The 225,047-nt window shown below is 63.3% G+C and carries 224 protein-coding genes, 3 tRNA genes and 5 pseudogenes (1 of these 232 cut by a window edge); 137 read left to right on the top strand and 95 right to left on the bottom strand.

Annotation, left to right across the window (positions count from 1 at the left end; all coding sequences use genetic code 11):
- From LG047_RS05070 to LG047_RS04960, 23 genes are all read right to left on the bottom strand, one after another.
- Window positions 1–164: the 5' portion of a hypothetical protein gene (locus LG047_RS05070; protein WP_227965783.1), read on the bottom strand. The gene continues 58 nt to the left of window position 1, outside the view; the window shows 164 of its 222 coding nt (coding positions 1–164); the start codon lies at window positions 162–164; the stop codon falls past the left edge of the window.
- 39 nt (window positions 165–203) lie between these two features.
- The gene (locus LG047_RS05065; RefSeq protein WP_036282778.1) at window positions 204–710 is read right to left on the bottom strand and encodes a M15 family metallopeptidase; all 507 of its coding nucleotides are present in this window, start codon (window positions 708–710) and stop codon (window positions 204–206) included.
- Between the two features lie 78 nt (window positions 711–788).
- Entirely contained in the window at window positions 789–1,226 is a 438-nt protein-coding gene (locus LG047_RS05060; RefSeq protein WP_051134116.1) for a hypothetical protein, read from the bottom strand.
- A gap of 12 nt (window positions 1,227–1,238) precedes the next feature.
- Window positions 1,239–2,822 (bottom strand): DUF2793 domain-containing protein, encoded by a 1,584-nt coding sequence (locus LG047_RS19670; RefSeq protein WP_305080314.1) that lies wholly within the window; start codon window positions 2,820–2,822, stop codon window positions 1,239–1,241.
- Window positions 2,823–2,830: 8 nt separating this feature from the next.
- Entirely contained in the window at window positions 2,831–6,706 is a 3,876-nt protein-coding gene (locus LG047_RS05050) for a glycoside hydrolase/phage tail family protein (protein ID WP_227965782.1), read from the bottom strand.
- A 28-nt stretch (window positions 6,707–6,734) separates the two neighbouring features.
- Complete coding sequence (locus LG047_RS05045; RefSeq protein WP_227965781.1) at window positions 6,735–7,172, bottom strand: NlpC/P60 family protein; 438 nt, start codon at window positions 7,170–7,172, stop codon at window positions 6,735–6,737.
- On the bottom strand, window positions 7,169–8,059 hold the full coding sequence (locus LG047_RS05040) for a DUF2163 domain-containing protein (protein ID WP_227965780.1): 891 nt from the start codon (window positions 8,057–8,059) through the stop codon (window positions 7,169–7,171). The genes LG047_RS05045 and LG047_RS05040 overlap by 4 nt, the downstream gene beginning before the upstream one ends.
- Before the next feature lie 9 nt (window positions 8,060–8,068).
- Window positions 8,069–8,707 (bottom strand): DUF2460 domain-containing protein, encoded by a 639-nt coding sequence (locus LG047_RS05035; RefSeq protein WP_227965779.1) that lies wholly within the window; start codon window positions 8,705–8,707, stop codon window positions 8,069–8,071.
- Between the two features lie 21 nt (window positions 8,708–8,728).
- Window positions 8,729–9,316, bottom strand: coding sequence for a phage tail tape measure protein (locus LG047_RS05030; protein ID WP_036282770.1), 588 nt, complete (start codon window positions 9,314–9,316; stop codon window positions 8,729–8,731).
- Window positions 9,313–9,555 (bottom strand): rcc01693 family protein, encoded by a 243-nt coding sequence (locus tag LG047_RS05025; protein ID WP_227968432.1) that lies wholly within the window; start codon window positions 9,553–9,555, stop codon window positions 9,313–9,315. The genes LG047_RS05030 and LG047_RS05025 overlap by 4 nt, the downstream gene beginning before the upstream one ends.
- On the bottom strand, window positions 9,552–9,908 hold the full coding sequence (locus LG047_RS05020; RefSeq protein ID WP_227965778.1) for a gene transfer agent family protein: 357 nt from the start codon (window positions 9,906–9,908) through the stop codon (window positions 9,552–9,554). Before LG047_RS05020 ends, LG047_RS05025 begins: the two co-directional genes overlap by 4 nt.
- Window positions 9,909–9,916: 8 nt before the next feature.
- Window positions 9,917–10,327, bottom strand: coding sequence for a phage major tail protein, TP901-1 family (locus LG047_RS05015; protein WP_227965777.1), 411 nt, complete (start codon window positions 10,325–10,327; stop codon window positions 9,917–9,919).
- A gap of 20 nt (window positions 10,328–10,347) precedes the next feature.
- Window positions 10,348–10,758: a DUF3168 domain-containing protein gene (locus tag LG047_RS05010; RefSeq protein WP_227965776.1), complete on the bottom strand. Its 411-nt coding sequence runs from the start codon at window positions 10,756–10,758 to the stop codon at window positions 10,348–10,350.
- 10 nt (window positions 10,759–10,768) lie between these two features.
- On the bottom strand, window positions 10,769–11,098 hold the full coding sequence (locus tag LG047_RS05005) for a phage head closure protein (RefSeq protein WP_227965775.1): 330 nt from the start codon (window positions 11,096–11,098) through the stop codon (window positions 10,769–10,771).
- Window positions 11,095–11,670, bottom strand: a complete 576-nt coding sequence (locus LG047_RS05000; RefSeq protein WP_227965774.1) for a head-tail connector protein — start codon at window positions 11,668–11,670, stop codon at window positions 11,095–11,097. The genes LG047_RS05005 and LG047_RS05000 overlap by 4 nt, the downstream gene beginning before the upstream one ends.
- 70 nt (window positions 11,671–11,740) lie before the next feature.
- On the bottom strand, window positions 11,741–12,967 hold the full coding sequence (locus LG047_RS04995) for a phage major capsid protein (protein WP_227965773.1): 1,227 nt from the start codon (window positions 12,965–12,967) through the stop codon (window positions 11,741–11,743).
- Window positions 12,968–13,107: 140 nt separating this feature from the next.
- Window positions 13,108–13,686, bottom strand: a complete 579-nt coding sequence (locus LG047_RS04990) for an HK97 family phage prohead protease (protein ID WP_227965772.1) — start codon at window positions 13,684–13,686, stop codon at window positions 13,108–13,110.
- A gap of 44 nt (window positions 13,687–13,730) precedes the next feature.
- On the bottom strand, window positions 13,731–13,907 hold the full coding sequence (locus tag LG047_RS04985; protein ID WP_227965771.1) for a histidine kinase: 177 nt from the start codon (window positions 13,905–13,907) through the stop codon (window positions 13,731–13,733).
- Window positions 13,907–14,092: a hypothetical protein gene (locus LG047_RS04980; RefSeq protein ID WP_036282760.1), complete on the bottom strand. Its 186-nt coding sequence runs from the start codon at window positions 14,090–14,092 to the stop codon at window positions 13,907–13,909. The genes LG047_RS04985 and LG047_RS04980 overlap by 1 nt, the downstream gene beginning before the upstream one ends.
- Window positions 14,089–15,297, bottom strand: a complete 1,209-nt coding sequence (locus tag LG047_RS04975) for a phage portal protein (protein ID WP_227965770.1) — start codon at window positions 15,295–15,297, stop codon at window positions 14,089–14,091. Before LG047_RS04975 ends, LG047_RS04980 begins: the two co-directional genes overlap by 4 nt.
- Before the next feature lie 26 nt (window positions 15,298–15,323).
- Window positions 15,324–16,643, bottom strand: a complete 1,320-nt coding sequence (locus LG047_RS04970) for a DNA-packaging protein (protein WP_370634997.1) — start codon at window positions 16,641–16,643, stop codon at window positions 15,324–15,326.
- Window positions 16,600–17,136: a hypothetical protein gene (locus LG047_RS04965; RefSeq protein WP_227965768.1), complete on the bottom strand. Its 537-nt coding sequence runs from the start codon at window positions 17,134–17,136 to the stop codon at window positions 16,600–16,602. Before LG047_RS04965 ends, LG047_RS04970 begins: the two co-directional genes overlap by 44 nt.
- A 288-nt stretch (window positions 17,137–17,424) precedes the next feature.
- The gene (locus tag LG047_RS04960; protein ID WP_036287630.1) at window positions 17,425–17,916 is read right to left on the bottom strand and encodes a YcgN family cysteine cluster protein; all 492 of its coding nucleotides are present in this window, start codon (window positions 17,914–17,916) and stop codon (window positions 17,425–17,427) included.
- Between the two features lie 140 nt (window positions 17,917–18,056).
- Between LG047_RS04960 and LG047_RS04955 the strand changes: the two genes are divergently transcribed.
- From LG047_RS04955 to LG047_RS04945, 3 genes are read left to right on the top strand one after another with little or no spacing between them, the layout of a single operon-like run.
- A complete protein-coding gene (locus LG047_RS04955; protein ID WP_227965767.1) occupies window positions 18,057–20,291 on the top strand; it encodes a PBP1A family penicillin-binding protein in 2,235 nt (744 codons plus the stop codon).
- 12 nt (window positions 20,292–20,303) lie between these two features.
- Window positions 20,304–20,894 carry a DUF1214 domain-containing protein gene (locus tag LG047_RS04950; protein ID WP_036282753.1) on the top strand — a complete coding sequence of 197 codons (591 nt, stop codon included), beginning with the start codon at window positions 20,304–20,306 and terminating at the stop codon, window positions 20,892–20,894.
- The gene (locus LG047_RS04945; protein ID WP_227965766.1) at window positions 20,891–21,484 is read left to right on the top strand and encodes a DUF1254 domain-containing protein; all 594 of its coding nucleotides are present in this window, start codon (window positions 20,891–20,893) and stop codon (window positions 21,482–21,484) included. The genes LG047_RS04950 and LG047_RS04945 overlap by 4 nt, the downstream gene beginning before the upstream one ends.
- A gap of 53 nt (window positions 21,485–21,537) precedes the next feature.
- On the opposite strand, the gene LG047_RS04940 is transcribed toward LG047_RS04945, so the two are convergent.
- Genes LG047_RS04940 through LG047_RS04920 form a run of 5 tightly spaced genes read right to left on the bottom strand, consistent with a single transcriptional unit; the run spans window position 21,538 to window position 25,798 of the window.
- Window positions 21,538–21,936, bottom strand: coding sequence for a DUF1178 family protein (locus LG047_RS04940; protein WP_227965765.1), 399 nt, complete (start codon window positions 21,934–21,936; stop codon window positions 21,538–21,540).
- On the bottom strand, window positions 21,933–22,202 hold the full coding sequence (grxC, locus tag LG047_RS04935) for a glutaredoxin 3 (RefSeq protein ID WP_227965764.1): 270 nt from the start codon (window positions 22,200–22,202) through the stop codon (window positions 21,933–21,935). The genes LG047_RS04940 and grxC overlap by 4 nt, the downstream gene beginning before the upstream one ends.
- Window positions 22,203–22,245: 43 nt before the next feature.
- Window positions 22,246–23,010, bottom strand: coding sequence for a ComF family protein (locus LG047_RS04930; protein WP_227965763.1), 765 nt, complete (start codon window positions 23,008–23,010; stop codon window positions 22,246–22,248).
- Entirely contained in the window at window positions 23,007–24,209 is a 1,203-nt protein-coding gene (locus tag LG047_RS04925) for a GTP-binding protein (protein WP_051134115.1), read from the bottom strand. Before LG047_RS04925 ends, LG047_RS04930 begins: the two co-directional genes overlap by 4 nt.
- Window positions 24,206–25,798, bottom strand: coding sequence for a D-alanyl-D-alanine carboxypeptidase family protein (locus LG047_RS04920; protein WP_227965762.1), 1,593 nt, complete (start codon window positions 25,796–25,798; stop codon window positions 24,206–24,208). The genes LG047_RS04925 and LG047_RS04920 overlap by 4 nt, the downstream gene beginning before the upstream one ends.
- A gap of 336 nt (window positions 25,799–26,134) precedes the next feature.
- Here LG047_RS04920 and LG047_RS04915 point away from each other — a divergent pair, with 336 nt between their 5' ends.
- The 12 genes from LG047_RS04915 (at window position 26,135) to LG047_RS04860 (ending at window position 38,946) form a co-directional block, all read left to right on the top strand.
- Window positions 26,135–27,034 carry a LysR family transcriptional regulator gene (locus LG047_RS04915; RefSeq protein WP_036287627.1) on the top strand — a complete coding sequence of 300 codons (900 nt, stop codon included), beginning with the start codon at window positions 26,135–26,137 and terminating at the stop codon, window positions 27,032–27,034.
- 127 nt (window positions 27,035–27,161) lie between these two features.
- Window positions 27,162–27,635, top strand: coding sequence for a formate dehydrogenase subunit gamma (locus LG047_RS04910; RefSeq protein WP_036287625.1), 474 nt, complete (start codon window positions 27,162–27,164; stop codon window positions 27,633–27,635).
- Window positions 27,635–29,188, top strand: coding sequence for an NADH-quinone oxidoreductase subunit NuoF (locus LG047_RS04905; protein ID WP_036282743.1), 1,554 nt, complete (start codon window positions 27,635–27,637; stop codon window positions 29,186–29,188). The genes LG047_RS04910 and LG047_RS04905 overlap by 1 nt, the downstream gene beginning before the upstream one ends.
- A gap of 11 nt (window positions 29,189–29,199) precedes the next feature.
- Window positions 29,200–32,079 (top strand): formate dehydrogenase subunit alpha, encoded by a 2,880-nt coding sequence (gene fdhF / locus LG047_RS04900; RefSeq protein WP_036282742.1) that lies wholly within the window; start codon window positions 29,200–29,202, stop codon window positions 32,077–32,079.
- Window positions 32,076–32,903, top strand: coding sequence for a formate dehydrogenase accessory sulfurtransferase FdhD (fdhD, locus tag LG047_RS04895; protein ID WP_227965761.1), 828 nt, complete (start codon window positions 32,076–32,078; stop codon window positions 32,901–32,903). Before fdhF ends, fdhD begins: the two co-directional genes overlap by 4 nt.
- Window positions 32,893–33,147, top strand: a complete 255-nt coding sequence (locus tag LG047_RS04890; RefSeq protein WP_227965760.1) for a formate dehydrogenase subunit delta — start codon at window positions 32,893–32,895, stop codon at window positions 33,145–33,147. Before fdhD ends, LG047_RS04890 begins: the two co-directional genes overlap by 11 nt.
- A gap of 22 nt (window positions 33,148–33,169) precedes the next feature.
- On the top strand, window positions 33,170–33,406 hold the full coding sequence (locus tag LG047_RS04885) for a formate dehydrogenase subunit delta (protein ID WP_370634996.1): 237 nt from the start codon (window positions 33,170–33,172) through the stop codon (window positions 33,404–33,406).
- 193 nt (window positions 33,407–33,599) lie between these two features.
- On the top strand, window positions 33,600–34,109 hold the full coding sequence (locus LG047_RS04880) for a YchJ family protein (RefSeq protein WP_036282737.1): 510 nt from the start codon (window positions 33,600–33,602) through the stop codon (window positions 34,107–34,109).
- A 390-nt stretch (window positions 34,110–34,499) separates the two neighbouring features.
- Window positions 34,500–35,387, top strand: coding sequence for a flagellin (locus LG047_RS04875; protein ID WP_227965759.1), 888 nt, complete (start codon window positions 34,500–34,502; stop codon window positions 35,385–35,387).
- A gap of 159 nt (window positions 35,388–35,546) precedes the next feature.
- Complete coding sequence (gene fliF, locus LG047_RS04870; protein ID WP_227965758.1) at window positions 35,547–37,244, top strand: flagellar basal-body MS-ring/collar protein FliF; 1,698 nt, start codon at window positions 35,547–35,549, stop codon at window positions 37,242–37,244.
- A gap of 35 nt (window positions 37,245–37,279) precedes the next feature.
- A complete protein-coding gene (locus tag LG047_RS04865; protein WP_227965757.1) occupies window positions 37,280–37,894 on the top strand; it encodes a hypothetical protein in 615 nt (204 codons plus the stop codon).
- Complete coding sequence (locus LG047_RS04860; RefSeq protein WP_227965756.1) at window positions 37,891–38,946, top strand: flagellar motor protein MotB; 1,056 nt, start codon at window positions 37,891–37,893, stop codon at window positions 38,944–38,946. Before LG047_RS04865 ends, LG047_RS04860 begins: the two co-directional genes overlap by 4 nt.
- Before the next feature lie 8 nt (window positions 38,947–38,954).
- Here LG047_RS04860 and LG047_RS04855 read toward each other — a convergent pair whose 3' ends face one another.
- Window positions 38,955–39,341 (bottom strand): hypothetical protein, encoded by a 387-nt coding sequence (locus LG047_RS04855; protein WP_227965755.1) that lies wholly within the window; start codon window positions 39,339–39,341, stop codon window positions 38,955–38,957.
- Between LG047_RS04855 and LG047_RS04850 the strand changes: the two genes are divergently transcribed.
- From LG047_RS04850 to LG047_RS04815, 8 genes are all read left to right on the top strand, one after another.
- Window positions 39,321–40,103: a hypothetical protein gene (locus LG047_RS04850; protein WP_227965754.1), complete on the top strand. Its 783-nt coding sequence runs from the start codon at window positions 39,321–39,323 to the stop codon at window positions 40,101–40,103. The two genes, LG047_RS04855 and LG047_RS04850, sit on opposite strands and share 21 nt — an antisense overlap.
- Complete coding sequence (locus LG047_RS04845) at window positions 40,100–41,413, top strand: hypothetical protein (protein ID WP_227965753.1); 1,314 nt, start codon at window positions 40,100–40,102, stop codon at window positions 41,411–41,413. The genes LG047_RS04850 and LG047_RS04845 overlap by 4 nt, the downstream gene beginning before the upstream one ends.
- A 37-nt stretch (window positions 41,414–41,450) precedes the next feature.
- Window positions 41,451–41,921, top strand: coding sequence for a transglycosylase SLT domain-containing protein (locus LG047_RS04840; protein WP_227965752.1), 471 nt, complete (start codon window positions 41,451–41,453; stop codon window positions 41,919–41,921).
- Between the two features lie 78 nt (window positions 41,922–41,999).
- Entirely contained in the window at window positions 42,000–42,875 is an 876-nt protein-coding gene (motA, locus tag LG047_RS04835) for a flagellar motor stator protein MotA (RefSeq protein WP_036282725.1), read from the top strand.
- Entirely contained in the window at window positions 42,872–43,816 is a 945-nt protein-coding gene (locus LG047_RS04830) for a FliM/FliN family flagellar motor switch protein (protein ID WP_227965751.1), read from the top strand. The genes motA and LG047_RS04830 overlap by 4 nt, the downstream gene beginning before the upstream one ends.
- A gap of 105 nt (window positions 43,817–43,921) precedes the next feature.
- Window positions 43,922–44,230, top strand: coding sequence for a flagellar motor switch protein FliN (gene fliN / locus LG047_RS04825; protein ID WP_051134498.1), 309 nt, complete (start codon window positions 43,922–43,924; stop codon window positions 44,228–44,230).
- A 19-nt stretch (window positions 44,231–44,249) separates the two neighbouring features.
- Window positions 44,250–45,278, top strand: a complete 1,029-nt coding sequence (locus LG047_RS04820; RefSeq protein WP_227965750.1) for a flagellar motor switch protein FliG — start codon at window positions 44,250–44,252, stop codon at window positions 45,276–45,278.
- 15 nt (window positions 45,279–45,293) lie between these two features.
- Window positions 45,294–46,364, top strand: coding sequence for an EscU/YscU/HrcU family type III secretion system export apparatus switch protein (locus LG047_RS04815; RefSeq protein ID WP_227965749.1), 1,071 nt, complete (start codon window positions 45,294–45,296; stop codon window positions 46,362–46,364).
- Window positions 46,365–46,463: 99 nt separating this feature from the next.
- Here LG047_RS04815 and LG047_RS04810 read toward each other — a convergent pair whose 3' ends face one another.
- The 7 genes from LG047_RS04810 to LG047_RS04780 form a co-directional block, all read right to left on the bottom strand.
- Window positions 46,464–47,564 carry a flagellar basal body P-ring protein FlgI gene (locus tag LG047_RS04810; RefSeq protein ID WP_036287615.1) on the bottom strand — a complete coding sequence of 367 codons (1,101 nt, stop codon included), beginning with the start codon at window positions 47,562–47,564 and terminating at the stop codon, window positions 46,464–46,466.
- On the bottom strand, window positions 47,564–48,043 hold the full coding sequence (gene flgA, locus LG047_RS04805; protein ID WP_227965748.1) for a flagellar basal body P-ring formation chaperone FlgA: 480 nt from the start codon (window positions 48,041–48,043) through the stop codon (window positions 47,564–47,566). The genes LG047_RS04810 and flgA overlap by 1 nt, the downstream gene beginning before the upstream one ends.
- A complete protein-coding gene (flgG, locus tag LG047_RS04800) occupies window positions 48,040–48,828 on the bottom strand; it encodes a flagellar basal-body rod protein FlgG (protein WP_036282717.1) in 789 nt (262 codons plus the stop codon). Before flgG ends, flgA begins: the two co-directional genes overlap by 4 nt.
- 12 nt (window positions 48,829–48,840) lie before the next feature.
- Window positions 48,841–49,167: a flagellar hook-basal body complex protein FliE gene (locus LG047_RS04795; protein ID WP_036282715.1), complete on the bottom strand. Its 327-nt coding sequence runs from the start codon at window positions 49,165–49,167 to the stop codon at window positions 48,841–48,843.
- Window positions 49,167–49,586 (bottom strand): flagellar basal body rod protein FlgC, encoded by a 420-nt coding sequence (flgC, locus tag LG047_RS04790; RefSeq protein ID WP_036282714.1) that lies wholly within the window; start codon window positions 49,584–49,586, stop codon window positions 49,167–49,169. The genes LG047_RS04795 and flgC overlap by 1 nt, the downstream gene beginning before the upstream one ends.
- On the bottom strand, window positions 49,583–49,963 hold the full coding sequence (locus tag LG047_RS04785; RefSeq protein ID WP_227965747.1) for a flagellar basal body protein: 381 nt from the start codon (window positions 49,961–49,963) through the stop codon (window positions 49,583–49,585). Before LG047_RS04785 ends, flgC begins: the two co-directional genes overlap by 4 nt.
- Window positions 49,964–50,574: 611 nt before the next feature.
- The gene (locus tag LG047_RS04780; RefSeq protein WP_227965746.1) at window positions 50,575–51,372 is read right to left on the bottom strand and encodes a bifunctional DNA primase/polymerase; all 798 of its coding nucleotides are present in this window, start codon (window positions 51,370–51,372) and stop codon (window positions 50,575–50,577) included.
- 369 nt (window positions 51,373–51,741) lie between these two features.
- Between LG047_RS04780 and LG047_RS04775 the strand changes: the two genes are divergently transcribed.
- The 5 genes and pseudogenes from LG047_RS04775 (at window position 51,742) to LG047_RS04755 (ending at window position 55,730) form a co-directional block, all read left to right on the top strand.
- Complete coding sequence (locus tag LG047_RS04775; protein ID WP_144259558.1) at window positions 51,742–52,122, top strand: hypothetical protein; 381 nt, start codon at window positions 51,742–51,744, stop codon at window positions 52,120–52,122.
- 386 nt (window positions 52,123–52,508) lie between these two features.
- Complete coding sequence (locus LG047_RS04770) at window positions 52,509–52,736, top strand: hypothetical protein (protein ID WP_144259557.1); 228 nt, start codon at window positions 52,509–52,511, stop codon at window positions 52,734–52,736.
- 156 nt (window positions 52,737–52,892) lie between these two features.
- Window positions 52,893–53,090, top strand: a pseudogene (locus LG047_RS04765) (L,D-transpeptidase); the annotation flags it as partial.
- Between the two features lie 503 nt (window positions 53,091–53,593).
- Window positions 53,594–54,479, top strand: a pseudogene (locus LG047_RS04760) (IS5/IS1182 family transposase).
- A gap of 309 nt (window positions 54,480–54,788) precedes the next feature.
- Window positions 54,789–55,730: a hypothetical protein gene (locus LG047_RS04755; RefSeq protein WP_227965745.1), complete on the top strand. Its 942-nt coding sequence runs from the start codon at window positions 54,789–54,791 to the stop codon at window positions 55,728–55,730.
- 251 nt (window positions 55,731–55,981) lie between these two features.
- Here LG047_RS04755 and LG047_RS04750 read toward each other — a convergent pair whose 3' ends face one another.
- Window positions 55,982–56,980 carry a YheT family hydrolase gene (locus LG047_RS04750; protein ID WP_227965744.1) on the bottom strand — a complete coding sequence of 333 codons (999 nt, stop codon included), beginning with the start codon at window positions 56,978–56,980 and terminating at the stop codon, window positions 55,982–55,984.
- A gap of 113 nt (window positions 56,981–57,093) precedes the next feature.
- Window positions 57,094–57,222, bottom strand: a pseudogene (locus LG047_RS04745) (IS630 family transposase); the annotation flags it as partial.
- Window positions 57,223–57,355: 133 nt separating this feature from the next.
- Between LG047_RS04745 and LG047_RS04740 the strand changes: the two are divergent.
- A pseudogene (locus tag LG047_RS04740) lies at window positions 57,356–57,740 on the top strand (transposase); the annotation flags it as partial.
- Window positions 57,741–58,153: 413 nt separating this feature from the next.
- On the opposite strand, the gene LG047_RS04735 reads toward LG047_RS04740, so the two are convergent.
- The 6 genes and pseudogenes from LG047_RS04735 to LG047_RS04710 all read right to left on the bottom strand — a co-directional run bounded on the left by LG047_RS04735 (window position 58,154) and on the right by LG047_RS04710 (window position 62,624).
- Window positions 58,154–59,065 carry a class I SAM-dependent methyltransferase gene (locus tag LG047_RS04735; protein WP_227965743.1) on the bottom strand — a complete coding sequence of 304 codons (912 nt, stop codon included), beginning with the start codon at window positions 59,063–59,065 and terminating at the stop codon, window positions 58,154–58,156.
- Between the two features lie 42 nt (window positions 59,066–59,107).
- Entirely contained in the window at window positions 59,108–59,920 is an 813-nt protein-coding gene (locus tag LG047_RS04730) for an IS5 family transposase (RefSeq protein ID WP_227965742.1), read from the bottom strand.
- 390 nt (window positions 59,921–60,310) lie between these two features.
- Window positions 60,311–60,427, bottom strand: a pseudogene (locus LG047_RS04725) (IS5/IS1182 family transposase); the annotation flags it as partial.
- Window positions 60,428–60,673: 246 nt separating this feature from the next.
- Window positions 60,674–60,749 (bottom strand) — tRNA-Ala (locus LG047_RS04720).
- Between the two features lie 112 nt (window positions 60,750–60,861).
- Window positions 60,862–62,235 carry a PleD family two-component system response regulator gene (locus tag LG047_RS04715; protein WP_227965741.1) on the bottom strand — a complete coding sequence of 458 codons (1,374 nt, stop codon included), beginning with the start codon at window positions 62,233–62,235 and terminating at the stop codon, window positions 60,862–60,864.
- Between the two features lie 14 nt (window positions 62,236–62,249).
- Window positions 62,250–62,624, bottom strand: coding sequence for a response regulator (locus LG047_RS04710; RefSeq protein ID WP_036282691.1), 375 nt, complete (start codon window positions 62,622–62,624; stop codon window positions 62,250–62,252).
- A 56-nt stretch (window positions 62,625–62,680) separates the two neighbouring features.
- Here LG047_RS04710 and LG047_RS04705 point away from each other — a divergent pair, with 56 nt between their 5' ends.
- On the top strand, window positions 62,681–62,992 hold the full coding sequence (locus LG047_RS04705; protein WP_227965740.1) for a DUF3572 domain-containing protein: 312 nt from the start codon (window positions 62,681–62,683) through the stop codon (window positions 62,990–62,992).
- Between the two features lie 49 nt (window positions 62,993–63,041).
- On the opposite strand, the gene LG047_RS04700 is transcribed toward LG047_RS04705, so the two are convergent.
- Window positions 63,042–63,452 (bottom strand): heme-binding protein, encoded by a 411-nt coding sequence (locus LG047_RS04700; RefSeq protein ID WP_036282689.1) that lies wholly within the window; start codon window positions 63,450–63,452, stop codon window positions 63,042–63,044.
- Window positions 63,453–63,621: 169 nt separating this feature from the next.
- Between LG047_RS04700 and LG047_RS04695 the strand changes: the two genes are divergently transcribed.
- The 3 genes from LG047_RS04695 to glcF are packed head-to-tail and all read left to right on the top strand — an operon-like array spanning window position 63,622 to window position 67,626.
- Window positions 63,622–65,115, top strand: coding sequence for an FAD-linked oxidase C-terminal domain-containing protein (locus tag LG047_RS04695; RefSeq protein WP_227965739.1), 1,494 nt, complete (start codon window positions 63,622–63,624; stop codon window positions 65,113–65,115).
- A gap of 2 nt (window positions 65,116–65,117) precedes the next feature.
- Window positions 65,118–66,335, top strand: coding sequence for a glycolate oxidase subunit GlcE (gene glcE / locus LG047_RS04690; RefSeq protein ID WP_227965738.1), 1,218 nt, complete (start codon window positions 65,118–65,120; stop codon window positions 66,333–66,335).
- A gap of 1 nt (window position 66,336) precedes the next feature.
- The gene (glcF, locus tag LG047_RS04685) at window positions 66,337–67,626 is read left to right on the top strand and encodes a glycolate oxidase subunit GlcF (RefSeq protein WP_227965737.1); all 1,290 of its coding nucleotides are present in this window, start codon (window positions 66,337–66,339) and stop codon (window positions 67,624–67,626) included.
- Here the strand turns inward: glcF and trpS are convergent.
- Window positions 67,623–68,657, bottom strand: a complete 1,035-nt coding sequence (gene trpS / locus LG047_RS04680) for a tryptophan--tRNA ligase (protein ID WP_227965736.1) — start codon at window positions 68,655–68,657, stop codon at window positions 67,623–67,625. The genes glcF and trpS overlap by 4 nt on opposite strands.
- Before the next feature lie 135 nt (window positions 68,658–68,792).
- Between trpS and LG047_RS04675 the strand changes: the two genes are divergently transcribed.
- Together LG047_RS04675 and LG047_RS04670 are read left to right on the top strand one after the other, a co-directional pair.
- Entirely contained in the window at window positions 68,793–69,086 is a 294-nt protein-coding gene (locus LG047_RS04675; RefSeq protein WP_227965735.1) for a DUF1778 domain-containing protein, read from the top strand.
- The gene (locus LG047_RS04670; protein WP_227968431.1) at window positions 69,083–69,571 is read left to right on the top strand and encodes a GNAT family N-acetyltransferase; all 489 of its coding nucleotides are present in this window, start codon (window positions 69,083–69,085) and stop codon (window positions 69,569–69,571) included. The genes LG047_RS04675 and LG047_RS04670 overlap by 4 nt, the downstream gene beginning before the upstream one ends.
- Here LG047_RS04670 and hslU read toward each other — a convergent pair.
- The 3 genes from hslU to LG047_RS04655 form a co-directional block, all read right to left on the bottom strand.
- A complete protein-coding gene (gene hslU, locus LG047_RS04665; RefSeq protein WP_227965734.1) occupies window positions 69,561–70,865 on the bottom strand; it encodes an ATP-dependent protease ATPase subunit HslU in 1,305 nt (434 codons plus the stop codon). The two genes, LG047_RS04670 and hslU, sit on opposite strands and share 11 nt — an antisense overlap.
- A 90-nt stretch (window positions 70,866–70,955) precedes the next feature.
- Complete coding sequence (gene hslV, locus LG047_RS04660) at window positions 70,956–71,519, bottom strand: ATP-dependent protease subunit HslV (protein WP_036282682.1); 564 nt, start codon at window positions 71,517–71,519, stop codon at window positions 70,956–70,958.
- A 78-nt stretch (window positions 71,520–71,597) separates the two neighbouring features.
- Window positions 71,598–72,494, bottom strand: a complete 897-nt coding sequence (locus LG047_RS04655) for a hypothetical protein (RefSeq protein WP_227965733.1) — start codon at window positions 72,492–72,494, stop codon at window positions 71,598–71,600.
- Between the two features lie 194 nt (window positions 72,495–72,688).
- Here LG047_RS04655 and hisB point away from each other — a divergent pair, with 194 nt between their 5' ends.
- The 8 genes from hisB to LG047_RS04615 all read left to right on the top strand — a co-directional run bounded on the left by hisB (window position 72,689) and on the right by LG047_RS04615 (window position 78,704).
- Window positions 72,689–73,285 (top strand): imidazoleglycerol-phosphate dehydratase HisB, encoded by a 597-nt coding sequence (gene hisB / locus LG047_RS04650; RefSeq protein WP_227965732.1) that lies wholly within the window; start codon window positions 72,689–72,691, stop codon window positions 73,283–73,285.
- Between the two features lie 41 nt (window positions 73,286–73,326).
- Window positions 73,327–73,743, top strand: coding sequence for a DUF2628 domain-containing protein (locus LG047_RS04645; protein ID WP_227965731.1), 417 nt, complete (start codon window positions 73,327–73,329; stop codon window positions 73,741–73,743).
- Complete coding sequence (gene hisH, locus LG047_RS04640; RefSeq protein ID WP_036282677.1) at window positions 73,740–74,390, top strand: imidazole glycerol phosphate synthase subunit HisH; 651 nt, start codon at window positions 73,740–73,742, stop codon at window positions 74,388–74,390. The genes LG047_RS04645 and hisH overlap by 4 nt, the downstream gene beginning before the upstream one ends.
- On the top strand, window positions 74,378–75,136 hold the full coding sequence (gene hisA / locus LG047_RS04635; protein ID WP_227965730.1) for a 1-(5-phosphoribosyl)-5-[(5-phosphoribosylamino)methylideneamino]imidazole-4-carboxamide isomerase: 759 nt from the start codon (window positions 74,378–74,380) through the stop codon (window positions 75,134–75,136). Before hisH ends, hisA begins: the two co-directional genes overlap by 13 nt.
- On the top strand, window positions 75,136–75,912 hold the full coding sequence (gene hisF, locus LG047_RS04630) for an imidazole glycerol phosphate synthase subunit HisF (RefSeq protein WP_227965729.1): 777 nt from the start codon (window positions 75,136–75,138) through the stop codon (window positions 75,910–75,912). Before hisA ends, hisF begins: the two co-directional genes overlap by 1 nt.
- Entirely contained in the window at window positions 75,909–76,232 is a 324-nt protein-coding gene (locus LG047_RS04625; protein WP_227965728.1) for a phosphoribosyl-ATP diphosphatase, read from the top strand. The genes hisF and LG047_RS04625 overlap by 4 nt, the downstream gene beginning before the upstream one ends.
- Complete coding sequence (gene coaA / locus LG047_RS04620) at window positions 76,229–77,191, top strand: type I pantothenate kinase (RefSeq protein ID WP_227965727.1); 963 nt, start codon at window positions 76,229–76,231, stop codon at window positions 77,189–77,191. The genes LG047_RS04625 and coaA overlap by 4 nt, the downstream gene beginning before the upstream one ends.
- Window positions 77,192–77,288: 97 nt before the next feature.
- Complete coding sequence (locus LG047_RS04615) at window positions 77,289–78,704, top strand: lipase family protein (protein ID WP_227965726.1); 1,416 nt, start codon at window positions 77,289–77,291, stop codon at window positions 78,702–78,704.
- 58 nt (window positions 78,705–78,762) lie between these two features.
- Here the strand turns inward: LG047_RS04615 and clpB are convergent, their stop codons facing one another.
- Window positions 78,763–81,390: an ATP-dependent chaperone ClpB gene (gene clpB / locus LG047_RS04610; RefSeq protein ID WP_227965725.1), complete on the bottom strand. Its 2,628-nt coding sequence runs from the start codon at window positions 81,388–81,390 to the stop codon at window positions 78,763–78,765.
- A gap of 202 nt (window positions 81,391–81,592) precedes the next feature.
- Here clpB and LG047_RS04605 point away from each other — a divergent pair, with 202 nt between their 5' ends.
- Window positions 81,593–82,348: an MOSC domain-containing protein gene (locus LG047_RS04605; RefSeq protein ID WP_227965724.1), complete on the top strand. Its 756-nt coding sequence runs from the start codon at window positions 81,593–81,595 to the stop codon at window positions 82,346–82,348.
- Window positions 82,349–82,354: 6 nt separating this feature from the next.
- Here LG047_RS04605 and LG047_RS04600 read toward each other — a convergent pair whose 3' ends face one another.
- The 3 genes from LG047_RS04600 to htpG all read right to left on the bottom strand — a co-directional run bounded on the left by LG047_RS04600 (window position 82,355) and on the right by htpG (window position 86,630).
- The gene (locus LG047_RS04600) at window positions 82,355–83,239 is read right to left on the bottom strand and encodes a DUF4167 domain-containing protein (protein WP_084678992.1); all 885 of its coding nucleotides are present in this window, start codon (window positions 83,237–83,239) and stop codon (window positions 82,355–82,357) included.
- 548 nt (window positions 83,240–83,787) lie between these two features.
- The gene (prmC, locus tag LG047_RS04595; protein ID WP_227965723.1) at window positions 83,788–84,684 is read right to left on the bottom strand and encodes a peptide chain release factor N(5)-glutamine methyltransferase; all 897 of its coding nucleotides are present in this window, start codon (window positions 84,682–84,684) and stop codon (window positions 83,788–83,790) included.
- A 26-nt stretch (window positions 84,685–84,710) separates the two neighbouring features.
- Window positions 84,711–86,630: a molecular chaperone HtpG gene (gene htpG, locus LG047_RS04590; protein ID WP_227965722.1), complete on the bottom strand. Its 1,920-nt coding sequence runs from the start codon at window positions 86,628–86,630 to the stop codon at window positions 84,711–84,713.
- A gap of 506 nt (window positions 86,631–87,136) precedes the next feature.
- On the opposite strand from htpG, the gene LG047_RS04585 reads away from it, so the two are divergent.
- On the top strand, window positions 87,137–87,559 hold the full coding sequence (locus LG047_RS04585; RefSeq protein ID WP_227965721.1) for a DUF2794 domain-containing protein: 423 nt from the start codon (window positions 87,137–87,139) through the stop codon (window positions 87,557–87,559).
- A gap of 53 nt (window positions 87,560–87,612) precedes the next feature.
- Here the strand turns inward: LG047_RS04585 and LG047_RS04580 are convergent, their stop codons facing one another.
- The gene (locus LG047_RS04580; protein WP_036282657.1) at window positions 87,613–88,380 is read right to left on the bottom strand and encodes a Bax inhibitor-1/YccA family protein; all 768 of its coding nucleotides are present in this window, start codon (window positions 88,378–88,380) and stop codon (window positions 87,613–87,615) included.
- A gap of 549 nt (window positions 88,381–88,929) precedes the next feature.
- Here LG047_RS04580 and LG047_RS04575 point away from each other — a divergent pair.
- Window positions 88,930–89,778 (top strand): hypothetical protein, encoded by an 849-nt coding sequence (locus tag LG047_RS04575; RefSeq protein ID WP_227965720.1) that lies wholly within the window; start codon window positions 88,930–88,932, stop codon window positions 89,776–89,778.
- Between the two features lie 206 nt (window positions 89,779–89,984).
- Here the strand turns inward: LG047_RS04575 and LG047_RS04570 are convergent, their stop codons facing one another.
- A complete protein-coding gene (locus LG047_RS04570; RefSeq protein WP_227965719.1) occupies window positions 89,985–90,767 on the bottom strand; it encodes a lytic transglycosylase domain-containing protein in 783 nt (260 codons plus the stop codon).
- A 246-nt stretch (window positions 90,768–91,013) separates the two neighbouring features.
- On the opposite strand from LG047_RS04570, the gene LG047_RS04565 reads away from it, so the two are divergent.
- Both LG047_RS04565 and LG047_RS04560 read left to right on the top strand, forming a co-directional pair.
- The gene (locus LG047_RS04565; protein WP_227965718.1) at window positions 91,014–92,552 is read left to right on the top strand and encodes a YifB family Mg chelatase-like AAA ATPase; all 1,539 of its coding nucleotides are present in this window, start codon (window positions 91,014–91,016) and stop codon (window positions 92,550–92,552) included.
- Window positions 92,553–92,562: 10 nt separating this feature from the next.
- Window positions 92,563–94,287, top strand: a complete 1,725-nt coding sequence (locus LG047_RS04560) for an ATP-binding protein (RefSeq protein ID WP_227965717.1) — start codon at window positions 92,563–92,565, stop codon at window positions 94,285–94,287.
- Here LG047_RS04560 and LG047_RS04555 read toward each other — a convergent pair whose 3' ends face one another.
- Complete coding sequence (locus LG047_RS04555; protein ID WP_227965716.1) at window positions 94,288–95,166, bottom strand: pirin family protein; 879 nt, start codon at window positions 95,164–95,166, stop codon at window positions 94,288–94,290.
- Between the two features lie 160 nt (window positions 95,167–95,326).
- Here LG047_RS04555 and LG047_RS04550 point away from each other — a divergent pair, with 160 nt between their 5' ends.
- Window positions 95,327–95,647, top strand: coding sequence for a multidrug efflux SMR transporter (locus LG047_RS04550; RefSeq protein WP_036287583.1), 321 nt, complete (start codon window positions 95,327–95,329; stop codon window positions 95,645–95,647).
- Window positions 95,648–95,725: 78 nt separating this feature from the next.
- Here the strand turns inward: LG047_RS04550 and LG047_RS04545 are convergent, their stop codons facing one another.
- From LG047_RS04545 to LG047_RS04530, 4 genes are all read right to left on the bottom strand, one after another.
- Entirely contained in the window at window positions 95,726–96,841 is a 1,116-nt protein-coding gene (locus LG047_RS04545; protein WP_227965715.1) for an amidinotransferase, read from the bottom strand.
- A gap of 393 nt (window positions 96,842–97,234) precedes the next feature.
- Window positions 97,235–97,750, bottom strand: coding sequence for a hypothetical protein (locus LG047_RS04540; protein WP_227965714.1), 516 nt, complete (start codon window positions 97,748–97,750; stop codon window positions 97,235–97,237).
- Between the two features lie 8 nt (window positions 97,751–97,758).
- Window positions 97,759–98,904 carry a HigA family addiction module antitoxin gene (locus LG047_RS04535; protein ID WP_227965713.1) on the bottom strand — a complete coding sequence of 382 codons (1,146 nt, stop codon included), beginning with the start codon at window positions 98,902–98,904 and terminating at the stop codon, window positions 97,759–97,761.
- Complete coding sequence (locus LG047_RS04530) at window positions 98,904–99,200, bottom strand: type II toxin-antitoxin system RelE/ParE family toxin (protein WP_227965712.1); 297 nt, start codon at window positions 99,198–99,200, stop codon at window positions 98,904–98,906. The genes LG047_RS04535 and LG047_RS04530 overlap by 1 nt, the downstream gene beginning before the upstream one ends.
- A gap of 109 nt (window positions 99,201–99,309) precedes the next feature.
- Here LG047_RS04530 and LG047_RS04525 point away from each other — a divergent pair, with 109 nt between their 5' ends.
- From LG047_RS04525 to LG047_RS04500, 6 genes are all read left to right on the top strand, one after another.
- Window positions 99,310–100,194 carry a helix-turn-helix domain-containing protein gene (locus LG047_RS04525; RefSeq protein ID WP_227965711.1) on the top strand — a complete coding sequence of 295 codons (885 nt, stop codon included), beginning with the start codon at window positions 99,310–99,312 and terminating at the stop codon, window positions 100,192–100,194.
- Between the two features lie 343 nt (window positions 100,195–100,537).
- Window positions 100,538–100,738, top strand: coding sequence for a 50S ribosomal protein L35 (gene rpmI, locus LG047_RS04520; protein WP_036287582.1), 201 nt, complete (start codon window positions 100,538–100,540; stop codon window positions 100,736–100,738).
- A gap of 42 nt (window positions 100,739–100,780) precedes the next feature.
- Window positions 100,781–101,146: a 50S ribosomal protein L20 gene (rplT, locus tag LG047_RS04515; protein ID WP_036282652.1), complete on the top strand. Its 366-nt coding sequence runs from the start codon at window positions 100,781–100,783 to the stop codon at window positions 101,144–101,146.
- A 507-nt stretch (window positions 101,147–101,653) separates the two neighbouring features.
- Window positions 101,654–103,093 (top strand): dihydrolipoyl dehydrogenase, encoded by a 1,440-nt coding sequence (lpdA, locus tag LG047_RS04510; RefSeq protein WP_227965710.1) that lies wholly within the window; start codon window positions 101,654–101,656, stop codon window positions 103,091–103,093.
- A 59-nt stretch (window positions 103,094–103,152) separates the two neighbouring features.
- Window positions 103,153–103,698 carry a peroxiredoxin gene (locus LG047_RS04505; protein WP_227965709.1) on the top strand — a complete coding sequence of 182 codons (546 nt, stop codon included), beginning with the start codon at window positions 103,153–103,155 and terminating at the stop codon, window positions 103,696–103,698.
- Between the two features lie 100 nt (window positions 103,699–103,798).
- Window positions 103,799–104,284, top strand: coding sequence for a hypothetical protein (locus LG047_RS04500; RefSeq protein WP_227965708.1), 486 nt, complete (start codon window positions 103,799–103,801; stop codon window positions 104,282–104,284).
- Between the two features lie 19 nt (window positions 104,285–104,303).
- Here LG047_RS04500 and LG047_RS04495 read toward each other — a convergent pair whose 3' ends face one another.
- A complete protein-coding gene (locus LG047_RS04495) occupies window positions 104,304–105,128 on the bottom strand; it encodes a TIGR00282 family metallophosphoesterase (protein WP_036287580.1) in 825 nt (274 codons plus the stop codon).
- Between the two features lie 171 nt (window positions 105,129–105,299).
- On the opposite strand from LG047_RS04495, the gene LG047_RS04490 reads away from it, so the two are divergent.
- The 3 genes from LG047_RS04490 to LG047_RS04480 all read left to right on the top strand — a co-directional run bounded on the left by LG047_RS04490 (window position 105,300) and on the right by LG047_RS04480 (window position 107,423).
- On the top strand, window positions 105,300–106,484 hold the full coding sequence (locus LG047_RS04490; protein ID WP_036282649.1) for an aminodeoxychorismate synthase component I: 1,185 nt from the start codon (window positions 105,300–105,302) through the stop codon (window positions 106,482–106,484).
- Entirely contained in the window at window positions 106,433–107,095 is a 663-nt protein-coding gene (locus LG047_RS04485) for an aminotransferase class IV family protein (protein WP_227965707.1), read from the top strand. Before LG047_RS04490 ends, LG047_RS04485 begins: the two co-directional genes overlap by 52 nt.
- Window positions 107,096–107,267: 172 nt before the next feature.
- Window positions 107,268–107,423: a hypothetical protein gene (locus LG047_RS04480; protein ID WP_227965706.1), complete on the top strand. Its 156-nt coding sequence runs from the start codon at window positions 107,268–107,270 to the stop codon at window positions 107,421–107,423.
- On the opposite strand, the gene LG047_RS04475 is transcribed toward LG047_RS04480, so the two are convergent.
- Both LG047_RS04475 and LG047_RS04470 read right to left on the bottom strand, forming a co-directional pair.
- Window positions 107,404–108,639 carry a cell wall hydrolase gene (locus tag LG047_RS04475; protein WP_370634989.1) on the bottom strand — a complete coding sequence of 412 codons (1,236 nt, stop codon included), beginning with the start codon at window positions 108,637–108,639 and terminating at the stop codon, window positions 107,404–107,406. The genes LG047_RS04480 and LG047_RS04475 overlap by 20 nt on opposite strands.
- Window positions 108,640–108,901: 262 nt before the next feature.
- The gene (locus LG047_RS04470) at window positions 108,902–109,318 is read right to left on the bottom strand and encodes a secondary thiamine-phosphate synthase enzyme YjbQ (RefSeq protein WP_036282643.1); all 417 of its coding nucleotides are present in this window, start codon (window positions 109,316–109,318) and stop codon (window positions 108,902–108,904) included.
- A gap of 105 nt (window positions 109,319–109,423) precedes the next feature.
- On the opposite strand from LG047_RS04470, the gene LG047_RS04465 reads away from it, so the two are divergent.
- Complete coding sequence (locus tag LG047_RS04465) at window positions 109,424–110,098, top strand: Crp/Fnr family transcriptional regulator (protein ID WP_227965705.1); 675 nt, start codon at window positions 109,424–109,426, stop codon at window positions 110,096–110,098.
- A 199-nt stretch (window positions 110,099–110,297) separates the two neighbouring features.
- Window positions 110,298–110,465 carry a hypothetical protein gene (locus LG047_RS04460; RefSeq protein WP_192815591.1) on the top strand — a complete coding sequence of 56 codons (168 nt, stop codon included), beginning with the start codon at window positions 110,298–110,300 and terminating at the stop codon, window positions 110,463–110,465.
- Between the two features lie 89 nt (window positions 110,466–110,554).
- On the opposite strand, the gene ppdK is transcribed toward LG047_RS04460, so the two are convergent.
- From ppdK to LG047_RS04445, 3 genes are all read right to left on the bottom strand, one after another.
- Complete coding sequence (gene ppdK, locus LG047_RS04455) at window positions 110,555–113,233, bottom strand: pyruvate, phosphate dikinase (protein ID WP_036282642.1); 2,679 nt, start codon at window positions 113,231–113,233, stop codon at window positions 110,555–110,557.
- Window positions 113,234–113,300: 67 nt separating this feature from the next.
- Entirely contained in the window at window positions 113,301–113,867 is a 567-nt protein-coding gene (locus tag LG047_RS04450) for an HdeD family acid-resistance protein (RefSeq protein ID WP_227965704.1), read from the bottom strand.
- A gap of 201 nt (window positions 113,868–114,068) precedes the next feature.
- Complete coding sequence (locus LG047_RS04445) at window positions 114,069–114,629, bottom strand: hypothetical protein (protein ID WP_227965703.1); 561 nt, start codon at window positions 114,627–114,629, stop codon at window positions 114,069–114,071.
- 140 nt (window positions 114,630–114,769) lie between these two features.
- On the opposite strand from LG047_RS04445, the gene LG047_RS04440 reads away from it, so the two are divergent.
- From LG047_RS04440 to LG047_RS04430, 3 genes are all read left to right on the top strand, one after another.
- Complete coding sequence (locus tag LG047_RS04440) at window positions 114,770–114,958, top strand: DUF1192 domain-containing protein (RefSeq protein ID WP_227965702.1); 189 nt, start codon at window positions 114,770–114,772, stop codon at window positions 114,956–114,958.
- A gap of 126 nt (window positions 114,959–115,084) precedes the next feature.
- Window positions 115,085–116,863, top strand: coding sequence for an aspartate--tRNA ligase (aspS, locus tag LG047_RS04435; RefSeq protein ID WP_036282634.1), 1,779 nt, complete (start codon window positions 115,085–115,087; stop codon window positions 116,861–116,863).
- Window positions 116,864–116,953: 90 nt separating this feature from the next.
- Entirely contained in the window at window positions 116,954–117,850 is an 897-nt protein-coding gene (locus tag LG047_RS04430) for a neutral zinc metallopeptidase (protein WP_036282632.1), read from the top strand.
- Window positions 117,851–117,854: 4 nt separating this feature from the next.
- Here LG047_RS04430 and LG047_RS04425 read toward each other — a convergent pair whose 3' ends face one another.
- On the bottom strand, window positions 117,855–118,439 hold the full coding sequence (locus LG047_RS04425; protein WP_227965701.1) for a transposase: 585 nt from the start codon (window positions 118,437–118,439) through the stop codon (window positions 117,855–117,857).
- A 53-nt stretch (window positions 118,440–118,492) separates the two neighbouring features.
- Here LG047_RS04425 and LG047_RS04420 point away from each other — a divergent pair, with 53 nt between their 5' ends.
- The 3 genes from LG047_RS04420 (at window position 118,493) to LG047_RS04410 (ending at window position 122,551) form a co-directional block, all read left to right on the top strand.
- Window positions 118,493–120,070, top strand: a complete 1,578-nt coding sequence (locus tag LG047_RS04420; RefSeq protein ID WP_227968430.1) for an NAD(P)H-hydrate dehydratase — start codon at window positions 118,493–118,495, stop codon at window positions 120,068–120,070.
- Window positions 120,071–120,294: 224 nt separating this feature from the next.
- Window positions 120,295–120,942, top strand: coding sequence for a carbonic anhydrase (locus LG047_RS04415; protein WP_227965700.1), 648 nt, complete (start codon window positions 120,295–120,297; stop codon window positions 120,940–120,942).
- A 43-nt stretch (window positions 120,943–120,985) separates the two neighbouring features.
- Window positions 120,986–122,551: a SulP family inorganic anion transporter gene (locus tag LG047_RS04410; protein WP_227965699.1), complete on the top strand. Its 1,566-nt coding sequence runs from the start codon at window positions 120,986–120,988 to the stop codon at window positions 122,549–122,551.
- A 236-nt stretch (window positions 122,552–122,787) separates the two neighbouring features.
- Here LG047_RS04410 and LG047_RS04405 read toward each other — a convergent pair whose 3' ends face one another.
- Window positions 122,788–123,555 (bottom strand): glycerophosphodiester phosphodiesterase family protein, encoded by a 768-nt coding sequence (locus LG047_RS04405; RefSeq protein ID WP_227965697.1) that lies wholly within the window; start codon window positions 123,553–123,555, stop codon window positions 122,788–122,790.
- Window positions 123,552–124,034 (bottom strand): RidA family protein, encoded by a 483-nt coding sequence (locus tag LG047_RS04400; protein WP_036287560.1) that lies wholly within the window; start codon window positions 124,032–124,034, stop codon window positions 123,552–123,554. Before LG047_RS04400 ends, LG047_RS04405 begins: the two co-directional genes overlap by 4 nt.
- 130 nt (window positions 124,035–124,164) lie before the next feature.
- Here LG047_RS04400 and LG047_RS04395 point away from each other — a divergent pair, with 130 nt between their 5' ends.
- Together LG047_RS04395 and LG047_RS04390 are read left to right on the top strand one after the other, a co-directional pair.
- Window positions 124,165–124,992, top strand: a complete 828-nt coding sequence (locus LG047_RS04395) for a cell envelope integrity EipB family protein (RefSeq protein WP_227965696.1) — start codon at window positions 124,165–124,167, stop codon at window positions 124,990–124,992.
- A gap of 156 nt (window positions 124,993–125,148) precedes the next feature.
- On the top strand, window positions 125,149–125,949 hold the full coding sequence (locus LG047_RS04390; protein WP_227965694.1) for a DUF1217 domain-containing protein: 801 nt from the start codon (window positions 125,149–125,151) through the stop codon (window positions 125,947–125,949).
- Between the two features lie 2 nt (window positions 125,950–125,951).
- Here LG047_RS04390 and LG047_RS04385 read toward each other — a convergent pair whose 3' ends face one another.
- Window positions 125,952–127,001 (bottom strand): SGNH/GDSL hydrolase family protein, encoded by a 1,050-nt coding sequence (locus LG047_RS04385; protein WP_227965692.1) that lies wholly within the window; start codon window positions 126,999–127,001, stop codon window positions 125,952–125,954.
- Between the two features lie 1,043 nt (window positions 127,002–128,044).
- Here LG047_RS04385 and LG047_RS04380 point away from each other — a divergent pair.
- From LG047_RS04380 to LG047_RS04345, 8 genes are all read left to right on the top strand, one after another.
- Window positions 128,045–129,166, top strand: a complete 1,122-nt coding sequence (locus LG047_RS04380) for a 4Fe-4S dicluster domain-containing protein (RefSeq protein ID WP_227965690.1) — start codon at window positions 128,045–128,047, stop codon at window positions 129,164–129,166.
- Between the two features lie 11 nt (window positions 129,167–129,177).
- Window positions 129,178–129,639: a cyclic nucleotide-binding domain-containing protein gene (locus tag LG047_RS04375; protein ID WP_036282619.1), complete on the top strand. Its 462-nt coding sequence runs from the start codon at window positions 129,178–129,180 to the stop codon at window positions 129,637–129,639.
- A 34-nt stretch (window positions 129,640–129,673) separates the two neighbouring features.
- Window positions 129,674–130,483 (top strand): FAD/NAD(P)-binding protein, encoded by an 810-nt coding sequence (locus tag LG047_RS04370; RefSeq protein WP_227965688.1) that lies wholly within the window; start codon window positions 129,674–129,676, stop codon window positions 130,481–130,483.
- Window position 130,484: 1 nt separating this feature from the next.
- Complete coding sequence (locus tag LG047_RS04365) at window positions 130,485–131,282, top strand: oxidoreductase (RefSeq protein WP_227965686.1); 798 nt, start codon at window positions 130,485–130,487, stop codon at window positions 131,280–131,282.
- On the top strand, window positions 131,257–132,549 hold the full coding sequence (locus LG047_RS04360; RefSeq protein ID WP_227965684.1) for a Ni/Fe hydrogenase subunit alpha: 1,293 nt from the start codon (window positions 131,257–131,259) through the stop codon (window positions 132,547–132,549). Before LG047_RS04365 ends, LG047_RS04360 begins: the two co-directional genes overlap by 26 nt.
- A 4-nt stretch (window positions 132,550–132,553) precedes the next feature.
- Window positions 132,554–133,042, top strand: coding sequence for a hydrogenase maturation protease (locus tag LG047_RS04355; protein ID WP_227965682.1), 489 nt, complete (start codon window positions 132,554–132,556; stop codon window positions 133,040–133,042).
- Window positions 133,043–133,195: 153 nt separating this feature from the next.
- The gene (locus LG047_RS04350; protein ID WP_227965680.1) at window positions 133,196–134,509 is read left to right on the top strand and encodes a carbohydrate porin; all 1,314 of its coding nucleotides are present in this window, start codon (window positions 133,196–133,198) and stop codon (window positions 134,507–134,509) included.
- A gap of 59 nt (window positions 134,510–134,568) precedes the next feature.
- On the top strand, window positions 134,569–135,129 hold the full coding sequence (locus LG047_RS04345; protein WP_144259547.1) for a hypothetical protein: 561 nt from the start codon (window positions 134,569–134,571) through the stop codon (window positions 135,127–135,129).
- Between the two features lie 694 nt (window positions 135,130–135,823).
- On the opposite strand, the gene LG047_RS04340 is transcribed toward LG047_RS04345, so the two are convergent.
- Window positions 135,824–135,913 (bottom strand) — tRNA-Ser (locus LG047_RS04340).
- Between the two features lie 344 nt (window positions 135,914–136,257).
- Here LG047_RS04340 and LG047_RS04335 point away from each other — a divergent pair.
- From LG047_RS04335 to LG047_RS04320, 4 genes are all read left to right on the top strand, one after another.
- Window positions 136,258–137,208 carry a TAXI family TRAP transporter solute-binding subunit gene (locus tag LG047_RS04335; RefSeq protein WP_227965679.1) on the top strand — a complete coding sequence of 317 codons (951 nt, stop codon included), beginning with the start codon at window positions 136,258–136,260 and terminating at the stop codon, window positions 137,206–137,208.
- Window positions 137,209–137,359: 151 nt separating this feature from the next.
- A complete protein-coding gene (locus LG047_RS04330; protein WP_227965678.1) occupies window positions 137,360–137,806 on the top strand; it encodes a gamma-glutamylcyclotransferase family protein in 447 nt (148 codons plus the stop codon).
- Complete coding sequence (gene panC, locus LG047_RS04325; protein WP_227965677.1) at window positions 137,803–138,663, top strand: pantoate--beta-alanine ligase; 861 nt, start codon at window positions 137,803–137,805, stop codon at window positions 138,661–138,663. Before LG047_RS04330 ends, panC begins: the two co-directional genes overlap by 4 nt.
- Complete coding sequence (locus LG047_RS04320) at window positions 138,660–138,953, top strand: acylphosphatase (RefSeq protein ID WP_227965676.1); 294 nt, start codon at window positions 138,660–138,662, stop codon at window positions 138,951–138,953. Before panC ends, LG047_RS04320 begins: the two co-directional genes overlap by 4 nt.
- On the opposite strand, the gene lipB is transcribed toward LG047_RS04320, so the two are convergent.
- Both lipB and LG047_RS04310 read right to left on the bottom strand, forming a co-directional pair.
- The gene (gene lipB, locus LG047_RS04315; RefSeq protein ID WP_227965675.1) at window positions 138,950–139,684 is read right to left on the bottom strand and encodes a lipoyl(octanoyl) transferase LipB; all 735 of its coding nucleotides are present in this window, start codon (window positions 139,682–139,684) and stop codon (window positions 138,950–138,952) included. The genes LG047_RS04320 and lipB overlap by 4 nt on opposite strands.
- On the bottom strand, window positions 139,681–140,031 hold the full coding sequence (locus LG047_RS04310; RefSeq protein ID WP_036282547.1) for a hypothetical protein: 351 nt from the start codon (window positions 140,029–140,031) through the stop codon (window positions 139,681–139,683). The genes lipB and LG047_RS04310 overlap by 4 nt, the downstream gene beginning before the upstream one ends.
- A gap of 155 nt (window positions 140,032–140,186) precedes the next feature.
- Between LG047_RS04310 and LG047_RS04305 the strand changes: the two genes are divergently transcribed.
- Window positions 140,187–140,271 (top strand) — tRNA-Leu (locus LG047_RS04305).
- Window positions 140,272–140,346: 75 nt separating this feature from the next.
- Here the strand turns inward: LG047_RS04305 and LG047_RS04300 are convergent.
- Window positions 140,347–140,529: a hypothetical protein gene (locus LG047_RS04300; RefSeq protein ID WP_036282545.1), complete on the bottom strand. Its 183-nt coding sequence runs from the start codon at window positions 140,527–140,529 to the stop codon at window positions 140,347–140,349.
- Window positions 140,530–140,723: 194 nt separating this feature from the next.
- Entirely contained in the window at window positions 140,724–141,641 is a 918-nt protein-coding gene (locus tag LG047_RS04295) for a polysaccharide deacetylase family protein (protein ID WP_227965673.1), read from the bottom strand.
- A 70-nt stretch (window positions 141,642–141,711) separates the two neighbouring features.
- On the opposite strand from LG047_RS04295, the gene mgtE reads away from it, so the two are divergent.
- The 4 genes from mgtE (at window position 141,712) to rpmF (ending at window position 144,954) form a co-directional block, all read left to right on the top strand.
- Window positions 141,712–143,118, top strand: coding sequence for a magnesium transporter (gene mgtE, locus LG047_RS04290; protein WP_227965671.1), 1,407 nt, complete (start codon window positions 141,712–141,714; stop codon window positions 143,116–143,118).
- A 53-nt stretch (window positions 143,119–143,171) separates the two neighbouring features.
- Window positions 143,172–144,197 (top strand): glycoside hydrolase family 25 protein, encoded by a 1,026-nt coding sequence (locus tag LG047_RS04285; protein WP_036282541.1) that lies wholly within the window; start codon window positions 143,172–143,174, stop codon window positions 144,195–144,197.
- Between the two features lie 95 nt (window positions 144,198–144,292).
- Window positions 144,293–144,676: a CZB domain-containing protein gene (locus LG047_RS04280; protein WP_227965669.1), complete on the top strand. Its 384-nt coding sequence runs from the start codon at window positions 144,293–144,295 to the stop codon at window positions 144,674–144,676.
- A gap of 89 nt (window positions 144,677–144,765) precedes the next feature.
- Window positions 144,766–144,954, top strand: a complete 189-nt coding sequence (gene rpmF / locus LG047_RS04275) for a 50S ribosomal protein L32 (RefSeq protein ID WP_036282538.1) — start codon at window positions 144,766–144,768, stop codon at window positions 144,952–144,954.
- 135 nt (window positions 144,955–145,089) lie between these two features.
- Here rpmF and LG047_RS04270 read toward each other — a convergent pair whose 3' ends face one another.
- Window positions 145,090–145,890 (bottom strand): SDR family oxidoreductase, encoded by an 801-nt coding sequence (locus LG047_RS04270; RefSeq protein WP_227965667.1) that lies wholly within the window; start codon window positions 145,888–145,890, stop codon window positions 145,090–145,092.
- A 5-nt stretch (window positions 145,891–145,895) separates the two neighbouring features.
- The gene (locus tag LG047_RS04265; protein ID WP_227965665.1) at window positions 145,896–146,393 is read right to left on the bottom strand and encodes a TerB family tellurite resistance protein; all 498 of its coding nucleotides are present in this window, start codon (window positions 146,391–146,393) and stop codon (window positions 145,896–145,898) included.
- Window positions 146,394–146,697: 304 nt separating this feature from the next.
- On the opposite strand from LG047_RS04265, the gene LG047_RS04260 reads away from it, so the two are divergent.
- The 8 genes from LG047_RS04260 (at window position 146,698) to LG047_RS04225 (ending at window position 162,254) form a co-directional block, all read left to right on the top strand.
- Window positions 146,698–148,344, top strand: coding sequence for a SulP family inorganic anion transporter (locus LG047_RS04260; RefSeq protein ID WP_227965663.1), 1,647 nt, complete (start codon window positions 146,698–146,700; stop codon window positions 148,342–148,344).
- A 257-nt stretch (window positions 148,345–148,601) separates the two neighbouring features.
- Window positions 148,602–150,011: an adenosylhomocysteinase gene (ahcY, locus tag LG047_RS04255; protein ID WP_036282530.1), complete on the top strand. Its 1,410-nt coding sequence runs from the start codon at window positions 148,602–148,604 to the stop codon at window positions 150,009–150,011.
- A 371-nt stretch (window positions 150,012–150,382) separates the two neighbouring features.
- Window positions 150,383–152,911: a PAS domain-containing sensor histidine kinase gene (locus LG047_RS04250; RefSeq protein WP_227965657.1), complete on the top strand. Its 2,529-nt coding sequence runs from the start codon at window positions 150,383–150,385 to the stop codon at window positions 152,909–152,911.
- Window positions 152,908–154,446, top strand: a complete 1,539-nt coding sequence (gene tsaE / locus LG047_RS04245) for a tRNA (adenosine(37)-N6)-threonylcarbamoyltransferase complex ATPase subunit type 1 TsaE (RefSeq protein ID WP_227965655.1) — start codon at window positions 152,908–152,910, stop codon at window positions 154,444–154,446. Before LG047_RS04250 ends, tsaE begins: the two co-directional genes overlap by 4 nt.
- A 34-nt stretch (window positions 154,447–154,480) precedes the next feature.
- Window positions 154,481–155,173, top strand: coding sequence for a nucleotidyltransferase family protein (locus tag LG047_RS04240; protein ID WP_227968429.1), 693 nt, complete (start codon window positions 154,481–154,483; stop codon window positions 155,171–155,173).
- Between the two features lie 8 nt (window positions 155,174–155,181).
- Window positions 155,182–158,265: a double-strand break repair protein AddB gene (gene addB, locus LG047_RS04235; RefSeq protein ID WP_227965653.1), complete on the top strand. Its 3,084-nt coding sequence runs from the start codon at window positions 155,182–155,184 to the stop codon at window positions 158,263–158,265.
- A complete protein-coding gene (gene addA, locus LG047_RS04230) occupies window positions 158,262–161,699 on the top strand; it encodes a double-strand break repair helicase AddA (RefSeq protein ID WP_227965651.1) in 3,438 nt (1,145 codons plus the stop codon). Before addB ends, addA begins: the two co-directional genes overlap by 4 nt.
- Window positions 161,700–161,765: 66 nt before the next feature.
- Complete coding sequence (locus tag LG047_RS04225; protein WP_227965649.1) at window positions 161,766–162,254, top strand: hypothetical protein; 489 nt, start codon at window positions 161,766–161,768, stop codon at window positions 162,252–162,254.
- Window positions 162,255–162,289: 35 nt separating this feature from the next.
- Here LG047_RS04225 and LG047_RS04220 read toward each other — a convergent pair whose 3' ends face one another.
- The 4 genes from LG047_RS04220 to rpsO all read right to left on the bottom strand — a co-directional run bounded on the left by LG047_RS04220 (window position 162,290) and on the right by rpsO (window position 166,684).
- Window positions 162,290–163,345: an AI-2E family transporter gene (locus LG047_RS04220; RefSeq protein ID WP_227965642.1), complete on the bottom strand. Its 1,056-nt coding sequence runs from the start codon at window positions 163,343–163,345 to the stop codon at window positions 162,290–162,292.
- Between the two features lie 67 nt (window positions 163,346–163,412).
- Window positions 163,413–163,976: a hypothetical protein gene (locus LG047_RS04215; RefSeq protein WP_227965640.1), complete on the bottom strand. Its 564-nt coding sequence runs from the start codon at window positions 163,974–163,976 to the stop codon at window positions 163,413–163,415.
- Between the two features lie 82 nt (window positions 163,977–164,058).
- Complete coding sequence (gene pnp, locus LG047_RS04210) at window positions 164,059–166,212, bottom strand: polyribonucleotide nucleotidyltransferase (RefSeq protein ID WP_036282520.1); 2,154 nt, start codon at window positions 166,210–166,212, stop codon at window positions 164,059–164,061.
- A 202-nt stretch (window positions 166,213–166,414) separates the two neighbouring features.
- Complete coding sequence (gene rpsO, locus LG047_RS04205) at window positions 166,415–166,684, bottom strand: 30S ribosomal protein S15 (protein WP_036282518.1); 270 nt, start codon at window positions 166,682–166,684, stop codon at window positions 166,415–166,417.
- Between the two features lie 467 nt (window positions 166,685–167,151).
- Here rpsO and LG047_RS04200 point away from each other — a divergent pair, with 467 nt between their 5' ends.
- Window positions 167,152–167,757 (top strand): hypothetical protein, encoded by a 606-nt coding sequence (locus tag LG047_RS04200; RefSeq protein ID WP_227965638.1) that lies wholly within the window; start codon window positions 167,152–167,154, stop codon window positions 167,755–167,757.
- 6 nt (window positions 167,758–167,763) lie between these two features.
- Here the strand turns inward: LG047_RS04200 and LG047_RS04195 are convergent, their stop codons facing one another.
- From LG047_RS04195 to LG047_RS04185, 3 genes are all read right to left on the bottom strand, one after another.
- The gene (locus LG047_RS04195) at window positions 167,764–169,542 is read right to left on the bottom strand and encodes a sodium:solute symporter (protein WP_227965637.1); all 1,779 of its coding nucleotides are present in this window, start codon (window positions 169,540–169,542) and stop codon (window positions 167,764–167,766) included.
- Window positions 169,543–170,093: 551 nt separating this feature from the next.
- Window positions 170,094–170,750, bottom strand: coding sequence for a pyridoxamine 5'-phosphate oxidase family protein (locus tag LG047_RS04190; protein WP_227965635.1), 657 nt, complete (start codon window positions 170,748–170,750; stop codon window positions 170,094–170,096).
- 13 nt (window positions 170,751–170,763) lie between these two features.
- Complete coding sequence (locus tag LG047_RS04185; protein ID WP_227965633.1) at window positions 170,764–170,970, bottom strand: hypothetical protein; 207 nt, start codon at window positions 170,968–170,970, stop codon at window positions 170,764–170,766.
- Between the two features lie 190 nt (window positions 170,971–171,160).
- On the opposite strand from LG047_RS04185, the gene LG047_RS04180 reads away from it, so the two are divergent.
- Complete coding sequence (locus LG047_RS04180) at window positions 171,161–172,216, top strand: RluA family pseudouridine synthase (RefSeq protein ID WP_227965631.1); 1,056 nt, start codon at window positions 171,161–171,163, stop codon at window positions 172,214–172,216.
- Window positions 172,217–172,219: 3 nt separating this feature from the next.
- Here the strand turns inward: LG047_RS04180 and LG047_RS04175 are convergent, their stop codons facing one another.
- Window positions 172,220–173,011, bottom strand: a complete 792-nt coding sequence (locus LG047_RS04175; RefSeq protein WP_227965630.1) for a class I SAM-dependent methyltransferase — start codon at window positions 173,009–173,011, stop codon at window positions 172,220–172,222.
- 134 nt (window positions 173,012–173,145) lie between these two features.
- On the opposite strand from LG047_RS04175, the gene LG047_RS04170 reads away from it, so the two are divergent.
- The 17 genes from LG047_RS04170 to LG047_RS04090 all read left to right on the top strand — a co-directional run bounded on the left by LG047_RS04170 (window position 173,146) and on the right by LG047_RS04090 (window position 191,067).
- Entirely contained in the window at window positions 173,146–173,976 is an 831-nt protein-coding gene (locus tag LG047_RS04170) for an ATP12 family chaperone protein (RefSeq protein WP_227965628.1), read from the top strand.
- A gap of 182 nt (window positions 173,977–174,158) precedes the next feature.
- Window positions 174,159–174,524, top strand: a complete 366-nt coding sequence (locus tag LG047_RS04165) for an NADH-quinone oxidoreductase subunit A (protein ID WP_036282498.1) — start codon at window positions 174,159–174,161, stop codon at window positions 174,522–174,524.
- A complete protein-coding gene (locus LG047_RS04160; protein WP_036282496.1) occupies window positions 174,515–175,099 on the top strand; it encodes an NADH-quinone oxidoreductase subunit B family protein in 585 nt (194 codons plus the stop codon). The genes LG047_RS04165 and LG047_RS04160 overlap by 10 nt, the downstream gene beginning before the upstream one ends.
- A gap of 82 nt (window positions 175,100–175,181) precedes the next feature.
- On the top strand, window positions 175,182–175,784 hold the full coding sequence (locus LG047_RS04155) for an NADH-quinone oxidoreductase subunit C (protein WP_227968428.1): 603 nt from the start codon (window positions 175,182–175,184) through the stop codon (window positions 175,782–175,784).
- A gap of 11 nt (window positions 175,785–175,795) precedes the next feature.
- Window positions 175,796–177,001 carry an NADH-quinone oxidoreductase subunit D gene (locus LG047_RS04150; RefSeq protein WP_036282492.1) on the top strand — a complete coding sequence of 402 codons (1,206 nt, stop codon included), beginning with the start codon at window positions 175,796–175,798 and terminating at the stop codon, window positions 176,999–177,001.
- Window positions 177,001–177,609, top strand: coding sequence for an NADH-quinone oxidoreductase subunit NuoE (gene nuoE / locus LG047_RS04145; RefSeq protein ID WP_227965626.1), 609 nt, complete (start codon window positions 177,001–177,003; stop codon window positions 177,607–177,609). The genes LG047_RS04150 and nuoE overlap by 1 nt, the downstream gene beginning before the upstream one ends.
- A 20-nt stretch (window positions 177,610–177,629) precedes the next feature.
- Window positions 177,630–178,934: an NADH-quinone oxidoreductase subunit NuoF gene (nuoF, locus tag LG047_RS04140; protein WP_227965624.1), complete on the top strand. Its 1,305-nt coding sequence runs from the start codon at window positions 177,630–177,632 to the stop codon at window positions 178,932–178,934.
- A 37-nt stretch (window positions 178,935–178,971) separates the two neighbouring features.
- Window positions 178,972–181,032, top strand: a complete 2,061-nt coding sequence (gene nuoG, locus LG047_RS04135; protein ID WP_227965622.1) for an NADH-quinone oxidoreductase subunit NuoG — start codon at window positions 178,972–178,974, stop codon at window positions 181,030–181,032.
- A gap of 22 nt (window positions 181,033–181,054) precedes the next feature.
- Window positions 181,055–182,089 carry an NADH-quinone oxidoreductase subunit NuoH gene (gene nuoH / locus LG047_RS04130; protein ID WP_051134493.1) on the top strand — a complete coding sequence of 345 codons (1,035 nt, stop codon included), beginning with the start codon at window positions 181,055–181,057 and terminating at the stop codon, window positions 182,087–182,089.
- An 8-nt stretch (window positions 182,090–182,097) separates the two neighbouring features.
- Window positions 182,098–182,586: an NADH-quinone oxidoreductase subunit NuoI gene (gene nuoI, locus LG047_RS04125; RefSeq protein WP_036282484.1), complete on the top strand. Its 489-nt coding sequence runs from the start codon at window positions 182,098–182,100 to the stop codon at window positions 182,584–182,586.
- A 53-nt stretch (window positions 182,587–182,639) separates the two neighbouring features.
- The gene (locus LG047_RS04120; protein WP_036282482.1) at window positions 182,640–183,242 is read left to right on the top strand and encodes an NADH-quinone oxidoreductase subunit J; all 603 of its coding nucleotides are present in this window, start codon (window positions 182,640–182,642) and stop codon (window positions 183,240–183,242) included.
- A 15-nt stretch (window positions 183,243–183,257) separates the two neighbouring features.
- Window positions 183,258–183,566 (top strand): NADH-quinone oxidoreductase subunit NuoK, encoded by a 309-nt coding sequence (nuoK, locus tag LG047_RS04115; protein WP_036287502.1) that lies wholly within the window; start codon window positions 183,258–183,260, stop codon window positions 183,564–183,566.
- A 7-nt stretch (window positions 183,567–183,573) separates the two neighbouring features.
- Entirely contained in the window at window positions 183,574–185,610 is a 2,037-nt protein-coding gene (gene nuoL, locus LG047_RS04110; protein WP_227965618.1) for an NADH-quinone oxidoreductase subunit L, read from the top strand.
- On the top strand, window positions 185,610–187,136 hold the full coding sequence (locus LG047_RS04105) for an NADH-quinone oxidoreductase subunit M (protein WP_227965616.1): 1,527 nt from the start codon (window positions 185,610–185,612) through the stop codon (window positions 187,134–187,136). The genes nuoL and LG047_RS04105 overlap by 1 nt, the downstream gene beginning before the upstream one ends.
- A 13-nt stretch (window positions 187,137–187,149) precedes the next feature.
- Window positions 187,150–188,586 (top strand): NADH-quinone oxidoreductase subunit NuoN, encoded by a 1,437-nt coding sequence (nuoN, locus tag LG047_RS04100; RefSeq protein ID WP_227968427.1) that lies wholly within the window; start codon window positions 187,150–187,152, stop codon window positions 188,584–188,586.
- 13 nt (window positions 188,587–188,599) lie between these two features.
- Window positions 188,600–189,400: a biotin--[acetyl-CoA-carboxylase] ligase gene (locus LG047_RS04095; protein ID WP_227965614.1), complete on the top strand. Its 801-nt coding sequence runs from the start codon at window positions 188,600–188,602 to the stop codon at window positions 189,398–189,400.
- Window positions 189,397–191,067: a ribonuclease J gene (locus tag LG047_RS04090; protein ID WP_227965608.1), complete on the top strand. Its 1,671-nt coding sequence runs from the start codon at window positions 189,397–189,399 to the stop codon at window positions 191,065–191,067. The genes LG047_RS04095 and LG047_RS04090 overlap by 4 nt, the downstream gene beginning before the upstream one ends.
- A gap of 110 nt (window positions 191,068–191,177) precedes the next feature.
- On the opposite strand, the gene LG047_RS04085 is transcribed toward LG047_RS04090, so the two are convergent.
- Entirely contained in the window at window positions 191,178–191,483 is a 306-nt protein-coding gene (locus tag LG047_RS04085; protein WP_227965606.1) for a hypothetical protein, read from the bottom strand.
- Window positions 191,484–191,686: 203 nt separating this feature from the next.
- Here LG047_RS04085 and LG047_RS04080 point away from each other — a divergent pair, with 203 nt between their 5' ends.
- Both LG047_RS04080 and LG047_RS04075 read left to right on the top strand, forming a co-directional pair.
- Window positions 191,687–192,832, top strand: a complete 1,146-nt coding sequence (locus LG047_RS04080; RefSeq protein WP_227965605.1) for a DNA cytosine methyltransferase — start codon at window positions 191,687–191,689, stop codon at window positions 192,830–192,832.
- Window position 192,833: 1 nt separating this feature from the next.
- Window positions 192,834–193,247: a very short patch repair endonuclease gene (locus LG047_RS04075; protein ID WP_227965604.1), complete on the top strand. Its 414-nt coding sequence runs from the start codon at window positions 192,834–192,836 to the stop codon at window positions 193,245–193,247.
- A gap of 103 nt (window positions 193,248–193,350) precedes the next feature.
- Here LG047_RS04075 and efp read toward each other — a convergent pair whose 3' ends face one another.
- Window positions 193,351–193,920 carry an elongation factor P gene (efp, locus tag LG047_RS04070; RefSeq protein ID WP_036287492.1) on the bottom strand — a complete coding sequence of 190 codons (570 nt, stop codon included), beginning with the start codon at window positions 193,918–193,920 and terminating at the stop codon, window positions 193,351–193,353.
- Between the two features lie 127 nt (window positions 193,921–194,047).
- Between efp and epmA the strand changes: the two genes are divergently transcribed.
- Window positions 194,048–195,091, top strand: coding sequence for an EF-P lysine aminoacylase EpmA (epmA, locus tag LG047_RS04065; RefSeq protein ID WP_227965603.1), 1,044 nt, complete (start codon window positions 194,048–194,050; stop codon window positions 195,089–195,091).
- 12 nt (window positions 195,092–195,103) lie between these two features.
- On the opposite strand, the gene LG047_RS04060 is transcribed toward epmA, so the two are convergent.
- A complete protein-coding gene (locus LG047_RS04060) occupies window positions 195,104–195,334 on the bottom strand; it encodes a hypothetical protein (protein WP_227965602.1) in 231 nt (76 codons plus the stop codon).
- A gap of 106 nt (window positions 195,335–195,440) precedes the next feature.
- Here LG047_RS04060 and LG047_RS04055 point away from each other — a divergent pair, with 106 nt between their 5' ends.
- From LG047_RS04055 to LG047_RS04030, 6 genes are all read left to right on the top strand, one after another.
- Complete coding sequence (locus tag LG047_RS04055) at window positions 195,441–196,532, top strand: lysine-2,3-aminomutase-like protein (RefSeq protein ID WP_227965600.1); 1,092 nt, start codon at window positions 195,441–195,443, stop codon at window positions 196,530–196,532.
- A gap of 67 nt (window positions 196,533–196,599) precedes the next feature.
- Window positions 196,600–199,299, top strand: a complete 2,700-nt coding sequence (locus tag LG047_RS04050; RefSeq protein WP_227965598.1) for a DUF3772 domain-containing protein — start codon at window positions 196,600–196,602, stop codon at window positions 199,297–199,299.
- Between the two features lie 53 nt (window positions 199,300–199,352).
- Complete coding sequence (locus tag LG047_RS04045; protein WP_036282466.1) at window positions 199,353–199,556, top strand: YgaP-like transmembrane domain; 204 nt, start codon at window positions 199,353–199,355, stop codon at window positions 199,554–199,556.
- 57 nt (window positions 199,557–199,613) lie between these two features.
- Entirely contained in the window at window positions 199,614–201,032 is a 1,419-nt protein-coding gene (gene gltX / locus LG047_RS04040) for a glutamate--tRNA ligase (RefSeq protein ID WP_227965596.1), read from the top strand.
- A 251-nt stretch (window positions 201,033–201,283) separates the two neighbouring features.
- Window positions 201,284–202,570 (top strand): citrate synthase, encoded by a 1,287-nt coding sequence (locus tag LG047_RS04035; protein ID WP_370634986.1) that lies wholly within the window; start codon window positions 201,284–201,286, stop codon window positions 202,568–202,570.
- A 223-nt stretch (window positions 202,571–202,793) separates the two neighbouring features.
- Window positions 202,794–203,468: a hypothetical protein gene (locus LG047_RS04030; RefSeq protein WP_227965594.1), complete on the top strand. Its 675-nt coding sequence runs from the start codon at window positions 202,794–202,796 to the stop codon at window positions 203,466–203,468.
- Here the strand turns inward: LG047_RS04030 and LG047_RS04025 are convergent.
- Window positions 203,392–204,474: a transposase gene (locus LG047_RS04025; RefSeq protein WP_227965592.1), complete on the bottom strand. Its 1,083-nt coding sequence runs from the start codon at window positions 204,472–204,474 to the stop codon at window positions 203,392–203,394. The genes LG047_RS04030 and LG047_RS04025 overlap by 77 nt on opposite strands.
- A gap of 30 nt (window positions 204,475–204,504) precedes the next feature.
- On the opposite strand from LG047_RS04025, the gene LG047_RS04020 reads away from it, so the two are divergent.
- The 3 genes from LG047_RS04020 (at window position 204,505) to LG047_RS04010 (ending at window position 206,929) form a co-directional block, all read left to right on the top strand.
- Complete coding sequence (locus LG047_RS04020) at window positions 204,505–205,056, top strand: hypothetical protein (protein WP_227965590.1); 552 nt, start codon at window positions 204,505–204,507, stop codon at window positions 205,054–205,056.
- A 162-nt stretch (window positions 205,057–205,218) separates the two neighbouring features.
- Complete coding sequence (locus LG047_RS04015; protein ID WP_227968426.1) at window positions 205,219–206,643, top strand: YcjX family protein; 1,425 nt, start codon at window positions 205,219–205,221, stop codon at window positions 206,641–206,643.
- A 67-nt stretch (window positions 206,644–206,710) separates the two neighbouring features.
- Window positions 206,711–206,929: a dodecin gene (locus LG047_RS04010; RefSeq protein ID WP_036282460.1), complete on the top strand. Its 219-nt coding sequence runs from the start codon at window positions 206,711–206,713 to the stop codon at window positions 206,927–206,929.
- Window positions 206,930–206,973: 44 nt separating this feature from the next.
- On the opposite strand, the gene LG047_RS04005 is transcribed toward LG047_RS04010, so the two are convergent.
- Window positions 206,974–207,354 (bottom strand): hypothetical protein, encoded by a 381-nt coding sequence (locus tag LG047_RS04005; RefSeq protein WP_227965588.1) that lies wholly within the window; start codon window positions 207,352–207,354, stop codon window positions 206,974–206,976.
- Between the two features lie 228 nt (window positions 207,355–207,582).
- Between LG047_RS04005 and rplS the strand changes: the two genes are divergently transcribed.
- Window positions 207,583–207,969 carry a 50S ribosomal protein L19 gene (gene rplS / locus LG047_RS04000; RefSeq protein WP_227965586.1) on the top strand — a complete coding sequence of 129 codons (387 nt, stop codon included), beginning with the start codon at window positions 207,583–207,585 and terminating at the stop codon, window positions 207,967–207,969.
- Between the two features lie 70 nt (window positions 207,970–208,039).
- On the opposite strand, the gene LG047_RS03995 is transcribed toward rplS, so the two are convergent.
- The gene (locus tag LG047_RS03995) at window positions 208,040–208,447 is read right to left on the bottom strand and encodes a glyoxalase/bleomycin resistance/extradiol dioxygenase family protein (protein WP_036282456.1); all 408 of its coding nucleotides are present in this window, start codon (window positions 208,445–208,447) and stop codon (window positions 208,040–208,042) included.
- Window positions 208,444–209,445 carry a small ribosomal subunit Rsm22 family protein gene (locus LG047_RS03990; RefSeq protein WP_227965584.1) on the bottom strand — a complete coding sequence of 334 codons (1,002 nt, stop codon included), beginning with the start codon at window positions 209,443–209,445 and terminating at the stop codon, window positions 208,444–208,446. Before LG047_RS03990 ends, LG047_RS03995 begins: the two co-directional genes overlap by 4 nt.
- A 115-nt stretch (window positions 209,446–209,560) precedes the next feature.
- Here LG047_RS03990 and leuC point away from each other — a divergent pair, with 115 nt between their 5' ends.
- Window positions 209,561–210,976 (top strand): 3-isopropylmalate dehydratase large subunit, encoded by a 1,416-nt coding sequence (gene leuC, locus LG047_RS03985; RefSeq protein ID WP_227965582.1) that lies wholly within the window; start codon window positions 209,561–209,563, stop codon window positions 210,974–210,976.
- Window positions 210,977–210,984: 8 nt separating this feature from the next.
- Here leuC and LG047_RS03980 read toward each other — a convergent pair whose 3' ends face one another.
- Complete coding sequence (locus tag LG047_RS03980; RefSeq protein WP_227965581.1) at window positions 210,985–211,749, bottom strand: GGDEF domain-containing protein; 765 nt, start codon at window positions 211,747–211,749, stop codon at window positions 210,985–210,987.
- Window positions 211,750–211,883: 134 nt separating this feature from the next.
- Here LG047_RS03980 and LG047_RS03975 point away from each other — a divergent pair, with 134 nt between their 5' ends.
- Window positions 211,884–212,303: a metallopeptidase family protein gene (locus LG047_RS03975; protein WP_036282450.1), complete on the top strand. Its 420-nt coding sequence runs from the start codon at window positions 211,884–211,886 to the stop codon at window positions 212,301–212,303.
- A 115-nt stretch (window positions 212,304–212,418) separates the two neighbouring features.
- The gene (locus tag LG047_RS03970; protein WP_036287474.1) at window positions 212,419–213,360 is read left to right on the top strand and encodes a GDP-L-fucose synthase; all 942 of its coding nucleotides are present in this window, start codon (window positions 212,419–212,421) and stop codon (window positions 213,358–213,360) included.
- Here LG047_RS03970 and LG047_RS03965 read toward each other — a convergent pair.
- Together LG047_RS03965 and LG047_RS03960 are read right to left on the bottom strand one after the other, a co-directional pair.
- Entirely contained in the window at window positions 213,357–213,695 is a 339-nt protein-coding gene (locus tag LG047_RS03965) for a hypothetical protein (RefSeq protein WP_227965579.1), read from the bottom strand. The genes LG047_RS03970 and LG047_RS03965 overlap by 4 nt on opposite strands.
- 493 nt (window positions 213,696–214,188) lie before the next feature.
- Window positions 214,189–214,785, bottom strand: a complete 597-nt coding sequence (locus LG047_RS03960; RefSeq protein ID WP_227965576.1) for a DUF1190 domain-containing protein — start codon at window positions 214,783–214,785, stop codon at window positions 214,189–214,191.
- 229 nt (window positions 214,786–215,014) lie between these two features.
- Between LG047_RS03960 and LG047_RS03955 the strand changes: the two genes are divergently transcribed.
- From LG047_RS03955 to LG047_RS03915, 9 genes are all read left to right on the top strand, one after another.
- A complete protein-coding gene (locus LG047_RS03955) occupies window positions 215,015–215,617 on the top strand; it encodes a polysaccharide biosynthesis/export family protein (RefSeq protein ID WP_036282448.1) in 603 nt (200 codons plus the stop codon).
- 155 nt (window positions 215,618–215,772) lie between these two features.
- Window positions 215,773–217,272: an outer membrane beta-barrel protein gene (locus LG047_RS03950; RefSeq protein ID WP_227965575.1), complete on the top strand. Its 1,500-nt coding sequence runs from the start codon at window positions 215,773–215,775 to the stop codon at window positions 217,270–217,272.
- A 17-nt stretch (window positions 217,273–217,289) separates the two neighbouring features.
- Window positions 217,290–217,802: a hypothetical protein gene (locus LG047_RS03945; protein WP_227965574.1), complete on the top strand. Its 513-nt coding sequence runs from the start codon at window positions 217,290–217,292 to the stop codon at window positions 217,800–217,802.
- A 960-nt stretch (window positions 217,803–218,762) separates the two neighbouring features.
- The gene (locus LG047_RS03940) at window positions 218,763–219,323 is read left to right on the top strand and encodes a transcription termination/antitermination protein NusG (RefSeq protein ID WP_227965573.1); all 561 of its coding nucleotides are present in this window, start codon (window positions 218,763–218,765) and stop codon (window positions 219,321–219,323) included.
- A 74-nt stretch (window positions 219,324–219,397) separates the two neighbouring features.
- Window positions 219,398–220,903 (top strand): O-antigen ligase family protein, encoded by a 1,506-nt coding sequence (locus LG047_RS19700; RefSeq protein WP_227965572.1) that lies wholly within the window; start codon window positions 219,398–219,400, stop codon window positions 220,901–220,903.
- A 46-nt stretch (window positions 220,904–220,949) separates the two neighbouring features.
- Window positions 220,950–223,223 (top strand): polysaccharide biosynthesis tyrosine autokinase, encoded by a 2,274-nt coding sequence (locus tag LG047_RS03930; RefSeq protein WP_227965570.1) that lies wholly within the window; start codon window positions 220,950–220,952, stop codon window positions 223,221–223,223.
- The gene (locus LG047_RS03925) at window positions 223,220–223,861 is read left to right on the top strand and encodes a hypothetical protein (protein WP_227965568.1); all 642 of its coding nucleotides are present in this window, start codon (window positions 223,220–223,222) and stop codon (window positions 223,859–223,861) included. The genes LG047_RS03930 and LG047_RS03925 overlap by 4 nt, the downstream gene beginning before the upstream one ends.
- Window positions 223,862–223,877: 16 nt before the next feature.
- Entirely contained in the window at window positions 223,878–224,747 is an 870-nt protein-coding gene (locus tag LG047_RS03920; protein ID WP_227965567.1) for an acyltransferase, read from the top strand.
- Window positions 224,741–224,989: a hypothetical protein gene (locus tag LG047_RS03915; RefSeq protein WP_227965565.1), complete on the top strand. Its 249-nt coding sequence runs from the start codon at window positions 224,741–224,743 to the stop codon at window positions 224,987–224,989. Before LG047_RS03920 ends, LG047_RS03915 begins: the two co-directional genes overlap by 7 nt.
- The last annotated feature ends 58 nt before the right edge of the window (window positions 224,990–225,047 follow it).

Genomic DNA, 225,047 nt, shown 5'->3' with positions numbered 1-225,047 from the left:
GTCGCATGGAGTTCGGCGGCGATCTGGTCGATCACGGCGGCGTCGGCTGCGCTCGCGCGCGCGATGGCGAGATCCTGCGCAAGCTGGCGAATTCTTTCGACGCCGAGCGCAACGGCGGATCTCACATCATTGAAAGCTGCCGTCAGATTATCGAGGGCGGACATTGATTTTCTCCTTGTCGTTGTCGCCGGAAGGTCGTCGCCTCAGTGGCGATAGCTGTGCTCGGCCGCCTGGAAATGCATCGGGTCGTTGTCGCCGTTCGCGCCGCGCCAGATCAGCCCGCATTTCTGGAAGGCTTGCGCCGCTTCGATCGGAATGAAGCCGGGGCGCCATTTCGCAGGGAAAGGATTGTGTTGCGGATCGATGTCGAGCGCGGCCCCCCAGCTGTGGATCGACCATGAATGGCTCGATCCGCGCTTCAGTCGCACCATCAGCGAGCCGCCCGTCAGATGCATGCGGTGCGCCTCGATGTCCTTTTGCGTTCCGTAAAGTTTCTTGATGGAGAGCAGCGCCTCGCCGAAAGCGTCCCGGCATTTCCTGTGGAAGCGCAGCGCCCTCACCGGCGGCCCCCAGGAGTAGCGCATGGCGTAGGGGGGAACGAGATCGACGATGTTGTCGCGCTCCCATTTGGGATTGATCGAGCTGTGCAGCACGGGATCGCCGTAAAACTCGATCAATTCGGAGACGACGCGTTCATGTGGCCAGTTCATTGCGGGTTTCCTTTCAGGCAAGCGGACGTAATCGCGCGCGCTGGCGCACGAGATTTGCGTTGGGCGTGAAGAGGGGGCTCAGGCGTCGATTGTCGCGGCGACGCGGAAGAGTTCGTCGAGCGCCGCCTCGCTCAAATCGAAGACGCCGGCGAGCGCTTTGACGAAAACGCCATTGCGCTCCACATGCGTCGCATATTCCCAGGCGAGGGCCAGCGTCGGCTGTTCAGCGCGCTGCGAGTCGATGTAGGCGTTGACGGCGTCGAGCAGCGTTCCACCGTTCTTTGCCGGCGTGCGCCGCAGGATTTCGCGCGCCTGAAACATTGTCACCGATTCCGGCGCAGAGGCGACGACGTCTGGCGGCGAAAACGTCTCGCCGTCGTAAATCCACCCCGGCCCGGCGTTTTGCGCCGGCAACGCAATCACGCCGCCGTCGGTCGGGGAATGTCCGCTCGGGAAATTCTCTTCGGCCTCGACGACGTTTTCCACAACGCCGTCGCGAATGAGGGCAAATCGCATGGCGACCTCCGATCAGAAATATTCGATGATAATGGCGTAACCCGCGCCGCCGGCGCCGCCGGCTCCGCCCGAGCCGCCATTCTGGTGTGCGCCCCCGCCGCCTCCGCCGCCGCCGGGAAAGCCTCCTGCGCCGCCATTGCCCGCCGCCGTGAGCGACGAGCCGCCGCCGCCGCCGCCTCCGCCCGGCTGGTCGACGGGTCCGACGCCGGCAGCGAAGGACGGCCCGGCGCCTCCACTGACGCCGGCCGCGCCGGCGGCGCCCTGCTGGGCCGTGTTGTTGACGTAAAGGAGTCCGCCCACGCCGCCCGGGCTGACAGCGTTCGCGGTCGTAAGGCCGCCTCCCGCGCCGCCTCCCGCCGGCGCCTTGCGAACCGTTCCTCCCGCCGCTCCCGCCGCCCCCGCTGCGGGGCCGCCTCCGCCGCCGGAGCCCACGTCTCCGCCGAGCGAGCTTCCGCCCTGCGCGCCCGCGCCGCCATTGGCGAGGCCGTAAGCGCCCGCGCCCGCGGTCGGCCCCGAACCGCCGCCGCCGTTGATATCCGCGCCGCCGCCGCCGCCGCCCGACGCGACAGCGAGTCCGCCCCCGGCGCCGCCGCCGCCTCCACCAGCCCTGATCAGCGTTCCGAAGGCCGTGGCGCCCCCGGCGGCGCCTGCGTTGCCGGCTGTAGAGTTTGTCGTCTGAGCGGAGCCCGGCGCGCCTCCGGCGCCGATGGCGATCACCTTGCCGGCGCCGATCTGCGCCGCCGTGAAGCGCCCGCGGTTGACGCCGCCGCCTCCGCCGCCTCCGCCGCCCGAAGCCGCCGCTCCGGCCGCCTGACGCGCCCCCGATCCGCCGCCGCCTCCGCCGCCGAAGAGGATCACGTCCGCAAAGCGCAGGCCGGGCGTCGGCGTGTAGACGCCGCTGGAGGTAAAGGCGACGATTTTCGTCGGACCGCCGTTGGGAAACGACACTGCGCCGGTTGTCCTATCGACGACGATTCCATCTTTCCAGGTCGAACCGTCGGGAGAAACTTTCACGCGAAAATCGTCGTCGCCTGTGAGCCCCGTCTCGGCGCGTCCGGAGTAGCCGGACTGATAGAGCTGCGAGACCGTATTCGCCGCGCCCTCCTTGTTGAGCGTGACGCGCAGATCGCCCGAGCCGCTTTCTGCGACCGGCTTCGCGGTGAAGAGCGCGGCGTTGAGTTTCGCAGAAAGCGGATTTGCCGCGTTGGCGAGCGTTCCCACGCCGAGGCGCGCGAGATTTTGGAATTCGTCGAACGTCGATCCGACGTCGATCCAGCCGGCGCCGTCAAAGACGAGCAGGCGGGATTCGTCCGCGACATAGACGCGCCAACCGGCCTGCGGCGAAAGAAAGGTCCAGCCGCCCGCGAGAAAGGTTGCGACCTGAAAGTCCTTGCCGGCGAAGGCGCCGGTTGCGGCCGCGCCGACGAGAAGGCGATCGCCTTCCGCCGGCGTCGCCGGCGGCGTTGCCGCATCGCGCGCGCTGACGGCGAGATGCGCGAGCGCATCGAGCAAAGCGAGCGCTTCATTGTGCGTGACGTGTTTCTGCGCTTGCGCCGCATCGATGAGCGGCAGCGCAAGATGTTTTGTGAGCGTCATCGTTTTCCCTATTGAACGTCGAGCGTCACGGTGAGCGGAAAGCCGCGTCCGACCGTGGCGCTGATTTGATAGATCGAGAGGCTGATTACGCTTTGCTCTGCGCCGAAATCGGCGATCTCCTGCGCGGCGGGATAGAGGATCGACGGCGTCGTCGCGACGAGCCTGCGTGTCCCGGCGGGGAGCGCGATCTCCGCCTCATAGGCTTCGCTCGCTTCGCCCAGCGGGACGTCGAGCGTCTCCCATGCGTCGGAGTCGACGCGCGATCGCCTGATGAAGCTGATCACGATTCCATTCACAGTCCGCAGAGCGCGCGCCTGCGTCGGCGCATAGGGCCGCAGCGACTTGTTGGTCGCCGTGACGCTGGCGCGCACATAGAGCGGGTCGGCGTAGTTCCGGTCGGCGGGACCGATCGCATAGGTAATTGGAGCGCCGATTTCGGAAACCTTGCGCGCCAGCGGAACCAGCGCATCGTCGAGCAGCACGACAGTCGACCCCGCCGGCGCATCGCACGCCGCCAGATGTTCCTCGCCTCCCAGCCCGCGAATGAGCCGCGAGAGTCGAAAGGTGCGGGCCGCGACGAGTTCGGCGTGCGCGAAGGAAAAGATCTCCCACGCGCCGTCGCCGCCCTGTATCGCCATGGCGCTTTTTCCCGCGAGCGCGGCGAGATCGTCGACCGAAGCGAGTTCGCCCCCGCTCAATCTCACCGTCACGCTCGATCCATTGTCGAAGCGCGCCACAGGTCCGGCGCGCAACGTGTCGAGCGTGTCGCCGATCGTCCCGCGCTTGCCTATCACGCCGACAGTTTCGGCGTCGCCGCCCGTCAATTTCACGATCGCCAGCGATCCCGGCCAGGGATCGGCGAAAGCGGCGACATATGACAGCGCGGGCTGGTCGCGTTCGATCGCGAGATCGAGCACAACGACGCGCGGCGGCCCCAGAATTTTTGGCGAAGCGGTCGCGTTGCGTGAAATTCGCGGCGCGGGGACGTCATAGACGGAGGGATCAATGGCGCGCGCGCTCACCTGCCGCGCAGCGCCGTCCGTGATCCGCTGGATCTGGAACAACCGCCCGCCGCCCGCGGCGCCGAGACGCACGAGATCGCCCGGCCGGAGCGCAACGAGTCCCGGCCGCAGCGCGAATTCCGCCGTCTCACGCCCGATCCACAAATCCTGCAGCCAGACATTGGCGAGCATTTGCGCGTTGGCGCGATGCGTCATCACCGCCGCCTGCGCTTCGCTCTGGCGCGCGGAGAGGCCTTCAAGTCGGCGCGACAGCACGCGGGCCATCTGGAAGTCGTTTTCCGAGTCCGAATAGGAAAGCGCGATCTCATGCGGCAGTTCGCTTTCCTGCGCGCGCGTCAGCGTGACGAGCGTCGCGTCCCTGCCGGCGACGAGATCATCGTCGTCAATCGACGTCGCCGCTCCCCGCCGCTCGATGAAATCCAGCTTGCCGCCTCCGACGACCGCGTCGAAACCATAGAGCGCGCAAAGCGGATCGATTGCTTCGCGCGGCGACATTGGCCGCTCCACAACATAGCCGTCGAGAAAGCCGCCGATATTGGGCCGATCGACCACGAGGCCCGGCGCCTCGACGGCCTTCGCCAACTCCACTGCCAGACGATCGAGCGGAACGCCCTCCAGTCGGCCGTTGAGCCAATGTCCGGTCTCCCAGTTTGCCGCATCGCTCCACACGGCGCTCTGAGAGGGGAACGCAGGGAAAGGCCGCGCATCCCAGCACCAGACATGAATGCGGGAAGGATCGACCATCGGACCGCCGTAAACCGCCGACGTGGGATTCGCTGTCGCGCCGCCGGGACGAGTCGGATCGAAATGTGCGATCATCGCTTCGAGAAAGCGCGCCTGCATCAGATCATCGCGACCGTCGCGCGAGAAATAGGGGAGTCCTCCCTCGCTCGAGCGCGCGTCGGGAAAGACATTCGGCGCATTGGCTCCGCGATCGACCGCGGGACATCCCGTCTCCATGATCCAGATCGGTTTGGACTGCGGAACCCAGGCCGTGGGCGCCGCGAGCTCCGCGTCGCCGACTCGCTCGTAATGCTGTTGCGACCAGAAGGAGAGAAAGTCCTTCTGCCGATGCACCCAAGGCTTGCCGAGGCCATCCGTGATCGGCGTGCGGACTTGCGCGGCGCGCGCGCTGGCGTCCGCGTAATACCAGTCGTAGCCTTCGCCTGACGCGACCCGTGACGTCAGATAAGCGAGATCATGGACGCTCGCCGCTTCCTGCGCGTCGAGATGCGCGTCGCCGTCACGCCAGTCGGAGAGCGGCCAATAAACGTCGACGCCGATAAAATCGACAGCGCTCGACGCCCAGAAGGGATCGAGCGGAAAGCGCAATTCCCCCGCCGTCGGAACATGCGCGCCATATTCCGTCCAGTCGGCGGAATAGGAGACCTTCGTCGCGCCGCCGACGATCTCCTTCACGTCCGCCGCCAACGCCGTGAGCGCCGTGACGAATGGATATTGTCCGGGCGCAGAGCGCACGCGCGTGAGGCCGATCATTTCGGAGCCGATGAGAAAGGCGTCGACACCCCCGGCGGACTGGCAGAGATTGGCGTAGTGCAGGATGAAAGTCCGGTAACGCGCAACGAAGGCGTTGATCTGCGAAGCCGCAGCCGCCGTTGCGTCCGGCGAAGCGGGCCGACCCGGCGCGGGATCGCAGGTGATGCGTCCGCGCCAGGGAAACACCGGCTGCCCATCCCCGCCCGTGTAGGGGTTGGCCAGGGTGTTCCCCGGCGGCACATCCATCATCAGGAATGGATAGAAAACGACCGAAAGCCCGCGCGCCTTCAGATCGGAAATGGCGGCGACGACCGAGGCGTCGCTCGGCGTGCCGCCATAAGCGGCGCGGCCGTCGATCTGGGAAACGATTTGCGCCGTCGCTCGCGTCTGACCGGCGACGGACCAGTCCGGCGGCCAATAGGGGCCGATGATGTAATTGAACTGGCCGATGGTCTTGAACGGCGCATCGACGCGCGGCGTGACTGTGCAATGCTCCGCGCGCAGATCGTCGCCAAACCACGCGACGACGAGGGCCACGCTTTCGAGATTGGGACAGAGCGCCTGCAATGCGTCGATCGACGCCGTCCAGTCGGTAGCCGCCGTCAACTGATGACGATTTTCCGCCGCCGTCGCTCCAGGCGAATAGAAATTCAGCTTCAGCGTCGGCAGATAGCCGGCCTCGGTCGCGCCCGGAATGAGATCCACGCCGCGGATCATTTCGCCGAGCCCCGCGACAGGCTTCACCACCTCGAATGTGAATTGCGGAATGCGATTGCCGAAAGCGGCGAGGGGGAGATCGTCAAAGACAATATAGGCGAGGCCGCGATAGGCCGGCGCATTGCCGCCGCCTTCCTTGGCGACGATCAGCGGATCCGGCCCCTGATTCTCTGTTCCCGTATAAATGCGGATCGGCAGCGTCGTCATGTCGAGTTCCGAGCCATCGGCCCAGATGCGCCGCACGAAAGCGATCGGCCCTTCGCAGAGGGCGATGGCGAAATTCGCCGAATAGGAATAGGTGAAATTGAAGGTCGGCGCGTCGCCGCCGCCGGTTCCCTTGCCGCTTTTCTGACTGTTTCCGGGAGCGACGGACACGCGCTCGAGAAAGCGCGTCGCCCAGATCATCTGTCCCCCGATCCGCGCGCGGCCATAGACGCGCGGAACGCCCGCGCCTTCCATGGACGTAACGCCATCCATGGATTTCAGCCGCGGGCCGATGGAATAGCGCGGCGAAGATTGCGGCTGCAGCGCCTGATCGATGAAGGCGCCGCCGGCGGCTCCAACGAGTCGTCCGATTGTCGAACCGATCGGCCCGGCCACGGCACCGCCGACCACGGAGCCGACCGTCTGTAGAACGAGCGTCGCCATGAATACCTCGAAAAGGTGAGATGGTGCGTCAGCGGGAGACGCCGGGAAAAGCGAATGCGGCGGTTATGCGTTTGCGCCAATGCATTCCGACCGGCGTCTCCGAAACACCGGCGCCGCTGTGCGCATGCACCATATGCGTCGCGGAGGTCGCAATGCCGAGATGTTTTGCCGGCAGATGATCCCGAAAGCGAAAGACGAGAACATCGCCGGCGCAATACGCATTGGGCGGCACGGCCACGAAATGTCGATGAGCTGCTTCGAGAAGCGTCTCGACGCCGAGCGTCTCCGCCCAGTCCGGCGTGTATGGCGGCGCGCGTTCGGGCTCGTCGCCGATTACTTCACGCCACACGCCGCGAACGAGCCCGAGGCAGTCGCAGCCGACGTGAAGGAGCGACGCCTGATGCGTGTATGGCGTCCCGATCCAGCGACGCGCCGCAGCGACGATTGCTTCGCGTTCGAGGCTCATCGAAAAAAGCTCCCTCCGTCCATCGCCGGCGCCAGCGCGCTGGGATAGGCGATAACGCGATCATTGCCCGGCATATGCGGGAAGCCGCGATAGTTGACGATGTTGTTGAACCTCGTCTGGCAGGTCGATGGAGACTTGTCGCATCCTGCGGTCACCGAAACCGCGTCGCCTGCGATGACCATAGCTCCAGGAGGAGTCCAGAGCGCAATGCTCGCGCGCGATGCTTCCTGCAAGTGTGATTTCACTGTGAGACGCGCGCCGGCGTTGTCGCCGTTCGTGAATTCCAGAACGCCGCCAGTGAAGAAGCCGCTGACAAAGGAGGCCGCGAGGTCGAGCGTCATCACGCCGCCAGCGAATGAGACGACCGTTCCCGTCGTATGCAAACCCGCCGTTGCGAGATTGACGCCGCAACGCGCATCGCCGAGCTCCGCGGAGCACCCGCGCTGAAAAGCGCGGCCCTGTTGCTGGTCGAAGATATGGGCGGCCGAGCGCAACTCCGCATGGAATACAAATTCCCCGCGCCGCACTTCTCCGATCGTCGACACGTCGAGCAACAGTCGGTCCGAGACATTCCTCCAGTCGACAAGCCATGTCTCTACCGAGGCGCCGTCGTAAAGCCCGTTGAGAAGATCGGCCTCACGCAAACTGTCGTCGGTCAGTGCGCCGCTCGCCTCCGCTGTTCCTGGCGCGAGGCCGAGGCCGCTTTCGAGTTGCGACGCGAATAGCCCGGCGCCGGCGCTAAATGTCACGCCGTTGAAGGAAAGATCCCGGTCGTGATCCGTGAAGCCCATTACAACGCCGTCCCGTCGCGCGAGCCGCCAGCAATTGCAAAAGCTTGTCGCGCGAGATTCCAGTTTCGCCTGCATGGAAGGAGAAAGATTCAGCATCGTGGTTCCTCACAACGCAATTTCGATGACCGGGATTTTCGGAATGACTCCGGCCTCGAAAGCCTGTATGTCGATTTCGAGAAAGTCGGTGTCGAAACGAACCGGCACGTCGAAATGAAATCCCGCAGTCACGACGGCGCCTGCTGCAGGAATCTGTCCCGGCGCAAATGTCACGAGCCCCGTCGTGGTATCGACCGACATTTGCAACGCGGTCTTCTCCACGCCATCGACTGCGACGCGCACGCTCCCGGCGACCGGCTTTGCGATGGCTCGCGTATAGGCGGAAAAGGCGCCGCCATAGGTCTTCACGAGCTGGAAAGTTGCGCGCGTTCCATCCCCCGCGCCGATGACCTGATCTATGGGCGAAATCGTTGCGCCTGGCGTGCAGGACGCGTGATCGGCTCGATCGCGCCAGCGGAAGCCATAGAGTCTTCCGCGCCGCTCCTCGAAAAACTCGATGACTTGCGCGAGCTGTGTGAGGCTCTTTACGCCATAGCCCGCTTCGTAGCGTCGCCGCGAATGCGCCCAGCGCGCGTTTCGGGCCTCCCGGTTGGAGCCCAGCGTCACTATTTCAGTGCGTCTCTCCGGTCCTCCACTGCCATGCAGGGAAACATCGAGCGGAAAGCGGACCTCGTGAAAATCGCTCATGCGCTATCCCTTCGAGAATGGTCAAAGATTGCGTTGGCCTCGCGCCACAGCGCGCGCGAGCGCGCCGGTGATCTGCGCCTCCGAACGGCGGAAGCTTTCGATATCCTGTGCGGCGATGTTCACCGTCACGGCTACCGGCGCGCGGCCAGTCTGTGCGACCACGCCGAGCCGTCCGTCGGCGCCGCGCGCAAGCGGCATGATCGCCTCGGCTCCGCGTTCTCCCATCAACCCGACTGTTCCGCCATTGGCGAAATAGGCAGGACTTGCGACGACGCCGCCTTCCGCGAAGGGCGTGACGGCGCCGCTCCCGCTGAAGGCGTTCGAAAAGAGACCGCTCAGCCCGCTTACGAGGCCCTGGGCCAGGGCCCTGGCGCCTTCGCGCATAGCGACTCTCGCCAGCGATTGCGCGATTGCCGCGAGAGTCTCGTTAAAACTCTTGCCGCTCGTGGACGCTGCGCCAAAGCCGTTGGAAAGGGTTCGAGTGACGTTGCCCGCGGAAACATTGATCTGGTCGAGCAACGCTTTCATCGCCTTGAGATCCTGGGCGGCGAGCGGGTTGTTTGCTCCAGGCTGATTGAAGACGTCGGGAAAATTATCTGCTTCAGTCACTTTGGAGGCCTCGCGTCTGGAAATTCGCGCATCAATTCATCGAGGGTCGCGCGTGACGGCGCCCCGCCACCACGTCCGTAGACGCCTTCCATCGCGCGATGCAGTTCGCGCGGCGTCATCGACCAGAAGTCGCGGGGGGCAAGCCGCAGGACGCCCAGGCCAAAGGCCATGGCGCGCGAGAACGGAAAAGGCGCGCGGGGAGAGGGAGCGTGCGCCGTCTTCGTTCGCTTCGCCGTCAGGCGTCCTGCGGCGTCGGAGGGTTTTGCGGCGCGTGCGGCTCCGGCTCGTCGCCGAATGTCGCGGCGAGGAGGTTCGCCGCAATCTGCACATAGCCCGCAAGTCCCCCCGAAACCTTCATCTGCGCAACGTCGTCGTCGCTCAGCGCATGTCCGGCGCCGCGCAACCCGCAGCCGATGATGCGGAGAATGTCGCGGGCGGAGAGTCGACGCGCCTCGAAGCGTTCCGCCATCGCGACGAGGTCATTTGCGCCCAGTCCGCTTTCGAGCTCCGCCAATGCGCCGAGCGTAAGACAAAGAGTGTAGGTTTTCCCGTCGAGCAGCGCCTCGATCTCACCGCGCTTCGAATTCGCCATGACTCGCCTCAGATTGCCGTGAAGGTAATCGCGCCCGCGGAGTCGAGCGAGATGTCGAAAGTGACTTCCGCAGCATGTTCGCCGCGATAGTCGAGATTGGAAATCTGAAATGGTCCGCTGAGCACGCCGAAGCCGGGGACGACAATTTCCCAGTCGCGCAGCGACCCGTCGAAAAACGCCTGACGGAGCATCGCGTCCGACGGCTGGTCCTTGAATACGCCGGTTCCGGAAACGCTGGCGCGTCTGACGCCGGCGCCGCCGAGCAATTCGCGCCAGCGGCCGTTCGACTCTGCGTCGGTGACGTCGACCGTATCGGCGTTGAGCGCGATGCGTCGCGTGCGCAGTCCGGCCACGGTTACGAAGCCGCCGGCGCCGTCGCCGATCTTCAACAACAGATCCTTGCCTTTTTGGGCGGACATCTTCGTAGTTTCCTTGAATGTTAGAGATATTCGGTTGTTGCGCGGAAGCGTAAATTGACGCGGGCGAAGCGACCGGTCTGATCCCGTTTCGTCTCCAGGGAAGCGAAGCGCAGATCAATCAACATGTGGCCATGAAGCGTGAGCGGCGTTTCGTCGATCAGATCCACGATCTGTTGCGCGATCCCGAGCGCCTCGCTCAACCCGCGCTGGGTCGAAACGACGGCAAAGGTCAGAAATTGTTCGGCGCCGCGCGAAAGGTCGGCCGACCAATCGCGCATCTGCGTTTCGCCAAAAAGCGCATAGGGCGGTTCAGCGTTGCGCGGCGTCTCGTCGAAGATCTTGCCGCCGCCGAGCGCCGCGACGAGCGCCGCATCAGCGAGAAGATGCGCGCGGATCGCCTTTCGAAGCGCGATGACCGGCGATGTGCTCATGCTCTCCTCCTTACGAAATCTCCTCGCATTCGCAGGCAAGGAAGCGGCGCCGTTCGTCGTGATCGAGAACGCTCCGGATGAGCAGTTTTCGCCCGCGAAAAGCGAAGCGCATCTGGCTCTTCACGTCGTCGCGCCATCGGATCGTCACGACATGTGTCGTTGATTGCTCCGCCCGCTGCTCCACGAACTGGTCGCGCGCGCCGGTCGCTTCGATCCGCGCCCAGACTTGCGCAAGGGGCGTAAAGCTGCGCGCAAATCCGCCGACGTCGTCGAATGTGTCCATGACGGATTCGATCGTCACGCGCTGACGCAGGTCGCCGATGGAAGGTCGCCGACTCATGCCAGCCGCTCGCGTCGGAAGGGGCTCGCGAGCGGTATGACTGATTTAGGCAGGGCGCTTCCGTCGTCGTCGCCGCGATTTTCCCGCCAATAGGCGACAAGCGTCAGGATGGCGCGCCGCAATGGTTCGGGCGTTTGCGCCGCGAGCGAGCCGTAGCCGACGGTCAGATCGATTTCGACGCCATCGTTCGCGCGCCCCGGCGCGGGCGGCGCGGAATTGAAGACGATGCGTCCGGCGTCTGTCGCGGAAGGCGCGCGATAGGTCGTCGAACCGACGAGTAGCGAGGCGTCATTGACCTCGTATACGCGGATGGCGGTCACGGTCTGGAACGGCGCAAAGGGCAGGGCGACGGTCGACGTTGCGCGTAGCGAGGATGGCCAGGCGTCAAGGATCAGACGCCAGTTTTGTGTGACAAAAAACCGGCGCGTATAGGCCTCGAGAGTCATGCGCGCCGCAACGATCAGCGCCTGGATCAACTGGTCTTCGTCGCTCGAATCTTCTCGCAGCCACGATTTCGCTTCCGCAAGCGAGACGGGCTCGACTGCTGGCGCGCCAATGAGCATGGGTCGCATGCCTGCTCCTGATGTCGGGGGAGGGAAAGTCCGCGGCGACTTGCGCCGCGGACGCGTGAAGCGCGGAGGCTCAGGAGACGCCAAATTTCAGCAGCTTGATCGCCTCGAAATTCTGCACGCCGCCGCCGACGCGCTTCGTCGTGTAGAAAAGCACATAGGGCTTCGCGGAGTAGGGATCGCGCAAGACGCGAATGCCGACGCGATCCACGACAACATAGCCGCGCTCGAAATCGCCGAAGGCGATCGAGAGGCTGTTGGCGGCGGGATCCGGCATGTCCTCGGCCTCGACGACGGGAAAGTTCATCAGCGAGGCCGATCCGTCGGCCGTCGCCGGGGGCGTCCAGATGTAGTCGCCCGTCGTCGTCTTGAACTGCCGCACGAGGGATTGGGCCCGACGGCCCATGACGAATTTGCCGTTCTGTCGATAGCCGGCGCGCAAGGCGTAGACGAGGTTGAACAGCGCGTCCGACGGATTCGTCGCGGCGAAGGCGCCGGAAACGCCCGTCACGACATAGCCGACATTGCCCCAGGTCCAGCTTGCGTCGGCGACGGTCGTATAGGCGAGGAAGCCTTTCGGCTTGTTGACGCCGTCGCCGCTGACGAAGGCGGCTCCTTCCTGCTCCGCGAAGGCGACCTGCACTTCGTCGGCGATCCATTGCTCGATGTCCACGACAGCGTCGTCGAGCAGCGCCTGCGTTGCGGCAGGCATGGCGTAAAGCTCCATTGCCGGGAAGGTCATGTCCGCTATCTGCTGGTTATTGGTCTGGGGTCGCGGATCGGTTTCCGTCACCCACCCGGCGGCAGGGCCGGTCGTGGAAAACGCCCGGCGCAATGATGCGCTCGAGATTTCGCGCACGCTTGCGATCGCGCGGATCGGCGAGAGCTTCGCGAGACGGCGCAGGATCTCGCGTTCAGCGGGGATCGGCACGAGATAACCGCCGTCGGGACCCGAGGAGCGCGACATCGCCTTGGCCTCGAGCGCCTTCAGGCCGGTCGCCTCGCCGGAGCGCATGTAGTGATTGAATGCGGATTTGTGTTCGCGTCCGTTGCGGTCCTCTACAGCTGCCCCGCCAATGCGCGGGCGCGACATGTCGAGCGCGAGACGATCGAGACGGCTCTTCGTTTCATCGAGCGTCTGGTCGATGCGCGCGAGCTTTTCCTCTGTGACGACATCAGCGCCCATGCGGGTCTCGATCTGCGCCAGACGCTCGTCATTGGCTTCCTTGAAGGCGCTGAAAGCGCGATTGAGATCGGCGACGATATCGTCGCCGGCAGACTTTATTTCGATCGATGACATTGAGACCACCTCTTGATGCAAAACAGGCGCGCGCGACCGCTCTCGCGCGGCAGGCGCCGTCGAGTAATGGGTTGCGCGTATGAGAGCCGTCTTTTGTTGCTATCCACGGCCGACGGCGACGACGCGGATATGTCGGGAAGTCAGAGCGGCCGCTGGCCGTCGAGTCTGCGTAACTGGCGTTCGAAGGCCAAGGCGGCCTGCTGCGATTTCAGCCTTGCGACTTTGCAGGACGTTCTATCGATTGTGCGGGGCTCGGGAACAAGCGCCCCGCGCTTGACTGCGTCAACTCTCGCCGCTGTCAGCATTGGAAAAGTGACGATCGAGATCTCCCACAAATCGATTTCGTGCAAGCGGCGCACGCCAGTGCTTTTGTCGGTCGTTGCGCGCAGGGTGCGAAAACCGATCGATAGCCCGTCGACGGCGCCGCCGCGCAGCAGCGACAGCGCCTCGCGGGCGCGAGCCACAGAGAGATCGAGGCGACCCGCGACTTTCAGTCCGCGCGCGTCCTCTAAGATCGACGTCCACACGCCGATCGGTTCGCTCGCCTGGTGCTGCCAGAGCATCTTCACGCCAGCGGCGCCGCGTTTGAGCAGCGAACGCGCAAAGGCGCCGGCCATCACCATGTCGCCGCCATTGTCGACGACGCCGAAAAGACTGGCGTAACCTTCAATTGCGCCGCCCGCGCCCGTTCGCGCGAGCGGCGCTCGAGCGCGCTTCATTTCTCTCGCCGCGCCGAAGCGAATATCGGTCATGGCCGCCGGCATCAGCTTTTCTCCGGATGTGCGCCGAGATGAAGCTGGTCTGACGCGCGTGTCTGGGCGTGCATCTGCGTCAGAACCTGGACGAAGGTCTTGAATACGGCGGATGGGTCTTCGCGATAACGCGACGCGCGCCGGCGTCCGCGCTTCTTGAATGGAAACCGCCATGTCACATGCGTCATTAATCGCTCCCATATCTTCGGTTGAATCTCGAGAGTTCGCGCACGAAAGCGTCGATGCGTCTCGTTGCCTCGCTAAGCTCGCGCATCGCCATATTGGCCTGCGCGGTGGCGACGCAGGCCCAGAGAAACAGCGCAAGATGCGCAAGGTCGCCGCGTTCGAGCACGGCGCCGAGAATGTCGCTCATTCCGCCTCGCATTTTGCGCCAGCCCGCATTGCGTCCGGCGTTGGCCGGCGACCATAGCCGACCGCCTCGCGCTGCTCGTCGAGCGTAAGGAAGTTCGCCTTGCCGACGCGCTCCCATTCGCTTGCGCGCTCGGTTGCGAAGGCTTCCAGCCGGTCTGCGTTATAGTCGAAGCGGAAGGTTTCAAATCCCGGCTGCAGCCAGGCCTGAAAGCTCTTCTGGATGCGGACGACCAACGGCAGCACGGTCTGTCGCCAGAAGGCGCGATTGGCTTCCTGATAATTGCTGAACGTATTGTCGCCGGGCAGCCCCATGAGCAGCGGCGGCACGCCGAAGGCGAGAGCGATTTCTCGTGCAGCGCCCGCCTTGGTTTCCGTGAAGTCCATGTCTTTTGGCGAAAGCGACAGGGCTTTCCAGTCGAGGCCGCCTTCGAGAAGGAGAGGGCGGCCCGCATTGACGGCGCCGGAGAAATTCTCTTCGAGCTCCTCCTTCAGCCGCGTGAACTGCTCGTCCGTCAGATGCGCGCCGTCCGGCCCGGCGTATACAAGGGCGCCGGAAGGTCGCGCCGAATTGTCGAGCAGCGCCTTGTTCCAGAAGCTCGCGGCGTTATGGGTGTCGAGCGCGATCTGGGCGGCGGCGAGGGGCGCGAATCCGTAATAATCGTCGAGCGGATTGAATAGTTTTATGTGCAGAATCGGCTCGATTCCCTCGCCCCGCATTTCGTAGCGCGCTTCGTCGCCCATGGCGCGATAGACGTAGGCCGCAGGCCAGCCGTTCTTGCCTGGCTCGACGGTCATGCGGTCCGGACGAAGCGCGTAGAGTTCGCGTAATTGCCCGTCGAGCAGGACGGACTCGACATAGGCGTTCCCGTAAAGCAGAAGATTGGCGCAGATTGTTTCGATGAAGGAAACGCCGGTGTCGAGCGGATTGGGCCGCTCGATGAGATCGAGCAGCGGATGGTCGATCAGTTCGTCGCGGCCGTGATACATGAGCCAGGGCACCGAGGCGGCGCTCTCCGCAATCATGCGCACGCAGCGATGGCATACGGCGTTGCGCTCATAGCCTTCGCGCGTCAGGCTGGAAGAATTGCGCGTCGTCCAGTGCGGCTGGCCGATCGTGTGCATGGCGAGAAGTTTCGCCGCGCGCGAATATTTGGTTTCACGCGCGGGAGCGCGCGCGCCGAGAAGGCGCGAGAGGAGCGACGGCATTTCGAATCCCTTTTCATGGCTTGGTTTCACACTCGCCGCATGCGCGGTTCGGGCGCTTTCGGCGTCAGCGCCAGGGCGGTGATTGCCCACACCAGCGCGTCGAGCCTGTCGGGCGAGCGTCCGCAGGACAATCCGTCGAAGCCGAAATCGCACATTTCGTCCTCGAGCGCGGGAAACGCGCCGACATGTTTCACGCGACCCTGTTCGTAAAGTTGCGCAACCGGCGCCGCGCGCAGATATTTGCCGCGCGTCGCGCGCACCATTGTCACGGGCGCGGCGGGATCGGCTTCATTCAGCACCGCGCGCACCATCTCGCCGCCCTGATTGACTTCGGCGACGAGGACGTCCGCGGAAAGCTTGTGATAAAGCGCGATCGCCGCGCGGGCCCATTGCGCCGGACGCGCCGCGGAGATCGTCGAGTCCGCGAGGACGAAGATCGCGCCTCCCGCGTCGGCGCCGGCGGCGATGATTCCGCAATTGTCGGCGCGCTTGCCGGAACTCGCCGGCGGATCGACCGCGACGACGATGCGCGCAAGCCTTGGCGCATCGGCAACGCGCGAGGCTTCGATCAGGTCGCGCGTCCACAGCGCGTCCTTGCGTTCCTCGACGATCTCGCCGTCGAGCTCCTGCCGTCCCAGCCGCGTGCCGGCGTATTGCGCCACGACGCTTTCTAGAAATGACGGCGCAAGATTGGCGGCGTTCTCGCGCGTCAGCGCGCGCGTCAAAACGGTCGCCGGGTGTGCGATGAGGTCTTTCAGCAATGGCGTCGGCCGCGGCGTCGTCGTCACGAGCTGTCGCGGCCAGTCGCCGAGGCGCAGGCCGAATTGCAGCATGTCCCATGTCTCCCTGGCGTAGCGCCACTTAGCGAGTTCGTCGCACCAGGCGGCGTGAAATTGGGGTCCGCGCAGGCTTTCCGGATCTTCCGCCGAAAACGCCTGCGCGACGACGCCGGAGTCCCAGACGAGACGGCGGCGCGAACTTTCCCATCGCGGCCGATCCCGCTTTCCGTGAATCGCAAGCAGGCCGGACACGCCTTCGATCATGACCTCGCGCACGTCGGCGGCGGTCTCGCCGATGAGTGCGATGCGTGACACCGGCCGCGCGCAAAAATGCGGGCGCCCGAGCGCCAGGCCCTTCACCCATTCCGCGCCGGCGCGGGTCTTGCCTGCGCCGCGTCCGCCGAGGATGAGCCAGACGCGCCATGGCAGGCCGGCTTCAGTGAGGTCGGGCGGCCATTGGTCCTTTCGCGCGACGAACTCCCAATCGTTCAGCAGGCGCGCGAGTTCCTGGGCGGAGAGGCCGTCAATCGCCTCGTTCAGAAGGCCGTTCGCCGCGCAGTCGCTCAATCCGTCGAGCAAGCTCCGTGCGCAGTTCGGCCAGTTCGCGGGGCGGTTCGTCATGGGCGGAGGCGGATTCGTCATCGTCGTCCCTGGCGCCGTCTCTCTGTTCGCCGGATTCGCGCCGAATGCGCTTAAGTTCGGCGAGCGTCTTCACGAGTATCGCGAGCGTTCGGGCGCTCGCCTCGGTGGTCTTCGGCGCGTGTTTTTCCAGCGCCGCCTCGGCGCGAGCGAATTCGCGCTCGACCGCCTCTTCGAGCCGCGCGATCAGTCCGCTGGCGTCTTTCTTCGGGGGCGGAGCGGCTCCGGACGGCGGTTTCGATTTCGGCGCGCAGGCGGAGGGGCGCATCGGCCAGCCGTTCGATTCCCGGAAGCGGCGGAACTGACCGACGCTCATGCCGAGGAGGTCGAGAATTTCAGCGATGGGCGTGACGCCAGCGTCGTAGAGAAGTTTCGCCTGCGCGATTTTCTCGCGCGAGGGCGGGGCGGCTCTCGTTTTCATGCGCACTCGCCAGGATCCGATTGACGCTCTGCAACGCAGCCTTCGCCATTGCGAGCGCAACGAAGCGCTCCGGGCGCCCTGAGGCGACGCCGGAATGGCTTCGTCTATTGCGCTCATCGCAATGACGGACGGATGCTTGCGGTAACTTGTTTCACTCCGCGCCGGGCGGCGTCCCGTTTGGTTCCGCCGCCGCTCGAGCGCAATTGTGGAGCATGAGCTTTATCTACCCGAGCAGCGTTCGGGTGTCAAGGAATAAATTCCAAAATACTGAAAAAATTCCGCGCCCCCTCAATATCGCGCCTTCTTCGGCCAGCGCTTGGGCCACAGGCGGATGAAATCCGGCAGATCGTCGGTGTCGATCTCATCCTCCCCCGCCTCGACCTTTCCGCGTACGGAAACATCTGCGCGATGCACGCTGTCGGGATCGCCGGAGATCAGCGGGTGCCAGGGCGGCAGGGGCTTGCCCTCGTTTCGCAACACATAGGCGCAGGTCGGGGGCAGCCAGTTGATTTTCTGCAGCTTCGCCAGCGTCAGCCGCACGCAGTCGGGCACATGGTCGCGCCGGTTCGGATAATCCCCGCACTGGCAGCTTTCGTGGTCCAGGAGCTTGCACGCAACGCTCGTGTGATAGATCGCGCCGGTGTCGTCATCCTCGAGCTTGACCAGACAGCACCGCCCGCAGCCGTCGCAGAGCTTTTCCCATTGCGCGCGGGTGAGGTCGGAGAGGGGTTTTTCCCAGAAGGGCGTTTGTGCGCCTTTTTTGCCTTTTTCGCCCGCCATTGTTCCCTTTCGGCGCTTCCGCCGCCCGGCGGAAACCATATCCGCAATGAGCGTCCGTCAAGCCGTCGTCAAGATGGTTTAAAAAGTGGTAAAGTTAATAATGGCCGGCGGTTTTTCCGCCGCGGGGAGTTCTGGCAGCCGTGTTCGAGCGTTTTTCGTCCTCGCCCATTGTGAAGCGGATCAAGCGAATCCTGCTGAGAATCGACGCGCTGATCGACTCCAGCATGTTCGACAGCGGCCGCCGTTCGCGCGAGCTTTACGAGGATTTCTCCGCCTTCATGGAGCGTTTTCACGTCTCCGGCTTCTCGCGCGTTGCGGTCGAACTCTCCTGCGAGGCGCTGACGCTCGGCCTTGCCGGCGGCGTCGTCCTGCTGGCGCTGGCCGGCTCGGCGTTTCAGATGACGAACGAGAACGATTGGTTGAAGCAGACCGATCTCGCCGTCACTTTTCTGGATCGTTACGGCGCGGAAGTCGGACAGCGCGGCATCAAGCATGACGATTCCGTGCCGCTGGAGCAATATCCCGACTACCTCATCAAGGCCGTGCTCGCCACCGAGGATCGCCGCTTCTATGAACATTTCGGCATCGACGTCATCGGGACGGCGCGCGCGCTGACTGTCAACGCGCGTTCCTCGGGCGTCGTGCAGGGCGGCTCCTCCATCACCCAGCAGCTCGCCAAGAATCTCTTTCTCTCCAACGAGCGCACCATAACTCGCAAGATCAACGAGGCCTTCCTCGCGCTGTGGCTGGAGCACCACCTCACCAAGCGCGAAATATTGCAGCTCTATCTCGACCGTGTCTACATGGGCGGCGGCGCCTTCGGCATTCAGGCGGCGGCGGAGTTTTATTTCGGCAAGTCGGTCAAGGACGTGACGCTCGCGGAGGCGGCGATGCTCGCGGGTCTCTTCAAGGCGCCGACGAAATACGCGCCCCACAACAATCTCCCGGCGGCCCGCGCCCGCGCCAATGACGTGCTGAACAATCTCGTCGACGCCGGCTTTATGACTCCGAGCCAGATCATCGCGGCGCAGCGCAGCCCGGCGACGCCGATCGACCGCAAGCGCGAGACGGCGCCCGACTGGTATCTCGACTACGCCTTCGGCGAAATCCGCAAGCTCGCGGCCGCCGGCAAGCTCGGCGACAATCGCGTGCTGGCGGTGCGCACGGCGCTGGACTCCAATGTGCAGAAACGCGCGGAGGAAGTGATCGAGAAAAATCTGCGCGAGCAGGGCCGCTCCTATCGCGTCAAGCAGGCCGCGATGGTGGTGATGGAGCCCGACGGCGCGGTGCGGGCTATCGTCGGCGGGCGCGACTATGGCGCGAGCCAGTTCAACCGCGCGACGGACGGCTCCCGCCAGCCGGGTTCGTCCTTCAAGCCCTACGTCTATCTGACGGCGCTGATGACCGGCAAATACAAGCCGACGACCATCGTCACCGACCGCCCGACCTGCATCGGCAATTATTGCGTCCACAATTACAGCGGCGGTTATGCCGGCTCCATGCCGCTCGCCATGGCGCTGGCGAAGTCGCTCAATACTGTCGCGATTCAGCTGTCGCAGGCGATCGGCAATGGCGACTCGCGCGTTGGCCGCGCCAAAATCATCGACACCTGCCGGCGACTTGGCATCACCACGCCGCTCGAGGACACGCCGTCGCTGCCCGTGGGGCAGAGCGACGTGATTTTGCTCGAGCATTCCGCCGCCTACGCCGCCTTCGTCAATGGCGGCAAGAAGACGACGCCCTACGCCGCCGTCGAAATCCGCAATCGTCAGGGCGAACTGCTTTATCGTCACGATCGCGACGCGCCGCCGCAGCAGCAGGCGGTTCCCTATGAGAAAGTCGTCGAGCTTGCCGGCATGATGAAAAAAGTCGTCGAGGAAGGCACCGGCAAGCGCGCCCAGCTCGGCGAGGGAATCGACGTCATCGGCAAGACCGGCACCACCAACGGCTACAAGGACGCATGGTTCTGCGGCTACTCCGGCACGATGGGCGGCTGCGTTTGGTATGGCAACGACGACAATGATCCGATGAACAACATGACCGGCGGCACGCTGCCCGCCGGCACCTGGCACGACGTCATGGCCTATGCGCATCAGGGCGTTCCGCTGAAGCCCATCGTCGGCCTGAAGCCCGATCCCAAGGCCGCGGACGCCGTCGCGGCAAATGGCGTTAAGCCGCTGGAGCTCGGCGCGCCGCAGCGCCCCGCGACCCTGTCGAAAGGGGCCGTTCAGGCGCTCGAATCCATTCAGCTGAAGATCAGGACGATCGGCGGCGGCAAGCAGAGCGCGCTGGAAGGCCCCGCGGCGCTCGCGTCGCAGGACGAGCCGCGAAACAGTTCGCAGGGCTTCCGCGCCGTCGGCGGCGTAATCCAGTAAGGGCGGGACAAGGTGGCGACGAGACCCTACGCCAAATATCTGCGCGCGGCCTCGGCGATGATCGCCGGGCTTCTCCTCGGGCTGCTCGCCACGATACTGTCGCTGAATTCGGGCTACGGCTTCAACCCGCTGCGCGCCGGGCCGTGGACCGCCTGGCCGGCGGTCGGCGGCTCGGAGATCGATCCCTACGCGCGCGCCGTGGTCGCAAGGTCCGGCGAGGCGCCGCTGGGACGCGACCAGGGCCTCGCCTTCGTCGCCCAGACGGATTCGAGCGGCGCCCCGCTCGACGGCGCATGCGATTATCAGATCGTCGATCCGCTGCCGGCCGCCCGATTCTGGACCATCGGGCTCGCGAGCCCCGGCGGCGCGCTTCTCGCCAATCCGACCGGGCGTTATGTCTTCTCCTCCGTCGATGTGCTGCGTCGCGAGGGCGGCGCTTTCGACATCGCTGTTTCGCGCGCGGCGCAGCCGGGAAACTGGCTGTCGCCGGGCGAGACGCGCAATTTCGTCATCATGCTGCGCCTCTACGACACGTCGCTCGACGTCGACGCGCGGCCCGATCCCGCATCTTTTCCCAAAATCACGAAACTGCGTTGCGCATGAACATTCCTGATCGCTATCTCGATCTCATTCCCTGGGCGATCGCGACGCTGCTCATCGCGGGAATCGTGCATATCGTTTCCGTGCTGCTGATGCCGACGGTCGCGCCGCGTGACGCCTTTGCGCGTCTCGCCGAGGCAGCCAACGCCGGCGAAGCCCACAACGGGCTCGTGCTCCTGCCGCCCATGGCGCCGGGCTCGGAGGTTCTGCCTTTCGAGGATCCCGCCTTCGCCGAAGGCGTCTGCGTCTATGATCTCGCCAAAGGCCCAATTCGGGTCAGCGCGCCGGCGGATGGCGAGGATTTTCTCGCGTTGTCTTTCCACGCTGGCGCCGGGCGCATCTATCACGCGATCACCGACCGCTCCGCGATCAAGGGCAAGATCGACATCGTGATCGGCGACGCGCGGCAGATCGAGGCTTTGGAGGCCAATGACGACGAGGACGCGCCGCCGCAGGAGGTGCGTCTCACCGCGCCGACGAAGCGCGGCTTCGTGCTGGCGCGCTCCTTCGCGAAGCGCGCGTCCGATCAGGAGCGCGCGCGCAACCGGCTGGGTTCGATTCGGTGCGAAAGCTTCGAACTGCCGAAAGAGTGACGCCTGTTATCTTGCGCGAATGCGGCGACAGGAAATGACGCGCGCGGCCCCGATCAGTTGCCTTCGGTCGGCAGACCGGGGATCGGCAGAATTTCGATGCCCTCTTCGAGCAACGCCTTCGCTTCCTCGAAGGTCGCGCGGCCGCGGATGGCGCGGCGCTCGACCTCGCCGTCCTCCATCTTGCGCGCCTCGTCGGAGAAGCGGTCGCCGACGTCTTCCGTTCCGGCGATGACTTTCTCGCGCAATTCGCTGATCAGCGCGCGCATCCTCTCCGCCTCGGCCTCGCGGCCGCGGGCGATATGCGGCGCCATCACGCCGCGCGTGACCTTCGTGGAGTTGCAGAAGGGGCAGGAGACGAGCCCGCTCCCGGCCTGCGACTCGAAGGAGGCGCTGTCGCGAAACCAGCTGTCGAAGTTGTGGCCGTCGTCGCAGATGAGCGAATAATGGATCACGACGCCACTCCGCCCGCGAGCAGAGGATCGAGCCCGCCCTGACTGTCGAGCGAGTATAGATCGTCGCAGCCGCCGATGTGCCTGTCGTCTATGAAGATTTGTGGCACCGTCGTGCGCCCCCCCGCGCGCACGGCCATGCGCTGGCGCCCCTCGGGGTCGCCGGCGACGGAGATTTCCTCGAAGGCTGCGCCCTTTTGCGTCAGCAGCTTCTTGGCCGCGATGCAATAGGGGCAGGTCGGCGTGGTGTAGATTTCGATGCGGGCCATTGCGATTCTGAGCTTTCGGTTGCGGCTGCTTATACGCTTGGACTTAGCCCGTTGTCACGGCCCGCGCGAAGACCAGCAGATCAACCCGCGCCGCGCCGGCCTTCAGCAGGGCGCGCGCGGCGGCGTTGGCGGTCGCGCCGGTCGTCAGGACGTCGTCGACGAGCACGACATTCTGGCCTTTCAGCAGGGCGGCGCGCTCGGGGTCCACGCGAAAGGCGCCGGAAAGATTGGCGGCGCGCTGGGCGCGGGAGAGCCCTACCTGTGGGGCTGTCGGCTTGACCCGCAGCAGCGCCATGGTCTCGACGGGCGCGCCGCATTCGCGCGAGACGACATTGGCCAGCGCCGCCGACTGGTTGAAACGGCGAGCCATCAGCCGCAGCCGATGGAGCGGGATCGGCGCGAGAACGTCGGCGTCGGAGAGAATGTCGGCGCCCGCGCGCGCCATCCAGCGGCCCATGGGGCCGGCCAGCTCCAGCCTGTCGTAATATTTCAGCCAATGCGCGAGCGAGCGGGCCTTGTCGCTGTCATAGCGCGCAACCGCACGGGCGCGATGGAAAACCGGCGGATTGGCGGCGGCCTCCGGCGAGATCAGGCCTGGCTGATTGAGATCGCGCTCGAAGGGCGTGCCGAGCCGCTCGCAGAACGGCCGCTCGATGAAGGCGATGTCGCTCCAGCAGGCTGCGCAGAGCGCCCCATTCTGCGCCACCGCCTTGCGACAGACGAGGCAGGACGGCGGATAGACGAGATCGAGCAGCGCGGCGCCGGCGCGGCGGGCCATATCGGGAAGGCCGCCGAGCGCCGCAGTCATCCCAGAAGGCCGCCCGGCGCGGGCGCCAGCGGGTTGTTGGTCAGCGCTTCGGCGTCGGGCCGGTCCATCGCCGGACGGTTGATCAGCGCGCCATAGAGACCGTGAACGAAGCCCTCGTCGAGATCCTTGACGATGAAGACGATCCGGGTGCGGCGATCCTCGTCCGGCCAGGCGTCGAGCCGGTGCGGCGGATGGAAGACATGCTGCACGCCATGGATCACCACCGGACGCGAGGGATCGTCCGAAAGACCGACGATCCCCTTGACGCGCAGCAGCCTGGGCCCGTGGGTGTGGCGCAGCAGATCGATGAAGACGTCAAAGGAGGCAGGCGTCAGCGGCGTGTCGCCCGAGAGGCAGAAGGCGCGGATGTGATCGTCGTGGCGGTTGACGTCGATCTGGCGGCGCTCGTGATGATGGCGTCCGTGGTCATGGCCGTGATGATGACCGTGATCGTGATCATGTCCGTGATCGTGCCTGTGGTCATGCGCTTCCTGCACAGCCTCGGCGTTCAGCCACTCTTTCACGCGCGGCGTCTTGGTCGCGGGATCATAGAGGCCGCAGTCGAGCAGGGCCTCGGGCGTCGCCTCCCCGTCGGCGGCTATAAGCAGCCTTGCGCCGGGATTGAGCGCTTTCAGACGCGTGGCGAGACTTTCGAAACGCGCGCGGCCATCGGGAAGGTCGGTCTTGGTGATGACCAGACGATCCGCGACGGCGGCCTGTTTCACCGCCTCCTCATGCGCGTCCAGCGTCCCCTCGCCGTTCACGGCGTCGACGACGGTCACGACGCCGTCGAGCCGGTATCGCAGCATCAGATAGGGGTGATACATGATCGAGTGCAGGATCGGCGCGGGATCGGCGAGGCCCGTCGTCTCCAGAACCACGCGGCGGAAGGGCTTGATGCGGCCGTTGTCGAGGCGGCGCAGCAGATCTTCCAGCGTGTTCACCAGATCGCCGCGGATCGTGCAGCAGACGCAGCCCGAACTCATCAGCACCATGTCGCCCTCGACTTTCTCGATGAAGAGATGATCGAGGCCGATCTCGCCGAACTCGTTGATGAGAACCAGCGTGTCGGCGAGGGCCGGCGAGGCGAGGAGCCGGTTGAGAAGCGTCGTCTTTCCGGCGCCGAGAAAGCCGGTTAGGAGTGTCAGGGGAACAGGCGGCGGCGGCCGCCGCGCCAAAACTGACGGGTCGTCGCTCACTGCGTCTTTTCCTGCGCGGCCGGTTTCGGCTTGGTGGCGGCAGTCTTTGCGGCCGAAGGCTTGGCGGCCGCGGGCTTCGCGTCAGCCTTCCCGGCGGTCTTCGGTTTGGCGGCGTTGTCCTTCGGGGCGGCCGGATTACCGGCGGCGTTCTTGTCCGCCGCAGGCTTGCCTGCAGCCGGCTTTGCGGCCGTCTTCGTGCTCGACCTTGCTGGAGTCTTCGCGGTCGAGGCCTTGGTCGACCCCTTGGCCTTGCTCTTTTCGGCTACGCCCTCAGCGGCCGCGTTGTCGTTCGCGGGATCCTGGATGATCTTCTCGGCCGGCGCGTCGACGGCGCGCGCGGACTGGCGCTTGCCATGCTTGCCCCGCCGCATCGACGTGGCGTCGGGCGCGGCGCGGCTGATCGGCGAGGCCTCGCCATTGGCCGGCGTCTGGCTGTCGTTCGCATAGGCGGCGAGATCGGGCTGCTCGCCGATCGGCGCCCCCGGCGCACGGGCGCGCGCCACCGGGCCGGCGTAACCCGGAGCCCGACCGGCGTAAACCTGCACCGGCGTGAACTGCGGGCGAGGCAAGTGGGCGATTTCCCTCACACTGATGCGCTGCGTGCCGGCGCCCATGGAGTCGAGAAGCGGAATGCCTGTCGGCGCGGAGCCGACGGGAATCGACATGTCCTCGACCTCCGCCATGAATTCGGCGGTGGCCGCGCCGCGATTGCGGCAGACCTTGTCGCGCATGTCGGGCGCGGCCGTCGGGCCGACGCTCGGAAGGGAGGCGAGCGTGCCGATGGGCGAACCGGTCTGGAAGGCGCGGTCGAGCAGCGCCGCGGCTTTCGCGGTGCGTGCGGCGGCGGAAGGGGCGCCCAGCACGACGGCGATGAGACGCTGGCCGCCATGGGTGGCGGAAGCCACGAGATTGAATCCGGCGGGGCAGGTGAAGCCCGTCTTCATGCCGTCGGCGCCGGGATAGCGGCCGAGCAGGCCGTTGTGGGTCGGATGGACCCTGCCGCCGATCTGCATGGCGCCGATGTTGAAAAGATAGGCGTATTCGGGAAATTGCAGGTAAAGCGCGCGGCCCAGGATCGCGAGGTCGCGGGCGGAGGTGACCTGCCGCGAGTCGGGAAGGCCGTTGGGGTTGACCCATTGCGACTGGGTCATGCCCAGATTGGCGGAAGCGCGGTTCATCTCATCCGCGAAGGCCTCGACCGATCCGGACACGCCTTCGGCGATGGCGACGGCGATGTCGTTGGCCGACTTCACCATCAGCATGATGAGCGCATTGTGCAGGGTGACTTCCGAACCCGCCCGGAAGCCCATCTTCGACGGCGCCATGCGGCAGGCGCGGGGCGACATCATCAATGGCGTGTCCATCGAGATGCGGCCCGCGCGCACGGCGTCGAGCGCGACATAGGCCGTCATCAGCTTGGTGAGCGAAGCCGGATACCACGAGGCGGTGGCCTGATCCTGCTCCAGGACCTGTCCGGAGGCGACGTCGATGACCAGCGACGGGGTGGCGCCGGCGCGTCCGGCCGTGACGACCGCTGCAAGGAATATCGCAAGCGCGCCGAAACGACGAAGTCTCTTCATTTTCGTCATTGGCAAATATCTCTCGGGGTCTGGCCAGTCTATCCCATCGGCCGCGGGAGCATATTGACCCACGGAAGATGGGTTAAATATGTGTAAATTGTGACCGCGCCTCACATTCTATATGACAACGGCCCTGTTGCGAGCGTTGCCATAAGTGGGCCGACTCTGTCGTTTTGCTGCAAATTTGCACGCAATTTCCGCGCAAATGTGTTATTGGACGCACGCAGCGTATCGTCAAGAAGCGCGGGCGCGCCGCTGACCCTCGGGCGTGACCTTGCAGTGTGTCTCGGGCCCAAAAGACTTTGCGCGGCGGCCGCGGCGCGCGCGGGCATCGGAACGCTGACAGTGATCGAAAAACTCGAATTTCTCATTTCCGTCTCCGCCGAGAAGAGCTTCTCTCGCGCGGCGGAGCTTTGCGGCGTCACCCAGCCGACGCTGTCGGCGGGCATCAAACAGCTCGAGGATTCTCTCGGCGTGCTGCTCGTCAACCGCTCTTCGCGCTTCCACGGCCTCACGGCGGAAGGCGAGCGGGTTCTGGAGTGGGCCAAGCGAATCGTCGGCGACGCCCGGGCCATGCGGCAGGACGTGCGCAGCATGAAGGAGGGCCTCACCGGCCAGCTCAAGATCGCCGTCATTCCGACGGCGCTCGGCATCGTGTCGACCCTGACGACTCCCTATCGGGAAAAGCATCCGGGGGTCAGCTTCACCGTGTTTTCGGCCTCGTCGGCGGAAGTACTGGCCATGCTCGACAATCTCGAGATCGACGCTGGAATCACCTATCTTGACAACGAACCGCTCGGCCGCGTGCGCACCGTGCCAATGTGTCAGGAGCGCTACCGCCTGCTGACCTTCGCCGACAATCCGCTGGGCGACCGGGAGCGCGTCACCTGGGCCGAGGTCGGCCGCATCGACCTGTGCCTGCTGACGCCCGATATGCAGAACCGGCGCATCATTGATCGCCTGATCCAGAGCGCGGGCGAAGAGGCTGCGCCGATTCTCGAGTCGGATTCGGTGATTCTGCTTTTCGACCACGTAAAGTCCGGCCGCTGGGCGACCGTGCTGCCGGAAAAGCTCGCCAAGACGCTGGGCGTGACCGCGCCGCTGCGCTCGATCCCCATCGTCGAGCCCGAAGCCGTGTACGAAATCGGCCTTGTCGCCCCGCAGCGCGACCCCGTGATTCCATTGGTCGCGGCGTTGGTCGCGGAGGCCAAAACCCTTGCCGAAAGCGGCGTTTTGGACAGTTGATAGGCAACCCCTATCGAGCAACGAATGTCCGGTATTGATCGCAGCGGCAAATTCCGGCACTGTCCGTGGAAACAATCTAAAGAACGGCGGTCGCGATAGCGAAACGCCCGGAACGGGAAGGGAAGAAATGGCTGGCGCTGCTCCGTATAGCGACGAGCGGGCGCGGGAGATCATCGCGGCCCATATGGGTCTCGAAGGGCCCGCCCTGCCCATTTTGCATGCGTTAATGGCGGAATTCGGCCACGTGCCGGAGGCCGCCGTCCGGGAAATGGCCGAGGCGTTGAACATCACCCGCGCGGAAATGCATGGCGTCGTGACCTTCTATCACGACTTCCATCGGGAGCCGCATGGGCGTCACACGCTCAAGATCTGCCGCGCCGAATCGTGCCAATCCATGGGCGCGGAGAAGCAGGCGAAGGATTTCCTGGCCAAGCTGAAGCTCGAATGGGGGCAGACGACGCCTGATGGCTCGCTGACCGTCGAGCCGGTTTATTGCCTGGGTCTGTGCGCCCATAGCCCGTCGGCGCTATTTGACGGTGAGCCGATCGGATGCGTCGACGCTGCGAAGCTCGATGAAATCGTCGCGGAGGCCAAGGGCTGATGACGAAGATCTACATTCCGCTGGATATGGCCGCCGTGGCGATGGGCGCCGATCGCCTCGCCGCCGCCATCGCAAAAGAAGCCGCCGCGCGCGGCGAGTCCGTCGAGATCGTCAGGAACGGCTCGCGCGGCATGCTCTGGCTCGAACCCCTGGTGGAGGTCCAGACGGCTGCAGGCCGCATAGGCTACGGGCCGGTTTCGCTCAAGGACGTCGGCTCGCTGTTCGACGCCGGCTTTCTGACTGGCGGCGCCCATGCGCTGAACATCGGCAAGGTCGACGACCATCCATGGATGAAGCGCCAGAACCGCATCACCTTCGCGCGCTGCGGCGTGATCGACCCGTTGTCGATCGCGGAATATGAGGCTCATGGCGGCGGCGCGGGTCTCGCGCGCGCCTTCCAGATCGGGCCGGCGGCGACGATAGAGGAAGTCGCCAAGTCCGGCCTGCGGGGCCGCGGTGGCGCCGGCTTCCCGACCGGCATCAAATGGAAGACGGTGGCGGACGCGCCGGCGGACCAGCGCTATGTCGTGGTCAACGCCGACGAGGGCGACTCGGGCACTTTCGCCGACCGCATGATCATGGAAGGCGATCCGCTTTCGCTGATCGAAGGCATGATAATCTGCGGCTACGCCATCAACGGAACCAAGGGCTACGTCTATCTGCGCTCGGAATACCCGGTGGCTGCGAAGGTCTTCCAGGCGGCGATCGACGTCGCCCGCAAGGCCGGCTGGCTGGGCGACAATGTCCGCGGCTCCGGCTTCAAGTTCGACATCGAACTGCGCATCGGTGCGGGCGCCTATGTCTGCGGCGAGGAGACCTCGCTGCTCGAGAGCCTCGAGGGCAAGCGCGGCATCGTCCGCGCCAAGCCGCCGCTGCCGGCGCATGAGGGGCTTTTCGGCAAGCCTACGGTTGTAAACAACGTCCTGTCGATGGCGACCACGCCGATGATTCTCGAGAAGGGCGCTCAGCACTACGCGGATCTTGGCGTCGGCCGTTCGCGTGGCACCATGCCGCTGCAGATCGCCGGTAATGTGAAGTATGGCGGCCTGTTCGAGACCGATTTCGGCATCCCCCTGGGCGAGATCGTCAACGACATCGCCGGCGGCACGCGCTCGGGCCGTCCCGTTCGCGCGGTGCAGGTCGGCGGGCCGCTCGGCGCCTATGTGCCCGTTTCGCTGTTCGATCTGCCGTTCGACTATGAAGCTTTTGCGGCCAAGGACAGCCTCATCGGCCACGGCGGCCTCGTGATCTTCGACGACACGGTAGATATGGCCTGGATGGCGCGCTTCGGCATGGAGTTCTGCGCCATCGAAAGCTGCGGCAAGTGCACGCCCTGCCGCATCGGCTCGACCCGCGGCGTCGAGACGATCGACAAGATTCGCAAGGGCGAGAATGTCGAAGCGAATATCGAATTGTTGAAAGACTTGTGCCACACGATGAAGTTTGGCTCGCTCTGCGCGCTGGGCGGCTTTGCTCCTTATCCGGTTGAAAGCGCGCTTCGTCACTTCCCTGAGGACTTCCACAAGCCGGCCCTTGAAGCCGCTGCCGAGTGAGGTATCCGACTATGACGCTTATCAAGGAAACCGATTACGGAACGCCCGAGTCCAAATCCGAAAAGATGGTCACGCTGACCATTGACGGTAAGAGCGTCACCGTTCCCGAAGGGACGTCGATCATGCGCGCGGCGATGGAGATCGGGACCGAGATCCCGAAGCTCTGCGCCACCGACAGCATCAAGGCTTTCGGCTCCTGCCGCCTTTGCGTCATCGAGGTCGAGGGCCGCAACGGCACGCCGGCCTCCTGCACGACGCCGGTCGCGCCGGGCATCTCCGTCAAGACGCAGACGCCGCGTCTCGCCGCCATCCGTCGCGGCGTGATGGAGCTCTATATTTCGGACCATCCGCTCGACTGCCTCACCTGCGCCGCCAACGGCGACTGCGAGCTGCAGGACATGGCGGGCGCCGTGGGCCTGCGCGACGTGCGCTATGGCTATGACGGCGCCAACCACGTTTTCGCCCGCAACAACGGCGAGGTGAACTTCGACTGGAAGCCGAAGGACGAGTCGAACCCATATTTCACCTATGACCCGTCGAAGTGCATCGTCTGTAACCGCTGCGTGCGCGCCTGCGAGGAAGTGCAGGGCACTTTCGCGCTCACGATCTCCGGACGCGGTTTCGACAGCCGCGTGTCCCCCGGCATGGACGAAGCGTTCATGGAGTCGGAATGCGTGTCCTGCGGCGCCTGCGTCCAGGCCTGCCCGACCGCGACGCTCACCGAGAAATCCGTCATCGCCATCGGCCAACCGGAGCACTCGGAAGTCACCACCTGCGCCTATTGCGGCGTCGGCTGCACCTTCAAGGCCGAGATGCGCGGCGAGGAAATCGTTCGCATGGTGCCCTGGAAGGACGGCAAGGCCAATCACGGCCACAGCTGCATCAAGGGCCGCTTCGCCTATGGCTACGCCCATCACGGCGATCGCATCCTGAACCCGATGATCCGCGAGTCGATCGACGAGCCGTGGCGCGTCGTTTCCTGGGACGAGGCTCTGACGTTCGCTGCTGATCGCCTGAAGGCCGTCCAGCAGAAATACGGCCGCAATTCGGTCGGGGCCATTACCTCGTCGCGTTGCTCGAACGAGGAGACCTATCTCGTTCAGAAGCTCGTCCGCGCCGGCTTCGGCAACAACAACGTCGACACCTGCGCCCGCGTCTGCCACTCGCCGACGGGCTATGGCCTCAACCAGGCGTTCGGAACCTCCGCCGGCACGCAGGACTTCGACTCGGTCGACGAGGCGGACGTCATCCTCGTCATCGGCGCGAATCCGACCGACGCCCATCCGGTGTTCGGTTCGCGCATGAAGAAGCGCCTGCGCGAAGGCGCCAGACTGATCGTCATCGATCCGCGCCGCATCGATCTCGTGCGGTCGCCCCATATCGAGGCGGACTACCACCTGCCGCTGAAGCCCGGCACGAATGTCGCCATGGTGACGGCTCTGGCGCATGTGATCGTCAAGGAAGGCCTCGTCAATGAAGCCTTCGTGCGCGAGCGCTGCGACTGGGACGAGTTCCAGGCGTGGGCTGACTTCGTCGCCCAGGACCGCAACAGCCCGGAGGCGCTCGAAGCAACTCTCGGCGTTTCGGCCGCCGACATCCGCGGCGCGGCGCGGCTCTACGCCACGGGCGGCAATGCGGCCATTTACTACGGCCTCGGCGTGACGGAGCATTCGCAGGGCTCGACGACCGTCATGGGCATCGCCAATCTCGCCATGGCGACCGGCAATCTTGGCCGCCGCGGCGTCGGCGTGAACCCGCTGCGTGGTCAGAACAATGTCCAGGGCTCCTGCGACATGGGCTCGTTCCCGCACGAGCTGCCGGGCTACCAGCACATTTCCGGCGAAAAGGCCCGCGCGGTCTTCGAGGCGGACTGGGGCGTCAAGCTCGACAATGAGCCGGGCCTGCGCATTCCCAACATGTTCGACGCGGCGATCGAGGGCGTGTTCAAGGGCCTTTACGTGCAGGGCGAGGACATTCTGCAGTCCGACCCCGACACGCGCCATGTCTCGGCGGCTCTTGCCAACATGGAATGCGTGATCGTGCAGGACCTGTTCCTTGTGGAGACGGCGAATTACGCGCATGTCTTCCTGCCGGGCGCGACCTTCCTCGAAAAGGACGGCACCTTCACAAATGCGGAACGCCGCATCCAGCGCATTCGCAAGGTGATGAGCCCGAAGAACGGCTATGGCGACTGGGAGGTTACCCAGCTCCTTGCCAACAAGCTCGGCATGAACTGGAACTATGCGAACCCGTCCGAGATCATGGACGAGATCGCGCGCCTCACGCCGTCCTTCCGCAACGTCTCTTACGAGATGCTCGATCGCGAGGGCTCCGTGCAGTGGCCGTGCAACGATGCGGCGCCGGAAGGTATGCCGATCATGCACATCAACGGCTTCGCGCGCGGCAAGGGCAAGTTCGTCATCACCGAATATGTCCCGACGGACGAGAAGGTGGGGCCGCGCTTCCCGCTGCTGCTCACCACGGGCCGAATCCTGTCGCAGTACAACGTGGGCGCGCAAACGCGCCGCACCGAGAACAGCCAGTGGCATCCGGAAGACATTCTGGAGATCCATCCGCATGACGCGGAGGACCGTGGCGTTTGCGACGGCGATTGGGTGCGCGTGCAGAGCCGGGCCGGCGAAACCACGCTGCGCGCCAAGATCACCGATCGCGTGGCGCCGGGCGTCGTTTACACGACCTTCCACCATCCGATGACCCAGGCCAATGTCGTCACCACCGACAATTCGGACTGGGCCACCAACTGCCCCGAATACAAGGTGACCGCCGTTCAGATTTCGCCTTCCAACGGCCCCACCGAGTGGCAGGAGAAGTATCGCGAGCTGTCGGAGCAGAGCCGGCGCATCGCGACCGCAATCGACGCGGCTGAATGACCGAAACGCCGTCGCCGACGCTGAGGGTGGAATGCCTCGCGCGCCGTCACGATGTGACGGCGCGGGGGGCGCGGGTCATCCCTGAGGAAACCCCGATCGCCTTCACCTATGGCGGCTCGACACATGCCGTGATGATGGCAACGCCGGCCGACCTCGAAGATTTCGCGGTCGGCTTCGCTTTGACAGAAGGGCTGGTCGACACCGCGGAAGAGGCGGGCGAGGTAGAAATCCTCGCGTCCGAAGCGGGCGTGGAGCTCCGCGCCTGGCTCAAGGGCGGGCGTCAGGAAGCCTATTCGGAGCGCCGCCGCTCTATGGCCGGTCCCACCGGTTGCGGCCTTTGCGGCATCGAAAGCCTGGAGGCCGCCACACGAAGCCTTCCGGTCATCGACAACGCGCTCACGATCCACGCGGAGGCGCTGATCGAGGCTATGGACCGTTTGCCTGCCGCGCAGAAGATCAATCAGGAGACGCGCGCCGTTCACGCCGCAGCTTTCTGGAACCCGGCCACGGGCGCGCTGATCGTGCGTGAGGATGTCGGCCGCCACAATGCGCTCGACAAACTCGCCGGCGCCCTGGCCCGGCAGGCGATCGCAGCGTCGCAGGGCGTGGTGCTGATGACGAGCCGCGTTTCCGTGGAGCTCGTTCAGAAGGCCGCCCGAATGGGCGCGCCGATCATCGCCGCCGTCTCGGCGCCGACCGCGCTAGCCGTTCGCAACGCCGAAAAATGCGGTATCACGCTCGTCGCCGTCATGCGCGGCCGCGACTTCGAAATCTTCACCCATCCAGGACGCATTCTCGAACAGGCTGCAGCTCATGTCGCATAATTCGGTCGACAAACTCGTTAAAATGGCAAATCAGATCGGTCAGTTCTTCGGCGCGCAGGCTCATGACACGGCCGCCGGCATGGCGGACCATCTGACGAAGTTCTGGGATCCGCGCATGCGCGCAGCGATTATCGAGCATGTCGATCACGGCGGCGCAGGGCTCGATCCGATTGCGATCGATGCGGTCAAGCGCCTCGCCCATTCAGGACATATTCTCGAACAGGTCTCAGCTCATGTCGCATAATTCGGTCGACAAACTTGTTAAGATGGCCAACCAGATTGGTCAGTTCTTCGGCGCACAGACGCACGACACGGCCGCCAGCATGGCGGACCATCTGACGAAGTTCTGGGATCCGCGCATGCGCGCGGCGATTATCGACCATGTCAATCACGGCGGCGCGGGGCTTGATCCCGTCGCACTCGAGGCGGTCAAGCGACTGTCTCACCCGTCGGGAACGGCGGGCTCGGATTTGCGCTGCGGTCATGGCGGAGAGGACGGCTGAGCGACGTATCGGGGGGCGTTTCCGCCTCGTGATTGTCCAGCGTACCACACGGGCCGAATGAGTGCGATCGGACCCGCTCCGCGCCGGCATTTGAATCTTTTGCGCGCGAGAAGCGATGGACGCGCGACGCATCCTCCTTTAGGCCGTATGCCGACGCCACCGCCTCACGATTCCCGATCAGAATGAGCGATCAATGACCGACGCGATCTGCCCCTGCCGCGCCAAGGACGAGAATCCGAAATCCTATTCGGAATGTTGCGCGCCCTACATCGAGGAAGGCAAGCCCGCGCCGACCGCGGAAGCCCTGATGCGTTCGCGTTACACGGCGTTCGCGCTCGGCAAGATCGACCATCTGGTCGAGACCCTGGCGCCGGGCACGCGCGATGACTTCGATCGCAAGGCGATCACCCATTGGTCCCGTTCGTCGCAATGGCTCGGTCTCGAAATTCTCTCGACCGAACAGGGCGGCGCCGAGGATGAGACGGGCTACGTCGAATTCGTCGCGCATTTCGTCAACGACGGGCAGCGTCACGCGCATCGGGAACGTTCGCTCTTCCGCAAGGAAGATGGCCGCTGGTATTTTCTCGAAGAGGCTAATCGCAAGAACGCGCCAATCGTCAAGGGCGCTCAGCCCGGGCGCAACGACCCCTGTCCCTGCGGCTCCGGCAAGAAATACAAGAAGTGCTGCGGAGCGGCCGCCTGATTTCCCGCCAATTCGGCCGGAAGCCATTTTCGCCGGATCGACGTCAGCAGGGTTATTGACGACGCCCCGCCTCTCGGGCGCGGCCGCCTCGCGATGCGAGCTTTCATCGACTGTAATTCGAGTGCAGAAACGGCCTTGGAACAATCCGGCGCCGTGTATGAAATCGCGTTAAGCCGGTATTAAGCGCGTTGGGGCTTTTTACTACCCGTCGCTGCGAGTTGCTGTATTGTCGCGATGTCGGCAACGTCGTTTGAAACTGAATTTCACGAACGACTGTCGATCATTACTTCGGATCGGGCCAGAAAGCCCGTGGCATGACGCCAAATTCCGTCGAGCCGGTGTAACTCCGGTATGTCCCTTCGAAATCAATCCAACAAGGGATCGACGACCATGGCTAGCATTCTTGTTAACCCCTCCGCCATTACCGCCCTGCAGTCGCTGCGCAACACGCAGTCGGCTCTCAACATGACCCAGAAAGAGATCTCGACCGGCCTCAAGATTTCGACCGCCGCCGAGAACGCCTCGACCTGGGCGATCGCCGAGTCGATGAAGTCGGACAAGGGCGTGCTCTCGACGATCAGCGACTCGCTCTCCGGCGCCAAATCTGTCCTCAATGTCGCGACCGCCGCCGTGAAAAGCGCGATCTCGGTCATGAACGACATCAAGAACGCTGTCGCGCAGGCGCAGCAGCCCGGCGCTGATCAGGCCAAGATCCTGACGAGCCTTCAGCAACTCGGCAGCCAGCTCTCGAGCGTCGTGTCTTCTGCGACCTTCACGGGTCTCAACGTCACGGACGGTTCGCTCACGAGCCCGGTGAGCTTCATCGCCTCCTACAATAACGGCGGCGGCACGGCGGCGTCGGTGGTCGGCACGATCGACCTCACCGTCACTGACCTCATCAATACCGGCGGCACCGGCATTCTGGAGGCGGCTCAGGCGACCGGCTCGACCGCGGCGACCGACTTCACCGGCCTCACCGCCGCTGATCTAGCCGCGGCGACGATCGCGGACACACTGTCCAACGCCGACAAGGCGATCGCCGATCTGACGACCTATGCGGCTGAAATCGGCGCGACGGTTGCGCGCGTGTCGCAGCAGAACGAATTCATCGACACGATGAAGGATGCGCTGACGACCGGCGTGTCCTCGCTTGTGGACGCCGACATGAATGAGGCTTCGACGCGCCTGCAGGCGCTGCAGACCCAGCAGCAGCTCGGCGTGCAGTCGCTGTCGATCGCCAACCAGAATGCGCAGATGATCCTGAAGCTGTTCCAGTAAGTCTCGTCGCGTGACTTCCGGGGCCGGGCCTTTATCAGCTCGGCCCCGGTTGTTTTGAGAAGTAAATAGTTAACGCGCGTTAACCATTGTTAATAAAGGATTTACGCGGCGAATTTGCGGGCCGGGGCAACTCTCGCGCAAGGCCGCGCGAGGAGTGTGATGTTGAACGAGGCAGAAAGGAATCAAGCCTTCGCCATGGACCGCATCACGCTACTTCTGGATAATCTCAAGGCGCTGGGAACGAGGAAGCTCGCGGCGCTCGGACTCACATTCGCGCTCGTCGTCGCGATCGTATCGATTTCAGCCTATTATCTTTCGCGCCCGACGTTCGAAGTCCTTTATGCAGGGCTGGACCGCGAAGATGTCAGCCGCATCGGCTCGGTGCTGAAATCGACCGGCATTCCCTTCGACATAAATACCGAAGGCAACGCCGTCTCGGTACCCTACGGCCAGACTGCTCAGGCGCGCATGCTGCTCGCCGAGCGTGGGCTCCCGCAAAGCGCCAACGCCGGCTATGAGCTCTTCGACAAGGTGGGCGCGCTGGGACTGACCTCCTTCATGCAGGAGGTGACGCGCGTGCGCGCGCTGGAAGGCGAACTCGCGCGCACCATTCAGCTGATCCGCGGCGTAAAGGCGGCGCGCGTGCATATTGTGATGCCGGACGAGGGTTCGTTCCGCCGCGCGAAGCAGCCGCCTTCCGCCTCCGTGATCATCCGCACCGAAGGGCCGGACGACACCAGCGCGGCGCAGGCGATCCGACATCTCGTCGCCTCGTCTTTGCCTGGTATGAATGTCGATCAGGTCACGGTACTCAATACCGACGGCATGATTCTTTCGTCATCCGACGGCGACGCGACCGATGCGGTGCCCGTCAAGACGCTGACGCTCGAAAAGAACATTCAGAAGGACATTCAGGATAATATCCGTCGCACGCTCACGCCCTATCTGCGTCTGCCGAATTTCCAGGTGACGGTCCGCGCGCGAGTCAACACGGACCGCAAGCAGATCAACGAAACCATCTATGATCCCGACTCCAAGGTCGAGCGTTCCGTGCGCACGGTGAAGGAAAGCTCGCGTTCTCAGGACAGCAGCAGCGCCGCCGCGACGACCGTCACGAACAACATTCCGCAAAACGGCGTCAACAACGCCGACGGCAAGCAGTCCAATGACGAGAACAAGAAAAACGAGGAGCTGACAAACTACGAGATGTCGTCGAAGACGGTCACGACCGTCAGCGGCGGCTATAATATCGAGCATCTCTCCGTCGCGGTTCTCATCAATCGCTCCGCCTTCGCCGAGCCGAACAAGGAGCCGCCGAAGCAGGAGGCGATCGATCGCCAGCTGAAGGAAATCGAGCAGCTTATCTCGTCCGCCGCTGGACTGAAAAAGGAGCGGGGCGACGCGCTGAAGGTGACGGCTGTCGACTTCATGTTCAACGAGCATGAGATGACTCCGGTGGAAAGCCCCGGTTTCGTCGCCATGCTCGGCAGCCATCTCGGCTCCATTCTGAACATGATCGCGGCGCTCGGCATTGCCGCCCTCGTCGTGATCTTCGGCCTGGCTCCGGCGCGTCGCGCTTTGCTCGCCGAGTCGAGCACGGAGCGCACCGAACCTCCGCCGCTGATCGGCATGGGTGACCAGAGCTTCGAATCGCCGACTTTCGAGGCGCCGACCTTCGACGGCATACCGGGGCTGGCGGGAGCTACGCCCGGCGGCGCAATCGCGATGTCCGGTCCGACGCTCCTCGAAGATATCAGCGAACGCCGGCAGGACATTGCGCGGCGCAAGCTCGAAGAACTCATCCAGAATGACGAAGCACAAGCAGCAGCGGTCTTGAAACAATGGATGCGATCGTAAGACCCGGAGCCATAATCCACGACGTCTCCGCTTATTTGACGCGTTTCGACGCGCCGCCGACGGCGATGACGCTCGACGAGGAAGAGGATCGCGCCCCCGCGATGGAGAGCTTGTTCGAGGCGCCGGAGCCTGTAGCGCCCGAGCCCGAGCCCGAACCCGAGCCGCAGGTAGATCGCGAAGCAATCATCGCCGAATTTCAGGCAAGACAGGAAGCCGCGCTCGACGCCCAGCGCGCTGAATTCGAGGCGCGCCTGCGCGATGAACGCGAAAGATGGGCGACTGAGCAGGGCGCGGCGCTGAGCGCTCGGCTGGCGCAGGCGCTGGACACCGCCTTTGAAGAGCTGCGCTCGGATGTCGCGCGCATCATTTCGCCTTTCGTCGCGTGCGAGGTGACGGGGCGGGTGACGGAAGATCTGATTGCGGCGTTGCGCACGGGACTTGCCAATGACGGCGCGTCGGCCATGGAAATTCGCGGTCCCAGGGATTTGCTCGAGAAGATAGAAAGCGCCCTCGCCTCCGAGCCCGTCGCAATCAGCTGTCACGAGAGCGATGAAGTAGATGCGCGTGTGACATTCGCGTCGACGACCGTCGAAACCTCTCTGAGCGACTGGATGAACCTTCTATTGAGAGAGCGGGGCGAAAAGCGATGAGTGAAGGCCATAACGGCTCGCCGATAATCATCCGGAAAAAGCGCGGCGATGGCGACGAAGATCATCACGGCGGCGTCTGGAAACTTGCCTTTGCCGATTTCATGACGGCGATGATGGCGTTTTTTCTGGTGATGTGGCTGATCAATTCCACATCGAAGGAAACCAAAGCGGTTATTGTCCAATACTTCAACCCCGTTCAACTGATCGATTCAAATCCCGCACATAAGGGCATGCGCGATCCCAAGCAGACAGGACAAGGCAAGAGCCTTCAGAAAGCGGACGATGTAAAGACGACGCAAGAAACGGAGTCCAAGGACAAGGATTCTGCGCTGCACAAGGATCCCATAAAAACCTTGGACGAAATAGCAAAACGTGAACCGCCTCCGACTACCGCCGATGGCGCGGAGTCGTCGCCGAAAGTCGGCGCAATGACGCCCCGCGATCCTTTCGATCGCGTGGCGAAGAGCGCATCTCCGCCACAAGGCGCGGCGAAAAGCGCTCAAGAGGAAAACAAGGTCGAGTCGCCAAAAAAAGACAGCCACGCGCCAGGCGTCACGCCGGCTGAACAGGGCGAAAAAGCGAAAGCGAGCGCGGCTGCGCTGCAAGCGGAACTCGAAAAGATCGTCAATCAGGAAGCGCGTGGCGCGCACGCTGCGCCGAAGACGGAAGTCAAGCAGGTCGACGAGGGCGTATTGATCACGCTGACCGATGACGCGAATTTCTCGATGTTCGAAGTTGGATCCATTGAACCCAAGCCGCAGTTGGTCCGTATCATCGGGCAGATCGGAAAGGTTCTGGCCAAAAAGACCGGCGAGATCGAGTTGCGCGGCCATACAGACGGTCGTTCGTATACAAGCAAGAGCTACGATAACTGGCGCCTGTCATCCGATCGCGCGACCGTTGTCAACTATATGCTCATTCGCGGCGGACTGCCGCCCGCCCGCGTCGGAAAGATCGTCGGCATGGCCGACCGTCACCTGAAGACGCCAAAGGATCCGCTCGCGCCCGTCAATCGTCGCATCGAGATACTGCTGCGAGGAGACGGCCAATGAGAGGGCGCCTACTGCGCACGTTTGTTGCGGCCGGCGTTGTGATATTCAGTCACGGCGTACACGCCGTCGAATTCCCAGACATGGTGCGCGACCTTAACGGGATGCAGAATCGAATGGTGATGGGTGACGAAAAGGCGCGCGAGAATGTTGCGCGCCAGTTCGATCTCATCGAGCGTACGATCATGACCCTCGAGCCAGAGACATGGACGGAAGAAAAAAATGTCCGCGCCGCGGCAATCTATCTGTTGTGTGGCGGAGCGCCGACAAATCTGCGGGAAATATTCGACGCCAAATTCGTTTCCGACGAGTTGTCGCCATTGCTGGAAGCGGCTCTGCGTTACGCGGAAGGGCAGGACGAAGCCGCCGCCAAATTGATGGATTTCGACGCACGCCATTTTCCTCCGATACTCGGTGGACATCTCGCGCTTGTGCAGGGCGGCTCCGTGATCGGCTCCGACAACGCCCGGGCTACAGCATTGCTGGACTTAGCGCGCCTGCTTATGCCCGCGTCTCTCGTGGAAGAGGCGGCCCTGCGTCGTGAAATCAGGGCAGTCGATCCGGAAACGGACGCCGACAAGGTGAGCGCGCTCGTAAATCGGTATGTTGCAAAATATACGGCGTCGCCCTATGCGCAGAATTTCTGGACGGAGTTACGATCGATTGTCTTCAGCCCTTCGATAAACGCGGATGCGGAACTGCTCGCCAAATTCGAAGGCGCCATCGAAAAGGCTTCGACTGATCAGCGCCTCGATATTTATCTGTTGCTTTCCCGCCGCGCCATTCTAAACGGCCGTCTGGGCGAAGCCGCGAGCAAACTCGACAAGGCTGAGCAGGCTGCCGATAACCCACAAGCGCATAAGCGAATCGCAACATATCGAAATATCGTGAAATCGCTGTCAAAAGGCGATGCTTCGAGCGCATCCAACTTGCAAGATACTGATCTGAGTGCGCTGACCCGCGAGGATTCTGAAATGCTCAAGATCGCAAGCGGTGTTCTCGCACGACTTGAAAAGCCGGCGGAGACTGACCGGCATGCAATAGGCGCGAGCGCCGCGGCGCCAGAAGTCACTGCGAATGAAGAACCGCCGATCATTGCGAGCGCGCGCGTGGCGCTGGAGAAGAGCGACGAATTGCTGAAACGGAAGACAGCGCAATGAATTTTGGGGCGCGTGAAATCCTCATCTGTCCTTCATCTTCGCGCCTTGCGAGAAGTCATGACACCGACCATTTCGAGCGAGGCGAAAATGACCAGGAGCAGCCCTCAAGCGCTTTCGTCGATGCAATGAAGGCGATCTCTTCGACCGAGAAGAATCGAAACGCGCCCGATAATGTAAAATCCAAGGCCGATGATTCCCTCGTCGGCGATGCCGCTGCAACCGGGGCGTCGATGTCCAATACTGGAATCGGCATGGCGCAGATCTTCGCTGCCGCCGAATTCAGCATCTGCGCTGCCAAACAACAGAGTGCGAGGCTGGTTGAATCCGATGCAACCGCAAGCTCTCGGCAAATGATGCTCCAACAATTGATCGGAACGCAGGGCGCGTTACCCGGGCATTCGCCGGTCGGCACATGGTCGGGGCCGATCGGCGATCGGGACGGAATGACGGCGACGGTAGATCCGCTACTCAGAAGTTCCGATCTTGGCGGGATGGTACGAAGGGAATACGGATCGGCATTGGAGGCAGAAATCTCGCCCACGAAGGGCGGACCGGGTTACGCCTCTGCTTCCAGGATCGAAAAGGCAGAAAAGCCTTTCGGACAACAACTTGTGCTCAGTCGGGAAGAAGCGGCGGCGGCGAGCGATCAAATATTGACTATGGGCGGAGACGAAGCGCCGCGCCAGTCCGAAAGTTCAGCCGGGTTCGTGCAAACGTCGACGCCAGACTCACTTGGGTCGATAAATACGCAGGCGCTCATGCACGTCAGCACGTTGGAAAATCACCTGCCGATCGCAATCGGGCAGACTGTGATGATCATGGCGGGAGAAATCGCTGCGCCAACGATCGAGGCGCCCGGGGGGGCTCCCGGGTATTCGGCTCTGACGGATGATCGCGGCCCGTTGAAAATACTGAAATTCGAATTGGACCCAGCTTCGCTGGGCTCGATCTCCGTCAAGATGCGCATGATGCAGGCTCGAGTTGAAATCGAGATCGAGGTGCAGACGTCCGACACTCTTTCAATTCTTCACGACATCAAAGGTAAAATTGCAACAGCAATCGGCGTGACCGGGTACGCCGTCGACGCGTTCGACATTCGTATCGTTCCCGCGGCGCAGCCAGACTCGGGGCAAATGCGTGGTCAGGACGCCTCGCATCCACCGTCACAGGGGTTTCAGTCCGGGGAGCGCAGTTTCGCAGATGGTGACAGATCGAGACGACGACATGCTACGCCAAGGCAAGAAGATACGACGCGAGCGATTGGCGCTACTAATCATCCGCCTAGCGGCGTGCGGGGTGTCTTCATTTAGCGAAGCCTTCGCTGGCGAAAATGTGTGTGAAGCGGAAATGATCCGCGCGTCACGCGAGAATGGCGTTCCCGTATCGGTTCTCTACGCCGTAGCGCTTACCGAGACCGGACAGCGAGGGGCGCTGAATGCTTATGCGATGAACATCGCGGGCCGCCCTTCTTTCAATGCTGGCCTGGTTGAGGCGCTCGCGACCTTCGACGGGGCTCGGCAAAGAGGGGTGAAGCTGATCGACATCGGATGCATGCAAATCAACCATCACTTTCACGGCCGAAAATTCCGTTCGGTCGAGGAGATGTTCAATCCGCGGCGAAACGTCGATTATGCCGCCCATTTCCTGAAGGACCTGCATGCATCCGAGGGATCCTGGACAGCGGCGGTGGCGCGATATCACGCCGGTCCAGGGAATGCGCCCGCACAGCGAAGCTATGTTTGCGCTGTGATCCGAAACATGGTGTCGAGCGGCTTTGGGGCCTGGACCTCGGAGTCGTCCGCCTTCTGTAGGCGCTGACATTAGCCTGGCTTCAGCCTCGGGCAAGTCCCATTGCTTATCCAGAGCTTGCCAGGTCGACGCTTCGGACAACATGAAATGAGCTTCATTATCGGTTTGATCGTTACCATGGGCTGCATGCTTGGCGGCTTCGCGGCTCTCGGCGGCCATCTGATCGTCTTGTGGCAGCCATGGGAATTCGTCATCATTATGGGCTCCGCGCTCGGCACGTTTATCGTCGCCAATCCCGTCAAGGTTATTAAGGATACGGGTAAGGCGGTTGTGCAGGCTGTGTTGGAAAAGACCCCGAAGCGCCGTGACTATCTGGATATTCTCGGGCTCTTGCACGCATTGATGCGGGAATTGCGCAGCAAGGCGCGCAACGAAGTTGAAGTGCATATTGATCAGCCCTCGGAATCCCCCTTGTTCACGGCGTTTCCGAATGTCCTCAAGAACACCGAGATCACGACATTCATCTGCGATTATTGCCGTCTTTACATCATCGGAAACGTGAAGACGTTTGAAATCGAGAGTCTGATGGATGAGGAGATGGCGGAGATCAAGCACGACAAGCTCAAGCCCTATCACGCGCTGACGGCAATCGGCGACGGTCTCCCGGCGCTCGGAATTGTCGCTGCGGTGCTCGGCGTCATCAAGGCGATGGGCGCACTCGATCAGTCCCCGGAACTGCTCGGGGGTCTGATTGGCGCGGCGATGGTTGGGACATTTGCCGGGATTTTCGTTTCATACGGCATCATGACGCCGCTAGCCTACAAGGTGAAGGTCGCACGCAGCAAGGAATGTCATGTATATCTTATCATAAAACAGACCTTGCTGGCTTTCATGAATGGCGCGCTTCCGCAGGTGGCGATCGAGCATGGGCGCAAGTCGATCCCTTCGCATGAACGTCCTACGATCGACGAAGTCGAAAATGAAACACTTTCGGGCGGCGGTCCGAGCGCGGAGGCGGCATGACGCTGAATCTGCAACAGGGTGAGGGCGCGAGGCCAGGTGGGGACGAACCGCTGATATCGATCGGCGAAGCCTCGCTCGATCGGATGCCGGCGCTGACCCTGATATTCGAGGAGACGGCTGCGAACTTCACGCGAGCTCTGGAAGAGTTCACGAATATTCCGGTCGCATTGTCCCTCGAAGATCTCGACGCAAAGCGTGTCGGCGATCTTCAGCAACATTGCGAGGGGCTCTCGACAATCCTGGTGTATGACGCGAATGGCCTGAGCGCGAAATTTGCCGTCGCCGTCGATAGTGGATTTCGTGATATGGCGGTTGAAATGCTTCTTGGTTCCGGCGTTGTTGAACGTTCGGACAAAGCTGATCGTGCTGCCTCCCGAGTTGAAACAGGGCTTGTCAACTTTGCGGTGAACAGATTACTGAATAGATTGGCTGCGGCGCTCGCGCCCGTAGCGGAGGTGCAATTCGAGCAGGACATGCTGGCCTCAGAAGCAGGCTACGGCGCAGTAGGACAAAGAGGCGCGGTGGCAATAGCTTGTCGCTTCAGGCTGAAGTCTCTCGAACACGAAGGACTTGTCGCGATAGTTTTACCTCGGGCGGCGCTTGATCCCTACCGCACAGCCTTGTCGCGGTTCCCGGGCGCCGAGGGTGTCGCGCGTGACGAGCGATGGTCGGAAAACCTTTACGACAACATCGTTCGGACCGAGGTAGCGGTCAACGTAAAGATCGAAGCGCGCGGCTTTACTCTTGAAGATATTGCAAACCTTGAAGTAGGGGATGTGTTGCGGCTTCCGATCGCTCCCACAAGCCCGATACGCATCGAGTCGGAAGGGCGAACGCTTTTCTGGTGCACGCTTGGCCAGAAGGATGGCCATTACACGGTTCGCCTCGAAGATTTTTCCGATGAGCGGCAATCCTTCATCGAAAACATTCTCGGCGTATGAGACGATCAGACGGGCAAGGCAAAAATTGAGGGAACGAATATGAGCAATATTGACATGGGAACAGAAAGTTTCGAGTCCGAGGGGGCGCGGCTTCCGGACGAAGCGATGCTCGGTTCAGGCGCGCCGCCAGTCGACACGGATAAGAGCCAGTTGCGTCGGATCGACTCGATCCTGCGCATTCCTGTCGTAGTACAGGTCGTGGTTGGATCTGCGACCTTGCCGGTGTCGAGTCTTTTGAAACTCGGGCGTGGCGCCGTTATTCCGCTCGACCATCGCGTCGGCGATCCCGTCGACATTGTCGTCAACGGAAGAACGATTGCGCGCGGCGAGGTTGTAGTTGTCGAGGAGGATGGAGCCCGGTTTGGCGTGTCCTTGACAGAGATCTGCGAGCCCCAGAACGAGCAGCTCAACTGATATAGCGGCCGAAGGCGTCATGACGACTCTTGTTGCGCAGGAGCAGAGCCGGTCTCTCGACGGCGCGGAGAAAGTCGCAGCAGTGTTGCTTGCGCTCGATCGCGAGGCTTCGCAGCGTATTCTGAAATATTTCGATCACGATGAATTGCGGGAAATTGCGCGACTCGCCGCAGGCCTCGGCGCCGTTCCGGCTACGGCGCTGGAGGAGATCTACAGCGCCCTTATCGACGAAATCTCGCACGGCGGGGTGGATCTTGTCGGTAACGCGGCTCAGGCAGAAAATCTGTTGACCGGCGTGATATCCGAGGAGCAGGTTGCCGATATCATGTCCGACGTGCGCGGGAGCTCGAACCAGTTCTTCTGGCGTCGTGTTTGCTCGCTCCCGGAAAAGACCCTCGCCGATTATCTCGTCAATGAGCATCCGCAGGTCATTGCGATTGTCATTACGAAAGTTGACCCTGCTTACGCGGCGCGCTTGCTTGCTCAAATTCCCGGCCCGATCCGCGCCAAGGTGATGCGGCGCATGCTCGTCTCGAAACCCATCGCCGAATCCGTTTTGCGAGTCGTGGAAACCACGTTGCAGGATGATCTGTTCGCTACGTCAAATGCGCCATCTTCCGCAGAGTTGAATGCGCGCGTGGCTGGCATCATCAATCAGCTGGAGCGTGATCAGGTCGACGAAATCCTGGAAGGAATAAGCGAAAGTGAACCCTTGATCGCGGCGCAATTGAAATCGCTGATCTTCTCTTTCGAAGACATCGTCAAACTCGGACAACGTGCTCGCACGATTGTTTTCGATCAATTGCCGACGGACAGGGTCATTCTCGCGCTGCGCGGCGCGGATGCAGGAGTGCGCGATTCGGTTCTTCCGTGCTTGTCGACGCGCACGCGACGAATGGTGGAAGCGGAGCTTTCAACCGACGCGTCGCCGCCCAAACGCGAAATTGCAGCAGCCCAGCGGCAAATCGCCGACACGGTGCTTCGGCTCGCCGATCAGGGAGCGATCGAAATTCCAAAGTCCGGAAGCGCGCCTGATCAACCCGAATAGAAGGGAGCCGCATGAGTGTCGGAGTCGGACGATCCGGAATCCAGAACGGAAGAAGCTACCGAGAAAAAAATCCGCGATACGGTCGAGCAGGGAAAGCTCCCTTCGTCTCGCGACGTCGGCGCAGCGTTCGGTATATTCGCCCTTCTCGGCGCCTTCAGCTTTCTTGTCGACGCTTTGACGCCGCGCTTGATCGAAGCCCTTGGGTTGTTGATTGCGAATGTCGGCGAGTTGCCCCTTCGCTCCGGCGCGGATGCTTATCGCTACGTTAGTGTAGTGAATCTTGAACTTGGCCGATATCTTGGGCCGATTCTTTTGGGATTTGTCATTGCAGGGCTGGTCGCCTCTTTCACGCAAGGCGCGCCGCAATTTGTCTTCGATCGGGTTCAGCCGGATCTCTCGCGGATTTCGATAATTGCGGGGTGGAAGCGGATTTTTGGCTTAGCCGGTGTTGTGGAGTTGTTCAAATCCGTTGTGAAGATGATCATCGTCGGCGGCGCTGTGATATTTGCCGGACTGAGCGACCATGCGGCGCTGGTGGACGCCATGCGTACCGACCCCAGTCGTCTGCCTGCACTCACGCTTCGCCTGATCATTCACCTTACGAGCGTCGTCGCAATTTCCGTCGGGGTTCTTGCGGCGGCGGATTTCGTTTGGGCCCGCTTCAAATGGCGGCGTGATCTTCGCATGAGCCGACAGGAGTTGAAAGAGGAGTTCAAACAGGCGGAAGGCGACCCCTTGGTAAAGGCTCGCATGCGATCGCTTGCAATGGATCGTTCACGACGTCGAATGATGGCTTCGGTGCCAAACGCGACTTTTGTCGTCGCCAATCCAACCCATTATGCAATCGCCTTGCGCTATGTGCGGGAGGAGGGCGGCGCGCCTCTCGTTCTGGCGAAGGGAAAAGACCTCATCGCTCTGAAAATTCGCGAGATTGCGGAGCGGAACAATGTGCCGGTTTTTGAAAAGAAGGAACTGGCGCGCGCGATGTACGACATGGTCGAAGTTGACAGAATGATTCCGACGGAATTCTATCGCCCGGTTGCTGAACTTATTCACTTCCTTAGTTCGGCGGCGGCTCGGCGATAGATTGCGGGGATGAAGATTATAGGGGTGTTCGGGTTGGAATGGGCTTGCCAAAGATGAGTCGGCATTTTGCTCTCAACTATCTGGATGTCGTGCTTTTGCTTATTGAATGATGAGATCGGCCTGCAATGCGCCCGCGCTCTTGATAGCCTGCAGAATGGAAATGATGCCGGTCGGCTTCAGGCCGACCTGGTTCAGTCCCTTTACAAGTTGTTTCAGAGTCGGACCTGCGATGATGGCCACCTTGGCCTCGGTCTCGGAGGCCGCGATATTGGTTTGCGATGTGACAACCGTACGGCCGTTTGAGAATGGCGCCGGTTGCGATACTTCGGGCGTCTCAGTGACGCGAACAGTAAGCGCTCCGTGCGTGACGGCGACGGGCAAAATTTGAACGTCCTGGCCGATGACGACGGTCCCGGTACGTTCGTCCATGACAACGCGCGCCGGCGTTTCCACCGCAATCTTGAGCTCGCCGATTTCGGCGAGAAAGCGCGTTGCGTGACAGTCACGGGGCAGGGCGAGGGCGACGCTGTGATCGTCGCGTTCACGCGCGGTCGTCATGCGGTAGCGCTTGCGCGTGTAGTTATTGACAGCGTCAGCGATATGTACCGATGTTGCGTAGTCGGGATTGCGCAATTGCAAAATTAGCCCGCCGTCGCTCGTGGTGGCTCTCGGGGGTTCGCGCTCGATCGTCGCGCCATTGGGAATGCGGCCGACGGTCGCCACGCCGTGGGTTAATGTTTCGCTCTGTCCCTGCGCGGCGAAACCGGAGACCGCTATCGGACCTTGGGCAATGGCGTAAACCTGTCCATCGACGCCGGAGAGGGAGGTCAGCACGAGCGTTCCGCCCATTAATGACGTCGCATCACCCATCGACGAGACGGTGACGTCGAGGGTTGTCCCCCAGTTCATGAAGGGCGGCAGCGACGCTGTCACCATGACCGCAGCTATGTTTCGCGTGCGCATGGTGTTATTGGGGCGAACATTGATGCCCATGCGATCGAGCATGGCGGACGTCGCCTGCTCGGTAAAGGGCGAATTGCGCATCGTGTCGCCGGTGCCCTGCAAACCGACAACGACGCCATAACCGACGAGCTGATATTCGCGCGGGCCCTGAGGATAGGTGATATCCTTGATCCGGACCAGCGCGCTAGCCGGCGTAACGACAAGGAAGACCGCGGCGATGACCAGTGAGCGTCGCATCATCCCTCGCTGACGAGGATCGAGCCGTCGGACTGAACGCGTCCGGAGATGAACAGGCCGCTCTCCTGATTGCGAACTCGGATGACGTCCCCCACGGCTCCGGCCTGTTGTGCGACGCCGTATGTCGTTATCTGCATGCCGCCTTCTGAAAAGACGATCCTTACCTGCGCTCCCACTTTCACGACATGCGGATTATCAACGGCGATCGTGGGAATAGGTTGGCCGGGTAGCAAAGTGCGGCGAGCGACCTTACCGACGAGGCCAGTCCTCGAGAGAAAGACGAGCGCGTCGGCGCCATTGGGCAGGCGATAGTTCTTTTCCTCGAGGACCTGATCCGTGATTTGATCGCCGGGATAGATCGTGACGCGCGGGACGGGAACCTGACTCTCCTGGGCTCTGGCGGCGACGAGCGTGAGCGTCATGCTTGCGACGGCAAAGAAGGTGAACGAGCGAACGTACGCGCCCCAATTGCGAATCATCTGATGCCCTTCGAAATCGTGCCGGCCATTTCGTCGGCTGCCTGGATGACTTTGGAGTTGAGTTCGAAAGCGCGCTGCGCGGAAATGAGACTGACGAGTTCTTTGACTGGATCGACGTTGGAGCTTTCGAGATAGCCCTGGTTGATCACGCCAAATCCCGGATCGCCGGGAATGCCGACGATCGGCTGGCCAGAGGCGTAGGTCTCGCGGAAAAGATTGCCGCCAAGGGCTTCAAGTCCAGATTCATTTGCGAAGTTCGCGACGGTGAGCTGACCGATCTGCTGCGGCTGAGTCTGTCCGGCGACTATTGCTGACACGATTCCGCTCTGACTGACGCTCACATTTAGCGTATTGTTGGGTATGGTTATCGTAGGCGTGAGCAAGTAACCGTCGACGGTGACCAATTGTCCGTTGTTGTTCGTGCTGAACGAACCTGCGCGCGTGTAAAGCGTTTCGTTGTCTGATCCTAGGATCTGGAACCAGCCGCGTCCGTTCATGCTAAGATCGTACATGTTGCCGGTATTGGTCAGCGGACCTTGTTGCTGCAGGCTGCGAACCGCGGCTGCGCGCACGCCAAGGCCGAATTGCGCGCCTTGAGGAACTGTCGCGTCGCGACCGCGGTTGGAGACGCCCTGCAAACGGTCGGTCTGATAGAGAAGGTCGGTAAATTCAGCGCGCGAGCGCTTGAAACCGGTAGTGTTGATGTTGGCGATGTTGTGCGCAATGACTTCGATATTCTGTTGTTGCGCGCTCATGCCCGTCGCCGCAATGGCGAGTGCTCTCATGACTCTTACTCCTCAAATCGCCATTCGGCTGATTTCCTGGTAGGCGTTCACAGCCTTGTCGCGCAGCGCGATGACGGTGTTCAAATCGCGTTCGGCGGACATGATGGCGTCGACGACCTTATGCACGGCGAGCTTGCCCTCCACTCCGCTGATCGCGGCCGCTTCTCCGGATTTGAGCGAGTCGACCGCATCGGCGGCGAACTTTTGCAACACTTCGCCGAATGACGAGCCAGCGGCGTCGGCCGCGGGCCTTGCGCTTTGCGCCTGGGCGAGAACCGTGGTCGCCGTTTCGGCGGCGGCGCCAACGGCGGCGGATATGATTGGAACGAGGGGAGTCATCAGGCGCCTTTCAGGAGATCGACCGTCATTGCAATAAGATCGCGGCTTTGCTTCATGACCTGCAAATCGGCTTCATAGGCGCGATTGGCTTCGCGCATGTCGCCCATTTCGACGAGAAGATTGACGTTCGGTCGTTTCACATCGCCGTTCGCGTCTGCGGCCGGATTGCCGGGGTCGTGTTCGATCGTGAAGGGCGTCGGATCGACGCCGATCTGATTGACGCGCACGAGCCGGACGCCGGAAGCGCGATCGAGTTCGTTGGCGAACGAAATTGTCTTGCGCACATAAGGATCGGCGCCGGGCGTGTTCCCCGTCGATTGCGCATTGGCCATGTTTTCGGAGACGATGCGTAAACGCGCGGATTGGGCGGCGAGGCCGGCGCCGGCGACCTTTAGGGAGGCGTCGAGAGGATCGGTCATGATCTCACCGCTGAAAGCCACATGTTATGAAAGGAGCGCAGGATATTGGTGTCGAGGGTGTACGCGCCTCTAATTTCGCCTTCCTTTATCATTTCCAGTTCGGGTGAAACGGAGTTGCCGGAGTGCGTCGTCTCCCAGCCGTCGGTGGGCTTGGTGGCGGCCGCATAGGCTTCGGATTGTGAAGGATGCATGTGCAACGGGTTCGAGCCCGCCATTTCGAGAGCGCTGCTTTCCATGACGCGTGCGAAGGGCATGACATCGCGCGCGCGGTAGCCCGGCGTGTCCGAGTTCGCGATGTTTTGTGCAACCAGAGACTGTCGCGTCGAGAGCCAGCTTCTTTGGTGATCGATGAGATTGAATAGATGCACCGGCTCCATATTCGGCCTCACATGACTGAACATGCTCAAGCTAGAATGCGGCGCTTGTCTCAGACTGGATGGTAACCTTAATGATTCGTTACCGTTCGAGCGAAGTGCGTAGCTCGGGTCGAACGCGCGTTCGTTGTCGAGCCCGGCGTCTGATTTGAACTATCGGCATGATGTTAACGATTTATTAAGAATTTCACCGCGCAGTCGGACGGCTTCGGATACCGGTAATGCTATTGATGCGACGAACGCGCAACAGGAGATGGCAAAGCACTAACTTCTTAGAAGAAAACATAGTTCATGATGTTAGCTTTGTTGGCGTACGTAATAACTTGATGCGATCTGAGTCGCTTACTCGAAGCGACGGTGGGCCCGTTCGGACGGCGTTTTTTCAGGAGCTTAGAGCGATACAAAAGACAATTTTTTCAGTGCGGCCATGACCATGGCGCTCCGCGCCGGTTCGGCCCTTGCAGCTGATCTTCCCACCCGCAAAGGCCGGCCCGCGTTCGTGCCGCCGCTGCCGGGTTCTTCTGGACCGACGTCGATGCCGGTGTGAAGATCGGTTTGGACCGAATTGATCGACATGGGGGATGGCTGGGCCGAAGGAATTTCGCGCAAAGAGTCTATTCTTGATCTTGCTCGTTTTCAGCTTCGTGCAAACGCGTGATGCTCGCGACGACGTTGACGACCTCGGCGTCGTCCAACGGAGGACGACACCGCGCCTTGTTCCATGCGAGTAACAGTTCGAGAGCGACGCCGGGGTCAACGTTGTGCCATAGCAGATGGCCGGTGAGCGACGCGATCGACGAATTGCGCTGTCCCTCCGCGACGCCCTCCTGCACCAGTTGGCGCCAGTCGTTGAGCGACCTGCCGGCGCGCGCGCCGTGAATCGTCGTCAACAGCCATCGTGGAAGCGGCGCCAACGCTATCTCGTCGGGGCCATGTCCGCTGGCCCATTGATAGGGCCTTCCGCTGGGATGGACGGACGGAGGAGCGACGATATATCCGCCGTCCCCCCGCAAATCCACGCCTTGCGCGAGGCCGGCGCGATTGCGCGTCAAAAAGCCGGGATGCGTAAAGTAAAAGTGACGGCCGCCGCCGCCTGTCACGGCTTCAACAGTCGGGGGAAGCGGGCGATAGCGACGCTCCAGCTGTTTCAGCGCAATGTCGCCGCCATGCTTGGGATCAACGTCGAGCACAATAAGATTTGAGACTTCGCCGGTGACGATTCCAATATTGGCGTCCGGCCATCGCTTGAACCAGTCGACGAGATCGTCCTCGGTGGGGCGTTCGCGTTGCAGCTTTCGCCAGGCGGCCAGCGGTCGCTTCTCGCGTGGACGCAAAGGCAACACGGACCATCCGCGCGCCAGGTAACTCCTGGCGACCTTCACGTGATGCGCCGATCCTTCTGAATGGACCATCCGTCATCCCCATCGCGAACGCTGAACATCGATCCGAACACAGTATCAAGCGACGCTCTCGCCGCTTGAACAATACTCGCAGCGCTCCCGGTCAGCCATCATAGGCAGAATATCCCCAACCGTGACAGGGCTCGCGATAAACTCAGCCGCTGCTAATGAGTAGCGATCCCGGCGGCCTTGAAACCGAATGCGTGGAAGACGGCGATATTCGATCGCGGACGGCCGGCGCCAGCGCATGAGGCGGCGACTATGGCGGGAGCGATAAATCGCGCTACAAATGAGGAAATCAAAGCGCGCTCTGGCGATATTGGGCAAATTTTCGCCGGGCGCGAGCATTGCGGTTTTCAGCAAAAAGCCGGGGAGCGATGGATGTCCGAACGCGAAACCGTTGACGTGACAGAGCAGGAACTGGCGACTGCGCTCGACGCCGTATTGACGGAGCTTGTCGAATACCGGCTCTCTCGACCGCGCTCGACGGACCTCATTCTGCTTGCGCCCGCGCCGCAAACGGCTTTGCAGAAGCGCGCAGCGCTCTTTTCGCGGATCGCGAGAGACCCTTTCGAAGGGTCCCTTCTTTTCACTCTCCGGGGAATCGGCGAAGCATTGTTTTCACTTGGCGGCACGAAACTCATGCGCGACGTTCTGCAGGAGGTCGCCGCGCGTGACCCGGAAAACGAATGCCAGCGCCTGAGCCCTGCGGATTCCCAATGGGACGGCATCGGAAATCCGGACGATTTATGGATCTCCTGAATGAAATGCGACGCTCCATGTCGTTTTGTAACGAAGCGCGAGGATACAAGACTCAATCAATTCATTGAAAAGCGCGTTACGGCGGCGAAGCTATCCGTTAAGAAACAGTCGCCTGAAGCACTGCGTGTTTGCCGCATATTCCGGGACCTGAGCAGGAGGTCGCTCGTCGTCCTTGCGGCGCTATCGGTGACGGGCTGCGCGGTGGGGCCAAATTTCATATCCACCGGCGGTTGAGAGCTTCACCTCGGACAAGCTCGGCGCTAAGCGGCCGACGAGTTCCCCGAGACCTTCTGGGTGACGTCGCTCAATTTGCCCGGCGGCCTCCCGCTCACGCGGCTTCGAAAGTCGTGCGTCAGCGTCCGGACGTCCGTGGCGCCGAAGCGAATATGTACGCCGCGGCCGCGCAGGTCGGCGTCGCCATTGCAGCGCGACTGACCAATGTCACGTTTTCGCCTTCGGGTGGCTTCCGCACCGAGGACACCGCCCGCCAAAACCTCGGCATTATCCGGGATGAAGTGCGCTCCGACAGTTTCAGCCAGTTCGAGTTTCTGAACGATCAGCAGGCCTATCTCAATGCGAAGATCGCGCATTTTCAGGGGCAGGGGACCAATTGAACGACATCGTCGCGCTGTGGTCATGGTGCTGCGCGGGGGCTGGAAAGACGACAGGCTGCGCGACTTGCCGCCGGTCGTCTCCGGCGAGACTGGCGACGCCCCAATTCGTCTTTTCCGGAGCACGCCGGCCTCGCGGGGTGGCCCTGATTTCCGGTCGGCGCGCCGAATAACCCGATGGGGACGCGAGCCATGTTGCTCATTCGCGGCGAGGTCGCCATCCACGGCACGACGAACAAGATGCGCGCCTCGATCGGAACGGCCGCCTCTTATGGCTGCATCCGCATGCGCAACGAAGACGTCGCGGATCTCTTCGACCGCGTGAGCGTCGGCGCGACAGTCATCATGCAGCCCTGAGGCGCATTTCGTCTGAGGAACCGACGCGGCGATCGTCCCCTCCTGACTTTTCCGGCGCGCTGCTCTCCCCTCGCGCATCATGTCCTTATTCTGGAAATGAACGGCGAGACATATCGGCTCCGGCAATCGGAAGCGCGCCGCCGCAAAGATCCGGCGAAGTCAGACGAGCCGGTCGTCGATCCCGCGACCGGAGAAATCGTCCCAGCACGGCCCCACGAAAAAAGAATTTCGCCACCATCATCAAGGGACCCGATCGGCCCTTTTTGACGATGACGATCTCGCAAGGTTGTGCTGGTTATTTGCCAACACGACGGCCGGCATTTGCGCCGCCGTTGACACGCCATGAGACGAAGCATGATCCAACTCTCAGCCCCATTCCAGTCAGCTGGGAGTTGCGGCAGGCAAAGCCACGTGGCCGCGCTCGCCAAACCTGGACGCTTCTAAGAACCTCGCCAAATCGGCGTGTTTCTGATTCTCTGGGAGAGAGGATTGGAGGCGGATCGATGCGGGGGCAGCCTGGCTTTTTCGACGTCGACGAGGGGCTGAAGCGGCTGAGCGGGTTCGGGGATGACCTCGAAGCGTTCTCGGCGGCGGTCGATTTCGAGATGTTTCGCGCCGACCTCGTCGCGACGCTCGGCTATTCCGACGGCGCGAAGGGCGGGCGCGATCGAGGGGCTGTTCGCGTGTTTCGATGCGGCGTTGCGGGCCTCGGGGTATATCGCCATGTCGGGCCAGATCGTCGACGCGACGCTGGTCGCCGCGCCGAAGCAGCGCAACACCGAGGACGAAAAGAAGGCGATCAAGGAGGGCCGCAGTCCGGACGGCTGGGCGGAAAACTCCGCGAAATTGCGGCAGAAAGATCGCGACGCGCGCCGGACCATGAAGTTCAGCAAGGGCAAGGAGCGGCCGGACGGAACGAAGCCGCCGGTCGACATCGCCATCCCGACCTTCGGTTATCAGAACCATATCTCTATTGATCGGGGCTTCGGCTTCATCCGCACATGGACGGAGACCGACGCCGCCGCCTGCGAAGGCGCGCGGCTATGCGAAGGCCTGCTCGACAAGATAAACACCGCAGCGTCCGTATGGGCGGACACAGCCTATCGCTCGGCGGCCAACGAAGCCTTCATGGCGAAGAACGGCTTCGTCAGCCGCATTCATCGCAAGAAGCCGAAGGGACGACCGATGCCCAACGCGGTCCGTCGGGCGAACGCTTTGAAATCGACCGTTCGCTCGCGCGTCGAGCATGTCCTCGCCGAGCAGAAGGACAGGATCGCCCTCTTCATCCGAACGATCGGCATCGCCCGCGCCAGGTTGAAAATCGGGATGGCCAGCCTCGTCTATAACGTCAAGCGGCTGGTCTTCTGGCAAAGGATCGCCGCCACATGACGCGCCGCAGGAGCCGAGAGGCCCCGGCCGCGCGGCGCAGACCTCTCCCGTCTCTTCCTGTCAGCGAAATCACCGCCTCGCCAACGCCGGCGGCGTGTTGATAGAAGCGTCCAGCTTTTTGAGCAGCGACAATTGTTCCCACACCAATTCTCGTCGGCCTACACCACCGATTTGTCAGGATTTAGTTTCCGACAAGGGCAGCTGCCGAGATGAGAGGTCTCAGGGGCGCCGGCATCGACAGCAGCCGCGTGGGCCCTCGGATCGAGTGCTTTGCGTCGCCAAATATTAAGTATTTGTTAGGAATTATATTTGCTTTCTTATCTGAGGCAGATGCTTGTTCCGCGATTTTTGATGCATGCGGTGGCCATGACATATCAAAACACAGCAGGTGTGGTTCACGGCGATTTTGCAATTCAATGCCCATGTGAAAAGCTCCCGAATGAGTTAGCCGGACCCGCCGAGCGCCACGGACAACAAGCTATCGCAGGTCGTGAGTATACGCGAGCAAGTGGGCATTTCTTGCCGTATCTTGCCATTATTGCGCCTTTGTCGGCAGTTGTTGAATTGCCACCCACGGGTGATTGCGGCCGTGAAAATGCTCAATTTTCGCCTTCTAAGCAGCGTAGGGGCAATTTTAAAGTCCTTCTACTTATATTGCTTCCGCTCGCCTGTTTTGGTCTCACATGCGGTCTTATGCCGACATTGGTCGAACCAACGCTCAAAGAGCCGCCTCCTCCGCCCGTGCTTGACGCCTCCTTCGAAAGGCTGGTTGATCAAATTGTAACGACCGAGTCCCGAGGAGACTCGAATGCGAAAAACAAGCGATCCAGCGCGACGGGGGCCGGCCAATTTTTGGACCAGACCTGGTTGGAGCTGGTACGGGCGCATCGTCGAGAGCTTCTCACAGGCCGCACAGAAAAAGAGGTGCTCAATCTACGCAAAGACCTAGAGCTTAGTCGTGAGATGACAAGACGCTTTATCGAACGGAACGCCGTCGCACTAGCGAAGCGGGGATTGCCAGTGACGCCAAGCACGCTTTACCTGGCTCACTTCGCTGGTCCGGCGGGAGCTGTCGCTATTTTAACCTCTCCTGGCGAGGCCGACGCCGCTTTGGTGATGGCCAATGCCGACTCCCGTCCCGAAGTGACCCGCACGAAAATTCTGAATAGCAATCCGTTCCTCCGCGACTTCACCGTTGAAGATCTGAAAAATTGGGCCAAAATGAAAATGGAAGGCATCGCGACACGCTGATGATGACCATCGATACAGCTCGACGAAAAACCAGCGGTCGGTATTGGTCGGCTTGGCGCGAGCGCCAACCTTGCGCCGCAAGATGATCAATTGTTGTCCGAGCGCTGCGCTCTCCGCTTCAAGTCGTCCTCTCGACTTGAAGGGTGACGCTAGGATGGCCACCAGTAAGCTGATCAGCGCGATCATCGGGCCGAACCAGCCGATTTCGTCGCCACACCAACGCGGATGAGATTTTCGACACGCACGCCGACTCACATTTCAGGCTCCACGTCGAGTCTCTGCGCGAGCCACCATGCGGTCACCCGATCGTGCCAGGGAACGCGGCTGTCGCGGCCGTGAAAGCCGAGGTGCCCGCCACGGGGGCTCAACATAATCTCGATCGCCGGCAAGCGCGGCCAGTTGACGCCGGCGAGGCATTCGGACGGTATCCACGGATCGTCGAGCGCATGAAGGATGAGCGTCGGCCGAGTAATTGTCGCGAGGAAGTTTTTTGCGGAATTGCTTTCGTAATAATCCGCCGCGTCCCTGTAGCCGAAGCGTTGCGCGACGAAGCGGTCGTCAAACTCGTAAATGCTTCGGGCGCCAGCGATGGCGCTGCATTCGCGTGTCGTAAGCGCCGCGCCCTGCGCTAGGGCCTCGCGCTTCATCTCCCGAAGCAAATAGGCGTGATAGGCGAGATTGCGGCGGCTCATCATGCGCGTGCAACTCGCGGCGAGATCCAGCGGAACAGACACGGCGACGGCGGCGAGCGCCGGGAGGCCGTGGCAGCCTTCGCCCATGAACTTCAGCACCAGGTTGCCGCCGAGCGAATGTCCCAGCAGGATGACTCCGTCGCCGCGAAGATTGGCCGGCAATTGACGGAGGGCCGCCGCGAGATCCTCGGTCTTGCCGGCGTGGTAGCGCCCGGTCGAGGTCGCGCGCGACAGGAGCGTTCCGCGCAGGTTGAGGCGCAGCACCGGCCATCCCTGACGCAGGAGATGGCGCGTTGTCGCGACGACGGCGAGGCTGCGCTCGGAGCCGGTGAGGCCATGGATGAGGATGACGAGCGGTCGCGCGCCCGGCCGTGCCGGAAGGTCGAGTCGGGCCGCCAGCCGATCGCCGTCGGGCATCGTCAGCAGCAACCTTTCGCCACCCGGAAGATCCGGCGGACCGCCACGCAGGAGGTTGCGAACCGTTTGCAGGTCCGCTCCAAACCAGGGCGCCCGTTCCCGGAACGGCGGAACCGGAGCGGTCCCGCGCAAGTTTGTCAACTGGAGATCCTCCACATGGCGTTTTCTCCGCTGACAGAGAATTTAGGGCTGGGCAATGCTGAAGCGAAATCGGCGCGTGCCCGCTTTTTGAACTTAATACCAATCCTCTTTGATTAGAACCGATGCGCCCATTCGCGGAGTCCAATGGACATGATGCGCCATGGTTGTTCGACGAGCTTGTTCCAGGCGTCGCAGCAATGGTCGACGATGTCGTCATAGGATTTGAAGACGCGGTTTGACAGCTAGTTGTCTCGCATGAACAGAGCTGGCCGCGGAATTCGGGCAGTAGCTTGAGGGATGGACGCCCCCTCCTGACGGCGTCGAGATGCGCCGAGGTGGCGATGTTTGCGCATCCCACGAACGGAGAAGACATCCATGGAAAGTTTTAGCATCATCGGTCTCGACCTCGCAAAGCGATCACATCAAGCGCATGGCGCCCGCGCCGAGGGCGGCGTGGGGTTCCGCAAGAAACTTTCTCGAGGAGAAAGTTCTCGTTTTCTTTTCCGAACAGGCGCGCTGCGTCGTCGCGATGGAGGCCTGCGGCAGCGCGCATCACTGGGGGCGGGCCATCAGCGACCTTGGCCACGAGGTTCGGTTGATCCCGCCGGCATACGTCAAGCCCTTCGTGAAGCGGCAGAAGAACGACGCGGCTGACGCGGAGGCGATCTGCGAGGCGGCGAGCCGGCCCACCATGCGGTTTGGCGCGGTCAAAACCGAGGAGCAGCAAGCGCGCGCGCCATGCTGTTTCGCACCCGCGACATAGCTCAGCCGCTGCAAATCAGTGCGATCCATGAGCACATGGATTCAGAGATCCGAGTCCGTGGCAAGGGGGGCACAGAAACCCGTACCCACACCCCCCAAAGGTCCGATGAAAATGGGGGTGGGTAATTACGCCTGAAGCTCCTCAGCCGAGAAGTCCTCTCGAAGTTTCAGCGCTGCTGGCATGGCGCGAATCTCCTCCGCGCTAAACAAGTCAGAAAATCCGCGCCAAGGAAAGCCCCGGCGAATCACGCAGCAAGGCCATTAGTATAAACTAAAAGGCGATCGCACCCAAGAATGTCTCCTGTCACAAAAGTTCATAACGCAGTATAAAAAGTTGATAGGAGTCTTGAAAGCGCACAGAATATTCAATAACCATATTTTAACGAACAAAAAATAAGTTATTATAGTGTATTATTTTCTAATAATAATACCCGCCGAGGATATGATTTGTTTTTTACACATCTCACTCATGCTATTTTCCAAATCTGATACCAAATCCCGAATCCATTTCGGCGCGTCACCATATTCTTTACCTACCCCCAATTTAAATAAGGTTTTAATTTGGTTTGTTAACTGTAAAGAGGGGTTGGCTATATTGTATATTTCCAATTTTGCTCCAAGTTTTGCCGCTATATTATGAAAATAATCAAATGTAAACGTCCATTTATCATCGTGATTTTTGTACGTTTCTGTATCTTTAGGAAAGCATCCTAGAAGTTCAGACTTCTTAATATACTGCCGCAGAAAAATCTTTGTTCTGTCATCAAGGCTACCTCTTCGCTCGTCCTCAGAAAGAATAAGTCGCAATACGATTGACGTATATACTCTACCTATCTCGAACGGTTCAAAGAAAACCATGGCGCCGTTTTCCTTCAGAGCAGAGAAAACTTCTTCTATTAAGCGAGCAGGATCAAATAAATGATGAAGAATAGCCTTACCAACAACAAGGTCTAGAGAATTTCTTTTAAACCAAGGCTTGTTCAAATCAAGGACAGCCAAGTATACATTGTCAATGACGTTGGCATTGATTAGCGCTTTGCGCAGTATTGCTAGCAAACCAGGACTAATGTCCGTGGCAATGATTTTTGACGAACCCAGCAAATTTCTGAGCGTTAACACAGTTGGTCCGGAACCAGAGCCAATATCTAATATTACGAGTTCTTTTTCCTTCAAATCTAGTTTGCTAAGTGCGCCATTTATCAAAGTTTCCGTAAACTTTATATTATAATAATTATTATGATGATTCTCGGCATTTTTCAAAAACTGCTGCGTTACCCCCGAAACAACGTTGCCAACGTTTCCAATTTCAGATTTAGGAGACATAATACCGGCGTAAGAAGAGCTCAGCTCAGCCCCTAGAGGGTGTTATGCACTCTGTATGATGAACTCCGCGGCGCGCTTGAGCATGAGACATGCGAAAGCGACGACGTGTAGTCCTGCGAGGGTCTGAGCATAGCGCTCGTAATCTTTGACGAGCCGCCTGCATCGCGTCGCCCAAGCGAATGAACGCTCGACCACCCAGCGCTTGGGCAGCAGCACGAAGCCCTTCTTCGCCTCGGCGAGTTTGACGACGCAAAGTTCGGCGCCCTGCGCTTTTGCTGCTTCGGCCGCGTTCTCGCCGGTGTAGCCCTGATCGACATAGATGAGTTCGACGCTGTCGCCGGTCGCTTCCTGCACGGCGGCGGCGAGCTTGCCGACCTCGGCGCGGTCGTCGACGTTGGCCGGCGTGACATGCAGCGCCAGTAGATGGCCCAATGTGTCGACCGCCATATGCAGCTTCGAGCCACGCTTGCGCTTTGCGCCGTCATAGCCGGCTCGCGGGCCGCTCTCCGGGGTCGACCGCAAGGTGCGGCTGTCGATGATCGCCGCCGTCGGCTCGGCAGCCCGTCCGGAGGCGACGCGCAAGACGGCGCGCAAATCCTGCGCCAGCGCCTCGAATACGCCCGCCGCCAGCCAGCGCTGCGATTGCTGATACACGGCCGACCACGGCGGCAGATCATTAGGCATGGCGCGCCATGCGATGCCGTAGCGCAGCACGTAACGTAGCCCGTTGAACAGCTCGCGCAGCGAATGTTGACGCTGCGGCGCGCTTTCGTCCATGAGCGTCAGATACGGCGCAACCAGCGACCACTCTTCGTCGTTGACGTCAGACGGATAAGGCTTCCGAATCGGAGACATCCGATTCTACTAAGGCAATCAACGACCAAAGTACATAACACCCTCTAAATCAACCATTTCACAATTAAATATGCTTGATAATCCCTCATTGAAGCTATTTTTCATTTTGTACCTTCATTTTTGTATTTTCGCAGGAGGTGTATTTCGGTGGAATACATGGATGAAGACTTCGAGTGGAGTCCTGTATCTCAAGCGTTTACGAGGTCGCCTGTTTGGCTGATCCTGTATCAACGCAAGCTCTTTGTCTAGATGCCCATCTTATTCAGGGAGTGGGTTGTCTTGGGATGCCGGATGTAACGTAAGGCATTGAGTTGGCGTAGGTATTAGTTGCTTAGGCTGATCCCTCACGCCGCCTCGTCGCAGCCATGACTTGGGTCCGGATTGATAACGATAGTCGATTGTTGCAGCAATGCAGACGTCGGCGAGGAAGTTGGCGGCGCTTCGACCATAACGATTGGCGAGGCGGCTGAATTTCTTCAGCCGGCGGAACCTGCGCCCGATGGCGTCGCTGTCATACCATCGGTCATCCGTCATGACCGATGGTATAAGCGTCGTCGGTACGAATGATCGTTCGATGACCTGCAAACGCAAAGCGAAAATTGGGGCGAGAACGTTGTGGAGCCGTCGCCAGCCATTTGGCCCGGCGCGAGTTCTCGATAAGAGTCCAACTTCAATGGCGAAGTGAGTCCAATTGCCGCCCGAAGGAGTCCATCTTCCATGATGTCAGACAGGAAGAAAGTTCAGGGAGTTGCTTGGTGGAGCCAGACGGAATCGAACCGACGACCTCTTCAATGCCATTGAAGCGCTCTCCCAACTGAGCTATGGCCCCATCTTTTTATTTACCCGCCTCTTGGGGGAGGCGTTGGCCGACGAAGCGCCGACGGGCGGTGTATAGTTCAGGCGGCGGCCGGCTGCAAGCCCGGTGTTGCGCTTTTGCGCGATTATGCGGCGGCGGCGGTCACGCGGTTGCGGCCGGAGGCTTTGGAGCCATAAAGCGCCTTGTCTGCGCGGCGCAGCAGGGCGTCGGCGTTGGCGTCCGCGCCGCGCTCGGCCAGGCCGATCGAGGTGGTGACGGGAATCGTCCGCGTCGCCGCCGGGTCGATCGGAAACTGGCCGCCCTCCACGGCCGCGCGCACGCGTTCGGCGACCTTTTCCGCGACGACCAGCGGCGTGTCGGGCATGACGACGACGAATTCCTCGCCGCCGAGCCGGCAAATCAGATCGGCTCCCCGGACGACGCGCTTGATTCGCTGGGCGAAGACCTTCAGCACCTCGTCGCCGGCGTCGTGGCCATAGGTGTCGTTGACCGACTTGAAGTGATCGATGTCGAGAATCATCAGCGAGAGAGGGCGGCCATTGTGGGCGGCGTGCTCCAGAGCGCTGGCGAGGTGTGATTCGAGGAAGCGGCGGTTGTTGAGGCCCGTCAGCGCGTCGACCACGGCGAGTTCGATCGCCGCCTGCACATTGTCGCGAAGACTGTCGGCGTAACGCTTGCGGCGCAATTGCGTGCGGACGCGGGCGACGAGTTCATTGCGGTCGATCGGCCGCACGATGTAGTCGTTCACGCCAAGGTCAAGTCCGCGCAGAATGCGCGGGCGGTCCTCGAGATCGGCGAGCAGCAGGATCGGAATCGAGCGGGTGCGCTCCAGCGAGCGGAGCTGGCTGCAAAGCCGCAGCGCGTCGAAATCGGTCAGATTGAGGCTGACGATCACGAGCTCGTAGCCATTCTCCGCGGCGCGGAACAGCGCCTCCTGCGGATGCGGCTCGATTTCGACGTCATGAAGGTCGCGCAGGGCGGCGACGATGCGATCGGACGAGCTGGCGCGGTCCTCGACGAGAAGGATGCGGCCTTTCGCACCGTCGTTCGGCGTCTGCGCCGACAGATGGTCGATAATGCCGAGATTGGCCGAGGTGGTGGCGCGGGCGCGCAACTCATCGAGCATGATCTTGAGCCGCGTCAGCGAGCGAACGCGGGCGATCAGCGCGAGTTCGTCCACGGGCTTGGTCAGGAAGTCGTCGGCGCCGCACTCCAGACCGCGCACGCGGTCGGCCGGCTGGTCGAGCGCCGTCACCATTACGACGGGGAGATGCATGGTCGCGGCGTCGGCCTTCAGGCGCGTGCAGACCTCGAAGCCGTCCATGCCGGGCATCATGACGTCGAGCAGCACGATGTCGCATCGGCCGTCGCGGCAGAGCTCCAGCGCCTCGGGGCCATTGGTCGCCGTCACGACGTCGAAATATTCGGCCGAAAGCCGCGCCTCCAGCAGTTTGATGTTGGGAAGCAGGTCATCAACGATCAGCACGCGCGCGGTCATTTCGCCGTGGTCTCCTACTTCTTGTCCGCAAGGAAGGAATTTACCGTCTCGAGGAATTTCGCGACGGAAATGGGCTTGGAGAGATAGGCCTCGCAACCGCCCTGGCGGATTTTTTCCTCATCGCCCTTCATCGCGAAGGCGGTGATCGCGATGACGGGAATGTCGCGCAGCTCCTCGTCGTCCTTCAGCCAGCGCGTGACTTCCAGCCCGCTGACTTCCGGCAGCTGGATATCCATCAAGATCAGGTCGGGATGGTGCTCTCGCGCAAGGGCGATCGCCTCCACGCCGCTCTTGGTGCGCAGCGTCGCATGGCCGTTGGCCTCCAACAGATCGTTGAAGAGCTTCATATTCAATTCGTTATCCTCTACGATGAGGACCGTTTTCGTCATGGGGCCAACTCTGTGGACGCGATACCGTTCGAGAGACGGTTAGCATGGGAAGATTAATGAAAAGCGCCAAAGACGGTTTTGGTTCCCGACTGAAAAAGAACGAAATTGCCGCCCCGCCCGCGGAGCTGGCGCTGCGCGCGCTCGCCTTTCTCAGCCAGGACGATGAGAGGGTTTCGCGCTTCCTCGCGCTGACGGGGCTCGATCCCGGCGAGGTGCGCGGGCTTCTGGGCGAGAGCGGCTTTCAATTGGCCGTTCTGGACCATCTCGCCGGCGACGAAACGCTGTTGCTGGAGTTCGCGGTCGCGGAGTCGCTTCCGCCGGAGGCCATTGGCCGAGCCCGGCGGGCGCTGGGCGGCGGCGAGGAATAGGCGCTTTCTCACCCTCCGTCGCCGACGCAGTTAATAATCAGCTAAATTCCTACGCCCCTTCGGCGAGCGCGTCCGCGCCGGCTTTCGCGACCTGTCCATCCTGAAAGGACTGCACGCCCGAGACGCCTATTGCGCCGACGACATGGCCCTCGTGCATCAGCGGCAGACCGCCCTCGACGGGCGTGATCTGGGGCAGGCTCAGCAGCGCGACGCGGCCGCCCGCCACCACCTCCTCCAGCGCCTTGGTCGGCCGGCGAAACAGCGCGGCCGCACGGGCCTTGTGCTGGGCAATTTCGCAGGAGGCGGGCTGCGTCCCGTCGAGTCGTTCAAAATAGACCAGCAGCCCCGCGTCATCGACAATCGCAATGACGACGCTCCAGCCGTTGCGTTGCGCTTCGCGCGCGGCGGCCGCCGCGACCCTCCTGGCGTCGGCGAGCGTGAGCTCGAATTTCGTTTTCATCGATCCTCCAATGACTTATTAATGGGTCGTCGCAGCGCCGCGCGCGTACTTGCGCCGTTCCCCCGGCTCGACTAGGGAAACCAAGGCGCGGGTGTTGGCCGTTCAATCCCATGTCGCCGCGGCCGGCGCAACGGCCGCCTGCGGACGCAAAATGGGGGGGCGCATCGGAATGACGCTTTTGATGCCAGCGCCGGAGACGGAAATCCTCGCGCGCCGCGACGAACTCATCGAGCGCCTTCGCGCCATTCTCCCCGCATCAAACCTCATCGTCGATGAGACGGCGCGCCGCGCCTATGAATGCGACGCCTTCACCATGTATCGCGCGCTCCCGCTCGTCGTCGCGTTGCCGGAGACGGTAGAGCAGGTGAGCGCGATCATGGCGCTGGCCGCCGATATGAATGTGAAGATCGTGCCGCGCGGCGCCGGGACGTCGCTCTCCGGCGGCTCCATGCCGCTTGAGGACGGCATTCTTCTCGGCATGTCGAAGTTCAATCGCATTCTCGAAATCGACTATGAAAACCGTTGTGCGCGCGTGCAGCCCGGCGTGCAGAATCTCGCGATTTCCAAAGCCGTCGAGGCCGAGGGCTTCTATTACGCGCCGGACCCGTCCTCGCAGATCGCCTGCTCCATCGGCGGCAATGTCGCCGAGAATGCGGGCGGCGTGCATTGCCTGAAATACGGACTGACCACGAACAACATTCTCGGCCTCGAGGTCGTGCTGATGGGCGGGGAGATCGTGCGTCTCGGCGGCAAGCACCTCGACAGCGAGGCCTATGATCTGCTTGGCCTCATGACCGGCTCCGAGGGGCTGCTCGGCGTCGTGACCGAAGTCACCGTGCGCATCCTGCAGAAGCCCGCCGTCGCGCGTTGCCTGCTGCTCGGATTCACGAGCGTCACCGCCGGGGCGCGCTTCGTCGGCGCGGTGATTGCGCGGGGCATCATCCCCGGCGGCATGGAGATGATGGACAGGGCGACGATCCACGCCGTCGAGCGCTTCCAGCCCTGCGGCTATCCGCTCGACGCCGAGGCGATCGTCATCGTCGAACTCGACGGAACGCAGGCCGAGGTCGATCATCTCGTCGGTGTCGTGGAGAAGATCGCGCGCGACGAAGGCGCGACGACCGCCAGGGTTTCAACCAGCGAGGCCGAGCGCCTGCAGTTCTGGGCAGGGCGCAAGAACGCTTTTCCGGCGGTGAGCTGCATCAAGCCCGACTATCTGTGCATGGACGGCACCATTCCGCGCGCCCGTCTCCCCGATGTGCTGACGGGAATGGATGAGCTTGCGAAACAACATGGATTGCAGGTCGCCAATGTGTTTCACGCGGGCGACGGGAATTTGCATCCGCTGATCCTCTATGACGCCTCGAAAGAAGGGGATGTCGAGCGCGCCGAGAAGCTCGGCTTCGACATTCTTCGCCTCTGCGTTTCCGTCGGCGGCGTGCTGACGGGCGAACATGGGGTCGGCGTCGAGAAGCGCGATCTGATGAGCGAGATGTTCAACGAAACGGATCTCGAGCAGCAGATGCGCGTCAAATGCGCCTTCGATTCCATGAATCGGCTCAATCCCGGCAAGGTGTTTCCAACGCTGCATCGCTGCGCCGAATTCGGCATGATGCATGTTTCCGGCGGTAAAACGCCTTTCCCCGACCTGCCGAGATTCTAGCGATGGACGTAAATTCGCAGACGCTCGACATACGCGACGCGGCCGACGCCGTCGAAGCGCTGCGCGCGGCGAATGCGCGACGCACGCCACTGGCCGTCGCGGGGGCGGGATCGAAAAAGCAGCTCGGCCGCCATGCGCCGCAATCGCAGACGATCTCGACGAAGGCTTTGACGGGCGTCACGCTTTACGAACCCGAGGAGCTCGTGCTTTCCGCGCGGGCCGGCACGCCGCTGCGCGAGATCGAGGATTTGCTCGACGCGAACAATCAGCAGCTCGCTTTCGAACCTGTAGATTACGCGCAGCTGTTTGGCGGCGCGACGCGCAGCGCAACGATTGGCGGCGTCGTCGCCGTCAACGCCTCGGGTCCCCGCCGCGTCAAGGCCGGCGCCGCGCGCGATCATCTGCTCGGATTTCACTGCGTCACGGGACGCGGCGAAATCGTGAAATCGGGCGGGCGGGTGATGAAAAACGTCACAGGCTACGACCTCTCCAAGCTCGTCTGCGGCTCCTTCGGCACGCTTGCGCTTCTCACCGAAGTCACGCTGAAAGTTCTGCCAAAGGCCGAAACGGAACGAACCCTGCTGGTCGTCGGACTGGATGAGGAAAAAAGCCTCGCGCAATTGCGCGGCGCCTCCGGAACGCCGAACGAGGTTTCGTCCTTCGCAATGCTTCCGGCCGGAGCAGGGCCGCTTCAGATCGACGCCAATGTTGCGGCGCTGCGCGTCGAAGGCCCCGAGATTTCCGTTGCGACGCGCTGCGAGGCGCTGATGGCGGAGCTTCGAGACAGCGGTGCGCAATTCGAGGTCTTGCAGCCGTCGGAGTCTGCGGCGTTCTGGAAATCGTTGCGGGACGCGGCGCCCATCGCGGCGCGCTCCGGCCAGATCTGGCGCATTTCGGTCGCGCCGACCGACGGCTTCATGGTGGTGGAGGCCTTGCGCCGCGCCGGCGCGCCGATCATCGCGCATTATTACGACTGGGTCGGCGGCCTCGTGTGGATTTGTCTCGAGCCGGCGCCGGATGCGCATGCAAGCGCCGTGCGCGGCGCCGTCGATGCGCGGGGCGGACATGCGACGCTCATTCGCGCTTCGGAAGACACACGCGCGCGCGTCGACGTTTTTCACCCGCAGCCTGCGCCGCTCGCCGCGCTGACGCGGCGCGTGAAGGACAGTTTCGATCCCGCCCATGTCCTGGAGCGCGGCCGCATGCGCGCGGAGTTCTGAGATGCAAACGCATTTTTCACTGAGCGCGCTCGCCGATCCGGACATGGCGCAATCGGAGAAGATCCTGCGCGCCTGTGTGCATTGCGGCTTCTGCACGGCCACATGCCCCACTTATCTTCTCACGGGGGACGAACTCGATTCCCCGCGCGGACGCATCTATCTCATCAAGGAGATGCTGGAGCACGAGCGTCCCGCCGATGCGCGCACCGCTCGACACATCGACCGCTGCCTCTCCTGCCTTTCGTGCATGACGACATGTCCATCGAGCGTGCATTACATGCATCTCGTCGATCACGCGCGCGCGCATATCGAGAAGACATTCGAGAGACCTTTCGAGGAGAGGGCGCTGCGCGCGGCGCTTGCCTTCGTGCTGCCGCGGCCGGCCTTGTTCCGGCTTGCCTTGCGGCTCGCTGCGCTCGCGCGACCGTTCAGGGATCATTTCCCGCAGCGTCTGCGCGCGCTGTTCGTCCTCGCGCCAAAGAGTCTGCCGGCGCCTTCGGATGTCGATCGCCCACAGGTCGTTCCAGCGCAAGGCGCGCGCCGGATGCGCGTCGCGCTGTTGAACGGCTGCGCGCAGACCGTGCTCGATACGCGCATCAACGAAGCGACCGTGCGCCTTCTCACGCGCCATGACATCGAAGTTGTCATCGCTGAAGGCGCGGGTTGCTGCGGCGCGCTGCCGCATCATCTCGGCAAGGTCGGTCAGTCGCATGCGTTCGCGCGCAGGAACGTCGAGGCGTGGACGCGCGAGATCGAGACGGGCGGTCTCGATCATATCGTCATCAACACGTCGGGTTGCGGCACGAGCGTGAAGGATTATGGCTTCATGTTCCGTAACGACGCGAAGTTTGCCGCAAAGGCCGCGCGCATTTCCGCGATTGCCCGCGACGTCAGCGAGATCATCGCCGGGCTCGATCTGAAGGCGAGCGGCGCCGCGCCACGGCTGCGCGTGGCCTATCATTCCGCCTGCTCGCTGCAGCATGGCCAGAAAATCACGCGCGAACCTGTGGAGGCGCTTGAGCGCGCCGGCTTCGATGTCGTCGCTCCGCCGGAAGGCCATATCTGCTGCGGCTCGGCGGGAACCTATAATCTGCTGCAATCGGAAATGGCGGATGAGCTTCGCGCGCGAAAAGTAGCCAGTATCGAAAGCGTCGCGCCCGACGTCATCGCCGCCGGCAATCTCGGCTGCATGGTGCAGATCGGGGCGGGGACGCAAATCCCTGTCGTTCACACTGTCGAGTTGCTCGACTGGGCGAGCGGCGGGCCGAAGCCCGCGGCTCTCGGCGGTTAACGCAAGAAGCCGACGATATCCTTCACCGCATTCATGTTCTCGCGGGCGATGGCGCGGGCGCGTTCGGAGCCGTCGCGCAGCACGCCGTCGATATAGCCCTCGTCCTCCCGGATGCGGCGCATCTGCGCGGTGATGGGGGCGAGCTTGGCGACAGCGAGATCGACCAGTGCGTTTTTGAAGGTCGAGAAATTCGAGCCGCCATACTCGGTCAGCACATCGGCTTTCGTGCGGCCGGCGAGCGCGGCGAAAATGCCGACGAGATTGTCCGCCTCGGGCCTGCCTTCGAGGCCTTTTTCCTCGGAGGGCAGGGCCTCGGGATCGGTCTTGGCCTTGCGCACCTTCTGCGCAATCTGGTCCGCGTCGTCGGAGAGATTGATGCGCGAATAGTCAGATGCGTCGGACTTCGACATTTTCTTCGTGCCGTCGCGCAGGCTCATCACGCGCGTCGCGGGGCCGGAGATCAGCGGCTCGGGCAGGGGGAAGAAGGCGCCGCCGAAACCGTTGCGCTCGATCGATGGGCCGAAGTCATTGTTGAACTTCTGCGCAATGTCGCGCGCAAGCTCCAGATGCTGCTTCTGGTCGTCGCCGACCGGCACATGCGTCGCGCGATAGATGAGAATGTCGGCGGCCATCAGCACGGGATAGTCGAGAAGGCCCATGGAGGCGTTCTCGCGGTCCTTGCCGGCCTTGTCCTTGAACTGCGTCATGCGGTTCAGCCAGCCGATGCGGGCGACGCAGTTCAGCACCCAGGCGAGTTCCGCATGTTCGGGAACCTGGCTCTGGTTGAAGACAATGTTCTGCTTGGGGTCGATGCCGCAGGCGATGAAGGCGGCGGCGATCTCGCGTGTGTTCGCCTTCAGCGCGATGGGGTCCTGGGGCACGGTGATCGCGTGCAGGTCGACGACGCAATAGAGGCACTCGAACGCCTTCTGCAGCTCGACGAATTTGACGATCGCGCCGAGATAATTGCCGAGATGCAGATTGCCGGTGGATTGCACGCCGGAGAAGACGCGCTGGGGGAAAGTGGACATGGACAGGCCGCAGGTTGTGAGCTTTGGCCGGTCTTATGGCAATGCGAGGCCGCGGGCGCAAGTGCGGGGCGTTGACCCGCCGTCCGCGCCATTATAGATATACAATGTCTTTACGGCATTGATCGGAGGCTTGTCATGGCTCAAACAGCCAAAGCGGCGAGCGAGTCGCGGCGGGGGCTCGTCAATGTCCGCATGGCGGCGGAAGATCGAAACATTATCGACCGCGCCGCAAAGGTCGCCGGCAAGACGCGCACCGAGTTCATGGTCGATGCGGCGCGCCGCGCCGCGCAGGAGACTCTGCTCGACTCCAGCCTGATCGTTGTCGACGGGAAGACTTTCGACCGGTTCCGCAAGATTTTCGACGCGCCGGCGAAGCCCAATGAGCGATTGCAGAAGCTGATGAATTTGAAAGCGCCGTGGGAGTCCTGACGCCCCGCTCCGCGCCGCATCCTCTCGGCGAGCGCCATCGAACGGAAGCTTTCGACTGCGGGGCGTCGATTCTCGACGAATGGCTGCGGCGGCGCGCGTTTGCGAATCAGGTGAGCGGGGGTTCGCGAACCTTTGTCGTCTGTCGCGGCGACAAGGTCGCTGGTTACTACGCGCTTGCTGCGGGCGCGATCGCCTCGAACGAAGCGCCCGGGCGTCTGCGGCGCAACATGCCCGACCCAATTCCGGTGTTCGTTCTCGGGAGGCTAGCAGTCGATCGCTCCGAACAAGGAAAAATGCTCGGTTCGTTGCTATTGCGCGACGCTGTTTATCGCACCTGCGCCGCTGCCGAGTTTGGCGGCGTCGCCGGGCTTCTGGTTCACGCCCTGTCCGATGACGCCAAGCGCTTCTATGCGCATCACGGATTTGTCGAGTGTCCGTCCAATCCCATGACGCTGGTCGCCCGCCTGAAGGATATCACAAAATAAACCGGCTCAAATCCCGGTTCTTCGCGAGATCGCCGATGTGTCTTTCGACATAGTCGCCATCGACAACGACAGTCTCCCCGGCGCGGTCCGAGGCGGAGAAACTGATGTCGTCGAGGACGCGCTCCATTACTGTCTGGAGGCGGCGGGCGCCGATGTTTTCAACCGACGTGTTCACCTGCACGGCGACCTTGGCGATGGCCTCGATGGCCGACGGCGAAAATTCGAGCGTCACGCCTTCCGTGCCCATGAGCGCCACATATTGCTTGGTCAGGCAGGCTTCCGTCTCTGTCAGAATACGGCGGAAATCCTCTTCGTTGAGCGAGGCCAGCTCCACGCGGATCGGCAGGCGGCCCTGTAGCTCCGGCAGCAGGTCGGAAGGTTTCGCGACATGGAAGGCGCCTGAGGCGATGAACAGCACATGGTCGGTCTTCACCGGCCCGTGCTTGGTAGCGACGGTCGTGCCCTCGATCAGCGGCAACAGGTCGCGCTGCACGCCTTCGCGCGAGACATCGGCGCCGCTGCGGCCTTCGCGGGCGCAAATCTTGTCCATCTCGTCGATGAAGACGATGCCATTGTTCTCGACCTCGTGGATCGCCTCGCGAACGCTGGCCTCCTGGTCGATCAGCTTGTCGCTTTCCTCGGCGACGAGTGGGCCATGAGCCTCCTTCACCGTCAGCTTGCGCGGCTTGCCGCGTTGCAGGGCCTTGCCGAAAATATCGCCCAGCGAAAAGGCGGAAACGCTCGCGCCTGGCATGTTCGGCAGTTCGAACATGGGGGTGGAGCCGCCGCTCTGCGCCAGCTCGATCTCGATTTCCTTGTCGTCGAGCTCGCCGTCGCGCAAACGTTTGCGGAAGGTTTCGCGCGTGGCGGGAGACGAGGCGGGACCGACGAGCGCGTCGAGCACGCGCTCCTCGGCCGCCTGCTGCGCGCGCGCCTGCACATCCTTGCGGCGGCGCTCCTTGACCATGACCAGGGCGACCTCGATAAGGTCGCGCACGATCTGCTCCACATCGCGGCCGACATAGCCGACCTCGGTGAATTTCGTCGCTTCCACCTTCAAGAAGGGCGCATTGGCGAGGCGGGCGAGGCGGCGGGCGATTTCGGTCTTGCCGCAGCCGGTGGGGCCGATCATCAGAATGTTCTTGGGCAGCACTTCTTCGCGCATTTGCCCTTCGAGCTGAAGACGCCGCCAACGGTTACGCAGCGCAATGGCGACGGCGCGCTTGGCTTCGTTCTGCCCGACGATGTAGCGATCCAGTTCCGAGACGATTTCGCGCGGCGAAAAATCGGCCATGAGTTCAGTTTCCTTGGGCTATCGTTCATCTGGCGCGGAAACGGGCGGTTTGTTTGGTCTTTTCTTCGCCATTCGCCGCGCATTTTTCGCCTATATCTTCTCCACCACCACATTGTGGTTCGTGTAGACGCAGATGTCGGCGGCGATGGACATGGCGCGGCGCGCGATGGTCTCTGCGTCCGCTGGCGTGTCGATGAGGGCTCGCCCCGCGGCGAGCGCGTAATTGCCGCCCGAGCCGATTGCGGCGACAGCGCCATTGGCGTCGCCTTCGGGCTCCAGCACGTCGCCCGAGCCGGTGAGGACGAGTCCGACGTTCTGGTCGGCGACAAGCATCATCGCCTCCAGCCGGCGCAGATATCGGTCCATGCGCCAGTCCTTGGCGAGCTCGACGCAGGCGCGCATGAGCTGGCCGGGATATTGATCGAGCTTCGATTCGAGCCGCTCGAACAGCGTGAATGCGTCCGCCGTAGCGCCGGCGAAACCCGCGATCACGTCGCCCTTGCCGAGCCGGCGCACCTTGCGGGCGTTGCCCTTCATGATCGTCTGGCCGAGGCTGACCTGTCCGTCGCCCGCGATCACCGTTTGTCCCTGCTTCTTGACCAGAATGATGGTCGTCGCGTGCATGCCGGGCGTCTTGTTTTGTTCGTTGTCCATTCGCGCCTTCCGAGCCGAGCGTTTTGGCCGATGTAGGACTGAACCGCGCTTTCAGCAAGGGCGGAGGCTGTGCGGGCCTTACCTGTCCTTGAAGCGATCCGCGATCTCCTGGGCCTCGCGGGTCAGCGCGGCGAAGAAGGCCTCCTTCGGCGCACGGGCGGCGTAGCAGGCGCGATAGTCGTCGTCGCCCTTGGTCTGCGCGGCGGTCGATTCGTCGAAAAGCTTCTCGTCCTTCATGCCGCCCTCGTTGTATTTCTGCAAAATCTTTTCCGCCTTGCTCTCGGCGTCTTTCCAGATGGCGTCGCAGGCGGGGATCTTTTCCGCCCCCTTCGCGGCCTCAGTGGCGATATAGACCTTTCCGCCCCTGCGCAGCGCCACGATGATCTCCTGCGAAGGATTGGGTCCAATATCCTGCGCCCATCCGCCGAGCAGCGCCACGGCGAAAACCGCTCCCTCGGGCTTCATGATCGGAATGTCGGCGGTCTTGGTGAAGGCGGCGTCGGAGCCGATTGCTTCCGTATAGAAGTCGTCCGACTTCAACGCCGATTCGGCGTCGGGCGCCGACTTGTCCGTCTTCTTCCACCATTGTGACTGCGTGCGCAGCCAGTGATCGAGCAGCCCGTCCGTCGTGACGATCGCCTGAGCGCCGTTGTCCTCCTGCGAAAAGCGCAGCGTATCGAGCATGCCGAAGCCGATTTCATTTTCGCTGAGGGTGTCGATGTTGATCTTGCCTTTCGCCGGATAGGGCTTGACCGCGAGATCGCCGATGATCCCCTGCAGGCGCTTTTCCAGATCGGCGAGCGCCTTCTGTTGCTCCTTGCCGACGGCGTCTTCCGCGCCCTGTTTGGCCTCCAGCTTCTTGATTTTCGCGATCGCCGCGTCGCGCGCGGCGAGGTAAGCCTCCTCCGGGGTCGCCGCAAAGGCGCTGGCCAAGGTCAAGACGAGGGCGAGCAAGGCGAGCGGCGTCTGTCTCATAAATGCCTCCGAACGCTGACTTTTTCGCGCATTTTCGCGTTTTCTCGATCGGGATGATAGTCGTCCCCGCCGCGCGCCGCCAGCAAGCCGGCCGCGCTCCTCGCGCGGGTGGCGAAGATGCGTCGAAATTGCTACAAGCTGGCGGCCCGCGGCCGAATGATGCTCGGCGGCGTCATCCGGAAGGCCAATTCGCCATGCGCAGCGCCACTATCGAGCGCAACACGAAGGAAACGTCCATCTCGGTCACTGTCGATCTCGACGGGTCGGGACGCTCCGACATTTCGACCGGAATCGGATTTTTCGACCATATGCTCGACCAGATCGCGCGCCATGCGCCGCTGGATCTCACCGTGCTGGCGAAGGGCGACCTGCACATCGACGGCCACCACACCGTCGAGGACGTCGGGCTGGCGATGGGGCAGGCGGTGGACCGCGCTCTCGGCGACCGCAAAGGCATCGCGCGCTACGGCGACGCGCACATACCTCTCGACGAGGCCTTGACCCGCGTCGTCGTCGATATTTCCGGGCGTCCGTTCCTCGTCTATAACGTCAGCTTCCCGACGGAGCGCATCGGCGCCTTCGACACCGAGCTGATGCGCGAATTCTTTCAGGCATTCGCGGTTCAGGCCCGGGTCGGGCTGCACATCGACAGCCTGAGCGGCGTCAACAGCCACCATATTGCGGAGAGCGCGTTCAAGGGCTTTGCGCGCGCCTTCGGCAAGGCCGTGGCGATCGATCCGCGTCGCCTGCAGGGCGAGGCGCCTTCCACCAAGGGAACGCTGACCGCCTGAGCGGCGGCGGCTCTGGCGTCCAGACGACGAGGGGACGGCCGATGGCCATTTTCACCGTTCATCTCCCGCCGACGGCGCAGGGGGCCGCCCCCGCGCCGGAGAAGATCGTGTTCCTGCGCGACGGCTTCTCGTGGCCCGCCTTCTTCCTCGGCCCCTTCTGGCTGCTATGGAGGCGCGCATGGATCGCCGCCGCGGCCTGGACCGCGCTGCTGACGGTCATCGGCTTCGTGGCGTGGAAACTGAAGATTTCGCGCGACGCCATGTCATGGCTTGGTCTTGCCCTGGCGGTTTGGCTCGGCTTGGAGGGCGAACGGATTGTCGCCTGGGCTCTGGCGCGGCGCGGCTATGTCGAGACCGACGTTGTGGTCGGCGACGACGAGGAAGAGGCGGAGATGGCGTTTTTTCATCGTTGGCGCGGGATCGCGCCGCAAGCCCGCTCCGGGGAGCAAGACGCTTGACGACGGCGATCATCGATTACGGTTCCGGCAATCTTCACTCGGCGCTGAAGGCTTTCGAGCGTGCGGCGCGCGAGTCGGGCGTCGGCGGGGAAATCTGCGTCACCAATGATCCGCAGAAGGTTCGCGGCGCCGAGCGCGTCGTGCTGCCGGGCGTCGGCGCTTTCGCCGATTGTCGCCGCGGGCTTCTCGACCTGCCGGGCCTCTATGACGCGTTGCAGGAAGCGACCATCGAGCGGGGCCGGCCTTTCCTCGGCATTTGCGTCGGCATGCAGCTGATGGCGGCGCGCGGTCTCGAACATGGCGAGACGCCCGGCCTCGGCTGGATCGGCGGCGACGTCGTGGCGATCGAGCCGGGCGATCCTTCGCTCAAAATTCCGCATATGGGCTGGAACACGCTCAGCCTGACCCGGGAGCATCCGGTCTTCGACGGGATCGCGACGGGGGAGCGCGGGCTCCACGCCTATTTCGTCCACTCCTATCATCTGACGCCGGCCGAGCCGCGGCATGTGCTGGCGACGACCGACTATGGCGCGCCGCTCACCGCGGCCGTCGCGCGCGACAATCTCGTCGGCGTGCAATTCCATCCCGAGAAGAGCCAGAGGCTCGGCCTCGCGCTCATCGCCAATTTCCTGAGGTGGCGTCCGTGATTCTGTTTCCCGCGATCGATCTGAAAGAAGGCCAGTGCGTGCGGCTTGCGCAGGGCGATATGGACCGCGCGACCGTCTTCAACGACGATCCGGCGGAGCAGGCGCGCGCCTTCCAGTCGCAGGGCTTCGAATATCTGCATGTCGTCGATCTGGACGGCGCATTCGCCGGCGCGCCGCGCAATGCGGCGGCGGTCGAGTCCATCCTTGCGGCGCTTACAATTCCCGTGCAGCTCGGCGGCGGCATTCGCGACATGCGCACGCTGTCCGGCTGGCTGGAGAAAGGCGTGACGCGCGTCATCATCGGCACGGCGGCGGTCAAGGATCCGTCCTTCGTGCGAGAGGCTGCGCGGATCTATCCGGGCCGCGTCGCCGTCGGCATCGACGCCAAGGACGGCATGGTCGCCGTGGACGGCTGGGCGCGCACGACGCGCATGCCGGCGCTCGAACTCGGCAAGAGTTTCGAGGACGCGGGCGTCAGCGCGATCATCTACACGGACATCGCGCGCGACGGCATTCTGACGGGCCTCAACATCGAGCAGACGCTGGCGCTCGCCAACGCCTTGACGATTCCCGTCATCGCCTCCGGCGGCCTCGCCTCGCTCGCCGACATCGAGCGTTTGCTGCAACCGGACTGCGCCAGGCTCGCCGGCGCGATCACGGGACGCGCGCTTTACGATGGGCGCCTCGATCCGGCCGAGGCGCTGGCGCTGATCAGGAAGGCGCGCGCGACGGCGGGGAGCGCCTGATGCTCAAAGCCCGCGTCATCCCCTGCCTCGACGTGAAGGAAGGCCGCGTCGTGAAGGGCGTCAATTTCGTCGATCTGCGCGACGCCGGCGATCCGGTGGAATGCGCCATCGCCTATGACGCCGCCGGCGCCGACGAACTCTGCTTCCTCGACATCACCGCGAGCCATGAAAATCGTGGCATTCTGCTCGACGTCGTGCAGCGTACGGCCGAAGCCTGCTTCATGCCGCTCACCGTCGGCGGCGGCGTGCGCACGCTCGACGACATCCGCAATCTCCTGCTCGCGGGCGCCGACAAGGCGTCGATCAATTCGGCCGCCGTCGCCAACCGGCAATTCGTGCGCGAGGCGTCGGAAAAATTCGGCGCGCAATGCATCGTCGTCGCCATCGACGCCAAGCGGGTCGCGCCGGGCAAGTGGGAAATCTTCACCCATGGCGGGCGCCGCCCCACCGGCATCGACGCGGTGGAATATGCGCGCGAAGTGACGGCGCTGGGCGCCGGGGAAATTCTGCTCACCTCGATGGATCGCGACGGCACGAAAAGCGGTTTCGACATCGAACTGACGCGCAGCGTCGCGGACGCCGTTTCCGTGCCGGTCATCGCCTCCGGCGGCGTCGGCAATCTCGATCATCTCGTCGCCGGCATTCGCGAAGGCCACGCGACCGCCGTGCTCGCGGCGTCGATCTTCCACTTCGGCGAATATTCGATCCCGCAGGCGAAGCGCCACATGGCCGCCGCCGGCCTGCCGATGAGGCTCGATGGACTGGAGGCGGCATGAGCTTTTCTCTCGACGATCTCGCCGCGCTCATAAAATCGCGTCGCAACGACAGCGCCTCCAACTCTTACACCAAGAGCCTTTTCGACGCGGGGCCGCCGCGCATCGCAAAGAAATTCGGCGAGGAGGCGGTAGAGGCGGTGATCGCCGCAATGGAGGGCGACAACAAGGCCTTGACCTCGGAAGCCGCCGATGTGCTTTACCACCTGCTGGTGCTGCTCGAGGCGCGTGATATCGCTTTGAGCGACGTCGTCGCCGAACTCGGCCGCCGCACGGCGCAATCGGGCCTTGCCGAAAAGGCGTCGCGCGGAGGCTCGAAATGAACGAAGCGGGCGCCGCTGAAACGGGCGTGGCGATTTCGCCTTATCGCCGGTTTACGCGCGCCGAATGGGCGAGCCTTCGCGCCGACACGCCGCTGACGCTGACGCTCGATGACCTTGCGCGGCTGAAGTCGCTCGGCGATCCGATCTCCCTCGAGGAAGTCATCGAAATCTATCTGCCGCTGTCACGCCTGCTCGCGCTCTATGTCGCGGCGACGCAGGGGCTTTTCAAGGCGACGCAACGCTTTCTCGGCGCCGAGGACGGCAAGGTTCCCTATATCATCGGGGTCGCGGGCTCCGTGGCCGTCGGCAAATCCACGACCGCGCGCATTCTTCGCGCGCTGCTGTCGCGCTGGCCGAACACGCCGAAGGTTGAGCTCATCACCACGGACGGCTTTCTCCTGCCAAACGCCGTGCTCGAGCGCGAAGGCCTCATGGAGAGGAAGGGCTTTCCCGAAAGCTACGACAACAAGGCGCTGCTGCGCTTTCTCTCCGACGTGAAGGCGGGGCAGCGCAATGTCTGCGCGCCGGTTTATTCGCATCTCATTTACGATGTCGTCGACGGCGAGGCGACCTGCGTCGATCGTCCCGACATTCTCATCGTCGAAGGCGTGAACGTCTTGGCCGCGCGCCCGTCGCGCCACCCGCGCGACATTCCCTTCGTTTCGGATTTCTTCGACTTCTCGGTCTATCTCGACGCGCCGGAGGACGTGCTGGAGCGCTGGTACATCGAGCGTTTCCTGCGCCTGCGCGAGACGGCGTTCCGCGACCCGCGCTCCTATTTTCGCAAATACGCCGATCTCTCCGACGAAGAGACGGTGCGCGTCGCGAAGGACATCTGGACGCGCATCAATCTCGAAAACCTGCGCAACAACATCGCCCCGACGCGTCCGCGCGCAAGTTTGATCCTCACCAAGGGCGAGGACCACAGGATCGAGGAAGTGGCGCTAAGGAAGTTGTGACGATCGCGCTATTTGGCTTTGCCGATTGCCGCCCTCTTGACGGACATAGGTTTCAGCGCTCGAATAGATTTCTCATTTTTATGGGGAGGATTTCACAATGCATTTTTTATTTGCGCTTTCTGTGGCCGTTTTCGCGCTTGCAGCATCGACGGCCACCGCGTCCGAAACGCCCAATTGGAGCGAAGTCAGGGAAATGGCTGCAATTTGCCAAGCCATGAACGGGGTAGGCCTGGGCGATCCTCCTGAGAAACTCGTCGATGTGGGCGTCTGGAAGCTCGATCCCCACGGGGAGGGTAAGTCCAACGATCCAAGCCAGTTCTGGGGCTTCGCGCGTTATGGCAACAGATGGGCGGTCTACAAGAAGGACGGCGCGAGCAACGCTTACGCCATTGTCGTTCGCGGGACGGTCCTCAACGACAATTTGAAGCGCCCGTTGCAACAGCGCAGCGTGATACAGGACGCCTTGGCGTTGACCAGCCGGGCGGACAAAGTCTGGTTCCCCGACAAAGACGGCGGGTGGCGTGCGATTCAGCTTGCCGAAAACGATGGCTCGACCGTCCACATTGGCTTCGCTTACGGACTCGTCGATATCCTGTTCCACGAGAATGGCCAGGGCCTGCTCGGCTACCTTCAGCAACTGCCGCTCGATAGCGAGATTTACATCACCGGCCACAGCCAGGGAGCGGCGATCGCAACCCTGCTTCACGCATTTCTCCTACGCGCGGACCGGGAAACGAATGCACAATACAAGTTGGCGGGCAAGAATTTCCGGCTGAGGTCATATGTCTTCGCACAACCAAAACCGGGAAACTGGCAGTTTGCGATGGATTTTTCCCGGGGAGCTTATAAAGCGGGTTCCGATGGCTTCGCCTACGTCATCAACAATGCAAACGATTGGGTGCCGCAGGTTCCACTGAGCACGCAGGGACCGACCGGCGTTATCAAGTCAGTTCTCTCGAGCGTAAGCGCGGATCAAGGTCCCCTCTATGGCTCCTTGATCGCGATGTCGAAGACGGGAGAGACCGTCCGGCAAAAAATCAATTCTCTCATGATGAGGTCCGTTTTCCTGCGCGACACATTCAAGGACGTGAAGGGGATGGCTTTCGACGAGAAGATTACTGACGCCTTTCTGCTGGGCTCCGGAGCCGAGTCTGTCGCGTCGCTCGGTACTCGAAAGCTTGGGGAATTGAATGGCGTGCTTGAAGGAGGGGTCCTCAAGCTGAAGGATCTCGGCCCTCAATATTTCAGCGAGCCGGCCGCGAAGCGGCCGAATGTGAAAGACTCCGCCGGCGACTCGACGACCTATGTGCCCGTCGGAACACTCATCGCCTTGCCTTTGTGCCGTCCGCGAAAGGAGAGCGCGGGGGAACCCAGCGAGGATTTCATGCTCGAACATCATATGGCGACGTACGTCGACCTGATGAGCGAGGCCAACCTCAAAGAGCCGGACAAGATGAAAACCTGCAAGTTCACGCCGCTTACAGAGGTAGCGGCGACCGTGCAGGCGCATTGAGCATAAATTATAACGACGGTCCGGCGCCGTTGCGCCGGACCGAACGCGGGGCCCTTGTTTACGCGTTCCCCACCGTCCGCAGCACCGGCTTCACCGGGCCGTGCGTCGGCTTGCCGTCGATGGTCAGCGCCTGGCCTTCGGCGGAGACTTCCACCGTCGCGCCGTCGACTATCTCGCCCGCGAGCAGCCGTTCGGCCAGCGCGTCCTGCAGCTCCTTCTGCATCACCCGCTTCAGCGGCCTTGCGCCATAGGCGGGATCGTAGCCCTTCGCCGCCAGCCAGTCGCGCGCCTTGCTGTCGGGATGCAGCGTGATCTTGCGATCCTCGAGCAGCTTCTGGAGACGCTTGAACTGGATGTCGACGATCGCGCCCATATCCTCGCGCCGCAGGCGATGGAACAGGATGATCTCGTCGACGCGGTTCAGGAACTCCGGCCGGAAATGCGAGCGCACGACCTGCATCACCTCGTCATGCACTGCGGACGAATCCTCGCCCTCCTGCTGCATCACGAGGAATTCGGCGCCGAGGTTCGACGTCATGATGATGAGCGTGTTCTTGAAGTCGACCGTGCGGCCCTGGCCGTCCGTCAGGCGCCCGTCGTCGAGCACCTGCAGCAGGACGTTGAACACGTCCGGATGCGCCTTCTCGATCTCGTCGAACAGCACGACCTGATAGGGCCGGCGGCGAACCGCTTCCGTCAGCGCGCCGCCTTCCTCATAGCCGACATAGCCGGGAGGCGCGCCGATGAGGCGGGCGACAGAGTGCTTCTCCATATATTCCGACATGTCGAGGCGCACCATCGCCGTCTCGTCGTCGAACAGGAAGCTCGCGAGCGCCTTGGTGAGCTCCGTCTTGCCGACGCCGGTGGGGCCGAGGAAGATGAAGCTGCCGATCGGACGGTTCGGGTCCTGCAGGCCCGCGCGGGCGCGGCGCACGGCGGTCGAAACCGCTTCGACCGCTTCGCGCTGACCGACGACGCGCTTGGCGAGTTCGTCCTCCATATGGAGAAGCTTCTCGCGTTCGCCCTCGAGCATCTTGTCGACCGGCACGCCCGTCCAACGAGACACGACCTGCGCGACGTCATTCGCGGTCACGGCTTCCTCGATCAGGGCGCCTTTGCCCTCCGAGGCTTCCGTCTCCGCAAGCTTCTTCTCGAGGTCCGGGATCACGCCATAAGTCAGTTCGCCCGCGCGCTGATATTCGCCGCGCCGCTGCGCCTGCGCCAGTTCATTGCGTGCGGTCTCCAGCTGCTCCTTCAGCTTCTGCGCGCTGCCGAGCTTGTCCTTCTCCGCGCGCCAGCGCGCCGTGAGCGACGACGACTTTTCTTCCAGATCGGCAAGCTCGGATTCGAGCTTCACGAGCCGGTCTTTCGAGGCCGCGTCGGTCTCCTTGCGCAGCGCCTCCTGCTCGATCTTGAGCTGGATGATGCGGCGGTCGAGTTCGTCGAGTTCCTCCGGCTTCGAGTCGATCTGCATACGCAGGCGGGACGAGGCTTCGTCCACGAGGTCGATCGCCTTGTCGGGCAGGAAGCGGTCCGAGATGTAACGGTTCGACAGGGTCGCAGCCGCCACGATCGCCGAATCGGTGATGCGCACGCCGTGATGCATCTCGTATTTTTCTTTCAAGCCCCTAAGGATCGAGATCGTGTCCTCGACCGTCGGCTCATCGACGAAGACGGGCTGGAAGCGACGGGCGAGCGCCGCGTCCTTCTCGACATGCTTGCGATATTCGTCGAGCGTGGTCGCGCCGACGCAATGCAGCTCGCCGCGCGCGAGCGCTGGCTTCAGCAGGTTCGACGCGTCCATCGCGCCATCCGCCTTGCCGGCGCCGACCAGCGTGTGCATCTCGTCGATGAAGAGGATGATCTTGCCCTCGGCCGCAGTGATCTCGTTGAGCACGGCCTTCAGCCGCTCCTCGAACTCGCCGCGATATTTCGCGCCCGCGATCAACGCGCCCATGTCGAGCGCCAGCAGCTTCTTGTCTTCGAGAGACTCGGGAACGTCGCCATTGACGATGCGCAGCGCGAGGCCTTCGACGATCGCCGTCTTGCCGACGCCGGGTTCGCCGATCAGCACCGGGTTGTTCTTGGTCCGGCGCGACAGAACCTGCACGGTGCGGCGGATTTCCTCGTCGCGGCCGATCACCGGGTCGAGCTTGCCTTCCCGCGCGGCTTCCGTCAGGTCGCGGGCGTATTTCTTGAGCGCGTCATAGGCGTTCTCGGCGGAGGCGGAATCGGCGGTGCGGCCCTTGCGCAGATCCTCGATCGCGGCGTTAAGCGTCTGCGGCGTCACGCCGGCGGCGGCGAGGATTTTCGCGGATTCGGCGTCCTTCTCCAGCGCGAGCGCAAGCAGCAGCCGCTCGACGGTGACGTAAGAGTCGCCCGCCTTCTGCGCGATCTTCTCGGCGTTGTCGAAAAGCCGCGCCGTGGCCGGCGCCAGATAAAGCTGCCCAGCGCCCGAGCCCATCACCTTGGGGAGCTTCGCAAGCGCCGCCTCGGTCTTGGCCAGCGCCTCGCGCGAATTGCCGCCCGCGCGGTCGATGAGACCGGCGGAAAGGCCCTGCTCGTCATCGAGCAGGACCTTCAGCAAATGTTCGGGCGTGAACTGCTGATGTCCCTCTCGCGTGGCGAGCGACTGCGCGGACTGCACGAAACCGCGCGCGCGTTCGGTGTATTTCTCGAAATTCATTTGCACCCCTTTCGACCTTGAGGCGGCCCATCCAAGCGGCGCGCCTCGCGTCCAAATCTTTCGGTCCCTTGCGGCGACCCTCTGAGCCGATATGGGAAAGCCCCCGGGTCCTGAAAAGAGGGCGCTTCGTCTTGGTCGCGGCGTTTTCGTTTTTGATCGGCCGGACTTAATGTCGCAGCGAATTTTCGCAATCGGAGCAATCATGCGCCTCGCGTCCATCTACCGCTATCCCGTCAAGGGCCTCTCGCCCGAGGCGCTCGAATTCGCCGACCTCGACGCGGACGGCTATTTCCCCGGCGACCGCGTCTTTGCGCTGGAAAACGGCCCCTCGGGTTTCGACCCGGCCGCGCCGGAGCATCAGCCGAAGGTGAAATTCCTGATGCTGATGCGCAACGGAGCCCTTGCCGGGCTGGCGACGCGCTACGACCATGCGAGCGGCGTGCTGACGATCGCGCGGGAGGGGCGGGAGGTCGCGCGGGGCGATCTGCGGAGCGCCGAAGGTCGCGCGGCGATCGAGACTTTTCTGACCGGCTTTCTCGGCGACGAAATCCGCGGCCCCGTTCGCCTGCTCCAGGCGCCGGAAGGCTTTCGTTTCACGGACTCGAAGTCGGGCTTCGTGTCCCTCGTCAATTTGGCGAGCGTGAAGGCGATCGAGGAGGCGCAGGGAGCCGCAGTCGATCCGCTGCGCTTTCGCGCCAACCTCTACATCGACGGGGCGGAGCGCTGGGCCGAGGCGGACTGGCCCGGAAAAACGTTTCAACTCGGCGGCGCGACGCTGACGGTGCTGAAGATGACCGACCGTTGCGCCGCCACGGGCGTCGAGCCGGGCTCCGGCCGGCGCGACATGGATCTCGTGCAGACGATCCGCAAGGCTTTCGGCCATATCGATTGCGGCGTCTACGCCCGCATCGAGAGGGGCGGGCGCGTCACCCGGGGCGACGCGCTCGCATTGGTCTGATCCCGATCAGATGTGGTCGGGCTCGAAGGGCAGTTCGCTCGCCTGCGGGGCTTCCTCCTGCCGCGATTCGCCAGCGGCCTCGTCGGCTGCGGCGCGCGGCCGGCGACGGCGGCGCGAGCTGAGGTGGAAGTTCACGCCTTCATGCTCCCGCGCGGCGGCGGGGCGGGAGGGCGTCGTCAGCGCGCTCTCGGGGGCCTCAGTCTCGCTGACGACCGGACGCGCCGGCGGGGCGGTGATGAAAGACGGCAGAGCCGCGGCAGGCGCAGCCTCGGCGGTTTCGGACCGCTGGTGGAACCGTCGGCCGTCGCGATTACGCTCATAGGCGGCCTGATGGCGCGGGGGACGCTCGCCGCCTTCCCCATTTCGATCACGGCCACGCTCGCCATAGGGCGCACGCTCCGGCCGCGGCGCGCGCTCAATGCGCTCGGGGCGCATTTCGCCTATCGGGCGTTCCTCGAACGGTTGCGGCTGCGGTTGCGGCGGCTGGACGAAATGCGGCTGCGGCTGGGGCTGCGGCGCGAAAGGCTGCGGCTGGGCCTGATAGGCAGCCGGCGGCAGGCGCTCGGAGAGCGGCGCGAAACGGTCGGGCAGGGCCGCGAAATCGTCGTCGTCGTCGCCGAGATCGACCTCCGCCTCCATCTGCGGGCGCCCGCCGAAACCCGCGACCTGCTGCGCCGCCTGAGCGGCCGCGATCAGCCGGAAGTAGTGTTCGGCGTGCTGCAGCAGGCTCTCGGCCATGATCGTGTCGCCGGAGGACTGCGCGTCGCGCGCGAGCTGCAGATATTTCTCGGCGATATGCTGCGCGGTGCCGCGAATCTTCACGTCGGGGCCGTTCGACTCATAGGAGCGGGTGAGGGGATTGGGCCCCTTGCGGCCGCTGCGACCCCGCATTCTCTTGTTTTGTCCTGGTCTCATCAAACTCCCCGAGAGGTTCGCACGCACCGTGCGTTGTTTCGCTCTTTGACGGTCCGCTGCGTCGCTTCATTCTTCCGCAGACTTGAAGGTACCGTCGGCACGGCCGGCCTTTCCGATCCTTCGCGCGCGGCGCAAGGCGTCTGCGCGCGCCCCACCTTGCGTATTCCCAAAATTGCCGTCGTTCCGCCCGCTGCACTTACCGTGCGCGTCGCCCGCGGCCCGCGCCGCAGGTCGAGCGAGCGACAAACGTCCGTGGCGGTCACACGTCACGCGCAGCTTCAAATTGATGCGCGTCGCGACAAATTCTTGTCGCCTCATTCCGCCGGGATCATGTCAGCTTCGACACCGGCTTTTTGCCGGCTGGTCCTTGGCTTCCGCTCGCGCGGCGGAGCCGGATTCTTCGAGACCCCTATCTCGATGTCGACGATCAGCTGGATTTGATTTGACTATAGTGACTCGCTTCCCCGCCGCCAAGGGCGCGTGCGCGGGAAAGGGCAGAAAAACCGCGCACTGTAGCTAATATGTCACGACCGCGACCGCGCGCGCCGCGCCGCCACGACCCTTTCATGCCCGCCAAGGTCGCGGCCGACGCGTTCGACGCCGAATCCCTGCGCGCCGAGAAGCGAAGCGACGCTCACCGCCTGATCGGAGCCGACTTCGAAAGCCACGAGTCCGTCGTCCGCAACGAGCCGTGGCAGATCGTCGATGATCTCCCGGTAGCAGTCGAGCCCGTCGACGCCGCCATCGAGCGCAAGCGCCGGATCATGGAGCCGCACCTCTGGGTCGAGCTGAGGGATTTCTCCCGCGCGCACATAGGGCGGGTTGGAGACGATGATGTCGAACCGCGCCGATAGCGCCTCCGCCCATCTGCCGCGCATCACGCTTGCGCGATTCGAAAATCCGCAACGCGCGAGATTATTCGCCGCCGCTGCGCAGGCCTGCGGGGAAAGGTCGACCGCCACCGCGCGCGCCCTCGGCAATTCGCTGAGCAGCGCGCAGACGATGGCTCCGGAGCCCGTGCCCAGATCGAGAATTGAAAGCGGTTCGTTGCGTTTCTCGCCGATCAGGTCGAGCGTCGTCTCGATCAGCGTTTCCGTATCGGGACGTGGATCGAGCACATCGGGGGCGACGAGAAGATCGAGCGTCCAGAAGCCGCGTTCGCCAAGAATGCGCGACACGGGCTCGCGCGCGGCGCGGCGCGCGGCATAGTGCGAAAGCGCGTCCGCATGCTCCTCCGCGAGCGGCGCCTGCGGTCGCATGGCGAGTTCGAGTCTCGAAAGATCGGCGGCGGCGCGCAGCAGCGCGCGCGCATCGTCATGCGCTTGCGCTTCCTCCACGCCGCCGGCGACCAGAAATTTCGCGACCTGCGCAATGGCCTCAGCGCGCGTGGGCGTTTCCTCGCGCGCTTCGGATGTCGTCATTGCGCCGCCGCCTGCGTCCATTGCTTTTACGCGTCTTTCGCGATGAGAGCGCTCAGTCGCCGCGTGAAGGCCACCGGATCGACCGGCGTTTCGCCATCCGCGACGCGCGCGAGATCGAGCAGCATATAGAGTCCATCCTTGGCGCCTTCGCGGCCCTTGTCGCGCAGATTTGCGGCAAGCGCGGCAATGGCCGCATGCCTTGGATTGATCTCCAGCACCGGCTTGCCGAACATGGACTTCTGCCCGCTCTCCGCGAGGATCCGCTCCAGTTGCCGGTCAAGTCCCCTGTCGGAGGCGACGAGGCAGGCGGCGCTTTCCGTCAATCGTGTCGAGACGCGCACGTCCTCGATATTTTCGGCGAGCGTTTCCTTCAGCGCGGCGACAAGGTCGCCGACTTCCGTCGCCGGAGTCGCGTCTTCCTTCGGCTCGTCGAGAAGCGCAATCGAATCGATGTCGGCCTGACCCTGCGTCACCGATTTGAAAGGCTTGCCATCGAAGCCCAGCGCGCTCGTGACCCAGAAGGAATCGACCGCGTCGTCGAGCAGCAGCACCTCGATTCCGCGCGCGCGGAATCCTTCGAGCTGCGGGCTCGCGGCAAGGCGCTTCGCATCGTCGCCGGCGATATAATAAATAGCCGTCTGGTTCTCGCGCAGATCGGCCACGTAATCCTTCAGCGTGCGCGTCTTCCCCTCGGACTTCGTCGAAGCGAAGCGCGCGATGGCGAAAAGACCGTCGCGACGGCTGGGATCCTCATGCAGGCCCTCCTTCAGAACGGCGTCGAAGTTCTCCCAGACTTTCGCGAATTTCTCCGGCTCATTTTCCGCGAGCTTCGTCAGCTCCTGAAGGATGCGCGTCGCGACCGCCTTGCCGATTGAGGCGATGACGGGACTCTTCTGAACCATCTCGCGCGAGACGTTGAGCGGAATGTCGGCGCTGTCGACGACGATGCGCACGAAACGCAGCCACGCCGGCATCAAGTCCACCTCGCGCGAGATCAGCACGCGGCGGACATAGAGCTTCGATTTGCTCTTGCGCCCCGGATCGAAGAGATCGAATGGCCGGCTGCCCGGAATGAAGGCAAGGACCGTATATTCCGTGCGGCCTTCCGCGCGCCAGTGCACGGTGAGGGCGGGTTCGTCGAACTGGCCGGACAATTGCCGGTAGAAGTCGAGATACTGCTCCTCCGTGATCTCCGATTTCGGCTTCGTCCACAGCGCGACGCCGTCGGCGATGCGCCGCGGCTCCTTGCCTGGCTCCTCGACGAGATCGATCGGCGTCGAGACGGCGCCGGAATGTTCGCGCACGATGCTCTCGATGCGCCACGGCTCGAGGAATTCGTCGCTTTCGGAATTGAGATGCAGCGTCACGCGCGCGCCGACCGGAGGCGCGTCTTCGAGCGCGAGCGGCGCGATCGAATATGTGCCCTTGCCCTGCGAGGTCCACAGCCAGGCCTTGTCCTCGCCGGCGCGGCGCGTCGCAACCTCGACATTGTCGGCGACCATGAACACCGAATAGAAGCCTACGCCGAATCGGCCGATGAGGGACGATCCCGCGTCCCTCCCTTCCTTGCCGATCTTTTCGAGGAAAGCGCGCGTGCCGGAATTGGCGATCGCGCCGAGCGCGCTGATGAGCTCGTCACGCGACATGCCGACGCCATTGTCGGCGACGGTTATGGTGCGTTTCTCCTTGTCGAGCGAGATCGTCACCAGCGGCGCGCCCGCCATCGCGGCGAGTTTCTCGTTGGAAAGCGATTCGTAGCGCAGTTTCTCGCAGGCGTCGGCCGCGTTCGAGATCAGCTCGCGCAGGAACACCTCGCGCTCCGAATATACGGAATGCGTCATCAGCTCCAGGAGCTGCGCGACATCCGCCTCGAAGCCGAAATTGGCGGCTTCGCTCGGCTCGCGCGACAGGGAAGCGGCGTCGGCGGAAGCAGCGTCGTCAGTCATGGCGTCTCCAGAAGAAGATTCCTCTCCATCCCGGGAGAGAACGATAAAAGGGGGAAAATGGGCCGCAATCGGCCGCGCCCTTGAGTTCGTCATTCGTGACGATTTTGCAAGTCCGGAGCTTTGGAAAAAACGCCTGACCGCCGGCTGTGAACGCCGAATCGGCATCCTTTCCCGGATCTGCCGGGCAGACGAGCCGGCGCGGGAATATCCCGGCCGACCCGCCCATCGCCACGATAGCTCAGGATCCTCGCGCCGCGCGATTCCGGGGGGCTGGGGGGCTGACGAAAACCGGAAACGCCCATCGCGAAGCCTGTCGGGGCAACACGTAGATATTGTCTACATCGTTTGGCCTGCAAGGGGCTCAATACCGGCGGAAATGTGATTTTTCCTTTCCAATTTGCTAAGGCCGCGCCGATCGCCGCAATTATTGTCACGAGGCTGACATGAAAGGCTTGCCCCCGGCGTCGCATCGCGCGAACATATAGAGGTTCGAGGAGAATCGTTGCATGGCGGAGTCGGAGACGACGGAGCCCAGCCCCTCCCGGCCCGCCCTCGTCGTGGTGGCGGGCGCCGGCCGCGCGCAACGGGGCGAGCAGAATCGCGGACGAGGCGAAGCGCGCAGCTCCGCGCCAGTATCTTTCGATCGGCGCGAATTAAACATGCTCTTCAATCTGTATGGCGCGAAAGTCGCCGCCGGGGAGTGGCGGGATTACGCGCTGGACTTCACGCCGGCGAAGGCCGTCTTCTCCGTCTTCCGCCGCTCCAGCGAGGCGCCGCTCTACCGTATCGAGAAAAATCCCGAACTCGCGCGCCGGCAGGGTGCCTATGCCGTCATCGCCGCCACCGGCCTCGTCATGCGCCGCGGGCATGATCTCGCACGCGTCATTCGCGTGCTCGATCGCGGGTTGAAACTGGTCGGCGCCGAATAAGGGCCAACAAAAAAGCCCCGCCGAAGCGGGGCTTTTCACGATCGCGGGGCGGATCAGTCGTTGCGCTGGCCGAACAGATACAGCAGCGACTGGAACATGTTGATGAAGTCGAGATAGAGCGAGAGGGCTCCGAACACGCTCTTCTTCTGCGCGACTTCATAGCCGTCGCCCTCGTAATACATGTCCTTAATGTTCTGCGTATCCCAGGCGGTCAGGCCGGCGAAGACCAGAACCGCAATGATCGACAGGGCGAACTGCAAGCCGGTGGACTGCAGGAACAGATTGACGAGTCCGGCGATGACAAGGCCCCACACGCCCATCACCAGGAAGGAGCCGAAGGCCGACAGATCCCGCTTCGTCATGTAGCCATAAAGGCTGAGGCCGCCGAAAGCGGCTGCGGTGATGAAGAATATCCGCGCAATCGACGCGCCGGTGAAGACCAGCAGGATGGACGACATCGACAGGCCCATCACCGCCGCGAAGGCGAAGAACAGATTGCGGGCCGTCGCCGCCGACATGGTGGTGGCGCGCGCGCCGAGGAACATCACGAAGGCGAGCGGCGACAGAATGATCACCCAACGCAGCGGCGAAGTGAAGATCATCTGGCCGAATGGCGTCAGAATGATCTGGCCGGCGCCGACCTTGGCCACCGAAAGCATGTAGGTGCCGAGCGCGACCAGGCCCGTTACGGCAAGGCCGATCGTCATATAATTATAAACGCCGAGCATATAGGCGCGCAGCCCCTCGTCGATCTCGGCCGTCGTTGACCGAGCGACCCCGCGGCCGTAGCCGAAGCTCGTGTTGCGGTCGTAGTTTGACATTGTGACCCTCTCGATCTCCATGGCCAGTCGCCCGGACTTTACCGACGCGCTGTGGCCTTAGCCTCTCTGGCTACTTGCAATATGGCTTGGTCCAAACTGGGTGACAAGGCGGGCTCGGATGAACTCTTGTTAAGGTAATACTTGGCTTAATCGTTCCGGGGATCGTCCGCTTTCGACATCCCTTGGCCCCCGTTTTCAGGCGCCCCCGCGCCGCCGCCTTTCGCACAAGCGAAAGCGGCGCAAAAACCCTTCCGATCGGGCTCCGACGGCTTATTTATTGTAGGAATGGCGAAATTTGAATGCCGACAGGCCAGCTTTCCGGCTGCGTGAATAGTGCAGAGCGGTATAGATGACCGATTGTCGCACCCTTGCTGTCGCGCAAGAATGCGGTAACATTCGACAACGGCGTCGTCCGACCCTCACGGCCGCGGTGAGGGCAAAACGCGGCGCGAACCAAACCCCGAGTGTCGCGTGTCCTTGTCGCACGAAGACCAGGAGGAGAATATGCGTGACGATGAATCTGCTCAGTTCAGTAGACTGAATGAGAGAATGTCGCGCCTCGTCTCATCGTTCGGCAGATCGGTGCGAGGCGCTCTGTCGGTCGGCCCGACAAAAAGTGTTCGTGATCCGCTCCGGCTTCTGGCCGCCGCAGCTCTTCTTGTCGTCGCGGGCGCGGCTGCTGCGCCGGCCGAGGCGCATGGGCGGCTTGGCGCCGCTGAGGGTCGGTGCCGCCTGTTCATCGGCCCCGACATCATGAACTTCACCGGTTATTTGCCCGAGGCCTCCAAGAACGAATTTTGCGAAGACATTCCGTCGACCGGCCCGATGATCATGGTGCTCGACGCCGAGCAGGACGAGCTGCGCGACATGAAGGTAGAGCTGCGCATCGTCAAGGACGTCGGCGGCGAGGAAAAGGAAAACGAAAATCTGGAAGCGGTGACCGTGGCTTACCGCGAGCCGAAGATCTATCCGACCGGCACGATCAATTTCGAGCATACGTTCAACGAGCCGGGTTATTTCGTCGGCATCGTGACCGTGATCGGAGAGCATGGCGAGCGTTGGGTGTCGCGCTTCCCATTCTCCGTCGACAAGACTTTCATGCGCGATCTGCCGGTCTATCTGACGATGGGTCTCGGCGTGCTGGCGGTCGCCGGTATTTATCTCGTCCACCGCAGGCGCAGCCCGCCGCCGCAGATCGCGACCGCCGCCGCGGCCTTCAAATCGCCGCCGCCCCTTTCCGATTCGGGACTCGGGGATGACGCCGACCAACAAGGCGCAGACCATGGAGAGACGACGGCAAATCAGGATGGGGAGGCGGAAAGTCCGGACAAGCCGAGCGCCGGCAAGGCGAAGGACGATCCGGACGACGCTGACAATTATCGCACCGCCGCCGAGTAGCCGCTCCGTTAGCGCCGGCGAAGATTTGCCGGCGCGACGACTTGCTCCGTTCTGGCGGGTTCGCGAGAGAGGGCAAATAGCGGGCTCTCTGAGATTTCAGAGATAATTCAAGAGGGAGCGCCCGGCCAAACCGGGTTCTATATCAACGGTGCGCAAACCCTTTCAGATTTGCGCACCGAATCGCGCGTGATCCCGCTCCCGAAGGATCAATCGGACTCGCCGCCCCCGCCATCGATCTGACGGCCAATAATGGCGATGGCCCGCTGGTAGACCGAAGCGGCGTTCCAAGCCTGAATCGCATCGAAATTGGGCTCGCCGGGCTGATATCCTGCGCCCGGACGCCACCCGTGAGCCCGAAGGAAATTCGCCGTCGCGGAAAGCGCGGCGCCCGCGTTGTCGAGATTGCCGCCGCCGCCGTAGTTCAGGATATTCTTGGGCAGGAATTGCGTCTGGCCGATCTCGCCGTGCATGGACCCGCGCGCGTTCGGCGACAGCGTTCCGTGATCGATCAACGTGAGCGCCGCGTTCAGCTGGTCCGTGAAATAATCCGACCGGCGGCAGTCATAGGCCAGCGTCGCAATGGCCGAGAGCGCGTGCTGATTCCCATGCACGGCGCCGAACCCCGTCTCCATGCCCCAGATGGCCAGAAGCGGTCCCGGCGGGACCCCGTAGCGTTGCTGAATTGACGAAAACAGCGCCGCCTGGGAGCGCTTGAGCGAACGCCCCCGCGCGACGATGGCCGAGGCGCCGCGTTTGGCCATGAACTGATCGAGCGAGAGGCGGAAACTTTTCTGGCCGCGATCGGCCGAGATGGTCGCTGTATTATAATGGGTTCCCATCAGGGCGTCGATCGCGCCCGGTCCGTGTCCGCTGGCGCGCGCTTCTTCGGCGAAATCCTGCTTCCAGCGCTCGAAACCGCCGGGGCCGTTGCCGCATTGCGCGGCGCTCGCGGAAGGCGCAGAACCCAGCGTCGCAGCCGTGAAAACCATTGCCGCAGAGCTTCTCCACAAAAGATTTCGCATAGTATGGCCTCCTTCTGGATAAACCTTCGAGTCGGGAGGAGCCTAAACAATTTTGTCTTCTCGGCAACTGCCGCGCCAATGAATCCGCCGCGGCGCGGCGGTCCGGGGCCCTCGAGCCACATGGGGCGTTCTCACATTGTTCTTGCGCGTGAAAAGCTTGAACGCTACTTTGGCGCTGTTTCAGGCTTTGCCGAATTTTTCGGAGCGCAGGTCATGGCGGTGAGAGTTGCGACGGTCGCATTCGAAGGCGTCGAGGCGCGGCCAGTCGACGTGCAGGTGCAAATCACGAGCGGCTCCGTCGTCTTCAACGTCGTTGGCCTTGGGGACAAGGCCGTCGCCGAATCGCGGGAGCGCGTGCGCGCCGCGCTCATCGCCTCCGGGCTCGCCCTGCCCGCGAAGCGCATTACGGTCAATCTCGCGCCCGCGGACATGCCGAAGGAGGGGAGCCATTACGATCTTCCCATTGCGCTGGGCGTCATGGCGGCGATCGGCGCCATTCCTTCGGACGCGCTCGACGGTTTCGTCGTGCTCGGCGAACTCGCGCTCGATGGAACACTGACCCCGGTCGCGGGCGTGTTGCCCGCGGCGGTGGCCGCCAACTCGCGGGGGCAGGGGCTGATCTGCCCGCGCGAATGTGGTCCGGAGGCCGCATGGGCGTCGCGCGACATGGAGGTGCTGGCGCCGCGTTCGCTCATCCAGCTCGTCAATCACATGAAGGGAACGCAGGCGCTCGCGCGGCCCGAACCGGCAGTGCGCGCGCTCGCCGCCGACCTTCCCGACCTCGCCGACATCAAGGGGCAGGAGAGCGCCAAGCGCGCGCTGGAGATCGCCGCCGCCGGCGGTCACAATCTTCTCATGAGCGGGCCGCCCGGGGCCGGCAAATCCATGTTGGCCGCGCGTCTGCCGTCGATCCTGCCGCCGCTTACGCCGCGCGAGCTGCTCGAGGTCTCGATGATCCATTCCGTCGCCGGGCAGATCGCCGGCGGCGAACTCACCGATCGGCGTCCCTTTCGCGCGCCGCATCACTCGGCCTCGATGCCTGCGCTCGTCGGCGGAGGAACGCATGCGAAACCCGGCGAAATTTCGCTGGCCCATAATGGCGTGCTGTTTCTCGACGAATTGCCGGAGTTTCAGCCGCAGGCGCTCGACAGTCTCCGCCAGCCGCTCGAAACCGGCGAGGTCGCCGTCTCGCGCGCCAATCATCGCGCCGTCTATCCCGCGCGTTTCCAGCTTGTCGCCGCGATGAACCCCTGCCGATGCGGTCACGCGCTCGATCCGGGCTACGCCTGTCGCCGCCAGCCCAACGAGCGCTGCGTCGCGCAATATCAGGCGCGCCTGTCCGGCCCCTTACTGGACCGTTTCGACCTTCAAATTGAAGTTCCGGCCGTCACCGCAGCCGATCTGGTGCTGCCGCCGCCATCTGAAGGGTCGCTCGAGGTCGCCGCTCGCGTCGGACGCGCCCGCGCGCTGCAGCGCGACCGCTATGACGCGCTGGCCTTGCCGGGCGTCGCCGCCAACGCCGCCGCGCCAGCCGCCGTCATCGAGCGCGTCGCCATGCTCGACGCCGCGGGGACGGCGCTGATTCGCGAGGCTTCCGACCGTTTCGCGCTTTCGGCGAGAGGATTTCACCGCGTGCTGAAACTTGCGCGCACCATCGCCGATCTCGACGGGGCCGCTCAGGTCGCGCGCCCGCATCTTGCGGAGGCGCTCTCCTACCGCGCGGGGCTTGCGGCCGGAAGGATCGCGGCCTGATGGTTGAAGAATGAGCGCGAAGGACATTCTGATTCTTGTCGCGGCGCAGCTTGTCGTTACGCTGCTCGCCGCCTCGATCTTCGTCGCGGCCCGAAAGCGCGGTCGTGGCCAGGTCGAATCTGAGCTCGAACGCCTGCGCGACGAAATTTGGGAATTGCGCGCCGCCGCCGCCGCGCGCGACAGGGCGGAGGCCGCGAGCCTCGCCAAGTCGCGCTTTCTCGCCACTGTCAGCCACGAGATCCGCACGCCGTTGAATGGCGTCATGGGTCTCGCGCAGCTTCTCGCGATGACGCGTCTCGACGCCGAGCAGGCGAGCTATGTCGAGGCGATCAATGATTCGAGCCGCTCGCTGGCGCAACTCATCGACGACATACTCGATTTTTCGAAGATCGAGGCGGGCAAACTCGAATTGAGGCGCGAAACATTCGCGCTCGCGCCGCTCGTTGAAGGCGTAGTCGAATTACTCGCGCCCCGCGCACTCGCAAAGGGGCTTGAAATCGCCAGCCATATTGCGCCGGAGGCGCCGCAGGAGATGGAGGGCGATCCGGCGCGGCTTCGGCAGGTGCTGGTCAATCTTATCGGCAATGCGGTCAATTTCACCGATCACGGCGGCGTCGGCGTCAAAGTCGGGCGCGACGGCGAGATGCTGAGATTCGAAGTGCAGGACACGGGGCCGGGCGTGCCAGAGGCGGCGCGCGCAGCGATCTTCGAGGAGTTCGAGCAGGGCGACGCCTCGGAGACGCGCCGACACGGCGGCACGGGTCTCGGCCTCGCCATCTCACGCCGCCTCGTCGCGCAGATGGGCGGCGTGTTGACGCTCGCAGTCACATCTCCGGAAGGATCCACTTTTGCGTTCACGCTGCCCGCTCCGCCGCGGACGAAGATGGATTCTCCCAGGCCGCTCGCGGGACGCCGCGCGCTGATCATCGCCTTGAGCCTGTTCGAGGCGCCCTATCTCGCGAGCAGCCTGCGATCGGCGGGCGCGGACGCGGAGGTCGCCGGGGGGGAAGCGGCGGGAATCGCCCGCCTCGAACGGACGGCCGCGCCGCCGCTCGATGTGGTGATCGTCGATTGCGCCCTGGGCGCGCCCGTCACGTCGCGTCTCGCGCAGGCGGCGCGCGCGGCCGGGGCGCGGCGCCTGTTTCTACTTTTCTCGCCGCTGGAGCGGCGCGCATTCGGCGAGGCCGCCTTGCGCGATTTCGACGGATGGCTGGTCAAGCCTGTCCGAATCGCCTCTCTCGTCGCGCGCCTTTCGCCGGCGGGCATCGACGCGCCGAAACACGAAACCGCCGAACCTGTCCGCGCGCTTGCCGGCCTCAACGCCCTCGTCGCCGAGGACAATGACGTCAACGCGCTCATTCTGACCCGTCATCTCGAAAAGCTCGGCGCGAGCGTGACGCGCGCGCGCAACGGCGCCGAGGCGGTGGAGTTGGTCCGGGCGGCGATTGGCGACGCGTCGCCGCCTTTCGACGTCATCGTCATGGATCTCTTCATGCCCGAGCTCGATGGCCGCGAGGCGACGCGACGCATTCGCGACGCCGAGGCGCGCGCCGGCGCGCCGAGGACGCCGATCCTTGCGCTGACAGCGAGCGCGCAGGAGGAAGACGAAAGCGCCGCGCGCGCCGCCGGCGTCGACGCCTTTCTCACGAAACCCGTGGATTTCTCGCGGCTTGCCCTAACACTCGAGGAGCTGCGTCTCTCGCCGCGCCCGATCGAACGGCGCGGCGCCGTTTAATCAGGCGTCTTGCGGCGCGATGGCGCCGAAACGACCCGACTCGTAATCGGCGTACGCCGTCTTGATCTCTTCAGCCGTGTTCATCACGAAAGGGCCTTGCTGCGCAACGGGCTCGTCGATCGGCTCGCCGCTAAGGAGAAGGAGCTTCGTGTCGGCCAGCGCCGACAGGCTCAACGCTCCGCCGCCCATTTCGAAGACGACCACCTCGGCTTCCTTCGCCCTGGCCTGTCCGTTGATCTCTATCGCGCCGCCGAGCACGACGATTATCAGCGAATGGCCTTCATGCGGCGTGAAATTCGCCGCTTCGCCCTTGTCGAGCCGGATGTCCCAGATGTCGATCGGCGTGAAAGTCCGCGCAGGGCCTTTGACTCCGTCATATTCGCCTGCGATCACGCGAAGGACGCCCGCGCCTTCCGGCAGCTCGACTCGCGGAATGTCGTTGTCGAGCAGCGTCTGGTAGCGCGGCGCCGTCATCTTGTCGCGCGCAGGCAGATTGACCCAGAGTTGCACGACTTCAAAACGCCCGCCCGAGCGCGCGAAAGCCTCGGAATGATATTCCTCGTGCAAAACGCCGGAGCCGGCCGTCATCCATTGCACGTCGCCCGGTCCGATGAGACCGCCGGCGCCGGTCGAGTCGCGATGCGCGACCTCTCCATCATAGACGATCGTCACGGTCTCGAATCCGCGATGGGGATGCTGGCCGACCCCGCGCCGATGTCCGGTCGGCGAAAAATCGGCGGGCCCGGCATAATCGAACAGCAGGAACGGACTGACGCGCGCGCCATGTTCATGATGGGAGAAGAGCGAGCGCACCGGAAAACCGTCCCCGACCCAGCGCACGCCGGCAGGCGCAGGATAGACGCCGACAATTTTTCTCATGAGCGGCCTCTTGGCGGCGAGTTCGACGTCCATCTATCTGGAGCGCGGGCCGGGAAATTCAAACGACCCGGCTCAACCTTGGTCCTTGACGCGGCAGGGCGTAGAACGCCAACAAGGCCATGGGCGGAGATTCGCGCCGATCGAACGAGGGCATTGCGAAATGGACTGGGTCATTCTGATGATTGGCAGTCTTTGCGAAGTCGGGTGGCTCGTGGGCATGAAATACGCCGACGGTTTCACTCGCTTCTGGCCGTCGGTGATCATGCTGTTTTTCATGATCGCGAGCGTCGGCTGTCTCGGTCTTGCGGTGAAAACCATTCCCGCCGGCACCGCCTATGCCGTCTGGACGGGCGGCAGCGTCGCCGCCGTCACGCTGGTCGGCGTCTATCTGTTCAACGAACCGACGACGCCCTGGCGACTGGCGTCGATAATCTTTATCGTCGTCGGGATCATCGGTCTTCGTCTCGGGACGAACTCCTGAGGGCTTTCCGGCTCTGGCCGCGCCGGAAAGCCCCGAGGATTGCGTTTTCGTCTCGCCGATACGCCCCGGACATTTGTCCTAGAAATAACTCTCCAGCGTTCCGCGGCGGCGCACGTCGAGCGTCGCGCAATGGAAGGCGCCGCCGAAGGCCGCGTAGTGCAGGAAGGGGACGGGGATCGGCTCGAAGCCCCATTTCTCCACCTGCCGCATCATGTTGGTGTGATGCGGGTCGACTATCATGCGCTTCTCGTCGACCATCAATATGTTCATGCTCAGCCATTTGCCGCACATGGACGTGATCTTGAGAATGCGGTCCTCGATCGGGTCCGGGTCCGGCGCGACGAGAATGTCCCATTTCTTCAGGATATCGGGCAGTTCGTCCGGGTTGATGTATTCCGGATTGATCAGGATCTTGCCCGGCCCGAGCGGCAGGATCGTCGTGTCGATGTGCATCGGGTTCGGGCAGCGGCTCTTGATCTCGTGAATGCGGTAGCCCTCGCCAAGGTGCCGCCGCAGCCATTCGATTCCCATGGCGTTGGTGACGTTCGAGCGGGTGACGAAGATGTCGCGGCCGCAGCGGAAGAAGTCGGCGGCGTCGAAGACCGGCTCGAATTCGGTGAGGATGTAGCGCATCGGCTCGCCCTTTTCGGGGAGCCTGAAATTCGGGTCGAACAGCTCGTCGGTGAGCTGGGGCTTGGGCGCCGAGGTCCAGCGCGCGCCGCGGCGGAAATAGTCCTTCAGGATCGGCCGGTAGGAATGCGTCTCGAAATAGCGGCAGGGCCAGGCCATGGGCGTTTCGAGGATTTCGTCGCCGATGACGAGCATGGAGTCGCGCGGGCAGGAGTTGCAGAAGCCGCGCGAGGACCAGTGGGGCGTCGAGAATTTGGCCTTGTGGTTGAACGCTTCCGGCCGGGTGACGGTGACGCCGAGCGATTCGAGCACCTTGATGAAATTGTCGAGTTCCTCCTGGGCGGGCTCGATCATGAATTTCGGAAAGCGGAAGCCAGCCGCCAGCGCCTGCGCGCGCGCCGCCATGCCGGGAATGTTGCAGGTGACGACGGGGTGATCCGACGGAATGGTGGAGCCTTCCAGCCGGCCGACGATGATCTCTTCCAGGGGATCCCATTCGTTGTGGGAATTGACCGGACATTCAGCCGTGACGGCCGCCTCCGTCATCGATGCGTGTATGTTCATTCGTCAGCCCTCGTTTCCTGCTCTCAGAACTCTATTGTCCCTGCGCCGACGTTGATCGCCGGTCCGGCCGCGACGCAAAATATGTCGTTGTGGCGGCGCTCGTCTACCGGCGGTAGTGGGTCAGTTTGAAATCGGGCGGGGTTGACGGCGCATCCGCAATCCCCACACTAGGCTTATGACGAAACAGCCGAAACGCCCCCGCGACCCCAACCAGCTCGCCAAGTTCATCGTGGACATGGCGACCGGAGAAACGGAGACGCTACCAGAGACGCCAAAAGAGGCGCGGGCAAGGAAGGGCGGGACTAAAGGTGGTCCGGCGCGAGCCAAGGCTCTTACGCCCGCGCAGCGATCAGAAATCGCGAGCTTAGCTGCTGCCGCTAGGTGGAAAAAGAGTTAGGCGACGCAATCGTCATCATCATCTTCTTCGTCGTCTGAGCGCATTTCTGCCGCTCGCAATTCCGCAACGTCATCAGTGAAATCTGTAAAGAAATTCAGTTGCGGGTCGTCAGGGAAGACTTTGTTCATCCTCTCAACGTCGCAAGCCCCCCGATAAACTGAGTGAGCAATCGCATCTCGCCGTTGCTTCGTTGCCTTTTGCCTCAGCGTGGGCGTTCCTCCCGTATCTGTGTCGAAGTAGTGCTTTGTTGCCACCCCGCCGTCGAACAGGGTGACGCATTGCTTCGCTCGATAGGTAAAGCCACCTTCGATATCAAATCGACGCGCTTTCCTAAGTTCACGTGTCACTTGCTCTCGCAGGATACGTTTGATGTCCTGCGGGCGCGGGGCAAGCTTTTTCGCCGCCACCGCCCAGTCAATGAAGTCGGCAGGGTTGCCGGCGCCGGAAGGCTGGCCGGTTTCTGCAACCCATTCATCCCAAAGGCGCAGAACCTGTTCGTGATAGTCCGCCATAGTACCCTCTATAGACCGGTTGGTGCAGGGTATCCCCATCCGTCTTTCAGACGCCAATCGAGGATGTGCTCCCTTATGCTAGTCTGATACTTTCTCAGCCAAGCATAGTTCTTCGTCTTCTTCTGTATCTGGCCGACGACTACGCAGGGGTTTATCTTAACTCTCGCGGCAAAAGCCAGCATATCCCTTTCAGAAATAAACGGGCTTTTCCTTTCAATGAAAGAATTCAGTAAGTCTCGGGGCACACAAAATTCTCCCGCCTCCCGATTTGCTATTATCTCGCAAGCAGGAAGGCTCGAATTAGAATCTGCGTCTGCACCTATTTCATCGACCGGCGTGAAAGATTCGGCGTGGCCATCTCCGCGCAAGATGTGCTCAATTTCATGCCGAAGCACGAAACAGAAGTTATCAAGGCGGTCGAGACGAAGCGTCATGCCAATAACAGGCTGGTCGCCAAGCCACACACACACACCGTCGATTTTCGACCCCGGCAGCGCCTCGACGAAGACCAACCTCACACCGCAAGCCCACAAGATGCTTGGAATTTTTATAAGGTCGTCTTTGTCAAGCATATGCGCTCTTATCGACGGGAGCGCCTTGCGCAGCCCATCAGCCGAATAAGCTGGGCAATCCGTAACACCTTCAGCTATTTTCCGGACTCTATGCAGCCACACATATTGGATTGGTGTCGTTTCTTCATATCCAGTCTTCTTCGGCGCGTGCGCGATTATCTCAGCGTCGCTGACAAACGGGATATCTTCGACTCGATTCTTCCCAAAGAAACGCAGCATCTGAAGATGGAGAAGGGCAGGCTCAGCATCCTCAATCCAACCGCGCTTAATCATCTCTCGGACAGGGAAGACCGAAAGCCAAGATGCGCGTGTCCGAACACCGGGGTCAGATTTTTTCGCGCGATGCAGATCATACATCTTCTGCAAGTTCAGAAAAAACTCAGCGGGCATGTCGAACGCGTCGCCAAGCGCTACCGCGGAGTCAGGAGTAACGTCTGTAGAGCCCTTTATCAGTCGATTGAGCTGGCTAACATCGACCCCAAGGATATAGGCAAGGTCCGCCTGCGCCCAGCCACGAGCGTCAAGCTCCTCAGCGATAAATGTGCCGGGGTGATCCACCGGGAATGGCGCAGACTTTGACATTAATGATAGTCCTCGATCGATAAGATCGTCACTGTTTGCGGTTCGGTTTCCTCGTCCAACTCGAACACCATTCGATACTGGTCGTTTACCCGAATGGACCGCTGACCTTCTCGATCCCCTTTCAGTTTTTCGTAGTGCAGGCTCTTCCAATTCCGAAGAGAGCGATCATCGATCGCCGCTCGAAGAACCGTGAGCTTCCGTCTGGCTGACTTGATGACACCGATCGGAAGCCTGGTTTCGCCGGCCTCGTCTGTTTCAATCAAAGAAAGCTTTTCGTCGGCAAACACGACTCTCATTGATCCCTCGTATCACTCATGAGGCCAAAAAGCAATATCAAATTGACTAGAGCAGTCAAACTGACCTTTATGCTTGACTTAAGCGGGCGGCCAGCTTACATTTCCTGTCATGAACAAGCTCTCGACCGAAGACCGCGCCAAAATCCTCCATCTTCTCTGCGAAGGCCAGTCGATCCGCGCGATTACACGTCTTACTGGCGCTTCAAAGAACACGGTCGCGAAGCTCTTGGCGGATGCTGGTAAGGCGTGCTTGGCCTATCACGATGCCAATGTGCGGAACGTCGAGGCCAAGCGCATTCAAGTGGATGAGATTTGGAGCTTTACCTACGCCAAGCAGAAGAATGTGGCGGCGGCCAAAGCGGCGCCGGAATGGGCTGGCGATACGTGGACTTGGACCGCGATCGACGCAGACTCCAAGCTCATCGTCTCCTATTTCGTCGGCGGTCGCGACGGCGAATGCGCGAAGGTGTTCATGGACGATCTGGCCTCTCGCCTCGCCAACCGTGTTCAACTGACCAGCGACGGCCACAAGGCTTATCTGGAGGCCGTTGAAGGCGCATTCGGATGCGATATCGACTACGCGATCCTGAACAAAATTTATGGGACCGTCCCTGATGCCGCTAAGGGTCGCTACAGCCCCGCCGTGTGCCTTGGCGCGAAGAAAGAGCGCATTGAAGGCAAACCCGATCCGGCGCACGTTTCGACCTCGTATGTCGAGCGCCAGAACCTCACGATGCGGATGCACATGCGCCGCTTCACGCGCCTGACCAACGGATTTTCAAAGAAGGTTGAAAACCACGCATACGCGGTCGCTCTTCACGTGATGTATTACAACTTCGTCCGCGTTCATTCGAAGCTGCGCATGCCGCCGGCAATGGCCGCTGGCGTTTCCGATCGGCTTTGGGAGGTCGCTGATATCGTCGCGCTTGTTGAGGCAGAGGAAGCGAAGGCCACTCCCGCCAAGCGTGGCCCCTATAAAAAACAGGCTACCTGAGCGAGTAGGCGGGACTCGAACCCGCGACCTCTCGCTTAGCAGGCAAGCGCTCTATCCAGCTGAGCTACTACTGTATAACCCTTGCGGGTTACCCGGTTCTCCGGGCGACGAATAATTAGCGACAAATCTCTTTCGCTCAAGTTAATTTCAAACTGACCCACTACCCTACCGGCGCGCCACTTGCTTTTGTGGACGACTTGCGCCTATAAGCCCTCCTTCAGAACCGCCCGGCCAGTGATGGGCTGCCGTGGCGGTTCTTTTTCGCTCGCGCGAATTGCGTCCTCAAGGTCCAGACCCAGTCGGACGCGCCAAGAAAAACAGGGCCAAGGCCCAGGAGAGCAAAATGCCCAAGCTGAAGACGAAATCCGGCGCCAAGAAGCGCTTCAAGATCACCGGCACTGGAAAAGTGGTGTACGCCCAGCAGGGCAAGCGCCATGGCATGATCAAGCGCACGAACAAGCAGATCAGAAATCTGCGCGGGACGAATGTTCTGTTCAAGACCGACGGCGACAATATCAAGAAATACTTCCTGCCGAACGGCTAACCGTCCCAACCCAACCGCAGAATTCTATCGAGGAGTTTCGTCATGGCTCGCGTAAAACGGGGCGTCACGTCCCACGCCAAGCACAAGAAGACGCTCAAGGCCGCCAAGGGTTTTTACGGCCGCCGCAAGAACACCATTCGCACCGCCAAGGCCGCGGTCGACCGCTCGATGCAGTATGCGACGCGCGACCGCAAGGCGAAGAAGCGCGTGTTCCGCGCTCTGTGGATCCAGCGCCTCAACGCCGCCGTCCGCGAGCATGGCCTGACCTATTCGCGCTTCATCGACGGTCTCGCCAAGGCTGGCGTCGCGGTGGACCGCAAGGTGCTGTCGCAGCTCGCGATCGAAAAGCCGGAGGCTTTCGCCGCGATCGTCGCCCAGGCCAAGAGCGCTCTGCCGGCCGCTGCGTAAGCTGCTGTAAATACTGAATTTAAGCAGCCCTCGCCGGTCCGCCGGCGGGGGCTTTTTTAGATCAGTTCTAAAATATTTTTGACAAATGATGGATCAAACGACGCTTTTCGGCGGTTGCTCTTGAGGTAGTCCTTACAGGAGTAGCGACCATGAAAAGGATTAGGAAGCACACATTTTCACTGGGCATTCTGTGGCGCGCGCTGATCGAGGCTCTGGAGCGCGGAACGACAGCGGCGCCCGTTTTGAGGCCCATTCCAGTGCGTGTCGAACGCCCGAACCAAACCCGGCGGTCCTGGTAAACCAGGGATATGCTTACGTTCGCCATGCGCGTCGACGCCAGGGTCTCCTCCCCTTCGCTATCGACGCGCTTTTTTTCTCCCGACCCTCATCTCGCCAGTCTGGCGACGCAGCTCCAAATCCCCGTGTATGATCCCGCGCCTCGACGTCAGCGGCGCGGACGGATAACAGGGGCGAGTGGCGCGCATCGCGCCGCGGCGGGGGCGGCTCATGAGCGAGGCATACGATCTCATTGTCATCGGCGGCGGGCCGGGGGGCTATGTGGCCGCGATTCGAGCCGCGCAGCTCGGCCTGAAAACCGCGGTCGTCGAGCGCGAACATCTCGGCGGCATCTGTCTCAATTGGGGCTGTATCCCGACCAAGGCGCTTCTGCGCTCGGCCGAAGTCTATCGCCTCGCTAAAGAGGGCGAGCGCTTTGGCGTCACGGGCGCCGCCCCCGGCTTCGACGCCGCGCGGATCGTGGCGCGCTCCCGCGAGGCGGCAGGGCGACTCAACGCCGGCGTGGGTTTCCTGCTGAAGAAGAACAAGATCGACGTCATTTGGGGCGAAGCGACGCTTACCGGGAAGGGCGAGGTGCGCGTCGCCGCGCCGAAAAAGGCTCCGGTGACGCCGCAACTGCCGGCGCCGAAGAACACGCTGGGGGAGGGCGCCTATCGGGCCAAGCATATCGTCATCGCCACTGGCGCGCGCCCGCGCGCGCTGCCTGGCCTCGAGCCCGACGGACGGCTCGTCTGGACATATTTCGAGGCGTTGAAGCCCGAGCGCTTCCCGACCTCGCTGCTCGTTGTCGGCGGCGGCGCCATCGGCGTCGAATTCGCCTCCTTCTACCGCACCTTCGGCGTCGAGGTGACGCTGGTCGAGGCGCTGCCGCAAATCCTGCCGGCCGAGGACGCCGAGATCGCCGCCCTCGCGCGCAAGAGTTTCGAGAGGCAGGGCGTCGCCATCCACAGCGCAACAACCGTCGCGCGGCTCGAAAAGCAGGCGGACAGCGTCGTTGCGACGCTCAGGGGCGCTGATGGCGCGACAAGGTCGATTGCGTTCGATCGGGTCCTCTCAGCCGCGGGCGTCGTCGCCAATGTCGAAAATCTCGGGCTGGAGGCGCTCGGCGTCGAGCTGGAGCGCGGGGTCATCAAGACCGACGGGCTCGGCCGCACCAATGTCGCCGGGATATACGCTATCGGAGACGTCGCGGGCGGGCCGATGCTCGCCCACAAGGCCGAGCATGAGGGCGTCTCCTGCGTCGAGGCGATTGCGGGCAAGGACGCGCATCCGCTCGACAAATCGCTCGTGCCGGGCTGCACCTATTGCCATCCGCAGATCGCATCGGTGGGCCTGACGGAAGAGAAGGCGAAGGCGCAGGGGCTGGAGCTGAAAATCGGCCGCTTCCCCTATCTCGCCAACGGCAAGGCCATCGCTCTCGGCGAACCGGAGGGGCTGGTGAAGACGATCTTCGACGCCCGGACCGGTCGGCTGCTCGGCGCGCATATCATCGGCGCCGAGGCGACGGAGCTGATTCAGGGGTTTGTGATCGCCATGAACCTGGAGACGACGGAGGAGGAGCTGATGCGCACGGTCTTCCCGCATCCGACGCTTTCGGAAACCATGCATGAAAGCGTGTTGGACGCCTTCGGTCGGGCGATCCATATCTGACGCGCGCTTGAAGGTCTCGGGCAAAGGCCTAGTTTTCGCGGTGTCTCATGGAGCCCCCGATGAAAACAACGACCTTGTCACTCGCCTTCGCGCTTTTCGCCACCGCGGCCCTCGCGGCGCTGAAACCGGGAGCGCCAGCGCCCGATTTCACCGTGAAGGCGGCCCTTGGCGGAAAGGATTTCACCTTCTCTCTCGCCGAGGCGCTGAAGAAAGGGCCGGTGGTTCTGTATTTCTATCCCAAGTCCTTCACGAGCGTCTGCACGGTGGAGGCGCATGAATTCGCCGAGGCGATGGAGCAATTCGAGGCGATGGGCGCGAGCGTGATCGGCGTTTCCGGCGACAAGATCGAGACGCAGCGCGAGTTCTCGAAAACGGAATGTCGAGACAGGTTCCCTGTCGGCGCCGATCCGGAGTTCAAGGTCATCAAGGCCTATGACGCGGCCTTCAGCGTCCCGGTCGCCGGGCCAGTGTTCGCCAATCGCATCTCCTACGTCATCTCGCCCGAGGGCAAAATTCTTTCGGCGGTCGAGGACAGCGGCTCGACGAAGCACATTCAGAATGCGCTTTCCGTCGTGAAGGAGTGGCGAGGTGGCGGGAGGCCCTGAGCGGGCCATCCCGGGGGCGCCGCCTTCACATGCTTGAGCCAAGCAATTATGGTTCCCGCGTTTCGGACCTCTGAAGGAGGTCTGTGGGGGGCTGACAAAAATGCGTTCAAGCAAGTTCGTGCTTACCAGTTTCGCCTGCCTGTTGACATTCGCCGCCGCCGCTCCGGTTGCGGCGCAGCAGGGCGAAGCCGCGATCTATGAGCCGCTCGTCGATCGCGACGCGAGGGGCTTCAAGGAAAAGAAATACGAGAAGGATCTGACCTTCTGCCGCAATCGCGCGGCGCCGCAGGAGAACGCCGCGCGGGCTGGCGCGGCGGAAGCGGCCGCCGGGGCGCAGCAGGCGACGGCTGGCGCGGCGCTGGCGACGGCTGGAAACATCGCGCGTTACGTGCCGGTTCCCGGACTCGGCGCGGCAAATGGCCTTTGGGCCGGCGGCGGCGCCGCGGAAGCTGCGGGCGCGGCGATCGGTTCGCAGGGCGCCGCCGCAAGCGCCCAGGCGGCGGCTGGCGCCGACATGGCGGCGAGCGACTACCGGCTGGTGGTGGATCGCTGCCTGCAGCGCCGCGGCTACGTGCTTCTGCGTTGATCTCTCGCGGGCGCGTCTTCTACGGCGCGCCCCAGTCCTGCGGCCATTCCTGCCGCAGACGCCCGCCGAGCCGCACCGGCGCGATCATTGTCGCGAGGCCGTCCGCGCCGATCTCGGCGGCGACGCCGCAGAGCGTGGCCTCGCCATGGGCGGGCTCATAGCGCGAGCCGGGCGTCTTGCGCAGAAAGCGGCGAAGCGGCTCCTCCTTGTCCATGCCGATGACCGAATCATAATCTCCGGTCATGCCGGCGTCGGTCTGGTAGCCGGTGCCGCCGGGCAGGATCTGTGTATCGGCGGTCGGCACATGGGTGTGGGTGCCGACAACCAGCGAGGCGCGGCCGTCGAGGAAATGGCCCATGGCCATTTTCTCGCTCGAGGTCTCGGCGTGCATGTCGACGATGATGGCGTCGCAGCCGACGCCCAGCGGGCAGGCGCCGACTTCCCGCTCCATCGCCGCAAAGGGATCGTCCATGGCGTCCATGAAGACGCGGCCCATCGGATTGACGACCAGCACCTGCTGGCCGCGCGCCGCCGAGAAGAGATTGGCTCCGCGCCCAGGCGTTCCGGCCGGGTAATTCACCGGGCGCAGCAGGCGGGGCTGACGCTCGATGAACACGAGGGCTTCGCGCTGGTCGAAGGCGTGATTTCCGAGCGTGACGCAATCGACGCCGGCGGCGAGCATCTCCTCGCAGATCGATTCCGTGATTCCGAAGCCGGCGGCCGCGTTCTCGCCATTAACGACAACGAAATCCAGCGCCCATTTGTCGCGCAGCCGCGGAACGAAGCGGGTGATGGCGGCCCTGCCGGAGCGGCCGAGAACGTCGCCAACGAAGAGAAGGCGCAGATTTTGCGTGGATTGCGGCGCGGTGGACATCCCCTTCCATAGCCCGTGGCGGGAGCGAGAGCAAAATCCTTTGTCAGCGCCGCCAATTTGACGTGTTGCGGAAATCCGCCAGCTTTCATACGTGAAGGCGTCTGTTGTAACATCGCCCCGCTAGACCGAGCCCCGCAAGAGATGCACGACGCCGCCGAACGCCCCGCCGCCCTGACGCGAACCGACGCGCCGGCGCGGCCTTACGTCGTCTTCGAGGACGGGCGCGACGCCGGCCGGGCGCTGCTGTTCGACCAGCCCGAGGAGATCATCACCGCGCGCGAGCCAGCCGAGGTGAAGGAGGCCTTCGTCCGCATGGAGGCGGCGACGAAGCGCGGGCTCTATCTCGCGGGCTACGCCAGCTATGAGCTGGGCTATGCGCTGGAGCCGAAATTCGCGACGCAGGTCACGCCGCGCTCGCGCACGCCGCTCCTGCTCTTTGGGGCTTTTCGCGCGCCGCAGCAATGGGCGCTGCCGCCGGCCGAAGGCGCCGCGCCGCGCATTCCGCTCACGCCCGCCTGGACGGAAGCCGAATACGCCGGGCGCTTCCAGCAGTGCCGAGATTACATTTACGCGGGCGACGTCTATCAGATCAATCTGACGTTCCCGCTCTACGGCCGATACGAGGGTGATCCGCTCACGCTCTATCGCGGCCTGCGCAAGCGCCAGCCCGTCGCCTATGGCGGGGTGGTCGCGCTCGGCGAGGAGACGGTCGTTTCGCTGTCGCCGGAGGTTTTCTTCGAGGCGCAGGGCCGGCACATTCGCGCCCGGCCGATGAAAGGCACGGCGCAGCGCGGTTTCATGCCGACGGAAGACATGGCCCGCGCGCAATATCTCGTCGAGGACGAGAAGTCGCGCGCCGAAAATCTGATGATCGTCGATCTGCTGCGCAACGACCTGTCGCGGCTCGCGGAAGTCGGCTCGGTGAAGGTCACGGACCTCTTCACCATCGAGACCTATCCGACGCTGCATCAGATGACCTCGGGGATCGAGGCGCGCCTTCGCGACGACGTCACGCTCGCGGATCTCTTCACGGGGCTTTTCCCTTGCGGCTCCGTGACTGGCGCGCCGAAGATTCGCGCCATGGAGATCATCCGCGATCTCGAATGCGCCGCGCGCGGCGTTTACTGCGGGTCGCTGGGATTGATCGCGCCGGACGGCGACATCCGTTTCAATGTCGCGATCCGCACGCTGACGCTCTTTCCCGATAATGAACTCGTCTGCAATGTCGGCTCGGCAATCGTCGCCGACAGCCGCGCGCGCGAAGAGTATGAGGAATGTCTGATCAAGGCCCGATTCCTGACCGGCGCGCCGACGACTTCGGGCTGATCGAAACGCTGCTATGGACGCGCGACGGCGGGTTCGATCTCCTGCCCGAGCACCTCGCGCGCCTTGCTTCGTCGAGCGCGGCGCTCGGATTTGCTTACGATGAGGCGCGCGCGCGGTCCGCCTTGAAAGCAGCCGTCGGCGGCGCCGTGGATCGGCGTCTGCGGGTGAGGCTCGTATTGTCGGCCGACGGCGGGATCGAAACAAGCGTCACGCCGATCGATCCCGTTCCGCCCGAAACGGTCTGGCGCGTCGCAATTGCGCAGCGGCGCTTTTCTTCCGCTGATCCGCTCCTGCGCCACAAGACGACGCGCCGCGCGCTTTATGAGGACGAGCTTGCGGAAGCGGTGAAGCGCTGCAGCGTGGATGAAGTTCTCTTTCTCAACGAGCGCGAAGAAGTTTGCGAAAGCGCGCGCTGCAATATCTTCGCGCCGCAGGGCGATATTCTGCTGACGCCGCCGCTGTCATGCGGCCTCCTGCCGGGAACGCTGCGCGCGCGCCTTCTCGCCGACGGGCGAGCGCGGGAAGCTTTCTTGCGGCTCGCGGACCTACCGGCAGAATTCTATCTCGGCAATTCCGTGCGCGGTCTCGTGCGCGCGACCTTGATGCAATAGCGAGCGGCGTTAACCACCGCCGCAATTGACGGTGCGTTTACGCAGGCTCTTTCGCCGTTTTTAACGCGCCGCGCCTAGTTTCCGCCGCGCAGCCGCGCCATCGCCTGCAAGTTGAGCATAAGCGCCTGGTTCGCTTTTTCGGCGTTTCGCTTGCGCACGTTGTGAGGGGAAAATGAACGCAATAAGCTACATGATGATCGAGCATCCCTTCGCGTCGATCTGGCTTGCGCTGACGTTCATCGCGTGGATCGTGATCTATTCGTCCACGCGGAGCAGGGAGCCGGCGAGTCAGGTCCGGCGTCCGCCGGCTACGTCTGCCCCGGCTTGAGCCGGTAGAAGATGTGACGACCGATTGCGTCCATCTTCGTCAGCGCGCGAGCCCAGCGCGGCTTCACATATGTCGCGTGATAATGCGTCGAGCGGCCGACATCGGTGATGTAGGTGCGCCCGTCCATCACCTCATTGGCGATGCGCACGGCGCGCTCCCATGACTCGCGTTCGGTGATGCGAAGCGATTTTCCCTCGCAGGCGAAGGAGAACTGGCAGGCCTTGTAGTGATGCCGGTTCTGGTAGACGACGCCGCAGATGCTCGCGGGATAGAGCCCGCTCTGCACGCGGTTGAGCACCACTTGCGCGACCGCCGCCTGTCCTGCCTCCGGTTCGCTGCGCGACTCGAAATAGACCGCTTCCGCAAGACAACGCTTCTCGCGATCAAGCTTGTCGTGATCGATCAGCGCGGCGTAATCCGGACGCGCGGCGCCGGTTTCGGTCCGTCCCAGAGCGAGCATCGCGCGTGGGAAGGACGAGACCTCGATCGGGATGGCGTCGGGCTGCGCGGGCGTCGACGAGCTGAGCGCCATTGCGCGCGAGACCTGCGGCGTGGCGCCGTGCAGGGCGCGCTCGGCCAGCGCCGGGTTCACGGTCGCGGGCGCAGGCTCGCTGACCGGCGGCGTCGCGGTGGAGGCCGTTTGCGTCGGCGACGCGGCGGCTGTCGATTTCTGGGTCTGAGTGGTCGAAAGCGCGTCGGCCTTGGCGGCTTCAGCCTCGTAGATTGCGTCATCGCCCGGCATGACGCCGCGCGGCGCAAGCTTGATCGCCGTCCGCGCCGCGCTCTTTCCCTCGATCCGGAAGGTCAGATGCGCGGGCTCCAGGATGCCGAGTTTTTCCGGCGTGATCAAATGCGTGTCGAAGGTCGGGCGCATGGCGACGACGGGATCGCCCTTGTGCGTGCGGTCGACCTCCGGGAAATTCTTTACTTCCGGCTTGAGATCGACATGCGGCTCGCTCTCGTCGGGGATGGAGCGGATGTCCTCCGGCGCGCCGACCATCAGCCGCGCGCTTTGCACCAAAGCGCGGCTCTGGCCGGATATGCCGAAATCGCCGGTCGCGGCGTCGCCGAAAGAAGCCAGCCGGAAAGGGGCGGGGGCGTTCGTCGCGCGGGCGCGGGCGGTGAGGGGGGCGACGTTCCAGTCGCCGGCGGAGTCCTGGCCGGCGTCGGCCGTGAAAGACACCAGCACGCCAACGCCCAGAGCCCAGGGGGCCATGACGCTGAACGCCCAGGGCCCCATGACGCTATTCACCCAACGCGCTTTAGACTGACGACGCATAAGCCTATCCACGTCCGACGGCGGCAATCGCAAGCGATCGCGATCAAGCCGCCGCTCGCCCGGATGCGAATTTACGTAAAATCTTATCGACTATTAGGCTTGCGGAACCGTTTCTGCGGCGGGAGCGCGAGCGTGCCAGAATGGCGCAAGGCTGCGGCAAGCTTGCAAGGAACGACGCCTCGATTTCCGTGACGCTGATTTATTCGCCGATCAGATGAAGCGCGATCTCGCGGCGGTGCGGACGGCGGCGGTGCTCGCAGAGGAATACGCCCTGCCAGGTTCCGAGCGTCAGCGCGCCGCCGATGAGCGGAATGGAGAGCTGCGTCTGCGTCAGCGCCGCGCGGATATGGGCGGGCATGTCGTCGGGGCCTTCCGTGTCGTGGATGTAGTTCGCGCCCTCTGGAGCGAGCCGCGCGAAGACGGTTTCGAGATCGCGCAGCACGGTCGGGTCCGCGTTCTCCTGAATGAGCAGCGACGCCGAGGTGTGCCGGCAGAAAACCGTGAGCAGCCCTTCGCTCATGCGCGCGCTGCGCACGAAATCGCAGATATTTACGGTGATTTCGAAAAAGCCGCGGCCGGTCGTGTCGATGCGGAGAATTCGTGTCGCCTGTCGCATGTCCCCAATTTGAGCATGGGCGTGAGAAAGTCCAGTTTGGGTCCGACGGAGCTTGGCATTTTTCGCCCCACGCGATAAGCGCGTCGAAAACCATGAGGGACGAATATGTTCGAGAGCGTGATCGACGCCGCCGCGACTCTGGCCTCGTCCGAGACGGCCCGGGACATGGGGGGATATGCGCTGGCGGCGCTCGCCTGGGCGGAGGCGGCGACCGTGGTGGGCGCCGCCTACGCCAAGCGCATGATCCCGCTGCGCATGATGGCGATGTCCGGCAATGTGCTCGGCGTGATCGTCGGTCTCGGGACGGGAAGCCTGCCGACGATCGTCAAGCACGCCATCAACTTTCCGTTGAACGCCACGCGCATGCGCGAGATGCGCCGCCTCATCGCCAGCGTGCGCCAGGCCAATGAGAGCGATCTCAATATCGAGTGGCTGAAGCCCTTCATGCATCCACGCAGCCTGCGGGCGACGGATCTCGTCTTTGAAAAGGGAGATCCGGCGACCGAGGCCTTCGTCGTCGTCGAGGGGAGCATCGAGATCGTGGAGTGCGGCGCTGTCCTGGCGCCGGGAGATATTTTCGGCGAGATGGCGCTCTTCACCGCGCATGGAACGCGCACCGCCACAGCGCGCTGCGCGAGCGACGTGCGCCTCCTCGTCATCACCTATGAGCAGTTCGAGCAGCTTTATTTCCAGAACCCCGAATTCGGCCTCTATCTCGTCCGTCTCATCGTGCGGCGGTTCGAGATGAACCACCGGGACGCGGAGCTCGAGAGTTCTTGACCGCGGCTTCCGAATGGGGCGGCTGAAGAACGCCCCGCCTGACACGCAGCCAAGCTAATGGTTTAATTATATTTTTTCTCACTGGACTGCTTGCCTTCGGGTGGAATGGTCCCACGTCTCCCAATACGTCCCGTCGCAACAGTCGACGGCGCAGAAGACGCCAGTTGCGTCGAGGCGCATCATATCGTGGAGGTCTGATATGGCGCTCGCAGTGCACAGCAATGCCGAAATGGGCAAGATTCTGATGTGGGTTATCGCTTTTGCGGCCTTCGTCGTCGTGGCGCTCACATGGGTTCCCGACTGGATCGCTCCGCAGGGCGACGTCGGCGCCCCCGAGGTCGGCCGCACGGTGAAGATGATCCAGTAACGGCTCCAAAGGCGAGCTTGTCGCCCCTTGCGCGAACTCCGCGGCCGAGGGTTTTTGCGTCAGTAAATAGCGGCGGCGCGGACGGACTCTTACGCGGTGCTCACCGCCTTCTTCCCAAGCGCCGCCTGCGCGGCGGCCAGGCGCGCGATCGGCACGCGGAAGGGCGAGCAGGAGATGTAGTCGAGCCCCACCCGCTCGAAGAAGGCCACCGACGCCGGGTCGCCGCCATGCTCGCCGCAGACGCCGAGCGTGACCTTCGGGTTTGCGGCGCGGGCGCGCTTGCAGCCGATGGCGACGAGTTCGCCGACGCCCTCCTGGTCGATCGACACGAAGGGGTCGCGCGGCAGCATCCCTTTCTCGACATAGACGCCGAGAAAGGAGCCGGAGTCGTCGCGCGAAATGCCGAGCGTGGTCTGTGTGAGGTCGTTGGTGCCGAAGGAGAAGAAATCCGCCGAGGGCGCGATTTCATCGGCGCGCAGCGCCGCGCGCGGCAGTTCGATCATTGTGCCGACGTGATAACGCGGGCGGATGCCGGTCTCGTCCTCGACGAGTTTCGCCATCTCCGCGACGCGCGCCTTGACGAGATCGAGCTCGGCGCGGGCGAAGACGAGCGGCGCCATGATCTCGATCTGCGCCGGCGCGCCTGTGATCATGCTCGCTTCGATAGCCGCCTCGAAGATCGCGCGCGCCTGCATGTCCACGATTTCGGGAAACACGACCGCGAGGCGGACGCCGCGAAATCCCAGCATCGGGTTGAATTCCGAGAGCTGCATGGCGCGGCGTCGCAGCTTGATGGGGTCCGCGCCCATGGCCTTGGCCACCGTCGCGATCTCGGAATCGGAGTGCGGCAGGAATTCGTGCAGCGGCGGATCGAGCAGGCGGATGGTTACGGGAAGGCCCGACATGATCTCGAAGAGCTGCTTGAAGTCCTCGCGCTGCATCGGCAGAAGCTTTTCCAGCGCGGCGCGGCGGCCGGCGGCGTCGTCGGCGAGAATCATCTCGCGCACGGCGACAATGCGCTCTCCCTCGAAAAACATGTGTTCCGTGCGCGCAAGGCCGATGCCCTCGGCGCCGAAGCGGCGGGCGGCTCTCGCGTCCGACGGCGTTTCCGCATTTGCGCGCACTTTCATCCGGCGCGTTTCGTCCGCCCAGTCCATCAGCACGGCGAATTCGCCGGTGAGTTCAGGGCGCTGCATTTTCACTTCGCCGGCGATCACATGGCCGGCCGAACCGTCGATGGTGATGCGGTCGCCTTTGACGAAACGTTTGCCCGCGACCGTGAAGCTCTGGTCCTCATAATCGATGCGCAATGCGCCCGCGCCGGTCACGCAGGGCTTGCCCATGCCGCGCGCGACGACCGCGGCGTGAGAGGTCATGCCGCCGCGCGCGGTGAGGATGCCCTCGGCCGCGTGCATGCCGCCGATGTCCTCGGGGCTCGTCTCGGTGCGCACAAGGATGACCTTGCGGCCGGAGGTCGCGAGCGTCTCGGCCTCTTCCGGATTGAAGACGATTTCGCCGAAGGCCGCGCCCGGCGAGGCGGGCAGGCCGGTGACGAGGATGTCTCGTTTGGCCGCCGGGTCGATGGTGGGATGCAGCAATTGTTCGAGCGAAGTCGGCTCGACGCGGGTCAGCGCCTCAGCCCTCGTGATGAGCCCTTCATTGGCCATGTCGACTGCGAGCTTCAGGGCCGCGCGCGCCGTGCGCTTGCCGTTGCGCGTCTGCAGCATCCATAATTTGCCGCGCTCGACCGTGAACTCCATGTCCTGCATGTCGCGGTAATGGCGTTCGAGATGGTCCGCATATTCCTTGAATTCCGCGAAGACGGCTGGCATCGCCGCCTCGAGCGAAATCTTCTCGCCCGGCGACGCGCGGCTTGCGACTTCCGTCAGAGGCTGTGGCGTGCGCAGCCCCGCCACGACGTCCTCGCCCTGCGCGTTCATCAGATATTCGCCGTAGAGCTCGCGCACGCCGGTCGACGGATTTCGCGTGAAGGCGACGCCGGTCGCGGAATTGGCGTCCATGTTGCCGAAGACCATGGCCTGCACGTTCACGGCGGTGCCCCAGCTCTCCGGGATGTTGTGCAGATGGCGATAGACAATGGCGCGATGGTTCATCCAGGAGGAGAATACCGCCTTGATCGCGCCCCATAACTGCTCGCGCGGCTCCTGCGGAAAGCCACAGCCCGCATTCGCCTCCACGATCGCCTTGAAGGCCGCGACGACCGCGCGCCAGTCGTTGGCGGAGAGCTGCGTGTCAAGCGTCTGGCCCTTCTCTTCCTTCATCTCCTCGAGCCGCTCCTCGAAGATGTGATGCTCCACGCCGAGCACGACCGAGGAATACATTTCGATGAAGCGGCGGTAGCAGTCCCAGGCGAAGCGGTCATCGCCCGAGAAACGGGCGAGCCGCTCGACGGTCTCGTCGTTGAGCCCGAGATTGAGCACCGTGTCCATCATGCCGGGCATGGAGGCGCGCGCGCCCGAGCGCACGGAGACGAGCAGCGGCCATTCCGTGTCGTTGAAGGCGTGCCCGGCGACCCGGCCAACTTCGGCGAGGGCCGCGTCCACCTGCGCCTCGAGGTCCGCCGGGAAGGTGTGGCCGTGGGCGTAGAACCAGGCGCAGACCTCGGTCGTGATCGTGAAGCCCGGCGGGACCGGCAGCCCAAGGGAGGCCATCTCGGCGAGATTGGCGCCCTTGCCGCCCAGGAGGTCTTTCATGGACTCCGAGCCCTCGGATCGACCCGCGCCGAAGCTATAGACCCATTTCGTCATCTGTTTCTTCTTCCCGCGTCTTTGGTTACGGGTTGGAATAATGGGCGGAGCGCGCCTTCTCTCAGCTTTAGCGCTCCCGGACCAATAGGCCAAATCCGATCCAGCTCGCGCCGTAGAATAGCAGATCGACGCCGAGGAACAGTCCAAGCACGTAGCTCGAATTATCGGGCCAGTCGAAGAGAATGATCATGCCGAGCACGCTGGTCAGCGCCCCCGCAAGGACGATGAAGACGCTTGGCCCTTCCGGCAGGCTTGCGCCGAAGACCGCCCGCGCGACGCCGGTCGCGAGCAGGGCGGCGCCGAGCAGGAGGGTGAAGGCCGCCGCGCCGGTGAGGGGATTGGCGAGCATGAAGGAGCCGGCGACAACATAAAGGAGGCCGACCAGAATGAGCGGCAGCCGATGGCTCCAAATGTGGGCGTTGACGCCCAGAACGATTTCCGACCCTCCGACCATGATGACGAAAAGGGCGATGAGATAGACCGAGAAGATCGTCGCCACATTGGCGAGCGCGAGAGTCGCCAGCCCCAGCGCGACGGCGAAGGCGCCGAAGGCGACGAACCATGCCCAGCGACTGCGCAAACGAGCAATCGCCGCCTCGATGTCAGTCGGGCGCCTGAAGGGAGAGAAGGACATTTCTGTCTCCGCGGGCTCCGCGCCGCGCTTTCGGCGGTCCGCCGCCGACGAACGGAGCCTCGTCCTTCAAGTGTGGCGCAAACCTCGGCCGCGACAAGCGCCGTCGCCGATTTTCCACTGTTACCTATCGTCGCGGGCGGCGTCCGTCGCGCTTGCCTGGACGCCTTTCGTCCGGTCGGCCTGTAACTTTCTCGGCGTTTTTCAGTGTCCGCTGGAACCCACTCGACGTCTCAGAACGGTCATTGGATTGCCGCGCGCATGACGCATGGAGACGCCCTCGGGCCGTGACGGCCCCTTGCTCGAGAAACCGTCGAAGGCCGCGGCGAGGGCGCGCTTCAACAGGGCCGCCGCCACCAGCGTCACGGCTCCGCCGACCGCCGAGATCAGAACCGTGCCCGAGAAGATCGTGATATATTCCTTCGGAGCCAGCGCCACCCAGGCCGTCGAGAAAATGGCGGCGCCGAACAGCAGCACGCCGCTGTTCCCTTTCGGCCCGAATCCTCGGTCGTGGAGGAGGACGTCGCACAGGAAGCCGATGAAAATCAGCAGCAGTCCCATAACCAGCGACGTGACCACGAACTGCGTTTCGGTGATCTGCATCGCGTCCAGACGAAGCGCCAGAAAGCGCATCATGTCGCCACGAAGGCCCGTTCCCCCTTCGCGCATCGCAGTCTCGAAGCCGGTCGGAGTCAGCAGTTCGCGGATCTTGTTCCACGCAAGAAGCGGGAAGATCGAGAGCAGGATCGACAGAATATAGCCCATCCGACAGCGCCTCTGCATGGAAGTCGCGTTCTTGCGAACGACCTCGACGATTAATCATGCTGACGCCCGAAAGGGCGCTTGCGGGGAGCAGGCTAGAGCGCGACAGTTAACGTCAAATTACAACTGAGGGTTGTATACATATGAAAAGTGAAGACGAAGACCCGCCGCGCCGCCCGTCGTTCGAAATCGGCCAGCCGCTCGACCTCCTGTCTGTCGCGGAAATCGACGCGCGTATCGCCGCGCTGAAGGACGAGATCGCGCGGCTGGAGAATGGCCGCGCCGCCAAGGTTGCGGCGAGCGCGACGGCGGAGGCGTTTTTCAGGAAATAGGCCGCCGGGTGGGACTTGCGGCGGGGGGCCTCTTGGCTTGACAGGGACGACCGCATTGCGCTTCTTCTCGCGCGCGTCGCCGGGCCTCCTCCGGCGTTTCCCGAGATTCCCAACCGAAAGCGGCCCATGCATCGCTACCGTTCGCATAATTGTGGAGAGCCGACCGAGGCGCTCGCCGGCCAAAAGATTCGCCTTTCGGGCTGGTGCCACCGCATCCGCGATCACGGCGGCGTGCTGTTCATCGACCTTCGCGACCATTACGGCCTCACGCAATGCGTGGTCGATCCCGATTCGCCCGCCTTCGCGCAGGCCGAGAAGCTGCGCTCTGAATGGGTCGTGCGCCTCGACGGCGAGGTGCGCAAGCGCCCGGCCGGCACCGAGAATCCCGACATGCCGACGGGTCACGTCGAAATCTATGTCGCGGAGATCGAGGTCCTCGGCCCCGCCGGCGAACTGCCAATGCCGGTCTTCGGCGACCAGCAGTATCCCGAGGACACCCGTCTGAAATATCGCTTCCTCGACCTGCGCCGCGAGAAGCTCCACAACAATATCATGCTGCGCGGCCGTATCATCGACTCGATCCGCACACGCATGAAGCAGGGCGGCTTCTTCGAGTTTCAGACGCCGATCCTCACCGCCTCCAGCCCCGAGGGCGCGCGCGACTTCCTCGTGCCGTCGCGCCTCCATCCCGGCAAGTTCTACGCGCTCCCGCAGGCTCCGCAACAATTCAAGCAACTTTTGATGGTTGCGGGCTTCGATCGCTATTTCCAGATCGCGCCCTGCTTCCGCGACGAGGACGCCCGCGCCGACCGCTCGCCGGGCGAATTCTATCAGCTCGACGTCGAGATGAGCTTCGTCACGCAGGAGGACGTGTTCGACTCGATGGAGCCGGTGCTGCGCGGCGTCTTCGAGGAGTTCGCGAACGGCAAGGCCGTGACGCAGAAATTCCCGCGCATTCCGTTCCGCGAGGCGATGCTGAAATATGGCTCCGACAAGCCCGATCTGCGCAATCCGCTGATCATCGTCGATCTCAGCGCCGAGTTCGAGGGGGAGGGCGTCACCTTCAAGGCCTTCCGCGGCAAGACCGTGCGCGGCATCCCCGCGCCGGGCGCAGCGAGCCAGCCGCGCAGCTTCTTCGACAAGCTCAACGACTGGGCGCGGTCTGAAGGCGCGCCGGGCCTCGGCTACATCATCTTCGAGGACGAAGGCGGCGCGCTCGTCGGCAAGGGGCCGATCGCCAAGTTCATTCCGGCCGACGCGCAGGCGGCGATCGCCGCCAAAGCGGGCGTGAAGGCGGGCGACGCCGTGTTCTTCTCGGCGGGCGAGGAGACGGCGGCGGCCAAGCTCGCCGGCATGGCGCGCATCCGCATCGGCAATGAACTCGGCCTCTCGAAGAAGGACGTCTTCGAATTCTGCTGGATCGTCGACTTCCCGATGTACGAGTGGAACGAGGACGACAAGAAGATCGACTTCTCGCACAACCCCTTCTCGATGCCGCAAGGCGGCATGGAGGCGCTGGAAGAAAAGGATCCGCTCGACATCCTCGCCTATCAATACGACATCGTCTGCAACGGCGTGGAGCTGTCCTCAGGCGCGATCCGAAACCACCGCCCCGAGATCATGAAGAAGGCGTTCGAGATCGCGGGCTATGGCGAGGACGTGCTGATCGAGAAGTTCGGCGGCATGTATCGCGCCTTCCAGTATGGCGCGCCGCCTCACGGCGGCATCGCGCCCGGCGTGGATCGCATCGTCATGCTGCTCGCGGAGGAGGAGAATCTGCGCGAGGTGACGCTGTTCCCGATGAACCAGCGCGCGGAAGACCTGCTGATGGGCGCCCCTTCGGACGCCACCATGAAGCAGCTGCGCGAGCTGCACATCCGGCTCAACCTGCCCGAGAAGGCCTGAGCCGTCGCTATTCCCCTACACAGGCCCGCCCGCGTCCATTAAATAGGTTTTCGGGCGGCCCTGAGTTCGGCCCCGGCGGAGCCAGCGAATATGAAATGGGAAGATTTACAGACATCCGAGAACATTGAGGACCGCCGCGGCCAGGAAGGACCGATGGTCGCCGGAGGACCCGGCATGGGCGCGGGCGGCATCGGCCTCGGCACAATGGTCATACTGGGCATCATCGGCTGGGCGCTGGGCGTCAATCCCGCCATTCTCATCGGCGGCGCCGAGATGCTGAACAAGATGCGCGGGCCCAGCCAGGTCACGCGTCAGGAGGCGCCGCGCGGGGAGCAGGGCGCGCCAACGGATCAGCTGGGCCTCTTCGTCTCCAAGGTGCTGGGCTCCAACGAGGAAGTCTGGTCGGAGGTGCTGCCTCGGCAGAAGGGCATCCAGTTCCAGCCGCCGCGTCTCGTCCTCTTCGACGGCGTCACCAGCTCGCGTTGCGGCATGGCGCAGTCGGCGATGGGTCCTTTCTATTGCCCGATCGACCAGCGCATCTATCTCGACACCTCCTTCTTTCGGGACATGAAACAGCGCTTCGGCGGCGGCGGCGATTTTGCTTACGCTTACGTCATCTCGCATGAGATGGGGCATCACATCGAGAACCTGCTCGGCATCCTGCCCAAGGTGCAGCGCGCCCAGGCTCGCGCCTCAAGTCGCGCGGAGGCCAACAACCTCTCCGTGCGCGTGGAGCTGATGGCGGACTGCCTCGCGGGCGTCTGGGCCAATAACGGCAATGCGCGCCGGCAGTTCCTCGAGGAAGGCGACATCGAAAAGGCGGTCGCCGCCGCTCAGGCGATCGGCGACGATCGTCTGCAGAAAGCCCAGCGCGGCTATGTCGTGCCCGACAGCTTCACGCACGGCTCATCGGCGCAACGCACGCAATATCTGCTGAAGGGCCTTCAGACCGGCAGCATCGACGCCTGCAACACTTTCGCGCGTTGAGGCTCTAGAAAATGCGGCGGGCGCGGGTCGTCAGATCCACGCCCGCCATTTTTTTTGTCAGCCGCGCAAGATCGGACGAGGCGGCGCCGCGAAGGTCGCTTCTGCGGGCGATGATTCCGACAGGCGCCGCGAGCTGCGGCGCAACTCGTGTGAGCAACGAATTCGGCGCCGCGCGAAGGACGAGCGGGCGCTTGTGATCGCCATAGGCGAAATTGTCCTGCACTTCATCGATGAAGCCGCGTTCGACAGCATAACCCGCGAGCATCAGCAGGACATCGTCATGTCGCGCGAGCGTGAGCGCTTGCGCCAGCCCCTCGTCCGGGCGCGACGTCTCGACGAGCGCGCAGCCCGCGTCATCGGCGATCCGGCCAAATCCGCGCTCCGGCGCCCCGACGAGAACGGCGTCGGCGACAAGCCCCTGAACGCAGGCTTCGACAAGCGACCCGAGACTGCGGGCCACGGAGTCGCCGCGCAGCGGCTGCGCAGGCGGGTCATAGGCGAGAAGGATAGCCGTCAGCATGAGCCGCACACATAGCGTAAAGCTTGGCGCGACGGAATGCGGCGCCAAATATTGAGGCGTTTCCGTCATTCTCGCGGCGCCGCCCATTGCGCCGGGCGTCGCCTTCGGTCACCATCCGGCTCATGCCGTATGGTCCTTTTCCTCTCGAGCTTCTCACGACAGAGCAGATGGCGCGCGCCGATCGCCTGACGATCGAAAGCGGCGTGCCCGGCATGGCGCTGATGGAGAAGGCGGCGGCGGCGCTGGCGCGCGTCACCAGCCAGATCCTGCAGCGCACGAGCGGCCGTCGCGTGCTGGTGCTTTGCGGGCCGGGCAATAACGGCGGTGACGGTTATGTCGCGGCGCGGCTGCTTCGCGGGCAGCGCTACAAGGTGCGCGTCGCGTCTCTTGTGCCGCCGAATCAGCTGCGCGGCGACGCGGCGCGGGCGGCGGCGGGCTGGGTCGGCGAGGTGATTCCTGCGCAGGACTGCGATTTCACCGGGGTCGATCTGGTGATCGACGCGCTGTTCGGCACCGGCCTCGCCCGTGATCTCGATCCCGAGGCGCAGGCGCTGGTGAAGCGGCTGAACCAGTGGCGCCGCGAGACGAAGCAGAATGTCGTCAGCGTGGATATTCCGAGCGGCGTCGACGGCACGACCGGCGCGATTCGCGGCGCCGCCGTCGAGGCCGACGCAACCGTAACCTTCTTTCGCGTGAAGACTGGCCATTTGCTGCTGCCGGGCCGTTCGCGCTGCGGAGCGCTGACCTGCGCCCATATCGGCATCCGCTCCTCGGCGCTCGCGACGATCGACGTCAAGACCTTCGTGAACATGCCGGCGCTCTGGCAGCAGGAACTGCCGCTGCCGCAGATCGAGGGCCACAAATATTCGCGCGGCCACGCGCTCGTGGTTTCCGGCGGCGCCTCCTTCACCGGCGCGGCGCGGCTTTCCGCGGCGGCGGCCTTGCGCGCAGGCGCCGGGCTCGTCACGCTCGCGAGCCCGACCGAGGCGCTCGCGGTCAACGCCAGCGCGCTCACATCGGTCATGGTGCGTCCGGCGGATGGCGCGAAGGGCCTTGCGGCCGTGCTGTCGGACGAGCGCAAGAACGCCGTGGCGATCGGTCCCGGCCTCGGCGTGAGCGAGGAAAGCTGCCGGCAGGTCGAGACGGCGCTCACGCCGCAGGCCTATCGCCGCGCCGCGGTGCTCGACGCCGACGCGTTGACGAGTTTCGCTGACGATCCTTTCCGTCTTTGGCGCGCGACGCGCGCGGCGCCCGGACCCGTTGTGATGACGCCTCACGCCGGAGAATTCGGACGCCTCTTTTCCGAGTGCGACAGTGATCGCGCCCTTCGCTCGAAGCTCGACAAGGCGCGCGATGCGGCGCGCGTGAGCGGTGCGGTCGTCCTTTACAAGGGGCCCGACACGGTCGTCGCGGCGCCGGACGGACGCGTCTCCATCCTGCCCTGGGCGACGCCGTGGCTCGCCACCGCGGGCTCGGGCGACGTGCTGACCGGAATTATCGCGGGCCTTCTTGCGCAACGCATGGATGCTTTTGCAGCAGCGTCCTGCGCCGCCTGGATGCACGCGCGCGCCGCAGAAATCTTCGGCCCGGGATTGATTGCGGACGACATCACCGCGACCCTGCCGATGGTGTGGCGCGAACTGCAGGGAAAGCAGCTGCGCTACTGTCCGCGCTCATCAAGCGAAAGCTGTGTGGCGTAATTCAAATAGTTCAGAGTGGACCTATAGAATCAACGATTTGGCTCTTGAGACGACGCCACGTTTCTGCAATGTTTCCGAACCGTGTAAATATGGCGCCCGAGGCCCGCTGACACGTGGCAAAGCCGGAGGCGAGCATAAGCGACGCTTCCAGTCGCAATGCTGTAACATTCGGGGGGCACGTCGCCTTGCGGCTGCGCCGTGAGCATAAACTTGATGGGCTTCAAATGAAATCACACGAGAGACTGCTGCTCGAAAACAAGGCCTGGGCCGAAGAAAAAAAGCTGCGCGAGCCTGACTTTTTCGAGCGGTTGGCTGCCGATCAGAAGCCCGAATTTCTGTGGATCGGCTGCGCCGACAGCCGCGTGCCGGCCGACATCATCGTGAATGCGGAGCCGGGCGAAATCTTCGCTCATCGCAATATCGCCAATCAGGTGATCGCGACGGATTTCAACAGCCTCAGCGTCATTCAATATGCGGTGCAGGTGTTGAAGGTTCAGCACATCATCGTCTGCGGCCATTACAATTGCGGCGGCGTGAAAGCCGCGCTCGACCGCCAGCGTCCGGATCTGGTGCTGCTCAACAAATGGTTGATGCACATCAAGGACATCTACCGGATGCATCGCGCGGAGATCGACGCTCTGGACACGTCCGTCGAAAAGGCCAATCGGCTCGTCGAACTGAACGTGATCGAACAGGTGCGCCGCCTGTCGCACACTTCCATCGTGCAGACCGCCTGGAAGAACGACCAGCGTCCAATGCTTCACGGCTGGGTCTATGGGCTGGATGACGGCGTGCTGCAGCAATTGGTGACGCTTCCGGCTGGAAGCGACGTCGACATCATCTACCAGCAATACGACGTCGACGGCTTCTGATCGGCGGGACTGGCGGCAAGACCCTCAACAGGAGTGCGTGAGCGTGCTGAAGAAGCATTTCGACTATTACCTGCGTTACCTCGACCATGACATTCCGGCGGGCGTCGTCGTGTTTCTGGTTGCGTTGCCGCTTTGCCTCGGCATCGCCGTGGCGTCTGGGGCGCCGCCTTTCGCCGGCGTCATCGCCGGAATCGTGGGCGGCCTGATCGTATCGGTCGTCAGCGGGTCCCAGCTCAGCGTCTCCGGCCCCGCGGCCGGCCTGACCGTGATCGTGGCCGTCGCGATCGAGAAATTCGGATACGACGGCGTGCTTCTCGCCGTCGCGATTTCCGGCATTTTCCAGCTTGCGATGGGTTTTCTCGGCGCCGGCCTGATCGGCGCCTATTTTCCGTCCGCCGTCATCAAGGGAATGCTGGCGGCGATCGGCCTCATCCTCATCATGAAGCAGTTGCCGCATGCGGTCGGGTACGACGCGGATGCGGAAAGCGATCTTTCATTCGTCGAGGACGACAAGGGCGCGACATTCTCATTCGTGTGGGAGTCGCTGAAGGCCGTCTCGCCCGGCGCGACGATCGTGGCGCTCGCGTCCATGGCCATCCTGCTTTTCTGGGAAACGTCCCGGATCAAGAAACATCGCGTCCTCTCGCTCGTGCCGGGTCCGCTCGTCGCCGTCATCTTCGGTGTGACATATAACGCGGTCGCGCAGGCGCTCCTGCCGTCTCTCGCGGTTGCGTCGCAACATCTCGTTACTCTGCCGATGATTTCGGGGCCGATCGATTTCGCTCATCAGCTCAAATTTCCTGATTTTGGCCGGCTGACCGATCCTCAAATTTACGTTACCGGGGCGACGCTGGCCCTTGTGGGCAGCCTGGAAACACTGCTCAGCCTGGAGGCGGCGGACAAGCTCGATCCGCTCAAGCGAACGGCCCCGACCAATCAGGAGCTGAAGGCGCAGGGCGTCGGCAATTTCGTCAGCGGAATGATCGGCGGCCTGCCGATCACGGCGGTGATCGTGCGCAGTTCGGCCAATATCAACGCGGGCGCGCATACCAAAGTGGCCTGCATGGTCCATGGCTGGCTGCTGATGCTGAGCGTGATGTTTCTGGCGACTGTGCTCAACATGATCCCGCTCGCCTGCCTTGCTGCGGTGCTGCTGCTCACCGGTTACAAGCTCGCGAAGCCGAAGCTGGTGAAGGAGCAATATGAAAAGGGCTTCAATCAGTTCGCGCCCTTCGCCGTCACCATCGCCGCGATCCTTGTCACGGATCTTCTGAAGGGCATGGCGATCGGCATGGCGGTGGGCCTGTTCTTCGTGCTGCGGGCGAATTATCATTCGGCCTTCACGCTGACGCGCGACGGCAAGAATAATCTGCTCCGGCTGCAGAAGGACGTTTCCTTCCTCAACAAGGCGCCGCTGCGCACCTATCTCGAGAGCATCGACGAAGACAGCTATCTGATGATCGACGGCTCGCGTGCGACCTTCATCGATCAGGATATCATGGAGACGCTCGAGGATTTCATCAAAGCCGCGAGCGACAAGAACATCCGCGTCGAATTGAAAAACGTGCGCGGTCTGACGCCTAACAACAATGGCCTCGTCGCCGCATGACCTGCCAACTTTCCCGGGCGAGCGCATTTACGCCGCTCGCCCGGGGAACGTCATTTCAAATATCGAGCGTCATTTCCTGTCCATCTCGTGAAGCTCCGAACGGGCGAAATCACAGGCCGCGAAATCCGGATCGAGCTTGCAGGCCCTGCGAAAATAGCGGCGCGCCAGAAGCCTGTCCTTGCGCGACATTGCGCAAATGCGCCGCGTGATTGGCGCCGCCGGACGCCTCTACTGCTTTATGGCGCGAAACCCTCGAAAACGATCTGATCGGTCCATTGTCTCGCGCGTCCGGCCTGTTCGCGCGAGCGCACGGTCCAGGTCGTAACCGGAATATGGAGACCTTCGCGCGCGAGTAGCGGAATAGCGTGCGGCATGTCGGCGACATTCCATGAAATGAAGTCGGGGCGGGTGCGGGAATAATGCAGAAAATGTGTCAGCTCGGCGCGCTGCGCCGCTGTCAGCGCAGGCCAGTCGTCTTGATCATAACGCGCCTCGGCGACCATGCCGAGAGGTATATGTGAGACGCCGAGCGCTTCGGCGTTTTCGCGCAAGAATGCCATGGGCTCGGGATCGAAGCTTTCGACGGCGACCGGCCCATGATAATGCGCGAGCAGGGCGGCCGCCCGCCGCGCCGCGGTCAGATCGCCATCGAAGTCGCTCTTGATCTCGACGACGAGCGGCGTGTTGCCGCCGATCGCTGCGAGGAAGTCGGCGAGACGCGGGATCTTTTCGCTGGAGCCGCGCAAGGCGATCCGCGCCAAGGCGTCGGCCGTGAAATCGCAGACCCTGCCGGCGCTTTCGGTCAGTCGCTCAAGGCTCTCATCGTGGAAGACCACGAGCTCGCCGTCCTTCGTGCGCTGGACGTCGCACTCTATGGCGTAACCTGCGGCGACCGCCGAGCGCGCAGCGGCGATCGAATTTTCGATGATTCCCCGCGCCGTGTCGTGCAAGCCGCGATGCGCAACGGGTCGCGCGGCGATCCATGCGTGGTTGCGCGCGTTCACGCGAGGATCTCGAAAATCCCTTCGACTTCGACAGCGGCGTCGAGCGGAAGTTGCGCCACGCCGACAGCGAAACGCGCATGCCTGCCATTGTCGCCGAGGACGGCGGCGAAGAGATCGGAGGCGCCGTTGACGACCTGCGGCACCGATCCGAAATCCGGCGCACAATTGACATAGCCGCCAATGCGCACCGCGCGTAGCCGGGCGAGATCGCCGACCGCGGCGTCGGCCTGCGCCAGAACATTGAGCGCCGCCTGGCGCGCCGCCGCCTGTCCGGCTTCGAGAGAGACGCCTGCGCCGAGCTTGCCTTTGTGGGCGGGGTCGATCCCGCCGGCGCCTATCGGCAACTGCCCGGATACGAACAGCAGGTTTCCCGCGCGCGAACAGGGAACATAATTGGCGACCGGAGCCGCCGCAGCTGGCAAGGTCAGCCCGAGGGCGGCGAGCCGCGCGAGCGGCGTGGTTTCCGATGCAGTCGTCATGCCTGGCGCGCCCCCCATCTACAAAATCATTTGCTCCATGCCGGCCACGACCCTAATTTCGTCGCGCGCGCGACGCAATGGCTGCGCGCGCAGGCCCCAGGCGCGCGTTCGCCGCATCGAGACGAGTTCCATGATCCTTTTTCGCGCGTTTGCCGCCGGCGCCTGCGCACTGACGCTTCTGCCGCTTCCTCTCGCGAAGGCGGAGACGCAGGTTCCGCTTGCGTCGCATCGCGCGGTTTACGATCTGACCCTGGCGAAAGGCTCGGGCGCCAAGGCGCCGGCGCAGGCGCGCGGGCGAATCGCCTTCGATTTCTCCGGCTCGGCCTGTGACGGATACGTGCAGAATTTCCGCCAGATCACCGAACTTCAGCCCGCTGAGGGGGCCGCGAAACTCTCCGACATGCGTTCGGCGACCTTCGAAGCGCCGGACGGCGCGGATTATCGCTTCAAGATCGAAACAAAGGTCGACAACTCGTCCACCGAGGCGATCGACGGCAAGGCGCAGAAAACAAAGAATTCGGGCATTTCGATAGACATCGCCAAGCCCAAACGCGCTCATTTGCAGATCGATGGGCCGACGCTGTTTCCGACGGAACATCTGCGCCGCGTAATCGCCGCCGCGCGCGCTGGAGAAACGCTGATCGAGGCCCGCGTCTATGACGGCACCGGCGAGGGCGACAAGGCTTTCGACACATTGACGCTCATCGGCAAGCCGATCGGGGCGCCCGCGCAGGAGAAGGCCGCGCAGGCGGACGCGCTCAAGGGCATGGCGCGCTGGCCGGTGGCGGTTTCCTATTTCGAGCCCGGAAAACGCGACGGCCAGCCCATTTACGTTCTGTCATTCGACCTCTACGAGAACGGGGTGTCGCGCGCCCTGAAGCTCGATTACGGGGACTTCGTCCTGAAGGGCGAGATGAGCGAGTTGACAATCTCGCCGACGCCGCCCTGCAAGAAATGACGCGCCCGGCGCGTCGTACGCAGTAAAGTGCAGTATTAATGTCGACATGAGCCGTATTTATCTGGTCTCGTAGTTTTCCGTAAAGCCTTGTCTGCTAACCGTGACGTTCGAGACGGGCGCGCGTGGTTCGGCGCGCCCTTTGCGAAGGCGCATGCGATGACGACGATTGCATCATATCTTTCCATCGCCAATGATCTCGGCAGGTGGCGGTCGATCACCGCCAAGGCGCCGGACGTTGCGCTCGAGACGAAATATTTCAAGGAGAATATCGGCAAGGCGACGTCGATAGAGGCCTTTCTCAAGGATAGACGCCTGTTCAACTACGCCATGAAGGCCTTTGGTCTCGGCGACAGAACATTTGCGATCGGCCTGATGCGCAAGGTGATGGAGCAAGGCGTCGATGATCCCAAGGCGCTCGCGAGAACGCTCAACAACCCGAACATCCTCGCTTTCGCCAAGGCATTCGATTTCTCGGCCAAGGGCGCCGGCGTTCCTTCCGCCACACTCATCCAGGATGTCACCGCCCGTTTCGTCGAGCAGGCGATGCAGGCCGAGCAGGGCAAGCGGAATCCGGGCGTGGAGCTTGCTCTCTATTTCCGCGAAAAGGCGCCGGGCCTGACCAGCATTTATGGCGTTCTCGCCGACAAGAAGCTGGTGCAGGTCGTGCAGACCGCGCTCGACATTTCGCCGAGAACCTCCGCGCAGAATATCGATACGCAGGCGCGGCTACTGAAAGCCAAGGTGAACGTCGAGGACTTCAAGGACCCCAAGAAGCTAACCGCCTTCATCGCGCGTTTTTCGGCGATGTACGACATGCAGAATCAGGGAACGGTATCGTCGGCGACGGCGTCGTCAAACGCCATTCTCTACGGCGCCTCGCTGCTCGGGTCGGATGGGCCGGTCGGCGTCGATTTCAGCCTCATCCTGCGACTGCAGAACGCCAACCGGCTAATGTAGCTTCAGCGTGAAAAATACGCGCGCAGGCGATGAAGCATCGAACGCGGGCGCCAGAACATCACGCCGTGAATCTCGAGCCTTTGCGCCGCGAAGGGCGCAGCAGGGGGGACCGCAAGCAATGTGCGGTCCTCGGCAAAGCTCATGAGACGCGCTTCATTGTCCGGCATGGAGATTTCCACTTCGCCGTGAACTGAAATGACGCGCGACGTGTAATGAAGCAGCACCAGATTCCTTACGATCTCTTGCATCCGGGAGCAGGGATTCTTGCGATAGGTCCCGCTCTGCGCGCGAATGAGATAAACGCCGCTCGTTTCGGTCGATTGCAGCATCAATCCGACAAGTCGTCCGTCACCTGTCCAGAAGCTCGCGCCGCCGCGCGCGATGTCGAGAAAAGGCCCGGCGAATACGCGCGTCGTGAGAGGCCGCAAATGACAGGGGCCCTGCGTGCGCGCCTGCGTCGCGTCGACGTAATCGAAACGCGGCGATTCGACGGAGATCCGCCGCGGGGTCGAGGCGCCCGCGCCGATCGACGCCAGCAGGGCTTCCGCGACGCGCGCGGAAGCCGCCGGCGTGAGATGGTTCTCGTCCTGGTAGTCCGCTTTCGTCAATTCGTCGTTGAAGATTTCGTTGAGCCAAAGACAGGGCGCGCCCGCGCGCCGCGCCGCCGCCATGTAAAGCGGCTGCACGCGCGCGAGCGCTTTACGCGATTCTCGTGGGCCGTCGGGCCGGGGTTCGAGGCAGAGAAACAGCAAGGGAAGACGCGCGTCCGCGCAGAGATTCACGATCGCGTCGAGCGTATCGAAGATCAGCGGCTCCCTGAGAACGCCGGCATCGACCAGAAGCACATCGTTGAGGCAATATTCGAAGACGACAAGGTCCGGAAGAGCGGCGCCCTCGCGCAGATGCTTCAGCAGCGCCATGAGGCCGTAAAGCGAACCCACCGCGCCGAGGAATCTGTTTTCCACGACATGCGCACCCGCCCGCATCTGCAGTTGCGTGGCCCAGCCGTCCCTCAGGCCCGCATTGGAGCCGCCGAGCAGGAGAATGTTCATGCCCTTCGGAGGCTGTTCGGCGGCCGATGGGCTCGCGCAATCCCCCTGGCTCGGGCACTGCGTTTTTTCTTGCTGAACCGTGTTCCGCATCCGCCGATTTCCTGCGCCTCCCGTGAAAGTCGCCGGCGTCTTTCACGCCGCTGCGGCCCGCCCTGCGGCGGACGACACCGCGGCGACCGCGCGGGCGGCGACGGACTTAATGCATGGTTTTTGGTGACTGCAAAGCTGGGACATTCGAGCAATCGTTCGCATGGGGCGTCGAATTGACGCGCGAACGGCGCGAATGCTGCGGCGGGTGGAACTGTCCGTTCACTTTCCGGGAAGGTTAAAAATATGAGAAATGCAGAAATATTTTGTGACGGCGGAGACTAAACAATGTCCAACCACGTCTCCGCCGTCACCGGATATGGCGACCGCAGGCTGGAGTCGCCACAACGTCTTTATCGACGAATATCCTGAACCCTCGGCTGTAGAAGCTTAAACCCTGAATATATTTTTGTTTACGTATTTCTAGCGGAATATCTGAGCTGCCTGATGCATAACGACAAGAAAAAACGCCAATATTGCGACAACAAACCCGACTGCTTTGAACATAGAAGTCCCGCTATGTTGGATCATTTCATTGTCCCTCATGCTTGGGTTACGGTAAAGATGCAAGTCAAAGCTAATGATATTTGGATTTATGAAAAGCGCCAAAATTGAAAAAAGCGAGGGGACCAGTGACCGGCGCTAAAATCGGAGCCAATAACCAGAGCGTAGGCATGGTATGCAAGGATTGATTATAGAACACAGCCTCGTGTCACTCGAATACATGCGCTCAGCTTTCGTCTCGTTGTGCCAGCGTTTTTCGATCGTGGCCGGACGGGAGCCGCAGCGTCCCGAGCGTCGCATCTCCGCGCCTTCCGAAGCCCGCTGATATTGGAATTTCAAATTCGTGATCTAAGCTCCGGAAAATTGGCGTTTCGCCACGGTTAGAAGCAGCGACAAAGAACCGCTTTGAAGCGCAACCGGCGTTCCATCAATAATGCCTTCAAGGAAAGAAGATGCGGTCGACTGAACACTACGTCATGACGATAGAGGGTTTGCAGGCGTTGATAGACGCGTTGCAACGCCGCGGGCGCCGCGTGATCGGCCCGACGCTTCGCGACAAAGTCATCGCATATGACGACATTGCCGCTGTCGATGATCTCCCCGCCGGCTTCACCGACGATCAGGACGCGGGCCGCTATCACCTGACGCGCCGCGACGACGGCGCATTGTTCGGCTATGCGGTCGGTCCGCACTCGTGGAAGAGTTTTCTCCATCCGCCGAAGCTGCGTCTTTGGCGGGCCGAAAGAAACGGCGATCAGGTCAAGGTCGAGCCGGCCGAGAATGCGGCGCAGGAACTGGCGTTCATCGGCGTTCGCGCCTGTGAACTTCACGCAATCGCCATTCAGGACCGGGTGATGCTGGGCGGCGAATATGTCGACCCGGATTATCGTGCGCGACGCGAGGGCGCTTTTCTTGTGGCGGTGAATTGTGGGAAGGCGGGAGGCTCCTGTTTCTGCACCTCCATGGGAACGGGGCCGGAAGTCGACGGCGGTTTCGATCTCGCCCTTACGGAACTCATCTCCGAAGACGGACATTCATTTGTGATCGAAGCCGGTTCGCAGGCGGGGCGGGAGATTCTTGAGGAATTGCCTAATCGTCCCGCGAGTGCGGCGGAAGTCGCCGCGGCGCGGGCCGTTGTTCAGCGGACCGCGGCGAACATGGGACGCGAAATGCCCACGGTCGACCTGCATCAGCTCCTCTCGCGCAATCTCCAACATCCGCGTTGGAACGAGGTTGCGGAGCGCTGTCTCTCCTGCGCCAATTGCACAATGGCGTGTCCTACCTGTTTCTGCACGTCGGTCGATGAAGTCAGCGATCTGAAAGGCGTTGAATCCGCACGCGAGCGGCGATGGGATTCCTGTTTTACGATGGATTTTTCATATATCCATGGTGGAAGCGTCCGTTCTAGCGTTGCGGCGAGATATCGCCAATGGATGACGCACAAGCTTTCGACATGGTTCGACCAGTTTGGTTCCTCCGGATGTGTCGGATGTGGCCGTTGCATCACATGGTGTCCGGTGGGGATCGATATTACCGAAGAAGCGCACGCAATCCACGATAGTGAGCAAATTTGAGGAGCGAGGCCTTGGAGACACTCGAACGCATTCTTCACGAGCACCCGTTTTTCGCCGATCTCGACGAGGGCTTTTGCAAGCTCGCTTGCGGCTGCGCCAAGAATGTCCGCTTCGAGGCCGGCCAATATATCTTCCACGAAGGCGAACCCGCCGATCAACTCTATCTGGTCCGGCAAGGCCGCATCGCGCTCCAGATATCGGCGCCTGGCCGCAGCGCCGCGACATTTCTGACGCTCGGCGCCGGGGAGGTGTTCGGCGTAACATGGCTCGTTCCGCCCTACCAATGGACATATGACGCCAAGGCGCTCGAGCTCACCCGCGCCATCGCGATAGACGCTGCGTGTCTGCGCAACAAATGTGAGGCGGATCATGATCTCGGTTATGAATTGTCGAAGCGCCTCATGGCGGTGCTGATCGAGCGGCTGCATTCGACGCGTATGCAAATGCTGGACATCTACGGCTCCCATGTCTGACGTCGCGACACGCGCGGCGGACGCCGCAACGGCAATGATTCCGCGAGTGGCCCATGTCTTGCGCCGGCGTCGTGACGCGCCGCAGGCATGGACGCTGGAACTCGAAATGGAAGGCGGAGCGCCTGAAATCTTTTCGCCCGGCCAGTTCAATATGCTTACGGCGTTTGGCGTCGGTGAGGCTGCGATCAGCATCAGCGGGGATCCAGCGGATGGCGGCCTCATTCATACCATTCGCGCTGTCGGGCCGGTGTCCACCGCGTTGACGCAGCTCAAACCCGGCGATCCGATGGGCGTGCGCGGACCATTCGGCGTAGGCTGGCCGATGATTGAGGCGCGCGGCAAGGACGTCATTCTCGTGGCTGGCGGACTGGGTCTGGCGCCGTTGCGCCCCGCGATTTATCACCTCCTTCGCGAACGGGGAAACTACGGCAAGGTCACGCTCCTTTATGGTTCGCGAACGCCAGAGGACATTCTGTACCGGCGTGAGGTCGAGAGCTGGCGTGGCCGTTTCGATATCGACGTCGAGGCGACGGTCGATCATGCCGCCTCCGAATGGTACGGGCATGTCGGCGCCGTCACCAAGCTCATCTCGCGAACGCAAATCAATCCGCAGCAAACCATCGCGATGGTGTGCGGTCCCGAGGTGATGATGCGCTTCGTCGCATCTTCGCTTCGTGAGGCCGGCGTTGGAGACGAAGCGATCTATCTGTCGATGGAGCGCAATATGAAATGCGCCATCGGACATTGCGGGCATTGTCAATTCGGGCCAGTGTTCATCTGTCGCGATGGACCAGTTTTCAGCTATGATCGTCTGCGGCGCCTTATCGGGGTAAAGGAAATCTGAAATGAGCGCGAGAAGCGCAAGGCCAAGACTCGCGGTCTGGAAATTCGCCTCCTGCGACGGCTGCCAGCTCAGCCTTCTCGACTGTGAGGATGAGATCCTCGCCGTGGCCGATGCTATGGAGATCGCCTATTTCCCCGAGGCCACGCGCGCGGCGATAAGCGGCCATTACGATATCTCGCTCGTCGAAGGATCGGTCACGACGCCCCATGACGCCGAACGCATACACGAAGTGCGACGGCGTTCTTCGAAACTCATCACGATCGGGGCCTGCGCGACATCGGGCGGCATCCAGGCGTTGCGCAATTTCGCCGACGTCACGGAATATGTGTCGATCGTTTATGCGCGGCCAGACTACATCGATACTCTCGCCGCCTCGACGCCGATTTCTGATCACGTCCCGGTAGATTTCGAATTGCGGGGCTGCCCGATCGACAAGACGCAGCTTGTCGAAGTGATTTCAGCCTCTCTCGCGGGAAGGCGTCCCGCGACGCCGGCGCACAGCGTTTGCATCGAGTGCAAACTGAAAGGCAATGTCTGCGTGATGGTGGCGCATCGGACACCCTGTCTCGGGCCGGTCACTCATGCCGGATGCGGCGCCTTGTGTCCGTCCTATGACCGTGGCTGCTACGGATGCTTTGGACCCAAAGAAACGCCCAATGCGCCATCGCTGAGTCAATGGCTCGCAGGGCTTGGAATGGATGCGCCCTCGCTGGAGCGCGTTTATCGCACATTCAATGCAAACGCACAGCCGTTTCGCGAGGAGAGCGAGCGCCATGGCGCAAAAGACGATCAAGGTTGACTATCTCGCTCGTGTTGAGGGCGAAGGCGGTCTGAAAGTCGTCGTTCGCGACGGGAAAGTGCAGCGCGCCGAGCTCAAGATCTTCGAGCCGCCCCGGTTTTTCGAAGCATTTTTACGTGGCCGCGACTTTGCCGAAGTGCCCGACATTGTCGCGCGGATATGCGGCATCTGTCCCGTTGCCTATCAGATGAGCGGCGTGCATGCGCTCGAGAACCTCCTCGGCGTAACAGTGGACGGACCCCTTCGTGAGTTGCGAAGGCTCCTCTATTGCGGCGAGTGGATCGAGTCTCACACCTTGCACATCTATATGCTGCACGCGCCGGATTTCCTCGGTTATGAGGGTTCGATCGACATGGCGCGTGATCACGGCGATATTGTGCGCCGTGGTCTCCAGTTGAAGAAGGCCGGCAATGATATCCTGAAACTGCTCGGCGGACGCGAGATCCATCCGATCAATGTGCGGGTCGGCGGGTTTCACCGCGCGCCGCGAAAGCGCGAGCTACTGCCGCTCGCCGAAAAGCTGAAATGGGCGCGTCATACGGCGCTCGAGACGGTGCGCTGGACATCTACTTTCGACTTTCCCGACCGAGAGCGGGATTACACTTTCGTCTCCCTCAGGCATCCGCAGGAATATCCCTTCAACGAGGGACGCATCGTCTCGAACCGGGGGCTCGATATTCCAGCGACTGAATATGACGAGCATTTCGAGGAGCGGCATGAAGAACATTCGACAGCGCTGCACTCTCGCCTCCGTGACAATGGAGACGCCTATCTCGTTGGTCCGCTCGCGCGTTATAGCCTGAATTACGATCGGCTCTCTCCGCTTGCGAAAGAAGCTGCGGTCGAAGCCGGCCTGGGCGTCATCTGCCGCAATCCCTTTCGCAGCATCGTCATCCGTGCGATCGAAGTGCTTTACGCCTGTGACGAGGCGTTGCGTATAATCGAAAATTACGACGAACCAGACCGCGCCTTCGTCGAATACGAACCGCGCGCCGGCGTCGGCTACGCGGCGACAGAAGCTCCGCGCGGGCTGCTCTATCACCGCTACCGGCTCGAAGCGGACGGCGAAATCGCCGATGCGCAGATCGTGCCGCCCACCTCGCAAAATCAGCCGAGCGTCGAAGAGGATCTGACAGACTTCGTGGGATTCTTCCTTGACCTTCCGGAGGAGGAACTGCGTCATCGTTGTGAACAGACCGTTCGCAATTACGATCCGTGCATTTCCTGCGCAACGCATTTCCTTCGCCTCGATATCGACAGGGCGTGACTCGATGCCGAGCGAGGCGAGCTCGATCATCGTCATCGGAATTGGCAATCCTGACCGTGGAGATGACGCAGCCGGACGGGAAGTGGCGAGACGCCTTTGCGAAACAATTCGCGAGGGCGTCCAAATCGTCGAGATCGACGGGGAGGCGACGACATTGCTCGCGCATCTCGAAGGCGCGCATGCCGCATTCATGATCGACGCCTGTGTCTCGGGCGCCACGCCGGGCGCCATTCTGCGCCTCGACGCTTCCGAAACGCAAATCCCGCGGGCGCGCTTCGGCCTATCGTCACACGGCGTTGGCCTTGCCGAGGCGCTTGAACTTGCGCGCGCGCTCGGTCAAATGCCGCCCCAATGCATCGTTTACGCCATTGAGGCTGAAAATTTTGAAATCGGCGCTCCTCTCTCAAGCGCCGTAGCGCGTAGTGTCGACCAGGTGGTTGCGGGATTGGGCGCAGAAATCGCCGCGCTCCGGCGAAAGCTCATCACCGGATAGGTTGATATCGGCTTTTCCGGACGTCGCTGCGCGAACTGTTGTAACTGCGCCACATTGCGCGGACCGCTCGAATGAAGCAATCTTGTTTCATCCGCTTCAACGCTCGTCAGTATTTCATGCTGGCGTCGAGACATCGAGTAAATTGGAATTCCCTTGCATCGGGCAGGCGTCACCTCAGAGAAGAAAGCGATCGCCGCAGCCTCATTTCTCGTCGTCGGCTTGACGAGCGCCGCATTCGCGGAGGACGCCAAATCGTCCTTGCTCAAGCAAGGCTCCTTGACCGACACGCCGGACGGTCCCAAGGCGCAATTGCGCAAAATCGGCATCATGCCCGATGTATGGATCACGCAGATATATCAGGGCGAGATCGCGGGCGACGCCTCGAAGACCTGGCGCTATGGCGGCAAGCTGGATGCCTTCTTGAAGGTAGACGCGCACAAACTGGGTCTCTGGCAGGGTCTACATTTGAATGCGCAATATGAACACTATTTCGGGCGAACGATAAATAATACTGACCTTACTTTGCTTCCGGTCAGCGCCGCGCAGGCGTTCGTGCAGCGCGACGGCTATCACTCCGCGTTGTCGATTGCGGTGACGCAGGATTTCGGCGAGAGCTTCTCCATCGGCGCGGGCAAGGTCAATACGATGACGCTCGCTTCGCAAACGCCACTCATTGGCGGAGGCGGCGTCGAGACCTTCATGAACCGCGCCTTCGCGGCGCCAGCGACAGGAATTGGCGTGACGTCGCCGGGAACGCTTGCCGACCGAGTCGTTGTTTCGCCGACCTACACGCTGGGCGCGACGGCGACATTGAAGACACGGGTAGGAAAATTCACGCTGGCGGTCGCTGACCCGCGCAACGCACAAAATTCCAGAGTGATCGAAAACCCTTTCGAGCGGGGCGTCGCCATCTCAGGTACGGCGACCTTTCCGATCGATATTTCCGGTTTGCGCGGATACCACACTATTCGCGGCGCTTACAGTAATGCTCGCGGCTTCGATCTCGACGATATTCAGGGCCTGCGGAGACGTCTGTTGGGCGGCGCGTCCGTGACGAAGAAAGGGTACTGGTTCATATCCTACGCCTTGCAGCAATATCTCTTCCAAAGCGGCGATGATCCTTCGAAAGGGTGGGGCCTGTTTTCACTGATTACGCTTACGGACGGCAATCCGAATCCCGTCAAATGGACCGTGCTCGGCGGCCTCGCGGGAAATAATCTGCTCCCGGGCCGCGAACTCGACCGTTGGGGGGTCGGCTATTTCCACTATGGGCTGTCCGAGCCGTTGCTTAGTGGACTTGCCGCATCGGGCGTTTATCGACGCAGTGAGAGCGGCGTAGAGGCTTTTTATAATTATGCGGTCACGCCGTGGCTGCGGCTCACCGCCGATCTGCAAATTATAGATCCGTGGTATGCGACGACGTCGCGTGCTACTTTTGCAGCGCTGCGAATGCAGACGAAATTCTAGACCGCATGTGCGTGTCGGACGACGCTTGTCGACGTGATATGATACGGCGTTTGACGACCTTGGCCGACATCCAGCAGAGCTTCGCGGCCGCCATGGGCCGATGTCGCAGCGCTCGTGAAAGGAGAGAGAAGATGAAATTTCGACGCATCTGCCGCCTGAGCCTGCTATTGACCATCGGCGTTTTCGGCCTTTCACCATTTACGGCCGCGCGCGCGGAAAATGTCCGCGCCTATTGCGCGAAGAAAGGCGATGATGATCATCTGAAGGGGTTGCCCGCTGAACTCGTGCAACCAGCGCGGCAAATTTTTGGCCTGTCATCGGATGTTTCAGACCGCTTTATTCGAACGAGCACGAGGTATCGTTGCATGGGCGGCAAGGCATGGCTCTGCAACTACGGCGCCAATCTTGTTTGCGACAAGGCGAACGCCAGTCGAACGTCCAGTGGCGCGTCTGCGTTTTGCAAAGATAATCCTGATGCGGAGAATGTGCCGATGTTCGCTACGGGTCACGATACGGTTTATTCCTGGAAATGCGTGGGACGCGAGGCGCGCGTCGATGAACAGGTCACGACGATCGACGCACGCGGCTTCATTGCCGAGAACTGGAAGCAACTTCAGTAATCGCTAACGTAAAGGGAGCACTGAAATCATAGAATTTCCAAAACGGGTCCCGTCGCGCGTTTCGCAGGCGCGGGCCCTTCGTCGTTGATCGCCGGTACAACGTCGATGCGATTTGCCGCGGACGCCTTTAGGCGTCAACTGGACGCGGGGCTATTCTCCCAGATGTTCGCCGTATTTGACGTAGGCGTCGGGCACGCATGCGGCTACGCGACGAAGAACGGACTGGGCGCGCGCTTGGGTCTTGTAGGGGCCGACAGCCACGACATCGAAGCCGGGAGTAAAGCCGCGGAATTTGTTGGAAAAGTCATTGAATGGATCGACCCCGCAGCGGGCCGGGCGACTGCGCAGGACTTGCCGCGACGGGCCTATTCGGATCAGGCATGCCTACCGGAGGTCATGATTTGCTCGCAAATGCATTTTTTATTCGACATGCGCAATTGTTTTCCAAGGCAGGTGAGGCGCGGCGTTTCGCGGGGCAAAGCGCGGTCTGCGTCCTACCGGGGACGCTCGTCCGATCTGACGGGGCGCTCGGACATGGCGAATGGCGACTAAAGATCGTTTCTTCGGCGGCGACGAAGAAGGCTACGGACCCCCGAAAGGCGCCGGGCGCATTTCTATTGCGACGCCCATTCCGATGCGCGGCTCGAGGCATGGCGAGAAAACAAAGACAATACAGAAGGTTACTGTTGGCTTCTGGCGGAAGAGGTGGGATTCGAACCCACGGTGGAGTTGCCCCCACGGCGGTTTTCAAGACCGCTGCCTTAAACCACTCGGCCACCCTTCCATCTTATTGAAAAAATAGAGTCGTGTGATCCGCGGCGCATCTGCCCGCCAAACTGCGCGGCCCGACCTTGCCGCCCCTAGATTACGACTTTTTGTCTAAGGCCGTTCGGATGGCGGCGTCAACCCGCGGCGCTCCAGTTCCTTTGTAGCTTTCAGGTCGTAGGAGACGGCGTCTCGCATCGAAGGTAGCGAGACCTGCCAAGGCGCCGGGGCGCGGACGGGCGTGCCGCGCGGCGTTGAACGGGCGGAGGAGGCGCAGGGGTCGGGCCGACGCAAAAAATACATCTGGACAGGCTGGTTCGAGCGACCTCATCTTGGCCGGGCAAACAGTAAGGAAAATTCAGCGTGACCTTCCAATTGCCCGCCGCCGTCATCCTGATCGTCGCTTTTCTGGCGACGCCGGAAGCTTTTGCGCAGTCGTTGTCCGAGCGCCTCCCGCCTCGGGGGAAGGTCGAAACCATCGAGGTCGCCTGCGGGGCGCGGGACAAGGAAAACTGCGCGATCGTCGTTCCTGAGCTGGGTTCGAGGACCGCGCTGCGCGGCGTTCAACTGAAACCCCTGGAATCGGGGGGAAGCGCCGAATCTCTGAATGGCCTCTGCGCAGGCGTCGTGACAATGGCGGTTGTGCAGGAGGACGCGCTGGTCGCGCGCATGGGCAAGGCGGAATGCGCCGGACAGATACGGATGATCGGCGCGCCGCTGTATCCATACGAAGGTTTTCTGGTCGTGCGCGCCGACACGCGGGGGGCGAGTTTCGCCGACATGGTCAAGAATTTGAAAGACGGCAACATCCTGCGCATCGCTGCGGGCGGACCGAACTCGGGCGGCGAGCTGACGCTCCGTAACATTCTCGCCGCCGCGCCAAAGTGGAAACCGCTTGTCGACATTGAGCCGGATGGTCCGTCGACGGCGCTGGAAAGATTGCGCAACCGCGGGATCGACGTTTTTTTCGTGATGGACGGGCCGCAATCCCCGCTTCTCAACCAGGTGCGGGAAACCACCGACCCGAAAACAAAGCAGCGCGTCTACAAATTCATCGATTTCCGGCCGGACGATAAAATGCTGGTCGATCTGCGGCGCCTCGGTCTTTATGGCGTTGCGACAATCGAAAAACGCTGGTTCAGCGCGCTCAAGACCATCACCTCGCCCGCCGTGATCGCCATTCGCGAGGACACATATCGAAATCATCCCGAAATCGCGGCCGCGATCCAGCAGGCGGCGGAAGACGCGCTGCCGGCGATCGCGGTGCGGACAGGGGCGTCGCCCAACTGGCGACAGGATTTCTATCGGCCTTAGGCCGGGGCGCTGCGTGGCGTGACGCGTAATCCGCGCGCAAGTCGCGTCGGCGCGGCCGGCTCCTGAAATCCCGCCGGTGGCGGTCGGCTCCGGCCATGCCGTTCGCGAAGGCGTGATATAGCTCGCGCATAAACCAGCGAGAGACACACGCGTGCCCCTGCATTTTGCTTATGGCTCCAATATGGACGGCGCCGCCATGGCGCGACGATGCCCGCATTCGCGTCTGCTCGGACGCGCGCGGCTCGCCCGATGGCGCCTCGTCGTCATGTCATCCGGATTCGTCAGCATCGCGCCTGACCCGCGCGCCAATGTCCATGGCGCGCTCTGGGATGTCGCCGTCGCCGACGTCGCGGCGCTCGATCGCTACGAGCAGGTCGGTCAGGGACTCTACATCAAAAAAATTATGCACGTTTTGCGGGAGCCCTTTGGCGCGGCTCCGGCTCTGGTATACGTCGGGGCCGAACCGGAACAGGGCTCCGCCTGGCCGGGATATATGGCCGACATCGTCGCGGCGGCGCATGCGCTCGGTCTGCCGCCCAAATATGTCGAATATCTATCGAGCCTGTCGGCGGCTCAACGGAAAGGCTTGCGCGAATGAGCTTTGAGGTTCCCGTCGTCGCCACTATCGAGGATTTGCGCAGCTTCGTGCGCGCGCGACGGGCGGGCGGCGAGCGTATCGGCCTCGTGCCGACCATGGGCGCGCTGCATGCCGGGCATCTCTCGCTCGTCGAGGAGGCGCGCCGCCATGCGGAGCGGGTGATCGTTACAATTTTCGTCAATCCCACGCAGTTCGGCCCCAATGAGGATTTCCTACGCTATCCGCGCACGCTGGCGACCGATTGCGAGAAGCTCGGGACCGTCGCGGCGGATCTCGTCTTCGCGCCGACCGTTGAAGTGATGTATCCGAAGGGCTTCGCGACCACGGTGACCCTCGAAGGACCGGCGAAGGCCGACCTGGAGGACCGCTTCCGTCCCGCCCATTTCGCCGGCGTTGCGACGGTGGTGGCGAAGCTTCTCAACCAGGCGCAGGCGGACATCGCGGTTTTCGGCGAGAAGGACTATCAGCAGTTGCTGGTGATCCACCACATGGCGCGAGATCTCGATATGGCGACGCGCATTCTCGCCGGGCCGACGCTGCGCGATCCGGACGGCCTCGCCATGTCCTCGCGCAATGTCTACCTCTCGGCGGAAGATCGCGCCCGCGCGCCCGCGCTGTATCGCGCCCTGTCCGACGCTGCGGCGCGGATCGCGGCGGGCGAGGCGATCGGCCATGTGATGGCCGAAGCGCGCGAGGCGATCGTCGGCGCCGGTTTCGACATCGACTACGTCGAGGCGCGCCACGCCGATACGCTGGCCCGCATCGCCCGTCGCCACGAGGGACCGATCCGCATTCTGGCGGCCGCGCGGCTCGGCGCGACGCGGCTCATCGACAATGTAGCCGTTCCCGCGTCATGAGCGAGCGCAGGGTCGTCCGCATATACGTCGAGGGACGTGTGCAGGGCGTGGGTTATCGCGCCTTTCTGGTCCGCGAGGCGAATGGGCTCGGCCTCGCGGGCTGGGCGCGCAACCGGTCCGACGGGTCGGTGGAGGCAGTCGCGGCTGGCCCCGCCGTCGCCATCGCGGCGCTGATCGACGCAGCAAGGCGCGGGCCTCGTTCTGCGCACGTCGTCGCGCTTCGCGAGGAGGCGGCGGAGGAGGCGGAGATTTTCGAGGCTGAAGGCTTCGTCATCGCGCCGACGCTTTAACCGTCGATCGTCGGACCGAACACCGCTTCGAAATTCCGCCGCAGCGCGGCGTCGACAGCGGCCATGTCCGCACCTGCGTCCAAATCGGCGAGGCTGGTGACGCCGAGATGCGATTCGCGCACTCCGCAGGGCGCAATTCCGGAAAAATGGGTCAAATCCGGCGCGATATTGAGCGCGATTCCGTGAAAGCTCACCCATTGGCGCAGGCGGACGCCGATGGCGGCGATCTTGTCTTCGGCGGTTTCGCCGGCGAGCCCGCGCGGCTTGTCAGGGCGCTGGACCCAGACGCCGACGCGCGCCTCGCGCCGCTCGCCCGCGACGCCGAAATCCGTCAGCGTCCCTATGAGCCAGGACTCAAGGGCGCAGACATAGGCGCGCACGTCGCGCTGGCGGCGCGTAAGGTCCAGCATGACATAGGCCACGCGCTGGCCGGGGCCGTGATAGGTGAATTGCCCGCCGCGCCCGGTGCGATGCACGGGGAATCTCGCCTCCAGCAGATCGGCGTCCCTGGCCGAGGAGCCCGCCGTATAGATCGGCGGATGTTCGAGAAGCCAGACGCATTCGCGCGCGTCCCCGGAGGCGATTCGCTCCACGCGCGCCTCCATCTCCGCGACAACCTGTGGATAATCGACAAGCCCCTCCCTCGTCCGCCATTCGACCGGCTCCGCGCCGGTATCGAGGCGCATGGCGGCGGCGAGCGAGCCGCGGGGCAGGGGGCAGGGCGCGGTCATTCCGTCGAATTATCCGGCGCAGGCGACCGGCCGCGGGCGCGCTTGATGTCGTCGATCTCCTCCAGCATGTCCCGCAGCGCCCGAATCGCCTTCTTCTCCGCGCGGGTCAGCGGTCGCTCAGGCCGGAAATGGTCGAGCAGCACGCCGAGGGCGTCGCCCATGCGGCCGAGCTGCTTGCCATAGCTGCCGACGTTTTCGAGCACTTCTTCCTCAACCTCCGGGGCGCTCGAGCGCCCGAGACTGATATTTATGAGCCCGTATTGATTGCCGAAAGGGCTGAAAAAAGCCGTCCAGGGATTGATGGTCTGCGTGACGTCCCCGGACAGCGGTAGCTTGAAAATCGGCAATGCAGCCTCCTATTTCTGGCAATGACGGTTTTCTACAGCATTTTTCGCGCCTGCGGGCTTGCGGGGCCGCACATGTTCGCGGCGCTCTTGTCATCGTCCAGTCAATTTGTTAGAGGCTGCGCGCCGGCGCTTCGCAGCTAGCGAAGCAGCCCCGTGCGGTCGTGGCGGAATTGGTAGACGCGCTAGCTTGAGGTGCTAGTTGGGCAACCAGTGGAGGTTCGAGTCCTCTCGACCGCACCATTTCACGCAAGATTTCTCACGTGAAATCTTTGCGGGCGATTGACGGCGTCAGCTTCATATAAATCGCAGGCGCGCTCAGCTCTGGTGCGGCCCGAGCATCTCCTTCAACGCCGCTTCGACACTGCGCCAGGTCTTGGCCTCGTCGGTCTTGCCCTCTTCCTCCAGAGCGCGGGCCTTCTGGGCCGCCTCTGCAACGGCCTTGTCACCCCGCGCCGCAAGTAATTGACGGGCGTAATCGTAAAGCTCGGGCCCTTCCATGGATTCGCTCCTTCTCGTCGAGCGCGGATTGGCGCTCCCGAAACATATAGGGCGCGCGGCATGGGGGGAGAGGTCTGGTCGCGGACGGGCGGGAAGCATCCGCCCCACCAACGCGCTGGGCACGCGAACGGCGGGTCGGTCTCCGAGAAGGGATCGTCCAATTCACGTCGTAGCGTAAGGCTCCAGACGCGCCCTCACTTCCCCCCATCCGGAGTGTCGTCCAGCCCATGCGTGTGCCCGCCCTCGGCGTCGTGATCATGCGCGTGCGGCGCTGACTTCGCCTTTGTTCCCAGCACCTTCTCGATGATCGGCTCCGTCGTCGAGGTCCAGCCCGCGCCCGCCGCGACGATGGGCGTTTCGCCGTCCCCGGGAACCATATGGACGAGTCGGTACCCCCGCGATTTCAGTTCGCGCAGGAAGTCCGGCAGCATCTGCGCGGTGGTCGCCTTCGAATCGTGGAAAAGCACGATTCCCTTCCCGGCCTTCTCCAGCCGCGACAGCACGAGGTCGAGCTGGGCCTTTGGCGTCATCTCCTTCCAGTCCGAGGCCCAGACGTCGGAGCCGAAAACCGTGTAGCCGCGACCATTGAGGTCCGCGACGAGCTCAGGCGTGTCGGCGAAGCCAGGAAAACGGAAGAAGGGCGCCGTCTTCCCGCCCGCGGCTTTCTCGACCGCCGCGATCCCCCTGTTAATGTCGGCCTTTGCGGCGGCGTCGGTCATCAACCGTAGGGTCTTGCCGGGATGGCTGTATGAATGATGGCCGATGCTGTGCCCCTCGGCGGCGGCGCGTTTCACCAGCGCGGGCGACTCTTCGGCGCTGTGGCCGATGACAAAAAAGGTCGCCTTGGCGCATTCCTTCGCAAGCGCGTCCAGCACGCGGGCCGTGGTCGGGGCCGGACCGTCGTCGAAGGTGAGCACGACCTCGTGGTCCTGCAAATCGAGCGTGCGGGGGTAGCTTTGCAGGCCGACGGCGCTTCCCTTGGCGCGGTTTATCGTGATCGTGCGGGAGACGCCCAGCGACTCCGGCCCGCAGCCCTCGCGGGCTAAGGCAAAGCTTCCGGCCGGCATGAGCGGCGCGAAAGCGAAGAGGAGAGCAAGCGAAAATCTTGTCATGTGGGTTTTGCCGGTTTGCTTACGCGCCTGCGCGGGTTAAGAGCCTTCAGCCTTATAGCGGGATTCGGTCATGCCATTCGACCAGGAAGAAACGGCGACGGCCGCCGAAGGTTTCCGTCAGGGCGGCGGATTCGATTCCGAATTCGTTTTCGAGGTCGAGGCGGCGGTTGCGCTCGGCAATTCCGAGCGTGTGCACGAGCTTATCGGCGACATGCACGAGGCCGATCTCGGCGCGCTGCTCGAACTGCTCAGTCACGAGGCTCGCCCGCGCCTTGTCGAGCTGATGGGCAGCGACTTCGACTTCACCGCGCTGATGGAGGTCGGCGAGGCGACCCGCGAGGACATTCTCGAGGAACTGCCCGTCGAAACGCTCGTCGAAGGCGTGCGCGACCTCGAAAGCGACGACGCCGTCGCCATTCTCGAGACGCTGGAGCCCGAAGAGCAGGCCGAGGTTCTGGAGGCGCTGCCGGCACATGAGCGAATCGTCCTGCGCCGTTCGCTGGATTATCCGGAAGACTCGGCCGGCCGACTGATGCAGACGACGCTCATCGCCGTTCCGCCTTTCTGGACGGCGGGCCGGGTGCTCGACTTCTTCCGCGAGACCGACGCAGACGTGCTGCCGGACAGCTTCTTCGAGGTCTTCGTCGTCGACCCCGGCTACCATCTGCTCGGCACGGTGTTCCTCGACGCGCTCGTGCGCGCCAAAGCCTCGTCGCGGCTCGACGAAATCATGCAGGCTGACCGCCGCCGCGTGAAGGCGACCGAGGACGGGGCCGAGGCGGCGCGGCTCTTCGAGCGTTACAATCTCGTTTCCGTTCCCGTTGTCGACGAATCCGAGCGCCTTGTCGGCGTGCTGACCATCGACGACATCGTCGACGTCATTCAGGAGCAGGCCTCGGAGGAGATCAAGGCTCTCGGCGGCGTGAACCCGGAAGAGGAGCTGACCGACGATTTCTGGTGGATCGCCAAGAGCCGCTTCACCTGGCTATTCGTCAACCTGCTCACCGCCTTCGTCACATCGTCCGTGCTGAAGACCTTTCAGTCCCAACTGGAGCAGATGGTGGCGCTCGCCGTGCTGGGGCCGATCGTCGCGGGGCAGGGCGGAAATTCGGCGACCCAGACCATGACGGTGGCCGTTCGGGCGCTCGCGACCCGCGAACTTACCCGCGCCAATGCGTTGCGGATTATTTTTCGCGAACTCGCCATCGGCGCCGTCAATGGCGCCGCCTTCGGCCTCGTGACCGGGCTCGTCGCCGCCAACTGGTTCCAGAATGTCGGTCTCTGGCCTGTTATGGCGTTGGCGATGTTCACGAATCTCGTCGCCGGGGCGCTGGGGGGCATCATCGTGCCGCTGGCGTTCGACCGGCTGAAATTCGATCCGGCGGTTTCGTCGGGCCCCTTCGTGACGACAATCACCGACGTCGTCGGCTACGGCGCCTTCCTCACAATTGCCAGTTTGTGGTTCCATCTGAACTGAGTCGCGGCGGCGCATTAACGCTTCGTTACCGGCTGAGGGGATAATTTGACGGAATGCGCTCGTTGAAATGTTCTCTTTCGCGCCTTTTTGCGCTCGCCTGCGTTGCGGCGAGCGGCGCGTCTCTCGTCGCTTGCGGCAGCGCCGTCGATCCCGGCTACGCCCGTCGTCCCCGCTTCGCCACCAGCGCCCCCCTGATGAACGCCAAGCGGGACCCGAGCTTCCTCGCTTATGCGGTGCCCGAGTCGGAGCTGCATAATTTCCCGGCCACCCGCAGCGCCGAGTTCGCCGTTCACGGGATCGACGTCTCCAAATATCAGGGCGACATTGACTGGCAGGCGGTGAAGGATTCCGGCGTCGCCTTCGCCTTCATCAAGGCGACCGAGGGCGGCGACCGCACCGACTCAAAGTTCCAATATAATTGGGCGGCCGCCAAGGCCGCCGGCGTTCCGCGCGGCGCCTATCACTTCGTCTACTGGTGTCGCCCGCCGCATGAGGAGATCGGCAATTTCGCTTCCGTCGTTCCGAACGATCCGGACGCGCTCCCGCCGGTGCTCGACGTCGAGGCGACCCCCGAATCGAAGAGCTGCAAGCGCACGCTCTATCGCGAGGAAGCGCTGCGCGACATGCGCGCCATGCTGGAGCAGATGGAGCGCCATTACGGCAAGCGGCCGATCATCTATTCCTCGGTCGACTTCTATCAGGCGATCCTGCACTCGGACGCGTTGTCCGAATATCCGATCTGGGTGCGCTCGACGAAATATCACCCGAAGGTCCGTTACGGCGACCGGAAGTGGACGTTCTGGCAGTATCGTTCGGATGGCCGAGTGCCCGGCATCCCCGGCGCGGTGGACCAGAACACCTTCAACGGCAGCTACGACCAGTGGCGCAGCTGGCTCGCCTCGCAGACGGGGCTGAAGGCCGCGCCAATGGCCGCCGTTGCGAAGCCGGTCGACGATCGCGGCGCCAAGCAGCTGATCGAGGAAGATCCCGCCATGCTGCCCGCGGCCGACAAGGGCGCCGGCGCCTCGGCGGCTCCGACGCCGCCGGCCGCCGTCGATAATCCGCCAGACAAGGGATAGCCGGCGTCAGCGCGCAAGGCGCGCAAAAGCCTCCGCTTCTACCCTTCGCTTCGAAAGGCGCGTCTCGCGTCGATCAAAGCCAGGGTAGACGCGTCATGGATTTTGATCTCAATCAGGCGATCGCGGCGCATGGCGCCTGGAAGCGCACGCTGCGTAGGGCGATCGTCGCCCAAGAGCAACTCGACGCGGCGACCATCGGAAAGCACGACCGCTGCCCCCTGGGTCAATGGCTTCATGGCCCGGCCAGGGAAAAATACGGTCATCTCTCCGCCTATCGGGAATGCGCCGGCGCCCATGCGATTTTTCACCTCGAGGCGGGCAAGATCGCGCTTCTCGTCAATCAGCGCCGTTACGCCGAAGCGGAATTTGCCCTCAACCCCGCGACGGCCTATGAAGCCGCCTCCACCCGGCTCGCAACTGCGATGTCCAGCTTGTGGCGCGACGCCGTCGTGAACGCCGACGCGCTTGCAGAAGACTAGCCAGCGCCGGTTTTTTCGTGTATCCGCACCCCACCTGTTTCCGCCGCGCGCGCTTCGCTCGCGGCCTTCGCGGTTTGGAGAAATAGAAAATGGCCGTTCCGAAGAGAAAAACCTCGCCCATGAAGCGGGGCTTCCGCCGTTCCGCCGACGCGCTCAAGGCGCCGACCTATGTCGAGGACAAGGACTCGGGCGAGCTGCGCCGTCCGCACCATGTCGACCTGAAGACCGGCATGTATCGCGGCCGTCAGGTGCTCAAGGTCAAGTCTGCGGAAGAATAAGACTGACTTCAGGAACAGGATTATGAAAAGCGGGCCGGGTCGGCTCGCTTTTTTGTTTGCGCGTTTCCCCGCCGCCAGCCGCATTTTTTTCAGCGGAGGGGCGCGCGGCGCGTCCTCCCGATTTCGGCGAGCGACTCAGCGGCGTTGCTGCGCCGTCGCCAGAATCGGCAGCAGAATCGCGCGCGGCGTTACCCCTGCGCTCCAGACGAGCAGCTTGTTGATCGTCCCCGGCACGACGACGCGTTTGCCGGCCATCAGCCCGTCATAGCCCTGCCGGGCGACTTCTTCCGCCGGGAGCATGGCGGGCTTCATCGCCCCCATCGCGCCGCTGAAATCGAAGCCGGCGCGCGCCTGGAATCCCGTCTGCACGGGTCCGGGACACAGGCAGGAAACCTTCACGCCCTGCGGCTTCAGCTCCTGCGCGATGGCCTCGCTGAAGGAGCGCACGAAGGCCTTGGTCGCGTAATAGACCGCGAAACCGGGCCCCGGCATGAAGGATGCGACCGAGGCGACGTTGAGCACGCCGCCCCTCGTCGCCGCGAGGTCGGGCAGGAACCGAAGCGTCAGCGCGGTGAGCGCGCGAATATTGAGGTCGATCATGGCCAACTGTTCCGACTGATCGAGCTCAGCCGCGCGGCCGATCAGCCCGAACCCGGCGTTGTTGACGAGATACTGGGGCGCAAGGCCGGATTCGGCGAGTTGCGCGGCCAGCGCCTCGACGGCGCCCTCCGCCAGAAGATCGAGATCGATGATGGTCGGCCGCTTCGCGCCCCCGCCCTCGATTTCATCGGCGAGCGTCTCCAGCCGGTCGCGACGACGGGCGACGAGCGCGACCTCATGGCCCTTTGCGGCGAAAACACGGGCAAGCTCGGCTCCAATGCCCTCCGATGCGCCGGTGACGATCGCGGCGGGGCGGATCGTTGAACTGTCGCTCATCGGCCTCACTCCTTTGGCCGCGACCAGGGGCCTTCCGCGGGCGGCGCGGCAAGACTGTCGCGGACCTCGCGCCGCAGCTCGACGCGGTCGCGCGTCGAGACGCCGAGAAGCTCGGCGACGCGCCACACGACATTCTCCTCGAACTCGTGCACTTCGCCGTCGGCGTGGGCCATGTCCCACAACATGCCGATCACCTGCCGGCGGCCGTCTTCGTCGAGACGTCGTTTCAGCACGCTGGTGAAGCGATAGAGGTCGACGGCGTCGGCCTCGCTTTCGCGCGCGGCGTCGATCAGTTCGCGCGCTTCCTCCGGCGACTGCCCGAAACGCGCCTCCACCAGCTGCTGGATGCGGGCGCGCTCACTGTCGTCGAACTCGCCGTCGATCGAGGCGATGTGGACCAGCAGCGCGGCGGCGGCCAGTTGATAATCGGCGGCCTCCAAGGGCTTGGGCCGCTCGGCCTCGCCGGTGAGTTCGTTGATGAAGTTTTTCAGGGCGGTCAGCATGGCTTCTCGGCTGGGCGGCGGAAGGTGGCGTCGACCTTGCTATAGAGGAGAGGGCGGCGGAAGGGTAGCCACGTAAACATGCGCCTCGAAAATGGCGTCGCCGATTTTTCCGGCGTCGTCGCCTCCCGGCCGGGCGCAGGGATTTTCCGGAAGGACAAAATTTGGGCGCCTGCCCTCCCTATGGGACCAGCGGATGAATATAAGAGCGGATCAGCGCGACCACCTGAAAGCAAAGCTGCGGGGTGGTCCGCCGGTTGAATTTGTGACGGGCGCTCATCCTTCTGCGACGGAGTTTGCAACAGTAATGAACGGCAATATCCACGACGCCGGGGCGCCTCGCACGGGGCTTGCCGGACTGCGCCAGAACTGGCGAGCGGACGCCGCGGCGGGCTTCCTCGTCTTTCTCATCGCCCTGCCGCTCTGCCTGGGCATCGCGATGGCTTCTGGATTTCCGCCGCAAGCAGGCATCATCACCGCCATCGTCGGCGGTATCCTCGTTTCCCGCATCAACGGATCCTTCGTCACGATCAACGGCCCGGCGGCGGGCCTCATCGTGGTCGTTCTGGCCTCAGTACAGGAGCTGGGGCAGGGCGACGCCATGGCGGGCTATCGCTACACGCTCGCGGCCATCGTCTGCGCCAGCGTCGCCCAGACGCTGCTCGGCTATTTCAAGGCCGGCAAGCTCAGCGCCTTTTTCCCGTCATCCGCCGTGCACGGCATGCTCGCCGCCATCGGCATCATCATCATGGCGAAGCAGTTCCATGTGATGATGGGCGTTAAGCCGGAAGCGGAAACGCTGTTTCAGACCATCGGCGCCATTCCTTCGACCTTGCGGGACATGAACCCCGAGGTTGCGACGATCGGCGGCGTTGGCCTCGCCATTCTGTTCGCCTGGTCGCTCGTCAAGAATCGTTACGTGAAGATGATCCCGGCGCCGCTCGTCGTCGTCATCGTCGGCATGGCGCTCGGGCAATATTTCGATCTCGAGGACGAGCACATCTTCCTCTTCCTGCCTGACACGCCTTTCCTGCCGCATCACGAATTCACGATCGGCCCGAAATTCCTCGTGGCGATCCCCGAGAACTTCTTCGCCGGTTTCGCCTTTCCGGATTTCTCGCTGATCCTCTCGCTCCGTTTCTGGCAGCAGGTGATCGCCCTCTGTCTCGTCGGCAGCCTCGAGAGCCTGCTCAGCGCGGCGGCGGTGGACAAGCTCGATCCCTGGAAGCGGACCTCGGACCTCAACCGCGACCTCGCCGCCGTCGGCGTCGGCAATGTCATCTGCGGCATGATTGGCGGCCTGCCGATGATTGCGGAGATCGTTCGCAGCTCCGCGAACTGCAACAATGGCGCGCGCACGGGCTGGTCGAATTTCTTCCATGGCCTCTTCATGCTGATCTTCGTGGCCCTTTTCCCGAAGCTTATCCATGAGATCCCGCTGGCTTCGCTCGCCGCGCTGCTGGTGTTCACGGGCTATCGGCTCGCCTCTCCAAGCGAGTTCAGGAAGACGCTGGCGATCGGCTGGGACCAACTCGGCGTCTTTGTCATCACCATCGTCGGCGTGCTCGCGACGGATCTCCTCATCGGCGTCGTGATCGGCGTTGTGGCGGAGTTCGTCCTGCACTTCTGGCGAAGCGTGAACTGGAGCGAGGTTCTACGGCTGCGGCTGGACATCACGGCGACGGAAGAAGGCGTCTACAGTGTGAAGCTCGTCGGCGCGGCCTTCTTCGCCAATGTCATCGCGCTCAAGAAGGACCTCGCGCTCATTCCGCCCGGCAAGACCGTGGTCTTCGATCTGTCCGACGCGGCGACGGTGGATCATACGGTGATGGAGTTCCTGCACAATTATTGTCAGGACTACGAGCGCGCCGGCGGCCGCGCCAAGGTCGGCGGGCTGGACAACCACGCCTCGACCTCCGCGCATCCGCTGGCGCCGAGAAAGCGGGTGGCGTGAGGGCGCCGCATCACAATTTGGGCGAAAGACCTGTCGACACGACCATTCAGCGCCCGCTCACGCGGCCCTGGACGGCTTCAGGCGAAATCATGGAGCCTGACGCGTTTGCCGGCCCCTTCTCCCCACGATCGGTATGGGTAAAAGGATCTGGAATTGACATAAACAAATCTTTATATGTTTATTGCCTTCTGTCTTCGCCCCTGCTATAGCCCCCTCAGCGCCGGGGCGCCGGCGGCCTTCCCGAGCAGAGGATTCTCATGACCGCTCATCACTTCAACGATTACGCCATCGCCGATATTTCGCTGGCCGACTGGGGCCGCAAGGAACTCAACATCGCCGAGACCGAAATGCCGGGCCTGATGGCGACCCGCGCCGAATATGGCCCGTCGCAGCCGCTCAAGGGCGCGCGCATCGCCGGCTCGCTGCACATGACCATTCAGACGGCGGTCCTCATCGAGACGCTGAAGGCGCTGGGCGCCGACGTCCGCTGGGCCTCCTGCAACATCTATTCGACGCAGGACCACGCCGCCGCGGCCATCGCCGCCACCGGCACGCCGGTCTTCGCCGTCAAGGGCGAGAGCCTTGAAGATTATTGGGACTACACCCACAAGATCTTCGAGTGGGGCGACGGCGGCTGCCCGAACATGATCCTGGACGACGGCGGCGACGCCACGCTCCTCATCCATCTCGGCCTGCGCGCCGAGCAGGGCGACACCGCTTTCCTCGACAAGGCGACCAATGAGGAAGAGGAAGTCCTCTTCGCCGCGATCAAGAAGCGCCTGAAGGCCAATCCGGGCTGGTATGGCCGCAACGCCACCGCCATCAAGGGCGTCACCGAAGAGACGACCACGGGCGTGCATCGCCTCTATGTGATGCACAAGGAGGGCAAACTCCTCTGGCCGGCGATCAACGTCAACGACTCGGTCACCAAGTCGAAGTTCGACAATCTCTATGGCTGCCGCGAGTCGCTCGTCGACGGCATCCGCCGCGCGACCGACGTGATGATGGCCGGCAAGGTCGCCTGCATCGCCGGCTACGGCGACGTGGGCAAGGGCTCGGCCGCCTCGCTGCGCAACGCCGGCTGCCGCGTGCTCGTGACCGAAATCGACCCGATCTGCGCCCTGCAGGCGGCGATGGAAGGCTATGAAGTGACGACGATGGAAGACGCCGCCTCGCGCGCCGACATCTTCTGCACCGCGACGGGCAACGTCGACGTCATCACGACCGAGCACATGCGCGCCATGAAGGATCGCGCCATCGTCTGCAACATCGGCCACTTCGACTCGGAGATTCAGGTCGCCGGCCTGCGCAACCTCAAGTGGCACAATGTGAAGCCGCAGGTCGACGAGATCGAGTTCCAGGACGGCAAGCGCATCATCCTGCTGGCTGAAGGCCGTCTCGTGAACCTCGGCTGCGCGACGGGCCATCCGTCCTTCGTGATGTCGGCGTCCTTCACCAACCAGACGCTGGCGCAGATCGAGCTGTGGACCAAGCAGGGCCAGTATCCGGTCGGCGTCTACACGCTGCCCAAGCAGCTCGACGAAAAGGTCGCGGCGCTCCACCTCGACAAGATCGGCGTCAAGCTCACGGAGATGACGGACGAGCAGGCCAAATATCTGAACCTGCCGAAGAACGGCCCGTTCAAGCCCGAGCATTACCGCTACTGATACGAGCCTCCCCGGCTTTCGTTTTCCCAAACCAGACTTCGCGGCCCCCTCCTTCGCTGGAGCGGGGCCGTCTTTTTTTCACGACTGCGAAATTACATCGAGAAACACGATTCCGTTTTGGTCGCTTGCGTTCTAGATTGGGGTGATTCGTACGGCGCGTCACCGAACCGGCTTCAGCAGAGTTTCAGTTGCGAGCCGCTTGTCTCCTCCCCGGAGATCACGCGCACGGCCCGCGTCTTTTCAGGCGGCGTTTGCGCGTTCGTCGCGGTGTCCGCCTACGGCGTTGTTGTGAAGAGCACCCGCAATCGACCGTGGAGACCGGTAATCATGACATGCAGGCTGGAATGTGCGCGAGCGGAGGCGTCTCGGCGATGACGCGACGCGACGAACCGCATTCCGGTGAAAGGACTTCCCGGTCCGCCGCGCGTTTGCGGGCGCGGCTCGCGGGCGGGGTTTCCGCGCTCGTCGCCGGCGCGCTCTTCGCCCAGGCGGCCTCGGCGCAAGCCATCAATCTCGTCGGCGGTCTGCCTTTCGACTCGGAGGTCGTTAGTTTCGCCTTCAGCGGCGGACTGGCGCTGTTCTCCGCCGTGGTGGCGCTGACCCATATCAGCGAACGCAAGAGATGGCAGCGGCGCGAAGCCGCGCTCGTCGAGGAGCTGGAGGAGACCCGCGCAAGACTTGATCGCGCCAAGACCTTTCTCGCGAGCGAGGCGCAGATCCTCATCGCCTGGGCGGGGCCCGACAGCGAGCCCGACATCAACGCCTCGTCGATGCTTCTCGCGGAATCCGTTTCGCCGCGCCGCATCCTCGGCTTCGGCGCCTGGCTTGCGCCCAAGGACGCGCAGGACCTCGAAGCCGCCGTCGAGAGCCTGCGGCGAAAGGGCGAGGGGTTCCGCATGCCGCTCGCCGGACTCGCCGGGCGCCATTTCGACGCCGAGGGCCGCGCCGTCGGCGGAAGCGCCGTCCTGCGCATACGCGAAGTCTCGGGCGACCGACTGGAGCTCATCGGTTTGCGGGAGCGCCATGCGGCGGCGCAGAACGAACTTGCGGGCCTCCGAACGTTGCTGGAGGCGACGCCGGCGCCGGTCTGGATACGCGACGCCGAGGGGCGGCTCTCCTTCGTCAACAGCGCTTATGCGGCGGCCGTCGAGGCGGCGGAGCCCAGGGACGCCGTTGCGCGCGGGCTCGAACTGCTCGAACAGCCGGCGCGCGCCGCGGCGGCGCAATCGCTCGAAAAAGGCGCCGTCTGGCGGGCGCGGGTTCCGGCCGTCGTCGCCGGCGAGCGCCATCTGCTCGACGTGACGCAGACCGCGACGCCCGAAATGGCGGCCTCGATCGCCATCGACCGTCACGAAGTCGAGACGGTGCGCGCTGATCTGCAGCAGCAGATGCAGTCACATGTGCGAACGCTGGATCAGTTGCCGACGGCGGTGGCTATCTTCGATCGCGGCCGCCGGCTCATCTATCACAACGACGCCTACGCCAAGCTCTGGCAGATCGACGCGCCGTTCCTCGAACAAAAGCCGACGGACGGCGAAATCCTCGACCGGCTGCGCGCCGAGCAGCGAGTCCCTGTCGAAAGCGACTACAAGGCCTGGAAGGAACGGCTCTTCGAGGCCTATCGCTCGCCCGAGCCGATCCGCCACACCTGGCATCTCCCGGACGGGCGCATCATCGACGTCGTTGCGCATCCCAATACGCAGGGCGGCGTCACCTATCTCTACGACGACACGACGAAGGCCTACGATCTCGAGACGCGGTTCAATGCGCTCAACCGCACGCAGAGCGAGACGCTCGAGACGCTGCGCGAGGGCGTCGCGGTTTTCGGAGCCGACGGACGGCTGAATTTCTGCAATCCGGCCTTTGCGCAATTGTGGCGGCTCGATGTCGAACAGCTCGACAAGAAGCCGCGGTTCGACGCGATTGTCGCGCAATGCAGGAAACTGCACGACAATGCGGAGACATGGGCGGAGCTGCAATGTTTCGTCACGGGCCTCGCAGAAATGCGTGAGGGCTTCACGCGCCGCATCGAGCGCAGCGACGGCGTCGTGCTCGATTGCACGGCGCAATCCCTGCTCGACGGCGCCGCGCTGCTGACGTTCGTCGATGTGACGGCCGACGTTAATGTCGAGCGCGCGCTCACCGACCGGAACAAGGCGCTGCTCGCCGCCGAGAAACTGCGCAACGACTTCATCCATCACGTCAGTTACGAGCTGCGTTCGCCGCTCAACAACATCAACGGTTTCGTCCACTTGCTCGGCGAGGAATCGACCGGCCCGCTCAATCCGCGCCAGCTCGAATATCTGGGCTATGTCAGCAAGTCCTCGGCCGCGCTGCTCGCGATCATCGACGACATCCTCGACCTCGCGACGATCGATCAGGACGCGCTGGAGCTCGAATTCTCCGATGTCGACGCCGAGGCGACGATGCGCGCGGCGATCGAGGGCGTGCAGGACCGTCTCGCCGAAAATTCGATCGACGTGCAGATCGTCGCGATGGACGATGTCGGCACGTTCCGGGGCGACGCCAAGCGCGTGCGGCAGATCCTGTTCAATCTTCTCTCCAACGCCATCGGCTTCTCGCGTCCGGGTCAGACCGTGACGCTCGCCGCCATGCGACGGGGCGACGAGGTGGTGTTCAAGGTCACCGACCGCGGCCGCGGCATTCCGCCGGAAGTTCTCGAACGTGTTTTCGATCGCTTCGAGTCCCATACGGCAGGCTCGCGACATCGTGGCGTCGGACTCGGCCTCTCGATCGTGCGCGCCTTCATGGAGCTGCACGGCGGCAAGGTCTTCATCGACTCGGCGCCGGGCGAGGGAACGACGGTCACCTGCGTCTTCCCGGCGCAGGCGGTGAATGAGCAGGACAGGCCAGCGGCGGCCGGAGGAGGTGCGGAATGACCGAGGAAGCCGCGGGCAAATCAGTCTGGCGCGTCGACATCGCCGACGAAGCAGGAACTATCGCGCTGGCGCAGGACATCGCGTCGCTTGTAAAGGTCGGCGATACGGTGACGCTCGCCGGCGACCTCGGCGCGGGCAAGACGACCTTCGCCCGGGCGCTGATGCGCAAGCTGCTCGGCGATCCGACGCTCGAGGCCCCGAGCCCGACCTTCACGCTGATGCAGGTTTACGAGAGCGGCGATGTGCGCATCGTGCACGCCGATTTCTACCGCATTTCTTCATCGTCCGAACTCGCCGGCCTCGGCTGGGAGGAGGCGACGGACGATTCGATCGTGCTCGTCGAATGGGCCGAGCGCGCGCCGGATGCTATGCCGCCGGACCGGCTCGACATCCGCCTGAGCTTCGCCGACGCCGACAATCGCGATGCGCGCCGGGCCACCATCTCCGGACATGGCGCCTACGCTCCCCGCCTCACCGCCTTCAAGGCGTTGCGCGAGCTTCTGCGCAGGGAAGGGTGGAGCGACGCCAAGCGCAGCTTCCTGCTCGGCGACGCCTCGACCCGCGCCTATGAGACGCTCGAAAAACCCAATGGACAGCGCGCGATCCTGATGATCTCGCCGCCCCGTCCCGACGGTCCGCCGATCCGCTACGGCAAATCCTACAGCGCCATCGCGCGTCTTGCGGAAAATGTCCGGCCCTTCGTCGCGCTCGCCAACGGTCTGCGTGAGCAGGGACTCTCCGCGCCGGAAATTTACGGCCAGGATCTCGACGCGGGGCTGCTCATCGTGGAAGACCTCGGCCGCGAGGGCGTCGTCGACGCGAATGGGCCGATCACGGAGCGCTATCTCGAAGCCGCAGCGGCGCTCGCGCATCTCCATTCGCGCCGCCTGCCGGACATGCTGCCCGTCGCGGGCGATGGCAATTACCACATTCCGCCCTACGATCTCGACGCGCTGCTCGTCGAGGTGGATCTGCTGCTGGAATGGTATGTCGGTCATCTGAAGGCGACAGTCGCCTCGGGCGCGCGCGCGATCTTCACCAATCTCTGGCGCCAGGCGCTGGCCGATGTCGCCGCGGCGCCGCCGACATGGACGCTGCGCGACTATCACTCGCCGAACCTGCTATGGCTCGACCGTCGCGAGGGAATTGCGCGCGTCGGCATTATCGACTTTCAGGATTGCGTGCTCGGGCATCCGGCCTATGACATGGCCTCGCTCGGACAGGACGCGCGCGTCACGGTGGCGGACGAACTGGAGTTGCGGTTGCTCGCGCATTACGCCAAGCTGCGCCGCGACGCTGACTCGACATTCGATATGGCCGCTTTCGCCAAAGCCTATTCGATTCTTGCGGCGCAGCGCGCGACGAAAGTGCTCGGCATCTTTGCGCGGCTTGATCAACGCGACGGCAAACCCCAATATCTCGCGCATCTGCCGCGTGTGGAATCCTATCTGAAAAAGAGCCTGAGGCATCCGGCGCTGGCCGACATCAAGGCGTGGTATGAAGCCAATCTTCCCGGACTGTTTCGCGACGCATGAGGTCGCCCTGACAACTGTCGTTCCAGAGATCGCGATGGTGTTCGCAGCGGGGCTCGGAACGCGCATGCGGCCGATCACCGACGTCACGCCCAAGCCGCTCGTCAGCGTCGCGGGGCGCACGCTGATCGATCGCGCGCTCGACGATTTCACGCAAGCGGGCGTCAAGACGGCGATCGTCAATGTGCATCATCTCGCTGACCAGATCGAGGCGCATCTCTCCACGCGCGCCGATCCCCGCATCGTCATATCCGACGAGCGCCCGCTGCTGCTCGACCAGGGCGGCGGGATAAAGAAGGTCCTGCCGCTCATCGGCGACGCGCCTTTCTTCATCTGCAACACCGACGCCTTCTGGATCGATGCGCCGCAGTCAAATCTCGTCGCGCTCGCGCGCGCGTGGGACCCGGAAAAGATGGACGCCGCGCTGCTGCTCGCGCCGACGCAGGGCAGCGTCGGCGTGGACTGGGAGGGCGATTTCGATCTTGCCGAAGACGGCCGGATCATTCGCCGGGAGGGACCGAAGCCATACGTCTACTCCGGCGTGGGCCTGATCAAGCCGCAGCTTTTCGCGAAGGAGAAAAGCGACGTCTTCAAGCTCGCGCCGTTCCTCTTTTCGGCTGCGGAAAACGGCCGCCTCTATGGCGTCGTCTCCAGCGGATTGTGGTTGCATGTCGGCACGGTCGCAGCGATCGCTGACGCGGAGAAGGCGATCGCGGCGCGACGCAAGTGAGCGGCGTCATGCGCCGCAACGTCTTTACCATCGCGCCCGGCGCGCCTTTTCTCGAAACCTTCGTCGAAGCCTTTCTCGCGGGCGAAATTGTCGCGTCCGTCTCACGCGCGTCTCCGCCGCTCGCCATGGCGCGCGCGACGATCTATGTGCCGACGCAACGCGCCGGCCGCGCCCTCGCCGCGCAATTCGCGCGCGCCTATGACAAGGGCGCGACGCTCTTGCCCCGCATCCTCCCCCTTGGCGGACTGGAGGAAAGCGAAACCGCGGCGTTGTTCGGCGGCGCCGAGGACTTCGACGATGCATTGCCGGCGCCGATCGAGGAACTGGAACGCCGGCTGCTTCTGGCGCAACTCGTCATGCAATGGTCCAAGGCGATCGGTCGCGCCATCCTTTCGATCGACCCGACAGGCGCGCCGGTGCTCGACGAGACGGAGCCGTTGCTCGTCGCTTCATCGCCATCCGGCGCCTATGCGCTCGCCGCCGATCTCGGCGCGCTGATCGACGAATTCATCATCGAAGACGTCGCGCCCGAGGCGATCGACCGTATCGTCGACGATTCATTCGACAAATACTGGTCGATCACGACGCAGTTCCTGCGCATCGCGCTGCACCAGTGGCCAGACATTCTGAGCGAGCGCGGACGCATCGACGCCGCATCGCGTCAGAAGATTCTTCTGGAAGCGCAGGTTGCGGCGCTTGCGCAACAAAAACACGGCGGGCCAGTGATCGCGCTCGGCTCGACCGGCGCGCATCCCACCACCGCGCGCCTGCTTGCCGCCATCGCAGCGCTGGAAAATGGCGCCGTCATCCTTCCCGGCCTCGATCGCGAGATGAACCCGGACGCATGGGCGCGCGTCGGCGAGAGCGACGACGAGCCGGCCTTCAGCCATCCTCAGACGATGCTTAAACGGCTGCTGAATGTGATGGGCGTCCACCGGGAGGACGTGTGCGAACTCGGCAAGGTTTCGCCGGAACTTTCCAGGCGTCGCGCTCTGGTCGCCGAGGCGATGCTGCCCGCAATCGAGACCTCCGCATGGCGCCTATTTCGCGCGTCGCATGGCGCAAGCTTCGTTTCCGCGCTCGAAGATGTGAGCGCCATTGAAGCGCCGGACGAGCGCATGGAGGCGTTGGCGCTCGCGCTTTTCATGCGCGAGGCTCTGGAAACGCCGCAACGGACGGCCGCGCTCGTCACCCCCGACCGCAATCTCGCGCGTCGCGTCGCGGCCGAATTGCGTCGCTTCGACATCGAGATCGACGATTCCGGCGGCGCCTCTCTGGCGTCGACTTCCGAGGGCGTGCTTGCGCGGCTCGTCGCAGAGATCGGCGCCGAAGGTTTCAGCGCCGTCAATGTCGCGGCGCTCCTCGCGCATCCCCTCGCGCTTCTCGGTCACGCGCGCGAAAAGGTCGCTGCGCTCGCGCCGCTGGTCGAGATCGGCGTGCTGCGTGAGCTCGGCGCCGGCCAGCATGGCTTGTCAGCCAGCGTCGCCAAAGCGCGGGAATTCGCGGGCGCGCGCCATGCGCATCCCGCCGCGCATCGGATCAGCGATGACGAATGGCGCGATATCGAAGCGCTTTTACGCCAATTGGAGGCGGCGTTTGCGCCCTATGCTTCGTTGCGGGAAGAAAATGCGCTCTCCACCTGGGCGCAGGCGCATCGCGCCGCTTTCGAGGCGTTGACGCAAGGCGCGTCCGAAGCCGACGACGGCGCGCAGGCGTTGTTCGGACTCTTCGACAGGCTGATCGCCGCCGAGGCGCCTCCGGGCTTCGACGCGCTCAGCTATGCTTCTCTCTTCGACCGCATTTCCTTCGAAACGACCTTGCGCGGTCCGCGCCGCGCGCATCCGCGCCTCAAAATTCTCGGGCCGCTCGAGGCGCGTCTGATCGAGGCCGATCTCGTGCTGATCGCGGGTCTCGACGAAGGCGTCTGGCCGCCGCAGACGGACACGGGCGCCTTTCTCAATCGCTCGATGCGGCGCCAGCTCGATCTGTCGCCGCCCGAGCGGCGCATCGGCCAGAGCGCGCATGATTTTGTGATGGCGCTCGGCGCGCAGAGCGTCGTGCTGAGTCGCGCGGTCAAGCGCGACGGTTCGCCGACGGTCGTGTCGCGTTTTCTGACGCGGCTGGAAGCGCTCGCGGGAGACGCCTTCGCAGGCTGCAAGGCGCGCGGCGACCGGATGCTCGCCATCGCCGCCGCGCTCGATCATCCGCGAGATTATGTGACCATCGCGCGTCCTGCGCCGCGCCCGCCGATCGATCTGCGGCCGGCGAAACTGAGCGTCACGCGCGTCGAGCGGCTGCGCCGCGATCCTTACGCGATCTACGCCGAATATGTGCTGAAACTCGTCCCGCTCGCGCCCCTGGGCGCCGAGATCGGCGCGCGCGAAAGGGGCACGGCGCTTCATGAAGCGCTCGCGGAATTCGTCATGCGCCATCCGCGCGGGCCATTGCCGCCCGATGCGCGCGCGCAGCTTCATGACATGGCGCGCAGGAAGCTGAGCGATTTCTTTCTGGATCCGGCCTTCGCGACTTTCACATGGCCGCGCATCGCGCAGGGACTCGATCACGCCCTCGACTTCGAGCAGGAGCGGCGATCGGAGGGCTGTGAAATCTTCATCGAGACGCGCGGCGCATGGCGCATGCCGCTCGAGGACGGATCGACTTTCACACTCACCGCCGTCGCAGACCGCATCGAGGTCGATCCGCATGGGCGCGCCTATGTCTTCGATTACAAGACCGGCGCGCCGCCCAGCGTGAAACAGGTCGGCGCAGGATGGGCGCCGCAGCTCACATTGGAGGCCGCGATGGTCGAAGCCGGCGCCTTCGCGGATGTCGGCGTTCATCCCGTCGAGGGCGCCGCCTATGTCGGCCTGAAGGACGGCGGCGACACGCAATGGCTCAACTGGAAGGACAGGGCCTTCGCCGACGTCGTCGCGACGCATCGCGTCGAGGTCGAAAAAATGCTGTCGCAATATCGTGCGCCGGCGACGCCTTATCCATCGCGGCCTTTCGTCGCCTTCGTCTCGGGCGTCGGGGACTATGATCATCTTGCGCGCGTGAAGGAATGGTCGCGCGGCGGCGGGGACGGCGCATGACGATCCGGCCCGTGGGCAGCCTCACGAAAAACGCGCAGCGCGATGCGTCCGACCCCGCGGCGTCCGCCTGGGTTTCCGCCAACGCCGGCTCGGGCAAGACGCATGTGCTGTCGCAGCGCGTCGTGCGGCTTTTGCTCGCGCGCGTGCCGCCGTCGCGGATTCTCTGCCTCACTTACACCAAGGCCGCGGCCGCAAATATGTCGGCGCGAATCTTCGACGTTCTGGCGCGCTGGGCGCTGCTCGACGATGAATCCTTGATCCGGGAGATAGAGGCTACAGGCGCCGACCGGCCGTCGCGGGCGGAACTGGACGTTGCGCGCTGTCTCTTTGCGCGCGCGGTGGAGACGCCGGGCGGACTGAAAATCCAGACGATCCATGCGTTCTGCGAGAAGCTGCTGCATCATTTTCCGTTCGAGGCCAACGCGCCGGCAGGCTTTCGCGTGATCGACGACATGGAGCGCGCGGAGCTGCTCGAAGCATCGAAGCGGCGCGCGCTCGATTGCGCCATGCGTGACACAGGCGCGTTGCGTAACGCGCTGGAGCATGTCGCGCGCGAAACGTCGGGCTTCGGATTCGATAATCTTTGTGACGAACTGCTCGGCAATCGTGACGCGCTGGCGCAATTTTCCGACCGTGAAACCTACGCGCTGCGATTGCGCGCCAGGCTCGGCCTGCGCGCGGAGGAGACGCTCGCGCGCATTGAAAAGGAAATCGTCGAAGGAGGCGAGCCCTGGCCTGATTGGCCGGCTCTGGCGAAGGCTCTGCGCGGTGGTTCGAGCAATGACGGCAAGCTTGCCGACAGTCTCGAGCGCGCTTACGCGCTCGCGCCGCACCCCGATTGCATCGACATCTATCTCTCGGCTTTCTACACGCAGAAGGGCGAACCACGGGGCGCCGGCAAGACGAAAATCATTACCGCGGGCCTTGTAAAAAGCGAACCCGGCCTGCTGGAGCGCATGGAGGAAGAGCGCGATCGTCTCGCGCCGCTGATCGAAAAACGCAAGGCGGCGGCGACTGTGGAGCGTTCGATGGCGCTGGCGACGCTTGGCGACGCAATCGTGACGGAATATTCGCGCGCCAAGCGTTACCGCAATCTGCTCGATTACGACGATCTCATCGAGGGCGCGCGGCGCCTGCTGCAGCGATCGAGCCCCTCCTGGGTTCTCTACAAGCTCGACTCGCAGATCGATCACATTCTCCTCGACGAGGCGCAGGATACGAGCGCGGCGCAGTGGGATATTCTCACCGCCATCGCGGACGAGTTTTGCGCCGGCGACGGCGCGCGTCATATGGCGCGCACTTTCTTCGCGGTCGGCGACGAGAAGCAGTCGATCTTCTCCTTCCAGGGCGCGGCGCCGGAGAAATTCGACGCCATGCGGCGCGATTTCGAGCGACGCTTCAGGACTGTCGAGCGGCTCTTTCGCGACGTGCGCCTGCTGCAATCGTTTCGTTCCGCGAAGGGCATATTGGAGGCGGTCGACATGGTGTTCGGCCATGCCGGCAACGGCGCCGGACTCGCCTCCGATCCGCTGGCGGGCATGCCGAAGCATGAGGCGTGGAAAACGGATGTCCAGGCGCTCGTGGAGATATGGGAGCCGATTGGCTCGCAGAACGCCGAGGAGCCGGCGGATTGGCGGTTGCCGCTGGATTACGTCGAGGAGAATGATCCCGCCGAACGACTCGCCGGCAGGGTTGCGCGAAAGATCAAGACGCTGCTGGCGCCGGACAGCGGCGAGTGCGTCGAGGACAAGGGCAGGCTGCGTCCCGTCGAAGCCGGCGACATTCTCATCCTCGTGCGCAAGCGGGGCCCTTTCTTCGAGGCGCTTATCCGCGCGCTGAAGGCGGAGCATGTGCCGGTCGCGGGCGCCGATCGTCTCGACCTTGCCGATCATATCGCGGTGAATGATCTCGTCGCGCTCGGCCGCGCGGCGCTTCTCGTCGAGGACGATCTCACGCTGGCGACGGTGCTGAAATCGCCGCTCATCGGATTCGACGACGATGATCTCATCTCCTTGGCGCCGCGCCGGACGGGATCTCTCTTCAGCGCGCTGAAAAATTCCGGCGACGAGCGTCATCGCCACGCCGCGCAAACGATCGACGCATGGCGCCGGGACGCGGCAACGCTCGCGCCCTTCGATTTCTACGGACGGATTCTCGGTCCGGGCGGCGGGCGGACAAAACTTGTCGCGCGTCTCGGCGCTGAGGCCAATGACGCAATCGACGAGTTCCTGCGTCTGGCGCTCACTTTCGAACGTGAGCAGGCGCCGTCGCTGACGAGCTTTCTCGCGATGGTCGAAACGCTCGACCTGTCGATCAAGCGCGACATGGAGGCGGCGGGCGCGGCGGTGCGCGTAATGACGGCGCACGCCGCGAAAGGGTTGGAGGCCAAGATCGTCTTCCTGCCCGACACCTGCGGCGCGCCGGCGGGCAAGCATGATCCGAAACTTTTCAGGCTTGGAGAGGACGACGACGTTTCGCTCGTCTGGTCGCTCGACAAGGCGAGCGATCCGGCGGCGCTCGGCGCGGCGCGCGCGCGTCATCGCGACGCCGAGCGCGCGGAGCATCAACGCCTGCTCTATGTCGCGCTGACACGCGCTGAGGAGCGGCTTTATATCGCCGGCTATCACGGATCGCGCGGACCGGCGGATGGCTGCTGGTACAACGCCATTCGCGATGCGCTTGAGCCCGCCTGCAATGCGTTCCCGGATCCCTTCGAGCCGGAGGGCGCAATCCTCAGGCTTGGCGAGGTTCCGCCGCGTCATGACCTCGCGCGCACGGTCGCGCGCGAGTCGCTGGTCGAAATTCCCGCCTTCGCGCACACGGCGGCGCGGCGCGAAATCGATCCCGCGCCGCCGCTGCGGCCGTCGAGCGCGCTCGCTGGCGCCGACGCGTTTGCGTCGGGCGCCGCAGCCGCGCCGAACCGGCGTGACGCCGAGCGGGTGCTGGAGGGGCGACTGACGCATGCGTTGCTGCAACATCTGCCGACCTGCGCCGAACCGCGCCGGCGGGCGGCGGCGGAGCGCTTTCTCGCTTTGCGAGGCGAAGGACTCGACGACGCGCGGCGCAATGCGATCGCGCAGGCGGCTCTTGCGGTGATCGAAGATCCTGGCCTTGCGGATTTGTTCGGCCCTCAATCGGCGGCGGAGGTCGACATTGTCGCTGCGCTTGATAACGGGCTTTTCGTTTCCGGCCGAATTGACCGGCTCGCGGAAACGGAAAACGAGGTGCTCATCGCCGATTTCAAAACCGGTCGGCCGCGCGAGGCGCCCGAGCCCGATCAATTGCGCCAGCTGGCGCTCTATCGCGCGGCGATCGCGCCGCTTTATCCCGGCAAGCGTTTGCGCTGCTTTCTCGTCTGGACTCAAACGGCCACGGCCATGGAGGCGCAGGACGCGGCGCTCGATGCGGCGTTCGAACGGGCGCGGGAGCGTTAATTTTCATTGATAACGGGCGCGCAAAGACGCGTCGGCGCCGCAACCTGTCGATAATCGAAGCGCGCTATGGTGTCGCTCCAGATGATCGACACGGACGAATTTTCTATCGAACGCCCTTTACCTGGCTGGCTGAGAGCAGGACTCGCGGCGACGGGCCTGTTCTGCATCGTGACGCCGGCGTGGGAGTTTCGTCACGTCTTTCTGCATCCCGATTTTTCGACGCTGTTCTTCGGTTTCCTCACTCTGGGCGCCTGGACGGTTGGGGGCGGCTTCATCCTTGCCGCCTGGTTTGGCGAAGATCAGCGCTGGCGGGTTCGCGACGGCGTGATCGACATCGAGCGGACAAGGGTCGGCTGGCGAAGCACTACCGCGGTCCGGCGCGAGAATTTGCGTGAAGTGCGAGTGCAGTTCTTTCCCGACAATGACGGGCCGGACGTCTACCGCGTCGTGCTCGCGCTGGAGAGCGGCGAGGAATTCGAGAGCCCCGCCTTTGAAAAGAGCCACAACGCCGAGGAGCTGGCGGCGCTCCTGCGGCGCCGCCTGGATCTCGAATAGAGCGCTTCTCAGGAAAGGCTTGTGCGGTTTTCCGTCTATGTGCTCGCGCGGCGGCGCCAGAACTCCAGCATCAGGCTCGTCGTGGTCATTGCGATCGGACCGAGCACAAGACCGGAGGGCCCGAACAATTGTATGCCGCCGAGCATGGCGATGAAGGCCGGGGCGGTGTGCAGGCGCAGCGTGTCGCTGATGAGCAGGGGACGAACCAGATTGTCCGAGCTGGCGATCACGACGCCGCCCCAGAGACCGAGCGTCAATGCGTCGGCCCATCGGCCCTCGATCGCTAGAAAGATCGTCGCCGGCACCCACACGACGAAAGTCCCGAGCACCGGCACGATGGCGAGGAGGCCCATGATCAGCGCCCAGAACACAGGGGAGGGGAAGTTGAGCCACCAGAAAATGAAGCCGCCGAGCGCGCCCTGCAAGGCGGCGACGGCGAGCGTGCCATAGATGATCGCGTAGATCGTGTCGCGGATGCGCACGATCAGCTTGCGGGTCTCGATGTCCGAAAAGGGTGAAAGGCGCAGCAGCGCCTCGACGCCAGCCTTGCGGTCGCGCAGGAAGAAGAAAAGCATGTAGAAGGAGAGCAGCACCGTCAACGCCTGGCCGGTCGATTGCTTGATGAACAATGCGCCAGCGTTGGTGAGGAAGGCGCCGACCCGGCTCAGAACATCCTGCAGGTCGAATTGTCCCTCGATCCAGTTATTGACCGTCTCCAGCCAGGGATGCGCCTTCAGGAAATCGACCCACTTGCCCTGAGTCACTTCCTGCTGGATGTAAGCTGCGCCCTCGACGGCTTCGTTGATGAGCCGTTCCGACACGAATGCCAGCGGCCCGACAATGATCAGCGCGACGATGAGCACCGAAAGCGCGGCGCCGAAGGAGCGGCCCATGACCGCTTCGATGGCGCGATGCGGACGCAGAAAGACGACGGCGAGAACGAGCGCCCAGGTGAGACTGGAGAGAAACGGCGCCGCGAGCAGCAGCGTGACAGCGACAAAGACGAGCGTGAGGCCGAGGCGCGCGAGAACGAAGATGTCCACCGCCGCGCGTGTCGGCTCAGGCGCGCCGGGAGGCGTCTCGTCAGTCATCTCTTCCCTCCGTCGTGTTTGCGTCTGTCCTCTTGAAGATCAGGGCTGGCGGGCCTGATAGGAACGGCTAGAACCGGCACTCTTTCGGCAGTTTCTCGTCGGACCAGTCGGCAAGTTTCGGCGCCGGACGTTTGAAGTCGACGGGTTTTCCATCGCGCTTGCCTTTGCCCGTGAGGAAATTCAGGTCGCAGGAATGCGTGTTGCTCGGGTCGAGCGTGTCGTATGACTCGTGCGTCAGTCCGGCGACGATGAATTCCTTGTTACGATAGACGACCGTCAGCGTCTGGCTCCACCTGTCGCGGCCGATCCCGGTGTTCTCCGACTTGATGAGCAGCGACCCCTTCGCGTTGGTTTCGAGAGACGGGCGCGCGCCCCACATTGCTCCGCTCCATGCGGCGTCCTTTTTGATCAGCGCGGGCTTTGCAGGCGTCGCGAGATCGCGCGCAGGCTCCAGCCCGCGATAAATATAAAGGTCGGCGCCGGCGTCGCCGTTCTCCACGAGCGCGGCGCGATCCGTGTCTCCGTTCTCGAAGCTTAGCGTAACGGTGGAAATGACCCGGGAGTAGTCCGCCTCCGCATATGCAGCCGTCGCAATGTTCGTGGCCGCCAGAAGAACTGCAATCCCTCGCATCGCCGAATGCCCCTCTCGGATTGAAAAAAAGCCGCCCGACAATGTCGGACGGCTCGAATATATCAGCAGTGCGCCAGCGCAATCACTCGCTGAGCGCGGCTCCGGCCTCGCGTTCGGCCTTTTCCTTGGCCTCCAGGTCTTCGCCGGTCTCCTGATCGACGGCGCGCATGGAAAGGCGCACCTTGCCGCGATCGTCGAAGCCGAGCAGCTTCACCTTCACGCGATCGCCTTCCTTCACGACGTCGGTCGTCTTCGCCACGCGCTGCTTGGAGAGCTGCGAGATATGGACGAGGCCGTCCTTGGCGCCGAAGAAGTTCACGAAGGCGCCGAAGTCGGCGGTCTTGACCACCGTGCCCTCGTAGATCATGCCGACTTCCGGATCGGAGGCGATGGACTTGATCCAGTTGATCGCCGCCTTGATCGAATTGCCGTCCGACGACGCGACCTTCACGGTGCCGTCGTCCTCGATGTTGATCTTGGCGCCGGTCTTCTCGACGATCTCGCGGATGACCTTGCCGCCCGAACCGATCACGTCGCGGATCTTGTCGGTCGGGATCTTCAGCGTCTCGATGCGCGGCGCGAATTCGCCGAGCTCCGCGCGGGAGGTGGTCAGCGCCTTCGCCATTTCGCCGAGAATGTGCAAGCGGCCGTCCTTCGCCTGGGCGAGCGCGACCTTCATGATCTCCTCGGTGATGCCGGCGATCTTGATGTCCATCTGCAGCGAGGTGACGCCGTTAGACGTGCCCGCCACCTTGAAGTCCATGTCTCCGAGGTGATCCTCGTCGCCGAGAATGTCGGAGAGCACCGCGAAGCGCTCGCCTTCGAGGATCAGGCCCATCGCGATGCCCGCCGTCGGCGCCTTCAACGGCACGCCAGCGTCCATCAGCGCCAGCGAGGTGCCGCAGACGGTGGCCATCGAGGACGAGCCGTTCGACTCGGTGATCTCGGAGACGACGCGCAGCGTATAGGGGAATTCGGCGGCGGCCGGCAGCATCGGACGGATTGCGCGCCAGGCGAGCTTGCCGTGGCCGATCTCGCGGCGGCCGGGCGAACCCATGCGGCCCGTCTCGCCGACGGAGTAGGGCGGGAAGTTATAATGGAGCAGGAAGCGCTCCTTGTAGGTGCCCTCGAGCGAATCGACGAATTGTTCGTCCTCGCCCGTGCCGAGCGTCGCGACGACCAGCGCCTGCGTCTCGCCGCGCGTGAAAAGCGCCGAGCCATGGGTGCGGGGCAACACGCCGACTTCGGCGACGATCGGGCGCACGGTCTTCACGTCGCGGCCGTCGATGCGGATGCCCGTGTCGAGAATGTTCCAGCGGACGACCTTGGCCTGCAGCTCCTTGAAGACCTCGCCGACCTGCTCCTTGGTGAAGGCCGGCTCGGAGCCTTCGGGGAAGAGCTCGGTCATCACCTTTGCCTTCACGGCGTCGACGGCGGCGTAGCGCTCCTGCTTGACCGTGTGCTTGTAGGCCTCGCGCAGATCGGCCTCGGCGATCCTGGCCACGGCCTCGGCGACATGCGCGAGGTCGGGAACGATCAGGTCGCGCGGGTCCTTGGCGGCGCGCTCGGCGAGGCGGATGATGGCGTCGATCACCGGCTGGAACCCGCGATGGCCGGTCATGACCGCCTCGAGCATCGTCTCCTCGGAGAGCTCCTTGGCTTCCGATTCGACCATAAGCACCGCGTCCGAGGTGCCGGCGACGACGAGGTCGAGGTCGGAGAGCTTCATCTCCTCGATCGTCGGATTGAGCTTCAGCTGTCCGTTGATATAGCCGACGCGCGCGCCGCCGACGGGGCCCATGAAGGGCACGCCCGAGAGCGTCAGCGCAGCGGAAGCCGCGACCATGGCGAGAATGTCCGGGTCGTTCTCGAGGTCATGCGACAGCACGGTGACGATCACTTGGGTGTCGCAACGGTAGCCGTCCGGGAAGAGCGGGCGGATCGGGCGGTCGATCAGGCGGGAGACCAGCGTCTCGCGCTCGGAGGGCCGTCCCTCGCGCTTGAAATAGCCGCCCGGAATGCGGCCGGCGGCGAAGGCCTTTTCCTGATAATTGACGGTGAGCGGGAAGAAGTCCTGACCGGGCTTCGGGGCCTTGGCGGAGACGACGGTGGCGAGGACGGTGGTCTCGCCCCAGCTCGCCATCACGGCGCCGTCGGCTTGCCGCGCGACCTTGCCGGTCTCGAGGACGAGCTTGCGCCCGGCCCAGTCGAGTTCTTCACGGTGAACTTGGAACATGTGCTGTCTTTCTCTGGTGAACGCCAACGGTTCGTCATGAGCAAGACGGCGAGAAGCTGCTGGAAATTTCTTTAAGCATCCACGCAGCGTCCGGCGATCCTGCCATGACTTGAGCGCTGGTTTTCGATCTCGAGCGCCGCATGAGGGCGCTCCATAAGGACGAAAGCGGCGCATTTCTCGGCGCCGCTTTCGAAAGCTTCGGTCAGCGACGGATGCCGAGCCGCTCGATGAGGGTCTTGTAACGCGCCTCATCCCGCTTCTTCACATAGTCGAGAAGCTGGCGGCGCTGGGAGACCAGCTTCAGCAGGCCGCGACGCGAGTGATTGTCCTTCACATGCGTCTTGAAGTGCTCGGTGAGGTTGGCGATGCGCTCCGTGAGGATCGCGACCTGAACCTCGGGCGAGCCTGTGTCGTCGGCCTTGGTGGAATATTCCTTGATGAGCGCCTGCTTGCGCTCGGCTGTGATCGACATCCGGCTTTTCCTTGTGTCCGGGAGTTGCCCGCGGCGGGCGGCCTTGGCCGGGATGTCGTCCAGCGAGGTCGCCTCAAAGCGGCGCCGCCCGGCTGAGCCGGGCGTGCGGATGGCCTTATAGCAGAAAAACCGGCGAAGGATAGAGGCGATGGTCGGCTCAAGCCTCTTCCAGCACCTTCAGGCGGCCGCGGGGGTAATATCTTCTCCCGACCGGACCAGTCCGCTTACGTCATGGCGAGCTTTGAAACCGTGTGGCACGTTCCGCTTGTCGCCAGGCGCCGCCGGCATATCGAGTTTAATGGAAAAATCCCCGCATCGTCGGCCGTATCTGCGCGTCGATTTGAGCTTTTCACGCATCGAGAGCGCCGAGCGCGATGTGACCCGGCGCAAAGGCGGCGGATAGTAATGGCGCCATGAGTTTCGTTGGGCGCGGGATCATGCGTCCGGCCAAGACAGGGTGACTATCCGTGAGAACCGTTTTGCGTAACCGGTTGCTGATGACCGGCCTTATGTTTCTCGCGCCATTTGCGACTCTGGCGCAGGGCGCGACTTCCGCCTACACGAAGATCGACGTGCGCCGCGACTGTCGGCGCTCCCCCGGCGATGTCGTCGAGGATTATGGCGAGTGGCGCTGCAAAGGCTACGCCGGCGCGCCCATATGGCTCGCCGCCGGGGACCAGCGCATGTTCGTGAGTTTTGGCCGAAAGGCGAAGGATGAGCCCGCCGCAGAGCAGACGCTCGCGCCCGTCAACGACTTTTACAAGGGCGCGATCGAATGGCGGCTGGACGAGCGCGGCGGCAAGCCCTTCGCGGCGATCATGCGCTGGAACGTGAAGACCATCCCTGATCGGGAAAGCCTGAAAGTGAGCGGCAGGGTCCTGGTCGTCACCCGCCTGCCGCCGGGGCCGGTGTGCCATGTCGGCTATGTCGATGCGGTCGCGAACTCGGACGCCAATGAACTCGCTCGCGAGATCGCCGACAAACATGCGCGAAGCTTCGACTGCGGCAGGGACAAGCCTCTGGTTTTCGGCAAGGTTACGCCGGGAGAAAGTTTCGTGAATACAGATCGCTGAGGCCTGTCAGGCGCCCTTGTCCGGCGCCATGACCTGTCCGTCGCCGCGCAGGACGCGCCTGATGAACTCCCGGGCTCCGGGCTTTTCGGGCTCGGTGGACAGGCCGGAAACAACGCCCATGGCGAGGCCCAGCGTCGCGCCGGCGAGCGCCGCGAGCGCATAGATTTCCACGCGCCGCGCCGCAGCGGCCGCCGCGAGCGCCGCAACGAGGCCAATCACGCCGCCGATCAGCGCCACCAACGCCTCGCGATCGCCGGCGCGCGGCCAGAAGGCCATGGCCACGGCAGGAGCTACACATGCGGCCGAAATCGACAGCGCGAGCGAAACCAATACGCTCGGCGAGACGATATGCGTCGCGCCGACCACATATCCCAAGGCCGAAACGACGATCAGAACCAGCCTTGTAATGGCGAGCCGCCGGCTCGTGAGGTCGATCTCGCCGCGCAGGCGATAGAGCGCGTCATGCCCGACCGCTGTGGCGCAGGTTTGGAGCCCCGTGGCGGCGAGCGCCAGTCCCAACGCGATCAGCCCCGAGGCGAGCAGGCCGGCGGCCGCCGCGCCCAGCCCGGACGCGCCGGGCAGCGCGCCGAGCAAATAGACGCCCTCCATCGGGCGGACGTCGGCGGCGTTCAGCGGCGCGCCCGGCGCGAGGCCTTGCGCGACACAGGCGCGCTGCGCCTCGGAAGGATTGCGGACAGTGGCTCCGCAGATCTCGACAAGGCCGCGCTTGCTGGCGGCGTAAACCGGCGGCGGCAATCGCTCGGGCGGCTGGCCGGCCGTCGCGCCGGCGAATTCGATGGCCGAGGCGGCGACGGCGCCCCCGACCATCAGCGCGAAGAAAATGCTCCAGCCGAACGCCGCAAACCCGGAGCGGCGGGCCGCGGCGAGGTCGTTCGTCGTTACGGCGGGCGCGAGGGTGGGGGCGAGCGTCGCGACGCCGAGCGCGACGGCGATGGTGGCGCCGATTTCAATGAGGAGATTCATCGGCGCGGGCACGATCCGCCAGGCGAAAAGAAGCTCGGCCGCCTCCCGCCAGCCCGGCCCGCCGCCGAGAATGTTCACGGGGAGCTCCCCCCGCGCGCCGAGCGCGAAGAGCGGCAAGCCGAGGCCGAAAAGCGCGACGCCCCCCGCCGCGGCCGCGGTCCATATGGCGCCGGCGAGGCCGCCGGGCCCCGCGATGACGAGCGTCGCCGCGGCGATGGCGAAGGCCGCGAAGGTCCGGCCCGCGCCGGTGAGGTCCACGAGTGCGTCTACCGCGATCAGCCCGCCCGCGATGGCGAGCAGGCCGGAGGAAAGCGCCACCGCGGCGATGACTCCGAACCTTGGCGCCGCGCTCGGAAAACGCGCCGCGAGAAGGCCGGAGATGGAGAAGGCTCCGGTCTTGCGCAGCAGCGGGCCGAGATAAAAGGCGGCCGTCGCAAGGCCGAGAAAAACGCCGCCCACGACGCCGAGCGTCCAGGATCGGCCGGCAAGACGCGTCGCAAAGGGCGTGACCATGGCGATGACGATCGCCGCATTGGCGAAGCCGGAATAGGCCGCCGGGACCGCGCGCCCCGCCGCGTAATAGACCGAGACGCGCATGGAATGGAGCAGGAAGCCCAGCGCGGCCAGCGCGACGATCGTGAACCAGGGCGGCGCCGCCCCGACGAAGCGCTCCGGCGCGCCGACCCGGTCTAGCAGCGCGGCAAAGCCATAGGCGAGGAGAAAGCTGGCGGACACGAAGGTGATGCGCGCGTCCAGATTGGCCCGGTCGAACAGGGCGGCTTCGCTGGGACGGTCGCTCATCTTTGGCCTCGCGGGATGGATCTTGGGAAGTTTAACGGAGGCGGGGGCGCCTTCCAAGCGGCTGTCGCCGGGCGGACAAGGAACCGCCGACGGCTTCCTCATGCTGAATCGGGACGCATGGCCGGTCCGCGCGACGTTATCATTCCGCGCTGGTCCGATTTTGGATTTCGCTGAGCGACATTGTCACGGACGCGAGGCGCTTTCCTTGGTTGAAATGCGGCCAGAACTACACGGTCCCCGAAATCATGGCTCCCTCAGCACCAATGGCGCAGCGGGCGGCCGGAGAATAAACGAAGCACAGGACGTCGCAATGAACTATAAAATTGCAATCATTGTTCTGGGTGTTGCGCTATTTGTCGGCGCAATGATCCCCTATGCCTACAAGCCACGATGCGCACCACCTGAGTGCACGCCGACCGCTCCCTACTAGACTTCGGACGCATCGAATTTCAGTCCGGAGCGGCGGCGGCAAAGGCTATGCGTCGGCCGTGTCCGATCAGGCTCAGTCCGGAACTCGGCCCCGAGCGCGCCGCCGCTGAAGGAGGCGCGTCTCAGCCTTCCCCTCGCTGCACCATTCCGGCGTAGGCGTCCATGTCGACCACCCCGCCAGCCTCTCCGACCCGCGCCCGGTCCTCCGGGCGGAGCGCCTCCTGCGCGATGTCGAGCCGCTTCCACCCCGGCAGCGGGGAAGAGCCGGTCGCGTCGGGGAGGTATTTCGAGTCGGAAAGTTTCCGATGCGGATGAATGTAGCGCGGGCAATTGACCCAGATCGACTCGACCTGCACCTCGATCAGAAACTGCGCGCCGGGATATTGCGATGCGGACTCCGGACCCCGCAGGATTTTCGCCTCGCCCTGAACGCGCAGACGGTTCGGCGTCGCGAAGTCGATGAACAGCAGCCCGACCATCCCGTTTTCCGCGATGTTGCCGGCGGAGTAGAACATGCCGTTGCCGTCGAACCACGGAAAGACCAGAGACTTCGGCCCGGTCACCCGCACGAAGCCCGGCGCGCCGCCCTTGTATGAGACGGTGGGCCGGCCTGCCGGATCGACGCTGGCGAGGAAAAACATGTCCCGCGACTGCAGGAACTCGACTTCGTGGGGGGCGAATTCGGCGTGCATCACCCCGCCCTCCATGAGATCGGCGAGGCGACGCGAGTCGAAGGCGTCCTGAAGCTCGCGATGGGCGGGGCCGTAGTAGTTTGACATGCTTACTCCCTGTTCAGGAATTCGACCCGCGCCAGAAGATCGCGGCGAGCAGCCCTATGAAGGCGCCCAGGGGGCCGGTCACGAAAGCGGCGGTCATGACGACCTCGAGGCTTTTGTCATGCCGGTTGCCGGAAAAGATTTCGACCAGGACAGCGCCGATAAAGGCGCCGGAGGCATATCCGGCGACGAGAGCCGCAAGGGCTACGAAAACTTTTCGCACAGGGCCTCACTTTACTCCGGATGACGAACGCTTGATCGGACGGCGCTTCGGGGCGCGCGCCTCAACATGCCCCGCCGCCGCAGCGCTCGCAATCGAAGCCGTAACGGGGGCCATCGACAAAGGGACGGGCTTTGGTTCATAAGGCCGAAATGCCGTTTCTTCTCCCCTTTCCGCAACCGCGAGGCGACCGATGAGCGCGCCCGAGGCCAAAAGCGGCGTCTCCACTACGACCGTAACGGAGGACGAGGCGGGGATGCGCGTCGACCGCTGGTTCAAGCGGCGATATCCGACTCTCGCGCTGTCCCATCTCGCGAAGATTTGCCGGAAAGGCGAGGTCCGCGTCGACGGCAAGCGCGTGGAGACCTCGACGCGGCTCGAAGAAGGCCAGAAGGTTCGCGTGCCGCCGCTCAGGATAGAGGCGCCCGAGGCGCCGGCGGTGAAACGTTCCTCGCCCGAGGACGCGCAGGCGCTCAAGGCCATGACGCTCTTCGAGGACAAGGACGTGCTCGTCCTCAACAAACCCTGGGGGCTGGCGACGCAGGGCGGCTCGGGCCAGAAGCGCCATGTCGACGGCATGCTGGAGTCGCTCGCCAGGGGCGATTCGCGCCCCGTGCTGGTCCATCGCCTCGACCGCGACACATCAGGCGTGCTGCTGGTCGCCAAGACCCGGCGCATGGCGGCCGACCTCGGCGAAATCTTCCGCTCCCGGCAGGCAAAAAAGATATATTGGGCGCTCGTCGAAGGCGTGCCCAAGCCCGCACAGGGCAGGGTGTCGCTCTATCTCGCCAAGGGCGCCGGGATGGAGAAGGCCCGGGGCTGCGGCCGCGACCTCGAAAAAATGCGGGTCGCCAAGCATGGCGAAGCCGACGCCCAGCATTCGCTGACCTATTACGCAATCGTCGACAAGGTCGCGCCGCGCTGCGCCTGGCTGTCGATGAAGCCGCTCACCGGCCGCACCCACCAGCTGCGCGCCCACGCCGAGGCGATCGGCCATCCGATCTTCGGCGACCCGAAATATGGGCGCCGGCCCGAGGACGAGGTGCGCCGCCGCGACCCCCTAAGGGCCATGCCCGACGGGCTGGAGCGCAAGCTTCACCTTCTCGCCCGGCGGCTCGTCCTGCCGCATCCCAGAGGCGGGACGCTGGACGTCGCCGCGCCGCTGCCGCCTCACATGCAAAAGAGCTGGGAGCTGTTCGGCTTCGACGTGAAGCAATACGACCCGATCGAGGACGCGCCGGACGCGTAAGCCTCACGCGCCCTGTTTCGCCGCCGGCGGGACCATAAGATGATGGCGGGGAAGCTGCCGGCGCTTGCGGACAGCCGCGATCGAGTCGAAGAACTGCACGCTTTCGATGTCCGTCATATGTTCGGGCGTATTAAGACCGGGCGCCAGGTAGTGCCTGTGCATCTCGTCGACTTTTTCCTTCAGGAACTCGATGGCCGTCCCGGGCCTTCCGAGCCCGCCCTGATATGGCGGCCAATAGGCCGTGCACATATCTTCGATAAGATAAAGCCCGCCCTCGTTAAGCAATGGAAACAATATGTTGTAACTGGCGCGCTGATGGGTCGCGACATGCGAACCGTCGTCCAGCACGACGTCGATCCCGCCCATTTCCGCAACGACCTTCTCCAGAAAGGTCGCGTCGTCCTGCGAGCCGATTCTCACGGCGGCGTCGGCGCTGTCGAGCGCCGCGCATTCTGGATTGACGTCGACGCCGAATATGACGGCTTTTTCGCCGAAAAAGCGTCGCCACAGGGCAAGCGAACCGCCCTTGTTCACGCCGATTTCCAGCATTCTCACCGCCGTTCCCACGAAGGGTTGCAGCAACTGATCGTAAATGGCGAAATAATGCAGCCACTTGTGAGCGACGCGATCTTCATTGGCGAAGAACAGATCGGCGAAGCGACCGCGGTAAAGCTCACGAAATCTTTCGGGTTCGGTAACGTAAAAATCAATCGGATGCGCTGTCGTCCATGCCGGGCTTCTCGCGTTGTCCGTCTGCTTCCGCTTCTGATTTTCATCCATATTTCTAACTTTCATGCCCGCAGCGCCGCAGGATTTCGCCGCAGATGGGGGAAACACCGTGCCGCAAGCGCAGATAGAGGAAAATCAGTTTTTTGGCTTCAACGGCGGATTCCTTGACGGTCCCGTCGTTATCGACGAGAAGCGGAAAAATGAGCGACGAACCAAAAAAGCCCCGCGAGGAGAGCGACCTCGCTTCGCAGTTCTTCGTTGAGGCGGCCGAGCGCGCCTATGTCAGCGCCCAACGCGATTCGGCGGGCGCGGCGGGACCCAGGCGATTTTACAAGACGGTCTCCGTCGGGGAGGCCGAAGGCGGCTACAGCGTGCTTCTCGACGGCCGCCCCGTCAACACGCCGGCGAGGCGGCGCGTCGTCGTCCCGTCGCGGGAGCTCGCCGAAGCCATGGCCGCCGAATGGGCGGAGCAGGGGGAGACGATCAACCCCGCCACCATGCCTCTGACGAAGCTCGTTAATTCCACAATCGACGGCGTCGCCCGACAAATGGCCGAGGTTGAGGCGGAGCTCGTCAAATACGCAGGCTCCGACCTGATCTGCTACCGCGCAGGCGAGCCCGAGAGCCTTGTCGCCGCGCAATCGGCGGCCTGGGACCCGCTCCTCGCCTTCGCGCGCGACAGGCTCGGGGCGAGGCTGTCGCTGGCGGAAGGGGTGATGTTTGCGGCCCAGAGCGAGGCGGCGCTGGCCGCGATCGCCGCCGCGGTGCGGGGATATGTCGGCGAGGGGCCCTCGGCGCCGTTCCGGCTGTCCTCCCTGCATGTCATGACGACGCTGACCGGCTCGCTGATGGTGGGAATCGCCACGGCGTTGGGCGAGTTGAAAGTAGACGACGCCTGGGCCGCAGCCCATGTGGACGAGGACTTCCAGATGCGCGCCTGGGGCGCCGACGCCGAGGCGCTCGCCCGGCGCGAGGCGCGCTTAGTGGAGATGCGCGCGGCGGCCTTCCTTTCCGAAATCGTCAACAAATAGGGCGGCGCGGCGCCCTGTTAAGCGCCACTGCGACGATTTCGCTCATAAGGCGGGACATCGCGCGCTTGTCTCTTGCTTTGCACAAGGGGCTTTGTTACGGAACGCGCGGCTTGGAGCCTTTCCAAGGAAATGGCTCCCGCGAATGCGGCCTTCGCCCCGCTGCAATCGACCGGACACGACCCATGCCGATGCTGCTCGAACAATATCTGCCGCTGGTGATCTTCATCGCGCTCTCCGCGATCATCGCTGGCGCCCTGCTCGTCGCGCCCTTCCTGTTCGCCTTCAAGGCGCCGGACCCCGAGAAGCTCTCGGCCTATGAGTGCGGCTTCAATCCGTTCAATGATTCGCGCATGAAATTCGACGTGCGATTCTATCTCGTGTCGCTGCTATTCATCGTGTTCGATCTGGAAGTGGCCTTCCTCTTTCCCTGGGCCGTCGCATTTAAGGAGGCTGGAGCCTTCGGCTTCTGGTCGATGATGGTTTTCCTCGGCGTGCTGACCGTCGGCTTCGTCTACGAGTGGCGCAAGGGAGCGCTGGAATGGGATTGATCACCAATCAGGGCGGCGCGCTCGTCGCCCCGCAGCCCAAGGGCCTCATCGATCCGCGCACCGGCAAGCCGGTGGGATCGGACGACCCTTTCTTTCTTCAGATCAACGAAGAGCTGGCCGACAAGGGCTTCTTCGTCACCGCGACGGACGACGTCATCAACTGGGCGCGCACCGGGTCGCTCATGTGGATGACATTCGGCCTCGCCTGCTGCGCGGTCGAGATGATTCAGGCGGCTATGCCCCGCTACGATCTCGAGCGCTTCGGCTTCGCGCCGCGCGCCTCGCCGCGCCAGTCGGACTGCATCATCATCGCCGGCACGCTGACCAACAAGATGGCGCCGGCGCTGCGCAAGGTCTATGACCAGATGCCGGAGCCCCGCTACGTCATCTCCATGGGCTCCTGCGCCAATGGCGGCGGCTACTACCATTATTCCTATTCCGTGGTGCGCGGGTGCGACCGCATCATCCCGGTCGACGTCTATGTGCCGGGCTGTCCGCCGTCGGCCGAGGCGCTCGTCTACGGCATGCTGCTGTTGCAGAAGAAGATCCGGCGCACGGGGACGATCGAGCGCTAGCGCGTTCTCCGCTCGCGTCGCGGGCGGGAAACGCGAGGGAAAATTGACGCGAAGCAAAAAGCTTCTTGCGAAGGGACTGGCAATGGTTGGGGAATTCGAGGCGCTGGGCGCGCGGATCAGCGACGCTCTTCCCGGCGCGGTGACGAATGTGAAGGTCGCCTATGGCGAACTCACGCTCACCGTGGCGCGCGATCGCTGGCTCGATGTCGCGACCTTTCTGCGCGACGACGCCGAATGTCTGTTCGTCAACGTGATCGACGTGACGGCGGCGGATTTTCCCGAGCGCGAGGAGCGCTTCGAGGTCGTCGCGCATCTTCAGTCGCCGAAGCACAACCGCCGCATCCGCATCAAGACGCCGGCCTCGGAGGAGACCCTGGTGGCTTCGCTTGTCTCGCTCTTTCCTGGAGCCGACTGGTACGAGCGCGAGACATATGATCTCTTCGGCGTCATTTTCTCTGGCCATCCGGATCTGCGCCGCATCATGACCGACTATGGCTTCGACGGGCATCCGCTGCGCAAGGATTTCCCGATGACCGGTTTCGTCGAGGTGCGCTACGACGACGAGCAGAAGCGCGTGGTCTATGAGCCTGTGCGACTGACGCAGGAATATCGCAACTTCGATTTCCTCTCGCCGTGGGAGGCCGTCCAATACGACCTTCCCGGCGACGAGAAGGCGAGCAAGTGAGCGCCTCAACGATGACTGAACAGCCCGCGGCCCCGCAGGGTCAACGCAACTTCAACATCAACTTCGGCCCGCAGCATCCTGCGGCGCATGGCGTTTTGCGCCTTATTCTCGAACTCGACGGCGAGGTCGTCGAGCGCGTCGATCCGCATGTCGGCTTCCTGCATCGCGGCACCGAGAAGCTGATGGAGTCGCGCACCTATCTGCAGAACGTGCCTTACTTCGACCGGCTCGACTATTGCGCGCCGATGAATCAGGAGCACGCCTTCTGTCTCGCGATCGAGCGCCTGCTCGATGTGGAGGTTCCGCGCCGCGGTCAGCTCATCCGCGTGCTCTACGCCGAAATCGGCCGCCTGCTGTCGCATCTCCTGAATGTCACCTCGCAGGCGATGGACGTCGGCGCGCTCACCCCGCCGCTGTGGGGTTACGAAGAGCGCGAAAAGCTTATGGTGTTTTACGAGCGCGCCTGCGGCGCCCGCATGCACGCCAATTATTTCCGTCCCGGCGGCGTGGCGCGCGATTTGCCCGACCAGCTTGTCGAGGACATCGGCGCCTTCTGCGACCCGTTCCTGAAAGTCGTCGACGATCTCGACGAGCTTTTCATCGGGAACCGGATCTTCAAGCAGCGAAACGTCGACATCGGCGTGATTTCGCTCGAGGACGCCTGGAAATGGGGTTTCTCCGGCGTGATGGTGCGCGGCTCCGGCGCGGCCTGGGATCTGCGCAAGGCGCAGCCCTACGAGTGCTACGAGGAAATGGAGTTCGACATCCCCGTCGGAAAACATGGCGACTGCTACGACCGCGCCGTGATCCGCATGGAGGAGATGCGCCAGTCGACGTACATCATGAAACAGTGCGTCGAAAAGCTGATGCGCGCTGACGGCCGCGGCCCGGTGCTGACGCCGAACCACAAGATCACGCAGCCGTCGCGTCAGGAGATGAAGCGCTCGATGGAAGCGCTCATCCATCACTTCAAGCTCTTCACCGAGGGCTTCCACGTCCCGGCCGGCGAAGTTTATGCGGCGGTCGAGGCGCCGAAGGGCGAATTCGGCGTCTATCTCGTATCCGACGGCGGCGACAAGCCGTATCGCTGCAAGATCCGCGCGCCGGGCTTCGTGCATCTGTCCGCCATGGATTTCCTGTGCAAGGGCCACATGCTCGCCGACGTCTCGGCGATCCTAGGTTCGCTCGATATCGTCTTCGGGGAGGTCGATCGCTAATGTCCGTCCGTCGTCTCGCCGAGAACCAGCCCGAGAGCTTCGAGTTCACAGCCGAAAACAAGGCGTGGCTCGAAAAGCAGATCGCCAAATATCCCGACGGCCGACAGGCCTCCGCGGTCGTGCCAGCCCTGTGGCAGGCGCAGAAGCAAAACAATTACTGGCTGCCGCAGAAGGCGATCGAGAAGGTCGCAGAGACGCTCGGCATGCCGAAGATCCGCGTCCTCGAGGTCGCGACGTTCTACACCATGTTCAATCTCGAACCGGTGGGGAAGTATTACATCCAGCTTTGCGGCACGACGCCCTGCATGCTGTGCGGCTCCGACGATCTCATCAAGGTGCTGGAGCGCCGCGTCGGCCCACAGCGCAAGGTGACGGCTGACGGCATGTTCTCCTGGCTCGAGGTCGAATGTCTCGGCGCCTGCTGCAACGCGCCGATGGTGCAGATCAACGACGACTATTACGAAGACCTGACCGCCGAGAATTTCGAGAAGCTTCTCGACGATCTCGCCGCCGGCCGTCCGGTGAAGACCGGCTCGCAGAAGGGCCGCGTTTCATCGGAGCCCGAGGGCGGACTCACGAGCCTCACCTCGCTCTACGGCCAGAAGTAAGCGGAGGGAACGGAACCATCATGCTCTCCGATTCAGATCGCATCTTCACGAATCTTTACGGCCTCGGGGATCGCTCGCTCGCCGGTGCGCGCAAGCGCGGCCAGTGGGACAATACGAAGGCGCTTCTCGCCAAGGGCCGCGACAAGATCATCGAGGAAGTGAAAGCCTCGGGCCTTCGCGGCCGCGGCGGCGCAGGTTTCTCGACAGGCCTCAAATGGTCCTTCATGCCGAAGGACGTCGATCCCAGACGCCCGCATTATCTCGTCATCAACGCCGACGAGTCCGAGCCCGGCACGTGCAAGGACCGCGAGATCATGCGCAACGACCCGCATACGCTGGTCGAGGGCGCGCTGGTCGCCTCCTTCGCCATGGGCGCGCACGCCTGTTACATCTACGTTCGCGGCGAGTTCATCGCCGAGCGCGAGGCGTTGCAGCGCGCCGTCGATGAAGCCTATGCGGCCAATCTCATCGGCAAGAACAACGTCCACGGCTATCCCTTCGATCTGTACGTCCATCACGGCGCCGGCGCCTATATCTGCGGCGAAGAGACGGCCCTGATCGAGAGCCTCGAAGGCAAGAAGGGCATGCCGCGCCTGAAGCCGCCGTTCCCCGCGAATGTCGGCCTTTATGGCTGTCCGACGACCGTCAACAACGTCGAGTCGATTGCCGTGGTTCCGACGATCCTGCGTCGCGGCCCGAACTGGTTCGCCGGCATCGGCAAGCCCAACAACACCGGCACCAAGCTTTTCTCGATCTCCGGCCATGTCAACCGGCCGTGCAACGTCGAGGAGGCGATGTCGATCTCCTTCCGCGAACTGATCGACTCCCATTGCGGCGGCGTTCGCGGCGGCTGGGACAATCTTCTCGCGGTCATTCCCGGCGGTTCGTCGGTGCGCTGCGTTCCGGCGCATCAGATCATCGACTGCCCGATGGATTTCGACAGCCTCGTAAAGCTCGGCTCGGGCCTCGGCACGGCGGCGGTGATCGTCATGGACAAGTCCACTGACATCATCCGCGCCATCGCGCGCCTCGCCTACTTCTACAAGCACGAGAGCTGCGGCCAGTGCACGCCCTGCCGCGAAGGCACGGGCTGGATGTATCGCGTCGTGCAGCGCATGGTCGAAGGCCGCGCGAACAAGAAGGAAATCGACATGTTGTTCGACGTGTCGAAGCAGATCGAGGGCCACACCATCTGCGCGCTCGGCGACGCGGCGGCGTGGCCGATTCAGGGTCTCATCACCCATTTCCGCGACGTGATCGAACAGCGAATCGATCAATATACGGCCAACCCGCACCCGGAGCCGGTGCGCGAGGCGGCGGAGTGATCATGAACAAGCGCGTCGAGACTTCGGAGAGAGCGAAGTGACCAAGATTCTCGTCGATGGCGTCGAAGTTGACGTGCCGGGAGAGTTCACGCTTCTGCAGGCGTGCGAGGAGGCGGGCGCCGAGGTGCCGCGCTTCTGCTACCATGAGCGCCTGTCGATCGCGGGCAATTGCCGCATGTGCCTCGTCGAGGTGAAGGGCGGACCGCCCAAGCCGCAGGCCTCCTGCGCAATGTCGGTGAAGGATCTGCGTCCGGGTCCGAACGGCGCGCCGCCGGAAGTTCTCACCAAATCGCCGATGGTGAAGAAGGCCCGCGAAGGCGTTATGGAGTTCCTGCTCGTCAACCATCCGCTCGATTGCCCCATCTGCGATCAGGGCGGCGAATGCGACCTGCAGGATCAGGCGCTCGCATTCGGCGGCGACAGCTCGCGCTACAGCGAAAACAAGCGCGCGGTCGAAGACAAATATATCGGCCCGCTGGTCAAGACCGAGATGACGCGCTGCATTCATTGCACGCGCTGCGTCCGCTTCACTGCGGAAGTCGCGGGCACGGGCGACATGGGCGCCATCGGCCGCGGCGAGGATATGGAAATCACGACCTATCTCGAAAGCGCGATGACCTCGGAGCTCCAGGGCAATGTCGCGGACCTTTGCCCGGTCGGCGCGCTGCTGCCCAAGCCGCAGAATTTCCGCGCGCGTCCGTGGGAATATCAGAAGACCGAAACCATCGACGTCATGGACGCCCTGGGTTCGGCCATCCGCGTCGACTCCCGCGGCCGCGAAGTCATCCGCATCCTGCCGCGAGTGAACGACGCGGTGAATGAGGAGTGGATTTCCGACAAGACGCGTCAGATCGTCGATGGTCTCAAGACCCAGCGTCTGGATCGCCCGTATGTGCGCGAGAATGGCCGTCTGCGTCCCGCGACATGGCAGGAGGCCTTCGAGGCCATCGCCGCCAAGCGCAAAACGACAGCGCCCGCGCGTACGGGCGCGATCGTCGGCGACCTCGCGGCGGTCGAGGAGATTTTCGCGCTCAGGCTGCTCATGCAGCAGCTGGGAACGCCGAATATCGATTGCCGTCAGGATGGCGCCAAGCTCGATCCGAAATTCGGGCGCGCGTCCTATCTGTTCAACGCCACCGTCGCCGGTATCGACGACGCCGACGCGCTGCTGATCGTCGGCTCCAACCCGCGAAAGGAGTCGCCCGTTCTCAACGCGCGAATCCGCAAGCGCTGGCTCAGGGGCGACTTCAAGATTTCGGTGGTCGGCGAAAAGGCCGATCTCACTTACGACTACGACTATCTCGGCGCGGGCGCGGATTCGCTTCTGCGGTTCATTCAGGATGGCAAGCCGGCGGGCAGATTGCTCGTGATCGTGGGGCAGGGCGCGCTCGCACGCCCGGACGGCGACGCCATTCTCGCGCTCGCCGCGCAGGCCGCGCAAAAGTTCGGCGGGGTCGGCGACGGCTGGAACGGCTTCAGCGTCCTCCACACGGCGGCGTCGCGCGTCGGCGCGCTCGATCTCGGCTTCACGCCGGCGGCGGGCGGCATGGACGCGCAGGCGATGGCCAAAGCGGGCGCTCTCGACCTCATTTTCAACCTGGGCGCCGATGAACTGGCGATCGATCCGGGCGCCTTCGTCGTCTATATCGGCACGCATGGCGACCGCGGCGCGCATCGCGCCGACGTGATCTTGCCCGGCGCGGCCTACACGGAAAAGTCGGGCCTCTATGTGAACACGGAAGGCCGCGTGCAGCTTGCCTCGCGCGTTGTCTTCCCTCCAGGCGAGGCCCGCGAGGACTGGGCTGTCCTGCGCGCGCTTTCCGGCGCGCTCGGGCAGGCGCTGCCCTTCGACTCGCTTGCGGCTTTGCGCAAAAAGCTCGTCGAGGCCCATCCGCATTTCGCGCGCATCGACCAGATCGCGGCGGGCGACGCGGCCGATATCGGCAAGCTCGCCATTCATCCGGCGGTCGCGATGAAGGACGCTTTCGTCCCGGCCATCGAAGATTTCTACCTCACCAATCCGATCGCGCGCGCCTCGGCGGTCATGGCGGAATGCTCGGCTCTCGCGCAAGGCCGGCTGAAGCAGGCGGCGGAATAGGAGCGAAGACGTGACCGAGTGGCTGAACGCAATTACCGCCTATCTCGCGGAAAGCCCCGTTCTGCTCGCGCTCATCAAGAGCGTGCTGATCGCGGTGGTTCTGCTGATCTATGTGGCCTACGTCATTCTCGCTGACCGCAAGATCTGGGCGGCGGTGCAGTTGCGTCGCGGCCCGAATGTCGTCGGCCCGTGGGGTCTGCTTCAAAGCTTCGCCGACTTCATCAAATTCGCCCTCAAGGAGCCGGTGATCCCGGACACCGCGAACAAGGGCATCTTCCTGTTCGCGCCATTCATCATGGCGACGCTGTCGATCGCCGCCTGGGCGGTGGTGCCGGTGTCGGACGGCGGCTGGGTCGTCGGCGACATCAATGTCGGCATCCTCTATATTTTCGCGCTTTCGTCGCTCGGCGTTTACGGCGTCATCATGGGCGGCTGGGCGTCGAACTCGAAATATCCCTTCCTGTCCGCCCTGCGCTCCGCCGCGCAGATGGTGTCGTACGAAGTCTCGATCGGCTTCGTCATCATTACCGTGCTGCTCTGCGCCGGTTCGCTGAATCTGACCGAAATCGTTCGCGCGCAGGACACGCCATACGGCATGGCCGGCTGGTACTGGCTGCGCCTGTTCCCGATGTTCGTCATCTTCTTCGTTTCGGCGCTGGCCGAGACGAACCGTCCTCCCTTCGACCTCGTCGAGGCGGAATCCGAACTCGTCGCCGGCTTCATGATTGAATATTCGGCGACGCCTTACGTGCTGTTCATGCTCGCCGAATATGTGGCGATCGTGACCATGTGCGCCCTGCTGACCATCCTGTTCTTCGGCGGCTGGCTGCCGCCGGCGAATATCGCCCCCTTCACCTGGGTGCCAGGAGTCATCTGGTTCATCCTGAAGGTCAGCTTCTTCTTCTTCTTCTTCGCCATGGTGAAGGCGTTCGTGCCGCGTTATCGGTACGATCAGCTTATGCGTCTGGGCTGGAAAGTGTTCCTGCCGATTTCGCTCGTCATGGTCATTATTGTCGCCGCGGTGCTGCAGTTCGGCCCCGGCGCGGTCGCGAGCTGAGGCCCGTCATGAGACTAGACCAAGCCGCCAAGTCGCTGTTCCTGTCGGAGTTCGTGGGCGCCTTCTGGCTATCCATGCGCTACTTCTTCAAGCCGAAGGCGACGATCAATTATCCGCATGAAAAGAACCCGATTTCGCCGCGTTTTCGGGGAGAGCATGCGCTGCGCCGCTATCCCAACGGCGAGGAGCGCTGCATCGCCTGCAAGCTCTGCGAGGCGATCTGTCCGGCTCAGGCCATCACCATCGAAGCGGGTCCGCGCCGCAACGACGGCACCCGTCGCACGACGCGCTACGACATCGACATGGTGAAGTGCATCTATTGCGGCTATTGCCAGGAGGCCTGCCCCGTCGACGCGATCGTCGAGGGCCCGAACCAGGAATTCGCGACCGAGACGCGCGAGGAGCTTTACTACACCAAGGAGCGCCTGCTCGAGAATGGCGCCCGCTGGGAACGTGAGATCGCGCGCAACATCGCGATGGACTCGCCCTACCGGTAAAAAGAGAACGCGAGCCGCGACGCAGGTCGCGCTCTTCATGAGAGGATGAGGCCGTGGCGGCTGTATTTTTCTACATCTTCGCGACGATCATGATCGCGTCAGCCTGCGTGGTGATCTTCGCACGCAATCCGGTGCATTCCGTGCTGTTTCTCATCCTCGCCTTTTGTAACGGCGCGGGTCTGTTCCTGCTTGCCGGCGCCGAGTTCCTGGCCATGATCCTCATCGTGGTCTATGTCGGCGCAGTGGCGGTCCTGTTCCTCTTCGTGGTCATGATGCTCGACGTCGACTTCGCGGAATTGAAGCAGGGCTTCAATAAATATCTGCCTGTCGGCGCCGCGGTCGGCGTCGTCGTTCTGGCGGAGCTCGGCATGGTCGCCATCGGCTGGCAATCCGCGCCTTCGGCTTCCTCGGCGGCCGCCACGCCCATCGTCGCCAATGTCTCGAACACTGCGGCGCTCGGGCAGGTGCTCTATACGAAGTATGTGATCTTCTTCCAGGCTTCAGCGCTGGTGCTGCTTACCGCCATGATCGGCGCGATCGTGCTGACGCTGCATCACAAGCCGAATGTGAAGCGCCAGAAGATCGCGGAACAGAACGCGCGCAACCGCGACAATGTCATCGAAATCAAGAAAGTCCCGTTCCGGACCGGCGTCTAACGAGGAAGTCTCATGATGACCATCGGCCTCACTCACTACCTCGTCGTCGCCGCGATCCTGTTCACGCTCGGCGTTGCGGGCATCATTCTCAACCGCAAGAACATCATCGTCATCCTAATGTCGGTGGAGTTGATTCTCCTGTCGGTGAACCTCAACTTCGTCGCCTTTTCGCAGTCGCTCGGCGATCTGGTGGGGCAGGTGTTCGCGCTCTTCGTTCTCACCGTGGCGGCGGCGGAGGCTGCAATCGGCCTTGCGATCCTCGTCGCCTTCTATCGCAATCGCGGCACGATCGCGGTCGAAGACATCAATTCGTTGAAGGGCTGATCCCGCGATGATTCAGGCAATCGTCTTTCTCCCGCTGCTCGGTTTTCTGATTGCAGGCGCCTTCGGGCGCAAGCTCGGACCGCGCCCGTCGGAGCTCGTTACGACCGGGTTGCTCATGGTCTCGGCCGTGCTGTCCTGGGTCGTGTTCTTCGACGTGGCCCTCGGCCACAAAGAGGCAAGCGCTCCCGTCCTCGCCAACTGGATGACGGTTGGCGCGCTCAAGGTCGACTGGGCGCTGCGCGTCGACACGTTGACAGCGGTGATGCTCGTCGTCGTCAACACCGTGTCGAGCCTCGTGCACCTCTATTCGATCGGCTACATGCACGAGGACCCGTCGCGTCCGCGCTTCTTCGCCTATCTGTCGCTTTTCACCTTCGCCATGTTGATGCTGGTGACCGCCGACAATCTGGTGCAGATGTTCTTCGGCTGGGAGGGCGTGGGGCTGGCGTCCTATCTGCTCATCGGCTTCTGGTACGAGAAGCCGTCGGCCTGCGCCGCCGCCATTAAGGCCTTCGTGGTCAACCGCGTCGGCGATTTCGGTTTCGCTCTCGGCATCTTCCTCGTCTTCCAGCTCACGCAGTCGCTGAGCTTCAATGAGGTCTTCGCGGCCGTTCCGGGTCTTGCGGGCAAGCCGATCCATGTCTTCGGCATGGACGTCGACGCCCTGACGATTGCGGCCTTCCTGCTGTTCATCGGCGCCATGGGCAAGTCGGCGCAGTTCTTCCTGCACACATGGCTTCCCGACGCGATGGAGGGCCCGACGCCGGTTTCCGCGCTCATCCACGCCGCCACCATGGTGACCGCGGGTGTGTTCATGGTCGCGCGACTGTCGCCGATCTTCGAACATGCGCCCGCAGCGCTGGAATTCGTGACGCTGATCGGGGCCGTGACGGCGTTCTTCGCCGCGACCGTCGGCCTCGTGCAGAATGACATCAAACGCGTCATCGCCTATTCGACCTGTTCGCAGCTCGGCTACATGTTCGTTGCTGAAGGCGTCGGCGCCTATTCGCTCGGCGTGTTCCACCTCTTCACCCACGCCTTCTTCAAGGCGCTGCTGTTCCTAGGCGCCGGCTCGGTCATCCACGCGATGCATCACGAGCAGGACATGCGGAACATGGGCGGCCTGCGCAAGGACATCCCCTTCACCTTCGCCATGATGACCATCGGCACTCTGGCGCTGACGGGCTTCCCCTACACGGCGGGCTATTTCTCGAAGGACGGCATCATCGAGGCGGCCTTTGCCGCTGGCGAACACCACACGACTGCGATGATCGGCTTCGTGTCGACGGTCGTCGCCGCGGGTTTGACCTCCTTCTATTCATGGCGCCTCGTGTTCATGACCTTCTTCGGTCACCGCCCGGCGCATGAGATTGCACACAACCACTCGCATGACGAACCGACGCACGACGAGCATGCGCATGGGGCCCATCACGATGACCATGCGCATGATGATCATGGTCATGGCCATCACCATCACGCCCCGCATGAATCGCCGATCGTGATGCTGATCCCGCTCGCCATTCTCTCGCTCGGAGCGATTGGCGCGGGCTTCCTGTTCGAGCCCTATTTCGCCGGTCACGAATATGGCGAGTTCTGGAAAGGCGCGCTTTTCACGGGCGAGCACAATGAAATCCTGCACGAAATGCACCAGATCCCCGCGTGGGCCGGTTTCGCGCCGACCGCGATGATGATCCTCGGCTTCCTCGTCTCGCTCTATGTCTATGTGCTCAAGCCCGGAACCGCGCAGAAGCTTGCGGGCGCTTTCCCGCGTCTCTACCAGTTCCTGCTCAACAAATGGTATTTCGACGAGCTCTATGACGCCATCTTCGTGAAGCCCGCCTTTGCGATCGGCCGTCTGTTCTGGAAGGGCGGCGACGGCGCCATCATCGACGGCCTCGGTCCCGACGGCGTCGCCGCGCGCGTCGCGGATGGCGCGCGCCTCGCAGTGCGTCTGCAAACCGGATACATCTATAACTATGCCTTCGCCATGCTCATCGGCGTCGCGGCGGTTGTTACTTGGTTCGTCGTCGGGGGGCTCCGCTGATGTATGGGTTCGGCATTCTTTCCGGCCTCACTTTTCTTCCTCTGGTCGGCGTCGCCTTCCTTCTGACACAGAAGGGCGACGACGAGGCGAGCCTTCGCAACATCCGCTGGGCGACCTTTCTGACGACGCTCGCGACCTTCGCGCTGTCCCTCTACGTCTGGTCCGGCTTCGACGCGTCGAGCGCCGCCTTCCAGTTCGTTGAGGAAAAGAGCTGGTTCGGCGCTGAAGGCGCCGGCAAGGGCGGCCTCGTCTACAAGATGGGCGTCGACGGCTTCTCGATGCCGCTCGTCCTGCTGACGACCTTCATCATGCCCTTCTCGATCCTCGCCTCCTGGGAGTCGGTCACGAAGCGCGTGAAGGAATATATGATCGCCTTCCTCGTGCTCGAGACGCTGATGATCGGCGTCTTCTGCGCGCTGGATCTCGTTCTTTTCTACCTCTTCTTTGAGGGCGGCCTCATTCCGATGTTCCTCATCATCGGCATCTGGGGCGGCAAGCGGCGCGTCTATGCGAGCTTCAAATTCTTCCTTTATACGCTCGCCGGCTCGCTTCTGATGCTGGTCGCCATCCTCGCCATGTATGGCGTGGCCGGCACGACCGACATCACCGTGTTGCTGAAGACCGATTTCCCCAAGGAGATGCAGACCTGGCTGTGGCTCGCCTTCTTCGCCTCTTTCGCGGTGAAGATGCCGATGTGGCCGGTGCACACGTGGCTGCCGGACGCTCACGTCGAGGCGCCGACGGCCGGTTCGGTCATCCTCGCGGCGATCCTGCTGAAGATGGGCGGTTACGGCTTCATCCGTTTCTCGCTGCCGATGTTCCCCGACGCGTCGGCCTATTTCGCCCCGCTGGTCTATGCGATGTCGGTCATCGCCATCGTCTACACCTCGCTCGTCGCGCTGGTGCAGGAAGACATCAAGAAGCTCATCGCCTACTCGTCGGTCGCCCATATGGGCTATGTGACGATGGGCCTGTTCACGCTCAATCCGCAGGGCGTGCAGGGCGCGATGTTCCAGATGATTTCGCATGGTTTCGTGTCCGGCGCGCTCTTCCTCTGCGTCGGCGTCATCTATGACCGCATGCACACCCGCGAGATCGCGGCCTATGGCGGGCTCGTGAACCGGATGCCGATTTACGCCTTCGTGTTCATGCTTTTCACCATGGCCAATGTCGGGCTTCCTGGCACGACGGGCTTCATTGGTGAATTCCTGTCGCTCATGGGCGCCTTCAAGGCCAACAGCTGGGTTGCGCTTATCGCCACCAGCGGCGTGATCTTCTCGGCGGCCTATGCGCTTTATCTTTACCGTCGCGTCGTCTTCGGCGCGCTGGAGAAGGCGAGCCTCAAGGACATCGTCGATCTGACGCCGCGCGAGATCGCGATCTTCGCCCCACTCATCGCCCTGACAATCTATTACGGCGTGCTGCCGGGACAGATCCTCAGTGCGACTCAAGCTTCGGTCGACAATCTCATCCAATCCCATACGGCCCTGCTCGACGCGGTGAAATTCGCCGTCGCGGGTCAATGACGGATCAATGACGATGCCCTTTCTCGTTCAACTCGCGCAAAACTTCCTGCCGGAAATCATTCTCGCCGTCGGCGTAATGGTTCTGATTCTGATCGGGGCCTGGCGCGGCGAGCGCGGTTTCAGCCTCGTCGACGAAATGGCCGTCGGTCTCCTCGGTCTCGCCATTCTGGCGATCGTGCTGTCGACCAAGTCGGTGGATCAAGCCGCTTTCGACGGCGCCTTCATGGATGACGCCTTCTCGCGCTTCATGAAAGTGCTGACGCTCGTCGGCGCGCTGGTCTCGATCCTGATGTCGGTGGACTGGCTGCAGCGAAACGGCCTCGAGAAATTCGAATATCCGGTGCTGGTCATCCTCTCCACGCTCGGCATGATGCTGCTGATCTCGGCGGATAATCTCATCGCGCTCTACCTCGGCCTCGAGCTCATGTCGCTCGCGCTTTACGTCATGGCCGCCTTCGCGCGGGATGACGGTCGTTCGTCGGAAGCGGGTCTGAAATATTTCGTGCTCGGCGCGCTGTCGTCCGGCATGATGCTGTATGGGTCGTCGCTGCTGTACGGCTTCGCGGGCACGGTGTCCTTTTCGGGCATTGCGCAGGTCGTGTCTGATCAGGCGCCCATCGGCGTGATCTTCGGCCTCGTCTTCGTGCTCGCCGGTCTCGCCTTCAAAATGTCGGCCGCGCCGTTCCACATGTGGACGCCCGACGTCTATGAAGGCGCGCCGACGCCGGTCACCGCGTTTTTCGCCTCCGCCGCCAAGATGGCCGCCGTGGCCATCACGGCGCGCATTGTCATCACCGCTTTCCCGGGCGTGACCCATCAGTGGCGTCAGATCATCGTGTTCCTCGCGATCGCCTCGACGCTGCTGGGCTCCTTCGCGGCGATCGGCCAGAAGAACATCAAGCGCCTGATGGCCTATTCGTCCATCGGCCACATGGGCTTCGCGCTGATCGGCCTTGCCGCCGGTAATGAGGCGGGCGTCAAGGGCGTGGCGATCTATCTCGCCGTCTATCTGGTTATGACGCTCGGCTCCTTCGCCGCCATCCTCGCGATGCGCGTCAACGGCAGGAACGTCGAGAACATCTCGGACCTCGCCGGCCTGTCCCGCACAAATGGCCTCATGGCCTTCTTCATGGCGATGCTGATGTTCTCGCTTGCGGGCGTGCCGCCGCTCGCCGGCTTCTTCGCGAAATATTACGTGCTGCTCGCGGCGGTCGACGCCGGGCTTTATCCGCTCGCCGTCATCGGCGTGCTGGCGAGCGCGGTGGCGGCCTTCTATTATCTGCGCGTCGTGAAGGTCATGTATTTCGACGATCCGGCGCCGGGCTTCGACCGTTCGCCGCTGGCGATCCGCGCCGTTCTCGCCGTCTCGACCATCGCGCTGCTCGGATTCTGGATCTATCCTGCGCCGGTCATGGACGCGGCTACCGTTGCAGCCAAATCACTGTTCTGAAGAGGACGCGCGCGTGGAAATTGGTTCAACCGCGCGCGCGCATGGCGTTCGGCTTCTTGCGCTCGATGAGGTAGACTCGACCAATAGCGAGGCTCGTCGCCTGATTGAAGGCGGCGAATGGGGTCCGCTCTGGGTCGTCGCGGCGCGTCAGACGAAAGGCCGGGGCCGGATGGACCGGGAGTGGCTGTCGCCGGCCGGCAATCTCCATGCAAGCTTCATCATCAGCGACTTCGGCGAAACTCTCGTCGCGCCGCAACTGGGCTTCGTCGCCGGCGTTGCGGCGATGCGCGCGCTGGTTTCGGCTGCGGGGCGCGGGCGTTTCGGGCTGAAATGGCCGAATGACCTGATGCTGGACGGCGCAAAGCTCGGCGGCATTCTTCTCGAGAATGTGATCGTTCCCACCGGCGACGCACGCGCGCCGGCGTCTTCGGTCGCGATCATCGGCATTGGCGTCAATTGCGCGAATTCGCCGGATGATCTTCCCTATGAAGCCCGCGCGCTTGCTGCTCTTGGCGCAGAGGCGCCTTCAGCTGCGACCGTTTTTGCGCATCTCTCCGACGCCCTCGTGGAGACGCTCGAAATCTGGCGCGGCGGCGCGGGCTTTGCGCAATTGCGGGAGGAGTGGCTGACCTACGCCTCCGGGCTGGGCGCCGACATTCGGGTCGCGTTGGCTCGGGAAACCGTCGAGGGCCGATTCGAGACGATAGACTCCTCTGGTCGGCTGGTTCTCGCGACCAGTGACGGCGCGCGCGTCGTGGAAGCCGGGGACGTGCTGCTTGGCCCGCGCCCCATCGCGGCAGGAATAGCCCGATGACGACCGGCGCGGCTGACTTCGTTTTCGTGCCGTTCGGCGGCGTCGGCGAAATTGGCATGAATCTGGCGCTTTACGGCTATGGGCCGCCGAAAGCGCGCAAATGGCTGATGGTCGATTGCGGACTGGGTTTTCCGGGACCAGAGCTTCCGGGCGTCGACGTCGTCTTTCCCGACATCGCCTTCGTGGAGAAAATCGCGAAGGATCTCGTCGCGATCTGCATTACACATGCGCATGAGGATCATATCGGCGCGCTCGCCACGCTATGGCCGAAGCTCAAGTGCAGGGTCTTCGCCTCGCCTTTCGCCTCTGGCCTGCTGGAGGTGCGCCGGCTGAGCGAGCCCGGCGCGCCGAAGATTGATCTGCTTCCCGCTCGAGCCGGAAGCGTGCTCGACCTCGATCCTTTCACTGTCGAATATATCGCCGTCGCCCATTCGATCCCCGAGGCGCATGCGCTCGCGATCCGCACGCCGCTCGGCGTCGCGCTGCACACCGGCGACTGGAAGATTGATCCCGAACCGGGCATCGGCGCGCGGATCGACGAGGCGCGGCTGCGGACGCTGGGCGACGAGGGCGTGGATGCGCTGGTCTGCGACTCGACCAATATTCTTCGCGAGGGCGACAGTTTTTCGGAGAGCGACGTCGCCCGCACCTTAAGGACGCTGATCTCGGAAGCGACGGGGCGCGTCCTCATCACGACTTTCGCCTCCAATGTCCAGCGTCTGCGCGCCATTGCAGAGGCCGCGATGGAGTGCGGGCGGACGGTCGTCGTCGCCGGCCGCGCGATGGATCGGGTGGTTCAGGTCGCGCGTGAATGCGGCTATCTGGACGGCATACCCGGTTTTCATTCGCCCGAACTTCTGCCGACGCTTCCACGCGAGAAGGTCGTCGTCATCGCCACCGGCAGCCAGGGCGAGCCGCGCGCAGCCATGGCCCGCGCCGCGAACAACGAGCATCCGTCGATCAAGCTCGGTCCCGGCGATCGAGTCATCTTTTCCTCTCGCACCATCCCGGGCAACGCGCGCGAGGTTCATCGCGTCATCAACAATCTGTGCAATCTCGGCGTTGAAGTGATCACCGATCACGATCACCTCGTCCATTGCTCCGGCCATCCGCGCCGCGGCGAAGTCGCGCAGATGTATGACTGGGTGCGGCCCAAGACGGCGATCCCCGTGCATGGCGAGGCGCATCATCTCACCCAGCATGCCGCCTTCGCCAAGACGAAGGGCGTGGACCAAGTCGTTCCGGCGCGCAACGGCTCGCTCGTGCGCATCGCGCCCGGCGCGCCTGGCGTTGTAGGAGAGATTCCGGCCGGTCGCCTGTTCAAGGACGGCGACGTCGTGCTGCGTGAGGATGACGGCGCCGTGCGCGAGCGCGGCAAGCTTTCCTATGCGGGCGTGGTGTCGATCGCGCTCGCCGTCGACAAGAAGGGCGATCTCGTCGGCGATCCGGATGTCGTCTTCGCCGGCGTGCCGAAGCGCGGAAAATTCGGCGAGGACATGGGGGAGGTCGTCGACGAGGCGCTGTTCGCTACGTTTGACGGCCTGCCGCGCGCGCGCCGACGGGACGCGGACGCGATCTCAAATGCGATCGAGCGCTCGGTGCGCGGCGCCGTGTTTTCCGTATGGGGCAAGAAGCCCATCGTGCATGTGATGGTTGTGACGGTTTGATCTACGCCCGATGCAGGGGCGGTTTGGCTGAAAACGCGTCTAAACGAAACGACTGCTTGCCCGAGCGGCAAAACTTGCCCGCCGCCTGCGGGCAAGTTTCGTGACATTCCTCAAAACGCAACGAATTTTTGCGTCTTGCCGTCCTCGGTCGTGATCGTGAAAGCTCTCACATAATTGCATTCGTGCGAACCGGGCAATTTGAACTTGTCGCCCTTGGCCATGGTCTTGTGGTACGCCTTGTCCCGGGCCGGAACAGCGCAGTCACCGCCATCGATCGTGACAGCCTTGACCGAAACATGGTCCTTCTTGACCTTGCATTCGACGTCGCCGTCTTTCTTGCTGCAGTCGAATGCTTCGTCGCCCGCGTAGGCGACAGAAGGGGCGAGAGCCAGGACAGCAAACAGCAGTTTTTTCATTTTCTTTCTCCATCGAAGAAGAAGGGAAGCGCTCAGACGCCTCGACCGGGGAGTATTTGCGGCTGCGACGCGCGCGCCCTCGGGCCGCGCGAACGATTTGTGTCAAGCACGCGCACATAAAAAGAATGTGACAATCTCGGCGGTTTCGTCCTACACATTCAAAAACGCCGACGATTCCCGCATATCCGGGGCGAGACGCCGACATGCGCTGCAAGCCCAGCTTTTACGAGTTCTTCGCCGGCGGCGGCATGGCGCGCGCGGGGTTGGGGCCGGGCTGGACCTGCCTCTTCGCCAATGATTTCGACCGCAAGAAAGCCGAGAGCTACCGCGCCAACTGGGGCGGCGGAGAGATGCATGTCGGCGACGTTCGCGAGATCACGACCGCGCAGCTTCCCGGCCGCGCCGATCTCGTCTGGGCGTCGTTCCCCTGCCAGGACCTGTCGCTCGCCGGCGCAGGGGCAGGGTTGAAGGGCGAGCGGTCAGGGACGTTCTGGCCCTTCTGGGCGCTGATGAAGGCGCTTTGCGCGGAGGGGCGCGCACCCGCAACGATCGTGCTCGAAAATGTCTGCGGGGCGCTCACCTCGCATGGCGGGCGGGATTTTACCGAGATTTGCCGGGCGCTCGGCGACGGGGGCTACAGATTCGGCGCGCTGGTCATCGACGCCGCGCTCTTCCTGCCGCAATCGCGCCCGCGTCTGTTCATCATCGCCGTGCGCGAGGATGCGCCGATTCCCGCGCCGCTTACCGAACAGCGCGCGAGCGCTCCCTTTCATACCCGTGCGCTGCGCACGGCTCAAGAGCAATTGCCCGAAGCGCTGAAAGCGAAATGGCTGTGGTGGCGACTGCCGGCGCCGCCTCTACGCAATGTGACGCTTGCGCAGTTCATCGAGGACACGCCGCGCGACGTCGCCTGGCACAGCGCCGCGGAGACGCAGACGCTCATCGATATGATGAGCGACGTCAATCTTGCAAAGATTGCGGAGGCGAAGCGCGCCGGCCGCAGGATGGTTGGGACGATGTATCGCCGCACGCGCTATACGGCTGGCGAAAAAATCCAGCGCGCCGAGGCGCGCTTCGACGATGTTGCGGGCTGTCTTCGCACGCCGGCGGGCGGGTCCAGCCGGCAATTCGTGCTTGTCGTCGACAAGGGCCGGGTGCGCTCGCGGCTCATGTCGGCGCGCGAGACTGCACGGCTGATGGGCCTGCCTGACGAATACACGCTGCCGGAGAAATACAATGAGGCTTATCATCTCACCGGCGATGGGGTTGTCGCTCCTGTCGTTCGGCACATTGCGGCGCATATCCTCGAACCGCTGATCGGCGCGCGCCCTATGCGCGTCGCCGCATAGAGTGGAAGACCCCGCGCAACGTTCCGCCACAATGCGCGCGGTGAAGTCGCGCGACACTTCGCCGGAGCTTGCAGTGCGCGCCCTGCTTCGAAAATTTGCGCCGGGCTACCGGCTGCATCGCAAGGATGTGCCCGGCAATCCCGACATTGCCTACATCGGCCGCAAGCAGGCGATTTTCGTGCATGGCTGTTTCTGGCACGGGCATGATTGCGCGCGCGGGGCGCGCATGCCCAAGGCCAACGCCGACTACTGGTGCGCGAAAATTGCGCGTAATCGGGCGCGAGACAAGGTGCATCGCGAAAAACTCGCCGCGCTCGGCTGGCGCACGCTCATTGTCTGGGAATGTGAATTGAAGGACGCGCCCGCGCTGGAGAAAAAGCTGCGGGAATTCCTGAATCAGGAGCGAGATCGTTAAGCCGTTTCATGGCCGGGTCTGGCCCGGCCATTCCGGCAAAGCACGTCGGCGCCGCGACGTACGTCATGGACGTCCGCCGCACGCGCAGGATGGTCGGAAGCGCTCAGTCCTTCGCGCGCTCGACATAGGCGCCGTCTTCCGTCTGGATGACGACGCGCGTGCCGGTCTGGATGTGCGGAGGCACCATCACACGGGCGCCGTTGGAGAGCTTCGCCGGCTTGTAGGAGGAAGAGGCGGTCTGGCCCTTGAGCGCCGGCTCTGTCTCGACGATCTCGAGCGTCACGCGCGGCGGGAGCTGGATCGCGACGCAGACGCCGTTGAACATGGAAAGGATGCAGACCATGTTTTCCTGCAGCCACTGCGCCTGATCGCCGATCACGTCGGCAGGCACGGCGACCTGCTCGTAGCTCTGCTGGTTCATGAAATGGTGGCCGTCGTCGTCGCTGTAGAGATAGGTGAAGTCCTGATCCTCGACGAAGGCGCGCTCGACCTGCTCGGTCGTCTTGTAGCGGTCGGAGACCTTCACGCCGTCCGAGAGACGGCGCATGTCGATCTGCGTCGTCGGCGTGCCCTTGCCGGGGAAAAAGCTTTCGGCCGTAAGCACGACATAGAGCTGGCCGTCCTCACGCTCAATAATATTGCCCTTACGAATCGAGCTGGCGATGACTTTCACGGGTTTCTTTCCTTCAATGCCGGCTCGCCGGCTCGCGTTCATTGCCGGCATGCGCCGGACTGGTCTATGAACGGGGGTAAGACCATATTTCGCGCGCGCCGGCAAATCCGGCCCGCAGGGAGGCCTCATGACGCGCGCTTCGCCCTGGTGGGCGCGGGATGTTTACGCCGATCGCAAGCCATTTCTCAAGGCGCGCGGCAAGATCACCGCCGCGACAAGGCATTTTTTTGCGTCGGAGGGCTTCACGGAGGTCGAAACCGCGGCCTTGCAGGTCTCCGGCGGCAATGAGACGCATCTTACCGCCTTTTCGACCGAACTGATCGGGCAGGGCGGCGACCGGAGCCGACTTTTTCTCCACACCTCGCCGGAATTCGCCTGTAAAAAGCTGTTGGCGGCCGGCGAAGAACGGATTTTCACGCTCGCCCGCGTGTTCCGGAACCGCGAGCGCTCGGCGCTGCATCACCCGGAATTCACCATGCTGGAGTGGTATCGCGTCGGCGAACCCACGTTGAGGCTGATGGAGGATTGCGCCGGCTTGCTCGCCGCAGCGGCCCGGGCGGCGGGGGCGACGGATCTGGCGTGGCGTGGGCGGGTCTGCGATCCCTTCGAGGAGCCCGAGATCGTCACCTGCTGCGAGGCTTTCGCGGCCCACGCGAGCATCGATCTCGAAGCGCTGCTCGATGACCGTGACGGGCTCGCGCGCGCAGCGGCCCGCGACGGCATTCGCGTGGCGGAGGACGACTCATGGTCGGATCTGTTCAGCAAGATTCTGTCGGAGAAGGTCGAGGGCCGATTGGGGAGCGAACGGCCGACAATTCTCACTGATTATCCCCTGAGTGAAGCTGCGCTGGCGCGTCCGAGCGAGGACGACCCGCGCTTTGCCGACCGCTTCGAACTCTATGTCTGCGGGGTGGAGGTGGCGAACGGCTTCGCCGAACTGACAGACCCCGTCGAACAGCGCCGCCGATTCGAGGCGCAGATGGCGGAGAAGAGCCGCATCTATCGCGAACGCTATCCGATCGACGAGGATTTCCTCGAGGCCCTCCCTCTCATGCCGCAGGCCAGCGGCGTCGCGCTCGGGTTCGACCGGCTCGTCATGCTCGCAACGGGAGCGGAGCGCATCGAACATGTGCTCTGGACGCCGGTCGCAGAGCTGGGTAGCGCAGGATGAGCTTGTCGCGTCTCAGCGGAGAAAAATCGCGACCAGTCCCGCGCCCGCCGCAAAGCCGCACAGCCAGCCAAGCCCGAAGAACTCCACGAGCGTCGCGGGATTGAATGCCTTTGCGACGTCTGCCGACCGCGCAGCCGCCGGTTCTGTCTTCTCAGCCGCCTTGAACTTGTTGAAGACCGGCGCAAACGGCAGATGCAGGTGAGGAATGTGGAAGTGGCCCGTTTCGGCGTATCTTGCGCGCATGGCGATTTCCTCGGTCCCTAGTAGTCTATTATTTCTATAGATTAGTTACCTCTCGTCCCTTGTCAATAGGATTGCGAGGACGCTGCAAGGGACGTAATGCGGCCTCATGAATTTTCAACATGACGCGTCTGACTTGGCCGAGCCCGACCGCCCCAGGGTGAAAAAAACTCTGCTGTCGCTGGACGATCTCGCCGCCGCGGGATTTCTCGGCCCCGGGCGCGCCCAGGCGCTGCGCGGCGTCGAGTCGCAATACAGCGTCGCCGTAACGCCGGACATGGCGGCGCTGATCGACGCCGCCGATCCGGCGGACCCGATCGCGCGGCAATTCCTGCCCGACGCGCGCGAACTCGTGACATTGCCGCAGGAGCTTGCCGATCCGATCGGCGACGACGCGCATAGCCCGGCCCCCGGGCTGGTTCATCGCTACCCCGACCGCGTCCTGCTGAAGCTGCTGACGGTCTGTCCGGTCTATTGCCGATTCTGTTTCCGTCGCGAGACTGTGGGACGCGGCAAGGGCGACGTGCTGTCGCCCGAGGCGACGGACGCGGCGCTGGAATATATCGCCGGACACCGGCAGATTTTCGAGGTCATCCTCACCGGCGGCGACCCGTTGATGCTCTCGGGGCGCCGGCTGTCCGCCGTTGCGCGCCGTCTCGCGAAAATCCCGCACGTCGCCGTCCTGCGCGTCCATACGCGCGCGCCGACCGCCGCGCCGGACCTTGTGACGCAGGAGCGGCTGGACGCGCTGCGAGTGAGCGGCAAGGCTCTTTACGTGGCGCTGCACGTCAATCACTCGCGCGAACTCGCGCCCGCCGCCCGAGCGGCGATCGCGCGCCTGCACGAGGCCGGCGCAACGCTCCTCTCGCAGACGGTCCTGCTGAAAGGCGTCAACGACGACGCTGACACGCTCGAACGGCTCATGCGCGATCTCGTCGCGCTGCGGGTCAAGCCTTACTACCTTCATCACCCCGACCTCGCGCCGGGCACGAGCCATTTCCGGCTGAGCCTCGACGCCGGCCGGCGGATTCACGCGGAGCTGACCCGCCGCGTCACGGGCGTTGCGGTTCCGCGCTACGTGCTCGACATCCCCGGCGGCTTCGGAAAGGCGCCGGTTTCGGACGCGGAAACCGATGGGGAGGGCGGCTGGAGGATCGCCGATCGCTCCGGGCCGGTGCATCTCTATCGCGACGACCCCTAAGATCGCCCCAAGATTGACGCGATTCGCCCGCTTTCTCTTGGCTTCGCGCCCATGGAGACGATACCGCTTGCGTAAATTCACGCTTTTTCTTGCATTATGCCTCGTCGCATTTGCGCCCGCGCTTTCGCGCGGCGATGAAGCGCCGGCGACGATCGACCAGATCAATCAGCGGCTCGACCGTACCCGCGCGACGCTCGATGAGGCGCAAAAAAGCCTTGAAGATCAGAGCCTTTCTGACGGCGCGCTACGGCTTCTGCGTGATCGTATGGACCCGCTGCGGCATGAGCTCGAGGATACGATCGACAAGCTGACGCCGCGGCTTGCCGCAGTTGACGCGCGCCTGAAAGAACTCGCGCCGCCCGAAGCGGCGAAGCCGGCCGAGCCCGAAAAGGCCGCCCCCGCGCCGCCGCCGGCGCCGGTCGCGCCCGCGAAACCCGTTCCCCTGCCGCCGGCAAAGCCCACGGCTGCGAAACCGGACGCCAAAGCCGCAGCGCCCGCGCCGCCGGGGAAGCCGGACAAGGCGACACAGCAACCCCCGCCCGTCTCGGAGCCGGCCCCCGCTTCCGCGGAAGAGAGCGTCAGCGCGGAACTAGTCGAGCAGCGAAAGCTACACGACGCCACCGAAGCCACGCTCAAGCGCGCCCGGGCGCTGCTTCTCGAGGTCAAGCAGGTCACGGTCACGATCGTCGCGCGCCAGCGCGCGCTCTTCGCCAAGACGCTGTTTCTGCGCACAAGCGGCCTGTTCTCGCCGGACCTGTGGCGCGTGGCGCTGGCCGATGCGCCCAGCGCAATCAGCGCAGGCGCCAGTTTCCTGAGTGACCGCGGCGAGAATTTCCTGAGCCGGGTCGAAGGCCGGCGTTCGGAATTTCTTGCGGTCGTGCTGGTGATCTTGCTGGCGTTGCCGCCGGCGCTCATCCTCGCCCGGCGCGTGCTCGCCCGAAACAATTTCGGAACCCAGCCGACAAGAATGCGGCGCGCCGCCTCCGCCGGCTGGACGGCGCTGGTTGCGGCCGCAGTGCCGCTTGCCGCCGCCGCGGCCCTGGGCCTCGCGCTCGACGCCTTCGATCTGCTCGATTCGACGCTCGAACCGGTCTGGCGGCGTATTTTCGAGGCGATTGCGCGGGTCTCCTTCGTTTATGGCATCGCGCGCGCGGTTTTCGCGCCCGGTCATCCCGAATGGCGGGTGGTCGATCCGGGCGACCGTCTCGCGCGGCTTTTCGTGCGGCTTCTCACCGCCGCGGCCGTCGTTTTGTCGATCACGCGACTTCTGGAGCAGGTCGAGGAGACCGTGCAGGCGAGTCTGCCCGTCGTCATCGTCACGCGCGGCGTCGGCGTCATGATCATAGCGGGGCTGTTCGCGCGCGCGCTGATCGCCTTGCCGTCGCACGAGGCCGTGGCGGACGAGGGCGCGCTCGCGACCGCGCACGGGCGCGACTGGCTCGCGGTCACGCGATTTCTCGGCTCGATCGTTCTGCTGGTGATCATTGGCGCCTGCGGCGCGGGTTACGTGACCTTCGCCAATTTCGTGATTCTCCAGACGGGCTGGATGGCGGCGGTCGCCTTCCTTCTTTACGTCGTGGTTGCGCTGGCGGGCGGCGGCGTGGAAGCGGCCTTCTCGCCGGACGGCATACTCGGACACGCTCTCATGGGCGGTCTCGGCCTGCGTCGCGAGCAGCTCGCGCCGATCGGCGTCCTGCTCTCCGGCGCCGTGACGATCGTCGCCTATGTGGGCGCGGCGCTCGTCGCCATCGCCCCGCTGGGCTACCAGTCGAACGACTTTTTCGCCAATGTCCGTTCGGCCTTCTTCTCCTTCAGGATCGGCGACGTCACCGTCTCGCCCTATGGCGCGATCACGTCGACGCTGATCTTCGCGCTCGTCCTCGCGGCGACGCAGGGGCTGCGCCAATGGCTGGACACGCGCCTGCTGCCGCTGACGCGACTCGATGTCGGCTTGCGCAGTTCGATCAGCGCGACGCTGGGATATACGGGCTTCATCCTCGCCGCCGGGCTGGCGATGTCGAATCTCGGCCTCGGTTTCGAGAAGCTCGCGATCGTCGCGGGCGCGCTTTCCGTGGGCATCGGTTTCGGCCTTCAGTCGATCGTCGGCAATTTCGTCTCCGGCCTGATTCTGCTGTGGGAGCGCGCCATTCGCGTCGGCGACTGGGTCGTGCTCGGCGATGAGCAAGGTTATGTGAGGCGGATCAATGTGCGTTCGACGGAGATCGAGACCTTCGACCGCGCGACGATGATCGTGCCCAACTCCAACCTCGTCACCGGCGTGGTGAAGAACTGGCTGCGGGGCGACAAGGTCGGGCGGATCAAGGTTGCAATCTCGCCCCATTCGGGCGTCGACCCCGAGCAGCTGCGCGACATCATGCTCGCCTGCGCGAAGGCGCAGGAGGGCGTCCTGCGTATCCCCGCGCCGCAGGTGATGTTCCTCGGCATGGAGGCCTCGACCTTCAAGTTCGAGCTGTGGTGTTACGTCGAGGATGTGGAGAAATCCTCGCGCGTGCGCAGCGACCTGCATTTCGATCTGCACCAGCGGCTCAAGGCGGCGGGGATCAGCATCGCCGCTTCCGCATCGACGCCGGCTCCCACGATTTTGCAGATCCCCGAACTCGACAAGCTCGCGGCCGCCGCCGCCGTCAGCGCATTGGCGATAGAGGCGGGCGTCGGGCAGGAGACGGAGAAGAAGGAAGCGTCCGCCGAGGCGCAGACCGGGAACGAGAAATCCTCCGAAGAGGCGCGGGAGGAGAAGGTCGCGTGAAGCGGCCTTTTTTCCGCGCTCTCGCGTCTCTACCTTCGACGCAGGAGGAAACCATGCACGTAACCGGATGGCGGCGCGCGCCGCGTCTCATCGCCGCTTTCGCGCTCATGCTCCTTGCGGTCTTCTACTTCGGCGAGACGCCTCTGGGCTGGGCGACCGCCGCGCTCGGCGTCGCGGTGTTCATTTCCGGCTCGGCGGGATTGTGCCTTGCCTGCGCCTTGAGAGGTTGCCGGGTGCGCCTGCCGTCGGGTGGGTGAAAATTCCGGAAGCGCGTGTTAGAGGGGCTGCCTCGACCCCCTCCAACCACGGCCCCCATGTCTCAAGTCGTCACGCGATTCGCTCCTTCCCCCACCGGCTTCCTGCATATCGGCGGGGCGAGAACCGCCCTGTTCAACTGGCTTTACGCCAGGCGCCATGGCGGGCGCATGATGCTGCGAATCGAGGACACCGACCGGGAACGCTCCACGCAGGCGGCGATCGACGCCATCATCGACGGAATGAAGTGGCTCGGCCTCGATTGGGACGGCGACATCGTCTATCAATATTCACGCGCCGCGCGGCATCGCGAGGTGGCGGAGGAACTGCTGGCGAGGGGCAAGGCCTATCGCTGCTACGCCTCCGCGCAGGAGCTGGAGGAGATGCGCGAGAAAGCGCGCGCCGAGAAGCGCCCGCCGCGCTACGACGGCCGCTGGCGCGACCGCGATCCTTCCGAGGCGCCCGCCGGCGTCGCGCCGGTGATCCGGCTGAAGTCGCCGCTCGACGGCGAGACGGTCATCGAGGACGCCGTGCAGGGTCGCGTCGTGTTCCCCAACAAGGACATCGACGATTTCGTGCTGCTGCGCTCCGACGGCAATCCGACCTATATGCTCGCCGTCGTCGTCGACGACCACGACATGGGCGTGACGCAGATCATCCGCGGCGACGACCATCTCACCAACGCCGCGCGCCAGAAGCACATCTATGAAGCGATGGGTTGGGAGACGCCGGCCTTCGCGCATATTCCGCTGATTCACGGGCCGGACGGCGCCAAGCTCTCCAAGCGCCACGGCGCGCTCGGCGTCGACGCCTATCGCGCCATGGGTTATCTGCCGGCGGCGCTGCGCAACTATCTCGTGCGGCTGGGCTGGAGCCAGGGCGACAAGGAATTCTTTTCGCTGCCGGAGATGATCGAGGCGTTCGATCTCTCCCAGGTTCATCGCTCCCCCGCGCGTTTCGATTACGCCAAGCTCGAAAACATGAACGGGCATTATCTGCGCGACTCGAACGATGACGAATTGTTCGAGACGCTGGTGGCGACGCTCCCTTATCTCGAAGGCGGCGAGGCGGTCACGGGGGCGCTCGACGACAGGAAGCGCGCGCAATTGCGCGCCGCGCTGCCGGGACTGAAGGCGCGCGCCAAGACGCTCAACGAACTCGTCGACGGCGCCGCCTTCCTTTTCGTGCAGCGTCCCTTGCCGCTCGACGAAAAGGCTCAGAAGCTTCTCTCCGCCGACGCGCGTGCGCGGCTCGCGGCGCTCGGGCCAAAGCTTGCGGCGCTCCCCGACTGGACGGCTGCGGCGACGGAGGGCGTCGTGCGCGATCTGTCCGTCGAACTCGGGGTCAAGCTCGGCGACCTCGCCCAGCCGCTGCGCGCAGCGCTCACCGGCCGCTCGACCTCGCCGGGAATCTTCGACGTGCTCGAAATTCTCGGACGCGAGGAAAGCCTCGGCCGGATCGCCGATCAGAGCGTCTGACGGGGCGCCTCGAAAAGCGGCTTTCGGCGAGCCGGAGCCGCCTTTCCTGCGGGCGTTCCGCAGCGCTTTGCAGCTTGACAGCGCTTATGGCTGCTATAGCTTTTGCACTGCACAACCCGGCGTCCTGCCGACAGAAAATGTGCGTTATTCGAGGCCTGCCGACGAGTTGACGCAGTTCTTGCGTAGCGTCGCCGCGCGCCGTGACGAACATGAGTCGCGTTTCGCGCGAAAGGCTGATGAGAGGGGTCGCAATGGCCGAGAAAAAGGGTTCCTTCGCCATCGAGGGCAAAACCATCGATCTTCCCGTAATGGAGGGCACGATGGGGCCGGCCGTCGTGGACATTCGCCATCTCTATTCAGAGACCGAAATGTTCACCTTCGACCCCGGATTCACTTCGACGGCCTCCTGCGAATCGAAGATCACTTTCATCGACGGCGACGCCGGCGTGCTGCTCTACCGCGGCTATCCGATCGATCAGCTCGCCGAGCATGGCGACTTTCTGGAAACCTGCTATCTGCTGCTCTACGGCGAACTGCCATCGGCGGCGGAGAAGGCGAATTTCGATTATCGCATCACGCGCCACACCATGGTGCATGAGCAGATGGCGCGGTTCTTCCAGGGCTTCCGTCGTGACGCGCATCCGATGGCTGTGATGGTCGCCTCGGTCGGCGCGCTCTCGGCCTTCTATCACGACTCGACGAACATCGTTGATCCCGTGCAGCGCATGGTCGCCTCGACGCGCATGATCGCGAAGATCCCGACGCTCGCGGCCATGGCCTACAAATATTCGATCGGCCAGCCTTTCGTTTATCCCAAGAACGATCTCGACTATACGTCGAATTTCCTGCGCATGTGCTTTGCGGTGCCCTGCGAGGAATACAAGGTCAATCCCGTGCTTTCCCGCGCGCTCGACCGCATCTTCATCCTGCACGCGGACCATGAGCAGAACGCGTCGACGTCGACCGTCCGTCTGTCGGGCTCCTCGGGCGCCAATCCCTTCGCCTGCATCGCGGCCGGCATCGCCTCGCTGTGGGGGCCGGCGCATGGCGGCGCCAATGAGGCCGTGCTGAAAATGCTGGCGGAGATCGGCACGCCGGAGCGGATTCCGCAGTTCATCGCCCGCGCGAAGGACAAGAACGATCCGTTCCGCCTGATGGGCTTCGGCCATCGCGTCTACAAGAATTACGATCCGCGCGCGAAGATCATGCAGCGCACGACGCGCGAAGTCCTGAACGAACTCGGCGTGAAGGACGATCTTCTCGACGTCGCGCTGGAGCTGGAGCGCATCGCCCTTTCGGACGAGTATTTCATCGAGAAGAAGCTTTATCCCAATATCGACTTCTACTCGGGGATAACGCTAAAGGCGATGAACTTCCCGGTATCGATGTTCACCGTGCTCTTTGCGGTCGCGCGCACGGTCGGCTGGATTGCGCAGTGGAAGGAGATGATCGAGGATTCCGGCTCCAAGATCGGCCGTCCGCGTCAGCTTTACACGGGCGAGAAGCGTCGCGACTACGTGCCGATGTCGAAGCGGTAAAACACTTCGCGTTGTGATCAACCCGACCTTTGAGCTTCCAGAAGGCGGCTTAGAATTCGAGCCGCCGCTCTGTGTTTTTGGACTAAGCGGAGGCTTAAGCTGTCTCTCCGCGAGTAATGGTTTATGTTGGTTGCTTCTGCCAGATGGATACATGCGCCTATGGACTGACTTGACCGATAGCCGGCTTCCAGTTGCAATCAGTAAGCTTGGGCGCTTGAGGCCTTTGACGAAAAGCTATTTCCGCGAAGCTGAAGCGCTGCAAGAAACCGTAGGAGCTACTAATTTCAGCATTTTGGATAACGACGCAAATAGCGAAGATAGGCGGCAATTTGAAAGATGGAGCGGCCTTTCTGTTGCTCTTGAGAACCTTGAGGAGCGAAATAGTTCCGCTAGAGCGATGAGGATCGGCAACCAAATTCTATTTTGCTCACGAAATATCGGATGGCTCGAAAAAATTTATAGGGAAACAATTATCAAAAAATTCAGCAGTGATAGCATTTCTCGCCCAGAAGAAGAGTGTTTTTCCTATTCGGAAGATGCCTATTCTTCTGAAATTGGATATCGTACACAATCTTGCTTGGATTCGCTTTTTGCGTTGCGCGATTTCCTGTTCTCTTTCGTATTCCATGATATGTATAAAGGAGAAAAATACGCTTGGAATAAACTAGAGAAGTGTTTACGAGAAGATGGAGACCTCCATAAACCGCGATTTTGGCTGGTGGAGGTCGTCGCATACCGGCGACCGTCTCGCGAGCGCGGATTGGGCTGGCTGATATCTTGGCCTCAGGCGGCTGCGGCAGCCTTACTGTCGGCTCCCGGCCTCAGGCCGTTGCGTATTTTCCCTTCAGGAAGACGAAGCGGCGCATGTTGTAGGCGAGATTGGCGAGGCCGATCTTGACCCTGGCCCTTCCGATGCCGATCGTGCGGACAAAGAGGGCCATCGGTCCCTTTTGCAAGGCGAACACATGCTCGACTGCGCTGCGCACCTTCGACTTCTGCGCATTGGCGATCCGCACGCGTTCCGGCATCGGCCGGCCCTGCGGCTTCTTCCTGTGGATGCGCGAGACGAAGCCGCGCCGTGTCAGCATGGCCTCGTTCTTCGCCGAGCGATAGGCCGTATCCGCCCAGACGTCGCTCGCCGTGTTGGTCCGGTCCAGAACGTCTTCGAGCCGCGCGCCGTCATGCGCGGCGGCGTGGGTCGCCGTCCATTTGCGGATGAGGCCGAAGCCGCGGTCGATCGACACGTGATTCTTGTAGCCGAACGCCGCAATGGCCAGATCGACCGGCGGAAGCGAGCCATCCTCGCGCGGCTTGGCCTTGCTGTATTTCACCGTCCAGCGCGCGTCGCGATCTTTCTGCGCGAGCTTCTTCGGCTTGTCCGTCCAGCCATTCGGAATGCGGCCGTCCCGGATCGCCTTCTTTTCTTCAAGCGTATTGCGCTGCCTGGGCGCGGCGACGATCGTCGCATCGACAATCTGTCCGCTCATCGCCAGAAAGCCCGCTTCGCGCAGCGCCGTGTCGAAGCGCGCGAACAGGGCGTCGACGGCGTCGGCCTTTTTCAGCGCCTCGCGAAACGACCAGATCGTATTGGCGTCGGGAACCGCGTCGGCGAGCCCCAAGCCGAGGAAGCGCATGAAGGACAGCCGGTCCTTGATCAGATATTCGCAGCGCTCGTCGGAGAGCGCATGCATGGCCTGCAGGATCAGGATCTTGAACATGAACACATGATCGAATGGCGGCCGCCCGCCCTTCGAGCGATCCCCGCGCGGAACCGCCGACTCCAGAGAAGGGCGGAACAATTCGAAATCGACGAGAGCGTTCAGCCGCTCCAGATCGTCGCCCTTGGCCGACAACTCCGCCAGGCGCTCGTCCACATCGAAAAAACCGGGAGCTTCTTTCGTCATGCCCGCCATCCCCTTCGCGACATGATATGAGTGAATCAGCTCAAGCGCATTTTGCCCAGGGGTTTATGGAGGTGTCCAGATGATCGTTTTAATTTGGCGGGCGAAATCCTGCATCGAACAGAACAAGGGTCGCAGCCAGGCTCAATAGCGCTTATGTCGCTTTATAGAAATGTGTTGTTTCATTATCTTGGGCCACGATATGGCATTGCTCGGCCTATGTACACTTTTAATATTGAAAGTACGGAGTTCGGTGATATTCCATTTCTTATATCTCCACTGTACGATGATTTTGAGGCCCTTAAATTGGTAGAGAGAGGTCAAGTTTCTCTCGGTTGGCTTGATCGCGAGGGTGAATTTGAGAGATTTTTGCGTTGTAAAAGCCATATCGACGCATTGGAGTTTTGCTTCGACAGTTATTCAGAACTATTGAAAGTTGGTCGCGCGATCGAGAGAGTTATTGATATCAAATCCGAGATACGAAAAATTACAGAAAAAGAGATTTTAAGTGGAGAATTTCGAGATGAATTGGGAAATTTAACTCGCTATCGTCGTAATGACTCTGGTCAGCTGGAGCAATTCTGAGACTTCGGGCGAAACTGATTTTCGCTGCCGGACTGGTTCAAATTAGTGCGTGGATGGCTTACATCCACGCTCACCGACGTCAAATGCAGAGCCGCTGTGTCATCTCAACTCTCGGATATCTGGTTCGAAACGCGCGTCGCGGCGGAAAGCCTCGCCGACTTCATGACGGGCGCCCGCCTGCGGCTTGGCGTGACCGGCCTGTCGCGCGCGGGCAAGACGGTCTTCATCACCGCGCTGGTGCACAATCTCACCCGCGCGGTCGCCGCGGGCCGCAAGGCGCAGCTGCCCGTCTTTCGCGCGTTGACGGAGGGGCGGATCAGCGCCGCGCATCTCGATCCGCAGCCCGACTATAGCGTCCCGCGATTTGCCTATGAGGAGCATCTTCGCGCGCTCACCGGGCCCGACCGGCACTGGCCGCAATCGACGCGGCGCATTTCCGAACTCCGGGTCACGCTGGAATATACGGCCAAGTCCTGGTCGTTGCGGAACATGGCGCAGAACAATACGCGGCTCGACATCGACATCGTCGATTATCCCGGCGAGTGGCTGCTCGACCTGCCGCTGCTCGGCAAGACCTTCGCGCAATGGTCGCGCGAGACCTTGGAGGCGGCGAGCGTGGCGGCGCGCGCGCCGATTGCGGCCGACTGGCGCGGCGCGACGGCGATGGCGGATCCGAAGGCGCGCTATTCCGAGGAAACAGCGCAAAATCTGGCGCGGTTGTTCACCAATTACCTGCGCCTCGCCAAGACGGAGCGCTATGCGCTCTCCACGCTGCCGCCCGGCCGTTTTCTGATGCCCGGCGATCTCGAAGGCTCGCCTGCGCTCACCTTCGCGCCGCTGCCGGTGGAGGAGGGGCAAGACCTTCCCTATCGCAGCCTCGGCCGCGAGATGGAGCGCCGCTACGAGGCCTACAAGGCGCATGTCGTTCGGCCCTTCTTTCGCGACCATTTTGCGCGGCTCGACCGGCAGATCGTGCTGGTGGACGCGCTGGCGGCGCTCAACTCCGGCCCCGCCGCCGTGCGCGACCTGGAAACCGCGCTGACCGACGTGCTGATGGCCTTCCGCACCGGGCGCTCGAATCTGTTCTCGACGATCTTCCGTCCGAAGATCGACCGCATCCTCTTCGCCGCGACAAAGGCCGACCACCTTCACCACACCAGTCACGACCGACTCGAAGGCGTGCTGCGGCATCTCACGGGACGGGCGATCACGCGCGCGGAAGGCGTCGGCGCCAAGATCGACGTGATCGCGCTCGCCGCCGTGCGCGCCACCCGAGAGGCCATGGTGCGCCACGAGGGCGAGCAGCTTTCCGCGATCGTCGGCACGCCGATCAAGGGCGAGCGCATCGGCGATGAGGTTTTCGACGGGGTGGAGGAGGGCGCGATCTTCCCCGGCGAACTGCCCGAGGACCCCGGCAAGGTCTTCCGCGGCGACGCGTTGGGGCTCGGAGACGAGGATGCGGATTTCCGCTTTCTGAAATTCCGTCCGCCGATCGCCTCGCTGGGGCAGGACAAGCTGGCCCTGCCGCTTCCGCATATCCGGCTCGACCGTGCGATGGAGTTCCTGTTCGGCGACCGGCTCAGCTGAGGCGCGAGATGACGCGGCCGCGCGCCGCGCTACCTATCGAGGGTAATCCTGGTTCGGGAGCGCCCCCATGCAAAACCATGTCTACAAGGTCGTGGAACTCGTCGGCTCTTCGCCGGACAGCGTCGAAGACGCAATCTCCGCCGCGATCCAGCGCGCCGGAGAGTCGTTGCGAAACATGCGGTGGTTCGAGGTCGCGCAGATCCGGGGCGGTTTGGAAAAGGGCGCAGTCAGCCACTATCAGGTCGTGCTGAAAGTGGGCTTTACGCTCGATCGGGAGGATGAATAGCGCAAGGGAAGGGGAGCGCACGCGCGCGCTCCGCTTCTGTGCGGTCACGACATCATGCCGCGAATCCTGCCGGCCTCGCCGCCGGCGTCGGACCACAGGCGCGTTCCCGCCTCCCAGAAATGCTGGACGTCGGCCATGGCGCGCCGGGCGTCTTCCGTCGCCATCTCGATGTGTTTGACGGTCCAGTGCTGATAGGCGTCAGCGGCGTCCGAAACGGAGCGCGCCGCCGTCAACTTGCCGGTGAACTCGAGAGCGAGCGACGCTTCACTCTGGTAGCGATCGAGCCACTGCTTGTTAGACTCCTGAAAACGATCCCACAATTGCCGATAATTGTCGCTGAAGCCTTCCTCGCCTCGCGCCCCTGCGGAGTCACTCGATCTGTCTGGCCCCGCGCGCCTGTCCCGCGCCTCATCCTGACTGGTCATGCCTTCGTCCCTCCTTGATTTGGGGTGGTCAGCCGCTTCCCCGGGCGACAGATAGGGCGTTCCGGCGATTTGACGCCCTCGGCGGCGAAATTTCCGCAGGCGACATAAGGCCGCGGTCTCGACATTCGGCCGCGCGTCCTGTATGGGAGGCGCGCCTCAACTAAAACAGCGTTCCGAAACGCTCGTCGGCCCGCAAGGCTACAGACGAAACGGCAGGAGTTTACAACGATGAACATTATCGAGCAGCTCGAGGCCGAGCAGGCCGCCAGGCTCGTCGAAGGCAAGACGATCCCCGATTTCCGCCCCGGCGACACGGTGATCGTGAACGTCAAGGTCAAGGAAGGCGACCGCTCGCGCGTCCAGGCCTATGAAGGCGTCGTGATCGCCCGCAACGGCGGCGGTCTCAACGAGTCCTTCACTGTCCGCAAGATTTCCTATGGCGAGGGCGTCGAGCGCGTCTTCCCGATCCATGGGCCGCTGATCGATTCGATCAAGGTCGTGCGCCGCGGCAAGGTCCGTCGCGCCAAGCTCTATTACCTGCGCGATCGTCGCGGCAAGTCGGCCCGTATCGCCGAGCGCGTCGACACCAAGCCGAAGGCTTCGGCCGCAAAGTAAGACCCGCGTCTCAGAGTATTTCGAGCCGCCCGGCGCCCAGAGGCTCCGGGCGGTTTTGCATTTGGGCTGCTCACTTCTCCAGCTGGCCGTTCAGGATCCAGCGGTGGCCGAAGGGGTCGCGCAGGCTCGCGTAGCGCGTGCCCCAGAAAGAGTTTGTCGGCTGCGTCTCGATCTTGGCGCCGAGCTTCGCGGCGCGGTCGCAAGTCTCGTCGACTTCCTTGGCCGTATCGTATTCGAGGCTGACCGAAACGGTGGCCTGATCGCCGGGCATGGGAACGCGGGTCTGTCCGAATTCGGGAAAAAAGTCGGCGAGCATCACCGAGCCGCCATTGATGAGCAATTCACAATGGGCGATGCGCAGGCCGTCGACCGACGGCATGAGCGCGCGCTGCTTGGCGCCGAAGGCCCCTGTGTAGAAGGCGATGGCGGCGGCGGCCGGACTGACGGTGAGATAAGGCGCGACCTTCGGGCGATTCATCCATTATCCTCCGGCAGGGCGTCGATCGGATCGCCCCAGTTCTTTTTGCGAACCCTTTCATATCGAGCCTTATCGCGCTTGGGCGTGAAAGTCTCGCGTATTCCATTGCGCCCGCATACCCTTGTCGAAATTCCCGGCTTGCCGGCGCGCGGCGGCGCGATCAGGCGCGCGGGCGCCGGCGTGCCCGTCCTGCCGGCGATCAGCCAGGAGAATTTCTCGTCCTCGAAGGGCGCGTCGGCGCCTTTCAGCAATTTATGGTCCCGCGAGCGCGGAAGGCGCACCGAAAAATGGCACCAGTCCGTCGCCTGAAGGGGGCAGGGGGCGGCGTGGGGGCAGGGGGCGAGAATCGTCGCGCCGATTTCGATCAGCCGGGCGCGGACGCCCATCAGCCGCGCATGATCGCGCGGCGTTCCCGGCTCGACGATGACGAGCGCGCCCCGCGTGCGGCCCCAAAGCGCCGCTGCGATGCGGGGCAAATCGGCGTCCGGCAGCTCGGTGAGCGCATAGGCGACGGCGACGAGGTCATGAGCTGACGCCGCCTCGGACAGGCGGGCGATGTCGGCCTCGGCGACGCGGGCCTTTGCGACCTGAACCGGGCCGCTCTCAGCGGCAAGCGCCGCAGCCAGCGCAAGAAAGGCGCGGCTGCGGTCGAGCATCTCGACGCTCTCGATCTCCGGCCAGACCTGCGTTGCCGCATAGGAGGCTGCGCCCAGCCCGCAACCGACGTCGAGGAGGCTCTGCGGCGCAAAAGCCGGCTGCTCCTCTTGCAGCCGCCCCAGCGCTGTGACGACGGCGGCGTAGGTCGCAGGCATGCGGGTGAGCGCATAGGCGAGCGCGTCGATCTCGTCGCGGATGGCTTCGGCCGTGGGCTTTCGGGCGCGATAGCTCTCGGAAAGCCGTTGCGCGCTCTCGGCGAGCGCCTTTCGCGGCCGGCGCTCGAGCCGGGCCGAAATCGCGGCGGCCAAACCCGCGGGCAGGGCGGGCGACGGCCCGCTCAACGCGGCCTCGCGGCGGGGGAGGGGCGCAAACTCTCTTCCATGGGGCTTGCGTTACGGTTAGAAGACCCTCAATTCAAGGGCCAGGCCGCTCAGGCGGCAAGAGGAACAGGAAGACATGTCCAATTCGACCGGGCCGCGCACGCTATATGACAAGATCTGGGACGACCATGTCGTCGACCAACAGGATGACGGCGCCTGCCTGCTCTACATCGACCGCCATCTCGTGCATGAAGTGACGAGTCCGCAGGCGTTCGAAGGGCTGCGCATGTCGGGCCGCAAGGTCCGCGCGCCGGGAAAGACGCTCGCGGTCGTCGATCACAATGTGCCGACCACCGACCGCTCCCTGCCGATCGAGGACCCGGAGAGCAAGGCGCAGGTCGAACAGCTGGCGATCAACGCGAAGGAATTCGGCGTCGAATATTACAATGAGCATGACCGCCGTCAGGGCGTCGTGCATATCGTCGGACCCGAGCAGGGCTTCACGCTGCCCGGCATGACCATAGTTTGCGGCGACAGCCACACCTCGACGCATGGCGCCTTCGGCGCGCTGGCGCATGGCATCGGCACGTCGGAGGTCGAGCACGTCCTCGCAACCCAGACGCTGATCCAGAAGAAAGCCAAGAACATGCTGGTGCAGGTCGACGGCAAGCTCGCCGACGGCGCCACCGCCAAGGATATTATCCTGGCCATAATCGGCGAGATCGGCACCGCTGGCGGCACCGGCTACGTCATCGAATATGCGGGCGAAGCGATCCGCGACCTTTCCATGGAAGGCCGCATGACCGTTTGCAACATGTCGATCGAAGCCGGCGCCCGCGCCGGCCTCATCGCGCCGGACGAAAAGACTTTCGCCTATATCAAGGACCGCCCGAAGGCGCCAAAGGGCGAGGCCTTCGACATGGCGCGCAAATATTGGGAGACGCTCTTCACCGACGAAGGCGCGCATTACGACAAGGTCATCAGGCTCGACGCTTCGAAGCTCCCGCCGATCGTGACCTGGGGCACCTCGCCGGAGGACGTGGCGTCGATTGACGGAACGGTGCCGACCCCGGATAGCGCCAAAACCCCGCAAAAGCGCGCCGCCATCGAGCGCGCACTCGAATATATGGGCCTCAAGGGCGGGGAGAAGATGACGGACATCGAGATCGACCGCGTCTTCATCGGCTCTTGCACCAATGGCCGCATCGAGGATCTTCGCGCCGCGGCGAAGGTGGTCGAGGGCAAGAAGGTCGCCGATCGCGTCAACGCCATGGTGGTGCCGGGCTCGGGCCTCGTGAAGGAGCAGGCCGAGGCCGAGGGTCTGGACAAGATCTTCATCGCCGCGGGCTTCGAGTGGCGCGAGCCGGGCTGCTCCATGTGCCTTGCGATGAACCCCGACCGTCTGGCGCCGGGCGAGCGCTGCGCCTCGACTTCGAACCGCAATTTCGAGGGCCGCCAGGGCTTCAAGGGCCGCACCCATCTCGTGTCGCCCGCGATGGCGGCCGCGGCGGCGATCGCCGGCCGCTTCGTCGACGTGCGGAACTGGAAGTAAGGGGCCGCTCAGGCGGCCCTGCGAGACAGGCTGGCGCGCACGCGATTGCGGCCAGCCTCCTTTGCTGCGTAGAGCGACTGGTCGGCCCGGTTGAGCATCGCCTCCGGGGTCGCGTCGTCGACGTCGACAGCGGCGACGCCGATGCTCGTCGTGACCGGAATGCGGCGGTCGCCATGCAGAAAAATCGTCTGCTCGATCGCCGCGCGGAGATTTTCGGCGACGATCATCGTCTCTTCGAGCGACAGGCCGACGATCAGGGCGCCGAGTTCGTCGCCGCCGAACCTGCCGACGGCGCAATCCCTCGTTCCCACAATCAGGCGCATGATGTCCGTCACCCGCGCGATGACCGCATCGCCGGCCGCGTGCCCGAAGGCGTCATTGATCGACTTGAAGCGGTCGACGTCGGCCACGATCGCGCAGAATTTTCCGCTCTCGCGCCGCTCCGCAAAGTCGTGCGCGGCGAATTCGGCCAAGCCGCGCCGGTTCAGCGCCCCGCTCAGAGGATCGATGCGGGCGAGCCGCTCCAGCTCTTGCCGCATCTCATGCAGTCGCAAGGCGGCGCTCGCGACGGTCCAGGTCATCCAGGGCGCGACCAGCAACGGTATCCCGATGGCGGGGATCAGCGCCGGCCCCAAAGGCCAGCCGTTCATCCTGGCGAAGGCGGCCGTGACCAGCGCCGAGACGGAGACCGAGATCGCGGCGTAAAGAAGGACGAGCCGCAGCGCGTCGCGCCGCGTTCGCGGCTCCTTTACTCGCCAGATTGACGCAAACATGCCGAACTCCCGCCGGGAACGGCGACAGTGTCTCATAGCAAAGGCTTGGCTGAATGAAGATCAGGCGATTGTGCTTACCCGATTACTACCAGGCCGCGGTTTCGCGCGCCTGAACGCCGTGACATAGTCCTTAGATGTCGAAGACTCCCCCGGAATGGAAAGATCTTTCCGCCCCCTCGCTCGCCGACATGGAGGCGCTGGCGGACGCCGCCTTTGCGGCGCTGCCCAGCCGGTTCACCCGTCTTTGCGAGGGCCTCGTCATCCGGGTCGAGGATTTCCCGGACGACGAGACGCTCGACGACATGGATTGCGAGACGGAGTTCGACCTGCTCGGCCTGTTTCGCGGGCGCGGCCTCGCCCAGGGCGAGCATCTCTCCCAGACCGGCGACGAGCCCAACATGATCTGGCTCTATCGTCGGCCGATTCTGGATTACTGGGCCGGCAGCGAGAACACGCTCGCCGAGATCGTCACCCATGTCCTCGTCCATGAGATCGGCCATCATTTCGGCCTGTCGGACGAGGACATGGAGGAGATCGAGCGGCGGCCGGAGTAGGCAGCGCCCCCCGCTGAAGAGCTTGTCGACAATTGGCGTCAGGGTCTGGCGCAATAGTCAAGCTGAAGGTATACATTCGTTCCTGAGCGGATTGCTTGGCTCTCAGGAACTTTTCATGAGCAACAGACGCATTTGGGTTGCGGGACATACGGGCATGGTTGGCTCGGCCGTTACGCGATATTTGCGCGCCCGCGGCGACGAGGTCATCACGGCCGGCCGCTCGGTCGTGGATCTGCGCAACCAGATCGGCGTCGAGGTCTGGCTGAAACAGAACCGGCCGGACGCCATCATCTTCGCCGCGGCAAAGGTCGGCGGAATCTACGCCAATGACGCTTTCCCCGCCGAATTCATTTATGACAATCTGGCGATTGCGACCAATGTCATCCATTCCGCCCATGCCGCGGACGTCGATCGCCTGGTGTTTCTCGGCTCATCCTGCATCTATCCGAAATTCGCGCCGCAGCCGATCCGGGAAGACTCGCTGCTGACCTCGCCGCTCGAACCGACGAATGAATGGTACGCGATCGCCAAGATCGCCGGTCTGAAACTCTGCCAGGCCTACCGCAAACAATACGGCCGCCGGTACATATCGGTCATGCCCTGCAACCTTTATGGCCCGAACGACAATTTCGACCTGACCACGAGCCATGTGCTGCCCGCGCTGCTCCGCAAGTTCCACGAGGCGAAGGTCCAGGGCCGTCGCGAGGCGGTCGTGTGGGGGTCGGGCGCGCCACTGCGCGAATTCCTCCACGTCGACGATCTCGCGCGCGGCGTGGTCTTTTGCCTCGATTCTTACGACGACTATGAGCACATCAATTGCGGCGCCGGATCCGATATTTCGATCGGCGATCTCGCCGGCGCCGTCGCGCGCGCGGTGGGATTTTCGGGCGACATCGTCTTCGATCGCACGAAGCCGGACGGCACGCCCAGAAAGCTGATGGATTCGAGCCGCATCCGGGCGCTGGGCTGGCGACCGGAAATATCGCTCGATGACGGGCTTGCCTCCACCTATCAGTGGTTTCTGGAGCACCGCGCGAGTAGCGCCGTCGCCGCCTAATCCGCCCGCGCGGTGGCGCGGCACAGGGGAACGCCGAGCGCCGCGAGCTGCGTGCCCGTCAGCGTATGGAAGTCCGGCGACGCCAGCCATGGCCTTACGACCGCGCGCACGCGGGGCGGATACATGGAAAGCAGCGTGGCGTTGCCCGTGGCGCTGATGGCTCGCCATGGATTTCCGTCCGCCAGTTCCGCCGACCGATCTGACGCGCCATGGAACCACAGCACCGCATCCGGCATGACGCAAGTTCCCCTGTGCCCCAGCCACATGGTGCAGGCGGACATGCAGTCGCCCGCGATGGCGTAAGGCTGGCCCGCCTGTGCCACGATGCGCTCCATGTAGTCGCCAATGCGACCGCCGCGATCCATCGGCCGGAAGAAATCGAAAGCCTGCGCCGGAATGGAAGCGACCAGCGCTGCTACGGCAGCCGCACCGACCAACGCCCGCAGAACCAGGGGGCGCGCCGACGGTCTATCTTTTCTTGGCCTTGCAGCAAGTATCCGGCCTGTTTCTGAAGTAATCGAGCACATAACTCCACTCCGAGAACGCACGTTGACAAAAAACGTCAACATTTATCCCGGCGACGCTAGAACTCGTTCGCTTATTTATCGTTACTGACGCCGCAGCGCGCCAATGTATTGTATGTATACGAAGGCGCGAAGCTGGAGTGTAGCTTGCGGAGCTGTCGGATTAGCTCATGAGTAGGTCGGTTTTAACCGGCCGCTCTCGAGTAATGTTGCCAATCAACTTTGGCGGCGGGCGCAGCCGATCAAAATCCGGCTGCGGCTGCCGCTGCGGAGCGCGACTAGCCTGTGGATGCGGAGAAGGAGGTCAGCGCCTGTTGGGGGGAGCGAGAACGCAGCCCGTGCTGGGATCCCCCTTGTCCGTGGGCTCGAGCACCGCGGCGCAATCGAAATTCGGGTCGACCGGCGGGCGGGGCGGTAACGGGCCCCGTATGCCTTCGGCTGTCGGAACGCCGAAGGCGCCCGATTGTCCGCCCGCCGGCGCGACGGGGCCGGTTTGTTCTCGCGCTGAGCGGGGCTTGATCGACGCGTCTCGGCGCAGGGCGCTGCGCGGCGAGAAGTTCATGCCGGCGTTGGTGGGAACCACGGTCACGTCATGTTCCGACTTGACCGTGATCCGGAATCCCTGGCGGCGCGGCGAGAAGAAGATCGCATTTTTGCGCCCCGCCCATCCGTCGGCGCCCCGAAAGCCGAGAGAGCAGGAGCCGTAACTCCTCTCGCAAATGTCGCGCGAGGCAAAGCGAGGCGCCTTTTCATCGAATTCGGCCGCCGAATTCATGTCGGCGAAATTGCAGACCTCGGCGGGAAGTTTTCCGGCCGACACGCAGTTCTGCGCGGAAAAATAACTCGTTGCGCCGCGCGTCATGTCTGCATCCACCGGGAACGCGCCCAGGGTAGCCGCCATGGCGATCGCCATTCGCCAAAAGCCGGCGCTCCCGCCGATGGAGACAACCGGGCGAGGCCGCCGGGCGGCGATATGGAAAACAAAGGTGTTCCGGCGGTTCATACCTTGTTCAGAGCTTTAGCTTATCTGTTCGCGGCGCGTTAATGTTGACGTTCACCGATGGGTCTTATATCCCAACGGTAGCCTAAAGCTATACAGTTCTCGGCCGACGCGCACCAAGGTGCATTCCATGCTGTTGACCAGAAATTCACTCACGCCGCTCCGCGCTCTTTTCATTTTCCTGTTGCTGCTTTCGTCGGCCGGCTGCGACAGCGGCGCGTCGCTCGGGCCCGTGTCGCTGGAGGACCGGGAGGCGCTGATCAAGTCTTCCGCATCCTCGCCGGTCCTTCAGCCGGGCGAAAAGATCAAGGTCACCGTCTTCGGTGAGGACCGTCTTTCAGGCGAATATGAAATCGACCCGGCGGGCATGGTTTCCCTGCCTCTCGCCGGCACGGTCAAGGCGGCCGGCCTGACCAAGCCGGATCTCGAAAGGGAGCTCGCCAAGAAGTTTCGCGGCGAATATTTGCGCAATCCGAAAGTGACTGTCGACGTCGCAAGCTTCCGTCCCTTCTATATTCTCGGGGAGGTCGGGAAGCCGGGCGAGTATCCTTACAAGAGCGGGCTGAATGTGATGAGCGCCATCGCGCTCGCCGGCGGCTCGACCTATCGCGCCAGCCGCTCGAATGTTCTCATCCAGCACATCGGCGACAACGGCTTTCGGGAATATCCGCTCTCGCCGACGATTCCGGTCCTTCCCGGCGATCTCATCCGGCTCCCGGAACGCTATTTCTGACGGCGCGCCTAACTGTGGCGCTAGCGCCACACCCTTAAATGTTTATTGACCGCGTTCCTTGACTCGGAAAGGTTGTCCTTGCATTGAATTGTCAAGCTTTAGTATGAATTGATTGTATACACTGCTTTTTCAGATATGCGTGTGTTGGGGGCGTGATGAAGCTTTCGCAGCTAAATATTTGCACGGGCGCCCTTTTTTCCACTGTCGGCGTCCTTCTCGTCATGCCCACCGTCGCCGCCGAGGACGCGGCTGCGCCTGCCGCGACCTTTGGCGCGCCCTCGGCGGCCACGCAGGCGGCGCTGGGCGTCTCGGCCGGCCCCAGCCCCGCCCAGGGCGTCGCGATGGCCGGCTGGATGTTCTACCCGTCGTTCATGGCTGGCGCGGTGTTCAACGATAATATCTATCAGCGGCCGTTCGATCGCGTCGCGGGCGTTGGCGTTCGGCTGCGCCCCGCGCTGGATGCGCGGCTCGACAACGGCATACACAAGACCAACGCCTATCTGATGGCCGACGTCCAGATCTATCCGGGCCTGGGAGAATCATACCGCTTCCTGCCGCGCCCGCTCGTCGACGCGCGGCCGACCAACGTCACCGGCCGCGCCGGCTTTGCCCACAATTGGGAGCCGATGGCGGATTTGTCGTTCCAAGTCATGGCGGATTACACGCGCCAGAACGGCGTCTTCGGCTCCAACTTCGGCGTCGGCTCGGGCGGCGCCAATCTCCTCAGCGCCAATACGATTTCGGCCGCCCAGCAGTATACGAACCAGTATTCGGCCTATGTCTCGGTGGAAAAGAAGTTCGCCGGCCGCTGGTTCCTGCGCGGGACAACCGGCGCGCAATATATCACCTACGACAGTCGTCCGAGTGATCCCTGGTGGTATGCGCCCTTCGGCGGCGCCAATTTCGCCAATCGGTCGCTGAATGGCCTCAATTACACAGGTTCGATTCGCGGCGGCATGTGGGTCACGCCGCAGCTTTACGCCTTCGTCGAACCCGGCGCCGATCTGCGCTTCTACCAGAACTACTGGGCGGACACGAATGGTTACCGCGTCGTCGGCGGCCTCGGTTCCGACATGATCAGCCTGTTCCGCGGCGAGATCTACGGCGGCTATCAGAGCCAGACCAGTGCGCGCGGCTATTTTGGAACGACGTCGCGGCCGGCGTTTGGCGCCCGCATCTTCTATTATCCGACGCCCTACATCACCCTGACCGCGAGCGTCGATCAGACGCTGTCGTCCGCGGCCCAGCAGCCGACCGCGACGGGGTTTGGCGTTCCCTTGTCGACGGCTGCGCTGCCCTGGACCTCGGCCGCGGCCAGCAAGACCCTGCAGGCGCGCGTGCAAGGCGATTACGCGCTGTCGCAATATTGGTCGGCCTATGTGCGCGGCGGCTATGGCGAGACGCAGTTTTCAAATCCCTGGAACAAGCAAAATGCTTGGACAACGGGGGTCGGTCTGAACTATAATTTCTGGCGAAATATTTCTGCAACGATCGAATACCAGTTTTCGCGCACCTTCTCCACGAATCCATGGGGCTTCTTTGGCTGGAATACGCCAATATTTGCGTATAGTTGGCCCGCCGCCATGCTTCTGGCCGGCAAGCCGTCCGGGTTCGCCCAGAATATCGTGTCGGCCGGCCTGACCTATCGTTATTGACCAATCGGGGTGAGATGATGAGCAGAGCAGCAGTTCCCTTCCTCCTCGCGGCGCTCATGCTCCCGGGCGCGACCGCCGTCGACGCAAAGCCCGCGCCCCGGCAGCAACAGGCGACGAATTCCTGCGACGCAGCGCCGCCGGCGAGCCTCAAGGACCTGCTCCGCGCCAATCCCAATGGCGGCGACGCGCTCTCAGCGGCGATCGTCGACGCCGTAAGGGGCGACGCCTCCGCGGCCGCGGCCGTCATCGCCCTGGCGAAAATGGCGAACCCTGAACAGAAGGCGGCCATAGCCATCGGCCTCGTTCGCGCGTTGCAAGGCGCCGATCCCGACAAGGCGCGGGTGATCAAGGCCGCGCTGGGATGTTCGGACCCTGTGACCGGCGCGATGGTGGCGTCTCTGCAAAACCAGAACTACGCCGAAGCCGGCGGGTCGAATGGCGGCTCGACATTCTTCTCCCCCGGCGGCGGGGGCTTTGGCCCGGGCGGCGCCTTGGGCGGCGGCGGCGGAATTTTCGTCAGTCCGAATTGAGCGCCGTCTTAACCCCTGTCGGGTCGATCTTGAATGTTTGACGCCCGTCGCAGACGCTGCGCCATCTCTTTTGCAGGGCGGGATCGCGCGCGACGACTTCCACTTTGCGCTGCAGACGATGAGCGCTGAGTCGCGTGTCGCGGCGCGCGTGCTGAGGTGACGCCCTGCGCCGCTTCCGCAAGTGCGGGGCAGGGGGCGCTTTGATTCCTGCCCGCCGTTACCGAACAATCGCATGATGCTCGCCATACACACTGCGAGCGGGGAGAATGCCGAAGGGTCGTCGTGCGGTGGAGAATGAACCGGCTATTTGTCCTTCGCCCGTCACGGTCAACGATGTCGTCTCCGAACGACTTCCATTGATTTTGTGCTTGCCTGATTGGTTTCGCTCGCACGTCAACGACGCTGGATGCAGACATTTCGACCAATCTGCTCGCCGAGACGACGCAGGGGACGGTCATCAGCGACGCAATCGCCAATTACACTAAAGCGCGTTCAGGAAAAGTGTAGGCGGTTTTCCGTCCGAACGCGCGACAAGACATGAAGGGAGACCAAATTAGGCGCATCCGAATTCGCCAAAATTGCGCTAGCCAGTCAACTAACCTCCGGCGCCGGACATTGGCGGCAAACGCCACGATCCACGCAAACTCGATTCATGTGCAACATGTCGCGCGACCCCAATTGCGCCGAAATCGCAAGACCGGAGTCGGAGAGCGGCGGCGCGAAATCAATTCAACCGCGCCAACTGTTCCAACCCGAGGCAAAAAACATTCCCGGTCAATGACGTAATGAAGGCGGACGCGTCCAGCGGAGCGACCGCCGGAAGAATTTTTGTGCATGTCCTATCTAAAGCGTTGCGGTTGTATACAAATGGCTTTACCAATGCGGGAAAGGCGTCTGAAGAGGCGCCGGCATACAGCTTTGCGGTTGTGTAACGAGAGTGGCCGGAGCGCGACGTAGAACATGGTTTTATCGTCCGGAAGCGCATTTGGCGTAACTGGCGCGCGCAGCAGTTTCGAGCTCGCGCCGGGTGAACGCTGGTATGTGGCGCAGACGATTGCAAGGCGCGAGGCGGGCGCCGGCGCGCAACTCGTGGCGCAGGGTTTCGCCGTCTTCACGCCGCAGGTGATCAAGACCGTCCGCCATGCGCGCAAGCTGCGCACAGTGCGTGCGCCGGCCTTTCCCGGTTATCTCTTCGTGATCCTCGATCTGAATCGTGATCGATGGCGCTCCGTCAATGGCACGTTCGGCGTCGCACGCATGATCATGGGAGAAGACGTTCCGATGCCGGTCCCTGCCGGCGTCGTCGAGACGTTGCTCGGTTACGTCGATGAAGCCGGCGTCTGCCGTTTCGACCGCGATCTGGTCGAGGGCCAAGCGGTTCGCGTGACCGTCGGTCCATTCGCGCAGGCGATTGGGGAGCTCGTGCGCCTCGACGCCAATGGTCGAGTGCGCGTGCTGCTCGAAATCATGGGCGGCAAGATCCCCGCGACGTTGGAGCGTTCGAGCCTCGTCGCCGCGTAAATTCGTTCGCCTTGGGCGGACGACTATTGTTATGCCGCGGGCGAAACGATCGGTTTCACCCGAACTGCGGTAGCGTGGCGACATTCCATGCGCCGTTTGAAAGAATTATCCGCCTGTCCATTTCCGAACCAATTTTTGACTCCGCGGAGCCGAGCGCGCCTGCGCGCCGTCCCGGGCCGCTTTCGCAACTTTGGCGTGAAAGCAAAGTCGAGGCCCTGATCTTTTTCGGCCTTCTCCTCGGTCTCGCCTGGGCGCCGTTCTGGCTCGGCGGCAATCGCATCACGGCTTGGGGAATAAATGGCGTCTATTTCCCTACGCTGACATTGCTTTACGAGTGTTATCTGCTGACGACCGGTCAACCGCATCCGATCGGACTCAGGCGCCTGGGCGCGCCGGCGACGCTGTTCGGCCTCGTGTTGTTGTGGATCGGCCTGCAACTTGCGCCGACGCCGCCCATGCTCGCGCATCCGATCTGGGGCATGGCCGCCGATGCGCTCGGTCAGCCGATCGACGGCGCCATTTCCGTCAACCGTGGCGAGACCCTGGTGTCGCTCATTCGCCTGTTGACGGCGGCGAGTCTCTTCTGGCTTGCCGTGCAATTGTGCCGCAATTCCCTGCGCGCGCACGCGCTCCTGCGCGCAGTCAGTCTCATCGCCGCCGCTTATTCCGCCTATGCGATCATCCTCGCCGCTTTTTTCGCGGGACAGATTCCGCCCTTCGACGCGCCGGCGAGCGGCGGCTTCCTGCGCGCGACCTTCGTCAATCGCAACAGTTTCGCCACCTATGCCGGTCTCGGTCTCGTCGTCACCGTGGCGTTGACGCTGCGCCTGTTCCGGCATGAAGTCCCTGCGTCGGCGGGGTTGATGCGCTATCGTCTGACCAAATTCATCGAAGCGACCGGGCGGCGGGGCTGGTCGTTGCTCGGAGCGGGTTTCGTCACCGTCGTCGCTTTGCTCGGGACGGTGTCGCGTGGCGGCATATTGGCGACGGCGCTCGGCGTGTTCGCCTTGCTCGCAATGTCATTCTCCCGACAGCAGCGTCGCGGCGGCGACCGCGTCGAAGCCGTCGTCTTCATCGCCGTCGCGCTTGTCGCCAGCTTCATGTTTTTCGGAGACCTGATCGTCGGGCGCATGGCGACCTCCGGCCTCGAGGACACGAGCCGCATTTCCGTCTACGTCGTCGTCATGCGCTCGATCTTGGACACGCCGCTGCTGGGCTTCGGTTACGGAACGTTCGCTGACGTCTTCCCGATGTATCGCGACCAGTCGATCCCTGTCTCCGGCGTCTGGGACAAGGCGCATGACAGCTACCTCGAAATCTGGCAGGGCCTCGGATTGCTGTTCGGCTCAGCGCTGATCCTGTCGGTTTGCTGGATCGCGGCGCGATGTTTCCGCGGCGCGCTGACACGACGGCGAGACGCCACGCCCGCCCTGGCTGCGACGGCGGCTTCGATCCTCGTCGGCGCGCACGCGCTTGTCGATTTCAGTCTCCAGATGGAGGGCGTGGCGCTGACTTTTCTGGCGATCCTCGGCGCCGGCGCGGCGCAGGCCGAAAGTTCGCTCGCCGTAACGTCCGACTAGCCTGATCGATGTCCATCCCCCCAGAACAAAGTCGAAAGCTCCGCATTTGAACCGCTTCGAGCCCGTGCAGGATTTCACCGTCCCGGTTGAGACCGGCGGCGGTTTCGATATCCGCGAGGCGATCAATTTCGTCTGGCGCCAGTGGAAGCTGATCGCCGGCGTTACCGCGTTGGCGCTGCTGTTCGGCGCTGTGTATATCGTCCGGCAGACGCCGCTCTACACCGCGACCGCCCAGTTGCTGCTCGATCCGCGCAAGGAAAAGGCGGCCGGACAAGACGTCATCATGGATGACGAATATCGCGATCTCTCGATGATCGAAAACCAGATCGCGATCATCAAGTCGAGCGATTTGTTGCGGCGCGTCGTGAAGAAGGAGCGCCTCGTCAGCGATCCGGAGTTCGGCGCGGCGCCGTCGGTCGAAAGCGGAGGCGGGCTGTTCTCGACAATCAGCGGGTTGTTTTCGCGTTCCGGCGAGCGTGACAGAAAAGCAGGCGAAAAGGGCGGCGACGCCAATCCGTCGCGTTCCCCGGGGGCGTCGGACACGGCTGCGCCCGAGACCATCGCCACCATCGAGAATCTCAAGAGCGCGCTCACCGTCACGCGCGCCGGTCAGGCGTCGGTGATAGCCATTTCGGTCACCTCCGCGGATCCCGTAAAGGCTGCGCGCCTCGCCAACGCCGTCGCTGACGCCTATGTCGTCGACAAGCTCGACGCGCGGTTCGAGGCGGCCAAGCGCGCCTCGACCTGGCTTTCCGACCGCCTCGTCGAATTGCGCCAGCAGTTGCGGCAGTCGGAGGAGGCGGTCGCCCGCTTCCGCGCCGAGAACAATCTTGGCGGCTCTTCGCCGGGCGCGACTCTAAATCAGGAGCAACTTGGCCAATTGAACGGCCGGCTGGTTCAGGCGCGCGCCGAGGCCGCAGATAAGAAGGCCCGGCTCGACATCTTGCAGAAGATCGAAGCGCGCGGCGGCAATATCACTGCTCTCCCGGATATCATGAATTCCGGCCCCATCGCAGAGTTGCGCAAGCAGGCTCAGGACCTCTCCCGACAGGAGGCGGATCTGCTCGCCCGATATAGCGGCAACCATCCCGCCGTCGTCAATCTGCGCGCGCAACTGGCCGACGCGCACCGCGCCATCAACGCCGAAGTGCAGCGCCTGGCGGCCAATGTCCGTAATGAATATGAACTCGCCAAGGCGCGGCAGGAAGCGGTCGAAAAGACCTTGCGCGAGGTCACCGGCGCCAGCGATCTCGACAATACAAAGGCGATCACGCTGCGCGAACTCGAGCGCACCGCCGCTGTCAACAAGAGCCTGTTCGAGGATTTCCTGCAGCGCGCCAAGGTCACTCAGGAGCAGTCGACCTTCGAGGTGCGCGAGGCCCGCATCATCACCCCGGCCTTGCCGCCGGGCTTCGCCTCGTCGCCCAAGAAAATGCAAATCATGCTGGTCTCGCTCGTCCTTGGGCTGATGGCCGGCGCCGGCGGCGCCTATACGCTCGAATTGCTCAATGCCGGCTTCACCACGCCGCGCCAGATCGAGGAAATGCTGGCGCTGCCGTTGCTCGCCTCGATTTCCCGGATCGAGGCGCGCGATCTCACCGTCAATGGCTCCGCCTTCACCATTCCGGAATATCCCCAGGTCAAGCCGCTGTCGCGAATGAGCGAAGCCTTTCGTTCGCTGCGTAGCGCCATTCAGATGAGCGACGTCGACCATCCGCCGAAGGTGCTGCAATTCACCTCGACGGTTCCCGGCGAAGGCAAGTCCACGCTGGCGCTCGCCCTGGCCAGCTCCGCGGCGCAGTCGGGGTTGAAGGTTCTCGTCGTCGACGGCGATCTGCGTCATCCGACCACATCGCGCTACGTCAAGGCCGACAAGAAAATCGGCGTCGTCGACTATCTCGTTGGCGACGCGGACCTCGCCTCGGTGATGCATTACAGCGAAAAGCTTAAGGTCTGGGTATTGCCGGGCGGCGGCAAGACGCAGAATCCGCCGGATCTCCTCGCCTCAGAGCGCATGAAGGCGCTCGTCGCCGCGCTGCGCGTGGAATTCGACCTGGTGATCATCGATACGCCGCCGATGGGTCCGGTCATTGACCCGCTCATCGTCTCCCATCTCGTCGACAAGGTGATCTTCGTCGTGCGCTGGGCGTCGACGGCGCGCGAGATGGTCACTCATTCGATAGAGCGTCTGTCGGGTCACAAGAAAGTCGCCGGCGTGGTTTTCAACCGCGTGATCGACGCTCAGGCGCAGAAATACGGCAAATACGCCCACTCGTATTATTTTGGCGGCCGCTACTACAAGAAATACTACACGGAATGAGCGTCGCGCCCGGCTGGAGAACAGGCGCCGCGCTGCTTGTCATCGGGCTCTGCTCCTTCACGATTTGGCGTGCGACGACGCTGCTGCGTTATGGTCTCGCTGAACTGCGCGCCGACGCCGCTTCCGCGCCCGAGGCGCTTCGACCATTCCTCGGCGACATCACTGTCGGCGCGCGCGCGCGCACACGTTTGCTGGCGCTCTCCGGAAGGGAGGACTCGTCGCAGCGGCTCGTGGAGCTGCAAGATCTCCTGGTCTTGACGCCGCTCGCCAGCGGCGCGTGGCTCGATCTGGCGCGAGCGCGCTTTTCCACCCGTGAACCCGCCGAAAGGATCAGTGGCGCATTGCTGATGTCTCAACTGACCGGCCGCAACGAGGGCCGGCTGATGGCGGGCAGGGCAGTGTTCGCGCTGCCGCTATGGCCGATGCTGCCGGGCGGAGTCCGCAAGGGCGTGATCAGCGATCTCGTCGGCGGCTGGGGCGAGATCGCCGACCCGCAGCGCATAGCGCTGCGCACCGCGCTATCGGTTGCCCGCGACGAGACGCGAGAAAGCGTCCGCGCCGGCCTGCTGGCTGCGGGACGCCCGGGCGGGCCGGCGCGGCAGGGGCTGCGCGTCCAATCAGGCGCGTCGCAGCCATGAGCGCAGTGCGCGAGAAATGAAGGTTATCGCGCTGGCGACGCCTCGAAATTCCATTTTAGCGCTCGATCTCGTTCGCGGCTTGGCGGCGATCGAGGTGATGCTCACCCATTTGCGCGGCGGCAACTGGGTCGAGTTCGGCGCGCTGCCGACCAGTCAGCGCACGTCGGTGGTCGAACTTTTCTTTCTAAGCACGAGACTCGGCCATGAAGCGGTCCTGATCTTCTTCGTTCTGAGCGGCTTTCTTGTCGGCGGCAACCTCATTTCGCGGCTTCGAGCAGGGCGCTTTTCGATTGCTGATTACGCAATCGATCGCGGCACGCGTATTCTCATCCCGCTCGTCCCCGCCTGCGTTCTGACCGTTTCCATCAATCTCGGCATCTTCAGTGACGCGGTTGGGGCGCTACAGGCCGTAGGCAATGTGTTCGGATTGAACGGTGTCCTTGTAGATACGCTTCCCCGAAATGCGCCGCTGTGGTCCCTCGCCTATGAAATCTGGTTCTATGTTCTGGCTGGCGCCGTTGCCGCCATATTCACGGGAAAGACGGGTCCCCTCGCCCTCATGGCGATCTTGTTCGCAGCTCTCGTTTTCGCAAAGCTCGGTGCGCTTTATGTGCTGTTCTGGAGTTTCGGCGCCCTGACGGCGCAGATGAGATGCCATTCGACGCTGGCGCGGCGGCAGTTCCTTGTCGGATTGGCGATGGTTGCGCTCGGCCTCATCGCATATCAACTCGGCGCAACCAGCAAGTCGTTTTCGAATATAGTGCTCCTATCACCCGCGCATGCCGAGACTTTCATTTGTCTCGGTTTCTGCGCTAGCATTCCCACCCTTGACGGAAATTGGATCAATCACGCGCTCGCTCCTGCGGGAAATGTGATACGATGTTAAGCCAAATTTCGTTCAGCCTCTATCTGATCCATGATCCTATCAATGCGTGGTTATGCGTCCTTCTCCCCAAGAGCAATAAAATCGATCCTGTGTCGATCGGGGCGTTCTTCGTGAAGATGGCGGCTTGCCTGCTGGCGGCTTACGTGTTCTGGCTCCTCTTCGAAAGGACAAGTTTTGCAGTCCGGCGAGCCATCAAGGCGAGTTTGCGGGTAGGTCACGCGGAGGAGATTGGAGCCGTATGAGTTGTCGTCGCCGCGTGCTGACGGGCACGAAATGCGCCGTGTCGCCGCACCACATAAG

It is taken from the genome of Methylocystis sp. WRRC1 (assembly GCF_020733155.1).
GTDB lineage: Bacteria > Pseudomonadota > Alphaproteobacteria > Rhizobiales > Beijerinckiaceae > Methylocystis.
The sequence above is the reverse complement of the archived record's forward strand: the minus strand, read 5'-3'. Positions and strand labels throughout refer to the sequence as shown.

Bases quoted from the DNA above. Each gene is read 5' to 3' on its own strand.
- LG047_RS04820 (WP_227965750.1), top strand. From the start codon at position 44,250: ATGACGACTCTTGTTGCGCAGGAGCAGAGCCGGTCTCTCGACGGCGCG.
- LG047_RS04580 (WP_036282657.1), bottom strand. From the start codon at position 88,380: ATGTCAAACTACGACCGCAACACGAGCTTCGGCTACGGCCGCGGGGTC.
- LG047_RS04830 (WP_227965751.1), top strand. From the start codon at position 42,872: ATGACGCTGAATCTGCAACAGGGTGAGGGCGCGAGGCCAGGTGGGGAC.
- LG047_RS04845 (WP_227965753.1), top strand. From the start codon at position 40,100: ATGAATTTTGGGGCGCGTGAAATCCTCATCTGTCCTTCATCTTCGCGC.
- LG047_RS04885 (WP_370634996.1), top strand. From the start codon at position 33,170: ATGGCCAACCAGATTGGTCAGTTCTTCGGCGCACAGACGCACGACACG.
- LG047_RS04890 (WP_227965760.1), top strand. From the start codon at position 32,893: ATGTCGCATAATTCGGTCGACAAACTCGTTAAAATGGCAAATCAGATC.
- LG047_RS04090 (WP_227965608.1), top strand. From the start codon at position 189,397: ATGACGACCGGCGCGGCTGACTTCGTTTTCGTGCCGTTCGGCGGCGTC.
- LG047_RS04540 (WP_227965714.1), bottom strand. From the start codon at position 97,750: ATGGCGGACTATCACGAACAGGTTCTGCGCCTTTGGGATGAATGGGTT.
- LG047_RS04605 (WP_227965724.1), top strand. From the start codon at position 81,593: ATGCGCCTCGCGTCCATCTACCGCTATCCCGTCAAGGGCCTCTCGCCC.
- LG047_RS04195 (WP_227965637.1), bottom strand. From the start codon at position 169,542: ATGAGCGACCGTCCCAGCGAAGCCGCCCTGTTCGACCGGGCCAATCTG.
- coaA (WP_227965727.1), top strand. From the start codon at position 76,229: ATGAACGAAGCGGGCGCCGCTGAAACGGGCGTGGCGATTTCGCCTTAT.
- LG047_RS04905 (WP_036282743.1), top strand. From the start codon at position 27,635: ATGACGAAGATCTACATTCCGCTGGATATGGCCGCCGTGGCGATGGGC.
- LG047_RS04415 (WP_227965700.1), top strand. From the start codon at position 120,295: ATGAAATCACACGAGAGACTGCTGCTCGAAAACAAGGCCTGGGCCGAA.
- LG047_RS04695 (WP_227965739.1), top strand. From the start codon at position 63,622: ATGACGCTTTTGATGCCAGCGCCGGAGACGGAAATCCTCGCGCGCCGC.
- LG047_RS04420 (WP_227968430.1), top strand. From the start codon at position 118,493: ATGCCGTATGGTCCTTTTCCTCTCGAGCTTCTCACGACAGAGCAGATG.
- LG047_RS04780 (WP_227965746.1), bottom strand. From the start codon at position 51,372: ATGGTCCATTCAGAAGGATCGGCGCATCACGTGAAGGTCGCCAGGAGT.
- lipB (WP_227965675.1), bottom strand. From the start codon at position 139,684: ATGACCGCGCCCTGCCCCCTGCCCCGCGGCTCGCTCGCCGCCGCCATG.
- LG047_RS03920 (WP_227965567.1), top strand. From the start codon at position 223,878: ATGAAGGTTATCGCGCTGGCGACGCCTCGAAATTCCATTTTAGCGCTC.
- panC (WP_227965677.1), top strand. From the start codon at position 137,803: ATGAGCTTTGAGGTTCCCGTCGTCGCCACTATCGAGGATTTGCGCAGC.
- ahcY (WP_036282530.1), top strand. From the start codon at position 148,602: ATGACCGCTCATCACTTCAACGATTACGCCATCGCCGATATTTCGCTG.
- LG047_RS04535 (WP_227965713.1), bottom strand. From the start codon at position 98,904: ATGTCAAAGTCTGCGCCATTCCCGGTGGATCACCCCGGCACATTTATC.
- nuoI (WP_036282484.1), top strand. From the start codon at position 182,098: ATGAGACTAGACCAAGCCGCCAAGTCGCTGTTCCTGTCGGAGTTCGTG.
- LG047_RS04155 (WP_227968428.1), top strand. From the start codon at position 175,182: ATGGTTGGGGAATTCGAGGCGCTGGGCGCGCGGATCAGCGACGCTCTT.
- glcF (WP_227965737.1), top strand. From the start codon at position 66,337: ATGCAAACGCATTTTTCACTGAGCGCGCTCGCCGATCCGGACATGGCG.
- LG047_RS04505 (WP_227965709.1), top strand. From the start codon at position 103,153: ATGAAAACAACGACCTTGTCACTCGCCTTCGCGCTTTTCGCCACCGCG.
- hisF (WP_227965729.1), top strand. From the start codon at position 75,136: ATGCTCAAAGCCCGCGTCATCCCCTGCCTCGACGTGAAGGAAGGCCGC.
- LG047_RS04770 (WP_144259557.1), top strand. From the start codon at position 52,509: ATGTACGCCGCGGCCGCGCAGGTCGGCGTCGCCATTGCAGCGCGACTG.
- hslV (WP_036282682.1), bottom strand. From the start codon at position 71,519: ATGGACAACGAACAAAACAAGACGCCCGGCATGCACGCGACGACCATC.
- LG047_RS04475 (WP_370634989.1), bottom strand. From the start codon at position 108,639: ATGGCCCCCTGGGCTCTGGGCGTTGGCGTGCTGGTGTCTTTCACGGCC.
- LG047_RS04080 (WP_227965605.1), top strand. From the start codon at position 191,687: ATGCGCTGCAAGCCCAGCTTTTACGAGTTCTTCGCCGGCGGCGGCATG.
- LG047_RS03915 (WP_227965565.1), top strand. From the start codon at position 224,741: ATGTTAAGCCAAATTTCGTTCAGCCTCTATCTGATCCATGATCCTATC.
- addA (WP_227965651.1), top strand. From the start codon at position 158,262: ATGACGATCCGGCCCGTGGGCAGCCTCACGAAAAACGCGCAGCGCGAT.
- fliN (WP_051134498.1), top strand. From the start codon at position 43,922: ATGCTCGGTTCAGGCGCGCCGCCAGTCGACACGGATAAGAGCCAGTTG.
- LG047_RS04980 (WP_036282760.1), bottom strand. From the start codon at position 14,092: ATGAGCGACATTCTCGGCGCCGTGCTCGAACGCGGCGACCTTGCGCAT.
- LG047_RS04710 (WP_036282691.1), bottom strand. From the start codon at position 62,624: ATGACGAAAACGGTCCTCATCGTAGAGGATAACGAATTGAATATGAAG.
- LG047_RS04735 (WP_227965743.1), bottom strand. From the start codon at position 59,065: ATGTCTCCTAAATCTGAAATTGGAAACGTTGGCAACGTTGTTTCGGGG.
- LG047_RS04300 (WP_036282545.1), bottom strand. From the start codon at position 140,529: ATGGAAGGGCCCGAGCTTTACGATTACGCCCGTCAATTACTTGCGGCG.
- LG047_RS04775 (WP_144259558.1), top strand. From the start codon at position 51,742: ATGTCCGAACGCGAAACCGTTGACGTGACAGAGCAGGAACTGGCGACT.
- leuC (WP_227965582.1), top strand. From the start codon at position 209,561: ATGTCCAATTCGACCGGGCCGCGCACGCTATATGACAAGATCTGGGAC.
- LG047_RS19670 (WP_305080314.1), bottom strand. From the start codon at position 2,822: ATGACGCTCACAAAACATCTTGCGCTGCCGCTCATCGATGCGGCGCAA.
- LG047_RS04220 (WP_227965642.1), bottom strand. From the start codon at position 163,345: ATGACTGACGAGACGCCTCCCGGCGCGCCTGAGCCGACACGCGCGGCG.
- LG047_RS04945 (WP_227965766.1), top strand. From the start codon at position 20,891: ATGAACATTCCTGATCGCTATCTCGATCTCATTCCCTGGGCGATCGCG.
- LG047_RS05020 (WP_227965778.1), bottom strand. From the start codon at position 9,908: ATGGCGAATTCGAAGCGCGGTGAGATCGAGGCGCTGCTCGACGGGAAA.
- LG047_RS04170 (WP_227965628.1), top strand. From the start codon at position 173,146: ATGAGCGACGAACCAAAAAAGCCCCGCGAGGAGAGCGACCTCGCTTCG.
- LG047_RS04440 (WP_227965702.1), top strand. From the start codon at position 114,770: ATGAAAAGTGAAGACGAAGACCCGCCGCGCCGCCCGTCGTTCGAAATC.
- nuoN (WP_227968427.1), top strand. From the start codon at position 187,150: ATGCCCTTTCTCGTTCAACTCGCGCAAAACTTCCTGCCGGAAATCATT.
- LG047_RS04400 (WP_036287560.1), bottom strand. From the start codon at position 124,034: ATGACGACTGCATCGGAAACCACGCCGCTCGCGCGGCTCGCCGCCCTC.
- LG047_RS04270 (WP_227965667.1), bottom strand. From the start codon at position 145,890: ATGAGCGACAGTTCAACGATCCGCCCCGCCGCGATCGTCACCGGCGCA.
- LG047_RS05000 (WP_227965774.1), bottom strand. From the start codon at position 11,670: ATGCGACCCATGCTCATTGGCGCGCCAGCAGTCGAGCCCGTCTCGCTT.
- LG047_RS05010 (WP_227965776.1), bottom strand. From the start codon at position 10,758: ATGAGCACATCGCCGGTCATCGCGCTTCGAAAGGCGATCCGCGCGCAT.
- LG047_RS04150 (WP_036282492.1), top strand. From the start codon at position 175,796: ATGACTGAACAGCCCGCGGCCCCGCAGGGTCAACGCAACTTCAACATC.
- LG047_RS04295 (WP_227965673.1), bottom strand. From the start codon at position 141,641: ATGACAAGATTTTCGCTTGCTCTCCTCTTCGCTTTCGCGCCGCTCATG.
- LG047_RS04470 (WP_036282643.1), bottom strand. From the start codon at position 109,318: ATGCGACAGGCGACACGAATTCTCCGCATCGACACGACCGGCCGCGGC.
- motA (WP_036282725.1), top strand. From the start codon at position 42,000: ATGAGCTTCATTATCGGTTTGATCGTTACCATGGGCTGCATGCTTGGC.
- LG047_RS04450 (WP_227965704.1), bottom strand. From the start codon at position 113,867: ATGTCCTTCTCTCCCTTCAGGCGCCCGACTGACATCGAGGCGGCGATT.
- LG047_RS03970 (WP_036287474.1), top strand. From the start codon at position 212,419: ATGAGCAACAGACGCATTTGGGTTGCGGGACATACGGGCATGGTTGGC.
- LG047_RS04555 (WP_227965716.1), bottom strand. From the start codon at position 95,166: ATGAGAAAAATTGTCGGCGTCTATCCTGCGCCTGCCGGCGTGCGCTGG.
- LG047_RS04525 (WP_227965711.1), top strand. From the start codon at position 99,310: ATGAACAAGCTCTCGACCGAAGACCGCGCCAAAATCCTCCATCTTCTC.
- LG047_RS04005 (WP_227965588.1), bottom strand. From the start codon at position 207,354: ATGACCAGTCAGGATGAGGCGCGGGACAGGCGCGCGGGGCCAGACAGA.
- LG047_RS04995 (WP_227965773.1), bottom strand. From the start codon at position 12,967: ATGTCATCGATCGAAATAAAGTCTGCCGGCGACGATATCGTCGCCGAT.
- LG047_RS04160 (WP_036282496.1), top strand. From the start codon at position 174,515: ATGGGATTGATCACCAATCAGGGCGGCGCGCTCGTCGCCCCGCAGCCC.
- LG047_RS03965 (WP_227965579.1), bottom strand. From the start codon at position 213,695: ATGGAGCGCATCGTGGCACAGGCGGGCCAGCCTTACGCCATCGCGGGC.
- LG047_RS04045 (WP_036282466.1), top strand. From the start codon at position 199,353: ATGCACGTAACCGGATGGCGGCGCGCGCCGCGTCTCATCGCCGCTTTC.
- LG047_RS05040 (WP_227965780.1), bottom strand. From the start codon at position 8,059: ATGCTGAATCTTTCTCCTTCCATGCAGGCGAAACTGGAATCTCGCGCG.
- LG047_RS03945 (WP_227965574.1), top strand. From the start codon at position 217,290: ATGAGCAGAGCAGCAGTTCCCTTCCTCCTCGCGGCGCTCATGCTCCCG.
- LG047_RS04600 (WP_084678992.1), bottom strand. From the start codon at position 83,239: ATGCGGGGTCGCAGCGGCCGCAAGGGGCCCAATCCCCTCACCCGCTCC.
- LG047_RS04430 (WP_036282632.1), top strand. From the start codon at position 116,954: ATGAAATGGGAAGATTTACAGACATCCGAGAACATTGAGGACCGCCGC.
- LG047_RS05050 (WP_227965782.1), bottom strand. From the start codon at position 6,706: ATGGCGACGCTCGTTCTACAGACGGTCGGCTCCGTGGTCGGCGGTGCC.
- flgA (WP_227965748.1), bottom strand. From the start codon at position 48,043: ATGATTCGCAATTGGGGCGCGTACGTTCGCTCGTTCACCTTCTTTGCC.
- LG047_RS04225 (WP_227965649.1), top strand. From the start codon at position 161,766: ATGGTGTCGCTCCAGATGATCGACACGGACGAATTTTCTATCGAACGC.
- gltX (WP_227965596.1), top strand. From the start codon at position 199,614: ATGTCTCAAGTCGTCACGCGATTCGCTCCTTCCCCCACCGGCTTCCTG.
- LG047_RS04565 (WP_227965718.1), top strand. From the start codon at position 91,014: ATGGCGGTGAGAGTTGCGACGGTCGCATTCGAAGGCGTCGAGGCGCGG.
- LG047_RS04060 (WP_227965602.1), bottom strand. From the start codon at position 195,334: ATGCGCGCAAGATACGCCGAAACGGGCCACTTCCACATTCCTCACCTG.
- LG047_RS04015 (WP_227968426.1), top strand. From the start codon at position 205,219: ATGACGGGCGCCCGCCTGCGGCTTGGCGTGACCGGCCTGTCGCGCGCG.
- LG047_RS04990 (WP_227965772.1), bottom strand. From the start codon at position 13,686: ATGAAGCGCGCTCGAGCGCCGCTCGCGCGAACGGGCGCGGGCGGCGCA.
- rplT (WP_036282652.1), top strand. From the start codon at position 100,781: ATGGCTCGCGTAAAACGGGGCGTCACGTCCCACGCCAAGCACAAGAAG.
- LG047_RS04655 (WP_227965733.1), bottom strand. From the start codon at position 72,494: ATGAGACAGACGCCGCTCGCCTTGCTCGCCCTCGTCTTGACCTTGGCC.
- LG047_RS04085 (WP_227965606.1), bottom strand. From the start codon at position 191,483: ATGAAAAAACTGCTGTTTGCTGTCCTGGCTCTCGCCCCTTCTGTCGCC.
- LG047_RS03925 (WP_227965568.1), top strand. From the start codon at position 223,220: ATGAGCGTCGCGCCCGGCTGGAGAACAGGCGCCGCGCTGCTTGTCATC.
- nuoL (WP_227965618.1), top strand. From the start codon at position 183,574: ATGATTCAGGCAATCGTCTTTCTCCCGCTGCTCGGTTTTCTGATTGCA.
- LG047_RS04285 (WP_036282541.1), top strand. From the start codon at position 143,172: ATGCGCTCGTTGAAATGTTCTCTTTCGCGCCTTTTTGCGCTCGCCTGC.
- tsaE (WP_227965655.1), top strand. From the start codon at position 152,908: ATGACCGAGGAAGCCGCGGGCAAATCAGTCTGGCGCGTCGACATCGCC.
- LG047_RS04985 (WP_227965771.1), bottom strand. From the start codon at position 13,907: ATGACGCATGTGACATGGCGGTTTCCATTCAAGAAGCGCGGACGCCGG.
- LG047_RS04570 (WP_227965719.1), bottom strand. From the start codon at position 90,767: ATGGTTTTCACGGCTGCGACGCTGGGTTCTGCGCCTTCCGCGAGCGCC.
- LG047_RS04480 (WP_227965706.1), top strand. From the start codon at position 107,268: ATGAACGCAATAAGCTACATGATGATCGAGCATCCCTTCGCGTCGATC.
- LG047_RS04810 (WP_036287615.1), bottom strand. From the start codon at position 47,564: ATGCGACGCTCACTGGTCATCGCCGCGGTCTTCCTTGTCGTTACGCCG.
- prmC (WP_227965723.1), bottom strand. From the start codon at position 84,684: ATGACGACATCCGAAGCGCGCGAGGAAACGCCCACGCGCGCTGAGGCC.
- LG047_RS04465 (WP_227965705.1), top strand. From the start codon at position 109,424: ATGTTCGAGAGCGTGATCGACGCCGCCGCGACTCTGGCCTCGTCCGAG.
- mgtE (WP_227965671.1), top strand. From the start codon at position 141,712: ATGCCATTCGACCAGGAAGAAACGGCGACGGCCGCCGAAGGTTTCCGT.
- LG047_RS04550 (WP_036287583.1), top strand. From the start codon at position 95,327: ATGGACTGGGTCATTCTGATGATTGGCAGTCTTTGCGAAGTCGGGTGG.
- clpB (WP_227965725.1), bottom strand. From the start codon at position 81,390: ATGAATTTCGAGAAATACACCGAACGCGCGCGCGGTTTCGTGCAGTCC.
- LG047_RS04530 (WP_227965712.1), bottom strand. From the start codon at position 99,200: ATGAGAGTCGTGTTTGCCGACGAAAAGCTTTCTTTGATTGAAACAGAC.
- fdhF (WP_036282742.1), top strand. From the start codon at position 29,200: ATGACGCTTATCAAGGAAACCGATTACGGAACGCCCGAGTCCAAATCC.
- LG047_RS04320 (WP_227965676.1), top strand. From the start codon at position 138,660: ATGAGCGAGCGCAGGGTCGTCCGCATATACGTCGAGGGACGTGTGCAG.
- LG047_RS04395 (WP_227965696.1), top strand. From the start codon at position 124,165: ATGATCCTTTTTCGCGCGTTTGCCGCCGGCGCCTGCGCACTGACGCTT.
- pnp (WP_036282520.1), bottom strand. From the start codon at position 166,212: ATGTTCCAAGTTCACCGTGAAGAACTCGACTGGGCCGGGCGCAAGCTC.
- LG047_RS04390 (WP_227965694.1), top strand. From the start codon at position 125,149: ATGACGACGATTGCATCATATCTTTCCATCGCCAATGATCTCGGCAGG.
- LG047_RS03955 (WP_036282448.1), top strand. From the start codon at position 215,015: ATGCTGTTGACCAGAAATTCACTCACGCCGCTCCGCGCTCTTTTCATT.
- LG047_RS04585 (WP_227965721.1), top strand. From the start codon at position 87,137: ATGGCGGAGTCGGAGACGACGGAGCCCAGCCCCTCCCGGCCCGCCCTC.
- LG047_RS04385 (WP_227965692.1), bottom strand. From the start codon at position 127,001: ATGAACATTCTCCTGCTCGGCGGCTCCAATGCGGGCCTGAGGGACGGC.
- LG047_RS04855 (WP_227965755.1), bottom strand. From the start codon at position 39,341: ATGGCGTGCGTCGAAATCCATCAATTTGGCGGCGGCTTCGTCCTGCCC.
- LG047_RS04240 (WP_227968429.1), top strand. From the start codon at position 154,481: ATGGTGTTCGCAGCGGGGCTCGGAACGCGCATGCGGCCGATCACCGAC.
- glcE (WP_227965738.1), top strand. From the start codon at position 65,118: ATGGACGTAAATTCGCAGACGCTCGACATACGCGACGCGGCCGACGCC.
- LG047_RS04360 (WP_227965684.1), top strand. From the start codon at position 131,257: ATGGCGCAAAAGACGATCAAGGTTGACTATCTCGCTCGTGTTGAGGGC.
- nuoF (WP_227965624.1), top strand. From the start codon at position 177,630: ATGCTCTCCGATTCAGATCGCATCTTCACGAATCTTTACGGCCTCGGG.
- LG047_RS04485 (WP_227965707.1), top strand. From the start codon at position 106,433: ATGTCTGATCAAGGCCCGATTCCTGACCGGCGCGCCGACGACTTCGGG.
- LG047_RS04105 (WP_227965616.1), top strand. From the start codon at position 185,610: ATGTATGGGTTCGGCATTCTTTCCGGCCTCACTTTTCTTCCTCTGGTC.
- LG047_RS04010 (WP_036282460.1), top strand. From the start codon at position 206,711: ATGCAAAACCATGTCTACAAGGTCGTGGAACTCGTCGGCTCTTCGCCG.
- trpS (WP_227965736.1), bottom strand. From the start codon at position 68,657: ATGTCCACTTTCCCCCAGCGCGTCTTCTCCGGCGTGCAATCCACCGGC.
- LG047_RS04460 (WP_192815591.1), top strand. From the start codon at position 110,298: ATGGCGCTCGCAGTGCACAGCAATGCCGAAATGGGCAAGATTCTGATG.
- LG047_RS04975 (WP_227965770.1), bottom strand. From the start codon at position 15,297: ATGCCGTCGCTCCTCTCGCGCCTTCTCGGCGCGCGCGCTCCCGCGCGT.
- addB (WP_227965653.1), top strand. From the start codon at position 155,182: ATGCGCCGCAACGTCTTTACCATCGCGCCCGGCGCGCCTTTTCTCGAA.
- LG047_RS04860 (WP_227965756.1), top strand. From the start codon at position 37,891: ATGAGTGAAGGCCATAACGGCTCGCCGATAATCATCCGGAAAAAGCGC.
- rplS (WP_227965586.1), top strand. From the start codon at position 207,583: ATGAACATTATCGAGCAGCTCGAGGCCGAGCAGGCCGCCAGGCTCGTC.
- fliF (WP_227965758.1), top strand. From the start codon at position 35,547: ATGTTGAACGAGGCAGAAAGGAATCAAGCCTTCGCCATGGACCGCATC.
- LG047_RS04960 (WP_036287630.1), bottom strand. From the start codon at position 17,916: ATGGCGGGCGAAAAAGGCAAAAAAGGCGCACAAACGCCCTTCTGGGAA.
- LG047_RS04730 (WP_227965742.1), bottom strand. From the start codon at position 59,920: ATGTCTCCGATTCGGAAGCCTTATCCGTCTGACGTCAACGACGAAGAG.
- LG047_RS04575 (WP_227965720.1), top strand. From the start codon at position 88,930: ATGTCGCGCCTCGTCTCATCGTTCGGCAGATCGGTGCGAGGCGCTCTG.
- LG047_RS04705 (WP_227965740.1), top strand. From the start codon at position 62,681: ATGAAAAGCGCCAAAGACGGTTTTGGTTCCCGACTGAAAAAGAACGAA.
- LG047_RS03980 (WP_227965581.1), bottom strand. From the start codon at position 211,749: ATGTTTGCGTCAATCTGGCGAGTAAAGGAGCCGCGAACGCGGCGCGAC.
- rpmF (WP_036282538.1), top strand. From the start codon at position 144,766: ATGGCCGTTCCGAAGAGAAAAACCTCGCCCATGAAGCGGGGCTTCCGC.
- LG047_RS05060 (WP_051134116.1), bottom strand. From the start codon at position 1,226: ATGCGATTTGCCCTCATTCGCGACGGCGTTGTGGAAAACGTCGTCGAG.
- LG047_RS04930 (WP_227965763.1), bottom strand. From the start codon at position 23,010: ATGACTGCGGCGCTCGGCGGCCTTCCCGATATGGCCCGCCGCGCCGGC.
- LG047_RS04165 (WP_036282498.1), top strand. From the start codon at position 174,159: ATGCCGATGCTGCTCGAACAATATCTGCCGCTGGTGATCTTCATCGCG.
- LG047_RS04545 (WP_227965715.1), bottom strand. From the start codon at position 96,841: ATGAACATACACGCATCGATGACGGAGGCGGCCGTCACGGCTGAATGT.
- LG047_RS04490 (WP_036282649.1), top strand. From the start codon at position 105,300: ATGCACGACGCCGCCGAACGCCCCGCCGCCCTGACGCGAACCGACGCG.
- LG047_RS04190 (WP_227965635.1), bottom strand. From the start codon at position 170,750: ATGTCAAACTACTACGGCCCCGCCCATCGCGAGCTTCAGGACGCCTTC.
- LG047_RS04785 (WP_227965747.1), bottom strand. From the start codon at position 49,963: ATGGAGCCGGTGCATCTATTCAATCTCATCGATCACCAAAGAAGCTGG.
- grxC (WP_227965764.1), bottom strand. From the start codon at position 22,202: ATGGCCCGCATCGAAATCTACACCACGCCGACCTGCCCCTATTGCATC.
- LG047_RS04265 (WP_227965665.1), bottom strand. From the start codon at position 146,393: ATGCTGACCGCCCTGAAAAACTTCATCAACGAACTCACCGGCGAGGCC.
- ppdK (WP_036282642.1), bottom strand. From the start codon at position 113,233: ATGACGAAATGGGTCTATAGCTTCGGCGCGGGTCGATCCGAGGGCTCG.
- LG047_RS04425 (WP_227965701.1), bottom strand. From the start codon at position 118,439: ATGACGGAAACGCCTCAATATTTGGCGCCGCATTCCGTCGCGCCAAGC.
- flgG (WP_036282717.1), bottom strand. From the start codon at position 48,828: ATGAGAGCACTCGCCATTGCGGCGACGGGCATGAGCGCGCAACAACAG.
- fdhD (WP_227965761.1), top strand. From the start codon at position 32,076: ATGACCGAAACGCCGTCGCCGACGCTGAGGGTGGAATGCCTCGCGCGC.
- LG047_RS04675 (WP_227965735.1), top strand. From the start codon at position 68,793: ATGGCTCAAACAGCCAAAGCGGCGAGCGAGTCGCGGCGGGGGCTCGTC.
- nuoK (WP_036287502.1), top strand. From the start codon at position 183,258: ATGACCATCGGCCTCACTCACTACCTCGTCGTCGCCGCGATCCTGTTC.
- LG047_RS04615 (WP_227965726.1), top strand. From the start codon at position 77,289: ATGCATTTTTTATTTGCGCTTTCTGTGGCCGTTTTCGCGCTTGCAGCA.
- LG047_RS04215 (WP_227965640.1), bottom strand. From the start codon at position 163,976: ATGCGAGGGATTGCAGTTCTTCTGGCGGCCACGAACATTGCGACGGCT.
- LG047_RS04280 (WP_227965669.1), top strand. From the start codon at position 144,293: ATGGATTTTGATCTCAATCAGGCGATCGCGGCGCATGGCGCCTGGAAG.
- LG047_RS04035 (WP_370634986.1), top strand. From the start codon at position 201,284: ATGGCCGAGAAAAAGGGTTCCTTCGCCATCGAGGGCAAAACCATCGAT.
- LG047_RS04445 (WP_227965703.1), bottom strand. From the start codon at position 114,629: ATGGGCTATATTCTGTCGATCCTGCTCTCGATCTTCCCGCTTCTTGCG.
- LG047_RS04920 (WP_227965762.1), bottom strand. From the start codon at position 25,798: ATGACGAAAATGAAGAGACTTCGTCGTTTCGGCGCGCTTGCGATATTC.
- LG047_RS04250 (WP_227965657.1), top strand. From the start codon at position 150,383: ATGACGCGACGCGACGAACCGCATTCCGGTGAAAGGACTTCCCGGTCC.
- LG047_RS04910 (WP_036287625.1), top strand. From the start codon at position 27,162: ATGGCTGGCGCTGCTCCGTATAGCGACGAGCGGGCGCGGGAGATCATC.
- LG047_RS04175 (WP_227965630.1), bottom strand. From the start codon at position 173,011: ATGAAAGTTAGAAATATGGATGAAAATCAGAAGCGGAAGCAGACGGAC.
- LG047_RS04645 (WP_227965731.1), top strand. From the start codon at position 73,327: ATGGCCATTTTCACCGTTCATCTCCCGCCGACGGCGCAGGGGGCCGCC.
- LG047_RS04560 (WP_227965717.1), top strand. From the start codon at position 92,563: ATGAGCGCGAAGGACATTCTGATTCTTGTCGCGGCGCAGCTTGTCGTT.
- LG047_RS03950 (WP_227965575.1), top strand. From the start codon at position 215,773: ATGAAGCTTTCGCAGCTAAATATTTGCACGGGCGCCCTTTTTTCCACT.
- LG047_RS03960 (WP_227965576.1), bottom strand. From the start codon at position 214,785: ATGGCGGCTACCCTGGGCGCGTTCCCGGTGGATGCAGACATGACGCGC.
- LG047_RS04500 (WP_227965708.1), top strand. From the start codon at position 103,799: ATGCGTTCAAGCAAGTTCGTGCTTACCAGTTTCGCCTGCCTGTTGACA.
- LG047_RS04180 (WP_227965631.1), top strand. From the start codon at position 171,161: ATGAGCGCGCCCGAGGCCAAAAGCGGCGTCTCCACTACGACCGTAACG.
- aspS (WP_036282634.1), top strand. From the start codon at position 115,085: ATGCATCGCTACCGTTCGCATAATTGTGGAGAGCCGACCGAGGCGCTC.
- LG047_RS05005 (WP_227965775.1), bottom strand. From the start codon at position 11,098: ATGAGTCGGCGACCTTCCATCGGCGACCTGCGTCAGCGCGTGACGATC.
- LG047_RS04055 (WP_227965600.1), top strand. From the start codon at position 195,441: ATGAATTTTCAACATGACGCGTCTGACTTGGCCGAGCCCGACCGCCCC.
- flgC (WP_036282714.1), bottom strand. From the start codon at position 49,586: ATGACCGATCCTCTCGACGCCTCCCTAAAGGTCGCCGGCGCCGGCCTC.
- hisB (WP_227965732.1), top strand. From the start codon at position 72,689: ATGCGCAGCGCCACTATCGAGCGCAACACGAAGGAAACGTCCATCTCG.
- lpdA (WP_227965710.1), top strand. From the start codon at position 101,654: ATGAGCGAGGCATACGATCTCATTGTCATCGGCGGCGGGCCGGGGGGC.
- LG047_RS04965 (WP_227965768.1), bottom strand. From the start codon at position 17,136: ATGAAAACGAGAGCCGCCCCGCCCTCGCGCGAGAAAATCGCGCAGGCG.
- epmA (WP_227965603.1), top strand. From the start codon at position 194,048: ATGACGCGCGCTTCGCCCTGGTGGGCGCGGGATGTTTACGCCGATCGC.
- LG047_RS04875 (WP_227965759.1), top strand. From the start codon at position 34,500: ATGGCTAGCATTCTTGTTAACCCCTCCGCCATTACCGCCCTGCAGTCG.
- LG047_RS04370 (WP_227965688.1), top strand. From the start codon at position 129,674: ATGATTCCGCGAGTGGCCCATGTCTTGCGCCGGCGTCGTGACGCGCCG.
- LG047_RS04260 (WP_227965663.1), top strand. From the start codon at position 146,698: ATGAACGGCAATATCCACGACGCCGGGGCGCCTCGCACGGGGCTTGCC.
- LG047_RS03995 (WP_036282456.1), bottom strand. From the start codon at position 208,447: ATGAATCGCCCGAAGGTCGCGCCTTATCTCACCGTCAGTCCGGCCGCC.
- LG047_RS04715 (WP_227965741.1), bottom strand. From the start codon at position 62,235: ATGACCGCGCGCGTGCTGATCGTTGATGACCTGCTTCCCAACATCAAA.
- htpG (WP_227965722.1), bottom strand. From the start codon at position 86,630: ATGACTGACGACGCTGCTTCCGCCGACGCCGCTTCCCTGTCGCGCGAG.
- LG047_RS04795 (WP_036282715.1), bottom strand. From the start codon at position 49,167: ATGACTCCCCTCGTTCCAATCATATCCGCCGCCGTTGGCGCCGCCGCC.
- LG047_RS04625 (WP_227965728.1), top strand. From the start codon at position 75,909: ATGAGCTTTTCTCTCGACGATCTCGCCGCGCTCATAAAATCGCGTCGC.
- hslU (WP_227965734.1), bottom strand. From the start codon at position 70,865: ATGGCCGATTTTTCGCCGCGCGAAATCGTCTCGGAACTGGATCGCTAC.
- LG047_RS04355 (WP_227965682.1), top strand. From the start codon at position 132,554: ATGCCGAGCGAGGCGAGCTCGATCATCGTCATCGGAATTGGCAATCCT.
- LG047_RS03940 (WP_227965573.1), top strand. From the start codon at position 218,763: ATGGTTTTATCGTCCGGAAGCGCATTTGGCGTAACTGGCGCGCGCAGC.
- rpsO (WP_036282518.1), bottom strand. From the start codon at position 166,684: ATGTCGATCACAGCCGAGCGCAAGCAGGCGCTCATCAAGGAATATTCC.
- LG047_RS05015 (WP_227965777.1), bottom strand. From the start codon at position 10,327: ATGTCCGCCCAAAAAGGCAAGGATCTGTTGTTGAAGATCGGCGACGGC.
- LG047_RS04380 (WP_227965690.1), top strand. From the start codon at position 128,045: ATGCGGTCGACTGAACACTACGTCATGACGATAGAGGGTTTGCAGGCG.
- LG047_RS05045 (WP_227965781.1), bottom strand. From the start codon at position 7,172: ATGAGCCTCGAACGCGAAGCAATCGTCGCTGCGGCGCGTCGCTGGATC.
- nuoE (WP_227965626.1), top strand. From the start codon at position 177,001: ATGTCCGTCCGTCGTCTCGCCGAGAACCAGCCCGAGAGCTTCGAGTTC.
- LG047_RS04880 (WP_036282737.1), top strand. From the start codon at position 33,600: ATGACCGACGCGATCTGCCCCTGCCGCGCCAAGGACGAGAATCCGAAA.
- LG047_RS04850 (WP_227965754.1), top strand. From the start codon at position 39,321: ATGGATTTCGACGCACGCCATTTTCCTCCGATACTCGGTGGACATCTC.
- LG047_RS03975 (WP_036282450.1), top strand. From the start codon at position 211,884: ATGTCGAAGACTCCCCCGGAATGGAAAGATCTTTCCGCCCCCTCGCTC.
- LG047_RS04700 (WP_036282689.1), bottom strand. From the start codon at position 63,452: ATGAAAACGAAATTCGAGCTCACGCTCGCCGACGCCAGGAGGGTCGCG.
- LG047_RS04025 (WP_227965592.1), bottom strand. From the start codon at position 204,474: ATGACGAAAGAAGCTCCCGGTTTTTTCGATGTGGACGAGCGCCTGGCG.
- LG047_RS04840 (WP_227965752.1), top strand. From the start codon at position 41,451: ATGATCCGCGCGTCACGCGAGAATGGCGTTCCCGTATCGGTTCTCTAC.
- rpmI (WP_036287582.1), top strand. From the start codon at position 100,538: ATGCCCAAGCTGAAGACGAAATCCGGCGCCAAGAAGCGCTTCAAGATC.
- LG047_RS05035 (WP_227965779.1), bottom strand. From the start codon at position 8,707: ATGAGCGATTTTCACGAGGTCCGCTTTCCGCTCGATGTTTCCCTGCAT.
- LG047_RS04365 (WP_227965686.1), top strand. From the start codon at position 130,485: ATGAGCGCGAGAAGCGCAAGGCCAAGACTCGCGGTCTGGAAATTCGCC.
- LG047_RS05065 (WP_036282778.1), bottom strand. From the start codon at position 710: ATGAACTGGCCACATGAACGCGTCGTCTCCGAATTGATCGAGTTTTAC.